The sequence below is a fragment of the Streptomyces sp. TAA204 genome (assembly GCF_000424965.1).
In genome coordinates this window covers 171,968-400,626 of record NZ_AUKW01000002.1, presented here as the reverse complement: position 1 = coordinate 400,626, position 228,659 = coordinate 171,968, and the positions used below count along the sequence as shown (strand labels likewise).

The 228,659-nt window shown below is 71.5% G+C and carries 196 protein-coding genes, 1 tRNA gene and 1 pseudogene (2 of these 198 running past the window's edge); 108 read left to right on the top strand and 90 right to left on the bottom strand.

All coding sequences use genetic code 11. The features are described 5' to 3' along the window. From H343_RS0104555 to H343_RS0104510, 10 genes are all read left to right on the top strand, one after another. Window positions 1-2,157, top strand: partial view of a PQQ-dependent sugar dehydrogenase gene (locus H343_RS0104555; protein ID WP_078505046.1) — the 3' portion only. 228 nt of this gene lie to the left of the window's left edge; the window shows 2,157 of its 2,385 coding nt (coding positions 229-2,385); its start codon lies beyond the left edge, outside the window; its stop codon occupies window positions 2,155-2,157. Window positions 2,158-2,306: 149 nt separating this feature from the next. Beyond that, window positions 2,307-3,707 (top strand): ThuA domain-containing protein, encoded by a 1,401-nt coding sequence (locus H343_RS28895; protein WP_106958782.1) that lies wholly within the window; start codon window positions 2,307-2,309, stop codon window positions 3,705-3,707. Window positions 3,708-4,036: 329 nt separating this feature from the next. Continuing rightward, window positions 4,037-5,191 carry an inositol-3-phosphate synthase gene (locus tag H343_RS0104545; protein WP_051264582.1) on the top strand — a complete coding sequence of 385 codons (1,155 nt, stop codon included), beginning with the start codon at window positions 4,037-4,039 and terminating at the stop codon, window positions 5,189-5,191. Beyond that, window positions 5,188-6,231, top strand: coding sequence for an SCO3242 family prenyltransferase (locus tag H343_RS0104540; RefSeq protein WP_028430164.1), 1,044 nt, complete (start codon window positions 5,188-5,190; stop codon window positions 6,229-6,231). Before H343_RS0104545 ends, H343_RS0104540 begins: the two co-directional genes overlap by 4 nt. Beyond that, on the top strand, window positions 6,228-7,166 hold the full coding sequence (locus H343_RS0104535) for a sugar phosphate isomerase/epimerase family protein (RefSeq protein ID WP_037902322.1): 939 nt from the start codon (window positions 6,228-6,230) through the stop codon (window positions 7,164-7,166). Before H343_RS0104540 ends, H343_RS0104535 begins: the two co-directional genes overlap by 4 nt. A gap of 2 nt (window positions 7,167-7,168) precedes the next feature. After that, complete coding sequence (locus tag H343_RS28890) at window positions 7,169-7,849, top strand: EboA domain-containing protein (RefSeq protein WP_051264581.1); 681 nt, start codon at window positions 7,169-7,171, stop codon at window positions 7,847-7,849. Continuing rightward, window positions 7,849-8,703, top strand: coding sequence for a TatD family hydrolase (locus H343_RS0104525; protein ID WP_028430162.1), 855 nt, complete (start codon window positions 7,849-7,851; stop codon window positions 8,701-8,703). Before H343_RS28890 ends, H343_RS0104525 begins: the two co-directional genes overlap by 1 nt. 15 nt (window positions 8,704-8,718) lie before the next feature. Next, the gene (gene eboE / locus H343_RS0104520) at window positions 8,719-9,897 is read left to right on the top strand and encodes a metabolite traffic protein EboE (RefSeq protein WP_028430161.1); all 1,179 of its coding nucleotides are present in this window, start codon (window positions 8,719-8,721) and stop codon (window positions 9,895-9,897) included. Beyond that, the gene (locus tag H343_RS0104515; RefSeq protein WP_028430160.1) at window positions 9,894-11,297 is read left to right on the top strand and encodes an alkaline phosphatase family protein; all 1,404 of its coding nucleotides are present in this window, start codon (window positions 9,894-9,896) and stop codon (window positions 11,295-11,297) included. The genes eboE and H343_RS0104515 overlap by 4 nt, the downstream gene beginning before the upstream one ends. Continuing rightward, window positions 11,297-12,322 carry a sugar phosphate isomerase/epimerase family protein gene (locus H343_RS0104510; RefSeq protein ID WP_028430159.1) on the top strand — a complete coding sequence of 342 codons (1,026 nt, stop codon included), beginning with the start codon at window positions 11,297-11,299 and terminating at the stop codon, window positions 12,320-12,322. Before H343_RS0104515 ends, H343_RS0104510 begins: the two co-directional genes overlap by 1 nt. A 93-nt stretch (window positions 12,323-12,415) precedes the next feature. Here H343_RS0104510 and H343_RS0104505 read toward each other — a convergent pair whose 3' ends face one another. The 4 genes from H343_RS0104505 to H343_RS0104490 all read right to left on the bottom strand — a co-directional run bounded on the left by H343_RS0104505 (window position 12,416) and on the right by H343_RS0104490 (window position 19,143). Then, window positions 12,416-13,798 carry an OFA family MFS transporter gene (locus tag H343_RS0104505; protein WP_028430158.1) on the bottom strand — a complete coding sequence of 461 codons (1,383 nt, stop codon included), beginning with the start codon at window positions 13,796-13,798 and terminating at the stop codon, window positions 12,416-12,418. Between the two features lie 205 nt (window positions 13,799-14,003). Beyond that, on the bottom strand, window positions 14,004-16,160 hold the full coding sequence (locus H343_RS0104500) for an acetate--CoA ligase family protein (RefSeq protein ID WP_051264580.1): 2,157 nt from the start codon (window positions 16,158-16,160) through the stop codon (window positions 14,004-14,006). A 3-nt stretch (window positions 16,161-16,163) separates the two neighbouring features. Then, a complete protein-coding gene (gene frc, locus H343_RS0104495) occupies window positions 16,164-17,396 on the bottom strand; it encodes a formyl-CoA transferase (RefSeq protein ID WP_028430156.1) in 1,233 nt (410 codons plus the stop codon). A 46-nt stretch (window positions 17,397-17,442) separates the two neighbouring features. Further along, on the bottom strand, window positions 17,443-19,143 hold the full coding sequence (locus tag H343_RS0104490; RefSeq protein WP_028430155.1) for a thiamine pyrophosphate-binding protein: 1,701 nt from the start codon (window positions 19,141-19,143) through the stop codon (window positions 17,443-17,445). 152 nt (window positions 19,144-19,295) lie between these two features. On the opposite strand from H343_RS0104490, the gene sucC reads away from it, so the two are divergent. The 5 genes from sucC to H343_RS28885 all read left to right on the top strand — a co-directional run bounded on the left by sucC (window position 19,296) and on the right by H343_RS28885 (window position 24,776). Continuing rightward, window positions 19,296-20,459, top strand: coding sequence for an ADP-forming succinate--CoA ligase subunit beta (gene sucC / locus H343_RS0104485; RefSeq protein WP_028430154.1), 1,164 nt, complete (start codon window positions 19,296-19,298; stop codon window positions 20,457-20,459). 15 nt (window positions 20,460-20,474) lie between these two features. Next, window positions 20,475-21,353, top strand: coding sequence for a succinate--CoA ligase subunit alpha (sucD, locus tag H343_RS0104480; protein ID WP_028430153.1), 879 nt, complete (start codon window positions 20,475-20,477; stop codon window positions 21,351-21,353). A gap of 168 nt (window positions 21,354-21,521) precedes the next feature. Next, a complete protein-coding gene (locus H343_RS0104475) occupies window positions 21,522-23,141 on the top strand; it encodes an aldehyde dehydrogenase family protein (RefSeq protein WP_028430152.1) in 1,620 nt (539 codons plus the stop codon). A 158-nt stretch (window positions 23,142-23,299) separates the two neighbouring features. After that, window positions 23,300-23,384: transfer RNA gene (locus H343_RS0104470), tRNA-Leu, on the top strand. Between the two features lie 387 nt (window positions 23,385-23,771). Then, a complete protein-coding gene (locus H343_RS28885; protein ID WP_078504998.1) occupies window positions 23,772-24,776 on the top strand; it encodes a helix-turn-helix domain-containing protein in 1,005 nt (334 codons plus the stop codon). 38 nt (window positions 24,777-24,814) lie between these two features. Here the strand turns inward: H343_RS28885 and H343_RS0104460 are convergent, their stop codons facing one another. Beyond that, entirely contained in the window at window positions 24,815-25,618 is an 804-nt protein-coding gene (locus H343_RS0104460) for a thioesterase family protein (protein ID WP_028430151.1), read from the bottom strand. Between the two features lie 237 nt (window positions 25,619-25,855). Next, window positions 25,856-26,623: a type I methionyl aminopeptidase gene (map, locus tag H343_RS0104455; RefSeq protein ID WP_028430150.1), complete on the bottom strand. Its 768-nt coding sequence runs from the start codon at window positions 26,621-26,623 to the stop codon at window positions 25,856-25,858. Between the two features lie 62 nt (window positions 26,624-26,685). Here map and H343_RS0104450 point away from each other — a divergent pair, with 62 nt between their 5' ends. Then, complete coding sequence (locus tag H343_RS0104450; RefSeq protein WP_028430149.1) at window positions 26,686-26,961, top strand: helix-turn-helix domain-containing protein; 276 nt, start codon at window positions 26,686-26,688, stop codon at window positions 26,959-26,961. 320 nt (window positions 26,962-27,281) lie between these two features. Beyond that, complete coding sequence (locus tag H343_RS0104445; RefSeq protein ID WP_028430148.1) at window positions 27,282-28,427, top strand: site-2 protease family protein; 1,146 nt, start codon at window positions 27,282-27,284, stop codon at window positions 28,425-28,427. A 126-nt stretch (window positions 28,428-28,553) separates the two neighbouring features. Here the strand turns inward: H343_RS0104445 and H343_RS28880 are convergent, their stop codons facing one another. The 3 genes from H343_RS28880 to H343_RS0104430 all read right to left on the bottom strand — a co-directional run bounded on the left by H343_RS28880 (window position 28,554) and on the right by H343_RS0104430 (window position 30,244). Further along, complete coding sequence (locus tag H343_RS28880; RefSeq protein ID WP_051264578.1) at window positions 28,554-29,009, bottom strand: CBS domain-containing protein; 456 nt, start codon at window positions 29,007-29,009, stop codon at window positions 28,554-28,556. Between the two features lie 49 nt (window positions 29,010-29,058). After that, window positions 29,059-29,277 (bottom strand): hypothetical protein, encoded by a 219-nt coding sequence (locus H343_RS28875; RefSeq protein ID WP_037902318.1) that lies wholly within the window; start codon window positions 29,275-29,277, stop codon window positions 29,059-29,061. A gap of 355 nt (window positions 29,278-29,632) precedes the next feature. Beyond that, window positions 29,633-30,244: a TetR/AcrR family transcriptional regulator gene (locus H343_RS0104430; RefSeq protein ID WP_028430147.1), complete on the bottom strand. Its 612-nt coding sequence runs from the start codon at window positions 30,242-30,244 to the stop codon at window positions 29,633-29,635. Window positions 30,245-30,337: 93 nt separating this feature from the next. On the opposite strand from H343_RS0104430, the gene H343_RS0104425 reads away from it, so the two are divergent. Together H343_RS0104425 and H343_RS0104420 are read left to right on the top strand one after the other, a co-directional pair. Then, window positions 30,338-30,772 carry a nuclear transport factor 2 family protein gene (locus H343_RS0104425; protein ID WP_028430146.1) on the top strand — a complete coding sequence of 145 codons (435 nt, stop codon included), beginning with the start codon at window positions 30,338-30,340 and terminating at the stop codon, window positions 30,770-30,772. After that, the gene (locus H343_RS0104420; RefSeq protein WP_028430145.1) at window positions 30,769-31,605 is read left to right on the top strand and encodes an NAD(P)H-binding protein; all 837 of its coding nucleotides are present in this window, start codon (window positions 30,769-30,771) and stop codon (window positions 31,603-31,605) included. Before H343_RS0104425 ends, H343_RS0104420 begins: the two co-directional genes overlap by 4 nt. A gap of 136 nt (window positions 31,606-31,741) precedes the next feature. Here the strand turns inward: H343_RS0104420 and H343_RS0104415 are convergent, their stop codons facing one another. Then, the gene (locus tag H343_RS0104415) at window positions 31,742-32,962 is read right to left on the bottom strand and encodes an alpha/beta hydrolase (protein ID WP_028430144.1); all 1,221 of its coding nucleotides are present in this window, start codon (window positions 32,960-32,962) and stop codon (window positions 31,742-31,744) included. A 328-nt stretch (window positions 32,963-33,290) separates the two neighbouring features. On the opposite strand from H343_RS0104415, the gene H343_RS28870 reads away from it, so the two are divergent. The 4 genes from H343_RS28870 (at window position 33,291) to H343_RS0104390 (ending at window position 36,542) form a co-directional block, all read left to right on the top strand. Next, complete coding sequence (locus tag H343_RS28870; RefSeq protein WP_051264577.1) at window positions 33,291-34,142, top strand: Scr1 family TA system antitoxin-like transcriptional regulator; 852 nt, start codon at window positions 33,291-33,293, stop codon at window positions 34,140-34,142. Then, a complete protein-coding gene (locus H343_RS0104405) occupies window positions 34,139-34,351 on the top strand; it encodes a DUF397 domain-containing protein (protein WP_051264576.1) in 213 nt (70 codons plus the stop codon). Before H343_RS28870 ends, H343_RS0104405 begins: the two co-directional genes overlap by 4 nt. Window positions 34,352-34,980: 629 nt before the next feature. Further along, a complete protein-coding gene (locus tag H343_RS0104395; protein ID WP_028430142.1) occupies window positions 34,981-35,388 on the top strand; it encodes a YciI family protein in 408 nt (135 codons plus the stop codon). Between the two features lie 8 nt (window positions 35,389-35,396). After that, complete coding sequence (locus H343_RS0104390) at window positions 35,397-36,542, top strand: DUF6596 domain-containing protein (protein WP_028430141.1); 1,146 nt, start codon at window positions 35,397-35,399, stop codon at window positions 36,540-36,542. 112 nt (window positions 36,543-36,654) lie between these two features. Here H343_RS0104390 and H343_RS0104385 read toward each other — a convergent pair whose 3' ends face one another. Continuing rightward, complete coding sequence (locus H343_RS0104385; protein ID WP_028430140.1) at window positions 36,655-37,593, bottom strand: WYL domain-containing protein; 939 nt, start codon at window positions 37,591-37,593, stop codon at window positions 36,655-36,657. A 141-nt stretch (window positions 37,594-37,734) separates the two neighbouring features. Between H343_RS0104385 and H343_RS0104380 the strand changes: the two genes are divergently transcribed. Both H343_RS0104380 and H343_RS28865 read left to right on the top strand, forming a co-directional pair. After that, window positions 37,735-39,021 carry an ATP-grasp domain-containing protein gene (locus H343_RS0104380; RefSeq protein ID WP_028430139.1) on the top strand — a complete coding sequence of 429 codons (1,287 nt, stop codon included), beginning with the start codon at window positions 37,735-37,737 and terminating at the stop codon, window positions 39,019-39,021. Further along, window positions 39,018-40,295 carry an MFS transporter gene (locus H343_RS28865; protein WP_037902313.1) on the top strand — a complete coding sequence of 426 codons (1,278 nt, stop codon included), beginning with the start codon at window positions 39,018-39,020 and terminating at the stop codon, window positions 40,293-40,295. Before H343_RS0104380 ends, H343_RS28865 begins: the two co-directional genes overlap by 4 nt. Window positions 40,296-40,393: 98 nt before the next feature. On the opposite strand, the gene H343_RS0104370 is transcribed toward H343_RS28865, so the two are convergent. The 5 genes from H343_RS0104370 to H343_RS35200 form a co-directional block, all read right to left on the bottom strand. Continuing rightward, complete coding sequence (locus H343_RS0104370; RefSeq protein WP_028430138.1) at window positions 40,394-40,840, bottom strand: PIN domain-containing protein; 447 nt, start codon at window positions 40,838-40,840, stop codon at window positions 40,394-40,396. Continuing rightward, window positions 40,837-41,079, bottom strand: a complete 243-nt coding sequence (locus H343_RS0104365) for a type II toxin-antitoxin system prevent-host-death family antitoxin (protein ID WP_028430137.1) — start codon at window positions 41,077-41,079, stop codon at window positions 40,837-40,839. The genes H343_RS0104370 and H343_RS0104365 overlap by 4 nt, the downstream gene beginning before the upstream one ends. A gap of 183 nt (window positions 41,080-41,262) precedes the next feature. Continuing rightward, the gene (locus H343_RS0104360) at window positions 41,263-42,609 is read right to left on the bottom strand and encodes a M14 family metallopeptidase (protein ID WP_028430136.1); all 1,347 of its coding nucleotides are present in this window, start codon (window positions 42,607-42,609) and stop codon (window positions 41,263-41,265) included. A gap of 189 nt (window positions 42,610-42,798) precedes the next feature. Next, on the bottom strand, window positions 42,799-44,004 hold the full coding sequence (locus H343_RS0104355; RefSeq protein WP_028430135.1) for a S8 family peptidase: 1,206 nt from the start codon (window positions 44,002-44,004) through the stop codon (window positions 42,799-42,801). Window positions 44,005-44,066: 62 nt separating this feature from the next. After that, the gene (locus tag H343_RS35200) at window positions 44,067-44,267 is read right to left on the bottom strand and encodes a hypothetical protein (protein ID WP_158679507.1); all 201 of its coding nucleotides are present in this window, start codon (window positions 44,265-44,267) and stop codon (window positions 44,067-44,069) included. A gap of 555 nt (window positions 44,268-44,822) precedes the next feature. Here H343_RS35200 and H343_RS35480 point away from each other — a divergent pair. Further along, entirely contained in the window at window positions 44,823-47,132 is a 2,310-nt protein-coding gene (locus H343_RS35480; protein ID WP_486586784.1) for a DUF1996 domain-containing protein, read from the top strand. A gap of 127 nt (window positions 47,133-47,259) precedes the next feature. Here the strand turns inward: H343_RS35480 and H343_RS0104340 are convergent, their stop codons facing one another. Continuing rightward, window positions 47,260-47,646 (bottom strand): VOC family protein, encoded by a 387-nt coding sequence (locus tag H343_RS0104340; RefSeq protein ID WP_028430134.1) that lies wholly within the window; start codon window positions 47,644-47,646, stop codon window positions 47,260-47,262. Window positions 47,647-47,859: 213 nt separating this feature from the next. Between H343_RS0104340 and H343_RS0104335 the strand changes: the two genes are divergently transcribed. Next, window positions 47,860-48,279 (top strand): PPOX class F420-dependent oxidoreductase, encoded by a 420-nt coding sequence (locus tag H343_RS0104335; RefSeq protein WP_028430133.1) that lies wholly within the window; start codon window positions 47,860-47,862, stop codon window positions 48,277-48,279. A gap of 74 nt (window positions 48,280-48,353) precedes the next feature. Here the strand turns inward: H343_RS0104335 and H343_RS0104330 are convergent, their stop codons facing one another. The 5 genes from H343_RS0104330 to H343_RS28855 form a co-directional block, all read right to left on the bottom strand. Next, entirely contained in the window at window positions 48,354-49,262 is a 909-nt protein-coding gene (locus H343_RS0104330) for an LLM class F420-dependent oxidoreductase (RefSeq protein WP_028430132.1), read from the bottom strand. A 165-nt stretch (window positions 49,263-49,427) separates the two neighbouring features. After that, window positions 49,428-49,553 carry a hypothetical protein gene (locus H343_RS35790; RefSeq protein WP_486586783.1) on the bottom strand — a complete coding sequence of 42 codons (126 nt, stop codon included), beginning with the start codon at window positions 49,551-49,553 and terminating at the stop codon, window positions 49,428-49,430. Further along, window positions 49,550-50,230, bottom strand: a complete 681-nt coding sequence (locus tag H343_RS0104320) for an ATP-binding cassette domain-containing protein (RefSeq protein WP_028430131.1) — start codon at window positions 50,228-50,230, stop codon at window positions 49,550-49,552. The genes H343_RS35790 and H343_RS0104320 overlap by 4 nt, the downstream gene beginning before the upstream one ends. A gap of 43 nt (window positions 50,231-50,273) precedes the next feature. After that, complete coding sequence (locus H343_RS0104315; RefSeq protein WP_028430130.1) at window positions 50,274-52,328, bottom strand: hypothetical protein; 2,055 nt, start codon at window positions 52,326-52,328, stop codon at window positions 50,274-50,276. A gap of 159 nt (window positions 52,329-52,487) precedes the next feature. Then, window positions 52,488-52,775, bottom strand: a complete 288-nt coding sequence (locus H343_RS28855) for a lactococcin 972 family bacteriocin (RefSeq protein WP_037902312.1) — start codon at window positions 52,773-52,775, stop codon at window positions 52,488-52,490. A gap of 1,006 nt (window positions 52,776-53,781) precedes the next feature. Between H343_RS28855 and H343_RS0104305 the strand changes: the two genes are divergently transcribed. Then, window positions 53,782-55,299, top strand: coding sequence for a UDP-N-acetylmuramoyl-L-alanyl-D-glutamate--2,6-diaminopimelate ligase (locus H343_RS0104305; protein WP_028430129.1), 1,518 nt, complete (start codon window positions 53,782-53,784; stop codon window positions 55,297-55,299). Window positions 55,300-55,581: 282 nt separating this feature from the next. On the opposite strand, the gene H343_RS28850 is transcribed toward H343_RS0104305, so the two are convergent. Then, the gene (locus tag H343_RS28850) at window positions 55,582-56,334 is read right to left on the bottom strand and encodes a GntR family transcriptional regulator (protein WP_486586782.1); all 753 of its coding nucleotides are present in this window, start codon (window positions 56,332-56,334) and stop codon (window positions 55,582-55,584) included. 122 nt (window positions 56,335-56,456) lie between these two features. Between H343_RS28850 and H343_RS0104290 the strand changes: the two genes are divergently transcribed. The 3 genes from H343_RS0104290 (at window position 56,457) to H343_RS0104280 (ending at window position 59,217) form a co-directional block, all read left to right on the top strand. Beyond that, a complete protein-coding gene (locus H343_RS0104290) occupies window positions 56,457-57,920 on the top strand; it encodes an Nramp family divalent metal transporter (RefSeq protein WP_028430128.1) in 1,464 nt (487 codons plus the stop codon). Further along, window positions 57,917-58,369, top strand: a complete 453-nt coding sequence (locus H343_RS33485) for a hypothetical protein (protein WP_158679506.1) — start codon at window positions 57,917-57,919, stop codon at window positions 58,367-58,369. Before H343_RS0104290 ends, H343_RS33485 begins: the two co-directional genes overlap by 4 nt. Before the next feature lie 257 nt (window positions 58,370-58,626). Then, window positions 58,627-59,217, top strand: a complete 591-nt coding sequence (locus tag H343_RS0104280; protein WP_028430126.1) for a helix-turn-helix domain-containing protein — start codon at window positions 58,627-58,629, stop codon at window positions 59,215-59,217. Window positions 59,218-59,301: 84 nt separating this feature from the next. Here the strand turns inward: H343_RS0104280 and H343_RS0104275 are convergent, their stop codons facing one another. From H343_RS0104275 to H343_RS0104260, 4 genes are all read right to left on the bottom strand, one after another. Next, a complete protein-coding gene (locus H343_RS0104275) occupies window positions 59,302-59,991 on the bottom strand; it encodes a potassium channel family protein (protein WP_486586781.1) in 690 nt (229 codons plus the stop codon). Further along, on the bottom strand, window positions 59,984-61,336 hold the full coding sequence (locus H343_RS0104270) for a TrkH family potassium uptake protein (protein ID WP_486586780.1): 1,353 nt from the start codon (window positions 61,334-61,336) through the stop codon (window positions 59,984-59,986). The genes H343_RS0104275 and H343_RS0104270 overlap by 8 nt, the downstream gene beginning before the upstream one ends. Window positions 61,337-61,650: 314 nt before the next feature. After that, on the bottom strand, window positions 61,651-63,873 hold the full coding sequence (locus H343_RS28835; protein ID WP_486586779.1) for an FUSC family protein: 2,223 nt from the start codon (window positions 63,871-63,873) through the stop codon (window positions 61,651-61,653). Window positions 63,874-64,172: 299 nt separating this feature from the next. Then, entirely contained in the window at window positions 64,173-64,796 is a 624-nt protein-coding gene (locus tag H343_RS0104260) for a redoxin family protein (RefSeq protein WP_051264573.1), read from the bottom strand. Window positions 64,797-65,000: 204 nt separating this feature from the next. Here H343_RS0104260 and H343_RS0104255 point away from each other — a divergent pair, with 204 nt between their 5' ends. Beyond that, the gene (locus H343_RS0104255; protein WP_028430122.1) at window positions 65,001-65,423 is read left to right on the top strand and encodes a nuclear transport factor 2 family protein; all 423 of its coding nucleotides are present in this window, start codon (window positions 65,001-65,003) and stop codon (window positions 65,421-65,423) included. Between the two features lie 107 nt (window positions 65,424-65,530). On the opposite strand, the gene dgoD is transcribed toward H343_RS0104255, so the two are convergent. The 3 genes from dgoD to H343_RS0104240 form a co-directional block, all read right to left on the bottom strand. Beyond that, complete coding sequence (gene dgoD, locus H343_RS0104250; protein ID WP_028430121.1) at window positions 65,531-66,679, bottom strand: galactonate dehydratase; 1,149 nt, start codon at window positions 66,677-66,679, stop codon at window positions 65,531-65,533. A 352-nt stretch (window positions 66,680-67,031) separates the two neighbouring features. Next, window positions 67,032-68,303 (bottom strand): SpoIIE family protein phosphatase, encoded by a 1,272-nt coding sequence (locus H343_RS0104245; protein WP_028430120.1) that lies wholly within the window; start codon window positions 68,301-68,303, stop codon window positions 67,032-67,034. Beyond that, window positions 68,303-69,106 carry an alpha/beta fold hydrolase gene (locus H343_RS0104240; protein ID WP_028430119.1) on the bottom strand — a complete coding sequence of 268 codons (804 nt, stop codon included), beginning with the start codon at window positions 69,104-69,106 and terminating at the stop codon, window positions 68,303-68,305. Before H343_RS0104240 ends, H343_RS0104245 begins: the two co-directional genes overlap by 1 nt. A gap of 202 nt (window positions 69,107-69,308) precedes the next feature. On the opposite strand from H343_RS0104240, the gene H343_RS0104235 reads away from it, so the two are divergent. Both H343_RS0104235 and H343_RS0104230 read left to right on the top strand, forming a co-directional pair. Then, a complete protein-coding gene (locus H343_RS0104235) occupies window positions 69,309-71,957 on the top strand; it encodes an ATP-dependent Clp protease ATP-binding subunit (RefSeq protein WP_028430118.1) in 2,649 nt (882 codons plus the stop codon). A gap of 110 nt (window positions 71,958-72,067) precedes the next feature. Next, window positions 72,068-72,286, top strand: a complete 219-nt coding sequence (locus tag H343_RS0104230) for a DUF4236 domain-containing protein (protein ID WP_028430117.1) — start codon at window positions 72,068-72,070, stop codon at window positions 72,284-72,286. 98 nt (window positions 72,287-72,384) lie between these two features. On the opposite strand, the gene H343_RS0104225 is transcribed toward H343_RS0104230, so the two are convergent. Beyond that, a complete protein-coding gene (locus H343_RS0104225; RefSeq protein WP_028430116.1) occupies window positions 72,385-73,443 on the bottom strand; it encodes an NAD(P)-dependent alcohol dehydrogenase in 1,059 nt (352 codons plus the stop codon). Window positions 73,444-73,537: 94 nt separating this feature from the next. Between H343_RS0104225 and H343_RS0104220 the strand changes: the two genes are divergently transcribed. Then, window positions 73,538-74,125, top strand: a complete 588-nt coding sequence (locus H343_RS0104220) for a TetR family transcriptional regulator (protein ID WP_028430115.1) — start codon at window positions 73,538-73,540, stop codon at window positions 74,123-74,125. A gap of 31 nt (window positions 74,126-74,156) precedes the next feature. Here H343_RS0104220 and H343_RS0104215 read toward each other — a convergent pair whose 3' ends face one another. The 3 genes from H343_RS0104215 to H343_RS0104205 form a co-directional block, all read right to left on the bottom strand. Beyond that, on the bottom strand, window positions 74,157-74,858 hold the full coding sequence (locus tag H343_RS0104215; protein WP_028430114.1) for a GAF and ANTAR domain-containing protein: 702 nt from the start codon (window positions 74,856-74,858) through the stop codon (window positions 74,157-74,159). Window positions 74,859-74,960: 102 nt separating this feature from the next. After that, the gene (locus H343_RS0104210) at window positions 74,961-75,845 is read right to left on the bottom strand and encodes a DNA-formamidopyrimidine glycosylase family protein (RefSeq protein ID WP_028430113.1); all 885 of its coding nucleotides are present in this window, start codon (window positions 75,843-75,845) and stop codon (window positions 74,961-74,963) included. Window positions 75,846-75,856: 11 nt separating this feature from the next. Beyond that, window positions 75,857-76,282, bottom strand: a complete 426-nt coding sequence (locus tag H343_RS0104205; protein ID WP_028430112.1) for an OsmC family peroxiredoxin — start codon at window positions 76,280-76,282, stop codon at window positions 75,857-75,859. A 267-nt stretch (window positions 76,283-76,549) separates the two neighbouring features. On the opposite strand from H343_RS0104205, the gene H343_RS0104200 reads away from it, so the two are divergent. From H343_RS0104200 to H343_RS0104185, 4 genes are all read left to right on the top strand, one after another. Beyond that, window positions 76,550-77,095: a glycoside hydrolase family 25 protein gene (locus tag H343_RS0104200; RefSeq protein WP_028430111.1), complete on the top strand. Its 546-nt coding sequence runs from the start codon at window positions 76,550-76,552 to the stop codon at window positions 77,093-77,095. Window positions 77,096-77,214: 119 nt separating this feature from the next. Further along, complete coding sequence (locus tag H343_RS35785; RefSeq protein ID WP_486586778.1) at window positions 77,215-77,799, top strand: hypothetical protein; 585 nt, start codon at window positions 77,215-77,217, stop codon at window positions 77,797-77,799. 26 nt (window positions 77,800-77,825) lie between these two features. Then, complete coding sequence (locus H343_RS0104190; RefSeq protein ID WP_037902304.1) at window positions 77,826-78,569, top strand: DUF1707 and DUF2154 domain-containing protein; 744 nt, start codon at window positions 77,826-77,828, stop codon at window positions 78,567-78,569. A gap of 262 nt (window positions 78,570-78,831) precedes the next feature. Then, entirely contained in the window at window positions 78,832-79,683 is an 852-nt protein-coding gene (locus H343_RS0104185; RefSeq protein WP_028430109.1) for a methyltransferase domain-containing protein, read from the top strand. A 110-nt stretch (window positions 79,684-79,793) separates the two neighbouring features. Here the strand turns inward: H343_RS0104185 and H343_RS0104180 are convergent, their stop codons facing one another. The 4 genes from H343_RS0104180 to H343_RS0104160 form a co-directional block, all read right to left on the bottom strand. Then, window positions 79,794-81,425 carry a CoA transferase gene (locus H343_RS0104180; RefSeq protein ID WP_106958779.1) on the bottom strand — a complete coding sequence of 544 codons (1,632 nt, stop codon included), beginning with the start codon at window positions 81,423-81,425 and terminating at the stop codon, window positions 79,794-79,796. Window positions 81,426-82,097: 672 nt separating this feature from the next. After that, entirely contained in the window at window positions 82,098-82,904 is an 807-nt protein-coding gene (locus H343_RS0104170) for a DeoR/GlpR family DNA-binding transcription regulator (RefSeq protein ID WP_028430106.1), read from the bottom strand. Further along, on the bottom strand, window positions 82,901-83,743 hold the full coding sequence (locus H343_RS0104165; protein WP_028430105.1) for a class II fructose-bisphosphate aldolase: 843 nt from the start codon (window positions 83,741-83,743) through the stop codon (window positions 82,901-82,903). The genes H343_RS0104170 and H343_RS0104165 overlap by 4 nt, the downstream gene beginning before the upstream one ends. 138 nt (window positions 83,744-83,881) lie before the next feature. Beyond that, window positions 83,882-84,784, bottom strand: a complete 903-nt coding sequence (locus H343_RS0104160; RefSeq protein WP_028430104.1) for an SIS domain-containing protein — start codon at window positions 84,782-84,784, stop codon at window positions 83,882-83,884. A gap of 333 nt (window positions 84,785-85,117) precedes the next feature. Between H343_RS0104160 and H343_RS28825 the strand changes: the two genes are divergently transcribed. From H343_RS28825 to H343_RS0104135, 5 genes are all read left to right on the top strand, one after another. Further along, window positions 85,118-86,377 (top strand): CaiB/BaiF CoA transferase family protein, encoded by a 1,260-nt coding sequence (locus tag H343_RS28825; protein WP_078504996.1) that lies wholly within the window; start codon window positions 85,118-85,120, stop codon window positions 86,375-86,377. Next, the gene (locus H343_RS0104150; RefSeq protein WP_028430103.1) at window positions 86,374-87,399 is read left to right on the top strand and encodes an LLM class F420-dependent oxidoreductase; all 1,026 of its coding nucleotides are present in this window, start codon (window positions 86,374-86,376) and stop codon (window positions 87,397-87,399) included. The genes H343_RS28825 and H343_RS0104150 overlap by 4 nt, the downstream gene beginning before the upstream one ends. A gap of 262 nt (window positions 87,400-87,661) precedes the next feature. Further along, window positions 87,662-88,804 carry an acyl-CoA dehydrogenase family protein gene (locus H343_RS0104145; RefSeq protein WP_028430102.1) on the top strand — a complete coding sequence of 381 codons (1,143 nt, stop codon included), beginning with the start codon at window positions 87,662-87,664 and terminating at the stop codon, window positions 88,802-88,804. Between the two features lie 86 nt (window positions 88,805-88,890). Next, the gene (locus tag H343_RS0104140) at window positions 88,891-90,105 is read left to right on the top strand and encodes an acetyl-CoA C-acetyltransferase (protein WP_028430101.1); all 1,215 of its coding nucleotides are present in this window, start codon (window positions 88,891-88,893) and stop codon (window positions 90,103-90,105) included. Between the two features lie 60 nt (window positions 90,106-90,165). Next, entirely contained in the window at window positions 90,166-92,346 is a 2,181-nt protein-coding gene (locus H343_RS0104135) for a 3-hydroxyacyl-CoA dehydrogenase NAD-binding domain-containing protein (protein WP_028430100.1), read from the top strand. On the opposite strand, the gene H343_RS0104130 is transcribed toward H343_RS0104135, so the two are convergent. Beyond that, complete coding sequence (locus tag H343_RS0104130) at window positions 92,336-93,121, bottom strand: MerR family transcriptional regulator (RefSeq protein ID WP_051264572.1); 786 nt, start codon at window positions 93,119-93,121, stop codon at window positions 92,336-92,338. The two genes, H343_RS0104135 and H343_RS0104130, sit on opposite strands and share 11 nt — an antisense overlap. Window positions 93,122-93,282: 161 nt before the next feature. Between H343_RS0104130 and H343_RS0104125 the strand changes: the two genes are divergently transcribed. Beyond that, entirely contained in the window at window positions 93,283-95,085 is a 1,803-nt protein-coding gene (locus H343_RS0104125) for an AMP-dependent synthetase/ligase (protein WP_028430098.1), read from the top strand. Window positions 95,086-95,187: 102 nt separating this feature from the next. Here H343_RS0104125 and H343_RS0104120 read toward each other — a convergent pair whose 3' ends face one another. The 6 genes from H343_RS0104120 to H343_RS33865 all read right to left on the bottom strand — a co-directional run bounded on the left by H343_RS0104120 (window position 95,188) and on the right by H343_RS33865 (window position 99,977). Further along, window positions 95,188-96,489 (bottom strand): cytochrome P450, encoded by a 1,302-nt coding sequence (locus H343_RS0104120; protein WP_028430097.1) that lies wholly within the window; start codon window positions 96,487-96,489, stop codon window positions 95,188-95,190. Continuing rightward, entirely contained in the window at window positions 96,486-97,100 is a 615-nt protein-coding gene (locus tag H343_RS0104115; protein ID WP_028430096.1) for an ATP/GTP-binding protein, read from the bottom strand. The genes H343_RS0104120 and H343_RS0104115 overlap by 4 nt, the downstream gene beginning before the upstream one ends. Further along, the gene (locus H343_RS0104110; protein WP_028430095.1) at window positions 97,081-97,437 is read right to left on the bottom strand and encodes a DUF742 domain-containing protein; all 357 of its coding nucleotides are present in this window, start codon (window positions 97,435-97,437) and stop codon (window positions 97,081-97,083) included. Before H343_RS0104110 ends, H343_RS0104115 begins: the two co-directional genes overlap by 20 nt. Further along, window positions 97,434-97,850 (bottom strand): roadblock/LC7 domain-containing protein, encoded by a 417-nt coding sequence (locus tag H343_RS0104105; RefSeq protein ID WP_028430094.1) that lies wholly within the window; start codon window positions 97,848-97,850, stop codon window positions 97,434-97,436. Before H343_RS0104105 ends, H343_RS0104110 begins: the two co-directional genes overlap by 4 nt. Then, entirely contained in the window at window positions 97,847-99,556 is a 1,710-nt protein-coding gene (locus H343_RS0104100) for an ATP-binding protein (RefSeq protein ID WP_078504995.1), read from the bottom strand. The genes H343_RS0104105 and H343_RS0104100 overlap by 4 nt, the downstream gene beginning before the upstream one ends. Before the next feature lie 91 nt (window positions 99,557-99,647). Further along, entirely contained in the window at window positions 99,648-99,977 is a 330-nt protein-coding gene (locus tag H343_RS33865; protein ID WP_486586777.1) for an acyl-CoA dehydrogenase family protein, read from the bottom strand. A 555-nt stretch (window positions 99,978-100,532) separates the two neighbouring features. Here H343_RS33865 and H343_RS28820 point away from each other — a divergent pair. Continuing rightward, entirely contained in the window at window positions 100,533-101,357 is an 825-nt protein-coding gene (locus H343_RS28820) for an oxygenase MpaB family protein (protein WP_486586796.1), read from the top strand. Between the two features lie 200 nt (window positions 101,358-101,557). Then, window positions 101,558-102,343 (top strand): VOC family protein, encoded by a 786-nt coding sequence (locus tag H343_RS0104090; protein ID WP_028430092.1) that lies wholly within the window; start codon window positions 101,558-101,560, stop codon window positions 102,341-102,343. A gap of 117 nt (window positions 102,344-102,460) precedes the next feature. Here the strand turns inward: H343_RS0104090 and H343_RS0104085 are convergent, their stop codons facing one another. Together H343_RS0104085 and H343_RS0104080 are read right to left on the bottom strand one after the other, a co-directional pair. After that, the gene (locus H343_RS0104085) at window positions 102,461-103,945 is read right to left on the bottom strand and encodes a M1 family metallopeptidase (RefSeq protein ID WP_028430091.1); all 1,485 of its coding nucleotides are present in this window, start codon (window positions 103,943-103,945) and stop codon (window positions 102,461-102,463) included. Window positions 103,946-104,026: 81 nt separating this feature from the next. Continuing rightward, window positions 104,027-104,941, bottom strand: coding sequence for an FAD-dependent oxidoreductase (locus tag H343_RS0104080; RefSeq protein ID WP_028430090.1), 915 nt, complete (start codon window positions 104,939-104,941; stop codon window positions 104,027-104,029). 148 nt (window positions 104,942-105,089) lie between these two features. On the opposite strand from H343_RS0104080, the gene H343_RS0104075 reads away from it, so the two are divergent. Both H343_RS0104075 and H343_RS0104070 read left to right on the top strand, forming a co-directional pair. Further along, window positions 105,090-108,590: a hypothetical protein gene (locus H343_RS0104075; protein ID WP_037902301.1), complete on the top strand. Its 3,501-nt coding sequence runs from the start codon at window positions 105,090-105,092 to the stop codon at window positions 108,588-108,590. A gap of 53 nt (window positions 108,591-108,643) precedes the next feature. Then, a complete protein-coding gene (locus tag H343_RS0104070; protein ID WP_028430088.1) occupies window positions 108,644-110,284 on the top strand; it encodes an ABC-F family ATP-binding cassette domain-containing protein in 1,641 nt (546 codons plus the stop codon). 117 nt (window positions 110,285-110,401) lie between these two features. Here H343_RS0104070 and H343_RS0104065 read toward each other — a convergent pair whose 3' ends face one another. The 3 genes from H343_RS0104065 to H343_RS0104055 form a co-directional block, all read right to left on the bottom strand. Beyond that, window positions 110,402-112,891, bottom strand: a complete 2,490-nt coding sequence (locus tag H343_RS0104065; RefSeq protein WP_028430087.1) for a Tex family protein — start codon at window positions 112,889-112,891, stop codon at window positions 110,402-110,404. A 212-nt stretch (window positions 112,892-113,103) separates the two neighbouring features. Continuing rightward, entirely contained in the window at window positions 113,104-113,967 is an 864-nt protein-coding gene (locus tag H343_RS0104060) for an SCO6745 family protein (protein WP_028430086.1), read from the bottom strand. A 127-nt stretch (window positions 113,968-114,094) separates the two neighbouring features. Next, complete coding sequence (locus H343_RS0104055) at window positions 114,095-114,862, bottom strand: enoyl-CoA hydratase/isomerase family protein (RefSeq protein WP_028430085.1); 768 nt, start codon at window positions 114,860-114,862, stop codon at window positions 114,095-114,097. 217 nt (window positions 114,863-115,079) lie between these two features. Between H343_RS0104055 and H343_RS0104050 the strand changes: the two genes are divergently transcribed. Next, entirely contained in the window at window positions 115,080-115,604 is a 525-nt protein-coding gene (locus tag H343_RS0104050) for an ATP-binding protein (protein ID WP_037902511.1), read from the top strand. A gap of 90 nt (window positions 115,605-115,694) precedes the next feature. Here the strand turns inward: H343_RS0104050 and idi are convergent, their stop codons facing one another. From idi to galE, 3 genes are all read right to left on the bottom strand, one after another. After that, window positions 115,695-116,255 (bottom strand): isopentenyl-diphosphate Delta-isomerase, encoded by a 561-nt coding sequence (gene idi, locus H343_RS0104045; protein WP_078504992.1) that lies wholly within the window; start codon window positions 116,253-116,255, stop codon window positions 115,695-115,697. 50 nt (window positions 116,256-116,305) lie between these two features. Further along, window positions 116,306-117,241 carry a cation diffusion facilitator family transporter gene (locus H343_RS0104040; RefSeq protein ID WP_028430082.1) on the bottom strand — a complete coding sequence of 312 codons (936 nt, stop codon included), beginning with the start codon at window positions 117,239-117,241 and terminating at the stop codon, window positions 116,306-116,308. Window positions 117,242-117,474: 233 nt separating this feature from the next. Next, entirely contained in the window at window positions 117,475-118,482 is a 1,008-nt protein-coding gene (galE, locus tag H343_RS0104035; protein ID WP_028430081.1) for a UDP-glucose 4-epimerase GalE, read from the bottom strand. A gap of 299 nt (window positions 118,483-118,781) precedes the next feature. Between galE and H343_RS0104030 the strand changes: the two genes are divergently transcribed. The 7 genes from H343_RS0104030 to H343_RS0104000 all read left to right on the top strand — a co-directional run bounded on the left by H343_RS0104030 (window position 118,782) and on the right by H343_RS0104000 (window position 126,003). Further along, window positions 118,782-120,680 carry a DUF5941 domain-containing protein gene (locus H343_RS0104030; RefSeq protein WP_028430080.1) on the top strand — a complete coding sequence of 633 codons (1,899 nt, stop codon included), beginning with the start codon at window positions 118,782-118,784 and terminating at the stop codon, window positions 120,678-120,680. After that, on the top strand, window positions 120,677-121,429 hold the full coding sequence (locus H343_RS0104025; protein ID WP_028430079.1) for a phosphocholine cytidylyltransferase family protein: 753 nt from the start codon (window positions 120,677-120,679) through the stop codon (window positions 121,427-121,429). Before H343_RS0104030 ends, H343_RS0104025 begins: the two co-directional genes overlap by 4 nt. Then, complete coding sequence (locus H343_RS0104020) at window positions 121,417-122,478, top strand: iron-containing alcohol dehydrogenase family protein (RefSeq protein ID WP_028430078.1); 1,062 nt, start codon at window positions 121,417-121,419, stop codon at window positions 122,476-122,478. Before H343_RS0104025 ends, H343_RS0104020 begins: the two co-directional genes overlap by 13 nt. Continuing rightward, entirely contained in the window at window positions 122,456-123,241 is a 786-nt protein-coding gene (locus H343_RS0104015; RefSeq protein WP_199778870.1) for a CDP-alcohol phosphatidyltransferase family protein, read from the top strand. The genes H343_RS0104020 and H343_RS0104015 overlap by 23 nt, the downstream gene beginning before the upstream one ends. 26 nt (window positions 123,242-123,267) lie before the next feature. Next, the gene (locus H343_RS0104010; RefSeq protein WP_037902298.1) at window positions 123,268-124,176 is read left to right on the top strand and encodes a glycosyltransferase; all 909 of its coding nucleotides are present in this window, start codon (window positions 123,268-123,270) and stop codon (window positions 124,174-124,176) included. 65 nt (window positions 124,177-124,241) lie between these two features. Continuing rightward, complete coding sequence (locus H343_RS0104005; RefSeq protein WP_028430075.1) at window positions 124,242-125,186, top strand: ABC transporter permease; 945 nt, start codon at window positions 124,242-124,244, stop codon at window positions 125,184-125,186. Window positions 125,187-125,208: 22 nt separating this feature from the next. Further along, window positions 125,209-126,003 (top strand): ATP-binding cassette domain-containing protein, encoded by a 795-nt coding sequence (locus H343_RS0104000; RefSeq protein ID WP_028430074.1) that lies wholly within the window; start codon window positions 125,209-125,211, stop codon window positions 126,001-126,003. An 86-nt stretch (window positions 126,004-126,089) separates the two neighbouring features. Here the strand turns inward: H343_RS0104000 and H343_RS0103995 are convergent, their stop codons facing one another. Further along, entirely contained in the window at window positions 126,090-128,321 is a 2,232-nt protein-coding gene (locus H343_RS0103995; RefSeq protein ID WP_028430073.1) for an MMPL family transporter, read from the bottom strand. A 102-nt stretch (window positions 128,322-128,423) separates the two neighbouring features. On the opposite strand from H343_RS0103995, the gene H343_RS0103990 reads away from it, so the two are divergent. The 9 genes from H343_RS0103990 to H343_RS0103950 all read left to right on the top strand — a co-directional run bounded on the left by H343_RS0103990 (window position 128,424) and on the right by H343_RS0103950 (window position 139,293). After that, window positions 128,424-129,173 (top strand): TetR/AcrR family transcriptional regulator, encoded by a 750-nt coding sequence (locus H343_RS0103990; protein WP_028430072.1) that lies wholly within the window; start codon window positions 128,424-128,426, stop codon window positions 129,171-129,173. Window positions 129,174-129,399: 226 nt separating this feature from the next. Then, on the top strand, window positions 129,400-130,314 hold the full coding sequence (gene hpnC / locus H343_RS0103985) for a squalene synthase HpnC (protein ID WP_028430071.1): 915 nt from the start codon (window positions 129,400-129,402) through the stop codon (window positions 130,312-130,314). Further along, window positions 130,311-131,261 carry a presqualene diphosphate synthase HpnD gene (hpnD, locus tag H343_RS0103980; protein ID WP_078504991.1) on the top strand — a complete coding sequence of 317 codons (951 nt, stop codon included), beginning with the start codon at window positions 130,311-130,313 and terminating at the stop codon, window positions 131,259-131,261. Before hpnC ends, hpnD begins: the two co-directional genes overlap by 4 nt. Then, window positions 131,258-132,715, top strand: coding sequence for a hydroxysqualene dehydroxylase HpnE (gene hpnE, locus H343_RS28815; RefSeq protein WP_037902290.1), 1,458 nt, complete (start codon window positions 131,258-131,260; stop codon window positions 132,713-132,715). Before hpnD ends, hpnE begins: the two co-directional genes overlap by 4 nt. A gap of 104 nt (window positions 132,716-132,819) precedes the next feature. Further along, entirely contained in the window at window positions 132,820-133,890 is a 1,071-nt protein-coding gene (locus H343_RS0103970) for a polyprenyl synthetase family protein (protein WP_028430069.1), read from the top strand. 45 nt (window positions 133,891-133,935) lie between these two features. Further along, the gene (gene shc / locus H343_RS0103965) at window positions 133,936-136,074 is read left to right on the top strand and encodes a squalene--hopene cyclase (RefSeq protein WP_028430068.1); all 2,139 of its coding nucleotides are present in this window, start codon (window positions 133,936-133,938) and stop codon (window positions 136,072-136,074) included. After that, complete coding sequence (locus H343_RS0103960) at window positions 136,071-136,754, top strand: phosphorylase family protein (RefSeq protein WP_051264569.1); 684 nt, start codon at window positions 136,071-136,073, stop codon at window positions 136,752-136,754. The genes shc and H343_RS0103960 overlap by 4 nt, the downstream gene beginning before the upstream one ends. 7 nt (window positions 136,755-136,761) lie before the next feature. After that, a complete protein-coding gene (gene hpnH / locus H343_RS0103955) occupies window positions 136,762-137,775 on the top strand; it encodes an adenosyl-hopene transferase HpnH (protein WP_028430066.1) in 1,014 nt (337 codons plus the stop codon). Window positions 137,776-137,910: 135 nt separating this feature from the next. Then, a complete protein-coding gene (locus tag H343_RS0103950) occupies window positions 137,911-139,293 on the top strand; it encodes a class-III pyridoxal-phosphate-dependent aminotransferase (protein ID WP_028430065.1) in 1,383 nt (460 codons plus the stop codon). A 99-nt stretch (window positions 139,294-139,392) separates the two neighbouring features. On the opposite strand, the gene H343_RS0103945 is transcribed toward H343_RS0103950, so the two are convergent. Next, entirely contained in the window at window positions 139,393-140,190 is a 798-nt protein-coding gene (locus tag H343_RS0103945) for a tyrosine-protein phosphatase (protein WP_028430064.1), read from the bottom strand. Window positions 140,191-141,192: 1,002 nt separating this feature from the next. Here H343_RS0103945 and H343_RS28810 point away from each other — a divergent pair. From H343_RS28810 to H343_RS0103920, 5 genes are all read left to right on the top strand, one after another. Further along, window positions 141,193-142,917, top strand: a complete 1,725-nt coding sequence (locus H343_RS28810; RefSeq protein WP_051264568.1) for an ATP-binding protein — start codon at window positions 141,193-141,195, stop codon at window positions 142,915-142,917. Between the two features lie 185 nt (window positions 142,918-143,102). Beyond that, on the top strand, window positions 143,103-143,519 hold the full coding sequence (locus H343_RS0103935; RefSeq protein WP_028430063.1) for a roadblock/LC7 domain-containing protein: 417 nt from the start codon (window positions 143,103-143,105) through the stop codon (window positions 143,517-143,519). Between the two features lie 9 nt (window positions 143,520-143,528). Then, a complete protein-coding gene (locus tag H343_RS0103930) occupies window positions 143,529-143,909 on the top strand; it encodes a DUF742 domain-containing protein (RefSeq protein ID WP_028430062.1) in 381 nt (126 codons plus the stop codon). Next, entirely contained in the window at window positions 143,887-144,492 is a 606-nt protein-coding gene (locus tag H343_RS0103925; protein ID WP_028430061.1) for an ATP/GTP-binding protein, read from the top strand. The genes H343_RS0103930 and H343_RS0103925 overlap by 23 nt, the downstream gene beginning before the upstream one ends. Then, complete coding sequence (locus H343_RS0103920; protein WP_028430060.1) at window positions 144,482-145,051, top strand: GAF domain-containing protein; 570 nt, start codon at window positions 144,482-144,484, stop codon at window positions 145,049-145,051. The genes H343_RS0103925 and H343_RS0103920 overlap by 11 nt, the downstream gene beginning before the upstream one ends. A gap of 71 nt (window positions 145,052-145,122) precedes the next feature. Here the strand turns inward: H343_RS0103920 and H343_RS0103915 are convergent, their stop codons facing one another. After that, window positions 145,123-146,325: an acyl-CoA dehydrogenase family protein gene (locus tag H343_RS0103915; protein WP_028430059.1), complete on the bottom strand. Its 1,203-nt coding sequence runs from the start codon at window positions 146,323-146,325 to the stop codon at window positions 145,123-145,125. A 762-nt stretch (window positions 146,326-147,087) separates the two neighbouring features. Here H343_RS0103915 and H343_RS0103905 point away from each other — a divergent pair. Together H343_RS0103905 and H343_RS0103900 are read left to right on the top strand one after the other, a co-directional pair. Beyond that, window positions 147,088-148,029, top strand: coding sequence for an alpha/beta hydrolase (locus tag H343_RS0103905; protein ID WP_028430057.1), 942 nt, complete (start codon window positions 147,088-147,090; stop codon window positions 148,027-148,029). Between the two features lie 29 nt (window positions 148,030-148,058). Next, window positions 148,059-148,412 (top strand): MmcQ/YjbR family DNA-binding protein, encoded by a 354-nt coding sequence (locus H343_RS0103900; protein WP_028430056.1) that lies wholly within the window; start codon window positions 148,059-148,061, stop codon window positions 148,410-148,412. Here H343_RS0103900 and H343_RS28805 read toward each other — a convergent pair. Continuing rightward, window positions 148,402-150,582 carry an EAL domain-containing protein gene (locus tag H343_RS28805; RefSeq protein WP_051264567.1) on the bottom strand — a complete coding sequence of 727 codons (2,181 nt, stop codon included), beginning with the start codon at window positions 150,580-150,582 and terminating at the stop codon, window positions 148,402-148,404. The genes H343_RS0103900 and H343_RS28805 overlap by 11 nt on opposite strands. Beyond that, a complete protein-coding gene (locus H343_RS0103890; RefSeq protein ID WP_028430055.1) occupies window positions 150,579-151,400 on the bottom strand; it encodes an SAM-dependent methyltransferase in 822 nt (273 codons plus the stop codon). The genes H343_RS28805 and H343_RS0103890 overlap by 4 nt, the downstream gene beginning before the upstream one ends. Window positions 151,401-151,890: 490 nt before the next feature. Between H343_RS0103890 and H343_RS0103885 the strand changes: the two genes are divergently transcribed. The 3 genes from H343_RS0103885 to H343_RS28800 all read left to right on the top strand — a co-directional run bounded on the left by H343_RS0103885 (window position 151,891) and on the right by H343_RS28800 (window position 153,042). Then, window positions 151,891-152,091, top strand: a complete 201-nt coding sequence (locus tag H343_RS0103885; RefSeq protein WP_028430054.1) for a DUF2180 family protein — start codon at window positions 151,891-151,893, stop codon at window positions 152,089-152,091. Between the two features lie 76 nt (window positions 152,092-152,167). Further along, entirely contained in the window at window positions 152,168-152,461 is a 294-nt protein-coding gene (locus tag H343_RS0103880; protein WP_028430053.1) for a DUF6343 family protein, read from the top strand. An 80-nt stretch (window positions 152,462-152,541) separates the two neighbouring features. After that, the gene (locus tag H343_RS28800) at window positions 152,542-153,042 is read left to right on the top strand and encodes a hypothetical protein (protein ID WP_199778869.1); all 501 of its coding nucleotides are present in this window, start codon (window positions 152,542-152,544) and stop codon (window positions 153,040-153,042) included. A gap of 76 nt (window positions 153,043-153,118) precedes the next feature. Here the strand turns inward: H343_RS28800 and H343_RS0103870 are convergent, their stop codons facing one another. Both H343_RS0103870 and H343_RS34750 read right to left on the bottom strand, forming a co-directional pair. Continuing rightward, complete coding sequence (locus H343_RS0103870) at window positions 153,119-154,564, bottom strand: transglycosylase family protein (protein WP_028430052.1); 1,446 nt, start codon at window positions 154,562-154,564, stop codon at window positions 153,119-153,121. A gap of 163 nt (window positions 154,565-154,727) precedes the next feature. Then, window positions 154,728-155,552, bottom strand: coding sequence for a DUF6227 family protein (locus tag H343_RS34750; RefSeq protein ID WP_028430051.1), 825 nt, complete (start codon window positions 155,550-155,552; stop codon window positions 154,728-154,730). Between the two features lie 227 nt (window positions 155,553-155,779). On the opposite strand from H343_RS34750, the gene H343_RS0103860 reads away from it, so the two are divergent. After that, complete coding sequence (locus tag H343_RS0103860) at window positions 155,780-156,424, top strand: phosphoribosyltransferase family protein (protein ID WP_028430050.1); 645 nt, start codon at window positions 155,780-155,782, stop codon at window positions 156,422-156,424. A 155-nt stretch (window positions 156,425-156,579) separates the two neighbouring features. Here the strand turns inward: H343_RS0103860 and H343_RS0103855 are convergent, their stop codons facing one another. Further along, window positions 156,580-157,761, bottom strand: coding sequence for a zinc-dependent alcohol dehydrogenase (locus H343_RS0103855; protein ID WP_028430049.1), 1,182 nt, complete (start codon window positions 157,759-157,761; stop codon window positions 156,580-156,582). Between the two features lie 251 nt (window positions 157,762-158,012). Here H343_RS0103855 and H343_RS0103850 point away from each other — a divergent pair, with 251 nt between their 5' ends. Together H343_RS0103850 and H343_RS28795 are read left to right on the top strand one after the other, a co-directional pair. After that, window positions 158,013-159,560: an FAD-dependent oxidoreductase gene (locus H343_RS0103850; protein ID WP_028430048.1), complete on the top strand. Its 1,548-nt coding sequence runs from the start codon at window positions 158,013-158,015 to the stop codon at window positions 159,558-159,560. A 156-nt stretch (window positions 159,561-159,716) separates the two neighbouring features. After that, window positions 159,717-161,234 carry an LCP family protein gene (locus H343_RS28795; protein ID WP_051264566.1) on the top strand — a complete coding sequence of 506 codons (1,518 nt, stop codon included), beginning with the start codon at window positions 159,717-159,719 and terminating at the stop codon, window positions 161,232-161,234. Window positions 161,235-161,374: 140 nt separating this feature from the next. Here the strand turns inward: H343_RS28795 and H343_RS0103840 are convergent, their stop codons facing one another. From H343_RS0103840 to H343_RS0103825, 4 genes are all read right to left on the bottom strand, one after another. Then, the gene (locus H343_RS0103840) at window positions 161,375-163,177 is read right to left on the bottom strand and encodes an acyl-CoA dehydrogenase (protein WP_028430047.1); all 1,803 of its coding nucleotides are present in this window, start codon (window positions 163,175-163,177) and stop codon (window positions 161,375-161,377) included. A gap of 108 nt (window positions 163,178-163,285) precedes the next feature. Then, window positions 163,286-164,119, bottom strand: coding sequence for an SAM-dependent methyltransferase (locus tag H343_RS0103835; RefSeq protein ID WP_028430046.1), 834 nt, complete (start codon window positions 164,117-164,119; stop codon window positions 163,286-163,288). Between the two features lie 41 nt (window positions 164,120-164,160). After that, on the bottom strand, window positions 164,161-164,397 hold the full coding sequence (locus H343_RS0103830) for a DUF397 domain-containing protein (RefSeq protein ID WP_028430045.1): 237 nt from the start codon (window positions 164,395-164,397) through the stop codon (window positions 164,161-164,163). Between the two features lie 18 nt (window positions 164,398-164,415). Then, window positions 164,416-165,273 (bottom strand): Scr1 family TA system antitoxin-like transcriptional regulator, encoded by an 858-nt coding sequence (locus H343_RS0103825; RefSeq protein WP_028430044.1) that lies wholly within the window; start codon window positions 165,271-165,273, stop codon window positions 164,416-164,418. A 220-nt stretch (window positions 165,274-165,493) separates the two neighbouring features. Here H343_RS0103825 and H343_RS28790 point away from each other — a divergent pair, with 220 nt between their 5' ends. Together H343_RS28790 and H343_RS0103815 are read left to right on the top strand one after the other, a co-directional pair. Continuing rightward, window positions 165,494-165,952, top strand: a complete 459-nt coding sequence (locus H343_RS28790) for an ATP-binding protein (protein ID WP_051264565.1) — start codon at window positions 165,494-165,496, stop codon at window positions 165,950-165,952. Between the two features lie 176 nt (window positions 165,953-166,128). Beyond that, window positions 166,129-166,944, top strand: a complete 816-nt coding sequence (locus tag H343_RS0103815; RefSeq protein WP_028430043.1) for an SAM-dependent methyltransferase — start codon at window positions 166,129-166,131, stop codon at window positions 166,942-166,944. 160 nt (window positions 166,945-167,104) lie between these two features. Here the strand turns inward: H343_RS0103815 and H343_RS0103810 are convergent, their stop codons facing one another. Both H343_RS0103810 and H343_RS0103805 read right to left on the bottom strand, forming a co-directional pair. After that, window positions 167,105-168,025 carry a Scr1 family TA system antitoxin-like transcriptional regulator gene (locus H343_RS0103810; RefSeq protein WP_028430042.1) on the bottom strand — a complete coding sequence of 307 codons (921 nt, stop codon included), beginning with the start codon at window positions 168,023-168,025 and terminating at the stop codon, window positions 167,105-167,107. Window positions 168,026-168,216: 191 nt separating this feature from the next. Then, the gene (locus tag H343_RS0103805; RefSeq protein ID WP_028430041.1) at window positions 168,217-168,459 is read right to left on the bottom strand and encodes a DUF397 domain-containing protein; all 243 of its coding nucleotides are present in this window, start codon (window positions 168,457-168,459) and stop codon (window positions 168,217-168,219) included. 211 nt (window positions 168,460-168,670) lie between these two features. On the opposite strand from H343_RS0103805, the gene H343_RS35195 reads away from it, so the two are divergent. From H343_RS35195 to H343_RS0103790, 3 genes are all read left to right on the top strand, one after another. Then, complete coding sequence (locus H343_RS35195; RefSeq protein ID WP_158679505.1) at window positions 168,671-168,877, top strand: hypothetical protein; 207 nt, start codon at window positions 168,671-168,673, stop codon at window positions 168,875-168,877. Window positions 168,878-169,255: 378 nt separating this feature from the next. Then, window positions 169,256-170,155 (top strand): universal stress protein, encoded by a 900-nt coding sequence (locus tag H343_RS0103795; protein ID WP_028430040.1) that lies wholly within the window; start codon window positions 169,256-169,258, stop codon window positions 170,153-170,155. Between the two features lie 204 nt (window positions 170,156-170,359). Next, window positions 170,360-171,823, top strand: a complete 1,464-nt coding sequence (locus tag H343_RS0103790) for a dihydrolipoyl dehydrogenase family protein (protein WP_028430039.1) — start codon at window positions 170,360-170,362, stop codon at window positions 171,821-171,823. A 44-nt stretch (window positions 171,824-171,867) separates the two neighbouring features. Here H343_RS0103790 and ligD (H343_RS0103785) read toward each other — a convergent pair whose 3' ends face one another. After that, window positions 171,868-172,749 (bottom strand): non-homologous end-joining DNA ligase, encoded by an 882-nt coding sequence (ligD, locus tag H343_RS0103785; protein WP_486586776.1) that lies wholly within the window; start codon window positions 172,747-172,749, stop codon window positions 171,868-171,870. Between the two features lie 217 nt (window positions 172,750-172,966). Here ligD (H343_RS0103785) and egtA point away from each other — a divergent pair, with 217 nt between their 5' ends. From egtA to egtD, 4 genes are read left to right on the top strand one after another with little or no spacing between them, the layout of a single operon-like run. Beyond that, complete coding sequence (gene egtA, locus H343_RS0103780) at window positions 172,967-174,187, top strand: ergothioneine biosynthesis glutamate--cysteine ligase EgtA (RefSeq protein WP_028430037.1); 1,221 nt, start codon at window positions 172,967-172,969, stop codon at window positions 174,185-174,187. Between the two features lie 53 nt (window positions 174,188-174,240). Next, window positions 174,241-175,623, top strand: a complete 1,383-nt coding sequence (egtB, locus tag H343_RS28785) for an ergothioneine biosynthesis protein EgtB (protein ID WP_037902287.1) — start codon at window positions 174,241-174,243, stop codon at window positions 175,621-175,623. Continuing rightward, window positions 175,623-176,438: an ergothioneine biosynthesis protein EgtC gene (gene egtC / locus H343_RS0103770; RefSeq protein ID WP_028430036.1), complete on the top strand. Its 816-nt coding sequence runs from the start codon at window positions 175,623-175,625 to the stop codon at window positions 176,436-176,438. The genes egtB and egtC overlap by 1 nt, the downstream gene beginning before the upstream one ends. Next, window positions 176,435-177,412 carry an L-histidine N(alpha)-methyltransferase gene (gene egtD, locus H343_RS0103765; protein WP_028430035.1) on the top strand — a complete coding sequence of 326 codons (978 nt, stop codon included), beginning with the start codon at window positions 176,435-176,437 and terminating at the stop codon, window positions 177,410-177,412. Before egtC ends, egtD begins: the two co-directional genes overlap by 4 nt. A 150-nt stretch (window positions 177,413-177,562) precedes the next feature. Here the strand turns inward: egtD and H343_RS35780 are convergent, their stop codons facing one another. Together H343_RS35780 and H343_RS35475 are read right to left on the bottom strand one after the other, a co-directional pair. Further along, window positions 177,563-178,015 carry a hypothetical protein gene (locus H343_RS35780; RefSeq protein ID WP_486586775.1) on the bottom strand — a complete coding sequence of 151 codons (453 nt, stop codon included), beginning with the start codon at window positions 178,013-178,015 and terminating at the stop codon, window positions 177,563-177,565. Window positions 178,016-178,021: 6 nt separating this feature from the next. Beyond that, on the bottom strand, window positions 178,022-178,180 hold the full coding sequence (locus tag H343_RS35475; RefSeq protein WP_199778868.1) for a hypothetical protein: 159 nt from the start codon (window positions 178,178-178,180) through the stop codon (window positions 178,022-178,024). A gap of 121 nt (window positions 178,181-178,301) precedes the next feature. Here H343_RS35475 and H343_RS0103750 point away from each other — a divergent pair, with 121 nt between their 5' ends. Continuing rightward, entirely contained in the window at window positions 178,302-178,949 is a 648-nt protein-coding gene (locus H343_RS0103750) for a TetR family transcriptional regulator (RefSeq protein WP_028430034.1), read from the top strand. A gap of 115 nt (window positions 178,950-179,064) precedes the next feature. On the opposite strand, the gene H343_RS0103745 is transcribed toward H343_RS0103750, so the two are convergent. Together H343_RS0103745 and ligD (H343_RS0103740) are read right to left on the bottom strand one after the other, a co-directional pair. Then, the gene (locus H343_RS0103745) at window positions 179,065-180,636 is read right to left on the bottom strand and encodes a serine/threonine-protein kinase (protein ID WP_028430033.1); all 1,572 of its coding nucleotides are present in this window, start codon (window positions 180,634-180,636) and stop codon (window positions 179,065-179,067) included. Between the two features lie 297 nt (window positions 180,637-180,933). Beyond that, window positions 180,934-181,947: a non-homologous end-joining DNA ligase gene (gene ligD / locus H343_RS0103740; protein WP_028430032.1), complete on the bottom strand. Its 1,014-nt coding sequence runs from the start codon at window positions 181,945-181,947 to the stop codon at window positions 180,934-180,936. Window positions 181,948-182,092: 145 nt separating this feature from the next. Between ligD (H343_RS0103740) and H343_RS0103735 the strand changes: the two genes are divergently transcribed. Further along, window positions 182,093-183,169 carry an ATP-dependent DNA ligase gene (locus H343_RS0103735; protein WP_028430031.1) on the top strand — a complete coding sequence of 359 codons (1,077 nt, stop codon included), beginning with the start codon at window positions 182,093-182,095 and terminating at the stop codon, window positions 183,167-183,169. Between the two features lie 85 nt (window positions 183,170-183,254). Continuing rightward, window positions 183,255-183,917: a DoxX family protein gene (locus H343_RS28775; protein ID WP_486586774.1), complete on the top strand. Its 663-nt coding sequence runs from the start codon at window positions 183,255-183,257 to the stop codon at window positions 183,915-183,917. Here the strand turns inward: H343_RS28775 and trxA are convergent. Then, complete coding sequence (trxA, locus tag H343_RS0103725) at window positions 183,854-184,252, bottom strand: thioredoxin (protein WP_028430030.1); 399 nt, start codon at window positions 184,250-184,252, stop codon at window positions 183,854-183,856. The genes H343_RS28775 and trxA overlap by 64 nt on opposite strands. A 439-nt stretch (window positions 184,253-184,691) precedes the next feature. On the opposite strand from trxA, the gene H343_RS0103720 reads away from it, so the two are divergent. From H343_RS0103720 to H343_RS28765, 4 genes are all read left to right on the top strand, one after another. Then, a complete protein-coding gene (locus H343_RS0103720) occupies window positions 184,692-185,210 on the top strand; it encodes a lytic polysaccharide monooxygenase (RefSeq protein WP_028430029.1) in 519 nt (172 codons plus the stop codon). Window positions 185,211-185,553: 343 nt separating this feature from the next. Beyond that, window positions 185,554-186,711: an LLM class flavin-dependent oxidoreductase gene (locus tag H343_RS28770; RefSeq protein ID WP_051264563.1), complete on the top strand. Its 1,158-nt coding sequence runs from the start codon at window positions 185,554-185,556 to the stop codon at window positions 186,709-186,711. Between the two features lie 110 nt (window positions 186,712-186,821). Beyond that, window positions 186,822-187,475 (top strand): FMN reductase, encoded by a 654-nt coding sequence (locus H343_RS0103710; RefSeq protein ID WP_028430028.1) that lies wholly within the window; start codon window positions 186,822-186,824, stop codon window positions 187,473-187,475. 98 nt (window positions 187,476-187,573) lie between these two features. Further along, the gene (locus H343_RS28765) at window positions 187,574-189,703 is read left to right on the top strand and encodes a neutral/alkaline ceramidase (RefSeq protein WP_486586773.1); all 2,130 of its coding nucleotides are present in this window, start codon (window positions 187,574-187,576) and stop codon (window positions 189,701-189,703) included. Window positions 189,704-189,819: 116 nt separating this feature from the next. Here H343_RS28765 and H343_RS0103700 read toward each other — a convergent pair whose 3' ends face one another. Then, entirely contained in the window at window positions 189,820-191,169 is a 1,350-nt protein-coding gene (locus tag H343_RS0103700) for an alpha-lytic protease prodomain-containing protein (RefSeq protein ID WP_028430027.1), read from the bottom strand. Window positions 191,170-191,530: 361 nt separating this feature from the next. On the opposite strand from H343_RS0103700, the gene H343_RS0103695 reads away from it, so the two are divergent. After that, entirely contained in the window at window positions 191,531-192,139 is a 609-nt protein-coding gene (locus tag H343_RS0103695; RefSeq protein ID WP_028430026.1) for an LAETG motif-containing sortase-dependent surface protein, read from the top strand. Between the two features lie 161 nt (window positions 192,140-192,300). Here H343_RS0103695 and H343_RS0103690 read toward each other — a convergent pair whose 3' ends face one another. Further along, window positions 192,301-193,527 carry an acetyl-CoA C-acetyltransferase gene (locus H343_RS0103690; RefSeq protein WP_028430025.1) on the bottom strand — a complete coding sequence of 409 codons (1,227 nt, stop codon included), beginning with the start codon at window positions 193,525-193,527 and terminating at the stop codon, window positions 192,301-192,303. A gap of 228 nt (window positions 193,528-193,755) precedes the next feature. After that, window positions 193,756-194,658, bottom strand: coding sequence for a LysR family transcriptional regulator (locus tag H343_RS0103685; RefSeq protein ID WP_028430024.1), 903 nt, complete (start codon window positions 194,656-194,658; stop codon window positions 193,756-193,758). A 210-nt stretch (window positions 194,659-194,868) separates the two neighbouring features. Between H343_RS0103685 and H343_RS0103680 the strand changes: the two genes are divergently transcribed. The 6 genes from H343_RS0103680 to H343_RS28755 all read left to right on the top strand — a co-directional run bounded on the left by H343_RS0103680 (window position 194,869) and on the right by H343_RS28755 (window position 201,360). Next, window positions 194,869-195,786, top strand: coding sequence for a CoA transferase subunit A (locus tag H343_RS0103680; protein ID WP_028430023.1), 918 nt, complete (start codon window positions 194,869-194,871; stop codon window positions 195,784-195,786). A gap of 102 nt (window positions 195,787-195,888) precedes the next feature. Further along, complete coding sequence (locus H343_RS0103675) at window positions 195,889-196,656, top strand: 3-oxoadipate--succinyl-CoA transferase (protein WP_028430022.1); 768 nt, start codon at window positions 195,889-195,891, stop codon at window positions 196,654-196,656. A 39-nt stretch (window positions 196,657-196,695) separates the two neighbouring features. Continuing rightward, window positions 196,696-198,264, top strand: coding sequence for a 3-hydroxyacyl-CoA dehydrogenase NAD-binding domain-containing protein (locus tag H343_RS0103670; protein WP_028430021.1), 1,569 nt, complete (start codon window positions 196,696-196,698; stop codon window positions 198,262-198,264). Further along, window positions 198,261-199,436, top strand: coding sequence for an acyl-CoA dehydrogenase family protein (locus H343_RS0103665; RefSeq protein ID WP_037902279.1), 1,176 nt, complete (start codon window positions 198,261-198,263; stop codon window positions 199,434-199,436). The genes H343_RS0103670 and H343_RS0103665 overlap by 4 nt, the downstream gene beginning before the upstream one ends. Window positions 199,437-199,572: 136 nt before the next feature. Beyond that, complete coding sequence (locus H343_RS0103660; RefSeq protein WP_028430019.1) at window positions 199,573-200,376, top strand: SAM-dependent methyltransferase; 804 nt, start codon at window positions 199,573-199,575, stop codon at window positions 200,374-200,376. A 528-nt stretch (window positions 200,377-200,904) separates the two neighbouring features. Then, complete coding sequence (locus tag H343_RS28755; RefSeq protein WP_199778874.1) at window positions 200,905-201,360, top strand: VanZ family protein; 456 nt, start codon at window positions 200,905-200,907, stop codon at window positions 201,358-201,360. A gap of 69 nt (window positions 201,361-201,429) precedes the next feature. On the opposite strand, the gene H343_RS0103650 is transcribed toward H343_RS28755, so the two are convergent. Next, window positions 201,430-202,113, bottom strand: a complete 684-nt coding sequence (locus H343_RS0103650) for a DUF4230 domain-containing protein (protein WP_028430018.1) — start codon at window positions 202,111-202,113, stop codon at window positions 201,430-201,432. 95 nt (window positions 202,114-202,208) lie between these two features. After that, window positions 202,209-203,492 (bottom strand): FAD-binding protein, encoded by a 1,284-nt coding sequence (locus H343_RS0103645; protein WP_028430017.1) that lies wholly within the window; start codon window positions 203,490-203,492, stop codon window positions 202,209-202,211. A gap of 358 nt (window positions 203,493-203,850) precedes the next feature. On the opposite strand from H343_RS0103645, the gene H343_RS0103640 reads away from it, so the two are divergent. Further along, window positions 203,851-204,762, top strand: coding sequence for a Scr1 family TA system antitoxin-like transcriptional regulator (locus H343_RS0103640; RefSeq protein WP_051264560.1), 912 nt, complete (start codon window positions 203,851-203,853; stop codon window positions 204,760-204,762). Window positions 204,763-204,974: 212 nt separating this feature from the next. On the opposite strand, the gene H343_RS28750 is transcribed toward H343_RS0103640, so the two are convergent. Beyond that, a complete protein-coding gene (locus H343_RS28750; RefSeq protein WP_078504986.1) occupies window positions 204,975-206,126 on the bottom strand; it encodes an MBL fold metallo-hydrolase in 1,152 nt (383 codons plus the stop codon). A 165-nt stretch (window positions 206,127-206,291) separates the two neighbouring features. Between H343_RS28750 and H343_RS0103630 the strand changes: the two genes are divergently transcribed. Then, window positions 206,292-206,870, top strand: coding sequence for a TIGR03086 family metal-binding protein (locus H343_RS0103630; protein ID WP_037902470.1), 579 nt, complete (start codon window positions 206,292-206,294; stop codon window positions 206,868-206,870). Window positions 206,871-207,143: 273 nt separating this feature from the next. Further along, a complete protein-coding gene (locus H343_RS28745) occupies window positions 207,144-208,853 on the top strand; it encodes an FGGY family carbohydrate kinase (protein WP_037902273.1) in 1,710 nt (569 codons plus the stop codon). Between the two features lie 219 nt (window positions 208,854-209,072). On the opposite strand, the gene H343_RS0103620 is transcribed toward H343_RS28745, so the two are convergent. From H343_RS0103620 to H343_RS0103605, 4 genes are all read right to left on the bottom strand, one after another. Further along, entirely contained in the window at window positions 209,073-209,369 is a 297-nt protein-coding gene (locus H343_RS0103620) for a hypothetical protein (RefSeq protein ID WP_028430014.1), read from the bottom strand. A 96-nt stretch (window positions 209,370-209,465) separates the two neighbouring features. Then, window positions 209,466-211,319: a GMC family oxidoreductase gene (locus H343_RS0103615; protein ID WP_028430013.1), complete on the bottom strand. Its 1,854-nt coding sequence runs from the start codon at window positions 211,317-211,319 to the stop codon at window positions 209,466-209,468. Continuing rightward, window positions 211,316-212,731, bottom strand: a complete 1,416-nt coding sequence (locus tag H343_RS0103610; protein WP_486586772.1) for a hypothetical protein — start codon at window positions 212,729-212,731, stop codon at window positions 211,316-211,318. Before H343_RS0103610 ends, H343_RS0103615 begins: the two co-directional genes overlap by 4 nt. 17 nt (window positions 212,732-212,748) lie before the next feature. Continuing rightward, the gene (locus H343_RS0103605; protein ID WP_028430011.1) at window positions 212,749-213,441 is read right to left on the bottom strand and encodes a GntR family transcriptional regulator; all 693 of its coding nucleotides are present in this window, start codon (window positions 213,439-213,441) and stop codon (window positions 212,749-212,751) included. Between the two features lie 304 nt (window positions 213,442-213,745). On the opposite strand from H343_RS0103605, the gene H343_RS0103600 reads away from it, so the two are divergent. Continuing rightward, window positions 213,746-214,732: an alpha/beta fold hydrolase gene (locus tag H343_RS0103600; RefSeq protein ID WP_028430010.1), complete on the top strand. Its 987-nt coding sequence runs from the start codon at window positions 213,746-213,748 to the stop codon at window positions 214,730-214,732. Window positions 214,733-214,884: 152 nt separating this feature from the next. Here the strand turns inward: H343_RS0103600 and H343_RS0103595 are convergent, their stop codons facing one another. Beyond that, entirely contained in the window at window positions 214,885-216,039 is a 1,155-nt protein-coding gene (locus H343_RS0103595; protein ID WP_028430009.1) for an AAA family ATPase, read from the bottom strand. Window positions 216,040-216,263: 224 nt separating this feature from the next. Here H343_RS0103595 and H343_RS0103590 point away from each other — a divergent pair, with 224 nt between their 5' ends. Continuing rightward, window positions 216,264-216,800 carry a GrpB family protein gene (locus tag H343_RS0103590; protein WP_028430008.1) on the top strand — a complete coding sequence of 179 codons (537 nt, stop codon included), beginning with the start codon at window positions 216,264-216,266 and terminating at the stop codon, window positions 216,798-216,800. A gap of 123 nt (window positions 216,801-216,923) precedes the next feature. Here the strand turns inward: H343_RS0103590 and H343_RS0103585 are convergent, their stop codons facing one another. The 6 genes and pseudogenes from H343_RS0103585 to H343_RS0103565 all read right to left on the bottom strand — a co-directional run bounded on the left by H343_RS0103585 (window position 216,924) and on the right by H343_RS0103565 (window position 227,692). After that, on the bottom strand, window positions 216,924-217,505 hold the full coding sequence (locus H343_RS0103585; RefSeq protein ID WP_037902270.1) for a DUF4291 domain-containing protein: 582 nt from the start codon (window positions 217,503-217,505) through the stop codon (window positions 216,924-216,926). A 26-nt stretch (window positions 217,506-217,531) separates the two neighbouring features. Continuing rightward, window positions 217,532-218,083 carry a hypothetical protein gene (locus tag H343_RS33855; protein ID WP_486586771.1) on the bottom strand — a complete coding sequence of 184 codons (552 nt, stop codon included), beginning with the start codon at window positions 218,081-218,083 and terminating at the stop codon, window positions 217,532-217,534. Between the two features lie 36 nt (window positions 218,084-218,119). Then, entirely contained in the window at window positions 218,120-218,446 is a 327-nt protein-coding gene (locus H343_RS35775) for a hypothetical protein (RefSeq protein WP_486586799.1), read from the bottom strand. 93 nt (window positions 218,447-218,539) lie between these two features. Beyond that, window positions 218,540-222,774 (bottom strand): annotated as a pseudogene (locus H343_RS28740) (DUF6531 domain-containing protein); the annotation flags it as partial. A gap of 173 nt (window positions 222,775-222,947) precedes the next feature. Beyond that, a complete protein-coding gene (locus H343_RS0103570) occupies window positions 222,948-225,101 on the bottom strand; it encodes an OmpL47-type beta-barrel domain-containing protein (protein WP_037902466.1) in 2,154 nt (717 codons plus the stop codon). 83 nt (window positions 225,102-225,184) lie between these two features. Then, window positions 225,185-227,692, bottom strand: a complete 2,508-nt coding sequence (locus H343_RS0103565; protein WP_028430004.1) for a ThuA domain-containing protein — start codon at window positions 227,690-227,692, stop codon at window positions 225,185-225,187. 197 nt (window positions 227,693-227,889) lie between these two features. Here H343_RS0103565 and H343_RS0103560 point away from each other — a divergent pair, with 197 nt between their 5' ends. Continuing rightward, window positions 227,890-228,659, top strand: the 5' portion of a protein-coding gene (locus tag H343_RS0103560) for a multicopper oxidase domain-containing protein (RefSeq protein ID WP_028430003.1). Its footprint extends 220 nt past the window's final position; only the first 770 of its 990 coding nucleotides appear in the window; its start codon is at window positions 227,890-227,892; the stop codon falls past the right edge of the window.

Genomic DNA, 228,659 nt, shown 5'->3' with positions numbered 1-228,659 from the left:
GTCTACTCCCACGACGAGGAGGGCCTTCAAGGCGTGGGCGTGGACCCGGACTTCACCGACAACCGCTTCGTCTACCTCTATTACGCGCCGCCCATGGACACCCCCGAGGGTGACGCCCCCGAGACGGGCAACCCCGACGACTTCAAGCCCTTCGAGGGCGTCAACCGGCTCTCGCGGTTCGTGCTCGGCGAGGACGGCACCCTCGACATGGACAGCGAGACGAAGATCCTCGACGTCGAGGCGGACCGCGGGCTGTGCTGCCACGTCGGGGGTGACATCGCCTTCGACGCCGACGGCAACCTTCTGCTGTCGACCGGGGACGACACCAACCCCTTCCAGTCGGACGGCTACACACCCATCGACGAACGCGCCGACCGCAACCCCGCCTTCGACGCTCAGCGCAGCTCGGGCAACACCAATGACCTGCGCGGCAAGATCCTGCGTGTCAAGGTCGAGGACGACGGCGGCTACAGCATCCCCGAGGGCAACCTCTTCGAGCCGGGGACCGAGAAGACCCGCCCCGAGATCTACGCGATGGGCTTCCGCAATCCCTTCCGCATGTCCGTGGACAAGCCCACCGGCACCGTCTACGTCGGCGACTACGGGCCCGACGCCGGCTCGGCCGACCCGGCGCGCGGGCCGTCCGGCCAGGTCGAGTTCGCCCGCGTCACCGAGGCCGGCAACTACGGCTGGCCCTACTGCACGGGCGAGAACGACGCCTACACCGACTACGACTTCGGCAGCGGCGAGTCGGGGGAGAAGTTCGACTGCGCCGCCCCCGTCAACGACTCGCCCCACAACACCGGGCTGACGGAACTGCCCGCCGCCCAGCCCGCGTGGATCGCCTACGACGGCGCCTCCGTACCGGAGTTCGGCGACGGCTCCGAGTCCCCGATGGGCGGTCCCGTCTACCGCTACGACGAAGACCTGGACTCGGAGGTGAAGTTCCCGCAGGAGTACGACGGTGACTTCTTCGCCGGCGAGTTCGGCCGCCAGTGGATCAAACGCATCGAGCACGGGGCCGGAGGAGACGTCTCCTCCATCAACTCCTTCCCCTGGAGCGGCACTCAGGTGATGGACATGGAGTTCGGCCCGGACGGCGCGCTCTACGTCCTGGACTACGGCACCGGCTACTTCAACGGCGACGAGAACTCCGCCGTCTACCGCATCGAGAACGCCACCGACGGCCACAGCCCCATCGCCGAGGCGAAGTCCGACACGACCAGCGGTCAGGCGCCGCTGGAGGTCGCCTTCTCCTCCGAGGGAAGCAGCGACGCCGACGGCGACGCGCTCAGCTACAGCTGGGACTTCGGTGACGGCGCCACCTCCGGCGAGGCCGATCCGACCCACACCTACACCGAGAACGGCACCTACTCCGCGACGGTCACCGCCACCGACCCCGGCGGGCGCACGGGAAGCGCCAGCGTGATCGTGACCGTCGGGAACACCGCGCCGAAGGTCGAGCTGCAACTGCCCGCCGACGGCCAGCCGTTCGGCTTCGGCGACGAGGTGCCCTTCGAGGTGAAGGTGACCGACCCGGAGGACGGCGAGATCGACTGCTCCGAGGTGGAGGTCAGCTACATCCTCGGCCACGACAGCCACGGCCACCCGATCACGTCGGCCAAGGGCTGCTCCGGCACCATCAAGACGAGCGAGGACGGCGAACACGACCCGAACGCCGACATCTTCGGCGTCTTCGACGCCGAGTACACCGACCACGGCGGCGGGGGCCAGGACTCCCTGACCAGTCACGACCAGAGCGTCCTCCAGCCCGAGCACCGGCAGGCCGAGCACTTCACCGGCTCCGCCGACGGCGTCGAGGTCTCCTCCGTAGAGGGGGCCGAGGGAGATCGTGCCGTCACCGGTGTCGAGAACGGCCAGTGGATCGCCTTCGACCCGTATGTCACCGCTGACGTCACCGAGTTGACCGCGCGGGTCGACGGGGGCGGCTCCGCCGGAGGCGAGCTCGAAGTACGTGCCGGAGCACCCGACGGCACGCTGCTGGGCACCGCCGAGGTCGGCACGGGCGAGGGCTGGAGCGAGGTGAGCACCGCGGTCGAGAACGCGCCCGGGGGCTCCTCAGAGCTCTATCTGGTCTTCACCGGCGGCGCGGGCGGCCTGTTCGACCTGGACAGTTTCAAGGTCACGACGAGCTGAGGGAGGAAGAGCCGATGAGACGCGCATCCGGAACGGCCCGTGAACGCACACCTGCACGAGCGCGGGCACGGGCGCACCCGTACGTTCGCACACGGCGACTCCCGCGCGGGACCGTGCGGTCGGCACTGACCGCGGCGGCTGCCGCGCTGATGCTGACCGTCACCGCGCTGCCCACCCAGGCAGCGGCACCGCCCGGCGGGCAGCAGGAGGGCGAGCGGATCCTGGTCTTCTCCAAGACCGCGGGATTCCGCCACGACTCCATCCCCGACGGGATCGCGGCGCTGCGTGAACTCGGTGCGGAAGGCGGCTTCACCCTCGACGCGACGGAGGACGCCGCCGTCTTCACCCCCGACCGGCTCGCCGAGTACGACGCCGTCGTCTTCCTCTCCACGACCGGCGACGTGCTGGACGAGGAGCAACAGGCCGCGTTCGAAGGCTACATACAGCAGGGCGGCGGATACGCCGGCGTGCACGCCGCCGCCGACACCGAGTACGACTGGCCCTGGTACGGCGGGCTGGTGGGCGCGTGGTTCGACTCGCATCCGCAGATACAGCCCGCCACCGTCGAGGTGGAGGACCGGGCGCACCCGGCCACCGCGCATCTCGGCGGGACCTGGGACCGTACCGACGAGTGGTACAACTACCGCGCCAGTCCCCGTGAGAACGTCCGCGTGCTGGCCGCGCTCGACGAGGAGTCCTACGACGGCGGCACCATGGACGGGGACCACCCGATCGTCTGGTGCCAGGAGTACGAGGGAGGCCGCGCCTTCTACACCGGCGGCGGGCACACCAAGGAGTCCTACGCCGAGGACGCCTTCCGCGAACACCTGCTCGGCGGCATCCGCTGGGCCACGGGCGCCGCTCAGGCCGACTGCCGACCGGAGAACGGCTACACGCCGCTCTACGACGCCGGCACCGGACTGGGGGAGTGGGAGCAGGCCGGGCCCGGCAGCTTCGAGGAGGGTGAGGACGGCACCCTCAGCACGGTCGGCGGGATGGGCCTGCTGTGGCACCGGACGGAGCAACTGGGCGACTACTCACTGAAGTTGGACTGGCGGATGGCGGGCGACGACAACTCAGGTGTCTTCGTCGGCTTCCCCGCCTCCGACGACCCCGTCTCGGCCGTGGACAACGGCTACGAGATCCAGATCGACGCCACGGACGTACCGGAGAAGACGACCGGCTCCGTCTACGGCTTCCGGTCCGCGGACCTCGAAGCGCGCGACGAGGCCCTCAGCCCGCCCGGCGAGTGGAACACCTTCGAGATCCGCGTCGAGGGCGAACGCCTGCGGGTCTGGCTCAACGGCGTCCAGGTCAACGACTTCACCAACACCGACCCCGTCCGAAGCCTGGCCGACGGCCACATCGGCCTGCAGAACCACGGCGACGGCGACGACGTCGCCTTCCGCGACGTCCGGCTGCGTCAGCTGGCGCCCTCCGCTCCGGACGCACCGGAGGGAACCCACGGCCACTCACACGGCCACTCCCACGGCGGGGACCGGGGCAAGGGCCACGGCGGGCCCGCCGCCGCGAAGGGAGGAGCGGGCTGACTCCCCCTACGGGGGCCGGACTCCCGTACGGGTCGGTGCCCGACTGCCGTCCGGCACACGCCGGATGACGAGCCGCAGCCAGCGGTCCGTCCGCCCGGTGCCCCGTGGCCCGAGGGGGGCCTGAAGGCACCGGGCAAGCGGCGGGCGAGGAGAACGCCGACTCCTCCCCGCCGCGCCTCCCCGCCGCGCGTCCCTCACCCCCTCCCGCATCCCCGTCCTCCCCGCCCCGGCACCCCGGCCCCGCTCCGTCAGGCAACCCCCTCACGCACACCCACCCGGCGCCCCACCGACGACACCTGACCACCACCCCCTCACCACGGAGGCAGGCCGTGAACGAAGACCACCCCATCCAGCAGCCCCCGCCCCCGCGCCCGTCCGCGGCCCGTACCGGCGTCTGGCTCGTCGGCGCACGCGGCTCCGTCGCCACCACGGCGGCAGCGGGCTGCGCGGCGGTCGCCGCCGGCATGCACCCGCCCGCCGGCATGGTCACGGAGACCGCCCCCTTCGCCGACTGCGGCCTGCCGCCACTGGGACACCTCGTCTTCGGCGGTCATGACACGGCCTCCTGCCCGCTGCCCAAACGGGCCGAACAGCTCGTCGCAGCAGGGGTGCTCCCGCACGGGCTGCCCGCGGCCGTGCGGGCCGAACTTGCCGCCGCCGACGCCTGCGTGCGCCCCGGCGGCCCGCTGACGGGAGACCCGCGCACCGAGGAGGAGGTGATCGACGACTTCGCCGCCGACCTCACCGCTTTCACCCGCGACAACGGTCTCGCCCGCACGGTCGTCGTCAACGTCGCCTCCACGGAAGCCGCACCGTCCGCGTCGCAGACCGCGCTGCCGCCCAGCTCCCGTTACGCTTCCGCCGCCCTGCGGGCGGGCTGCCCCTATGTGAACTTCACGCCCTCCACGGGCCTGCACCACCCTCGACTGCGGGCGGCCGCCCGGCACTCGGGGCTTCCGCACGCGGGGCGTGACGGCAAGACCGGGCAGACGCTGCTGCGTTCCGTGCTCGCGCCGATGTTCGCGCAGCGCGCCCTGCCCGTACGCGCGTGGTCGGGCACCAACCTGCTGGGCGGCGGCGACGGAGCCGCCCTCGCCGACCCCGGCGCCGCGGCCGCGAAGAACGCGGGCAAGGAACGTGTCCTCGCCGACAACCTGGGCCGACTGCCCGAAGGCGAACTGCACATCGACGACGTCCCGGCACTGGGGGAGTGGAAGACCGCCTGGGACCACGTCGCCTTCGACGGCTTCCTCGGCTCGCGCATGATCCTGCAGACCGTCTGGCAGGGCTGCGACTCCGCGCTGGCCGCGCCGCTCGTCCTCGACCTCGCCCGGCTCGTCGCCCGCGCCCACGAGAAGGGACTCGGCGGACCCGTCGACGGGCTCGGCTTCTACTTCAAGGACCCCGACACCGGTCCGAGCGCCCTGCCCGACCAGTGGGGCGCGCTGCTCGGACTCGCCGGCCGTCTGCGGTCGTGCCGGTGAGGGCGCCGCGGTCGCTGGGCCGCGCCGCCGACTGGGCCGAACTCCTGCGGATCTCTGCCGCCTTCACCGTTCCCGGGGACGCACTCGCGGGTGCGGCGGCCTCCGGGCACCGGCCGAACGGGGGCACGCTGCTGGCGGCCGGGGCGTCGCTGTGCCTGTACGAGGCCGGGATGGCCCTCAACGACTTCTCGGACCGCGACATCGACGCGGCCGAACGCCCGGACCGTCCGCTGCCGTCCGGGCGGATAGCACCGGCCGCCGCGTTCACCGCCGCCGCCGTCCTCACCGCGGCCGGCCTGCGGCTGGCCGCGGCGGCGAGCCGCCCGGCGCTGCTGACGGCGACGGCGCTGGCGGGCACGGTCTGGGCCTACGACCTGCGCCTCAAGCACACGGCGTGGGGACCGGCCGCGATGGCGGGCGCCCGCGCCCTCGACCTGATCCTGGGCGCGACGGCGACGGCGGTGACTGCTGCCGGGACCGGGACCGGGACCGGGTGCGGGACCGTGAAGGCGAGGACGGCGTCCGCGGCCACCCACCCAAGCGCGGTGCCGGGAGCGAGCCGCGCCCCGACGGGCCGGGCACCAAGCCACGTTCAGCACCGGGCAGGGCCCGGCCCCCGCCCCCTCGGTGCGCCCGCGGCGACCCGCACCGGCGACGTGCTGCGCTCCGCCGCCTTCCTCGGCGCGCACACCTTCGCCGTGACCGCCGTCTCCCGCCGGGAAACGCTCGGCGCCACCCCCGCCGTCCCGCTGGCCGCGACCGGCGCCGTCGCCGCCCTCGCCTGCGCGACCGGCGCCGCGGGGCGCATGCCGGCGGCGTTCGCCCTCACCTATGCCACGACGGCCGCCCGTCCCCTCACCCGTGCCGCGGTCGACCCGTCGCCGCCGCTGCTCCAGCGCGCCGTCGGCGGCGGCATCCGCGCCACCGTCCCGCTCCAGGCCGCCCTGGCCGCCCGCGCCGGACGTCCCGGCTGGGCCGCGGCCCTGCTGGCGCTTCTCCCGGCGGCCGGACGGCTCTCACGGAAGGTCAGCCCCACATGAGCCCCAACGCCCCGCTGCGCTATGCCTACGGCACCAACGGACTCGCCGACCTGCGGCTGGAGGACGCCCTGGGGCTGCTCGCCGACCTCGGGTACGACGGGGTGGGACTCACCCTCGACCACATGCACCTCGACCCCCTCGCCGCGGACCTGCCGCGTCGAACAGCCGCCGTGGGCCGTGCACTTGAGAGGTACGGGCTGACCGTCACAGTCGAGACCGGCGCCCGCTACGTCCTCGACCCGCGGCGCAAGCACCACCCCACCCTGCTCGACCCCGACCCGGAGGCGCGCGCGGCACGTCTGGACCTGCTGCTGAAGGCCGTACGTGTCGCGGCCGACCTCGGCGCGCACGCCACACACTTCTTCAGCGGCACGCTGCCCGAGGGGACCGACAGGCACACAGCGTGGCCCCGCTTCGCCGACGGCGTCAGCGCGCTGCTCTCCGCCGCGCAGGCCACCGGGGTGCCGCTCGCCGTCGAGCCCGAACCCGGCCACCTCCTGGGCGACCTGGCCGATTTCCACCGGCTGCGCACGACTCTCGGCGAGCCCGGCGGGCTCGGGCTGACCCTGGACGTGGGGCACTGCCTCTGCCTGGAGACCGAGCCGCCGCCCGAGTGCGTACGCCGTGCCGCACCGTGGCTGCGGCATGTGCAGATCGAGGACATGCGACGCGGCGTGCACGAGCATCTGCCGTTCGGTGAAGGCCAGTTGGACGTACCGCCGGTACTGGCCGCACTGTGGGAGGCCGGTTACGCCGGCCTCGTCACCGTCGAACTGCCCCGCGACTCGCACGCCGGACCCGACCGCGCCCGCGACTCCCTCCGCGCCCTGCGCGAGGCGGAACGAACGGCACGGCACGGCGCGGGCGGCGCCCGGACCGGGGACCGGGCGGACGGGCCGCAGAGCGCCGCCGGCGGCCGGAGAGGAGCACAGTGACCATGCCGAACCCGCCCTCCGAGGAGCAGACATCCCTCAGCGGCACGCTCCGCGACCTCCAGGCCCGGCTGGAGCGCCAACTCGACGGCCCCGCCCGCACCTGGCTGCACCAGGCGCTCGCCGACGCCCGTGAGGCGCACCGGCCGGCGGCCTGGGAGGCGCACTTCGCCGCCGCCCGCCGCCGCTGCGGCCGCACCGCGGCGCCCGCCGTCCGAGTGCTGCTGCTGCACGCCGCCGGAGCGGGAAGCGCGACCCTCACCCGGCTCTACCGCCAGGGCACGGCCGCCGAACGCGTCGCCGTCCTGCGTGCCCTGCCCCATCTGCCTGTCGCGGGAACCCCCGACGCCGTGCCACTGGTGGAGGACGCGCTGCGTGCCAACGACACCGGGCTGGTCACCGCCGCCGTCGGCCCGTACGCCGCCGCACACCTCGACCGGCACGGATGGCGGCACGCCGTGCTGAAGTGCCTGTTCACAGGCGTCCCCACGGCCGCCGTCCACGGCCTCGCCCGGCGCGCCCGGGGCGACGCCGAACTGGCCCGCATGCTCCGCGACTTCGCACACGAACGCACCGTAGCGGGCCGCACGGTACCGGCGGACCTGCTGCACGTCCTCGACCTGGCGGAGGCCGAAGCGGAAGCAGAAGCCGACGCCCCCTCGTCCCCGACGCCCGAGGAGTCCTGATGCGCATCTTCGACCCGCACATCCACATGACCTCGCGGACCACCGACGACTACGCCGCCATGTACGAGGCCGGCGTACGCGCCCTGGTCGAACCCTCCTTCTGGCTCGGCCAGCCCCGCACCTCCCCCGGCTCCTTCTTCGACTACTTCGACTCGCTGCTGGGCTGGGAGCCCTTCCGCGCCTCCCAGTACGGCATCGCCCACCACTGCACCATCGCCCTCAACCCCAAGGAGGCCGGCGACCCGCGCTGCGTACCCGTTCTGGACGAACTACCGCGCTACCTCGACAAGGACGGCGTGGTCGCCGTGGGCGAGATCGGCTACGACTCCATGACGCCCGCCGAGGACACCGCCCTGGCAGCGCAGCTCCAACTCGCCGCCGACCACGGCCTCCCGGCCCTCGTCCACACCCCGCACCGCGACAAGGCGGCGGGCCTGACCCGCACCCTCGACGTGCTGCGCGAGTCCGGGCTGCCGCCGGAGCGGGTCGTGCTCGACCACCTCAACGAGGCCACCGTCGACGCCGCAGCCGACAGCGGTTGCTGGCTCGGCTTCTCCATCTACCCCGACACCAAGATGGACGAGCACCGCATGGTGCGCCTGCTGCGTCTGCACGGCACCTCCCGCGTCCTGGTCAACTCCGCCGCCGACTGGGGCCGCAGCGACCCGCTCAAGACCCGCGCCGTGGCGGACGCCATGCTGCTGGCCGGCTTCACCGACGACGAGGTCGAGCAGGTGCTGTGGCACAACCCCGTCGCCTTCTACGGGCAGAGCGGACGCCTCGAACTCGACCCCGTCGATGAGACCGGCGCGCTCACCCACGAGGGCAACTCCATTCTGCGCGGCGGGGAATGAGGGGAGGGCAGGGCCATGCGCTTCCGACACCCCGACGGCTCGACCGTCCACCTCGCGTACTGCACGAACGTGCACGCCGCCGAGGACTTCGAGGGCGTGCTGAGCCAACTGCGCGAGCACGCCGAGCCGGTGCGCCGCCGCCTGCACCGCGACCGCCTGGGCATCGGTCTGTGGCTGGCCCGCGACGCCGCCCGTACGCTCACCGCGGACCCCTCCTCGGTACGGACGCTGCGCTCCGAACTCGACCGGCGCGGACTGGAGGTGGTCACCCTCAACGGCTTCCCCTACCAGGGCTTCGGTGACGAGCACGTCAAGTACCGCGTCTACAGGCCGGACTGGACAGAGCCGGCGCGGCTGGACCACACCACCGACCTGGCCAGGCTGCTGGCCGCGCTGCTGCCCGACGACGCCGACGAGGGCACCGTCTCCACGCTGCCGCTGGCCTGGCGCAGCGACTTCACCGCCCAGCGCCGCCGCACCGCACTGGAAGCGCTCGGCACACTCGCGGCACGCCTGGACGCCCTGGAGGAGCTGACCGCGCGCAGCATCCGTGTCGGTCTGGAACCCGAACCCGGCTGCACGGTGGAGACCACCGCGGACGCCGTCGAGGCGCTGACGGGCCCCTCGGCGCCGCCCTCGCACCGCATCGGCGTGTGCGTGGACACCTGCCACCTGGCCACCCAGTTCGAGGAGCCCGACGAGGCCGTCGCCGCCCTCACCGGTGCCGGTGTCCCCATCGTCAAAAGCCAGCTCTCCGCCGCCCTGCACCTCGAAGACCCCGCCGCCGAGGGCGCGCTGGCCGCGCTGTCGGGCTTCGCCGAGCCCCGCTTCCTCCACCAGACGCGCGCCCTGACCGGACGGGGAGTGCGCGCCACCGACGACCTCGGCGACGCGCTGCTGCCCGGCACCCTGCCGGACTCGGCGCCCTGGCGCTCCCACTTCCACGTCCCCCTGCACGCACCGCCCGACCCGCCGCTGACCAGCACCGTGGGCGTTCTGCGGGGGGCGCTCGCCCAACTCGTGGGCGGACCCGCACCGCTGACCCGCCATCTGGAGGTGGAGACCTACACCTGGCAGGCCCTCCCGGAAGGTCTGCGCCCCCGCACCCGCGCCCAGCTCGCCGACGGCATCGCGGCGGAACTCGACGTCGCCCGCGAGATGCTCATCGGCCTCGGCCTGAAGGAGCTGCCGTGACACAGGACCCCCAGCCCCAGCCCCGGCCCCGTCCGCTGGTCGTCCTCGACGTCGTCGGGCTCACACCCCGGCTCCTGGCCCACATGCCGGCGCTGCGCGCCGTGGCCGGCCAGGGCACCAGCACCTCGCTGGGCACGGTGCTGCCCGCGGTGACCTGCGCCGCCCAGTCCACCTTCCTCACCGGCGTCACCCCCGCCGAGCACGGAATCGTCGGCAACGGCTGGTACTTCCGCGAGCTGGGCGAGGTGCTGCTGTGGCGGCAGCACAACGCGCTCGTCGGCGGGGAGAAGCTGTGGGACGCCGCCCGCGCCCGCCACCCCGGCTACACCGTCGCCAACATCTGCTGGTGGTACGCCATGGGCGCCGACACCGACTGGACCGTCACCCCGCGCCCCGTCTACTACGCCGACGGACGCAAGGAGCCGGACTGCTACACCCGCCCGCCCGCTCTGCACGACGAACTCACCGACCTCCTGGGCACGTTCCCCCTCTTCCACTTCTGGGGCCCCGGCGCGGACATCGTCTCCTCCCGCTGGATCACCGACGCCACACGCCACATCCTGCGCACCCGCGAACCCGACCTCGCGCTGGCCTACCTCCCGCACCTGGACTACGACCTCCAGCGCTACGGCCCCGACGACCCCCGCTCCCACCGCGCGGCCGCCGAACTCGACGCCACCCTCGCCCCGTTGCTGGACGACGCCCGCGCACAGGGACGTACCGTCGTCGCGCTCTCGGAGTACGGCATCACCCGCGTCGAGCGCACCGTCGACATCAACCGGGCGCTGCGCCGCGCCGGGCTGCTCGAGGTGCACACCCAGGACGGCATGGAGTACCTGGACCCCACCACCTCACGGGCCTTCGCCGTCGTCGACCACCAGCTCGCCCACGTCTACGTACGCGACCCCGCCGACCTCGACGACGCCCGCCGCGCACTCGACGGGCTGCCCGGAATAGCCGAACTCCTCGGCGAGCGAGGGAAGAAGACCCACCACCTGGACCATCCGCGCGCCGGCGAACTCGTCGCCCTCGCCGAGCCGGGGGCCTGGTTCACCTACTACTACTGGCTCGACGACGCCCGCGCGCCCGACTTCGCCCGCCTGGTCGAGATCCACCGCAAACCGGGCTACGACCCTGCCGAGCTGTTCATGGACCCCGGCGACCCGTATGTGCGCCTGCGCGCCGCGACCGCGCTGGCACGCAAGAAGACCGGCATGCGCTACCGCATGGCGGTCGTACCGCTCGACCCGTCACCGGTGCGCGGCAGCCACGGCCGCCTCCCCGAAAGCCCCGAAGAGGGGCCCGTCTTCATCTGCTCCCGTGCCGGTGTCGCCGACGGCCCCCTGGCCGCGACCGACGTCAAGTCCCTGCTCATCGAACTCGCCCTTGGAGACTCCTGATGACACGCACACCGCACGATCCCGAACTCTCCCGGCGGCTGCGCCGCCGCGGATTCCTCGGCGTCGCCGCCGGAAGCGCAGCTGCCTCGCTGCTGGGCGGCACAGGCACCGCACACGCCGCGGTCCCCGCCGCCGCTGCCGGCGCGGACGACCGCTGCGGGCCGCTCCTGCCCAAGGGACGGCTCGGCATCCAGCTCTACACGCTGCGCGACAAGGTGGCCTCGCTGGGCTTCGCCGCCGTCTTCGAGGAGCTGTCCCGGTACAGCTACGAACAGGTCGAGTTCGCCGGCTACACCCAGGGGACCGGTGACATCTCCCTCGCCCGGCTGCGCAGGCTGCTGCGGGAGCACGGGCTGCGCGGCATCGGCAGCCACGTCGGCTACTGGTCCGACGACCCGGCGGCCTACACCTTCGACACCCAGCTGGAGAAGGTCCTCGACGACGCCGCCGCGCTCGGGCTGCCGCATGTGGGCACGGCCGCGAGCCCGGACCGCTACGGCCGCACCGTCGACGCCTGGAAACGCGCCGCGGAGGACTTCAACACCTACGGCGCGGCGGCGAGGAAGCGCGGGCTGAAGTTCTACCAGCACAACCACCAGATGGAGTTCGGCTTCGCCGAGGACCGCCCCGACGTACGTCTCTACGACGTGCTGCTCGCCGAGACCGACCCCGAACTGGTCTATCTGGAGATGGACATCTACTGGGCCTACGCCGGCCAGTACCGCTTCAGCGTCCGCCCCGACGGCATCCCCGCGCCCTTCGAGCCCGTCGACTACGTGCTGGCGCAGCCCGAGCGCTACCCGCTCTTCCACGTCAAGGACGGCGAACACGACGAGACCGCCGACGACGGGTACCGGATGGTGGACGTCGGCGACGGGGACATCGACTATCAGCGCTTCCTGTCGAAGGTCACCAGGTCGCACGGCGGGAGGAAGCACAACTGGCAGGTGGAGCACGACCAGCCGTCCGACTCCCTGAGGACGGCGCGCCGTTCGGCGGCCCATCTGCGGTCGCTGCGGCGCTGAGCGCAGCATCCCGGAAACGGTCTCGGGCCGCCCCCCTTCGCAAGGGAGGCGGCCCGAGGCCGTCACATCACTTCCCGCAGGCCCGGGGTGGCGTCACTCTCCGCCTGTCGGCTGCGGATTGGGCTTGATCACGGACTTCCTCGGCCGTCCGGGCTGGTACAGGAACAGCGCCACGAAGCCGGCGAACAGCGAGGTGCCTCCCGCGAGCCAGAACGCCCCGCCGTAGCCCCAGGCGGTGACCACCATGGAACCAAGCCCCGCGCCGGCGATGCCGGACAGCAGCTTGGAGCTGTAGACCATGCCGTAGTTGGTGGCGTTGTTGTTCTCACCGAAATAGTCCGCGGTCAGCGCAGCGAACAGCGGGAAGACCGCTCCGCCGCCGAATCCGGAGACCATCGAGCAGAACAGGAACAGCCACATCGACCCCGCCTGCCCGGACAGCAGGACCCCGAACTGCGCCAGGCCGAGGACGGCGCAGACGAAGATCAGGCACTGCTTGCGTCCGTACATGTCGGACAGCCAGCCGATCACGCCCCGGCCGGTGCCGTTGACGATGGCCTTCAGCGACATGGCGGTGGCGACGATGCCGCCCGCGAAGCCCATGTCGTCGCCGAAGGGCACCTGGAAGGCGATACCGAAGATGTTCACACCGGACGTGCACAGCAGACAGAACCACATCAGCGGAACGCGTCCGGTCCGGAACGCCTCCTTGGCGGTGTACTGCTTGACCGCCGGCGGGTTCTTCTGCAGCGCACGGCGTGCGCGCGGGTCGTCCGGCGGCTTCAGCGGGTCGACGTGGTCGGGCCACCAGTTCTTCGGCGGGTCCTTGAAGAACGAGCCGGCGAAGGCGACGACCGCGGCCAGGAACACACCGACGCTGACCAGCACCCACTTGAAGTTGCTGACGTCCATGAAGCCGGTGAAGATGAACACGAACGGCACCGAGCCGTAGGCGAAACCGCCGTTGACGAAGCCGGTCTTGCCGCCCTTGCGCTCCGGATACCACTTGCCGACCATGTTCACGCAGGTCGCATACACCGCTCCGGCGCCCATACCGCTGAAGACGCTGAAGCCGATGTAGGCGAGGACGACGTTCGGCGCGTACGCGAGCGCGAGATAGCCGATGAAGGTGCCGAGCGCACCCCACATCATCGCCTGCCGTGCGGGGAACCGCCCGCTCTCACGCAGCTTGCCGACCGGGAAGGCCACGCCTCCCTGGAAGAGGACCCAGATGCCCATCATCCAGAAGATGTGTGCACTGTTCCAGCCGTGCGCCGTGTGGAGCGTCGATTCGGCGGAAGCGAACGCGTACTCCGCGGAGGAGATGCCCATCATGCCGACCCACGGCAGGATGACCATCCACCGGCGGCGGCGTCCCATGATGTCGATGTCGGACTCGCCTACGCGGTAAGTTCGACCGTTCTTGTCCGTCACCTCCCGGTATGGGAGGCCTGTTGGAACTTCTGTCGTTGTCATGTGCTGCACCCCTTGCGTGGAGAGAGTCTGGCCAGCGCCCCCTGTCCGGATCTCTTGCTTGGTGCGGTGTTGCGGTGCTGCGTCCAGCTGCTTTCTCAAGCGGCGGACGGGTGGACTGCGCAGTCCGCCCGGCCACCGCCCGGCTCCGCCGTGGTGATGGAGCGCAAGTCCCCACCACCACGGAGCAGCTCCCGCAGCACGGGCCCTACAGGAGCCCGGCCGCCCGTGCCCACTGGTACTTGGCTCCCAGCACGGCCACGGGCTTCTCCGTCGTGTACGGGTAGGCGACCACTCCTCGCTCGAAGAGGTACGCGCATGCTTCCTCGACCTCCACGTCACCAGCAAGGGAGGCAACCACGGGTTTCTCGATTCCCTTCTCCCGTGCCTCGGCGACGACCCTGGCTGTCAGCTCCGCGAAGACCATGGGCGGAGTGACGATGGTGTGCCAGTAGCCGAGGACCAATGAGTGGATGCGCGGGTCCTCCAGACCGAGGCGGATCGTCGCCTCGTACGTGGAGGGCGGCTCGCCTCCCGTGATGTCCACGGGGTTGCCCGCGGCGCCGAACGGCGGGATGAAGGCGCGGAACGCCTCGTCCAGGTCCGGCGGGATCTCCATCAGCGACAGTCCGTTGTCGACGATCGCGTCCGAGAGCAGTACGCCCGAGCCGCCGGCGCCGGTGATGATCACGGTGTTGTCGCCCTGCGGCGTGGGCAGCACGGGCAGGGCCCGTGCGTACTCCAGCATCTCGTTCAGGCCCGGCGCCCGGATGACGCCGGCCTGCCGCAGGATGTCGTCGTAGACCGCGTCGTCGCCCGCGAGCGCGCCCGTGTGCGAACCCGCCGCCTTGGCGCCCGCGCTGGTGCGGCCCGCCTTGAGGACGACGACGGGCTTCTTCGGCACGGTCTCCCGCGCCGCTTCCACGAACGCCCGCCCGTCCTTGAGGTCCTCCAGGTGCATCGCGATGCACTCGGTGTTCGGGTCGTCCGCGAAGTAGGTGAGCAGGTCGTCCTCGTCCAGGTCGGACTTGTTGCCCAGCCCCACGATCGCCGAGACACCGGTGCTGGTGCTCCGGGCGAAGCCGAGGATGGCCATGCCGATGCCGCCCGACTGGGACGTGAGCGCCACACCGCCCTTGACGTCGTAGGGCGTGCAGAAGGTGGCGCACAGGTCGTGCCAGGTCGAGTAGTAGCCGTAGATGTTCGGGCCGAGCAGGCGTACGCCGTGCTTCTCCCCGATGGCCACGATCCGGTCCTGCAGTTCCACCTCGCCGGTCTCGGCGAAGCCGGAGGGGATGAGCACCGCGTTGGGGATGCCCTTGGCGCCGACGGCCTCCAGCGTGTCCGGCACGAACTTGGCCGGCACGGCGAAGACCGCAACGTCCACCTCGCCGGGGATGTCGGCGACCGACTTGTATGCCTTGAGCCCCAGGATCTCGTCGGCCTTCGGGTTCACCGGGTGGATCTCACCCGGGAACCCGCCGTCGACGAGGTTGCGCATGACCGAATTGCCGATCTTGCCCTGCTCGTTGGAGGCGCCGACCACCGCGACCGACCGCGGCTGCATCAGCCGCTTCATCGAGGCGCGTATCTCCTCCGGGGTGTAGCGCCGGCGTGGTGCCGGTTCGCCCTCGGTGAGCAGGACGCGGATGTCGGCGGCCAGCGCGCCGTCGGGAGCGGCGAAGACGGGGTTGAGGTCGACCTCGGCCAGCTCCGGGAAGTCGTGCGCGAGTTGCGAGACGGCCACGATGACGCCCGCCAGCGCCGCGCGGTCCACCGGTTCGCCGCCCCGTACGCCCTTGAGGATCTCCGCCGCCTCGATGCCGTCGAGCATCGACAGCGCGTCCTCGGTGGTGGCCGGGGCGAGCCGGAAGGTGACGTCCTTGAGGACCTCCACCAGCACCCCGCCCAGGCCGAAGGCGACGACCTTGCCGAAGGTGGGGTCGGTGACCGTACCGACCAGCACCTCCTGCCCGGGCTTCGCCATCTGCTGCACCTGTACGCCCAGTACGTCCGCCCCGGAGTCGTACTCACGCGCGTTGCCGACGATTTCGCGGTAGGCGCTGCGCACGTCCGCGGAGGAGGAGACGCCGACGCGCACCCCGCCCGCGTCGGTCTTGTGCAGGATGTCCGGGGAGACGATCTTCATCGCGACGGGGAAGCCGATCCGGTCGGCCAACTGCACCGCCTCGTCGGCGGATTCCGCCAGGCCCTCGTCCGGCACGGGGATGCCGTAGGCGTCGGCCACACGCTTGCCCTCGGGGGCGGTCAGCGCGGTACGGCCCTCGGCGCGGGCGGCTTCCAGCACCGCCCGTACCGCTGCCCTGTCCGGCTGCCCGGGGCCGGTCTCGTTGTCCTGGGGCATCTCTCAGATCACTCCGTTCGTCTTGAGCAGCGCCACTTCTTCCTCGCCGAGACCGAGTTCGCCGATGTAGACCTCCTCGTTGTGCTCACCCAGCAGGGGCGAGGAGGTGATCTCCACGGGGGAGTCGGAGAGTTTGATCGGGGAGCCGACTGTGGTGAAGGCGCCGCGTTCGGGGTGATCGACCTCGACGATCATCCCGTTCGCCGCCAGGGACTCGTCCTCGGCGATCTCCTTGGTGGAGAGGATCGGCCCGCAGGGGATGTTGTGGGCGTTCAGCGCGCCCAGCACCTCCCACTTGGGGAGCGTGGCCGACCACTCCTCGATGAGCTGGAACATCTTGTCCAGCTTCGGCAGCCGCGCCTCCGGGGTGTTCCAGTCCGGGTCGTCGGCCAGTTCGGGACGTCCGATGAGCTTCGTCAGCGGCTCCCAGCCCACGGGCTGCACGATCACGTACACGTAGTCGTTGGGGCCGCCCGGCGCGCACTTGACCGCCCAGCCGGGCTGGCCGCCGCCGGAGGCGTTGCCCGAGCGCGGCACCTCGTCGCCGAAGTCCTCGTTCGGGTACTCGCCGAGCGGGCCGTGCTCGAGCCGCTGGTGGTCGCGCATCTTCACCCGGCACAGGTTGAGCACCGAGTGCTGCATGGCGACGTTCACACGCTGCCCGCGCCCGGAGCGCTCACGCTGCAGCAGCGCGGCGAGGATGGCGGCGACGGTGTGCACGCCGGTGCCCGAGTCACCGATCTGGGCACCGGTGGCCATCGGCGGGCCGTCCTCGAACCCGGTGGTCGACATCGAGCCGCCCATCGCCTGCGCGACGACCTCGTACGCCTTGAAGCCGGTGTAGGGGCCTTCTCCGAAGCCCTTGATGGACGCGTAGACCAGCTTGGGGTTGATCTGCTTGATGCGGTCCCAGGTGAAGCCCATCCGGTCCACCGCTCCGGGACCGAAGTTCTCCACCAGCACGTCGCTGCGCCGGATCAGCTCCGTCAGCAGCTCCTTGCCGCGGTCGGACTTGGTGTTGAGCGTGATGCTGCGCTTGTTGCAGTTGAGCATCGTGAAGTAGAGGGAGTCCACGTCCGGGACGTCCCTGAGCTGTTTGCGGGTGATGTCGCCGGAGGTCGCCTCCAGTTTGATCACGTCGGCGCCGAGCCAGGCGAGCAGCTGGGTCGCGGACGGGCCCGACTGCACATGGGTCATGTCGAGGACACGCACCCCGTCGAGTGCCTTCTGGGTCAGGTTCGTCGTGCCGGTCACATCGGTCACGTCGGTCACCGCGGTCACCTCACTTGTACATCGTCTGGTTCATGGTTCCGGGGGCGTACGCGTCCGGGTCGATCCACACGTTGACCAGGGACGGCTTGCCGGAGGCGCGGGCACGCTCCAGGGCGGGCCTGATCTCCGAGGGTTCGCGCACCTCTTCGCCGTGGCCGCCGAGCATCCGCGCGAACTGGTCGTAGGGCACGTCGCCGAGGGTGTTTCCGACCCGTTCGCGCGACTCGCCGTACTTGGCCTTCTGGCCGTAACGGATCTGGTTCATCGAGGAGTTGTTGCCGACGATGCCGACGAAGGGCAGGTCGTAGCGGACCAGCGTCTCGAAGTCCCAGCCGGTCAGGGAGAAGGCGCCGTCACCGAAGAGGGTGACGACCTCCTTGTCGGGACGGGCCTGTTTGGCCGCCAGCACGAACGGCACGCCCACGCCGAGCGTCCCCAGCGGCCCCGGGTCCATCCAGTTGCCGGGCGCCTTGGGCTGCACGACCTGGCCGGAGAAGGTGACGATGTCGCCGCCGTCGCCGATGTAGAGCGAGTCCTCGGTGAGGAAGTCGTTGATCTCGCTGACCAGCCGGTAGGGGTGGATCGGGGAGGCGTCCGAACGCAGCTGCGGCAGCCGCTTCTCCAGCGCTGTCTGCTCGGCGCTGCGCAGCTCCTCCAGCCACGCCTTGCGCTTGTCGCCACCGCCGTTCAGCTGTCCGGAGGCGGCCTGGGTGACAGCGGAGAGCACCAGGTCGGCCGAACCGACGATGCCGAGGTCGATGTCGCGGTTCTTGCCCACGGTGCGGTAGTCGAGGTCGATCTGGACGACGGTCGCGTCGGGGGAGAGGCGCTTGCCGTAGCCCATGCGGAAGTCGAAGGGCGTGCCGACGATGATGATGAGGTCGGCGTTGGAGAAGGCGTAGCGCCGCGAGAGCTGGAAGTGGTGCGGGTCGCCGGGCGGCAGCGTGCCGCGGCCGGCGCCGTTCATGTACGCCGGTACGTTCAGCGTCCGTACCAGCTCCGTCGCCGCCTCCGTCGCCCGGCATGTCCAGGTCTGGCTGCCCAGCAGGATCGCCGGGCGCTCGGCCTGCGACAGCAGGTCGGCGAGCTTCTGCACGGATTCGGGGTCGCCGGCCTGGCGTGTGGAGGCACGGTAGTTGCCGGCCTCGGGAACCCGCGCCTTCTCGCGGGGGACCTTCGCGTCGAGCACGTCGCGCGGGATCTCCAGGAAGGAGGGACCGGGCGCTCCGTGGTAGCACTCGCGGAAGGCCATCGAGACCATGTCCGCGGCGCGTGCCGTGTCCGGCACGGTCGAGGCGAACTTGGTGATGGGCGTCATCATGTCGACGTGCGGCAGGTCCTGCAGCGAGCCCATCTTGTGCTGCGTGTGGGCTCCTTGGCCGCCGATGAGCAGCATGGGTGACTCGGCCCGGAAGGCGTTGGCGACGCCGGTGACGGCGTCGGTGGTGCCGGGTCCGGCGGTCACCACGGCGCATCCGGGTTTGCCGGTGAGGCGCGCGTAGCCGTCCGCGGCGTGTGCGGCCACCTGTTCGTGACGTACGTCGACGACGTCGATCCCTTCGTCGACGCAGCCGTCGTAGATGTCGATGATGTGGCCGCCGCAGAGCGTGTAGATGACCTCCACGCCCTCCGCCTTGAGTGCCTTGGCGACCAGGTGTCCGCCGGATATGAGGTCCTGGTTTTCCCGGCTGTCCTGGCTGTCGTCGGGCATGGCGATTCGAGTCCCTTCGTCGGGTGCGGAGCAGGGTCAGAGCAGATTGCATACAGTCGACGAATACTGTATGAACCTTGTTATCCCGCATCGACTGAGTGATGTCCAGGGGGCGTGCACCGATCGTTTCGAAGATCGACCAGGGAGCACATGTGGACCTTTACGAGCACCAGGCGAGGGAACTCTTCGATCGCCACGGCGTGTTGGTGCCGGAGGCGGAGGTCGCCGGGACAAGCGGCGCCGCCCGTGAAGCCGCCCGGCGTCTCGACGCCGACCGGCACGGCGTCGTGGTCAAGGCGCAGGTGAAGACAGGAGGAAGAGGCAAGGCCGGCGGAGTGAAGAAAGCGGCCGACGAGGCCGCCGCCGAGATCACCGCCCGGCAGATCCTGGGCATGGACATCAACGGCCACACCGTGCACAGCGTGATGCTCGCGCGGCCCGTCCGGGTGGAGCAGGAGTTCTACGTCTCCTATGTGCTCGACCGGGCCCGGGGCTGCTTCCTCGCCATCGCCTCCGCCGAGGGCGGCATGGAGATCGAGGAGGTGGCCGCGGCGCGTCCCGAGGCCGTCGCGCGCGTCCCCGTAGACCCGGCGGCTGGTGTCACGGAGGAGAAGGCCGCCGAGATCACCGAGGCGGCGGGACTGCCGGCCGACGTGGCACCGGTGCTGCGCAGGCTCTGGCGGGTCCTGGAATCGGAGGACGCCCTCCTCGTGGAGGTCAACCCTCTTGTCCGCACGGCCGAGGGCGACATCAGGGCCCTCGACGGCAAAGTGACCCTCGACGACAACGCCCTCTTCCGGCAGGCACGTTGGGGCGACGCCGCCGAACCCGTGGGCGGTGACGGAGCCGGGAGGCTGGAGGCCGAGGCCGCCGCCAGGGGACTCAACTACGTCAAGCTGGACGGGCAGGTCGGTGTCATCGGCAACGGAGCCGGCCTGGTGATGTCCACGCTCGACGTGGTCGCCGGGTGCGGCGCGGAACCGGCCAACTTCCTCGACATCGGGGGAGGGGCGTCGGCGCAGGTCATGGCCGACGGGCTCTCCGTCGTCCTGAGCGACCCCGATGTGAAGTCACTCCTCGTCAACGTCTTCGGCGGCATCACCGCCTGCGACGCCGTCGCCGAGGGAATCACCCGGGCGCTGGGCCAGGTCCGGCTGACCAAACCCCTCGTCGTACGGCTCGACGGCAACAACGCCGCACTCGGCCGCACGATCCTCGAGGAGAACCCCCACCCGCTGCTGGAGCAGCGGACCACCATGGACGGCGCAGCCCAGCGGGCCGCCGAACTGGCCACGGCCGCGGCGAGCGCCGCGTAGGAGGCGGGAGAGAACATGGCGATCTTCCTCAACAAGGAGAGCAAGGTCATCGTCCAGGGCATGACCGGCTCCGAAGGAATGAAGCACACCCGTCGCATGCTCGCGGCCGGTACGGACATCGTCGGCGGCGTGAACCCCCGCAAGGCAGGTCAGGAGGTTGATGTCGACGGGCGCTCCGTCCCGGTCCTCGGGTCGGTGCGGGAGGCGCGCGAGGCCACCGGTGCGGACGTGTCGGTCCTCTTCGTCCCGCCGGCCTTCTCCAAGGCGGCGGTCGTGGAGGCGGCCGACGGCGGCATCGGTCTCGCCGTCGTCATCACCGAGGGCATCCCCGTGCACGACGCCGTGGCCTTCCGCGCCTACGCGCAGGAGCGCGGCACGCGCGTCATCGGCCCCAACTGCCCCGGGCTCATCAGCCCCGGTCTGTCCAACGCCGGCATCATCCCCGCCGACATCGCACCCGAGCCGGGCCGCATCGGGCTCGTCTCCAAGTCCGGCACGCTCACCTACCAACTCATGTACGAGCTGCGGGAGATCGGCTTCTCCAGCTGTGTGGGCATCGGCGGCGACCCTGTCATCGGCACCACGCACATCGACTGCCTGGCCGCCTTCGAGGACGACCCCGAGACCGACCTGATCGTGATGATCGGGGAGATCGGCGGTGACGCGGAGGAGCGCGCGGCCGACTTCATCAGGGAGCGGGTGACCAAACCGGTCATCGGTTACGTGGCCGGGTTCACCGCTCCGGAGGGCAAGACGATGGGCCATGCCGGCGCCATCGTCTCCGGCTCCTCGGGCACCGCCCGGGCGAAGAAGGAGGCACTGGAGGCCGCGGGCGTACGGGTCGGTGAGACGCCGACCGGGACGGCACGGCTCGTACTCGACCGGCTGGCCTGAGCCTTCGCGGAGACGTGACGTTCCGCATATCGGCACGGAGCCCGCTGTGCGGGCGGGAACACTTCGCTACCGTCCAGTAATAAACCCGGGAGCTCCCGGGTCCGTCGGGCATGAACCCGCACAACCCACGCAACCCGCCCCGTAGTGCAACGAGAGCGGAGAACAACGATGGGCAACACACCCTCACCCGCAGCACCCCACACCCCGCCCACCCTCACCCTCAAGCCGGGCACCGCCTGGGCCGACGCCTGGCGCCGCTGCCGCGACCTCGCGCCCGAGGCGTTCGCCGCCGACGGCCGCGTCCTCAACCTCTGGCGCGGCGGCTGGCAGGCCGACGGCGACCCGCTGCCGGCCACCAGCCCCGTCGACGGCACCGCCATCGCCGGGCCGCCGATGCTGGACGCGGCGACCGCCCACCAGGCCGTCGCCGCCGCCCTCGACCAGCACCGCGCCTGGCGGCACGTCCCCCTCCACGAGCGCCGCGCCCGCGTCGCCGCCGCCCTCGACGCCCTGACCGAACACCGGGAGCTGCTGGCCCTGTTGCTGGTCTGGGAGATCGGCAAGACCTGGAAGCTGGCACAGGCAGACGTCGACCGCGCCATCGACGGCGTGCGCTGGTACGTCGACAACATCGAGACGATGCTGGACGGCCGTACGCCCCTGCACGGGCCCGTCAGCAACATCGCGAGCTGGAACTACCCGATGAGCGTGCTCGTCCACGCCATGCTCATCCAGGCGCTCGCCGGCAACGCGGTCATCGCCAAGACCCCCACCGACGGCGGCCTGTCCTGCCTCACGCTTGCCTGCGCCCTGTCCGTACGCGAGGGGCTGCCGCTCACCCTCGTCAGCGGCAGCGGCGGCGCGCTGTCCGAACCCCTGGTGCGCGCACCGGAGATCGGATGCGTCTCCTTCGTCGGCGGCCGGGACACCGGAGCCCGCGTCGCGACCGCCGTCGCCGACCTGGGCAAGCGGCACATCCTCGAACAGGAGGGCCTGAACTGCTGGGGCGTGTGGAACTACTCGGACTGGGAGTCCCTCACCCCGCTCATCCGCAAGACCTTCGACTACGCCAAGCAGCGCTGCACCGCCTACCCCCGGTTCGTCGTGCAGCGCACGCTCTTCGCCGACTTCCTCGGGGCGTACCTGCCCGCGGTGCGCTCCATCCGGTACGGGCACCCGCTGGCCGTCGCCCTCCCCGACGGCCCGGCCGGCGGGGAGGCCCCGTACCCGGAGCTGGACTTCGGCCCGCTGATCAACGCCGCCAAGGCCAAGGAGCTGGCCGACCAGACACGGGAGGCCATCGACCGCGGAGCGGTCCCCCTCTACCAGGGCTCCCTGACGGACGGTCTGTTCCTGCCCGGACAGGACACCTCCGCCTATCTGCCGCCCACGACACTGCTCTCACCGCCGACGTCCTCGCCGCTGCACCACGCGGAGCCGTTCGGGCCGGTGGACAGCATCGTCCTGGTCGACACCGAGGCCGAGCTGCTCGCCGCGATGAACGCCAGCAACGGCGCCCTGGTCTCCACCCTCTCCACCGACGACCAGCAGGCCTTCGACCGCCTCGCGCCGCAGATCCGCGCCTTCAAGACGGGCCACAGCAAGCCCCGTTCCCGCGGGGACCGCGATGAGCTCTTCGGAGGCTTCGGAGCCTCGTGGCGCGGTGCCTTCGTCGGCGGCGAACTGCTGATCCGGGCCGTGACGGACGGTCCGTCCGGCGAACGTCTCCCCGGCAACTTCCCGGACTACCGCCTCCAGCCGGAGGCCGAGCACGCGCGGGCGGCCTGACGGCAGGCCCCGCGGGAGGGGACGCGGGCGGCCCGGCACGGCACTGACAACCACCGCGCCGGGCCGCCCGCGCACGCCGCGTTACCTGGGTGAAGACCCCTGCGAAACCTTGGTATGGTTGTCCGCGTCGCCACGGCCAACACCGGGCGACAACCCTTGTCCGGGTGGCGGAATGGCAGACGCGCTAGCTTGAGGTGCTAGTGCCCTTTACAGGGCGTGGGGGTTCAAGTCCCCCCTCGGACACATCGAGACACCGACGAAGCGGGTCTCTGCCGGTGACGGAAGTCGCGGCGGAGGCCCGCTTTCCGTTGGCCGAGCTGTACGTGAGGTCCCGTCACCTTGCGCCACCCCGAGAGAACGGTCCGTAGCGGCGCGCGCAGCCGTACCCCCGGGCGGCTTCCCGCTCCACGACCCGGGACCGTGGGGCGGGAGTACGGTCGAAGGTGAGGTCCGCACGCCGGTCATCCCCGATGGCCGGGTGAGGCGGCGGCGCACTGGCAGCCGTGCCGCGGAGGAAGCTCTCCGTAGAGGCCCGGGTCACGAGTACGCCTCCGCCGTGTTGCTCACCCCAGACGCGCAGACCGGCGCACCACCTGTTCTGTGCACCCGACCCCGTGCAGCGAGAGGCTCATGAGTACCAGCACTGTTGACGCCGGAGCACACAACCACGCGGCGGTGCGAAACGTGCTCGAAACCGCCGATCTGGACGTCTGGGTCGACGCCATGAGCAGCGCCTACGGCACCAGGATCCGGCTCAGTCAGATGGAGACCTGCCGTGTCGCCAGGCACGTCCGCAGCGACTTCGGCTCCTTCTGCATCGACCACCTGGCCCTGCCCGCGGAGGTCGGCTACGAGGCGGGGCCGCGGAGGAATATCGCAGTCTTCGAACCCACGCAGGGCTGGATGGAGCACCGCTGGGAAGGCGGCAGCGCCCGCACCGGCCCCGGTGAGGTCGCCCTCACCGCCCCGCCGGACCAGCCCTACAGCGCCGTCGCACACGCTGTGGACTCCGTCGCCGTGATGCTGGACCGCTCGCTCGTGCTGCATGCCGCCGGCTTCGGCGAGGACCAGCCGAGCGACTCGTTCCGCTTCACCGGGGTGCAGCCCGCCTCGCCCGGCCTCGCGGCCCATTGGAAGCACACGGCGGGACGCGTCCGCGACCTCCTCAAGTCCGACCCCGGGGTGCTGGGCGAACCGCTGGTGATCGGCACCGTGGCACGCGCCCTCGCGGCGAGCGCGCTCGACACCTTCCCCAACACCGGCGCCCCCGAGCCCACTCCGGCAGACCGGAGCGACGCCACACCCGACGCCGTCCGGCGGGCGGTCGCGTTCATCGAGGAGCACGCGCACACAGACATCGGGCCGACCGACGTCGCCGCGGCGGCCGGAGTCACCCCGCAGGCGCTGCGGTTGGCCTTCGCCCGTCACCACAGCGGCGGCGTGTTCGGCTGCCTGCGCCGGGTCCGCCTCGCCCGTGCGCATTTCGAACTCCTCGCTGCCGACGCCGCCTGCGGTGCGACCGTGGCGGGTGTCGCCGCGCGCTGGGGGTTCGCCAGGCCGGCCGGTTTCGCCGCCTGTTACCGCGGCGTCTACGGAGTCGGTCCCGACGACACCCTCGCCGTGTCCGACGTCTGACAGGCCGTTCCCGCCGCCCGCCCCGGGCGGCGGAGCCGTCAGCCGCGGGATGCCACGAAAAGGCTCTGCACTCCCCGGCCGATGGGCCCCTGCTCGTCGTGGAGGACGCTCTCGGACATGCCGATACCGGCCGAGTCCACGCTCGTACGGGCGTCGACACACACCCATTCCCCGACGGGGTAGCGGTGCAGATGCACCGTCAGGTCGGGATTCACGAACAGATGCGCGGTGAAGTCCAGTACGTTGCTGACACCGTTGCCGGAGTCCGCCGCGGCCAGCACCCGGTCCAGCGGGGCCGTCTTCTCGCCCGTCACCAGGGGCACCTTCATGCGCAGCCAGCACGCCGCGGGCCCCTGTTCCAGGAACGAGCCCGCCGCGAAGCGGAACTCCATCGCCGTGTGATAGCCGATGTCCCACGGAACGGAGAAGAACGGCTGCGGGCGGGCCGATCCGGGCGCGGCGATCACGGCGTCAGGCGTCACCTGCGGAACCGAACCGGGCAGCGTCCGGATGCGCAGCGCTCGCGCCCGCATGACCTCCTCGCCGCCCTCCGGTGTCAGGGACGCCTCCACCAGTTCCACGCTGCGCCCCGCCCGCAGCACACGTGTGGTCGTGGCCAGCGGTGCCAGCGGGACCGGGCTCATGATCTCGAAGGTGATCCTCGCCGGGCGCATGTCCTCGCGGGCGCCGGCCTGCTGCACGGCCCGTCCCAGCAGGGCAGCAGGCGGTCCCGCGTGCTGGCTGTCCGCGGACCAGGGACCGCGCGTGTACTCGGTGGGAATGAACTCTTCGTCCGCCACCTGCTCGAAGAATGCCTCGGCGCCACTGGTCCGCACTGTCACCGCCGTTTCTCCTGCTGCTCTGTGCTGTTCTCCGCTGTCCGCTGACGACAAGGAGACGCTACTGGTAGGTAGGCCCGGGTGTCACTGCCGGGCGGGTCCCGGAGCACCGGGCCGACCGGACGAGGCGAGGTCCCGGGGCGCCGCGCGTACGGCGAGAGGCGAGCGGCGGCGAACGGCGATCTCATGGCACGGCACAGCGGACGTCACCCGCCGGCCATTGGCCGGGCGGCTCCGAGGTCAGGGCAGCGTGAGGACGAGCGGTCCGCTCTCGGTGACGGCGATGGTGTGCTCGATGTGGGCGGCACGGCTGCCGTCGACCGTGCGCAGGGTCCATCCGTCGGGGTCGGTGCGGTAGTCGTTGTGTCCTCCCGCCATGAGCATGGGTTCGACGGCGAGGGTGAGGCCGTGACGCAGAGGGAAGCCGCGGCCGGGCCGTCCGTGGTTGGGGACGTGGGGGTCTTCGTGCATCCGGCGGCCGATGCCGTGGCCGCCGAAGTCGGTCGGCATGCCGCACCCGGCCTCGCGGGCGACGGTTCCGATGGCATGCGAGATGTCGCCGATGCGACGGCCGACGGTGGCTGCCGCGATGCCGGCGTCCAGGGCCTGCTGGGTGGCGGCTATGAGTTCGAGGTCGGCGGGACGGGGTGTGCCGACGGTGAAGCTGATCGCCGCGTCGCCGGTCCAGCCGTCGAGTTCGGCTCCGCAGTCGATGCTGACCAGGTCTCCGTCACGCAGGCGGTAGCCGTCGGGGATGCCGTGCACGAGGGCGTCGTTGACGGACACGCAGATCACCGCCGGGAAGGGGGTGGGGGCGAAGGAGGGCCGGTAGCCCAGGAACGGAGAGCGCGCTCCGGCCTTGGCCAGGGTGGTGCGGGCGGCTTCGTCGAGCTCGCGCAGGCGGACCCCCACGGCTGCCGATCGGCGGGCGGCCGCGAGGGCCTCGGCCACGACGCGTCCGGCTTCACGCATCGCCTGCAGTGCGGTGTCGGTCTTGATCTCCACCATGTGCGGTGACTCCTCGCGATGCGACGCTGTCCAATACTTATACCGGTATTAGTATCACGGGCATGGTGAGAGTTCCTTTGAGCCCCCGGGAGCGGCAACGGGGGGAGCGGTTCGGGGTCCTGCTCCGCGAGGCCCGCGGTGACCGCAGCATGGTGGATGTGGCGTCGGCGGCCGGGGTGTCCGCGGAGACGCTTCGCAAGATCGAGACCGGCCGGGCCCCGACCCCGGCCTTCTTCACCGTGGCGGCCCTGGCCCACGCGCTGGACCTGTCGCTGGACGACCTCGCAGCCGCCTGCGCGGAGGATGCCGGAGACGGTGGCCGGGCCATGTCGGCGTGAGGGCCCGGCAGCTCTGCCGTCTCGCCGAAAGCGGATGTCTCTGACCTGCCCGGGGACGCCGGTCTCGCCGCACGGCTCCAGTTCCACGCTCTCTCACGGAACGGAAGGGCCTTAGCCAGCCGTCAACCGCCACCCCGCAAACCCGCTCGGACAGGCGCTGTGCCGTGCCGAGGTCCGCCGCCGGGGCGCCTCACCGCTCGCGCTGGGCCGAGCGGTGCCCTTCGACGCCCGTTCGGCCCCCTCAGGCGGCCGTGCGGGGGACGCGCGCGGAAGGGGCGAGGAGCATGGGCGGCAGGGAGCGTCGAGCAGGGGAGAACGCATTGCGGGCTACCTTCACGCTGGGACGGATCGCCGGAGTCCGGATCGGGGTCCACTGGAGCGTGCTGCTCATCTTCGGACTCATCGCCTTCGGTCTGGCGAGCGGCCGACTCCCGGACGCCCACCCGGACCGGCTGTGGGTGGTCTACTGGGCGGCCGGACTGATCGCGGCCCTCGTCTTCTTCGCCTCGCTGCTCGCCCACGAACTCGCGCACGCCGTCGTGGCCCGGCGCAACGGCGTCGACGTGGACGACATCGTCCTGTGGCTGCTGGGCGGAGCGGCGCGGATGAAGGCGGAGGCGTCCACTCCGGGCGCGGAGCTGCGGATCGCGGGTGTGGGACCGCTGGTGAGCCTCCTCCTGGGCGGGGCGTTCGTGCTGGTCGCCTGGTTGTGCGACCTGGCCTCGGCGCCCGGCATCGTGACCGAGGTGGCGGTGTGGCTGGCCGTCATCAACGTGCTCCTCGCGGTCTTCAACGCCGTCCCCGCCGCGCCCCTCGACGGCGGGCGCCTGCTGCGTGCCTTCCTGTGGTGGCGTACGGGCGACCGGCTGAAGGCGACGGCCGGGGCGACGGCGGCTGGGCGCGCCTTCGGCTGGCTGCTGGTGCTGCTGGGGCTCGTCCTGTTCGTGGGGAGCGGGGCGTTCGGGGGCCTGTGGCTCGCGCTGGTCGGCTGGTTCCTCATCGCCGCCGCCACCGCGGAGGGGCGGCAGGCGCAGATGCGCGGAGTGCTCGGCGGTGTGCCGGTACGGGACGCGATGACGCCCGACCCGGTCACGGTGCACAGCGGAGTGCCGGTCTCGGAGTTCCTGACCGGACCCTTCTACCGCAACCGGCACTCGGCCTACCCCGTGATCGGTGACGAGTCGGTCCCGGCGGGGCTCGTGACCCTCGACGACGCCAGGCACGTGCCCTGGGACAGCAGGGAAGAGGTGACAGTCGGTGAGGTGATGGTGCCGCTGGCGGAGGTCACCGTCGTGGCCCCGGGGGACTCGCTCGCCGACCTCCTGCCACGGATGGAGTCCGGTGCGCGCAACCGCGTCCTGGTCGTGGACGAGAACCGGCTCGCCGGCATCCTCTCCCTCGCGGATGTGAGCCGTACGGTGACGTGGCTGATGGACTTCGCGAAGCAGCGGCACGGGCAGCGGTGAGCCCGGTCTGTCGCCTGGCGGCGCTGCCCGGCCGGTGCGAAGCGCGGCCGCTTCACCGCACCGGTGCCCGGCGGCGTCGGCCTCGGTGCCCGGCGGCGCCGGGCGGGGAGGCCCGGCGGCACCGCCTCAGGCCCAGGACGCCGGCGAGTGCGTGCGCAGCGGACCGGGAACCTTCCGCGCCGCGTCGATCACCTCGGCCAGCTCCGCCTGCTGCGCCGCGAGGAAGCAGAAGAGGTCGTCGAAGGAGACCATGCCGACCAGGTGGTCCTTCTCCGTCACGGGCAGATGCCGGGCACCGATCGAGCGCATGGTGTGCTGTGCCGCCGTGACGGAGGTACCGACGTCCACCGTGACCGGATCGGCCGACATGATCCGCTCGACCCGCAGCTCCGTCGACAGCCCGCCGGCCATCGCCCGTACGACCAGGTCCCGGTCGGTGAGCAGACCGATCACACGGTCGCCCTCCACGACGGGCAGCGCTCCGACCTGGGCATCGGCCATGTGCCGGGCCGCCTCCTCCAGCGACGCTTCCGGCGGCACGCTGGCCGGGGGTGTGCTCATGGCATGCCTGACCTGTGTCATGGCATCTCTCCTCTCGAATGGGGTTCGGGCCTCCCGGCTCGGGAAACGGTCAGAGCCGTTTGGAGAGCAGCAGTTCGTGGGCCGTCCGCGCGCCGCGGGCGGCGTCCTCCGCGGCGTAGGTGTCCTGCACGGGAATCTTCTCCAGGCCCAGTGCGAGCGCCCGTACGGCCTCTGCCAGGGTCTCCTGCGACTCCAGGAGGCTCATCCGCTCGTGAACGCCTTCCGGGCGCCTCTCCGCACGCTGCGCGGGCTCGTGGTTCTGGCTCATCTCGGACCTCCGTAGCGGGGTCGTGGGCGGGCCGCCGACCCTGGTCCTGTGGGACCGGCGGCGTGCCTGAACGGCGTCACCGCCGACGGGCGGGCTCCTTGCCGCGGGGCTTCCCTTCCTTCAAGGGTTTCCCTTCGCCGTCGCTGGGGGGAGGGCCGATGGTCCCCGTACCGCACCCTGGCGGCCCCGCCCGCCTTAAGAGAACCGTCGAAGCGCTCGACCACCAGCCGGCAGAACTCGTCCATGAACGCGGCATAGCGCGCCACGTCCGCCTCCGGCAGCGCCGAGCGCGGATCGCGGGACTCCGCTCTCCTCGAAGGCCGCATCTCCCGCCGAAGATCCGCGCTGCTTCCGGTCAGCCCTCGGCGCGCGCTGCCCGCGGTGTGCGGGGGCCCACCACCGCCGCGACGAAGCTTCCCAGCTGGGCCCGCATGCGCTCGCGCGGCACGCGTTCCCGCCCGGCGAGGTGTTCGACGAGGTCGGCGCGGGTCGCGGCGAGCAGGGCGTGGGCGGTGAAGCCGCTGTCGGCCGGCAGGCCGGGGATCTGTTCCAGCGCGGCCTGGAGCAGGCGGTGCCATCTCTCGTAGTGCTCCGCCCCGTAGGGGCTGCTGCTCCCGGTCTCCTCCAGGGCCAGCACGAGATGGCGGTTGTCGAGCTTGAAGCACAGGACGGCGTCGAGCAGGGCGGGTACGCGCTCAAGCGGCGGGGTGTCCGGGCCCAGTGGCGGCGGGCCCGCCTCCACGGCGTCCCTGAGGGGTTCGAGCCGTGCCTCGTACAGCGCGCGGAGCAGCCCGGTGCGGTCGCCGAAGGCGCGGAACAAGGTGCCCTTGCCGACGCCGGCAGCCTCCGCGACCCCGGCCATGGTGACGTCCTCGGGGGACTTGCTGCGCGTGAACAGGCGGTCGGCGGCCGCGAGTACGGCCTCCCGGTTGCGGACGGCGTCCTTGCGGGGTCTGCGCTCGGGCACGGCTCCTCCGAACTCCTCCGGTTGCAAAGCGGACCACGGGTCCGTATCGTCGAAGCGGACCCGAGGTCCGTATTCTATGAGACGGAGACACCCATGCGTGCTGCGCCCGCACCGAGCTCCCCGGAGGAGCTGTACCGCCACAGCCTGCGGCTGTTGCTGGAGAAGGACATTCCCGGCTGGGTCGGCCTGTGGGCCGAGGACGGCGTCATGGAGTTCCCCTTCGCGCCGCCGGGCCGGCCCGAGCGGCTGGAGGGCAAGGAGGCGCTGGCCGCCTACATGCGCCACTACCCCGACCACATCGACCTGCACGACTTCCCCGACCTGCACATTCACCGGACCACCGATCCGGAGACCGTCGTGGTCGAGATGCGCGCCGTCGGTCGCCTCGTGCAGACCGACGCCCCCTTCGAGATGACCTACATCGCTGTCGTCACCGTCCGGGACGGACGCTTCGCCTCCTACCGCGACTACTGGAACCCCCTCGCCGTCCTCGAACCCGGCACCGACTTCGCAGGGAGCACCCGGTGAGCCGCACGGGCACGACCCTGGTCATCGGCGCCACCGGCACCACCGGCAGCCGCACCGCCGCGCAGTTGACGGCGGCCGGACACCGCGTGAGAGCCGCCAGCCGCAACGCCGGGCCGGCCGGCGGCGCGGAAGGTGTCCGCTTCGACTGGCGCGACCCCGCCACCCATGCCGCCGCCCTCGACGGAGCCGACCGCGTCTACCTCCTGCCGCCCGTGGGCGACTCGGACCCGGCCGCTGTCATGCTGCCCTTCCTCCGGCAGGCCCGCGACGCCGGCGTGCGGCGCGCCGTACTCCTCAGCTCCTCGGCCGTGCCCGAGGGCGGACCGGCGACGGGAGCGGTGCACCAGGCCCTTCTCGGCATCTTCGAGGAGTGGGCGGTGCTGCGGCCCTCCTGGTTCATGCAGAACTTCACCGGCACGCATCCGCACGCCGTCAGCATCCGCGAGGAAGGCGTCATCCGGAGCGCCGCCGGGAGCGGCCGGGTCGGCTTCGTCGACGCCGAGGACATCGCAGCCGTCGCCGTCCGCGCCCTGACCGAGGACCGCGCCCCGAACACCGACCTCGTCCTGACCGGCCCCGAGGCGCTCAGCTACGACGAAGTCGCCGCCATCGCCACGGAGGTCACCGGCCGGCCCGTCGTCCACCACCCGCTCTCCTACGAGCAGTTGCGCGACCGCCTCGCGGCGCTGATGCCGCCGGACTTCGCGGCGCTGCTGGCCGGACTGGACCGCGCCATCGCCGAAGGGGCCGAGGACCGCGTCACCGACACCGTCGAGCGCGTCACGGGGCGGGCGCCGCGCTCCCTCCGGGAGGTGCTGGAGAAGGAGATGTGACAGGGCAGTTGGTGAACCGGCCCGGCCCGTGCCCAGGGGCCGTCCCGGGCATGCCCGCCGGGAGATGTGAGCCATGGTGTGACCTGAAGCGACGCAGAGGTCGGCAGGTGGTCGAGTACCGGTCCCTCGGGGTCGTTCAGCGCACGAAGCGGACGTCCGGGTGTGCGGAGGACGGGCCGTTCAGCAGGTCGCGTGGGATGCCGCGCAGGTGCTGGTCGAAGAACGCGGTGATGTAGGCGCGTTGGGCAGCGGTGCTGCGTTCCGGGTCGATGGTGCCGACGTACTGTTCGCGGGTCGACGCCGGGATGTCCAGGTGTTCGTCCAGAGCCGGTACGAACGTCTGGGCGTCCGTGTAGCTGGCGTGGGCGGCGCGCTGCAGGCTCAGGTCGCGCTGCCATCCTGTCGAGTGTTCCCAAAGGGATTGCCATGACGGCTTGTTGTGATGGGTCTGGGACTCCTTGCCCATCAGCATGAACGGCCGGTCCAGCCCTTGCCGGGCCACGGGCAGGAAGTCGGTGTCGTTGTACTGGAGCGTGCCGTCCATGTTGATACCCGCGTCGATCCGTTCGTCCACGCGCATGCTCTCGGCTGCGGTGGCGCCCCCGCCGGAATGCCCGAACATGCCGATCCGTTCAGGGTCGACGGCCTTGTTCAGCCCCTTGGGGAGGCGACGCCCCTCGGCGTCCGGGTTCTGGCCGCTGTGCAGCGCGGTGAGCTGATCGAGGACGAAGCGGGTGTCGTGCACCCGGGTGCGGATCATCTTGCGGAGGTCTTCGTCGCCGGACATGGGCTGCTGCAACTCAAGGCGGCCTGCGGGGAATTCGACTGCGGGTGCCTCGTAGGTGTGGTCCACGGTGACGACGACGTAGCCGCGGCTGGCCAGTTCCGTCGCCGTCGACGTGCCGAGTGTCCGGGAGTTCCGCAGTCCCGGTGAGTACAGCACGACCGGACGGGCTGTGCGGCTGTCGGCCGGTGCCCTCCAGGCCGCGTCCGTTCGAACGCCGGCCCAGTCCACTTCTCCTGGCTGTGCGAGTCCGAAGGAGCCGGAGGCGTCCAGGGTGCGTGCGACACCCGGCGGCATGTACGGGGGCCGCGAGTGTCCCCCCTTCTCACGGGCCGGGTACCAGAGAGTGACCATCAGCTCCCGGTTCCGGCCGGACACCCATGGGTCCTGCCGGTCGTGGTCCACGAGGTGCAGCTCGGTGCTGCCGACCGGCCACTGCCCGGTGGGCTGCGGCAGGGAGAACCGCACGCCTTCCCGGTCGGGAGCGTCCGGCGGGGGAGCTGCGGCCACCCCCGCTCCGGCACTGAGGCAGAGCGTGAGGGCCGTGGAGATCACAGTGGATTGGGTGCGCATGCCGACGAGTCTCCGCCCCGCCGCCCATGCGGGGCATCCGCCGCCGGTCGGATCGGGCCCCCGGCATTCGACCGGGTGGCGGCCCGCAGGAGCGTCAGGGTGGAACTGCTGGGCGGGGAGGGAACGGGGGCGGGTTGCCGGAGTTCGGCGCTGCTCGAGCCGTCCCGACGGTGCCGGGCGTCGGCAGCCGAGGGGCGCCGACCACACGGACCGGGAACACTCGGTTGTTGTACGCGTTGAGGGGTGGTTGTACGCAGTGCGTGGCGTGACCTCGCCGTGGAGGCGGTGTTGGGCCGGGGGTGTGGCCGCCGATGGAGCGAGGGTGCGTATGACGCAGGGTGAGAGCGGACGGCGAACCGCCGGGGTGAGCGTGGAGGACGAGCCGGGGTCGGGTGTACTGGCGGCGTTCGGGCGGCAGATGAAGCTGTTGCGCACACAAGCGGGCCTGGACCGGGTGGAGTTCGGCAAGCGGACGGGCTACGCGCCGCATTCGGTCGCCTCGTTCGAGCAGGGACGGCGTATTCCGCCCGCGCAGTTCATCGACACGGCGGACGAGGCGCTCGGCGCGGGGGGTGTGCTCAAGGCGCTCAAGGTGGAAGTCGCGCGGGCGCAGTACCCCGCGTTCTTCCGGGACATGGCCAGGCTTGAGGCCAGAGCGATCGGTCTGTGCGTGTACGCGAACCACGCGGTTCCGGGGCTCCTGCAGACCGCCGAGTACGCGGGAGCGGTCTTCCGGATGCAGCGGCCCCTGCTGGACGAGGAGGTCATCGACCAGCGGCTGGCCGCCCGGCTGGCCCGTCAGGAGATCTTCTCCCGTAAGCCCGCCCCGCTGCTGAGCTTCATCATCGAGGAAGTGGTGCTCCGGAAGCCGATCGGCGGGAGCGGCGTTCTGCGGGGGCAGTTGGAGCAGATGCTGCTGATGGGGCGGGAGCGCAATGTGGAGATCCAGGTGATGCCCACCGACCGGGAGGATCACGCGGCGATGGACGGGCCGTTCACCTTGATCGAGACCGCCGAAGATGAGCGGATTGCGTATACCGAGGTGCAGGGGGACAGTCGGATGCACGCGGGCCATCGAATGCTCCACAAGCTGGAGTCGCGCTATAGCATCCTGCGGTCACAGGGGCTCACCCCGTGCGAGTCCCTGGCCTTCATCGAAGATCTGCTGGGAGTGGAATGAGCATCAAGACACCTGGGTCGGTCGTTCCGGAGTCGGCGTGGTTCAAGAGCAGCTACAGCGGCGGTGAGGGGGGCGAGTGCGTGGAGGTCGCCACGTCGCCGCGCGCGGTGCACGTGCGGGACTCCAAGGTCGCCGCCGGGCCGGTCCTGTCCGTCGCGCCGGAGGCGTGGGCCGGGTTCCTCGGCGTGGCGGTCGACACGCTCGACTGAACCGTCCGCAACGATGCGGGGCTGCCGCGACTCACTTGCGGCAGCCCCGACTTCCGTCTCAGACCACGTCCGGACCTCCTCCTGGCGGATCACCGGTGTCATTGCTCAGTCTCTCGGTTCGCAGGTGCCCGAGTCCTCGGCGCATTGCCAGCCGCTGAAGCCGTCCTCAGGGCGCTCGAGGCTGTTGTCGAAGGCGATGAGCGCTGCGACCAGATAGGCCATGAAAGCCAGAGTGGCGGCAGTACCGATCGCCCACAGGGCGATTCGGAGACGACGTCTGATCTCGCGTCTTCGGACCGGCCGCAGTCTCTCCCGCGCCGGCTGTGCCCAGCGGTCTCTGTCACGCAGCGGCTGCCTGCCCGCTGTGTGTGGCCGAGAGGGACGCTCGTCCGAGGGGCCGTCGGAGGCAGTGTGCGTACCCATGTCAGCTGCTGCCCGTCGTCAGCTTTTCCTCTCCGGATCTTCTCGTGAACGGTGTTCCACCGGTCGGCGAGCTCACCGGCGCGGGCCGTCCGCGACAGCCGCAAAAAAAGTTGCTCCGTGATGTCGAGAAACCGTGGCCCGCTCCGTCCCCGTAGTGAACGCGGCCAGAATGGGCCGCACCCGCACCCGCACCGAGGAGAACCATCATGGCCAAGTACCTGCTGCTCAAGCACTACCGCGGCGCCCCGGCGGCGGTCAACGACGTTCCGATGGACCGGTGGACGCCCGAGGAGATCTCGGCCCACATGAAGTACATGCAGGACTTCGCGGACCGGCTGGAGAAGACCGGTGAGTTCGTCGACGGCCAGGCGCTCGCCCCCGAGGGGACGTGGGTCCGGTACGACGGCGAGGGCCGCCCGCCTGTCACCGACGGCCCGTTCGCCGAGACCAAGGACGTCATCGCCGGCTGGATGGTGATCGACGTCGACAGCTACGACCGCGCTGTCGAACTGGCCGGGGAGCTGTCGGCCGCCCCCGGGGCGGGCGGTGAGCCCATCCACGAGTGGCTGGAACTGCGCCCCTTCCTGACCGCCCCGCCCACCGTCACGGAGTGACCTCCCGAATGGACGAACGCCTGCTGAGGAGCCTCACGCCGAGCGTCCTCGCGATCCTCGTCCGCCGCGGAGCCGACTTCGCGGCGGCCGAGGACGCCGTGCAGGACGCGCTGGTCGAGGCGCTCCGCGTCTGGCCGGCCGGCCCTCCGCGGGACCCGAAGGGCTGGCTGGTCACCGTGGCCTGGCGCCGGTTCCTCGACGTGACCCGCGCGGAGGCCGCCCGTCGCCGCCGTGAGGACGCCGTCGAGGAGGAGCCGGCGCCCGGGCCCGCGCCCGCGGTGGACGACACGCTCCAGCTCTACTTCCTGTGCGCCCACCCGTCGCTGACGCCGTCGTCCGCGGTCGCGCTCACGCTGCGCGCCGTCGGCGGGCTGACCACCCGGCAGATCGCACGGGCGTACCTGGTGCCCGAGGCGACGATGGCGCAGCGGATCAGCCGTGCCAAACGCACCGTCTCCGGCGTGCAGTTCGACCGGCCGGGCGACGTGGCCACCGTGCTGCGCGTCCTCTACCTGGTCTTCAACGAGGGCTACTCCGGCGACGTGGACCTGGCCGCCGAAGCCATCCGCCTCACCCGGCAGTTGGCGGCCGTCATCGACCACCCCGAGGCCGCGGGGCTGCTCGCCCTCATGCTGCTCCACCACGCCCGGCGCGCCGCCCGTACCGCGCCCGACGGCAGCCTGGTGCCGCTCGCCGAACAGGACAGGAGCCGCTGGGACACCCGGTTGATCGCCGAAGGTGTCCGTATTCTGCAGGCTGCCCTTGCCCGCGACCGGTTGGGCGAGTTCCAGGCCCAGGCCGCCGTCGCGGCACTGCACGCCGACGCGCCCACCGCGGAGGAGACCGACTGGGTGCAGATCCTGGAGTGGTATGACGAGTTGACGCGCCTGACCGACAGTCCGGTCGTGCGGCTCAACCGCGCGGTGGCTGTCGGCGAGGCCGACGGACCGCGCGCGGGCCTGGCGGCGCTCGCGGAGCTGGACGACCAACTGCCCCGGCACACCGCCGTGGCCGCGTACCTGCACGAGCGCGACGGGGACGTGGCGACGGCGGCACGGCTCTACGCGGAGGCAGCCCGGGCGGCGCCCAACCTCGCCGAGCGCGACCACCTGACGCGCCAGGCCGCCCGCCTCAACGCCCGCGGGGGGTGCTGACGGGCCGGCACGCCCTTCCCCGCGGGCGCTCGGAACCTCGCTCAGCGTGTGACCGCCCCGTGCCGACAACGACGGGTCGGCGCACGCCCGTTGCACTAGCCGCCGGACACGTCTAGGACTCCACCGCCGCCGTGAAACGCGCGGCCACAGCCGCCACCGCCGCCCGGAGCTCCGGCCCGCCCTCGACGCGGAACCCGAACGGCAACCTCGCCAGCCAGTCCTGCGCGTACATCGTCGGACTGCTCGTGGTGCCGATCAGCACGCACCCTGCGCCCGACGCCTCGAGCCGTCCCATGGGGGGTTCGACCCACCGCGTCACCTCGGACAGCGGGGCGTGGAAAGCCACGCGGGTCGGGTATTCCCAGCCGGCGCCCAGGCTCTCCTCCAGCAGCGCGACCGGGTCGAGGTCTTCCGGCGGGTCGAACGCGCGGGCCGTCTCATGGACCGCGCCGATCCGGTCGACCCGGTAGGTGCGGATCTCGTCCGTGCGATGCGAGCGGCACAGCAGGTACCAGCGTCCGCGGCGGACGACCACGGCCCAGGGGTCCACCTCCTTCTTCGACTCTCTCCCCGACTCGCTCCGGTACGCCAACCGCACGCTCCGCCGCACCGCGGACGCCGCGACCAGTGCGCTGGTGACGGCCGGATCGGGCCGGGCCGAGTAGGAGTCGGGCGCGGCCGCCGCATGGTCGCGCAGCGTCGCCGCCTGCCGGCCGACGTTCTCCGGCAGCGCTCGGATGACCTTGCTCAGGGCGCTTCCCACGAGCTCGTCGGCGTCGTCGAGCGCCGCCATGACCAGCCCCAGCGCCTCCGGTTCCGTGAAGACCACCGGCGGCAGCCTCGTCCCGCGTCCCAGCCGGTACCCGCCGTAGGGCCCCCGGGCGGACTCGATGGGGACGCCCGCCTCCCGGAGGATCCCGATGTACCGGCGCGCGGCCCGCTCCGTGACGCCCAGTGACGCGGCCAGGTCGTCCGCCGTCGCGCCGGGGCGGTTCCGGAGGACTTCCATGGTGCGCAGAGCCCGGGCGGTGGGGCTGATATCGGTCGGCACACCAGCAGATTAGGTGGTCACTTCCTGTACCGGAAGTGGATTGTCCGGAATCGGCCGTAGCGTGATGCGCGATCCGACCGCACCGGCGACGGGACTGATGCGGTCGGCCAGGCACCGGAGAGAAGTGACGGAGGGAGCAACGTGTCCAGCGATGTCGTACCCACCGGCCGACGGTCCTCGGCGGTCGCCACCGGACGGCCTCGCGTCCTGGTTCTCGGCGGCGGGCTCCAGCATCTGCGCAAGGCCCGCGAACTCGGCCTGGACGTGGTTCACGCCCAGTTCCCGGACGTGTACGACCGCGGCCACTGGCCCTACGTCGACCAGGCGCTGCTGCTCGACTACGGCGACATCGACCGGCTCCTGCCGCTGGTCCGGGCGTTGCACGAGGCGTACCCGATTAAGGCGGCCGTGTCGCTGTTCGAACTCGGGCTGCTGCCGGCGGCGCGGATCAACGAGGCGCTCGGCCTCGGCGGCGAGTCCGTCGCCACGGTGGAACTGCTGCTGGACAAGTGGCGGATGCGCAGTCACCTGGCCGCGAGGGGCATCAGCCCGGTGGCCTCCGCGGTCGGCCGTTCCGCACGGGACGTCCGGGAGTTCGTGTCGGCGCACGGGCTGCCGGTCATCGTCAAACCCGTCCGCGAATCGGGCAGCCTGGGGGTCTTCCGCATCAGCGACCCGGCCGACGTGGACGTCGTCGCCGAACGGTTCCGGTCCTTCGACGGGCGGTGGGCCGCCAGGGACCTCTCCTGTGCCGACCCCTTCGGCGAGTTCCTCATGGAGGAGTTCCTGGACGGCCCGGAGATCAGCGTGGAGACCCTGACCTTCGACGGCCGGCATGTGGTCGTCGCGGTGACCGACAAGGAGTGCGACGGCTCCGGCTTCGTCGAGATCGGGCATTCGCAGCCCAGCGGCTGCCCGGCCGGAACGCTGCGCGAGATCACGCGGCTGGTGACGGACTTCCTCGACGCCGTGGGACTGCGCAACGGTCCGGGGCACACCGAGGTCAAGCTGACCTCGCGCGGCCCGCGGATCATCGAGTCTCACAACCGCGTCGGCGGCGACCGGATCGGCGAACTGACCGAGATCGCCTACGGCGTCGACATGGAGCGCTACGCGCTGGGCACCGGGTTCGGCGTGGTGGAGCCGCTGACCTCGTCGCCCGAGCCCCGTGGCGGCGCGGCCGTCCGGTTCCTCACGCCGGAGCCCGGACGGGTCGTGGAGGTGACCGGCCTCGACGCCGTGCGCGCCGACCCGGCGTTCGTCGACCTCCGGCTGGAGGTGGGGCCGGGCGACGAGGTACCGCCGCTGACCTGGAACGAGGACAAGGTCGGTCACGTCGTCGCCCGGGGCGCCACCGCCGGGGAAGCGACAGCACACGGCAGGCGGCTGGCCGCGGCGGTCCACGTGCGCACCGAGCCCGTCGCGTGAGCACCGAGGCGCCGGACCGGCCGGGTGCAGAGGAGTCGCGGTTCCGCGACGCGCTGCGCGGCCTGCCCGGCCGGGTGTGGGTCGTCAGTCTCGGCATCCTGGTGAACCGGGTCGGCAACTTCCTGCCCGTGTTCATCGTGCTCTACCTGACCGGGCGCGGCCATTCCGCCGGTGCCGCGGGGCTGGTGCTGGGCGTGTCCGGTCTGGGCAACGTGCTCGGCAACGCTGTCGGCGGCCACCTCGCCGACAGGATCGGCCGGCGGTGGACCATCGTGCTGTCCGCCGTGACCACCTCCGCCCTGACGGCGGTCGTGCCGTACCTCGGGGCACTGCCGGCCATCGTCGCGGTGGTCGGATTCATCGGCGTGACGTCGCAGATCTACCGGCCGGCCGCTGCCGCGGTGCTGATCGACTCCGTGGCGGCGACCCACCAGCAACGGCTCGCCGCGTTCGGGGTGTTCCGGTTCGCGATGAACGTGGGCGCGGCCCTGGGCGGCGTCATCGGCGGTGTGGTCGCCGGCATCTCCTACGTGGGACTCTTCCTGGGAAATGCCGCCGCCTGCCTGCTGTTCGGCGTGGTCGTGGCGGTGCTGCTGCGGGATGCGCCCCGGCCGCTGTCCGGCCGGGATGATTCGGACACGCGGGCGGACCGGACGGACCGGGCGGACCGGGCGGACCGGACGGCGGGGTACCGGCAGGTGCTCGCCGACCGCACCCTGGTGCGGTTCCTGCTGATGACCGTGTTCGCCGAGTTCGTCTACATCCAGTCCACCGTCGGCCTGCCCCTGCACGTCAGCGACGTGGGTCTGAGCGAGCGCGACTTCGGTCTCCTCATCGGGCTCAACGGCCTGCTGGTGCTGGTCCTCGAACTGCCCATCACCGGCGCGGTCTCCCGGTACCGGCCGGAGTACGTGCTGGCCGTCGGCAACCTGATCACCGGTGTCGGTCTCGCCCTGACCGGCCTCACGACCGGCATGGTCCTGCTGTCGGCGACGGTGCTGATATGGACGTTCGGCGAGATGATGAACAGCTCCATCTCCCAGGCCCACGTGGGGAGTCTGGCCCCGCCGCGGATGGTCGGGCGCTACCAGGGGCTGCACGGCGTCGCGTACACGATCGGTACGGGCGCCGGACCGCTCATCGGCGGCGCCGTGTACGCGCTCGGCCCGTGGGCGCTGTGGGCCCTGGTCGCCGTGGCCGGGCTGCTGTCCGCCCAGCTCAGCCTGCCGCGCCGCCGCGCGGAGTCCACGGGGGATGCCGGTGGCGTCGCGTGACGGTCGTTGCGGGGGCGGTGTCGGGCCGGGGGAGTGGCCGCCGATGGAGCGAGGGTGCGTATGACACGGGGTGAGGGTGGAGGGGGAGACCCCTGGCCCTACATGTCCTCGGGCAGCAACCGGAATGCTGTGTGGCCGGTGAGGGGGGCCATGACGCGGAAATGCCGGTCCGTGGTGAAGATCGAGTCCGTACGGTATGCGGCGGCCAGCGCTACGTTCATCGCGTCGGCGAGGCCGACCCCCCTGCCCTGATCCGCGTCCCGGTAGCCCTCGAGGACGGCCAGGGCGGTTCCCATGTGCGGTGCGATCTCTGCGATTTCGAATCGACGAGTGGCGACGTATCGGTCGACGAACCGCAGCGCGGTGATCGCCTTTTGGGCTCCGGCCCTCGTCGAGATGAGGTAATCGAGTTCGCCCAGCACCAACGGGGAGATCACAAGGTGCCGCATGGTACCCAGGGCCTTCCTGTGCTCTTCGTGCCCTGCGAGGTGCCTGCCCAGGACGCGGTACAGGGCGTTTGTGTCGGCAATGACCACATCGGTCATGAACCCATACCTCGCAGGGTCTCCTCGATTTCGCCGTCGGTCACATCAGGCAGGTCCAGGCACGGCAGTTCGATGTCTCCCATGGGGCCGGGGGGATAGGCCGGGACTTCACTCTCGTCGAACGGGCGCACTATCGCCACCGGGCGCCCGTTCTTGGTGACCGTGACGGTCTCACCGGCCTCTGCTGCGGCAAGGATCCGTGAGGAGTTCTGGTTGAACTCTCGAGCCGTGGCATCCATGTAGTACACGGTACTACATGGACGGAGGCTCCGCTTCCCGAGCCTGCTCAGCACTCTCTCCCCACTGCTGCCGGGGGTCTGGTGCCGCTGGATGGACGACGGTTCGGACCCGGCACCGCACACCCGGACGTGACGGGGCCGGGCCACGTGCTTCACGTGCCCCGGACCCCGTCACGTCGGGACTCACGTGCCGGTGCAGTACTCCGCTTCCTTGCCGATGGAGCGGTACATGCAGTCGGCGTTCTCGATCAGTTGGAGCACCGCGTCCCGGTTGCGGCTCGTCTCACGCTCGATGACGTCGTCGGGCGGGTAGAAGCCCCCTTCGAGGATGCTCGTCGGGTACATCTCGAAGGTGTAGCCGAAGACTTTCTGGTCACCCCACAGCCAGTCGTCGATCGAGCCGTCCGTGATGTAGAGGTCGCTGGACTGCTCGGCCGTGTAGCCGTTGCTGGCGCCCATCTTCTCGCCGACGGCGGCGAAGGCGTCGCGGTCGTCCTGGGTGAGGCCCTCGGCGGTGTCGTCGTAGGTGTATCCGTAGGGCCAGAGCACCAGTTCGCTGTAGGTGTGGAAGTCGATGGCCGCCTTGATCTGCTGCTCGCCTCCGACGACCCGGGAGCGGACGAAGTCGGCGACGACCCCGACCTCGGGCGCGGACTCCGCGGACGGGCCCCTGTAGGTCTCGGACCCCGGGCTGCCGGAGGAGCCGCCGCAGCAGCCGAACTTGTAGGCCCAGTTGCGGTTCAGGTCCGTACCCACGGCGCTGGAGCCGGAGTTGGGCTGCCGGTTCTTGCGCCAGCTGCGGTAGGAGCCGGAGGCGATGTCGTACTCGCCGCCGTCCGGGTTGAGGTCGGGGACGATCCAGATCTCGCGGCCGTCGACCGCGTCGGCTATCCGGGAGTCCGTCGCGTAGTCCTCGCCGAACTCGCGCAGCAGGTAGAGGGCCATCTCGACGGTGAGGTGCTCGCGGGCGTGCTGGTGGTGGGTGAAGAGGACCTCGGGTTCGTCCTCGTCCGTGCCGACGTTGTCGCTGACCTTGACGGCGATGATGTCCCTGCCCTCGTGGGACGTGCCGATGACCTGCTTGCTCATGATCGAGGGGTTCTGCGCGATGCGCTGGTCGATCTCCTCCATCGCTTCGGCGTAGTTGTGGTATCCGGAGTCGGAGGGCGGGAAGTCACCGGGTTTGCGGGCCTGTCCGCCGGTACGGGCCGGGGGCGCGGCCAGCTTTCTCGGGGTGTGTCCGAGCTTGCGCAGGGTGCGGGCCTGCGCCGGGTCGGCGCTGACGACGACCGAGTGGTCGTGGACCTCGTCCACCGAGACCCCGGTGGAGGCGAGCGCGGCGCGGTCGGCGGGGGTCGACGGCCCGTGGATCTCGTACTGCCTGATGTCCTCGTCGGCGGTCGCGGTGGACGGCCGGTCCGGGGAAGAGGCGGTGGCGGCGCTGCCGGCCGTCAGCGGCGCCGCGAGTGCCAGCGCCAGCAGGGCGGCGGCGCAGGCGGTGGATCGTTTTCGGTGGATACGAAGCCGCATGGCAACTCCTGACTCGGGAGCAGGGGGGTGCCCCGGGGCGCGGGGACGGGAGTCCGTCCGCCTCGGGTCCGGCTGTGCGAGGTGTCGTGCGCCGGCCCGGCCCGGTGGGCTCAGCCGTGGCTGCTTCCGCCGGGCCGGGCGAGTCTCTCGGTGGGAGGGGCGGAATCCCCGCACCCACCGGTGGCCGGGTCAGAACAGGCTGTGGAGGAGCTTGTTGGGCGAACCGGCCCTCGGGTCCTGGACCTTGTCGTTCGTGGCGTTGGCCACGAGGGCCTCGCTGACCTGGGCGGGTGTGGCGTCCGGGTTGTCGGCCAGGTAGAGGGCCGCGACTCCGGCGGCGTGCGGGGACGCCATGGAGGTGCCGCTGATGGAGTCGGTGGCGGAGTCGCCGGTGCTCCAGGCGGAGGTGATGTCCACGCCGGGGGCGAACAGGTCGACGCAGGTTCCGTAGTTGGAGAAGGACGCGCGGCGGTCAGAGCTGTCCGTGGCTCCGACGGTGATCGCTTCGGTCACCCGCGCGGGGCTGGCGGTGCAAGCGTCCTGGGGGAAGCCGAGGAAGTCGCCGTTGCCGGCAGCCAGGGCGTAAGAGACGCCGGAGGAGATGGAGTTGCGCACGGCGGCGTCGAGTGTGTCACTGACGCCGCCACCGAGGCTCATGTTGGCGACGGCGGGTTTGACGGCGTTCGCGGTGACCCAGTCGACGCCCGCGATGACGCCGGCGACGCTGCCGGAGCCCTGGCAGTTGAGGACGCGGACGCCCACGACGGAGGCTTCCTTGGCAACGCCGTACGTGGCCCCGGCCGCGGTGCCGGCGACATGGGTGCCGTGACCGTTGCAGTCGTTGCCGTTCTGGCCGTCGCCGACGGTGTCCGTGCCGATGGACGCCCGGCCGCCGAACTCGCTGTGCGAGGTGCGCACTCCGGTGTCGATGACGTACACGTGGACGCCGGACGCCGTGGTGTTGTAGGTGTACGTGCCGCTCAGCGGCAGGTCCCGCTGGTCGATCCGGTCGAGCCCCCACGTGGCGTCGGGCTGGGTGTCGCTCACCGCGACCTCGGAGTCCTGCTCCACGAGGGCGACCCGGGGGTCGGCGGCGAGCTCGGCCGCTTCCCCCTTCGTCATCTTCGCGGAGAAGCCGTTCATCGCCTCCCGGTAGACATGGGAGAGTTCGGCGCCACTGCGACCGGCGAGATCACCCGCGACGGAGCGCGACGACTCGGCGCCCTCCTTGAGGGTGACGATCCAGCTGCCGGGGATCGCCGTGCCGGCCGGGGCCGGTCTGACCTCGGCGGAAGGAGGTGACGCGCTGTGGGCCGGGGAGCCCGCCAGCGGAACGCCTGCCAGCAGCAGGACAGCGGGGACGAGAGCGCTCAGACGGCGCTTGAGAGATTGCATTGGTGCACCAGACCTTTCCTGGACCGGATCTCGGACACGTACGGACCGGGCTGCTGCACGCCTCACCCGCGCAGGGCGTGGTGGGGCACGCAGATGTGCGACTGGGTCAGGTGGTACACGGGGTGACTGAGATGCTTCCCGCCGAGTCGGGTCGCGGGCACGTCGTCGAGCTGGGCACCGCTGTTCCTCGTGGTGGGGACCTGGAAGTGCGGAACCGGTGGGGGCGTGCCGGAGCTGTCATCAGGAGATATGGAAGCTGTCACCCTGCTGCCGAGAAGTTTGCGTGGCGCTCGGGAAGGCGTCAAGAGCGCCGCCCGGTACGGGACTTGACCGACCTTTGACGGCGCCTTGGCGGAAATCGGGGCGGGAGCGCGAGGGCCCGGCAGGACTGTCGCGGTGTGTCGTGCCGCGATCTCCCGGCGGCCGCGGTCGGCGTTCTGAGACGGAACACCCCCGCTGGCCGGGTGTGGGCCGATCGGGGCCGAATGCTCCGCCGTTGTCCGCAACTGATGCGCGGGGAAACCGTACTTGAGCGGCGCCGGCCGCACTTCGGCCTTCGCGTTCACGGCAAAGTTGTGCCATCGGCACGAGAAATCCATCTTCGTGGACGGGCTGCGTTAGGCTCATGCCGCTTCAGGCCTCGTAGGCCTAGACCTTGTACGCGATCAGACCCGCAATTCAATGGTGTTGTCGTTCGCGACGACCCGGGCCAACGCCATTGTCCTCGATCACCTCACAGCCCTGGAGGACATCAGGATCGTGAAATTCGAGGCGCTGAACGACGCGAAATAAGTGGAGTTGAAGTCACTATGAGAAGAATGGGCCACAGACGCTCGCGCAAGGCAAACAGAACCATAGCGATCGCCGCGGCGCTGGTGATCGGTGGTGGCGGCGCGGCGGCGGTCGGTGTGAGCGCGTTCGCGGGGTCGGACGAAGCCCCCGCTCCTGCCGCGAGCACGATCAACTGTCCTGATGTCAGCCTTGCACTGGACCAGGTGCCCAAGGGCGCCAAGGAACCAGTGGGTCAGAAGCTCGCCGTCCTGGACCAGCAGGTGGCGAAGGCTTACGGCCAGTGGAACTCCCAGGAGCGCAGTTCCGAGGACGCCCTCGGCGAGTTGCAGCAGCAGCGCTCGGAGACCATCCGCAGCATGGGACAGGACATCCAGAAGGCCGGCGGCCAGGTCCCCGACGGCCTGCAGTCCATGGCCCAGTGCCGGATGAAGCAGGACCAGGCCACGCAGGAAGGCCAGCAAGGCGGAGACGGAGACGGCCGGCAGGTCCAGAGCCCGGTCGCCGGGGACTTCGTCAACATCGAAGACGTCGAGCCCAACGCCTCGGAGGCCGACGACCCCGGCGGCAGTTTCGAGACGAAGTGCGGCAACAACGACAACGAGCACTACAACTCGGACAACGTGATCGCCGCTCCCGGTGTTCTGAACGGCGCCCACCACGTGCACGACTACGTGGGCAATGAGGACACCAACGGCCAGTCCACGGACGAGTCTCTCGCCGCAGCCCGCACCACGTGCGCAAAGAACGACCAGTCGACGCACTACTGGCCCGTGATCCGTTCTCTGGACGGCAACGAGGACCAGCGCGGCGCCGTGCAGGAGGGCGACGTCCAGAAGGAGCAGGGCGGCCAGGCCCAGGAGCCGCAGGGGCAGCGGAACGGTGACGACGCCGCTCAGGATCAGGGTCAGGGCGAGGACCCGGGCCAGGACCGGGGTCAGGGTCAGGGCGAGAACGAAGGCCAGGACCAGGGGCAGGACCAGGGCCAGGGTGAGAACGAAGGCCAGGACCCCGGCCAGGATGAGGGCGAAGGCGAGGGCGAGGACCCGGGTCAGGGTCAGGGCGAGAACGAAGGCCAGGACCAGGGGCAGGATCAGGGCCAGGGCGAGAACGAAGGCCAGGGCGAGGACGACGGCGAGGGCGAGGAAGACCAGATCGGTGGCGGTGACGGCGCCGACGCCCAGCCCGGCGACGGCGGCTCCAACGACCTCAACATCGGCACCATCCTCCAGCCCGACCCCACCATCGAGCTGACCTCCGGTGGAGCCGACCAGGTCGTCGAGATGCCGCGCTTCCTGCGCATCATCACCGGTGACGCCAAGTCCTTCACCAACGGCGACGAGAACGCCAACGCCTCGTGGAGCTGCGAGGGCTTCGAGGACCGTCAGCTCGAGGACCAGTACCCGATCTGCCCCGACGGCAGCGCCACGATCCGTACGTTCAAGTTCCAGAACTGCTGGGACGGGCGGAACACGGACAGCGGCAACCACCGTGACCACATGAAGTTCTCGGACGACCAGGGCAACTGCCCTCAGGGCTTCGTGAACATCCCGCAGGTTCAGCAGACGATCAAGTACGACATCCCGCAGAAGAATCTGCTCGACGCTGACACCCCGTTCGCCGTGGACTCCTTCCCGGAGCAGCTGCACAAGCCCATCACGGACCACAGCGACTTCATCAACGTCATGCCCAAGAAGTTGATGAAGGAGGCCGTGGACTGCATCAACGAGGACAAGGAGTGCCCGAGCGCCGAGAAGGAGACGGGCGACGGGAAGGAAGAGGGCTCGGCGCCGGGGAAGTCGCCGTCGAAGCCGGACAAGCCCGCGCCGTCAGCTCCGAGCTCGGAGAAGACCGACCCGGGACCGGACTCGAAGCCGGATGAATCCGACCCGTCGGACTCGAAGTCGGACGCCAAGCCGGACTCCAAGCCGGATTCGGGGTCGAACTCGGAGCCGGACTCGAAGGGTTCGGAGTCGGACGACTCCGCTGCCTCGGCCGCGAACCCGGACAAGCCGTCCTCCGCTTCGGAGCCGAAGCCGGACGACCCCACCCCCTCGGCATGGAAGCGGGACAAGCCGTCCTCGGAGTCCGACTCGGAGTCGGAGTCCCGGCCGGAGTCGGAGTCGAAGACGGAGAGTTCCGCTCCGCTGGCCGCGGACAAGGATGACCCGCTCTCGGCTCAGGGCCAGTCCAACCAGTCGGCGGAGGAGGACGAGGACCTCGCCTTCACCGGTTCCGGCGCCCCGGTCGGTGTGATCGCCGGGGTCGCCGCCGTGGTCCTGGCTGCCGGCGGGGCCCAGGTGTGGTGGCTGCGCCGCAGGCACACCGCCCGGGACTGACCTTCCGCGAGCCGTCGCCTGTGAACAACCGGGTCCCGTGTCCGCTCACCACGAGCGGGTACGGGACCCGGTGTTTCAGGGGGGCGGACGAAGGGGAGCAGGCGCCTGGCGCCAGTGCGGCCTCCGCTCAGGGACAGCGGCCGGCAAGGACGCAGAACTCGTTCCCCTCGGGGTCGGTGAGGCAGACCCAGCTCTCGTCACCCTGGCTGACGTCGGCGTGCCGGGCACCCAGGTCGAGCAGGCGGCGTACCTCTTCGTCCTGGTCCCTGTCGGTCGGGTTGATGTCCAGGTGGAGTCTGTTCTTGACGGTCTTGCCCTCGGGTACGCGCGCGAACGTCAATGTCGGTGGCACCGGGCCGATACGGTTCCTGCCTTCAGGCGCCACGGGGGAGCCGATGGTGATGATTCCGTCGTCTTCGTCCTGAACCTCGTAGTCGAGGACCGAGCACCAGAACCGGGCGAGACCGAGAGGGTCGGCACAGTCGATCGCAAGCTCGGTGAACTTACTGGTCATGTCAGGACCTCCCGGGGTCGAGTGGCGGGTCCGCACACAGGCCACACGCTGATCGCAGTCAGCACGGCCCCGCGGACACTCGGACTGTCTGAGATGTACGACGACGGGCACACGTCACGCGAAACTTGATCGGCAAACGCAAGCGCAAGCGCAATCGCAAGCGCAGCGCGAGAGCCGATGCGCACGACCAACAGGTGTGAGGAGAGTCGCCCCATGTCGAAGCCACCGCTGCCCGACGAGGCCGTCGCCATGCTGGCCAAGCCCAATCCGGCCGTCATCGCCACACTGCGCTCGGACGGCCAGCCGGTCTCCACGGCGACCTGGTATCTGTGGGACGAGGGCCGGGTACTGGTCAACATGGACGAGGGCCGCAGGCGGCTGGAGCATGTGCGCAACGATCCCCGCGTGACGCTGACGGTGCTGGACGAGGGCAACTGGTACACCCACGTCAGCATCATCGGCCGCGTCACCGAGATCCGCGCGGACGAGGGCCTGGCCGACATCGACCGGTTGGCACGCCACTACATCAAGGACCGGTATCCCGATCGGGAACGTCCCCGTTTCAGCGCCTGGATCGAGATCGACCGGTGGCACGGCTGGGGAGCGATGAAGGACAGCAGCCAGTCCGGGTGATCCCGGCGCGCTCGGCGGCACGCGTCCGGCCGCGCCGCCGAGCGCGGTGAGGGGGCGCTCCGCGCTTCCGCCGTTCAGCCGCCTCCCAGCGGCAGGGCCTGCGCCAGCTCCCGCCAGGCGGCGCGCGGAAGCGCGTTGAACGTGTCGTCCGTGACGACCTGCAGCGCCACGTGGTCGGCGCCGGCCGCGAGGAAGGCGTCGACGCGGGCGCGTACGGCGGCGGTGTCACCGAGGGCGTACACCGCGTCGAGCAGCCGGTCGCTTCCGCCGCCGGTGAAGTCGGCCTCGGTGAAGCCCAGTCGGAGCCAGCTGTTGCGGTAGTTGCGGAGGGCGAGGTAGCGCTCCAGATACACGCGCGCCGTGGTACGGGCGCGCTCCATGTCGGGGTCGAGGACGACCTTGAGTTCGGGCGCGAGGAAGGCTTCGGGTCCCAGCGCGGCGCGGGCCTGCGCCGTGTGCTCCTCCGTCACCAGATAGGGCAGCGCGCCCAGGCTGCGTTCCCGGGCCAGCCGCAGCATCTTCGGGCCGAGCGCGGCCAGGGCCCGCTGCGCGACGGGCACGGGCTGTGCGGCGGCGTCCAGCGCGTCCAGGTAGGAGCGCATGGCGGAGTACGGTCGCTGCCGCAGCTCCTCGCGCATCTGCGGGCCGGTCGCCGCCTCGGCGTGGCTGACGCCGAGGCCGAGTACGAAACGGCCGCCGTGCGCGGAGTTGAGCGCCGCGTGCCCGGCGGCGACGTCGGCGGCCGTGTGCTGCCAGATGCTGAGGATGCTGCTGCCGACGGTGATGCGGGACGTCGCTGCCAGTACCGGTTCGATCTGGTCGAGGCCGGGACTGGCACCGATCCAGAGCGCGCCGTACCCCAACTCGTCCAGTTCTGCCGCCGCTTCGGCGATGTCGGTGCTGCGGGAGGGCTGTGTCGAACCCAGCGCCGCGCTCCACAGACCGATGGTGCCGAACCGTGCGGAATGCTCACTCGATGTCATGCCGGTCAGAGCCGCGCGAGCGGCGGGGAAATTCCGGCTCGCGCCCGCATTCCCCCGATCGGCGCACGCCGGGAGAGGCCCACGGGCAGACAGCCAGACGAGTCGCCGGGCAGACACCGCTGGAGAGCACGCGCGCCGGAACACCTGCGTCATAACACCTGCGCGTCAGAACACCTGGAGCCCGATGCGGCCGAGGATGACGCCGAGATGAGTGCCGTAGAGGGCGAGGGCCACGACGACGGCGAGGAGCAGGACGCCGAGGGTGAGCCTCCGGGCGAGACGGGCGTTCATGAAGGCTGCCTTTCTTGCACGCTTTCTTGCACAGGTACGGGTCGGGTCGATTCTCCGACCGTCAGAACGGTGTCGCAGCGGTCTCGGACAGCGTCGTCGTGGGTGGCGATGACCACCGAGCAGCCTGTCTCGCTCATCGTCCGGAGGACGTCGACGACCATGGTGGTGTTGTCGTGGTCGAGGGCGCCGGTCGGTTCGTCGGCCAGAACGAGCTCCGGCTGTTTGACGAGCAGGCGTGCCAGGGCGACGCGTTGCTGCTCGCCGCCGCTGAGCCGGTGGACGACTTCCCTCTCCCGCCCCGCGAGCCCCACTCTCTCCAGGGCCTCGGCGGTACTCGGCGTCCCCTCCCTCGCCTTCCGCGGCCTCATGGCGACCGCGAGGTTCTCGGCGACGGTCGCGTTCTCGATCAACGCGTAGTTCTGGAAGAGATATCCGAGGACGTCGCGCCGGTAGTGCCTGGCGGCGCGCGGGCCGAAGCGGGTGATGTCCCGGCCCTGGTGGCGGATCGCACCGGAGCTCGGCGCGTCGAGCAGACCGAGGCAGTTGAGCAGCGTCGACTTGCCGCACCCGCTCGGTCCGACCAGCGCCAGCATCTGACTGCGCGCCGCGGTGAACCCGAGGCCGGAGAAGAGGGTGCGCGGGCCGTAGGACTTGGACAGCTCGTCGATCTCGATCACGGGGCGGCTCCTGCGGAGTTCTTGCCTGCGGGGCGGTGAGGCGTCACGACTCGGTTGCCCCTTCCTTGACGATCCGGCGGTGGAAGACGACGAGGGCCAGGAGCACCGCGGCGATCTCGACGGCGACGAGCCCACCGGTGACGCCGACGTCCAGGCCGGTGATCCCGACGGGTGCGCGGGGCGGTGGGATGCCGAGGTCCCTGTACTTCTCCAGGCTCTGGTTCTGCTGCCACACCCGAACGGGTACCCATCCCGCGAGGAGCGCCGCCAGGAGTCCTTCAAGCGTCAGGACGACGCGGTGCGTGGCGGTGAACGTCCAGCCGCTGATGTGCCGGACGAAGATCACCTGAGCGTTCTTGCGGGAGTGGACGATGCAGACGCCGACACCGGTGATGAGCAGAACCGCAACGGCCACCCCCAGGTTGAACAACTGGAGCCGGAAGTCCCTGACGAGGTCGCGCAGTTCGAGCGCGGCGTTCTCCCCCACGGGGCTCATCCCGGTGACCTGCGTCTCCAGGTGGTGCTTCTCGATGCCTGCCGTGACGTCGTCCGGGTCGTGGAAGAGGACGCTCTCCTGGGAGGCGTAGGCGGTGTAGCCCTTGTCGCTCAGGAACGGCGACCCGTTGGGGAAGGCGATGATGACGGGGTCCGTGACGAAGGAGTTGTCCGCGCCGGGGTTCTCGTCGGCGTGCGACTGTCCCCGGGGATGGTAGGTGAAGACGCGCTGCCCCTCCTTCGAGTTCAGCGTCCGCACCTGCGCGGCGTCGACGACGTCCGGATCGCTGGGGTTCAGCAGCCCCGGCACCATCTCGCGGAGGCGGTCGGCGTACCGGTCGAGGCCGGTGGGAACCAGGAGCCGTACTTCGTCGGGGGAGGCGGCGGCCGGGCGGTGGTGCCGCCCCGATGCGTCCAGGACGTGCTGCTCGTCCAGGAAGGATTCGTTGACGATCAGGATCTCGCCTTCCGGCAGACCGGCGCGGGGTGCCGAGCGCCGCAGATCCCGGTGCCCGGCGACGACGACCTGCCCGTCAGCGTCGGCCCGGCGCAGCCAGCGGCCCACCCTGGTGTCCAGTGCGCGCAGCGCGTCCTCGCTGGCGAGGCTGCCGTTGAGGGCGATGGAGGTGGTGTCGCCGACCTTCGCGTACGCGTCGTGGCTCCCCTGCCGGTTCAGCACGTCCTGTCCGGCCAGGACGACTGCGCCGGCGATGGCGAGGGCGAGGAACAGGGCGGGGACGCGCACGAGGTAGGCGCACCACGACGCAGCCCTCGCGGGCACTTCGCCTTTCAGGGCGCGCAGCAGGTCGGTCTGGAACGTCAGCCAGAGCACCGCCGCGTGCGTGGCGAGGGCGACGAGGCTGAGGGCGAGAGCGGAACCCAGCCCGAGGACGGCGAAGGGGCCGATCCATGCCAGCCCGTTGTAGAGGCCGAGGAGGATCAGGGCTGAGGTGGTCACCGCCGCGAACGCGGCGGACCAGAAGCGGGCCAGCTGCCGTACGTCCCGCAGCAGTATCCGCCCGAACGACATGCCCTGCAGCCGCATCACGCCGTACGCCTTCGCGTTCAGCAGGACGCCCGCGCCGGTCGTGGTCACGGCGGCGAGCGCTACCACGAGGAACGAGCGGAACAGGGCGCTGCCCAGGTAGGTCGCGCCCAGTCCGGAGACCGAGTGAGGGTGGTGCACGGAGGCGCGCAGGCCGAGCTCGGAGAAGGTGTGGGCCAGCGAAGTGGCGGCCCCGTCGGGGCCGAAGACGTAGTAGAAGCCGCGCGGATCACGCTGCCCCAGCTCGGCCATGGGATGCACGTCGGTGCGGTGGCCGCGGTCGAACGCCGGGTAGCCGTCCTTCAGCCAGCCGGCGCGGGGACCGTGGGGCGTGAGGTAGAGGTGCCGGCGGCTGTGCGGGGCCTTCAGGTCGGGGACCTCCCGCGCGATGGTTGCCCGGTTGGTCTCCGCGAACTCCTCGGTGACGCGGGCGACTCGGGAGCCGCCGGCGGCGTCGTCGGAGTCCGTCACCCACACGACGGCGGACTGCCCCAGGACCCACTCCTCGTCGAGGCTCCGCAGGAACAGGAAGCCGAGGACGGCGGAGTACGCCAGCACGGCCGCGTGAACAAACGTGATACCTCGATGCAGCATGAATCGCCTAGGTCATGGGCACGGGAAGCGGTTCGTGAAATGAGGCACGCGCGGTGCTTTCCCGCCCGCGGGCGGGAAAGCACCGCGCCGGCGGGACCGGGCTGCGTCGGCCCGGTCCCGGCGTCAGCAAGTGGTGCGGTAGTACGACTTGTTGCCGCTGAGCTTGACGTTGGCCTGAGTGATCGACCATGAGCCCTTGGCGGCCTCGTCACTGTCGATCGTCTTGCCCACGGACGTCGAGCCGTGGCACTTGCTGCCGTGGTAGTAGTCCGACCAGACCACGGCTGTCCCCGCCCCGTAGTCCCAGGTACCGCCACCCACGTTGACCACGGTCGCCATCGCCGGAGTGGCACCGGCTATGACGAGGGCACCGGCGGCCACCAGAACCTTCAGATTGCGCTTACTCCTCACAGCGAACACTTCCTTCCCCCAGAGAATGTGATCACGCTCTCAGAGCGCCGAGAGAAAGCTTTCAGATCGCTGAGCGGGCGTCAAAAGCGGTGGGTGCGATCGGGACAACTTCCTAAACTCGGGTGTTCTACAAGGGGAATTGATGAGTCCGCGCAGGAAGGCGGGGTTCCCGGCCACGGAGACCGGGCCCGAAGCGGGGGCCGGGGCCGAAAGTCCCAGGCAGGGGCATCTCGCCGCGGCTTTGAGCCCCCGGTCCGAGGAGACCGGAAACGAAGGAGTGTCAAAAGGATATTCCCAAGGGGAGTTGAGGAGTCCGTCCGCGCGGGGTGCCGGAGGTTCCGCGTCACGCCGGAAGCGAGGGAGTAAGTCGCAGGCAAGCGCATTCACCGGTGTTCCCCGCGCTCCTGTGAACCGGTCGGCAGTGCGGCTGGACGCATCTCCGGCAGTTCGGCCGGATACCCGTGGCCGCTCGGCTCGTGCCGCACGGGACGGGGCGACCCCGGCCATCGGGTGAACGCGCACGGCGTGACACCGAAGGGGAGTCGAACGAGTGAGCCGGAAGCCGTGCGCGTGGGCGGCCAAGCCCCCTGTACACTTCTGTCATGGCCAGTGTGCGTACGGTGACGGAGAGTTCGGGTGCCTTCCCGTACCGTCCGCGTACCGCCGCTCCGCACGCCCAGCCGCCCAACGGCATCTCCCGGGCACTGCACGGTCACGGCTAGCGACCTTCAAGCAGCCCCGGCCGAGGGTGCCTCCGGCCGCGCGGTCTATTCCGCGGCCCGCTTCGCTCCGCACATCCCAGGCTCCCGGTGCACCGTCCGGGCCTGCCCGGCGCGCACCGGGACCCTGACCCGTTCCGCCTGAGCACGCACGCCGCACCAGACACCAGCCCCAACCCCCCGCTGTCTTCGGACAGATCACACCGCACGACCGCTCCGTCCCGGCACGCCGCCCACCCGGGCCCGGCGGGGCGGGGCGGTACGTGCCACGCCCAGGAAGGACCGCCGTGACACTCGGCGAACTGCTGACCGGACAGGACCACCGAATCCTCCAGGGAATCCCGGATACGGCGATCACGGCAGGCGTGTGCATCGACGCCCGCCGCGCCGGGCCCGGTTCGCTGTTCATCGCGGTGGACGGACAGGAGTGCGGCGGGGCCGCCTTCGTCCACTCGGCGCTCGCGGCCGGCGCGGTCGCGGTGCTCGTCGATGCCGAGGGCGCGTCCGACGCTACGGCCTGGACGCCCTTTCCGGACGCCTGCGTCGTGCGGGTACCCCACACCCGCGTCGCCGCCTCCGCACTCGCGGCCCGCTTCCACGGGAACCCCGGCCGGAGCATGGACATGGTGGCCGTCACCGGCACCAACGGGAAGACGTCGGTGGCGGGCATGACCCAGTCCCTGCTGCGTACCGTCGCCGACGTGCGCACCGGCGTCATCGGCACGGGCGGCAGCCGCATCGGCGACGAGACCGTGCCCATGCCGATGTCCGTGCTCAGCACACCGGAGGCGCCCGACTTCCAGTACCTGCTCGGCCACATGCGCGACCGCGAAGTGGGCGCGGTGGTGCTGGAGGCCACCTCCATGGGCCTGTTGAACCACCGCGTTGACGACGCGTACCTCGATGTCGGTGTCTTCACGAACCTGACGCAGGACCATCTGGACGATCACGGGACGATGGACAGCTACCGGGACGCCAAACTCCGCCTGTTCCAGGGGCTGTGCCGGCACGCCGTGGTCAACGCCGACGACCCGGTGGGCGCCCTGGTCCCGGCGATGATGCCCGGCGCCGTCACCACGTACGCGCTCGACGCCGACGTGGAGGCCGACTTCCGTGCGACGGACCTCGACATGGACGCCGCCGGCACCCGCTTCACCCTGCATCACGGCGAGGACAAGCACCCGGCCGCGATCCGGGTGCCGGGACGCTTCTCCGTGTACAACGCGCTGGCGGCCGTGGCCGCCTGCCACGCGCTCGGGCACAGCGTGGAGGCGCTGGTCGGCGCGCTGGAGAGGCTGCCCGCGATCCCGGGACGCTTCGAACGCTTCGAGACCCCGCGCGGCACCTGCGTGATCGTGGACTACGCCCATTCCCCGGACTCGCTGGAGAAGGTCCTGACCGCCGTGAGGGGTTTCGCCACCGGGCGGGTCGTCACCGTCTTCGGCTGCGGCGGCGACCGCGACGTCACCAAGCGTGCCGCGATGGGACGGATCGCCGGCACCCACTCCGACCTGTGCGTGCTGACCTCCGACAACCCGCGCACCGAGGACCCCGAGGCGATCCTGGACCAGATCGCACCCGGTCTCGCCGGGACCGGCACCCCCTACGAGCGCTGCGCCGACAGGCGGGAGGCGATCGGCAAGGCGCTGGCCGCCGCGGGAGAGGGCGACATCGTCCTGGTCGCGGGCAAGGGCAGCGAGCCCTACCAGACCGTCGGTGAGGAACTCGTCCCGTTCAACGACATGGCCACCGTGCGCGAACTCGCCTCCGGGCAGCGGCGGGTGCCGGGGTGCGGCGCGGAGTGAGGTGCCGCATGCGTGCGGCGTGAAGCGCCGAACAGGGGCAGCGCACCACTGTGCCAAGGGGGCCAGCCCCAAACCGACAACGGTGACAGGGACGTGCGTGTCAACGACGACTCTTCCGGCGAGCACCGGCTGACCGTGAAGACCAGCAACGGGGACATCAGCGTCCGGTCCTCCTCCTGAACCGGTTCCGCGCCTTCATCCGGCGGCGCCTTCCGGTGGGCGCGGTCAGGACAGGGAGCGGACGTCGCCGCCGGGGCGGCGCGGTCGTACGGTCGTCGGGGTTCAGGGCCCCGGCTGCGGCGTGCCCGGCGCGGACGCCCCGGTCACCGGCCCCGACGTCCGGGTCACCGGCCGGAGCCGGTCGTAGTACGCGGTCTCCAGGTGTGTGCGCATCGCTGCTTCCGCGGCCCCGGCGTCGCCGCTGAGGACGGCGCGGGTGATCGCGCGGTGCTCCTCCAGCGTCTGCTGCCCCACGCCGCGGTCGTAGTAGAGCCGGAAGATGTGCAGATGGCAGTGCGTGCGCTCGAACGCGAGCCGCACCTGCGCGCTGCCGGCAAGCTCCGCCACCAGCACGTGGAAGCGGGTGTCGTGCGCGGCAAGCGCCTTGTAGGCGTCGTAGGTGGCCTCGGACGGGGCGTCGCACGAGGCCATCTCCCTGCGCAGGCTCTCGCGTCCCCCGGCGTCCGCCCGTTCGGCCGCGCGGGCCGCCGCCCAGGGTTCGATCAGCAGCCGGAACCGGTAGAGGTCGGCGAGTTGTTCGCGGTCGAGCAGGGGAGTGGTGCGGTATCCGCGCAGTGGTTCCTTGACCACGAGTTCCGCCGACTCCAGCCGGGCGAGCGCTTCCCGCACGGGCGTGGGGGAGACGCCGAGCCGGCGGGCGAGGCCGTCGATGGAGACGCGCGCGCCGGGCTCGAGCGCGTGGTCCATGATCAGCGTTTTGATCGCCTCGTGGACGTCGTCGGTGAGCATCTGGCGCCGCGGCAAGGGCGTCGCCGCTGCTGTGCCGTCTTCGCCGTCCCCCGGCAGCCCGCTCATGTCTCCCCCTGAGACTCCCTCATGGCCGGATCGACCGTGTCCGATCCCTTGACGTGCGTCCTGATGCGCTCGAATATGCGTACGGCCTACCGGAAGTATCCTATAGGATATGCGGGATTGACATGAGCACTGAAGAAGCTGGCCGTATCGAGGACGCCGCACTGCGGCTGCCGGACCCGCCGCCAGAGCTGCGCCGACGACGCGTCAGCCTCGTCACGGCCCTGAAGTTCTTCGGCCCCGGCGCCATCATCGCCTCCCTCACCATCGGCAGCGGCGAATCCATCCTCGCCTCCCGCGAGGGAGCCGTCTTCGGCTACGCCGTGCTGTGGGCGGTGGTCGTGGGCTCCGTCGCCAAGGGCGCCCTCGTGTACGCGTCCAACAGGCACATCACGCTGACCGGCGAGCACCCCATGACGCGTTTCGCCAAGGTGCTGCCCGGACCACGCGGCTGGTTCCCGCTGCTGCTCGCGCTCATCTGCCTCGCCTCGTTCCCGGGGTGGGCCAGCGGGGTCGCGGTCGCGCTCGGCGACTTCCTCGGCGCCATGGGCGCGGGCAACGGCACCGCCTACGCGGTCGGGCTCCTGCTCTTCGCCGCCGTGCTGTCCTGGGTGGGCGGCTACACCGTGCTGGAGAAGGTGCAGGTCGTCATCGCCGGGATGATGGTCGTCCTCGTCCTGGTCGCCGTCTTCGTCGCGCAGCCCGACTGGCTCGGCGTCCTGGGCGGTCTGGTTCCCGGCGGCTTCGACTACGAGCCGTTCGTGGCCGAGAAGTACCCGGACATCGTCTCCACCTCGGTCTGGGTGGAGCTCGTGGTCTTCATGGGCGGCCTCGGCGGAGGCATGTACGACTACATCGGCTACACCGGCATGCTGCGCGAGAAGAAGTGGGGCATGCTCGGGCACCGCGAGGTCGACGCGATCGGCAAGCGTCTCGCCTCGATGGACGCCCGCGCCCGCATACCCCTGTCCACCGACCCGGAGGACGTGGCCAAGGCCCGTGCGTGGAGCCGCGCCCCGATGTTCGACATGCTGGCGGCCTTCATCGCCCTGGGCGTCATCGCCGCCGCTTTCATGATCAACGGTGCGGCGATACTCGGCGAGAAGCAGCAGGTGCCCGAGGGCAACGACGTGCTGACGTACCAGTCGCAGTTCCTCGCCTCTGTCGCACCCCTCTTCGAGTACTTCTACATCGTCGCCATCGTGATGGTCCTCTTCGGTACCGCCTACGCGGTGTGGGAGGCCTACTCCTGGACCACCTACGAGAGCCTCGCCGCCGTCTCGGAGAAGGTCCGCGCCCGCGGCCAGCGCGGCATCCGTCCCTTCGTCTACGCATGGACCGCCCTGGGAAGCCTGGCGATGATCGCCACCGGGGCGAGCTTCGTCGAGCTGATCACCCCCGCGTCCATCGTCGGCGGCGTCTTCGCCTGCGGCATCTACGGCGCCGGACTGCTCTACGCCGACAAGATCAACATGCCGGAGGAGTACCGGATGAGCCGGCCGCTGCGCTCCCTGGTCGCGGTCGGCTCGCTGTTCCTGACCGTCTGCGGCGTCATCGCCATGCTCTCCTACGTGGGGGTCATCTCATGACCGGTCAGGTGCGGTGGCGTTATGCGGTGATCGCCCTGGGCTTCCTGGGCCTGGCCGGTGTACGGGCGGCACAGGGCGCACCGGTGTGGGCGGCGGTCTTCCTCGCCGCCGCCGCCGTGAACGCCTGGCTCGCGCGGTACGAGGCTCTGCGCACCACGACCGCCGGCGCCGTTTCCCCGGCGCACACGACGGGGGCGGGCCGTACCGAGGTGGACCGTGCCGAGGTGGACCCTGCCGAGGTCGAGCGGTCGCTGGACGGGCAGCGCTCCTCACGTTCGCAGTGGAAGAGCCTGGCCGTGGCCTGCCTGCTCGTCGGCTGCGGGCTGCTGATGCTCGAACCCCTCCTCGCCGTCTTCGCCGCGGCCGCCGCGCTCTTCGCGCTGCACCGGGCCCACCGCGCCGGACGCGCCGTCGCGACGCTGCAGCGGGCACGCCTGGCACAACGGTGACGAGCGGGTCTGCCGGTCCCGGCGTGAGCGGCCGGACGTGCCGCTGCCGGCGCCGGGACACGGGCCGTGCCGCCGCTCACCCGCCACCCAGCGGCTCGCCTCGTACTGCCCCGGTCCGGGAGGTCCGTCCGGTCAGGGGGCCCTGCTCCCGCCCGCGCTCTGTCCGCCCATTCCGCTCCCCCGTGCCCCCGTGCCCCGATACGCGGCGGACACCGGCCCGGTTGACAAAGTCCATTGCCGAAGCGGCAAATGGAGGGATGGAGGACGACGACTTCACGACGGTGCTGACCGGTGTGGGCCCGCGGCTGCGGGCGATGCGTACGGCACGCGGCGCCACGCTCGCCCAGCTCAGCGAGACCACGGGCGTCTCGCTCAGCACCCTCTCGCGACTGGAGTCGGGGCAGCGCCGCCCCACGCTGGAACTGCTGCTGCCCCTCGCCCGCGCCTATCAGGTCCCCCTGGACGAGCTGGTCGGCGCCCCCGCCGTCGGTGATCCGCGTGTCCACCCCCGTCCGTTCCAGCGGCACGGGCAGACCTTCATCCCCCTGACCCGCTACCTCGGCGGCCTGCACGCGTACAAGCAGATCCTCCCCGTCGCCGGGAAGCGGGACGGGCGTCCCGAACAGCGCACGCACGAGGGGTACGAATGGCTCTACGTGCTCTCCGGCAAGCTGTTGCTGGCACTGGGCGAACACGATCTCGTCCTCACCTCCGGGGAGGTCGCCGAGTTCGACACCCGCACCCCGCACGGTTTCGCCAACGCCGGTGAACACGCTGTGGAGTTCCTCAGCCTGTTCGGGCCGCAGGGCGAACGCATCCACGTCCGCGCCCGCCCCTCCGGCCGGTGACGCACGCCCGCGCGAGCGCCCTGCCGAGCGCCCTGCCGAGCGCGCTGCCGGGCCGCAGCGGAGCCCGCGGAGTCCGGGCCCGTCTCAGCGCAGTTCGCTGAAGCGCTCCGTCTGACGGGTGCGCCCCGCCACGATGATGGTGTCCTCCGCCTCGACCACGGTCTCGGCGGTGGCGTACGTGAAACCCTCTCCCGGCCGTTTGATGGCGACGACGGTCAGGCCGTGGCGCGTACGGACGGCGCTTTCGCTGAGCGGCCTGCCGACGATGTCGCCGGGGGGATTCGTCTTGACCATGGCGAAGTCGTCCTCGAACTCGATGTAGTCGAGCATGCGGCCCCGCACGAGATGGGCCACGCGCTGCCCCATGTCGTGCTCGGGATAGATGACGCGGTGGACGCCCAGCTGGGTGAGGATGCGGCCGTGCGCCTCGCTGGTCGCCTTCGCCCACACGTCCCTGATGCCGAAGGAGATCAGCAGGGACGTGGTGAGAATGCTGGACTCCAGGTCGGTGCCGATGCCGACCACGGCCCGGTCGAACTCGTGGACGGACAGTTGCCGCAGCACCTGCTCGCGTGTGGAGTCCGCCCGCACCACGTGGGTGAGTGAGCCGGACAGGGACTGGACGATCTCCTGGTCGGAGTCGATGCCCAGGACCTCCGTGTCCTCATCGGCCAGTTCCAGGGCGAGAGCCTGCCCGAAGCGGCCCAGACCGATGACGACGACGGCGTCGTCCGTCGCGATGCGCTGGTTCTTGGGGCTGCGGTTCCTAGCCAATGACGGGTCGCTCCTCGGGAAGGTCGTACATACGGACGCGGCTGCGCAGCGCCAGCGCGGAGGCCACGGTGATCGGGCCGAGCCGTCCTATGAACATCAGGACCGTCAGCAGGATCTGCTCGGCCGCGGGAAGGTCCCCCGTGACTCCGGTCGAGAGCCCCACCGTCGCGAAGGCGGAGGTGACCTCGAACAGGGACCGGTCGAGATTGATGTCGGTGAAGACCATGAACACCAGCGTCGAGGCGATGACGGCGGCGACCGAGAGCAGCACCACGGTGAGGGCCTGGCGCTGGACGTCGCCGTGCAGACGTCGGTGGAAGATGTTGACGGCGCCCTCGCCCCGTACCTCGGCGTAGATCACGAAGAACAGCACGGCGAAGGTGGTGACCTTGATCCCGCCCGCGGTGCCTGCGCTCGCCCCGCCGATGAACATCAGCACGTCGATGCCCAGCCAGGTGGCCGGATTCATCTCGCCGGTGTCGACGCTGTTGAACCCCGCGGTCCGCGGCATCACGCCCTGGAAGAAGCCCGCCAGCAGCTTGCCCCGTACGTCCAGCTCTCCCAGCGTCGCGGGGTTGCTCCACTCGCTGGCGGTGACGAACGCACTTCCGCCGGCCAGGAGGACGGCACTGGCCCACAGCACGATCTTGGTGTGCAGGGTCCAGCCGCGCGGCCGGCGCAGGCGCCGCCGCAGCTCGAACAGGACGGGGAAACCGAGTCCGCCGGCGATCACCGCGAACGCGACGGGCAGGCAGATCCACGGATCGGTGACGAAGGGCATCAGACTGTCGGAGTAGAGCGCGAACCCCGCGTTGTTGAACGCCGAGACGGCGTGGAAGACACCCAGCCACACCGCCCGGAGCGCCGGCTCGTCGTAGGCGAGGGCGAAGCGGAGAGCGAGCACGACCGCGGTGACGGCCTCCAGCAGCAGGCTGACCTTGACCACGCCGGCGATCACCTTGCGTACGTCGCCCAGCCCCAGGGACTTGGTCTCGGCAGCGGCCGTCATCCGGGCGCGCAGGCCCATCCGGTGCGAGACCAGCGTCACCAGCAGGGACGCGAACGTCATGATCCCGAAGCCGCCGATCTGGATCAGTCCGAGAACGACCGCCTGGCCGAACCCGCTCCAGTAGACGGGAGTGTCGACCACGATCAGCCCGGTCACGCAGACCGCCGACGTCGAGGTGAAGACGGCCTCCAGCACGCTCGCACCGCCCGGTCCGGCCTTTGCCGCGGGCAGCATCAGCAGACCGCTTCCCACCACGACGGCAGCCGCGAAACCCGCCACCACCGCCTGCGCCGGATGCCGCAGCCGCAGACGGCGCCATGCCGACCGGGTCACCACGACGCGTTCCGACCGCCGTGGGCCGGCTCCGTTCTCGTTCGCACCCGGTGACGATAGCCAACCCCCGTGCCTGTGCACGCGCCGGGCGGGCGCATGGTGCCGTGTGCCGCGCGGGGCCGTACCTGCGCGCGGCACGCTTCCGTACGCACGCGGGACCGCCGAGCACGCACGGGGGACGGACCGAACGCGAATGCGGCACCGTCACACGCACGCACACACACTCGCCGGCGGCACGCCGGACGGGCCGGCAGGTGCCCGCCCCACCCCCGAGGCCCGGCGGCGGGTGTCACCCGGCGAGTGTCCAGCGGCGAGCTTCACGCGGCGGTCGTCAGATCGTGGATGCCGCGCAGCTGCGTCATCACCGCACGCAGCGACTCGCACTCCCGCGGAGCGCGCGGGAGCGTCAGTGCCCTGCCGCCCCGCCCGTCCTCCAGCGCGTCGGCGACCGCCGAGAGCGCCGTGGTCACAGCCCGCGCCTCGGCGGCCGGCGGAAGCGGGAGACCGTGCTCGAGGCGCACCGCGCACGCGGTGGCCGCGTCGGCGATGCGCTCGGCGTGAGCCATCGCGGCCAGCCAGTCGTGCCCCTTGCGCCGGGACGCGGGGAGTTCGGCCGCGGCCGTCTCCGCCGCCGCGCGCGCCTCGGCGAGCGCCAGGTAGGCCGCGTTGCGCAAATCGGTGCCACGGCCGCGGGCTTCACCATCCGTCCCGGGGACGGGCGCGGCGTCCGCGGAAGCGCCCGGCCCGCGACCGTCGAGGTCCAGGACGTGACGCAGGTACCGCTCCGTGCATCGCAGCGCCACGGCGAAGCGGTGGCCGACTCTGACGCGCGGATCGGCGAGCAGCGGCAGATGCCCCACGCACAGCACGATCCCGCAGGCCAGCGCCGTGTCCACCAGCCGCGCCGCGGCCGCCCCCGTGTCACCTACCGCGTGCATGAACGAGAGCACCAGCACCGTGACCACCGACGTCTGCAGCCCGAAGTGACGGACGGCCAGCGGGATCAGGGTTCCGCCCGCGGCGACGACGGCGACCGGCCACCACGCCCCGTGCAGCCCCGCCGCGAGTGCGGTGAACGCCACCACGCCGGCGGCAGTGCCCGCGAAACGGTTCACCACCCGGGAGAACAGCGGCCCCATGTCGGGCTTGACCAGGAACGCGGCGGTCGCGGGCAGCCAGTACCAGTGGGTGTGGTGCAGGCCCAGCGCGACGGCCGTACTGACCGCCACGCACAGAGCCACACGAAGTCCGTACTCGCGTCCGGCGGGCGCCAGTACGCACCGCCACAGCGGGAGGTCGGTACGGCGCGTGCCGGGTGCGGGGGACGCCCCGTACGGGGGAGTGCGCACCCCGGGCGGACGGGGCGCGGCCGGAGTCGCGGCCGCCGTTCCCCGCACCGTCCCGCGCTCCTCCGAGCGGGGGTGGACGGTCCGCCCCGGCGCCGTACGGTCGAATGTCACCGCGGCCTCCAGCAGCGCCCGGTCGAAGGCCCTGCGCTGAACCGAGTCGGACAGCGGGCTCGCCAGCGGACCGGGCGCGCTCTGCGCCCGTACGGCCGCAGCCAGCCGCCGGGGACCGTCCCCCACGTCAGGAGTCAGCGGCCGGCCCTCCCACAGCAGCGCGATGCCCGCTTCGCACAGGGCGGTCGCGGCGGTGAGCCGTTCGGTGAGCACGACGGCCCGCAGGCGAGCGTGTCCGGACCGCCGCCGCACCGGCCACGACAGCAGCCGCCTGAGGCGCAATGCCTCGTGCGCCCGCTGCTGGGCGGCGGTCAGCCGGCGGCGGGCCGCCTCGGCGTCCGGACCACCGAGTGCGTGCAGCGCGTCCGCGAGCGCGTCGAACACCGCGGCGACGGCTTCCCGTTCGCCGTCCCCGGGGGCGGCTCTGCCCACCCGGGGAGTGCCCACCCCGGGAGAGTCCGCCCGGAGAGCACGCAGCCGGGGAGCGCGCAGCCGGGGAGCGCGCAGCAGGAGCCGTAGCAGCAGCAGCCACGACGCGCCGCACAGGAAGCACACCGCCTTCAGCCACGCCGGGCCCGGCAGCGGCATACCCGCACCGACCGCCGTGGCCACCAGCATCTGCATGGACGCCGCCGACCACACCGGACCGGCCACGCTCAGCGCGCCCGAGAGCCAGCCCACGGCGAACAGCACGGGCACCGCGCTCCACCGGGTCCCCACGTCGGCCAGCAGACCGCCGAAGAGCATTCCCGCAGCGCCGGCGACGGCGGGAAGACCGATGTGCACGACACCCGTACGGCGCGTACCGGGCCGGTCGTTGACGCCGGCGAGCATGGCGGCGATCCCCGCGAGAACGGCGGGGCCGGGATGTCCGGTGAGCACCCCCAGCGCCAGGAGCGGGCCCGCACTCAGCGCCCCGCGCAGCATGGCCGTCCAGGGGGCGGGCCCCGAGCGCCAGCCCAGCGGATGCAGGAGCCACGCCGGTGCGGCGCGGCGGTCACGGCGTGCCGGACGCAGCGGGCGGGCAGCGCGGGGGGCGCTCAGGGCGCGCAGCGCGGACGTGAAGGACGGGGCGGTCACGGGTCTCCTCGTACGGCCGGGGCAGGCGGACGGGCGACGGTGACCGTGGCTTCCCCACGGTAACGGGACGGCATCTCGCCCCGGGAGCCTGCGCGTTACGCGCACATGTCCCCTGCCGGTGTCCCCTGCCGGGCCGGTGCCGCGGGGATGCTCCGGACCTGGAGAACGGGCGGTCGTCGCCCCGCCGGCCGTCCCCGGCCGCCCGCCGGTGGCAGGTCCGGCGCGTTCGCCGCCTCCACCCGGCCGCAGGCGGCGAGGGGCCGGCGAACTCGAACCGCCCCGCTTGGACGCGTGTCAGCTCAGCCGGCGAGGTCCGCGACCAGCTTGTCCAGCTCGGCCGGGGTCGAAGGGGCACCCTCGTGGACGGTCCTGCCGTTCTTGTCGAGCATCACGTACGAACTCTGCTTCGTGACACCGAACTTGCGCCACACGCTTCCCTCCTGGTCGTTGAGGTGGGGGAAGTTGCCGACCTTCTCGGCGCTCACGAAGTCGTTCATGGGTGCGGTCTTGTCCAGCCCTGCGACGCCGAGGAAGTTCACCCTGTCCTCGTACTTGTCGGCGAGCTTGGCCGTCTGGGACGCCTGGCCCCGGCAGGTGCCGCACCACGGTGCCCAGAACCACAGCACGGACGGCTTGTCGGCCAGTTCGCTGCCCTTGTACGCCTTCCCGTCCAGCGTGGTGCTCGCGAACCGCAGCGACGCCGCGGTCTTTCCGGCGTTCCCGCCGGAATCGCCGGAGCCGCCGGACCCCTCGGTGTCCCCGGACCCCTCGGCGCCGTCCGGCTTCTTCTCGTCCGAGGCCTCCTTCCCGCTCTTGTCCGCCGCGGCGGAGCCGCCGTCCTCCCCGCCGCACCCGGCGACGGCGAGCGACCCGGCCATGATCAGGGCGGTGAGAACTGCACGAGTTCGAGCGGCACGCATCATTCGAATCCTCGGGGGGAGAGAGTCGGACGGCTCACGCTAGGACGTCGTCGAGGGCGGCGGCCGGGCTTTGTGCGCGGCTGACTAATCCCCTCGTCCCTCCTGTTCCGGAGCGGGGCGGGCGGGACCTCGACGGGGTCCGCGCCTTGCGGGCGACGAACGGGTCTTTTCCGTCATTACGGTTCCAAGGTCCGTTAACATCTCGCCGTGTACGAGAACACCGGCGCGTCCGCGGCACCCGGGCCCCGACGTGAGGCCGACGAGGCCCGGCTCGCTGCGGTCGCCGACGAGTGGGCAGCCGCGATCGTCTCCAACGACACCGCGCGCATCGGCGCGTTCATGGCCGGGGACTGGGTGATCGTCTCCGAGTCGGGCCTGACCACCAGGGAGCGGTTCCTCGCACTCGTGGAGTCCGGGGAGCTGACACACTCGGCGATGCAGTCGGTGAGCCGCCCCCGCGTCCGCGTCCACGGCGACTGGGGGACCGTCACCGCACGGGTGACGAACACGGCGCACCACATGGGCCGCCGCTTCGACGCCGACGAGTGGACGACCGATGTGTTCGTCCGAGCGGGCGGCGGCCGCTGGCTGTGCGTGCTGAGCCACATCACGGCGGCCGCCCCGGAGTGAGCGGTGCCGCGCCGCCGTCGGCGGCGGGCCGCCGGGGCGTGACGCCCGGTTGGCGCCCCTCCCTCACCACTGCGCGAACGAGCCCTCACCACTCCGCGAACGCGCCCTCACCACTCCGCGAACGAGCCGTCGCCGTGCCGCCAGACCGGGTTGTGCCAGCTCTCCGCCGTCCCGTCCGCCTCGCGCACCGCCTTCTCGTCCACCTCGACGCCGAGCCCCGGCCCCGTCGGCCTGAGCAGATGGCCCTCCTCGAAGCGGAAGACGGACCGGTCGGCGACGTAGTCGAGCAGCTCCGCACCCCGGTTGTAGTGGATACCGATCGACTGTTCCTGGATGAGGAAGTTGGGCGTGCAGAAGGCCAGTTGGAGAGAGGCCGCGAGGGCGAGCGGTCCCAGCGGGCAGTGCGGCGCGATCGCCACGTCGAAGGTCTCGGCGAGTGCCGCGATGCGTCGGCACTCCGAGATTCCTCCCGCGTGGGAGAGATCCGGCTGCAGTACGGCGATCCCGGCCTGGAGCGCGGGCAGCGCCTCGGTGCGTGAGAAGAGCCGCTCACCGGTGGCGACAGGCAGCGACGTCGAGCCCGTCACCCGTCCCAGGAGGTGGGTGTACTCGGGCAGTACCGGCTCCTCGACGAACATCGGGGCGTAGGGCTCCAGTACGCCCGCCGCCCGCACGGCGCCCGCCGTGGAGAAGCGGCCGTGGAAGTCGACCGCGAAGTCCCGCCCCGGGCCGAGGACTTCACGCGCCGCCTCGGCCCTGGCCGCGACCTCGTTCAGCTCCGCGAGGTTCGGCAGACGGCCCATGCGTCCGGACGCGTTCATCTTCACCGCGGTGAAGCCCGCCTCCACCTGCGCGGCGACCTGGTCGCGCACGGCTGCGGGCTCGTCGCCGCCCACCCAGCTGTAGGCGCGGGCGCGCTCCCGGACGGGACCGCCGAGGAGCTGGTGCACGGGGGCGTCGAGCGACTTGCCGGCGATGTCCCACAGGGCCTGGTCCAGCCCGGCGGCGGCGCTGGAGAGCACCGGCCCGCCGCGGTAGAAGGACCCCTTCGTCATCAGCTGCCACAGGTCCTCGACACGCCTGGGGTCCGCACCGAGGAGGAACTGCTCAGCGAGCTCGTGCACTGCGGTGCGTACGGTCTCCGCTCGTCCCTCCACCACCGGCTCGCCCCAGCCCACGAGTCCGTCGTCCGTCTCGATCCGGCAGAAGAGCCAGCGCGGCGGTACGGCGAAGGTCTCGACCCGGGTGATCTTCATGTGGTGCTCCACTGCTGCGTCGGTGCGTCGGTGTCTCTGTGCGGTCGGGTACGTGTGCGGTCCTGCGGGCTCGCCCTTGAGGCTGCCTTCGGTCAGGCCGGGTACAGGGGCAGGGGGAGGACGGTGCGCGACAGCAGGCCGACTCCTGGAACCGGCAGATCTGCCTCCGCCCGGCAGCCGCCTTCCCCGGCCACCCAGCCTACGCCGCCGCCAAGGTCGGGCTGCTCTCCCCGAGCGGCCAGTTGGCCGTCGGCCACGGTCCGCAGGTGCGCTGCAGCACCGTGCTGCCGGGACCGGTCCCGACAGCACCGTGGGGCAGGGTGACCGAGGAGGCTCCGGCCCCCGGGGGCGGCTACGTCCGTTCCGGCTCGCCGCCGGGACGGGGCGGTACCCCCAGGGCCATCACGGCGGTGTCGTCGTCCAGCCCCTCGCCGAAGGCGTCCAGCAGGTCGGCGATGGCGGTGACGGTCTCGCCGGCCGTGCCCGGGGCGAGGACGTTGGCGAAGTTCAGCAGCGCCTCGTCGCCGTAGCGGTCCTCCGCCGAGGCGGAGGTGTGGGCCTCGGTGAGCCCGTCGGTGTAGAGCAGCAGCGTGTCGCCCGCGGCCAGGTGCACCGTGGTGGTGGCGATGTCCGGACGCGTCAGCACACCGATGAGCTGTCCTCCCGGTGTGGGCAGGTACTCGGCCGTGCCGTGGGCACGCAGCAGCAGGGCGTTGGGGTGGCCGCCGGCGGCGAGTGTGGCGGTGAATCCGTCGTCCCGCGGGGCGAGCGTGCCGTAGAGGACGGTGCAGAAGCGGGGGTCCTCGTCGTAGTCCGCCGTGTTCAGCACGGTGTTGAGGTTGTTGAGCACAGCGACGGGGTCCGGGTCGTAGACCGCCGCCGCGCGCAGGGAGTAGCGGGCGAGCGAGGTGAGGGCCGCGGCCGGTGCGCCTTTGCCGCACACGTCGCCGAGGAAGAGGCCCCAGCCGCCCGAGGCGAGGGGGAACAAGTCGTAGAAGTCGCCGCTGACCTCGTCGCGGGAGGCGATGTGGTAGTGCGCGGCGACGTCCAGGCCGGGCGGGGGCGACAGGACCGGGGGCACGAGCGTGCGCTGCAGCGTCGTCGCGAGGCGCTGGAAACGTTCGCGTTCGTGCTCGGCCTCCTTGCGGGCGCGCAGCAACTCGGTCTCGTACGCGCGGCGGTCACGGGCGTCGGTGACCGTGGTGCGGATGAGTACGGGGTTCTCGTCGCTGTCGGTCATCACGGTCGAGGTGACCAGGACCGGCAGCCGTGACCCGTCGGCGGCCTTCAACTCCAGGGCGATGCCTTTGACTTCGCCCTGGAGCCGCAACAGCGGCGTGTAGTGCGTCTCGTGGTACAGCTTCCCGCCGACGGTGAGCAGGTCGGCGAAGCGCATGCTGCCCACCACCTCCTCGCGGGAGCGGTCCAGCCAGCCCAGCAGCGTGCGGTTGGCCTTGACGATCTGACCGTCCATCAGTGTGAAGAGGTAGCCGCACGGAGCGTTCTCGTACAGGTCCTCGGCGTTCTCCTCCAGCAGCGAGGCGTGGGCGAGCCGGTCGCCGGGGTGGTGCTCCGTGCGGGTGTGGCCGCCGGTGCGGACGGGCTCGTCCCGGGCGCCGCTCATCACCGCTCGCGGGACGCGAAGGATGCGATGGCCTCGTACGTCAGCTCGGGGGCGCTCAACTGGGGGCAGTGCCCGACCGCGTCGAGGGTGACCAGCTCACTGTCGGGGATCGCCGCGTGGACGAACGCGCCGACCTCACGGGGTGCGATCACGTCGTGGGCGCACTCGATCACCCGCGTCGGTACGGGCACCCGGGCCAGGTCGGCGCGGTTGTCGGACAGGAACGTGGCGCGGGCGAAGACCCGGGCGATGGCCGGGTCGATCCGGCAGAAGCTGTTCGTCAACTCCTCCGTCAGCTCGGGCCGTTCCGGGTTGTCCATGACGACGGGCGCCAACGACGCGGACCAGCCCAGGTAGTTGCTGTCCAGCGACTCCAGCAGCTCGTCGATGTCCTCGGCGCTGAACCCGCCCCGGTAGCCGGCGTCGTCGATGTAGCGCGGCGAGGGTGTGAGCAGCACCAGCTTCGCGAAGCGGTCCGGCTCCCACTCGGTCGCCAGGACACCGAAGACGGAACTGACGGAGTGGCCGACCAGCACCACTGACTCCAGGGCGAGTTCACGGCAGACCTCCAGGAGGTCCTCGGCGTAGGACTCCAGCGAGGAGTACCGCTCCTCGTCCCACGCCGACAGGTCCGAGCCGCCCGTTCCCACGTGGTCGAACTGCACCACCCTGAAGTCACGCGCCAGCTCCGGAGCCACCAGGCGCCACATGTTCTGATCGCAGCCGAAGCCGTTGGCCAGCATGATCACCGGCCCGTCCTCCCGGCCGGTGACCACCACGTTGTTCCTGCGCAGCACATCCATGACACCCCCATTGTCCACTGTGTCCCTGTATGCGTCCTGTCCTGTGAGGAGACCCGCAGTGACCTGCCCCGCGGCCCCGGCCGTACGGCACCCGAGCCTCCACGTGTCGTACGGCCGTACAGGGGAAACCCGGAGCGGGAGCCGCACGCAAGCCGACACACAGCGTGGCCCGGCGAGGCCGGGCCGGCGGGACGGACACCCTATGACCAGCGGGTACATGGGTCCCGAGGACTTCGGCAGGGACCCGTTCGGAGAGTTCATCGGGCGCTTCCTCGGCGGCGCCGCCTCGCCGGGCGGCAGCGGCAGGAGAGACCCCCGCTACTACGACTTCCTGCGGCTGATGAGCGAGCCCGCCCGGCAGCTCGTCTCCGAGGCGGCCACCTACGCGGCGGAGCACGGCAGCACGGACCTGGACACCGAGCACCTCCTGCGCGCCGCCCTCACCACGGAACCCACCCGCACCATGATCAAGCGGGCCGGTGCGGACGCCGACGCGCTCGCCCAGGAGATCGACCGGGACATCGGTGACGGGTCGCCGCGCAAGTCGCTCTCCGTCAGTCCCGCCGTCAAGCGCGCGCTGCTGGACGCCCACGACATCGCCCGTACCCGCGGCGCCTCCTACATCGGCAGCGAGCACGTGCTGATCGCACTCGCCGCCAACCGCGACTCCACGGCCGGCCAGATCCTGGGCGCCGCGCACTTCGACCCGCGTTCCGCCTCCTCCGGCGGCCAGCCCGGCCAGGGCCCGCCCGGCTACCAGCCCCCCCAGGGCCCGGGCGCCGAGGCACCGCCCGGACGCGGCGGCCCGCAGGGCAAGCCCCGCAGCGACACCCCCGGCCTGGACAAGTACGGCAGCGACCTGACAGAGGCGGCCCGCGAAGGGCGCATCGATCCCGTCATCGGCCGGGAGACGGAGATCGAGCAGACCATCGAGATCCTCGCCCGGCGCGGCAAGAACAACCCCGTCCTCATAGGCGAGGCCGGCGTGGGCAAGACCGCCATCGTGGAGGGCCTCGCCCAGCGCATCGTGGACGGCGACGTGCCGGACAACCTCCTGGGACGCCGCGTCGTCCAGCTCGACGTCCCGGGTGTCGTCGCCGGCACCCGCTACCGCGGTGACTTCGAGGAGCGCCTGAGCGGCATCATCGACGAGATCCGCGCCCACTCCGAAGAGCTGATCATCTTCATCGACGAACTCCACACCGTCGTCGGCGCGGGCGGCGGCGGTACGGAAGGCGGCTCGATGGACGCCAGCCAGATGCTCAAGCCGCCGCTCTCCCGCGGCGAGCTGCACGTCATCGGCGCCACCACGCTGGAGGAGCACCGCAAGCACATCGAGAAGGACGCCGCGCTCGCGCGCCGCTTCCAGCCCGTGCTCATCCCCGAGCCCAGCGAGAGCGACACCGTCGACATACTGCGCGGCCTGCGCGACCGCTATGAGGCGCACCATCAGGTCCGCTACACGGGCGAGGCGCTGATCGCCGCCGTCGAACTCTCCGACCGCTACATCACCGGCCGCTACCTGCCCGACAAGGCGATCGACCTGCTGGACCAGGCCGGCGCCCGGGTGCGGCTGCGCCACGCGACCCGCGGCACCGACGTAAGGGCCCTGGAGCGGGAGGCCGAGCAGGTCGCCCGCGACAAGGACCAGGCCGTCGCCGCCGAGGACTACGAGCGCGCCAAGGAGCTGCGGGACCGGCTCACCGAGCTCGAGCAGGAGATCGGCCGCGACGAGCGCAAGCACCAGCCCAACGGGCGCATCGCCGAGGTCACCGTCGCCGACATCGCCGACATCGTCTCCCGGCAGACCGGCATCCCCGTCAGCAACCTCACCCAGGAGGAGAAGGAGCGCCTGCTGGGCATGGAGGAGCGGCTGCGTGAACGTGTCATCGGGCAGGACGAGGCCGTGGCCGCCGTCGCCGACGCGGTGCTGCGCTCCCGCGCCGGTCTGGCCAGCCCCGCACGGCCCATCGGCAGCTTCCTCTTCCTCGGCCCCACCGGCGTCGGCAAGACGGAACTCGCACGGGCGCTGACGGAGTCGCTCTTCGGCACCGACGACCGCATGGTCCGTCTCGACATGAGCGAGTACCAGGAGCGGCACACCGTCAGCAGGCTCGTCGGTGCCCCTCCCGGTTACGTCGGTCACGAGGAGGCCGGGCAGCTCACGGAGACCGTGCGCCGCAACCCGTACTCCCTGCTCCTGCTGGACGAGATCGAGAAGGCGCACACGGACGTCTTCAACATCCTGCTGCAGGTCCTGGAGGACGGGCGGCTCACCGACTCCCAGGGCCGCACGGTCGACTTCACCAACACCGTCATCGTCATGACCAGCAACCTCGGCTCGGAGGCGATCACGGGGCGCGGCCCGGTGCTCGGCTTCGGCAGCGGCGATGAGGAGGAAGAGGAGGAGGGGCGCAGGGAGCGGGTGCTGCGTCCGCTGCGCGAGCAGTTCCGGCCCGAGTTCCTCAACCGCATCGACGAGATCGTCATCTTCCGGCAGCTCACCGACGAGCAGCTGCGCACGATCACCGACATGCTGCTGGACGAGACCCGCCACCGCGTCCACGCCCAGGACCTGGCCATCGACTTCGCACCCGTAGCGGTCGACTGGCTCGCCCGGCGCGGCTACCAGCCCGAGTACGGGGCACGGCCGCTGCGCCGCACCATCCAGCGCGAGGTCGACAACAGGCTCTCGCGGATGCTGCTCAGCGGGGAACTGAAGCCGCACACCAGGCTGCTCGTCGACGAGGACGAGGGCGGACTCGTCTTCCGTACAGAGGCAGGGGCCGAGACCGGGGCTGAGTCCGGGGCCGGGAGCGGGACGGAGGACGAGGCCGACGAGGCGGAGTGATCACGCGCCCGGCAGGAGCAGCCGCCGTGAATCCGTATGCCTTCCGGCGGGCGCGCGGGGTAAGCGCTGAGCAAGACGCTCTGTCCGCCCCCGACTTCGAGGAGTCGACGATGCCGCTGACGTTCCGCAAGAGCTTCCGGATACTGCCGGGCGTGCGGTTGAACATCAACCGCAAGTCGGTGTCCGTGACCACCGGTGGGAAGGAAGGGCCCCGGCGCACGGTCAGCTCCACCGGCCGGCGGACCACGTCCATGGACCTGCCGGGCCCGTTCGGATACCGCAAGACCAGTACGCGCAGCAGCCGCAAGCGCTCCAAGAGCGACAGCTGAGTTCCGGGCCGCCCCGGGCCCGAGCAGCCGGCGTACATCCTGGAAGGCCCTGCGGGGGCTGGCCAGGGCTCGGTGGGCGGTCTTCAGGGAATGCCGGTTCAGCCCCGGGCTGGTCGGTCCAGGTCGGACATGTCGAGCACGAAGCGGTAGCGGACGTCGTTGCGTTCCAGGCGTTCAAGGGCCGCATTCACCTGGGACGACGGCAGCAGTTCGATGTCTGCGGTGATGTCGTGTTCGGCGCAGAAGCGCAGCACGGCGGCGGTGGACGGGCGACCGCCGCTGCCGGCGGAGCTGAGCTTCTTCCGGCCGATGAGCAGGTCGGTGGTGTCCACGGTGACCGGTCCGAGGTGGCCGAGGTGGCTGAGGGTTCCGTCCATGGCGACCGTGCGCAGGTAGGGAGTCAGGTCGTGGGGGGCGGAGATGGTGTCGATGACCACGTCGAACCGGTCCCGGACAGCCTCCATCTGCCCGGCGTCGGTGGAGACGACCAGTCCGTCCGCGCCGAGGCTGTGTGCTTCGCCGGCCTTGTCCGGGGTGCGGCTGATGACTGAGGTCGTGGCGCCGAGCGCGACTGCCAGTTTGACGGCGAGGTGCCCCAGGCCCCCCAGTCCGGCCACGGCGACCGTGCTGCCCGGGCCCACTCCCAGGGCCCGCAGGGGTTCCCAGACTGTGACGCCGGCGCAGAGCAGGGGGGCCGCTCCGGCCGCATCGAGGCCCGCGGGCAGGTGGTGGGCGAACTTCTCGCGCAGGAGGTGTTCACGGGAGTAGCCGCCCAGGGTGGTCGCTCCGTCCTGCCGGTCGCTTCCGCCGTAGGTCAGGGTCGGGAAGTCGCGGCAGAAGTTCTCCTGACCGGCCTGGCACATGGAGCACGTCCCGCACGAGTCGACGATGTTGCCGACGGCCACGGGGTCGCCCGGGGCGAAGCCGGTGACCGCGCTGCCGACCTCGCTCACCGTGCCCGTGAACTCGTGCCCCGGCACCAGGATCCCGTCCGTGTCGCTCCTGTGCGCGTGCAGAGCGTGCAGGTCGCTGTAGCAGACGCCGCAGTAGTCCACGCGTACCGCGATGTCGTCCGGGCGCAGGTCCCGGCGCTGGAGGGTCGTGCGGCGCAGAGCGCGCGTCGTGGGGTCTGCCTGCCAGCCGGTTGTGGTGCGCATCATCTCTCCCTGGACAAACTGTTCGGTCTGTCCGAGGGTAAGCAGGCTGTCCCGGTTCGGCAAACAAACTGGTCTGTCTGCTAATGTGGAGATCATGTCCGACCAGCCATCGAGTGCGCGCGGGGCCGCGACCTACCGGCGGATCATCGACGCCGCCACACAGGAATTCGCCCGGTACGGCATCGCCGGGGCCCGCATCGAACGGATCATCGCCGCCGCTCAGACCAACAAGGCGCAGCTCTACGGCTACTTCGGCAACAAGGAGCAGCTCTTCGACGCGATCTTCTTCGCCTCACTGGAGCGCATCACCAACGTCGTCCCCATCGACGTCGAGGATCTGGCCGACTGGGCCGTGCGCCTCTACGACGAGTACCTCACCCGTCCCGATCTCATCCGTCTCGCCACCTGGGCCCGCCTGGAGCGGCGCCCGAGCGGGCATCTCGTCGCCGGGCACGAGCGCTACGACGACCACAAGCTCCGCGCCGTCGCGGAGGCCCAGGCCGCCGGGCGCGTCAGGCAGGGCGACCCCTTCGACGTGATGGCAATGGTCATCGCCATGTCCATGGCCTGGTCGCCGGTGAGCAACGTCTACGCCGCCACCGCAGCGGAGCCCCCGGACGTACACGATCAGCGGCGCGGCCTGTTGCGGGACTGCGTCCGCCGCGCCGTCGCCCCGGGATGAGCATCGCGCGGCCGGCTCCGCACCGCCGGAACTAGCGTGCTCCGGGGATCTCGCCCGTCTCCGTGACGGTCCGGACTATGTCGCGCAGCTTGACGTTCTGGTTCTGAGAGCTCTTCTTCAGCACGGCGAAGGCCTGGTCCTCGTCGAGCTTGTAGCGCTCCATGACGATGCCGATGGCTTCGCCGATGTTGTGCCGGGTCTCCATGGCCGTCTCCAGCTGCGCGTGCGTACGGGCGCTGGAGAAGGCGACCGCCGCGTGGGAGGCGAGCAGCCATCCGACGTGCTCGGAGCGCTCGGTGAAGACCTTCGGCTTGGAGGAGTAGATGTCGAGGGCTCCGAGGTTGGATTCCTCGGTGTAGAGCAGGAAGCCCATCATGCTGCCGATGCCCAGTTCGCGGGCCCGGGGAGCGTAATGGGGCCAGCGGTTCACCGTCTCGGTCATGTCCGCGACGCGGTAGACCTCCTGCAGCCTGCGGGTCGCGTCGAAGCACGGCCCCTCCGCGACCTCGCCCTGTATGCGGTCCGAGGCGCGGACCAGGTCGCTGCTGGTGGCCAGCGTCCGTACCCGCCCGTCCTGCACGGTCATCACGCCGGCCGCCTCGCAGCCGTCGATCAGCTGCACCGCGTAGGTCACGATGCGGTCCAGCGTCTCCTGCACTGATTCCTGGGTCAGAAGGTCGCGAGCCATGTGCGCGAGATCTGTGGCGAACTTCTCCAGCTCGTCACCTGTCATGCCCGCCCTCCGACCGTTCTGCGAAAAAGTGCAACTCCGACACGTTATACGCCCCCCTTCTCGGGAAAGGAGGCGACCGGGGATCCGCCCCGTGCACACGTGCTATTTCAGCAGACGTGACAGCCGGCGGTCCGCGAGCGGTTTCCCTCCCGTCTGGCAGGTGGGGCAGTACTGCAGAGCCGAGTCGCTGAAGGACACCTCGCGCACCGTGTCTCCGCAGACGGGACACGGCTCCCCCTTACGGCCGTGCACCCGCAGTCCCGTCTTCTTCTCCGACTTCAGCTTGCCCGCCGCCAGGCCCCGGGAGCGTTCGACGGCCTCACCCAGAGTCGTCCGCAGAGCTTCGTGGAGCCCGGTCAGCTCCTCCTCGGAAAGCTCCCCGGCGATCTTGAAGGGGGACAGCCGCGCCGCGTGCAGGATCTCGTCCGAGTACGCGTTGCCGATGCCGGCGATCACGCTCTGGTCACGCAGCAGGCCCTTCACCCGGTGCCGCTGCCCGCGCAGGAGAGCCGCGAAGACCTCGAAGGTGAAGGCGTCGTCGAGCGGGTCCGGTCCGAGGCGGGCGATGCCCGGCACCTCGGCGGGGTCGCGCACGCAGTAGACCGCGAGGCGCTTGCGCGTACCCGCCTCGGTGAGGTCGAAGCCGCCACCGCCACCGTCACCGCCGTCACCGCCGTCCGCCAGCCACAGCCGCAGCGCCAGCGGGCCCTTGCCGGGACGGGGCGGGGTGGACGGCATGCTCTCCCGCCAGCGCAGCCAGCCGGCACGGGCGAGGTGGATCGCCAGATGCAGCTCGCCGGCCTGGAGGTCGAGGAACTTGCCGTGCCGGCGCACGCCCGTCCACGTCCGCCCCTCCAGCGCGGACGGCGCCGGCTCGTACGTCTTGAGCACGCTCACCGCGACCGGCATGACGCGCTCCACACGGCGCCCGGTCAGGCGCTCGCCGAGAAAGTCGCACAGGGCCTCGACCTCGGGCAGTTCCGGCACGGCTCCTCCGCTCAGGCCAGTTCGGCGGAAAGCGAGATGGTGGTGCCCGAAAGCGCCTGGGAGACCGGACAGTTGGCCTTCGCATCCTTGGCCGCCGCCGTGAAGGCCGCCTCGTCGACGCCCGGCACCTCCCCGCGTACGGACAGATGGATGCCCGTGATGCCCGTGCCCGGCTGGAAGGACACCTCGGCCCGGGTGGTCAGCCGGGTGGGCGGGTTGCCCGCCGACGTGAGCCCGTTGGACAGGGCCATCGAGAAGCAGCTGGAGTGCGCGGCGGCGATCAGCTCCTCCGGGCTGGTCCTGCCGTTCGGCTCCTCCGCGCGCGAGGCCCAGGTCACGGACTGCGTGCCGATGCCGGACGAGTCGAAGGTGACCTCGCCCGAGCCCTGCTTCAGGTCGCCGTCCCACACGGTGTGCGCGGTGCGTGTCGTCGCCATGATGATCCCTCTCCTGCCTGCCGGTGTCTGTCGTCCAAGTGTCGGGGTACGGCACTCGCGCCGTACCCGTCCGGCACCGATCCTCCGCCCGGGGCCCTCCGCGGGGCCGTGACGACGCGCCGGACGGCGCCCGCCCGGAGGCGTTCCGTGCCCCGTGCCGCGCCTCCGCGTCCGCCCGGCAGGCAGCGGTCGGTGGGGGTAGGGGACGCTGGGTTACGGGTACGGGACGGTTGAACCGAAGAGGTCAGCCGGAAGAAGGAGTTCACCGTGATCAAGGGTGTCGACGTCTCGTCGTACCAGCCGTCCGACTACAGCACGAAGGGCCTCGACTTCGTGTTCATCAAGATCACGGAGGGAACCTCGTACACGAACCCCAAATGGGTCGACCAGCGCCAGACCGCCCGCGACGCCGAACTCGTCACCGGCTTCTACCACTTCGTGCGCAACGGCAGCATGAAGGACCAGGCCGACTACTTCATGTCGAAGATCAACCTCGTGCGGGGCGACATGCTCGTGCTCGACTGGGAGGACTCGGCGGTCAGCAACTCCGAGAAGGACTCCTGGATCAAGTACGTCCAGGAGGAGCGCCCCAACACCAGGGTGCTGCTGTACTGCAACACCAACTTCTGGCTCAACCACGACACGACGTCCTTCGCGGGCGACGGCCTGTGGATAGCCCACTACAACGGCGACCCGGGCAATCCCGGGATCAAGCACCCCTGGCGCTTCCACCAGTACACGGACGACCCGATAGACACCAACCTCGGCAAGTTCGACACCAGGGCCGAGCTGCGGGAGTGGACCCACAAGTAGGCGGCCGGCGAGCAGCCCGCCCGCCCGCGCCCGCACGGACGCGGAAGGGGGCGCGTGAGCCGTGCGGCGAGTTGCGGGGGGCGGCGACAGGCGACGCCGGAGGCGGATAGCCTCCCGGCATGCCGGAAGCCAACATAAGACCGACGACCGACGACGCGACGGCGGTCACCGACTCCGACGAGTCCTCCCCCCGCCGCGGCGCGGACAGCGAAGAGGCCCGCCACGACGCCCCCTTCCCGCCGGCGGCCGCCGGTGAGGAGGCACGGGGCCGGCGGACGCCACCCGAGGGGGAGGAGCCGGCCCAGGGGGAAGCACCCGAGGGGGAAGCTCCCGAGGGGCAGGCTCACGAGGGGGAAGCACCCGAGGGGGAAGCTCCCGAGGGGCAGGCTCACGAGGGGGAAGCACCCGAGGGGGAGGCACATGAAGGGGAGCGGCCCCGCACGGGGCTGACGCCGCGCCAGGCCCGCAGGGTCCGCGCCGTCGTCTCCGGAGTGGTGATGGCCGCCGTGGCCGTCGCCCTCGTCGTGCGAGTGGGCAACGCGCCCTCCGTCCTGACCGTCGGCTTCTACGGGATCGCGCTCACCCTCTCCGGCACCGCCATCGTCCTCAGCCGCCGCGGCCGCACCAGGGTGGCAACGGGCGTTCTCGTGCTGGGCTTCTCAGCCGTGGTCCTGGCCGAGTGGCTCCTGGCGTCGGTCCAGTGAACCGCGGGGAGTACTAGGGTGATCGCATGACGGACGATCTGCCGGAGATGCGCGCCTCGGACGCGGAGAGAGAGCGCGTCGCCGAGGTGCTGCGCGACGCGCTGGCCGAGGGCCGGCTCGGGATGGAGGAGTTCCAGGAGCGTCTGGACGGCGCCTATCAGGCCCGTACGCGGGGTGAGTTGGTCCCGCTGGTACGAGACCTTCCGCAGCAGCACAGCGGCGGGGCGTCCGCCGGCGAGCCGGACGAGGACGGGGACCGCGCTCCCGCCCCGCGCGGCAGGCGCCGCTGGGCCGAGCGCATCGGCGGCGTCGCCAGCTCCCGCTGGGGCATCGGCATCATGGGAGGCTTCGGCCGCAAGGGGGAGTGGACGGTGCCGAAGGCCTTCACCGGCATCGGCATCATGGGCGGCGGTGAACTCGACCTGCGCGACGCCCGGTTCGAGGAACGGGAAGTCGTCATCCGCTGCTTCGCGCTGATGGGCGGAATGAGCGTCACCGTACCGCCGGGCCTCAGCGTGGAGGTGCGCGGCATCGGCGTCATGGGCGGCTTCGACACCTCCGCCTCCGGCTTGGGCGACCCGGACGCCCCGCGCGTGGTCATCACCGGCTTCACGGTGATGGGCGGCGTCGGAGTCGTACGGAAGCCCTCGCGCGAGGAGAAGATCCAGAGGCGTGAGGTGGAGCGGCAGCGGCGCCGGGAGGAGCGCGAACTGAACCGGGGGAACGGGGAGAAGGGCAGCGGCGAGGGCGGGAGCGGCAAGTCGCTCTAGGCCGTGTCTCCCAACTCCCGGGAACGGAGGTATGAAGGGCTTCGCCGTGCTCGTAGACTCATGACGTGGCGTCCATGAGCACCCCGCGCTGCTGCTCGTTGTGACCGGAAGGCGCTGAGGGCGATGCCGGACGGCGTCGCCCTCCCTGGTGCGCCTGCTGCGTGAACCACGTCCCCATGCTGCCCGTCCTTCCTGAGGCCGTGGCGCTCTGAGCGCGCGTGCAGGCACGGTCTCCTTTCTTCACCCTTGCCAGGAGTGCCTCGTGCCCGTGTCGCTTCCCCCCGCCCTCGATCGCTCCCTCGACCTGCTGCGCTGCCCGACGTGCCGCACGCGCTGCCTGCACCCCGACCACGGCGCGTTGCGCTGCCCGGTGGGTCACACCTTCGACATCGCCCGCCACGGCTACGCCAGCCTGCTGACGGGCACCCGCGCCACCAGCGGCGACGACGCAGCCATGGTCCGGGCCCGGGACCGGTTCCTGGCCACCGGCTCCTACGCGCCCATCCGCGAAGTCGGGGCCCTCCTGGCGGCCGACGTCGCATCTGAGCGAGCCACGGTCGTGGACGTGGGATGCGGCACGGGCTACTACCTGGCCGGCGTACTCGACCGGCTGCCCGGCGCCCGTGGTCTGGGGCTGGACACATCGGTGCGCGCGCTGCGCTCGGCAGCCCGTGTCCACGACCGGGCCGCCGCGGTGGCCTGGGACGTCTTCCGCCCCTTCCCGCTGGCCGACGGGGTGGCCGATGTCGTGCTGGACGTGTTCGCCCCACGCAACCCGGCCGAGTTCCACCGAGTGCTGCGCCCGACCGGCCGGCTGATCGTGGTCCGTCCCACCGGGCGGCACTTGGCCGAGCTGCGCGGCCAGGTGCCTGCCATGGTCACCGTCGACCCGGCCAAGGAACAGCGGCTGCACCGGGCGCTCAACCCCTTCTTCACGGCCGTCGTCACTGAAGAGGTGGAGTACTCCGCCTCACTGACCAGGTCCGATGTCCTGGACCTGGTAGCGATGTCGCCGAGCGCACGCCACGTGAGCAGTGCAGACCCGGACGACGACGGCCTCCTGCCGGATCAGCTGACCGTTTCCGTGCTGGCCACCGCCTACCAGCCTCGGTGAACACGAGCGGGGGCGTTCGCCTGCTGACCGACGAGCAAGGGGAACGCCTTACGCCCTGGCTTCCCCGCCGCACCGGGAAGTCAGGGCGTTCGTTCGTGACGCGTCCCGCCTCACCACCAGGCGGGCGGATCGGCTCCCGGTACTCCCGGTGGGCGGGACCAGTCGGTCGGGGCGCCCTCGTAGCCGACGGGCGGCAGCGCATAGCGCAGTCGGCCCAGCGGGCTGTCGGTCTCGGTGAGCCAGTCGGCCGGATCGTGGGGGGCGCCGCCCGGTGCTGCGGCGGCCAGGACGTCCTCCGGCGATGAATTCAGCCCGTGCTGGAGCCACTCGGCGGTCTGGGCGAGTGCCGTACGTACGAGCCTCGAACCGCACTGCCCGCGGCGCTGCTCCGTCAGGGCCCGCAGCACGGCGGCCGCCAGCAGGTAGCCCGTCCCGTGGTCCAGGGCCTGCGCGGGGAGCGTCCCGGGGGACGGGGTGGCGGGGCCGCTGCCGGGCCCGGTTCGGCCGCCGCCGCCCTCGCCCTCGTCCTGCCGTCCCTCGGTGAGGGCGATGCCGCTCGCCGCCTGCACGAGGGAGTCGAAGCCGCGCCGCCTGCGCCACGGCCCGTACGCGCCCCAGGCGCTCAACTGCCCCACGACCAGGCCGGGGCGGCGGTCGGCCAGCGACTCCGGAGCGAGCCCGAACCGGTCCAGGACGCCCGGGCGGTAACCCGTGACGACGACGTCGGCCGCCGACAGCAGCTCCTCGAAGGTGGCCTGGTCCGCGCGGGAGGAGAGGTCGAGCAGGGTGGAGCGTTTACCCGGCCCGGTGTCGGCGTGCGCGTCCGGGCTCTCCTGAAGCTGCGGCGCGTCCACGCGCAGCACGTCCGCGCCGAACAGCGCCAGCGTCCGCGTCGCGACGGGACCGGCGATGACCCGGGTGAGGTCCAGCACCCGCACCGAACGCAGCGCACGCTGCCCGGCCGACTCCGTCAGGGGCAGCGGCGGTGCCTGGTCCATGCGCGCGACTCTCAGCAGCGGGCGGCGCGCCGCCTCCCTGCCCTGCGGATGTGCCGCCCACTCCCGGGCCGCCCGTGCGGCGACGGCGAGCCCGCCCGCCGCGTACACGGTCTCCTCGACCTCGGCGCCCTCACGCTGGGCCAGTTCGGCGGCGACGGCGTCGACCAGCGCCGGCTCGTCGCGGTCCCCCTGCGGGATGCCCAGCGCCCGCAGCAGTCGTACGCGGTGGTGCGGGTAGTTGGCGTGGGTGCGCACCCAGCCGTCGCGGGTGCGCCAGAAGCGGGAGAGCGGGGCGAAGTTCTCCGAGGCCCGTCCGTCCGTGCGCAGGTGGCGTTCGCTGGTGAAGGCGGTCGCCACCGCGCCGTCGTCCAGGCGTACGGACGGGACGCCCGGGGAGCCGCCGGAGCCGGAGCCGGGGGAGCCCGAGCGCAGAGTCGACAGCTCGGCCGCGGCGAGTGAGCACACCGCGACAGTCGCGCGGGCCAGGTCCCGGACGGGCAGCCGGGCCGGGAGCACCCCCGTGCGCAGTCGGCAGGAGACGGCTTCCAGGAGGGCGGCGTCGCCGTCGAGAGCGGACCACGCGTGCGCGAGGCCGGGCAGGGCCGTCCCGGTGCGCGCCCCTTCCTGATCCCCTCCGGGGGAGGTGTCCGCAGGGTGCGTGTCCTCTGCACCGACCACGCGGGCACGTGCGGGCGCGCTGACCGGCCGTGCCGCACCGACTGCTGCTGGTGAAGATCGCTCCATGACGCGCATTCTGGCACCCGGCACACGAACTCAAGCGGTGGCGGATCCGGTGCAACCGATGGGCACCGCCGCCCGGGCCGGCCGCCGGGAGCTGTGCGCGAGCGTCCGGTGCGGCGTGACACCCTCATGAACACGCCCACGGGTTCCGTGACATGGCCGCGCACCGAGGCCGGGGTGCCGGCGGTCCAGGACGCGCTGCGCGCACAGGTGGACGAGTACGACCGCGGGCCCGGGCCCGGCGCGCCGGAACCCCGCCGGTGGCCGGGGCGATGCCGCCACGACGCTGCCCACGGAACCGCGGGGAACTTGCCCGCGTGAGCGGGGCTGCTGTGAGGAGCCCTCCGGCGAGCAGGTCCCGCCCTCGTACCGGCAGGTCACGCCGTCCTCATCCCTCGGTCTGGGTCTCCTTCCTGGCTGCCTCGCCCGCCTCGCCCGCCTCATCGGCTTCCGGACGGCACAGGACCCGTCCGGCACGGGTGCCCGGGCAGCAGCGTCCGGTCCGGGAGCAGCCTCCGGTCCGGGAGCAGCCTCCGGTCCGGGAGCAGCGTCCGGTCCGGCAGCAGCGGGCGGTCCGGTGACCGGGGCGTCACCGGAGCCCGGGGCTGCCCCGTCCGCGCTCAGCCGTCAGCGCCCGTTCGGCCGCTGAGCGCCGCTCAACGGGCTCAGCGCCGCTCATCCGTCGGCGTCGGGAGCCTCGGCCTTCACCACCCGCATGCCGAGGTCCGAGAATTCCTGCTGCGCGGCCTCGTCCATCCCGTCGTCGGTGATGAACGTGCTGAAGACGTCCGCACCGCCGACCCGCGCGAAGCAGCGCAGTCCGAGCTTGGAGGAGTCCGCGACGACCACCGAACGCGCCGCCCGCCGGGCCATCAGACGGTTCGTGGTGGCCTCGGCCTCGTCGTGGACGGTCGCTCCCCAGCGGGGATCGATGCCGTTCACTCCGATGAAGGCGAGATCCATCGTGAGCTGTTGCAGCACCAGTTCGCTGAAGGGGCCGGTGAGTTCGAAGGAACGGGAGTGAGCGACCCCGCCCGTCAGTACGATCTTGATCTGAGGACGGACCGCCAACTCGTTCGCGATGTTGAGGGAGTTGGTCACGACCGTCAGATGCGCACCCGGCCCCGGCTCTGCGAACTCCGGTCTGATGGCGAGCGCGCGGGCGATCTCCGTGGTCGTGGTGCCGCCGCTGAGCCCGACGACGTCACCACGACCGGCCATCTCGGCCGCGGCACGGGCGACAGCCTGCTTCTGCAGGGCCTGATGGCCGCGCTTGTAGCGGATCGGCAGGTCGTAGGCGATGGAGCTGAGCACCGCACCGCCGCGCGTCCGCGTGAGCAACTGCTGCTCCGCGAGCGTGTCCATGTCGCGCCGCATGGTCGCCGCGGAGACCTCCAGCGCCGTGGCCGCCTCCTCCACATCCAGCCTTTGTCGTTCACCGAGCAACTCCAGCAGCGCGTTCATCCGCTCGTGCCGCTTCATGGCGCTGAGCTCCCCAGAAGCCGCAGCAGCCGCTCCGCCTCCTGTGAGACCGCCTCCCGAGCCGGCCCGACATACTTGCGCGAATCGATGAGTCCGGGACTCTCCGCCAGGGTCCGGCGCACCTCGCCGGTGAAGACCGACACCAGATGAGTAGAGATGTTGATCTTCACCATGCCGGCCGCGACCGCCGCGCGCAGCTCCTCGTCCGGTACACCCGAGGACCCGTGCAGTACCAGCGGCACCGGAAGCCGCTCCCGCAGCGCCCGGATCAGCTCCTTGTCGAGCACGGCCGTACGCTCCCGCATGGCGTGCGAGGAGCCGACAGCTACGGCAAGGGCATCCACCCGCGTCGCCCGGACGAAGGCGAGCGCCTCGTCAGGGTCCGTACGGGCGCCGGGTGCGTGGACACCGTCCTTGCCGCCCACCTCTCCCAACTCGGCCTCGACATGGACGTCTTGCCGGTGGCACCACGCGGTCAGCTCGGCGGTGACGGCGAGGTTCTCCTCGTAGGGCAGGGCGGAGGCGTCGATCATCACCGAGCGTGCTCCCGCCCCGACTCCCTCCCGAAGCAGAGCGGCGTCCGTGATGTGGTCCAGATGCACGGAGATCCCCACCTCGGCGGCCTCCGCCATGGCAAGGGTGGCCCGCAGCAGCGGCACCAGACTCCCGTGGTACCGGACGCAGTTCTCACTGATCTGGAGGATCAGCGGAACCCCCGCCCGCTCCGCCGCCGCCACGAGCGCCTCGGCGGTCTCCAGATGCAGGACGTTGAAGGCCGGTGCGCCGGCGCCGGCCGACCGGGCCGTGCCGACGATGGACGCGGTGGAGACGAGAGGCATGCTCGTGACTTCCCTGTACGAAGACGGCCCGTGGGGACGGGGAGGGACGGGACGCGGAGGAGTGACGGAACCCGGGCGGTGGACCGGAGTGCGGACAGTGGCGCGGCGCCACGGCACCGGGCCGGGAGGTCTGTCGGGTCAGGGGGATGCGTCCAGCATCACCGAACGGGTCAGGCTGCGGGGCGCATCGGGATCGAGGCCGCGAGCGCGCGCACGCTCCAGCGCCACCCGCTGCACCAGCACCAGATCCGCCAGCGCGTCACGCTCGCGGTGGTGCACGAAAGAGGCGCCCGTATTGCCGACTTCCTCCTCCAGACCCTGCGGCGAAGCCCCCAGTACCCAGGTGATCCGGCCGGGCGCGGCGATCGATATGGGACCGTGCCGGTACTCCATGGCGGGATAGGACTCCGTCCAGGACTGTGCCGCCTCACGCATCTTCAGCGCTGCCTCATGTGCCAGCCCGACCGTCCATCCGGTGCCGAGGAAGGTGAACTGCTCGGCCTCCACCCACGCCTGGCGCACCGGCGCCGTCAGCGCCAGCTCCGCGTCCCGCACCGCGTCCGTCAGGTCCTCTCCCAGGTGCGCGCGCAGCAGGGCCAGCGCGCTGGTGGCGAAGCGGGTCTGCACGACGGAGAGTTCGTCAGCGAAGGGGAGGCAGACCGTCGCGTCCGAGAGTTCGGCGGCGGGAGTCGCCGGGTCGCCGAGGACGGTCACCGTGGGGATGCGCCCCCGCAGGGCCTCCAGGAGACGCAGCACCTCCGTGGTCGTCCCGGACCGGGTGAGGGCCAGCACCGTGTCGTACTCCCGCCCGCTTCCCAGGAGCGCCTCGGACGCGGCGAAGGCGTCCGTCTGCCCCAGCCCCGCCCGCTCGCGCAGGGACGCGAAGGACTGGGCCATGAACCACGAGGTGCCGCAGCCCACGACCGCCACCCGCAGGCCGGCCCCGGGCAGAGCCGTGCCTGCGGAAGCCTGCCGGGCCGCCGCCCGCCACGTCTCCGGCTGGCTGCGCAGCTCCCGCTCCATGTGTGCGCTCTCGCTCATGCTCCCCACCTCTCTGCCCCGCGCCCCGCGTCCCGCGGAAGCAGAATTGCGCGAAGCTGCTTGCTTTCCCCTCAGTGCAATCAGTATTGCGCAGAATCCGTGAGGCGTCATCACTCACACGAGTGGGCCGGCCCGGTGCTGCGAACCGACGGGCCCGCCGGAGGGGTGGTGGGCGCCGTCATCCGTGTGCGGGGCCGGAGCCGGTGTGGTGCCGTGTGGCACACGCCACTGCGCGGGCGGCGGCTCGCCCGTGCTCCCGGGGTTGTGGAAAGTGCAACGCGTTCATAGCATCGTTGGTGTTACATCAGTTGTGTCACATCTGCTGGGGACTCGATGACGACAGCGGCGGACAGCGGCGGCGGCCCCCTCGGCGGAGTGCGCGTGGTGGAGCTGGCCGGGATCGGTCCCGGGCCCTTCGCGGGGATGGTGCTCGCCGATCTGGGCGCGGACGTCGTGCGCGTCGACCGGCCCGGAGGGGCCCCGCTGGGCATCGACCCCGCCCGTGACGTCACCAACCGCAACAAGCGCTCCGTCACGCTCGACCTGAAGGGTGAGGACGGCGTCGCGGCCGCACTCGACCTCGTCGAACAGGCGGACGTCCTCATCGAGGGCAACCGCCCCGGTGTCGCCGAGCGTCTCGGGGTCGGCCCCGACGTGTGCCTGGCCCGCAACCCCCGGCTCGTCTACGGCCGCATGACCGGCTGGGGCCAGGACGGCCCCCTCGCCCAGCGCGCCGGACACGACATCGGCTACATCGCCCTCACCGGGGCACTCGGCATGACCGGCCCCGCGGAGGGGCCCCCGTACGCGCCCGCCAACCTGCTGGGCGACTACGCCGGCGGTTCGCTCTATCTGGTGATCGGCGTGCTCGCCGCTCTGCAGCACGCACGAACCGAAGGCGGCCGGGGCCAGGTCGTGGACGCCGCGATCGTGGACGGCACGAGCCATCTGTCGGCAATGATCCACGGAATGCTGTCCGCCGGTGCCTGGCAGGACCGGCGCGGGGCGAACCTGCTGGACGGCGGTGCCCCCTTCTACGGCACGTACGAGACCGCGGACGGTGAGTTCGTCGCCGTCGGTGCGCTGGAGCCCCAGTTCTACCGCGAGTTCACCCGTCTGCTCGGCCTGGAGGGGGAGCGGCTGCCCGACCGCGAGGACCCCGGCGCGTGGACGCGGTTGCGCAGCGCTGTCGCCGACCGGTTCAAGTCCCGTACGCGCGAGGAGTGGAGCGAGGTCTTCCAGGACTCCGACGCCTGCGTGGCCCCGGTGCTCTCCCTCCGTGAGGCCCCCCGGCATCCGCACCTGGCCGCCCGTGGCACTTTCGTCGAGATCGCCGGGATCACCCAGCCCGCTCCCGCGCCCCGCTTCTCCTCGACGCCCACGTCCGTCAGCAGGACGCCCGCCCTGCCGGGCGCGGACACCGCCGAGGTGGCCCGCGACTGGCAGGTTCCCGCTCTCGGGAGGACAGCCGCGTCCGGCGGCGTACGCGCGTCCGGGCCTGCCCCCGCACCGGAGGCACCCGTCTCCGGAAGACCTGCCTCCGAAACGCCCGCCTCCGGAACACCCGCCCCCGCCAAGGACAGTGACGCATGAAGATCGCCACCCCTCTCCAGTACGCAGACAACCCCCGCACCGCCGCCGACGAGGTGGTCAAGCTGGAGGCCGCCGGTCTCGACGCGGTCTGGGTGGCGGAGGCGTACGGTTTCGACTCGCCCACCGTCATGGGCTACATCGCGGCTCGCACCGAGCGGATGCAGATCGGTGCCGGCATCCTCAACGTCTACTCCCGCACTCCGGCGCTCATCGCACAGACCGGCGCCGGTCTCGACGTCCTCTCCGAAGGGCGTGCCCTGCTCGGTCTCGGGGCCTCCGGGCCGCAGGTCGTCGAGGGCTGGCACGGCAAGCCGTACGACAGGCCGCTCGGGCGCACCCGCGAGACGGTGGAGCTGTGCCGCCGCATCTGGCGCCGCGAGATCATCGACCACCACGGCATCACCGACATGCCGCTGCCCGCGGAGAAGGGCGGCAAGCTCGGCAAGCCGCTGAAGTTCCTCAATCACCCGGCGCGCGAAGAGGTTCCGATCCACATCGCCGCGCTCGGCCCGGCCAATGTGCGTATGACTGCCGAGATCGCCGACGGCTGGCTCCCGCACCTGTTCATACCGGAGAAGTCGCAGCAGGTGTGGGGCAGTGCGCTGGCCGAGGGAGCGGCCAAGCGTGCTCCCGGGCGCGGCCCGCTGGAGATCTCCGCGGGTACGGTCCTGGCGGTGGGGGAGGACGCGGCGGCCGTACGGGAGTCGGTGCGCCCCCTCATCGCTCTCTACATCGGCGGCATGGGCGCCAAGGGCAAGAACTTCTACAACGATGTAGCGCGGGCGTACGGTTACGAGGAGGCCGCCGAGAAGGTGCAGGACCTCTACCTCTCGGGGAAGAAGAAGGAGGCGGAGGCCGCGGTCCCCGCCGAGTTCTGCGAGCTGGTCTCCCTGTGCGGCCCCGAGGGTTATGTGCGCGAGCGCATCGAGGCGTTCCGTGAGGCCGGCGTCACGATGCTCAACGTCGTGCCCGTCGGCCCCGACCCCGCCGGACTGATCGAGCGGGTCAAGAGCTGGTTGTGAGCAGGCCGGGCGGGGGCGGCGGGAGAGGCCGGCCCGACAGGACGGACAGGTGACGGGCCCGCCCTCGTACGACGCGTGGCGGAACGCTGAGCACGCAACGCGGAGCACGCAAAGCGGCGCACGCAACGCTGAGCACGCAAAGCGGCGCACGCAACGCGGAGCAGGCACGCGGAAGACGCAACGGGGAAGGCGCAACACGGACCGCGGAGCCCGGCAGCGCCGGCAGGCGAGAGGCGAAGGCCCGAAGGGGAGCACCGACCACATGAAGCGCCAGATCTTCACCGAGGACCACGAAGCGTTCCGGCAGACCGTCCGTACCTTCCTGGCCAAGGAGGTCGAGCCGTACTACGAGCAGTGGGAGAGGGACGGAATCGTCTCCCGCGAGGCGTGGCTGGCGGCCGGCAGACAGGGGCTGCTCGGACTCGCCGTGCCCGAGGAGTACGGCGGCGGGGGCGAGGAGGACTTCCGTTACGCGGCGGTGCTCGCCGAGGAGTTCGCCCGCAAGGGCGCCGCGGGCCTCGCCGTGGGACTCCACAACGACATCATCGGCCCCTATCTGACTTCTCTGGCCACCGGCGAGCAGAAGCGGCGCTGGCTGCCCGGTTTCTGCACGGGTGAGATCATCACCGCCATCGCGATGACCGAGCCCGGCGCCGGCTCCGACCTGCAGGGCATCCGCACCACCGCCGAGGACGAGGGCGACCACTGGCTGCTCAACGGCTCCAAGACCTTCATCTCCAACGGCATCCTCGCCGACCTGGTCGTCGTCGTGGCCAGGACGACGCCTCAGGGCGGGGCGAAGGGCCTCAGCCTGCTCGTCGTCGAACGCGGCGCCCAGGGGTTCGAACGCGGCCGCAACCTCGACAAGATCGGGCAGAAGTCGCAGGACACCGCCGAACTGTTCTTCGACGACGTGCGCGTCCCGAAGGAGAACCTGCTGGGTGAGCGCGACGGCGCCTTCCTCCACCTGATGACCAACCTCGCCCAGGAACGTCTGGCCATCGCCGTGGGTGCCGCTGCCGCGGCGGAGGAGGTGCTGGCGCAGACCACGGCGTACGTGAAGGAGCGCAAGGCGTTCGACAAGCCGCTCGCCAAGCTCCAGCACGTCCGCTTCGAGGTCGCCGAGATGGCCACGGAGTGCGCGGTGACCCGTACCTTCGTCGACCGCTGCGTCGAGGACCACGCCAAGGGCGAACTGGACGCCGCACACGCGTCCATGGCCAAGTGGTGGGCGACGGAACTGCAAAAGCGCGTCACCGACCGCTGCCTCCAGCTCCACGGCGGCTACGGCTACATGAACGAATACCCGGTGGCTCGCGCCTTCACGGACGGACGCATCCAGACCATCTACGGCGGCACGACCGAGATCATGAAGGAGATCGTCGGCCGTTCGCTCCTCGACTGAACGTCCCGGCTGCCGTCCTCGGCTCAGGCGGCACCCCCGGCCCGCTCCCCGACTCCCGACCCGTACGCACCGAAAGGCTGCCGATCTTGAGCACCGAAGCGTATCTCTACGACGCCATCCGCACCCCGCGCGGCCGCGGGAAGGCCAACGGCGCCCTGCACGGAACGAAACCCATCGACCTCGTCGTCGGCCTCATCCACGAACTGCGCCGCCGCCACCCCGGCCTCGACCCCGCGGCCGTCGACGACATCGTCCTGGGCGTCGTCAGCCCCCTCGGTGACCAGGGCTCCGACATCGCCAAGACCGCGGCGATCGCCGCGGGGCTGCCCGACACCGTCGCGGGCGTACAGGAGAACCGCTTCTGCGCCTCGGGTCTGGAGGCGGTCAACCTCGCGGCGGCGAAGGTGCGTTCGGGGTGGGAGGACCTCGTCCTGGCCGGCGGCGTCGAGTCCATGTCGCGGGTGCCGATGGGCTCCGACGGCGGCGCCTGGGCCATGGACCCCATGACCAGCTTCGAGACGGGCTTCGTGCCGCAGGGCATCGGTGCCGACCTCATCGCGACCATCGAGGGTTTCTCACGCCGCGACGTGGACGAGTACGCCGCCCGCTCGCAGGAGCTGGCCACCCAGGCGTGGAAGGACGGGCGTTTCGAGGGCTCCGTCATCCCCGTCACCGACCGCAACGGCCTGACGGTCCTGGACCGCGACGAGCACATCAGGCCCGGCACGACCGCCGACTCCCTCGCGGGTCTCAAGCCCTCCTTCGCCGACATCGGCGAGATGGGCGGCTTCGACGCCGTGGCGCTGCAGCGCTACCACTGGGTCGAGGAGATCGACCACGTCCACCACGCGGGCAACTCCTCCGGCATCGTCGACGGCAGCGCCCTCGTCGCCGTCGGCAGCCCCCAGATCGGCGAGCGCTACGGGCTGCGTCCGCGCGCCCGCATCCTGTCGGCCGCCGTCTCCGGCGCCGATCCGACGATCATGCTGACCGGTCCCGCCCCCGCGTCCCGCAAGGCGCTGGCCAAGGCCGGGCTGACGGCCGCGGACATGGACCTGGTGGAGATGAACGAGGCGTTCGCCGCCGTCGTACTGCGCTTCGCCAGGGACATGGAACTGCCCCTGGAGAAGGTCAACGTCAACGGCGGCGCCATCGCCATGGGCCACCCCCTCGGTGCGACCGGTGCGATGCTGCTGGGCACCCTCGTCGACGAACTGGAGCGCCGCGACCAGCGCTACGGGCTGGCCACTCTCTGCGTCGGCGGGGGCATGGGCGCCGCCACCGTCGTCGAACGGCTCTGAGCCGCTCCGGCCCTTCCGCCCCCGCACCCGCCCGCCCGACGTACGGAGAGAACACTCACCATGCCCGAGTCCACGACCATCCGCTGGGAACAGGACGAGTCCGGCGTCGTCACCCTCGTACTGGACGACCCCGAGCAGTCCGCCAACACCATGAACGCGGCGTTCAAGGCGTCGCTCGGCGCAGTCGCCGACCGCCTGGAGCGCGAGAACGAGGCGGGCGGCGTCCGCGGCGTCATCGTCACCTCGGCCAAGAAGACCTTCTTCGCGGGCGGGGACCTCAACGAACTCATCGCGGCCCGCCCCGAGGACGCCGAGCAGGTCTTCGAGAGGAGCATGCAGATCAAGCGGGACCTGCGCCGCATCGAGACGCTCGGCAAGCCCGTCGTCGCCGCGATCAACGGTGCCGCGCTGGGCGGCGGCCTGGAGATCGCACTGGCCTGCCACCACCGGGTCGCCCTGGACGCCAAGGGCTCCAAGATCGGCTGCCCGGAGTCCACCCTCGGACTGCTGCCGGCCGGCGGGGGAGTGACCCGCACGGTCCGGCTCCTGGGCATCACCGACGCCCTGCTGAACGTGCTCCTCCAGGGGCAGCAGTACCGCCCGGTCAGGGCACGGGAGAAGGGGCTGGTCCACGAGGTCGTGGAGGACGAGGAGGCCATGCTGGCCGCCGCCCGCGCTTTCATCGACGCCAACCCCGCCTCGTGCCAGCCCTGGGACGTCCCGGGGTACCGGATTCCGGGCGGCACCCCCTCCCACCCCAGGTTCGCCGCCAACCTGCCCGCGTTCCCCGCCAACCTGCGCAAGCAGACCAGCGGCGCCCCCTACCCGGCGCAGCGCAACATCCTCGCCGCCGCCGTCGAGGGCGCCCAGGTCGACTTCGAACTCGCCCAGGTCATCGAGGCCCGCTACTTCGTGGAACTGGTCACCGGCCAGATCTCCAAGAACATGATCCAGGCCTTCTTCTTCGACATGCAGGCCGTCAACGCCGGCCGCAGCCGCCCCGAGGGCGTCGAGCCCCGCAAGGTGCGCAAGGTCGCCGTGCTGGGCGCCGGCATGATGGGCGCGGGCATCGCCTACTCGTGCGCGAAGGCCGGGATCGAGGTCGTTCTCAAGGACGTCTCCCGGGAGGCGGCGGAGAACGGCAAGGGCTACTCCTCCAGCCTGCTGGAGAAGGCGCTGGCGCGCGGCCGTACGACCGAGGCCGAACGGGACGCCGTGCTGGCCCGCATCACACCGGCCTCCGAACCTGAGGCCGTCGCGGGGTGTGACGCCGTCATCGAGGCCGTCTTCGAGGACCCCGCGCTCAAGCACAAGGTCTTCCAGGAGATCCAGGACATCGTCGAGCCCGACGCGCTGCTGTGCTCCAACACCTCCACGCTGCCCATCACACAGCTCGCCGAAGGCGTCGAGCGCGAGAGCGGCTTCGTCGGGCTGCACTTCTTCTCACCCGTCGACAAGATGCCCCTGGTGGAGATCATCAAGGGGAGGAAGACGGACCAGGAGGCGCTCGCCCGGGCCTTCGACCTGGTGCAGCAGATCAAGAAGACACCGATCGTCGTCAACGACTCCCGCGGCTTCTTCACCTCCCGCGTCATCGGCCACTTCATCAACGAGGGTGTCGCCCTGGTCGGTGAGGGTGTCGAGCCCGCCACCGTGGAGCAGGCGGCGGCCCAGGCGGGCTACCCGGCCAAGGTGCTCTCCCTGATGGACGAGCTGACCCTCACCCTGCCCCGCAAGATCCGCGAGGAGACCCGGCGGGGCCTGGAGGCCGAGGGCGTCGAGTGGCAGGAGCACCCGGCGGACCGGGTGATCGACCGGATGGTCGACGAGTTCGGCCGTACGGGCCGCAGCGGCGGAGCCGGCTTCTACGACTACGGCGAGGACGGAAGGCGCGGCAAGCTGTGGCCGGGTCTGCGTGAGCACTTCACGGCCGACGCCGACCCGGGCATCCCCTTCACGGACATGCAGGAGCGGATGCTCTTCTCCGAGGCGCTGGACACCGTCCGCCTCTTCGAGGAGGGCGTTCTCACCTCCGTCGCCGACGCCAACATCGGCTCCGTCATGGGCATCGGCTTCCCGCCGTGGACGGGCGGCGTGATCCAGTACATCAACGGCTACGAGGGCGGCCTGCCCGGTTTCGTGGCCCGGGCCGGCGAGCTCCAGGAGCGCTACGGCGACAGGTTCGCGGTGCCGGACCTGCTGGCGGACAAGGCGAACAAGGGTGAGACCTTCACGGACTGACCCCGCCGTCCGAGGACCGCGGGGGGCCCTCCTCCGGGAACGCCCCCCGCAGCTCCTCCTTCAGCGAGCGCTGGAACGCGGTCATCAGCGCCTGCACCACCATGGGCTGCATATGCGCCGAGAGCGACTTCATCCGCGCCACCTGCTCCGGGTCGGCCTCCCGCTCCCGGTACGGCTCCCACACCTCGTCCTTGAACAGCCGGCTCAGCTCGCGCGCCGCCGAGCGGGCGTGCTCCAGCATCGCCTCGCGTGCGGCCAGGATCGTCCCCTGCGACAGCGGCGTGTCCAGCAGCCGCACGCCCAGGTGCAGCAGCGCGGGGTCGACGCGGAAGAGGGCGGGGTCCTCCGTGCTCTCCAGGACGCTCATCGCCGCCAGCCGTTCGAGGTCGTCGTCGGTCAGCTCACGGCCCACCCGCCGCTCCAGCTCCTCCCGCGTCGCCTCGTCGACGGTGTCGGGCATCCAGGAGGCGACCATGGCGCGGTGGATGGCGAGGTCGTGGGGGCTCATGTCGTCCGGCAGCCGCTGGAGATAGCGCTCGATGGCCGAAAGCGTCATGCCCTGGTTCTGCAGCTCCTCGATCAGCGCCAGCCGCGAGAGGTGGCCGGGACCGTAGCGGCCCACTCTGCGCGGCCCGATCGTGGGCGGCGGCAGCAGGCCGCGGGTGCTGTAGAAGCGGACCGTACGGACCGTCACGCCCGCCCGTGCGGCGAGCTGGTCCACGGTCAGGCTGTCCACCTCCTCGCTCCGCCCTTCCGTCCGCCGCTGCTGCTCCACCGCGCTTCTCCCTGCCAACGTCCGCCTGTCCCATCTTCAACAGTATTGCTGTCTCACCAGACCTGTACCGCAACGCCCCCGGGAGACTTCTTCCGCTCCCGAAAGCGCGCCCGTATCGGGGCGCGTCTCCCGGCACGTCCGCAACCCCTCCGGAGGCCGTCATGACCGCCAGCCTGCGGCTGCCCGCAGCCGACCCCGCCGAACTCACCGTCCCCGCACTGCTGTTACGCAACGCCGAGGATCACGCCGACCTGCCCGCCCTGTCCTGGCAGGAGCCGGGCACAGCGGGCTGGACCACCCTGACCTGGTCCGGAGTCAGGGCGCGGGTCGCCCGTCTCGCCGCCGGGCTCGCAGGGCTCGGGGTCGGGCGCGGCGATCACGTCCTGATGATGATGGGCAACCGTCCCGAACACTGGCTGACCGACCTCGCCCTCGTCCACCTCGGTGCCGTACCGGTCTCCGTCCACGGCACCGCCGCGCCCGCGCAGATCGAGCACATCGCCCGGCACAGCCGCGCCCGGCTCGCCGTCGTCGAGTCCGCCGCCCTCGCGACCCGGGAGCCGCCGACGGCGCGCCTGGTCGTCGTGGACCAGGCGCCGGACGGAGCGCACATCCCTTACGAGAGCGTCGCCGGGGCGCGCGAGAGCAGGAACTTCGAGAGCACCTGGCGTGCCGTGCGCGCCACCGACCCCGTCACCGTCGTCTACACCTCCGGCACCACCGGCGACCCGAAGGGTGTCGTGGTGACCCATCGCAACATCGTGCTCAACGGCCTCTCGCTCGACGCCGTCGTCGAACTGCCCGACCACGTCGAGCACATCTCATACCTTCCCTTCGCGCACATCGCCGAGCGGATGCTGGGCATCTACCTTCCCCTCCTCCGCGCCTCGCACGTCCACCTGTGCGCGGACCCCGCGCAAGTCGCAGCGACGGCACGCCAGTTGCGTCCCGCGCAGTTCTTCGGGGTGCCGCGTGTGTGGGAGAGGCTGGCCGCGTCCGTACGGGCCGCGCTCGCACAACTGCCCGGGGAGCAGCGCGAGTCGGTCGAGAAGGCGGGGGACGTGGCCCGCGCGTACGCCGGACACCGCGAGCGTGGGGAGGAGCCCCCCGTGGAACTGGCGGCCTCCTACGAGCGCGTCAAGCACGACGTGCTGGACCCGCTGCTGGCCGTGGCGGGGTTCGACCGCCTGGTGTGGACCGCGAGCGCGTCGGCGCCGATGCCGCCGGACGTCGTACGGTTCTGGACGGGCCTGGGCATCGTGATCATGGATGCCTGGGGGCTGACGGAGACGGTGGGCGTCGCAACCGCCAACAGCCCCGGCGCGTTCCGCCTCGGCTCCGTCGGCAGGCCGATCGAAGGTCTTGAGCTGCGTACCGCCGCGGACGGCGAGATCGAGGTGCGCGGCGCCACCGTCTTCGACGGCTATCTGCGCGCGGACGGTTCGGTGGAGCCGGCCACGGACGAGGAGGGCTGGTTCGCCACGGGCGACATCGGACGGATCGACGACGAGGGCTTCCTGTGGCTGACCGGCCGGAAGAAGGAGATCATCGTGACCTCCACCGGCAAGAACGTCTCTCCCGCGCTCGTCGAGAACACACTCAAGGAACACCCCCTGGTCGGGGAGGCGTTCGTGCACGGGGACGGCCGCTCCCACCTCGTCGCGCTGCTGGTCCTCGACGCCGGTGCGGCGCCCGCCTGGGCGGCGGCGAACGGCCTCGGCGCCTGTGCGGACCTGGCCCGCCACCCCGCTGTCCTCGCCGAGGTCGACCGTGCCGTCGAGGCGGCCAACGCCCGCCTCGACCGTTCCGAACGGGTCAGGAAGCACCGCCTCCTCGGGGAGGAGTGGGGGCCGCAGACGGGGGAGTTGACGCCGTCGTTGAAGCTGCGCCGGGTGGCCGTAAGGGAGAAGTACGGTCACCTCATCGAGGAGCTGTACGCGCGGAAGGGGCCGCCCGGGGAGTGAGACTCCACAGCAGCCCGCGGCGGTGCGCGTGCGGCGCCGGCGGCGGACCGCCCCCGGCGGCGGGGCCCAGCAGCGCAGCCGTACCCATGGACGGAGACGACGTCATCTCATCTCCCTCAGCGCTGTGGTGGGGGTGAAGGTGACCGGCAGGGACTCCAGACCGCGCAGGAACGGCGAGGGCCGCCACGTCAACTCCTCCGGCGCCACGGCGAGATCGAGGTCCGGAAGCCGGTCAAGCAGCACCTCGATGCCCGTACGCGCGATGCCCTCGGAGATCTCCTGGGCCGGGTAGGGGCAGCGGTGACTGCCGTGGCCGAAGGAGAAGAAGGCGCTGTTGCCTCCGGTCAACGCGCTCTGGTCCGGGCGGACCTGGGGGTCGTGGTTGGCCGCGGCGAAGCTGAGGACGAGCAGGTCGCCGCTGCGGATGTGCTTGCCCCCGAGCTGGGTGTCGCGGGTGGCCCAGCGGCCCGCGATGTTCTGGGAGGGCGTGTCCTCCCACAGCACCTCGTTCATCGCCTCGCCGACGCTGTGCCGGCCGCCGCCGAGGGAGGCGGCGAAGCGGTCGTCGGTGAGCATCAGCCGCAGCGAGTTGCCGATCCAGTCCGCGGTCGGCTGATGGCCCGCGATGAAGGCCACCATCATGTCCTCGAGGAGCTCCTCCGTGGAGAACTCCCCGGAGTTGGGGTGTGTCTGCATCCGCGTGGTGACGTCGGCGGCGGGGGTGATGGCGCGGGAGCGCAACAGCGCCCCCATGGTCTGCTGGATGTGCCGGCGGCCCTCCAGCGCGCCCTGGGCGCCGTCGACCACCGCGTTGATGCCGGGCAGCAGCGCGGCGCTGTCCTCGTCGCTGAAGCCGTAGAGGCGGGCGAGGATGAGGGTGGGGAGCTGCTTGGCGTACTCGGCGACCAGATCGGCTTCCGCACGTCCGCAGAAGCCGTCGACCAGCGCGTCCGCGTACTGCTCGGTGTGGGTGCGCAGTTCGAACGGGTCGACCCCGCTGAGGGAGTCGCTGACGAGAGCGGAGCGGCGCCGGTGACGGTCGCCGACCTCGTAGAGGATCGAGGGCTGACGGCCCACCATCGGCATCAGCGGCCAGTCCGGCGGTATCCGGTCCCACATGTTCCACACGGAGGAGTCGTGGGTGAACAGGGCGGGGTCGGCGGTGACCTGGTGCAGCTCGCGATAGCCCAGCACCAGCCACGCGGGCACGTCACCGAGGAGTGTCACGGGAGCGAGCGGACCGTGCTGCGCGCGCATCTCGCGGTAGAGCCGGGCGCGGTCACCGTCGATGAAGCCGGGCCCGAACATGGCCACGGCGCCGGTGTGTTCCGGACAGTCCGCGGGTGCCGCGGTCCCGTCCGGCGACGACCGGCCGGGAGCCGGGTGCGGCGTCGGCGTCGTCATGGTGCGCTCTTCCTGGCGGAGGACGAGAGGTCGTAGAGGTGATTGACGAGGGTGATGAGCACCTCCTTGCTGGAGGCACGGGAGCGCGCGTCGCACTCGATGAGCGGGATGTCCTCGGACAGGTCGAGCGCTTCGCGCACCTCTTCGCCCGAGTAGTGGGGGCCGCCGAAGTCGTTGCGGGCCACGATGAAGGGCATGCCGTGCTGTTCCAGCCGGTCGATGGCGTACCAGGAGTCGACGAGCCTGCGGGTGTCGACGAGTACCACCGCGCCGAGCGTGCCCGTGAAGAGCCGGTCCCACAGGAACCAGAAGCGCTCCTGGCCGGGTGCCCCGAACAGGTACAGCACGGTGGTGTCGTTGAGGCTGATCCGCCCGAAGTCGAAGGCGATGGTGGTCGTTGTCTTGCTCTGCACGTCGGTGAGGTCGTCGACTCCCTCTCCCGCCCGCGTCATCGTCTCCTCGGTGTTGAGGGGGCGGATGTCGCTGACGGAACGCACCATCGTGGTCTTGCCCACGCCGAAACCCCCGACGATGACGATCTTGAGACCGTTCTCGGCGGTGCTGCGCAGCGGCGGGCGGGTTCCCGGGATGTCAGAGGTTGCGGAGTCCAACGAGCACCTGCTTCAGGATTTCGGGATCGGGGAGTTGATCCGCAGTGGCTGTCGTACGCGGATGGCGGGCCGTGATCCGGCCCGCGGCGTGCAGATCGCCCAGCAGGATCCGGACGATGCTCACCGGCAGGCCGAGGTCCGAGGCGATCTCCACGACCGCCGTGGGAGACCGGCAGATCCGCAGGATGGCGGCGTGCTCCGACTGCATGCCGGTGGCCGGCTCGCACTCGCTGACCACCAGGGTCACCAGGTCGAACGCATCCGAGTTGGACCGACTGCGTCCACCCGTCACGGTGTACAGCCGGTCCGGGTCGTCATCCCGGCCCGGCCGCTTCACGCGGGGTCTCTGCTCTCGTCTTGCTGACGGGGAGGCGTGGTGAGGTACTCGCTGAGCTGCTCGACGAGTTCGTTCATGTTGTGGCCGATGAGGCCGACGTCGGAGTCCTCCGTCGCCACGAGGGCGAGGTGGGCGCCGGAGCCGGCCTCCACGACGAAGAGGATGCCGCCGTAGAACTCGGCCATCGCCTGGCGCACGCCGCCGCTGCCGTTGCCGAACTCCACGGAGGCTCCGTGGGAGAGGCTCTGGATACCCGCGGAGATGGCGGCCAGCTGGTCGGCCTGGTCGGCATCGAGGTCGGAGGAGCTGCACAGCTTGAGTCCGTCCCTGGACAGGACCAGGGCGTGCCGGGCGCCCGGTGTCCGTCGCAGCAGACTCTCCAGCAGCCAGTCGAGCTTGCCGTCGGTGATCATTCGGTGTTGTCCTCCGGGCGGGACGAGGAGCGGGAGGGGGATACGGAGGAAGCGTCGTCGCTTTCGTGCTCCTGGGCGGGCGTTCCGCCCTGCACGGCACGGCGGAACGCGCCGAACCGGGAGCCGGACTGTTCGGCCGACCTGGCGGGCTCCGCTGCCCGGCCGGCCGTAGGGGAGGCCGCACGCTGCTCGGCCGCGGCAAGGGTCTGTCCGCGGCGCCGCTTGGGCAGCCCGCCTCCCGTCTCCGCGGCGGGGGCGTGTTCGGGGGAGGGCTCCCGGGTGGGGAGCGGGTCGGGGCCGGAGGAGGCGGACGGCGCGGCGGGTGCGGAGGAGGCCGCGGGAGCTGAGGCGGAAGAGGAGGCAGCGGGTGTGCTCCCGGCACGCTCGCGCCGGGGCAGCGGGCTGCCTCCGGCGGGCGGGGACTCCGGGGCGGGCGCGGGGGCCTCCGCCGCGCGCTCCGTGCCCGTACGCAGCGGCTGCCGCTCCGCACGGCCGGTCACGCCCGAGGGGGAGGCCGGTGCGGCGGCGCTCTCGCGCGTCATGTTCTGGCTCTCCCTCTTGGGCTGGGTGACGAGGGTCTGCGGGATCATCAGCAGCACCCCGGTGCCTCCGTGCGCGGAAGGCCGGAAGGAGACCGAGAGGTTGTGCTTGCGGGCCAGGCGCCCCACCACGGCCAGGCCGAGCCGGGTGCCGGAGAGGTTGGTCAGGTCGAGGGACTCCGCCGATACGGCCTGCTGCGCGCGCTGCAGCGCGACCTCTCCCATGACGAGCCCGCCGTCCTCGACGGTGATGATGACTCCGGCCGACGCCTCCTCGACGTAGACGTGCACCTCGGAAGTGGGAGGGGAGAAGTTGGCCGCGTTGTCCATCAGTTCGGACAGTGCGTGCATCACGCCTTCGGCCGCGTGCCCGGCGACGGCCAGTTCGCACGACGAGTGCAGGCGCACTCGCTGGTAGCCGCTGATGCGGCCCATCGCGCCGCGCAGGATGCTCTCCATCACGATGGGCTTGGCCCAGCGCCGTCCCGAACGGGCGCCGGTCAGCACCGCGATGGAGTCCGCGAGCCGCCCCGTCTGCGCCGTGCGGTGGTCCAGGTGCAGAAGGTCGCCGAGGACCTCCTCGTCGGAGTACTTGTGCTCCATCTCGCGCAGATCGGCGGCCATGCTGGTCGCCAGGGCCTGCACCCGGCTCGCCGCGTTGGCGCAGGCGGCCATCGCGGAGGCGCGCAGGCTCTCACCGCGGTGCACCTCGTTGGCCAGGGAGAGCAGCACCCGCTGGTGGGTGTTGTTCGCGACGGTCGGTACGGCGGCGAGCGCCGTCTGCGCGGAGGCGCCGGAGCGCAGCCGCTCGACCAGGATCGGTACGGTGACGTCCGCGAAGTGCGCGGCCACCGCCCGTTCCGCGTCCGCCTGCTCGTCCTTGTGCTTGATGACCTCTCGCAGCCGGCGCCCGACGAGGATGCCCCGCACCGCCAGCGCGACCGCGATGCTCAGCGCCACGGCTGCCGCGCCGCTGCCCCACGCGACCTCCGGCCGCAGGGCCTGCGGCGCCTGGTACACGGCGAGCAGACAGGCCGGGCCTGTGAGGAGCAGGGATATCAGCAGGGCGGCGGACGTGCCCGTCCCCGTTCTCGGCGGCGCCTCGGCACCACGGGCCGCGGCCCCGTGGGCGGAGGGTTTGGACGGTGGGGAGGTATCGGGGGTCATCAATCAGGGTCCTTGTGGACAGGTCCGGGCAGGGAGGGGGGTGAGCCGCGACAGGCCGATCAGCGCCGCACCAATATAGGGGAGTGACCGATCATTTAAAGCCGCAGGCCGAAAAACGACTGATCAAAGGACCACCCACATCCGGCTGTTCGGATCCGCTCCCTGGCCGGGGACGGTGTCCGGGAGCGCAACTCCCGCCGACGACGTCCCGTCGGGCCTCACTCGTACCCCCGTGGGCGGTGGAGACCACCGCGGTTCGCGAATGCCGTTCCATGTCGTATTCGGCCGCATTGCCGTAACCGCCCATCATTTGCATGCCTTCCGAGGCGGCGTGCTTGGCCAGTTCTCCTGTGTTCAGTCTGGCCACTGATGCCTCGCGTGGGAAGAGCCTGGCCGGCTCCGCATCGCACCGGCAGCACACCGTTCGGCAATGTCGAGCGGCATTCGAGCGGCATTCGAGAGGCAGGGGCCGAGGCCACTCCAACTCCGTGGCCGGACGGGCGAGTCGGTGACGCGGCCGCGTTCGACATCTCGCCCCACGGGACGGCCTCGGCCGCGCGGTCGCCTCCCTCGCCGCCGAGGTGGCCGTCCACCAGCAGGGCCACCCTGCCCACTCGCTGCGCCACCGGAGGCGTCAGCGTGCGTGACGGGCCCCGGCCAGGCGGATCACCGCGGCGGCCCTTTGCTGTGTGCGTCGCGTGCGTCCTGCCGGGTCCCGCCGGCCGGGACCTGGTGGCGGCGGCCGGTTCCTCCGTACGGGCCGGGAGCGGCGCACAGGGGCGTCGGCCGGGAGGATGCGGGTTGCCCTGCGGACCGCTGGAGGGGAGCGCGCAGGGCTGGGTGCCGAACGGTCCGGTCACCCGGGCGCACGGAGAGGGCCGGGAGCATCATGAACAAGGTGAGCAGCGAGAGCAGCGAGAACAGCGAGAGCGGCCGCACCGTCCGCGAGGGGCCGCAGCCGCCCCCTCCGGGCGGCATGCTGTGGGACCTGGCGGGCGAGATCCGGATGCTGCTGACACTGCCGGCGGCGCTGACCATGCAGGTCGCGCACCCGGCCGTCAGCGCCGGGGTCGACGACTACTCCGTCTTCCGAACCGACCCGTGGGGCCGCGGCGAGCGTTCGCTGAGAAGCGTGCAACTGTGGGTGTACGGCGGTGAGAGGGCCGCCGAGGAGGGACGCCGCCTGCGCAGGCTGCACCGGACGATCGAGGGCGTCGACGCGCACGGCCGCCGGTACCACGCGCTGACCCCGGCCAACTACGCCTGGGTGCACGCCACCGGCTTCCCCGTCTACCGGCACGCCCAGCGCTACCTCGGAAGCCGCCCCTACACCCGGGACGAGGAGCGCCGGCTGTACGCGGAGTGGCTCCGGGTCGGCCGCGTCCTGGGCATCCACGAGAGTGACATGCCGCGGACCGTGGAGGAGTTCTGGCCGTACTACCGGCGGATGCTCTCCGAGGAGCTGGAGCACACGCTCGTCGTGGGGGAGCTGGTCGCCACCGACCGGCCCGTGCCGCCGCCCGACCGCGGTCCGCGCGCGGTGCGCCTCCTCGCTCGGCTGCTGTGGCCCGCGCTGCTGCCGCCCTTCGTCCGTTTCCGGCGCTTCGTCACCATCGGCATGATGCCTCCGGACGCGCGCGCCGCTCTCGCACTGCCCTGGACGCGGCGGCAGGAGCGCCGGCTGAGGCGGCTGTGCCGGCTGGTGCGCATGACCGTGCCACGGCTGCCGGAGCGGATGCGGTATCTGCCGACGGCGTACGAGGCCCGCAAGGCGTACCGGGAAGGCACGCGCGGCGGCTGAGGTCCGCGCCGGTCCGCACCGTCCTCGCGCCGGTCCGCGCCAGGTCCGGGCGCCGCTCCGTCACGGCGACGGCCGGACCCCGCGCCCGGGGACGCGGGTGAATTTCCCGGCGGGCACGGGCCGACGGCGGCGTGGCGGGAACCGCTGACCGCACGCCCCTCGGCACAGTGGCGGCACCGCGTACCGCTAAGGAGCCGTCCATGTCCGAGGTAACCGGCCGTTACGAACCAGGCGTCCCCTGCTGGGTCGATCTGATGGTCCCCGACCAGCAGGCGGCACTCGACTTCTACCGCGACCTGTTCGGCTGGCAGGCAGAAGCCGGGCCCCCGGAGACCGCCGGTTACACCGTCTGCACCCTGCACGGCAAGCCCGTGGCCGGCATCGGGTCCTCGGCATCCCCGGACGGAGGTCCCACCCCGCCGGCTGCGTGGACGGTGTATCTGGCCTCGGACGACGCCGAGGCCGCCACCCGGGCCGTCACGGAGAGGGGCGGCACCGTGATGGCACCGGCCATGGACGTGATGGACCTGGGCCGGATGGCCGTGGCCGCCGACCCCACGGGCGCCGTCTTCGGACTGTGGGAGGCCAGGAAGTTCACCGGCTCGCAGGTCGTCAACGAACACGGCGCCGTGATCTGGAGCGAACTCAACACCTCGGACGTGGAGACCGCCGGGACCTTCTACCCGGCCCTGGGCGTCGAGACCACCACGATGGAGGGCGCGCCGGGCTACTTCGCCCTCAACGCGGCCGGCCGGACGGTCGGCGGCATGCAGGGGCTGGAGAACTCGCCGCCCGGTACGCCCTCGCACTGGATGACGTACTTCGCCATCGACGACACCGACAGCACCGTCGACGCCCTGATCAGGGCGGGCGGCTCCGTGCTCGTGCCGCCCTTCGACATGATGGCGGGCCGTATGGCCGTCCTTCAGGACCCGCAGGGCGGCACCTTCGCCCTGATCAAGCCGGTCCCGCCGGGCAACGCCTGAGTCGTCTGCCCGGCCCGCTGGGCACTCACGGCCCGGCTCCCGCAGCGCGTCCTGCTCCGGGAGCCGGGCCGTACTCCGTCCCGGCCTGCCTGCGCGGCCGTCGGCGCGGGTGATCCGTCAGTGCGGGTGAGTGGTGTGAGCCCTGCCCAGTTCCTGCCACGACTCCGGCGGCGGCCGGCCGTCACCGCCGTGCCGCTTCGTGCCGGCCGTGGACTCACCGGGCTTGGAGGCAGTGAAGAGCCAGGTGTCGAAGAGCGGGGAGAGCGGCTTGCCGGAGACCTTCTCCGCGTAGCTCACGAAGTCACGCAACCGGGCGTTGCCGTGGGCGCGTTCGGTCGGCCAGCCCTTGAGCACGGCGAAGAAGTCCTCGTCGCCGATCTCGTTGCGCAGCGCCTGCACCGCCATCGCGCCACGGTCGTAGACCGCCCTGTGGAACTGGTTGTCCGGGCCGGGATCGCCCGGCTTCACCTTCCAGAACTCGTCGTCGGCGGGGTGGGAGTCGTAGACGTGGTCGGCCAGTTCCTGTGCCGTGCCCTCGCCCTCCTTCTCCGACCACAGCCACGACGCGTACGTGGCGAAGCCCTCGTTGAGCCAGATGTCCTGCCACCGCTCCAGGGACACGCTGTCGCCGTACCACTGGTGTGCGACCTCGTGTACGACGACGGAGACGTCCGAGCCCTTCTTGAAGCGCTCGTTGCCGTAGAAGGCCATGGTCTGCGTCTCCAGCGCGAAACCCACGCCTGTGTCGGGCACGAAGCCGCCGACGGAGCCGAACGGGTAGGGGCCGAAGACGCCCTCCAGCCAGTCGGTGATCTCGGCGGTGCGCTCGACGCTCGCGCGGGCCGCCCCGGCCTCGTCACCCAACTCCTCGCTGTAGGCGTTGACGACGGGGATGCCGCTCTCGGTGGTGCTCCCGGTCAGCTCGAACCTGCCCACGGCGAGCGTCGCGAGATAGGTGGCCTGCGGCTTGTCGGAACGCCAGTGGGAGCGGACCCACCCGCCCTCCGGGCGTTCGGAGACCAGCTTGCCGTTGCTGAGCGACTGGTAGCCCTCGGGCACGGAGACGCTGACGTCGAACGTCGCCTTGTCGCTGGGGTGGTCGTTGCCGGGGAACCACCACCACGCCGACTCGGGCTCGTTGGCGGCGACGGCACCGTCCGGAGTGCGGTGCCAGGAGGTGAAGCCGTCCACCTCGACCTTTGAGGGGACGCCCGCGTAGCGGACGACGACGGTGAAGTCCTCACCGTCGGCGAGCGGCCGGGACGGGGTCACCTCCACCTCGTGCGCGCCGGAGGTCTCCACCGCGGCCTTGCGGCCGTTGACGTGGACGGATTTCACATCGAGCGCGAAGTCCAGGTTGAAGCGGCTCAGTTCCTGGGTCGTCTCCGCGAGGAGCGTCGCCGTGCCCGTCAACTCGTCGGTCTTCGGACGGTACTTCAGACGCAGGTCGTAGTGGGAGACGTCGTAGCCGCCGTTGCCGTAGGCCGGATAGTAGGGGTCGCCGGCCCCGGGCGCGCCCGGCGAGGGCTCGGCGGCCGAGGCCGGGACAGCCAGCGTGAGGGCGGCCGCGACGGCGGCCGTGACGGTGGATCTGAGACGCACGAGTCCTCCAACTCCCTTGCGGGGCACGGCAGATGCCATTTCTTCCGCTGAAGGGTGTGTACTCCGCCCGCAGCCGTGTGTCTACGGCGCCTCCTGCGCTGCGTCCAGCAGCCGCACCGCTTCGAGCGCACAGCCCCAGGAGACCGTCACCCCCGCCCCGCCGTGCCCGTAATTGTGCACGCACAGGGCGCCGCCCGGCAGCCGCTCCGTCTCCAGCCGCACACTGGAGCGGTACGGGCGCAGCCCCACCCGCTCCTCGAGGACCCGGGCGCGGGCGAGTTCCGGGTGGATGCGGGCGCAGCGGCCCACGATGCCCTCGGTGACGGCCGGGTCGGGTGTGAGGTCCTCTGCGTCCTCCTCGGCGGTGCCGCCCAGCAGCAGCCCGTACGGCTGGGGGAGGACGTAGGCGGTCTCGGCGGCGTCCGGGCCCGGGGCGGCCAGGTGCCACTCCTCGATGCCGGGGTTGTCCACGACGACGATCTGGCCGCGCACCGGGCGCATGCCGGAGTCCCCGGCCAGTTCACGGGCGCCGAGCCCGCTGCAGTTGACGACGGTGGGGGCCAGGGCGGACGCCTCGGCCAGCGACGCCAGCTCGTGCTGCTCGCAGCGGCCGCCGGCAGCCGTCAACCGTCCCCGCAGATAAGGGAGATAGGTCCGCATGTCGACAAGGGGAGTGCGCGGCGGCGAGTCGACGAGCGACAGCCACTCCGGTGGCTCGCCGCCCGCCTCCGCAAGGCTGCCGCGCACCAGCCGCACCCCCGTCAGCGAGGGCGTCTCGGCCAGCCACGCGAAGTTGCGGAACGAGCGCAGCGCCCACTGGACGGCCCGTTCCCTCGGCTCGATGCGGTAGGGCCAGCACAGGCCGCCCGAGACCGCAGACGCGCTGCGCGAGTCGTCGCCGCGGGTCAGCACCCTTACGCCCAGGCCCCGTTCGGCCAGAAGCACGGCCGTCGTCAGTCCGGCCACGCCGCCGCCCACCACGATCACATCATCCATACCGCGACGCTACCGGCCGGAGCGCCGCACCCGCGCGGTGCCTGCGCGCGGACAACGGGGACCGTCCGGCCACGAAATACACTCACTTCCTGCACATCCCGCGGAGATCCCCTCGCACACCGCACGGTCAGCGGGCACAATCCCCGTCATGTCCCGTGCAGCCGCCACCGAACTCCTCGACGCACTCGACCCGCTCGCCCATCCCGAGCGCATGCGGCAGGTCGCCGCCAGGGCACGCAGCGCCGAACGGGAGGAGCTGGCAGGGCTGCTGGACGGACTCGAGCAGCACGGCATCCACGGTCAGCGGCTGGCGGTCGTGGCCGCCTGCGCCGGCGGGGCAAGCGATCACCTCGCCGCCCGCCTCGCCCACCCCGACGCCTTCATCCGCGGCCACGCCCAGCGCGCCGCCCTGCCGCCCTCCGGCGCCGTGAGCGACGACGCGCTGCTTGCGGCGCTGCACAACGCACCCGCCGCCGTCCGCGCCGAACTGCTGCGCACCATCGTGCGCGGCGGCCGCACCGGGCTCGCCGACGGGCTGATCGACGTGGTCCGCAACCGCTGGGGCGACGCCGAGGCCGCGCGGCTGCTGCCCGGGTGCGGCGGAGAGACGGTCCTGCGGCTGCTGCCGGGGCTCTTCCACGCGGTCACCTCCTGGCGGACGCTCGCCCGGCTGCACCCCGTCGCGCTGCTGGCCGAGGCCGAACGGCAGCTGGACGAACTGCCCCCGGTACTGCGCGAGGACTGGTGGCGGCGGTACGGACCGGGCATCGCCCGCACGGCCGCCGACAAGCCGCGGCGCATACTGGACCTGCTGGAGCGCCACCGCGAACGCGGCCCGCTCACGCCCGAGCTGTGGTTCCGGCTGGGGCAGCTGGTCGCCGCGGACCCCGCCCGTACGCTGCGGCTCCTCCTCGCACCCGAACAGGCAGGGGTGCTCGCCGAACGCGGGCTGCCTCCGTCCGTGCTGCGCCGCCTGGCGCAGGCGGCGCCCGCCGGGCTGGAGGAACTCGGGCGCGCCTGGAGCGTGTGCCCCGGCCGCTTCGCCGAGCTGCTGCGCGCGCTGCCGCCCAGCCGCCGCGCGGCCTTCTACGACGCCGTGACGGACGAGGAGGAGACCGCACGCGAAGTCCTCGACGAGGACGTGCTCGACGCGCTGCCGCACGGCCGCCGCGAGGACGAGGCCCGCCGCACGGCGCAGCGGGCACGCGAGCGCGAGGAGCACTGGACGGCCGTCATGTCCGCCCTGGCCCACCTGCCCGAGGAGGCCGCGCGCGAGGAGCTGGCCGCCGCGACCCGCCGTCCCGCGGCGGAGGACCGTGCCCGCGCATGGCCGCTGCTGATCCGTCACGCCGCCTGCACCGCCGCCCGCTACGGCGGTGACACCGCCCCCGTCACCGCCCTGCTCGCCGACATGGAGCGACTGCGCGACGAGCAGGACCCCGTACGGTGCGCCGCGCTCGCCGCCCTCGCGAAGCTGCCCCCCGGGCTGCTGAACGACGACGCCGCCGACCACCTCGACCGGGTCGCCACCGAGGCCATCCAGGCTGCCGACTCCTCGCCCGGGACGCGTGACGCCCTGGCCCGCCTGGCCCAGTCGCTGCTGCGCGAGCATGCCGCCGGCGCCGAACGCGGCCTGGTCGGCTGGGCGTTGCGCACGATCGTGCGGCTCTCGGGCAACACCGGCGGCGCCGACCTGGGACGCCTGGACCGTACGCTGCGGCACGGGCAGGAGCACGCCGTCCACGAGGCGCTGCGGTACTGGCTGGAGGCGGGCGCGGAGAACGTCGACCACGGCCTGACCTTCGCGCTCGCCCGCGCTGTGGGACGGCGCGCCGGAGGCATGGACGAACTGCAGGAACTGCTGCGCCAGGCCGTGCAGTTCGGCGACGAGGCCACAGCGCGCACCGCCGTGGAGCTGTGGCTGGCGGACCCGCGCACCCGCGACGGGCGCGCGGCGGATGTGCTCGCCTTCGACGCGTCCGCCGCCCTGCTGCCCGCCGTGTCACGGACGATCGCCCGCCGGCGCACCGACCTGCTCGACCCTGTGCTGGCCCCCACCCCTCCCTACGGGCGCTTCCTCGCCCCGGGCAGCCGCCGACCGCCGCTCCCCGTCGGCCGGGCCGCCGCCCGCTGGCTGCCGCGCCAGCACCGCGCCGCCCTGCAGGTGCTGGCGAAGGAGGTGGACGACGAGGCCGGCCCCATGCACCGGCGCGTGGCCGCACTGGCTCAGCTCGCCCACATTCCCGGTGAGGGCGCGCGAGAGCTGCGCATGTGGGTCAACGACGCCGTCGCGGACGAGGCCGAACTGGCGGAGGCCGCGCTGACCGCGCTCGTACGGACCGAACGGCCCGGCGAGGCGCTGCCCCTGCTGCTCGCGCACACCGGTGACAAGCGCGCCAGTGCCGCTGTCCCCGCGCTGGCGCGGGCCTGCCGCCACACCGCCCCGGCGCAGATGTCGGAGGTGCTGCGGGGGCTGCTGCTGCCCCGGCCGGGCGACGCCGAGGCGGCGGTGCCGGGGCAGGACCGGCCCGGCCAGCCCGATCAGCCTGGTGCACCCGGTGCACCGGACATCCCGTCGGGCGGCCCGGCGACCGCCGCCCGCAAGGAGGCCGTCCGGATCGCCGCGGAGTGCATGCCGCCCGCCGAGGCGGCCGAACTGCTGCTCGCCGCCTACGAATCGCCCGGACAGCACGAGGACGTACGTGCGGCGTGCGTCGCGTGCGCCCCCTCGCTCCTGGACGACGAACGGGCATGGAAGCTCGCCGAGTCGGCCGCCCGGGGCGAGCCCGTACTGCGTCACGCACTGCTGCGCATCTCCCCCCTGGAGCTGCCCGAGCGGCACCGCGAGCGTTACGCGAGCCTGGTGACCGGTCTGTGCGACGTCGAGGACCGGGAGGTCGCCGAAGCCGTCTACGCCTCGCTCGCGCCGTGGGCGCCGTGGGCGCCCGAGGCCGCGGACGTCCTCTCCGCCGCCGTGACGGACCTGTCCGACCGCGGTACCTGGAGGCAGGCCGCCGAGGGGCTGGTCGAGCTCGTCATCACCCTGCCCGAGACCGTCCAGACCCTGGACCGGGTCATGACCAGGCTCATCGAGGCCGACGCGGAGCCGGACACCCCCGACGCCCGGCCCGACCGGGACCGGCCCGCGCGGCGCCGCATCGAACACATCGCGCTCACCCTCGGCCGCGGGGCACGCGACCGCCGCGCCGCCCGGCACCCGGCCGGCCAGACGGGCGTACTGCTCGCCGCGCACGAGGAGCTGGTGCCGCTGGCGGCCCGCCTCCTCAGCACGGCCGTCCACCTGGACGCCGACGCCGAGACGCTCGGCAAGCAACTGCGGGGCATCGCCGGCCTGCACTCGCTCCGGCCGGGGCTGGCCTGGCGCACCGCCGACGAACTGCGCCGCTTCCTGCGACCCGTTCGCCGGCCGGGCAGCGAACGGGAACGGCTGCTGCCCGTGGCGCGTGACCTCGCCGCCGACGGCGGGCAGGCGAGCGGACTGCTGGCGGTGACGCTGGCCGACGCGGTCAACCAGGGCAGCGGCGGCTGGAGGGAACCCTGGCGGGAGTTCCTGCGCGAGGTGCGCCGCCACGACGTGCCCGACGTTCGCGCGTACGCGATGGAGGTGGCGACGGACGCCGGGGAGTGACCCGGCCGGAATTCACGGCACCCGCCCCCGGCACGGGCATACGATCGGCCGTTGTGCACGCCACTCTTGTCGCCAAGTCCCTCGCCGCCGGCCACGGTGAGCGGTCCCTCTTCGCCGGTCTCGACCTCGTCGTCGCGCCCGGAGACGTCGTCGGCCTCGTCGGGGCCAACGGCGCGGGCAAGTCCACCCTGCTGCGGATGCTCGCCGGCCTGGCGGAACCTCAGGAGGGGACCGTGACGCTCAGCCCGCCGGCCGCCACCGCGGGATTCCTGCCGCAGGAGCCGGAGCGCCGCCCCGGCGAGACCGTCGGCGGATTCCTCGCACGCCGAACGGGGGTCGCGGCGGCCCAGTCCGCCCTCGACGAGAGCACCCGTGCGCTCGAGGAAGGCCGTGCCGGAGCCGAGGACGCCTACTCGCTCGCACTCGAGCGCTGGCTGGCCCTGGGTGCCGCCGACCTCACGGAACGATCCGCGGAGGTCACCGGCCGGCTCGGACTGGACGCCGGCCCGGACCGTCCGATGAGTGCCCTGTCCGGCGGCCAGGCCGCACGGGCGTCACTCGCCTCCCTGCTGCTGAGCCGCTACGACGTCTTCCTGCTGGACGAGCCGACCAACGACCTGGACATGGACGGACTGCGCACCCTGGAGACGTTCGTCGGCGGCTTGCGGGCGGGCACCGTGGTGGTCAGCCACGACCGGGAGTTCCTGGCCCGCACCGTGGGCAGTGTCCTCGAACTCGACCTCGCACAGCAGCAGGTGCGCCACTACGGCGGCGGCTACTCCTCCTACCTCGACGAACGCGAGAGGGCCCGCAGGCACGCCCGCGAGGAGTACGAGGAGTACGACCGTCTCCGCCAAGGACTGGAGACCAGGGCCCGGCAGCAGCGCGGCTGGATGGACAAGGGCGTGCGCAACGCCCGGCGGAAGATGTCCGACAACGACAAGATCGGGCGCAACGCGCGGATCGAGACGACGGAGAAGCAGGCCGCCAAGGCCCGCCAGACGCAGCGGCTGATCGAACGGCTGGACGTGGTGGACGAGCCCCGCAAGGAGTGGGAGCTGCGCATGGAGATCGCGGCAGCACCGCGCTCCGGTTCGGTCGTCGCCACGCTGCGCGGCGCCGAAGTGCGGCGCGGCACCTTCCGGCTGGGCCCGGTGGACCTGCAGATCGACTGGCGCGACCGCGTCGCCGTCACGGGGCCGAACGGCGCGGGCAAGTCCACTCTGCTCGCCGCGCTGCTGGGCAGGCTGCCTCCCGACGCGGGTGCCGCCTCGCTGGGCGCGGGCGTCGTGGTGGGCGAGGTCGACCAGGCACGCGCGCTCTTCCACGGCGAGGAGGCCCTGGCCGAGGCGTTCCGCGACGCGTCGGGGCTGGAACCCGCCGACGTACGCACGCTGCTCGCCAAGTTCGGCCTCACCGCCCGCCACGTGCTGCGTCCCGCCGCGACCCTCTCGCCGGGCGAGAGGACCCGCGCGGCCCTGGCGCTGCTGCAGGGCCGGGGCGTGAACCTGCTCGTGCTGGACGAGCCGACGAACCACCTCGACCTGCCCGCCATCGAACAGCTCGAGTCGGCGCTGGCGTCCTACGAGGGCACACTGCTGCTCGTCACGCACGACCGCCGCATGCTGGAGGCCGTGCACACGACGCGCCGCGTCGAGGTGGCGGACGGCACCGTGACCGAACGCGAGGGCTGAGAGCGGACCGCGGGAGCCGGAGGCCGTCACCCGTGGGCGCCCGCGCCGCCCGCCGGTCACACGCGCGCGGGCCGCTCCCCCGGGGGCGCTCCCCCGGGGGAAGCGGCCCGCCGTCTCTCAGCGCTTGCCGTCCTCGCGCAGCAGACCCGCGCGGCGCAGGGCCTCGGCCATCTCGTTGTTGGCCGGAGCGGCGTCCCGGCGCTGCTGGCCGCCGCGCCCGCTGCCGCCCTGCTGCCTGCCACCGCCCTGCTTGCCCGAGCCCTGCCTGCCGCCGTCCTGCTTGTCCGGGCCCTGCCTGCCCGAGCCCTGACCCGGCGCACCCTGACGCGGACGGGGCGGCCGGTCCGCACCGCCCTTGCGGCGGCGTCCGCCGCCGGTTCCCCCGGCGTCCGTCCCGCCGCCCGTGCCCGGACCGCCGGAGGCGGCCTCGTCGTCCAGCCGGAGCGTCAGCGAGATCCGCTTCCGGGAGGCGTCGACCTCCCGCACCTTCACCTTCACGATGTCGCCCGGCTTGACCACGTCACGCGGGTCCTTCACGAAGGTCTTCGACATCGCGGAGACGTGCACCAGACCGTCCTGGTGGACCCCCACATCCACGAAGGCCCCGAACGCGGCGACGTTCGTGACGACGCCCTCCAGCACCATGCCCGGCTCCAGGTCGCCCAGCTTCTCCACGCCCTCCTTGAACGTCGCCGTGCGGAAAGCGGGACGCGGGTCGCGGCCGGGCTTCTCCAGCTCCCGGAGAATGTCGGTGACGGTGGGCAGGCCGACGGCCTCGTCCACGAAGTCCTTCGGGTCGAGAGAGCGCAGCAGCGTCGTGTTGCCGATGAGCGTGGGCACGTCCGTCGAGGCGGACTTCACCATCGTGCGCACCACCGGGTAGGACTCGGGGTGGACGCTGGAGGCGTCCAGCGGGTCCTCGCCCTCCCGGATGCGCAGGAAGCCCGCGCACTGCTCGTACGCCTTGGGGCCCAGGCGTGCCACGTCCTTCAGCTCGCGGCGGCTCTTGAACGGGCCGTTGCCGTCGCGGTGGGCGACGATGTTCTCCGCGAGGACCGTTCCGATACCGGAGACGCGGGAGAGCAGGGGTGCCGAGGCGGTGTTGACGTCGACACCGACGCCGTTGACGCAGTCCTCCACGACGGCGTCCAGCGAGCGGGAGAGCTTCACCTCCGACAGGTCGTGCTGGTACTGGCCGACACCGATCGACTTCGGGTCGATCTTGACCAGTTCGGCGAGCGGGTCCTGCAGCCGCCGGGCGATGGAGACCGCTCCGCGCAGGGAGACGTCCAGCGTGGGAAGCTCCTGCGAGGCGAAGGCCGAGGCGGAGTAGACGGAGGCGCCCGCCTCGGAGACCATGACCTTCGTCAGCTTCAGCCCGGGCTGCTGCGCGATCAGTTCGGCGGCGAGCTTGTCCGTCTCGCGGGAGGCCGTGCCGTTGCCGATCGCGATCAGCTCCACGGAGTGTTCCCGCGCCAGCGTGGCGAGCTTCGCCAGCGCCTCGTCCCACTGCTTCTGCGGAGCGTGCGGGTAGACGGTGTCCGTGGCGGCGACCTTGCCCGTCGCGTCGACGACGGCGACCTTCACGCCCGTGCGCAGGCCCGGGTCCAGCCCCAGGGTGGCGCGGGTGCCGGCGGGAGCGGCGAGCAGGAGGTCCCGCAGGTTCGAGGCGAAGACACCGACGGCCTCGTCCTCGGCCGCCGTGCGCAGCCGCAGCCTCAGGTCGAGCCCGAGACGCACCAGGATGCGGGTGCGCCAGGCCCAGCGCACCGTCTCGGTCAGCCATGCGTCACCGGGCCGGCCCTCGTCGCGAACGCCGAAGTGGTGGGCGATGGAGCGCTCGTAGGAGGTGGGCGCGGTCTCCGCCTCGCCCTCGGAGGCCTCCTCCGGCACCAGGGTCAGGTCGAGGTGCTCCTCCTTCTCGCCGCGCAGCATCGCCAGCACGCGGTGCGAGGGCAGCTCGGTGAAGGGCTCCGAGAAGTCGAAGTAGTCCTTGAACTTCGCTCCCTGCTCTTCTTTGCCCTCCCGCACGGTGGACGCGAGCCGGCCGCGCAGCCACATGCGCTCCCTCAACTCGCCGATGAGGTCCGCGTCTTCGCTGAACCGTTCGGCGAGGACGGCGCGGGCCCCCTCCAGCGCCGCGGCAGTGTCGGCGACGCCCTTGTCGGGGTCGACGAACGCGGCCGCGGCGGCATGCGGTTCGACGCCCGGGTCGCCGAGCAGTCCCTCGGCCAGCGGTTCGAGACCCGCCTCGCGGGCGATCTGGGCCTTGGTACGGCGCTTGGGCTTGAAGGGCAGGTAGATGTCCTCCAGGCGAGCCTTGGACTCGGCCGCCCGGATCTGCTGCTCCAGCTTCTCGTCGAGCTTGCCCTGCGACCGTACGGACTCCAGGACCGCTTCGCGCCGCTCCTCCAACTCCCGCAGATAGCGCAGGCGCTCCTCCAGGGAGCGCAGCTGCGCGTCGTCGAGCGTCTCGGTCGCTTCCTTGCGGTAGCGCGCGATGAAGGGCACGGTCGACCCGCCGTCGAGCAGCTCGACCGCGGCCATGACCTGCCGCTCCCGTACGCCGAGTTCCTCGGCGATCCTGCCTTCGATGGTCGTCGTCACGATCGTTGGTCCGCCTTCTTGGTGCTGGGTGTCCCCGGTGAGCCTGCATTGTGGCAGGTGGCACCGTCAGGCGGGCGCGCACACCGGGTCCGCGTCGGAAAGACTTCCGACGCGGACCCGGTGTGCGCCCGGCCCGCCTGTGTTCTGCCGCGGTCCTCGGCTCTGTGCGGGCCTGCGCTGTGCCGTGCCCGCCCGCTGTTCCGTACTTCCGCTCAGTTCCGGCCGAACAGGTCGTCGGGGAAGGCACCGGCTGCGGCGGCGGCCGCGGAGAACTCCGACGCCAGCTCTGTCAGCCGTTCCACACCCCGCTCGCCGAGGTGTTCGTAGGGCGCGCTGTCCAGCACATCGGTCCTGTTCTCCAGCTCCTTGCGCAGCGCGGTGCCCTCAGGGGTCAGCTCTCCCTCGGCGTCCATCAGCCCCCGCTCCCGCAGCCGGTCCTGGGCCCCGGCCCAGTCCTTCTGGTTGTAGCCGCGCGTGGTCAGCACCCACCTGGGTGCCATGCCGCGGCCGCTGGCGGTGTGGCTGGCCAGCGCCTCCAGCGGGTCGAGTCCGGCCTGGAGCAGGACGGAGATGTGCGCGTCGCCGCGGTGTTCGCGCAGCAGTGTCGCGGCGTGCCAGTACGCGAGATGCGGGGCGTCCGGCACGGGCAGGTCGGCGTTGGCCGAGTAGAGCGGCTTGCCGGGGCGGGTGCACGCCTCTGCGGCCTTCAGCGCGAGCTGTGCCGCCTCCGCCATCTGCGGTGAGGCCACGGCCTCCTCGCCCAGCAGTTCCCGCAGGAGGGCGTCCACCGCGCGCAGTCGTGCGGCCACGACCGTCGCCGGTGATGCGGAGTCCCACACCGCGGGCAGGGAGCGTGCGATGAGCGAGTGGCTGAAGTTGTAGAAGGTGGCGGTGACCGCTCCGGCACCCACCGCGCCGAGAGGAGCGGCGCGTCCCGCGAAGTAGACGGCGCTGGGGTCCTCGATGCCGTACGGGGCCAGCTCCTTGCCCAGCGCGGGGGAGAAGTACACGGCCGAGTGGATCGGGTTGACCATGTGGTGGCACCGTCGTGCGGCGCGCTCGGGGAGAGACGTCATGAGCACACGTTACCGGTAAGTAATACCAGGGAGGAGGGTCGCCCGCCGTGGGTTCACGTCCCTCTCACACTGTCTTGCGCCACCCCACACCGGTCCGCACTCTCTCCTCCCATGCCGCCCCGCCGCTTCACGGTGTCCATGTGAAGTGCGGCTGCCGCCGCTCCATGAAAGCCGCCACGCCCTCGGCGGCCTCGCCGCTCTCCCGTGCCGTGCGCTGCCAGTGGGCGACGCGCGCCTCGTCGCACCGCCCGTCGGCGAACTCCTTCGCCGCGGTCTGTGTGAGCTGTGAACGCGTGACCAGAGTCTGCGCGAAGTGCCGCACCCGCGCCTCCAGCGCCTCCGGCGGGTGCACCTCGTCCACCAGGCCGGTGCGCAGCGCGTTCTCGGCGTCGATCAACTCGCCCGAGAAGAGCAGGTACTTGGCCGTCGCCGGACCCACCAGCCGTACCAGCCGCCCGGTGGAGGAGGCCGGATAGACGATCCCGAGCTTCGCCGGGGTGATGCCGAACAGCGCGTCCCGCGCGGCGAAGCGCAGATCGCAGGCAGCGGCGAGCTGGGCGCCGCCGCCCACGCAGTGCCCCCGCACGGCCGCCAGCGTCGGCTTCGGAAAGGCGGCGAGCGCTTCCTCCGCGGCGACAGCCAGGCCCTGAGAGGTCTCGGGCGACTCGCGCAGCGTGGTGATGTCCGCGCCCGCGCAGAAGGTCGGCCCGGCGCCGGTGAGGACGAGCGCCCGCACGGTCCTCTCCCGGGCGAGCCGGGAGAGGACCGGCGGCATCTCGCGCCACATGGCGGGTGTCATGGCGTTGCGCCTGGCGGGGTTGTGGACGGTGAGTGTCGTCACGCCGTCGGCGTGCTCCGTAATCAGTGCGGGTTCCGCCGGCTGTGCTGGCTCCATGGGCGGATCGTAGCCCGGCGGTGGTGCCCGGTCGGGGGAGCGGTGGACGCAAGCTCGGTCAGAGAACCGTCCCGCGGGCAAGTCTTCTGTCAATTGCCATCGATAAGTGCCGACTTGCGGTCACTGCCGGGGATCAGGCCTCTGGCATACAACACTCGATGCACACGTACATGCACGTACATCTGCAAGAACGTCGGAGGAGAGCGGGGTGCTGGAGATGGACAGCCGCGGGAGCCATCCTCCCGGAGCACGCGGAGAGGCCCCTGTCGCGCTGCCGGTGAAGGAACGGGCCGAGGCGCCGCCCTGCGAGGGGACCTGGAGGTTCACGGCGCCCGCCCTGGACTCCTCCGTGCCGCAACTGCGGCACACCGTACGAGACCTCGTACGCCGCCAGGGCGTCGTGCCGGACGACATCCTGCAGAACCTGCTGCTGATCCTCTCCGAGCTGGCCACCAACTCCGTACGCCACGCTGCCCTGCTCTCACCGGAGATCGGCGTGGAGGTCCGCCTGCGGGGCGGCTGGCTGCGCGTCGCAGTCGAGGACAGCCACCCCTACAGGCCGAAGGCGCTGGAGGCCGACCCCGTTCAGGAGCAGACGGGCGGCCGGGGTCTGCTCCTGGTCAAGATGCTCACCTCGGAGGCGGGCGGCGTCTGCGACGTGGAACAGACCTGCGACGGCGGCAAGGTCGTCTGGGCGGAACTGCCGTTCCCCCTCATTCCCCGCCGGCTGCCCTCGGTCTGAGCGAGGGAGGCCTGAGCGAGGGTCGGAGCGAGGGAGGCCTGAGCGAGGGACCACGAGCGGCGCGCGGAGGCCGGCGGAGCGCCGCCGGGTTCACCAGCCCGCGGCCCCGCCGGTGACCTCGCCGGCTGCGGGACGCGCGGCGTCCAGGACCGTCATGAACCAGGCCGAGAAGGCTTCATCGCCGTGCTTGCGCTTCAGCTCCCCGGGGGTCACGAAGGCCACCTCGGCGATCTCCTCGGGGTCCGGGCGCACGGCGTCACGCACCAGCCCCGCGAAGAGATGGTTGTACTCCTGCTCCACCAGCCCCGAGGCCGGGTCCGGGTGGTTGTAGCGCACGGTGCCCGCCTCCCGCATCAGGCAGGGGGCCACGCCCAGCTCCTCACCCACGCGCCGCGCGGCGGCGGCGAAGGGCGTCTCGCCCGGGAAGGGGTGTCCGCAGCAGGTGTTGGACCACACACCGGGGGAGTGGTACTTGCCGAGGGCGCGGCGCTGCAGCAGCAGCCGGCCGGCGTCGTCGAAGAGGAAGACCGAGAAGGCGCGATGCAGCCGGCCCGGTGCCACATGGGCGGCGAGCTTCTCCGCGGTCCCGATCGTCTTCCCGTCCTCGTCGACCAGCTCGAGCATGATCGGGGCCGCTGCGCTGTTCGCCATGTCCATCCTTCGGTCGGGATCGCTCGGCAGTGGGCCCAGTCTGCCGCACCTCAGTGGCACAACTTCGCTTCGTGCGCAGCATGTCCGCGCGGCTCGAGCTGGAACGTGCAGTGCTCCACGTCGAAATGGTCACCGAGGCAGCACTGCAGGTCGTGCAGCACCCGCTCGTGACCGGCCGAGTCCAGCGCCTCCTGCGTGACCACGACGTGGGCCGAGAGCACCGGCATGCCGGAGGTGATCGTCCACACATGCAGATCGTGCAGCCCGACGACGCCGTCCACCTCCAGGATGTGCACGCGTACCTCGGCCAGATTCACGTCCTTCGGCGCCGACTCCAGCAGTACGTCCAGGGCCTCGCGCGCCAGCCTGAGCGTCCGCGGGACGATCATCGCGCCGATGACCAGGGACGCGATCGGGTCCGCGGGCAGCCAGCCCGTCGTGGTGACGACCGCGGCCGAGATCAGCACGGCCAGCGAGCCCAGGGCGTCGGCGAGCACCTCCAGGAACGCGCCGCGCACGTTGATGCTCTCCTTCTGGCCGCGCAGCAGCAGGGAGAGCGAGATGACGTTCGCCACCAGACCGACGGCGCCGAAGACCAGGGTGAGACCACCGTCGGTCGGTGCCGGATCGATGAAGCGTTCGACCGACTCGAAGAGGATGAACCCGCCGACGCCGAGCAGCAGCACACAGTTGGCGAGCGCGGCGAGGATCTCCGCGCGGGCGAAGCCGAACGTGCGCCGCTCGGTCGCGGGCCGGTTGGCGAAGTGGATGGCCAGCAGGGCCATGCCCAGCCCGAGCGCGTCGGTGGCCATGTGGCCCGCGTCGGCCAGCAGCGCCAGCGAATCGGCGAGCAGCCCGCCGACGACCTGGATGACGAGCACGGTGAGCGTGATGCACAGCGCGATCCGCAGCCGCTTGCGGTACGCGGCGGCAGCGGTGCCGCCCGCCTGCGGAGACGGCCCCGCGTGATCGTGCCCTGCACCCATCGCTGCAAGCCTCCCGAGTCGGCCGTACCGCCCTGCGCACAGGCCCCTGTGACGGCGCTCCGCGCCCGGCGGCCCGCCCTGGCAGGGCCAAGTCAACTACGCCCGGTGGGCAGGTGCAACGCGACGCTGAACACCGTTGTCATGTGCTGTGACCTGGGGTTTTCCGTCTGCCGGTTCCGGTGCCGGTTCCGAGTGGGTCACGGGCGGAACGGGGACGCGGCGGCGTCCCCGTCTCAGCGGGCCGCCGGGTGCTGCAGACACCAGCCCTCCCAGGCGGAGGTGAGCATCTCCCGCACGCCGTGCCGCGCCGTCCAGCCCAGCTCCTTGGCCGCCAGATCCGCCGAGGCGACCACACGCGCCGGGTCGCCGGCCCGCCGCGGTGCGACGCGGGCGGCAAGTTCGCGGTGCCCGGTGACCTCGGCGGTCAGATCGGCCAGCTCCCGTACGGAGACGCCCCTGCCCGTGCCGATGTTCAAGGTCAGGTCGGCGCCGGCGGCCGTGTCGTCCCCGGCGTCTCCCGTGCCGAGCCGGCGCGCGGCGGCGAGGTGCGCGCCGGCCAGATCCTCGACGTGGACGTAGTCCCGTACGCACGTGCCGTCCGGCGTCGGATAGTCGTCGCCGAAGATCAGCGGGGCCTCCCCGCGGGTGAGCGCGTCGAAGAACATCGGGACGATGTTGAAGACCCCGGTGTCCGCCAGTTCGGGCTCCGCGGCGCCGGCCACGTTGAAGTAGCGCAGACAGGCCGTGGCGAGCCCGGCCGCCCGTCCGGTGGCGCGGACCAGCCACTCACCGGCCAGCTTCGTCTCGCCGTAGGGATTGACGGGCACGCACGGAGTGTCCTCCGTCACGAGTTCGACGTCCGGTGTGCCGTAGACCGCGGCGGAGGAGGAGAAGACGAAGCGTCGCACGCCCGCCGCGACGACGGACTCCAGCAGCACCGTCAGCCCGTGCACGTTCTGCCGGTAGTAGCGCAGCGGCTGCTCGACCGACTCGCCGACCTGCTTGCCGGCGGCGAGATGCACCACACCCGTGACGCCGTGCGCGGCGAGCGTACGGTCCAGCAGCTCCCGGTCCAGAACTGATCCGCGCACCAGTTCGGGCTGCCCCGGCAGACGCTCCAGCCGCTTCGGAACCCCCGCCGAGAGATCGTCCAGCACGACCACCCGCTCACCGGCCTCCAGCATCGTCCGCGCGACATGCGCCCCGATGTATCCCGCCCCACCTGTGATCAACCACGTCATATGCGGCACCCTATCCGCCGCCGGCGGCGCTCCCGCGGGACGAGCGACGCCTACCGCGCCCCATGGGGCGCCGGCGCGGACGGCCCCGCATTTGTCGCCCCGCTCAAGATCGACCATGCTGTCCCCCCGGCGGGGCAACACCCGGCCGGTGAACGCGCGATGAAAGCCCGCCCGTTCGATCCGATAGCCTCTGCCGGACGTGCTGCCCGCCCCCGAACGGGCGATGGCGCACCCTGACCGCTGCCCGGCCTCGCACGGCCGGAAGCCGCGCTGCGTCCGCTTCCAAGGAGTGAGTTCGACTGTCGACCGCCATCCTCACCGGTCCGCCGGTGGCCGGTTCGCCGCTGGAGAGAGACCTGCGGTCGCTGGGCTTCGACGTACGCGTCGCCGCGGACGACGGTCATGTCGCCGGCGAAGTGGCCGGTGTCCCGGCCGCCGCGCGGGTCGCGCTCGTCGACCCGCGCTTCGTCGGCCACCTGCACAGCCTCCGGCTCGCACTCACCGACCCCCGCTTCCCCGCGGGCGCGGTTCCCGGTGCCCTGACGGTCAAGCCCGAGGCGCGCGGCGCGCTCGTACGCGCCCTCGGCGACTCCCGGCGCACCTCTTCGGAGGGCTCGCCGGAACCGCACGAGGCACGGGAGCCGGGTGACGCCGCCGTCGACGCGCCCGCGCGCACCCTCTCCCTGCCCGACACGCTCGCCGCCGCCCTCGACGCGGACGGCGTGAACGTGCACCGCCCCGAACTGGGCACGCTCGTCGCCTCCGTCCCCGCGGACGAGGAGGCCGGCGCCGGCGCCCGTGCCGCCGTGGACGGCGTGGACGACGAGGCCGTACGGCTGCGCAGCGCGGTCAAGGCGCGGGACGGCTTCTTCACCACCTTCTGCGTCAGCCCCTACTCCCGCTACATCGCACGCTGGTGCGCACGCCGGGGCCTTACCCCGAACCAGGTCACCACCGCCTCGCTGATCACCGCGCTCGTCGCGGCGGCGTGCGCGGCCACCGGCGAGCGCGCCGGGTTCGCCGCCGCGGGAGCGCTGCTGATCGCTTCCTTCGTCCTCGACGCGACCGACGGCCAGCTCGCCCGCTACGACCTGCAGTACTCCACTCTCGGCGCGTGGCTGGACGCCACCTTCGACCGTGCCAAGGAGTACGCCTACTACGCGGGCCTCGCTCTGGGCGCTGCCCGCGGCGGCGACGACGTATGGGCGCTGGCCCTCGGTGCGATGGTGCTGCAGACGGCCCGGCACGTCGTCGACTTCTCCTTCAACGAGGCAAACCACGACGCCCGGGCCAACACCAGCCCCACCGCCGCGCTCTCCAGCAAGCTCGACAGTGTGGGATGGACCGTGTGGCTGCGCCGCATGGTCGTGCTGCCGATCGGCGAGCGCTGGGCCCTGATCGCCGTCCTCACCGCGTTCACCACGCCCCGCATCACCCTCGTGGTGCTGCTCGTCGGCTGTGCCCTCGCCGCCTGCTACACCACCGCGGGCCGGGTGCTGCGCTCCCTGACCAGGAGGGCGGAGCGCACCGACCGCGCCGCGCGTGCGCTGGCCGACCTCGCGGACAGCGGCCCCCTCGCGGAGGGCTGTGCGGCAGTGGCCCGCCGGGCGGGGCTGCGTCTGCCCGGCTTCGGCCGCCCGGCCCTCGCGCTGGCCGGTACGGCCGTGCTGCTGGCCACCGCGCTGTGGACGCCGGCCGGCAGCGTCTGGCCGTTCCTGGCCGCTCTGTTCTACGTCCTGACCTCGGGGGCGGCCGTCACGGGTCCCCTGCGGGGCGCCCTGGACTGGCTCGTACCGCCCTTCTTCCGTACCGCCGAATACGTGCTCGTCCTCGTCCTGGCCGCACACGCGGACCAAGAGGGGGTGAACGCAGCCCTGCCCGCCGCTTTCGGGCTGGTGGCGGCGGTCGCCTACCATCACTACGACACGGTGTACCGCATCCGCGGCGGCACCGGAGCGCCTCCGCACTGGCTTGTGCGGGCGATCGGGGGCCATGAAGGACGGGCCCTGGCCGTCGCTCTCGCCGCAGTCCTGTGGCTGGGCGGGGAAGGCGGCAGCCCGGAGCAAGGGCAAGGTTTCACCATCGCGCTGACCACGCTCGCCGTGGCCATCGCGGCCGTGGTGCTCGCCGAGAGCATCCGCTTCTGGGTGTCCTCCAAAGCACCCGCCGTACACGACGAAACAGGAGAACCCGCATGATCGGCCTCGTGCTGGCAGCCGGCGCCGGAAGGCGTCTGCGCCCCTACACCGACACCCTCCCGAAGGCCCTCGTGCCGGTGGGTCCCGAGGGCGACGAAGAGTCCCAGACGGTTCTCGACATCGCCCTCGCCAACTTCGCCGCCGTCGGTCTGACCGACGTCGCCGTCGTCGTCGGCTACCGCAAGGAGGCCGTGTACGAGCGCAAGGAGGCCCTGGAGCGCAAGCACGGGGTCACGCTCACCCTCGTCGACAACGACAAGGCCGAGGAGTGGAACAACGCCTACTCCCTGTGGTGCGCCCGCGACGTCATCAAGCAGGGCGCCCTGCTGGCCAACGGCGACACCGTCCACCCCGTCTCCGTCGAGAAGACCCTCCTCGACGCCCGCGGCGAGGGCAGGAAGATCATCCTCGCCCTCGACACGGTGAAGGACCTCGCCGACGAGGAGATGAAGGTCGTCACCGACCCGGAGAAGGGCGTCCAACAGATCACCAAGCTGATGGACCCGGCCACCGCGAGCGGCGAGTACATCGGACTCACCCTCATCGAGCCGGAGGCCGCCGAGGAGCTCGCCGACGCGCTGAAGACCACCTTCGAGCGCGACCCGCAGCTCTACTACGAGGACGGCTACCAGGAGCTCGTCAACCGCGGATTCAAGATCGACATTGCGCCCATCGGCGACGTGAAGTGGGTCGAGATCGACAACCACGACGACCTCGCCAAGGGCCGGGAGATCGCATGCCAGTACTGACCCGCCTCATCCCGTCGCCCGTCGTCGTCGACATCAGCCGCGGCGCCCTGGACGACCTGGCGGGCCTGCTGGCCGATCAGCGGATCTCCTCCAACGGCAGGCTCGCCTTCGCCATCAGCGGCGGCTCGGGCGCTGCCCTGCGCGAGCGCTTCGCCCCCGCCCTGCCCAGCGCCGACTGGTACGAGGTGGGCGGTGGCACCATCGACGACGCCATCAAGCTCGCGGACGCCATGAAGTCCGGGCGCTACGACGCGGTCGTCGGCCTCGGCGGCGGCAAGATCATCGACTGTGCGAAGTTCGCGGCTGCCCGCATCGGCCTGCCGTTGGTGGCCGTGGCCACCAACCTCTCGCACGATGGCCTGTGTTCACCGGTCGCCACTCTCGACAACGACGCGGGCCGCGGCTCCTACGGCGTGCCCAACCCGATCGCCGTCGTCATCGACCTCGACGTCATCAGAGAGGCACCGGCCCGGTTCGTACGCTCCGGCATCGGTGACGCGGTCTCCAACATCTCGGCCGTACGCGACTGGGAACTGGCCCACACCGTGCGCGGCGAGGACATGGACGGGCTGGCCGCAGCCATCGCCCGCCAGGCAGGCGAGGCCGTGCTGCGGCATCCGGGCGGCGTCGGCGACGACGACTTCCTCCAGGTGCTGGCCGAAGGGCTGGTGCTCACCGGCATCTCGATGTCCGTCGCCGGTGACAGCCGCCCGGCGTCCGGCGCCTGCCACGAGATCAACCACGCCTTCGACCTGCTCTACCCCAAGCGTGCCGCGAGCCACGGCGAACAGTGCGGCCTGGGTGCCGCGTTCGCCACGTTCCTGCGCGGGGACCGGGAGATGTCGATGCTGATGGTCGAGGTGCTGCGGCGCCACGGCCTGCCCGTACTGCCCAGCGAAATCGGCTTCGACGAGGACGAGTTCGTGAAGGTGGTCGAGTACGCACCGGAGACCCGGCCCGGCCGCTACACCATCCTCGAGCACCTCGACCTGTCCGCCGACCAGATCAGGGACGCGTACCGCGACTATGCACAAGCCATCAGTAGCTGAACTCCGCCCCGTCGTTCACCCGGAGGGTGTGAAGGACAGGCGCAGCGGTGAGCACTGGGCCGGACGGCTCTACATGCGCGAGATCTCCCTGCGCTGCGACCCGTATCTGGTCAACACGCGGATCACGCCGAACCAGCTCACGCATCTGATGGTCGTCGCCGGCGTCCTGGCGGGTGCGGCACTTCTCGTGCCGGGCCTCGCCGGGGCGCTGATCGGCGCCCTTCTCATACAGCTGTACCTGCTGCTCGACTGCGTCGACGGCGAAGTGGCCCGCTGGCGCGGCCAGACCTCCATCACCGGGGTCTACCTGGACCGCGTCGGCCACTACCTCTCCGAGGCCGCGCTGCTGGTGGGCTTCGGTGTGCGGGCGGCCGACGTCTTCCACGCCGAGGGCGCCCAGTCGAACTGGATGTGGGCCTTCCTCGGCGCGGTCGCCGCTCTCGGCGCCATCCTGATCAAGGCCGAGACCGACCTCGTCGACGTCGCCCGCGCCCGCAGTGGCCTCAGCGCCGTGCAGGACGCGGCCGCCGTGCCACGCTCCTCGGGGCTGGCCCTGGCCCGCAGGGCGGCGGCTGCGCTGAAGTTCCACCGGCTCGTCGGCGGCGTCGAGGCGTCCCTGCTCATCCTCTTCGTCGCCGTGCTGGACATGGTCAGGGGCGACCTCTTCTTCACCCGCCTCGGGGTCGCCGTACTCGCGGGCATCGCCGTCGTCCAGACGCTGCTGCATCTGGTGTCCATCCTCGCCTCGAGCAGGCTGAAGTGAGGGAAGTGAAGGAGGAGAGGGCAGCCATGCCGCAGCCATCCGCGGAAGGGGCCCCGAAGGCCGGGAAGCTGGGCGCCGTCGTTCTCACGATGGGCAACCGTCCGGAGGAGCTGCGGGCGCTGCTCGACTCGGTCGCCAAGCAGGACGGCGACCGCGTCGAGGTCGTCGTCGTGGGTAACGGCGCGCCCCTGCCCGTATTGCCGGAAGGTGTACGGACGGTCGAACTTCCGGAAAATCTCGGCATCCCCGGAGGCCGCAACGTCGGCATCGAGGCCTTCGGCCCCTCCGGCGCCGAGGTCGACGTCCTGCTCTTCCTCGACGACGACGGCCTGCTGCCGAACACCGACACGGCCGCGCTGGTCCGCGAGGCATTCGCCGCCGACCCCTCCCTGGGCATCATCAGCTTCCGCATCGCCGACCCGGACACGGGGGAGACCCAGCGCCGGCACGTGCCCCGGCTGCGCGCCGCCGACCCGGCGCGCTCCTCCCGGGTCACCACGTTCCTGGGCGGCGCCAACGCCGTACGCACCAGGGTCATCGCCGAAGTCGGCGGTCTCCCGGACGAGTTCTTCTACGCCCACGAGGAGACCGACCTGGCATGGCGCGCCCTGGACGCCGGCTGGTCGATCGACTACCGCGCCGACATGGTGCTGCACCACCCCACCACGGCACCCAGCCGCCACGCGGTCTACCACCGCATGGTCGCCCGCAACCGTGTCTGGCTGGCCCGCCGCAACCTCCCCGCTGTGCTGGTGCCCGTCTACCTCGGTGTGTGGCTGCTGCTCACCCTGGCCCGCCGTCCCTCACGGCCGGCGCTGCGTGCCTGGCTCGGTGGGTTCAAGGAGGGCTGGACCACCGCGTGCGGCGCCCGCAAGCCCATGCGGTGGCGTACGGTGTGGCGGCTGACGCGACTAGGTCGCCCGCCCGTGATCTGACAAGCTCGTCTGCGACAGCACCATCCCTCTGTTCACTTGCGCGTGTGAGGACGAAAGTTTCCAACGTGACCGAGACAACGCACGGCGGCGCGGTGGGCGTGAAGCCTCCGCCTTCACCGGACGACAGTCTGTCCCCGGCCGATCTCGCGGCCAAGTACGGCCTGACGGTGAGCGGAGCGCGGCCCACGCTCCCTCAGTACGTGAGGCAGCTGTGGGCGAGGCGCCACTTCATCGTCGCCTTCTCCCGTGCCAAGCTCACCGCGCAGTACAGCCAGGCGAAGCTGGGCCAGCTGTGGCAGGTGGCGACGCCGCTGCTGAACGCCGCGGTGTACTACTTCGTCTTCGGCGTGCTGCTGGGCGGCCGTGAGGGAGTTCCGGGCGGTACGGAGAACTACATCCCCTTCCTGGTGACGGGCGTGTTCGTCTTCACCTTCACGCAGACCTCCGTGCTCAACGGGGTCCGCGCGATCTCGGGGAACCTGGGCCTGGTGCGGGCCCTGCACTTCCCGCGTGCCTCGCTGCCCGTCGCCGTCTCGCTGCAGCAGCTGCAGCAGCTGCTCTACTCGATGATCGTGCTGGTGGCGATCCTGCTCGGTTTCGGCCAGTTCCCGTCCTGGTCCTGGCTGCTGATCTTCCCCACGTTGATGTGCCAGTTCCTCTTCAACACCGGCCTCGCGCTGATCATGGCCAGGGCGGGCAGCAAGACGCCCGACCTCGCTCAGCTCATGCCGTTCGTGATGCGGACGTGGATGTACGCGTCCGGCGTGATGTTCCCGCTGGAGTACATGCTGCAGAAGCGCGCGAACGCTCCTGACTGGGCGGTGAACATCCTCCAGGCCAATCCCGCGGCCGTGTACATGGATCTGATGCGCTTCGCGTTCATCGACGGATACACGGCCTCGGACCTGCCGCCGCACGTGTGGGCGCTCGCGCTCGGCTGGGCGGTGCTGCTCGCCGTCGGCGGATTTGTTTTCTTCTGGAAGTCGGAGGAGCGTTATGGGCGTGGCTGAGCACACCCAGGAGAAGACGCCGATGCCCGAGCAGGCCGAGGGCCCTGCCGCGCAGACCCCGTGGATTCCCACCGTCATCGCCGAGGACCTGCACATCGTCTACCGGGTCTACGGAGGCTCGAAGGGCAGGGGCAGCGCGACCGCGGCGCTCAACCGCATCGTCCGCCGCAAGCCCGGCGGCGGTGTGCGCGAGGTGCACGCGGTCAAGGGCGTCAGCTTCACCGCGTACCAGGGGCAGGCCATAGGTCTGATCGGCTCCAACGGCTCGGGCAAGTCGACGCTGCTGCGTGCCATCGCCGGTCTTCTGCCCGCCGAGAGCGGCCACGTCTACACCAACGGCCAGCCTTCGCTGCTGGGCGTCAACGCCGCGATGATGAACGACCTCACCGGCGAGCGGAACGTCGTGCTCGGCGGTCTGGCGATGGGCATGTCACGTGCTGAGGTGGCGGAGCGCTACCAGCCCATCGTCGACTTCTCCGGCATCAACGAGAAGGGTGACTTCATCACGCTGCCGATGCGCACCTACTCCTCCGGCATGGCGGCACGGCTGCGCTTCTCGATCGCCGCGGCCAAGAACCACGACGTGCTGATGATCGACGAGGCACTGGCGACGGGCGACAAGAAGTTCCAGCGGCGCTCGGAGAAGCGCGTCCGCGAGCTGCGGGAAGAGGCCGGCACCGTCTTCCTCGTCAGCCACAACAACAAGTCGATCCGCGACACCTGCGAGCGGACGCTGTGGCTGGAGAAGGGCGAACTCGTGCACGACGGCCCGACCGAGGAAGTACTCAAGGAGTACGAGAAGTTCACGGGCAAGTAGCGGCGGGCGGCAGCAGCCGCGCGGCGGCCGTCCCGGTGATCGTGCCGGGGCGGCCGCCGCTCTCGTACGTCCGGTGAGCGTGCCCGTCAGACTCCGGCGGGCGTACGCTCCGCTTCCTTCTCCGGCTCCGGACCCGGGCGGTCCTCTCCCGCGCCCGGCGACTCCACGAGGCCGACCTTGCGGTGCAGGCGCCGCAGCGGGCCCGGCGCGTACCAGGCACCGCGCCCCAGCAGCCGCATCGCGGCGGGCACGAGCACCCCGCGCACCGCGACCGCGTCGATGAGGATCGCCAGTCCGCTTCCCAGGCCGAACATCTGCAGGAAGCTGATGTCGCTGGTGCCGAAGGCGAAGAAGCTCACCGCCAGCAGCCCGGCCGCCATGGTCACGATGCGGCCCGTACGGGAGAGGCCGCGGGTGACGGCGGTGGCGTTGTCGGCGCCCTCGTCGTGCAGCTCCTTGATCCGGCTGGTGACGAAGACCTCGTAGTCCATGGAGAGTCCGAAGACGATGCAGAACATCAGCACCGTCACCGAGGTGTCCATCGGCATCGGCGTGAAGCCCAGCAGGGAAGAGAGATGGCCGTCCTGGAACATCCAGACCATCGCCCCGATCGCGGCGGTCAGGCTCACCGTGTTGAGCACCAGCGCGCGCAGTGGCTGGACGACGCTTCCGGTGAAGAGGAAGAGCAGGACGAAGGTCGTGCCGATCACCATGCCGATGGCGGCGGGCAGCCTGTCCCCGATCGAGGCCTTGGTGTCGAGGAGTTGGGCGTCCCGGCCGCCGACGAGCGCCTCACCGCCGCCGGGCGCAGGCACTGCGCGCACGCGCTCCACCACGTCCTGGCCTTCACCGGAGTCCCGCGTCACGCCGGGGGTGACGGTGAGCAGCTGCGCGTCGGGCCGTGTGAGGGCCGCCTGGGCGCGGCCGGGTGGGGATGCCTTGCCCTCGGTGTAGGTTCCGCTGCCGGCCTGGACGCGTGCCACGCCGTCGAGTTCGGAGAGCCGGCCGGCGTACGTGGCGAGTTCGGCCTTCGGCACGGCGGATGTGGTGACGACCTGGATCGCGCCCGTGGAGTTGCCGGGGAAGTCCTGCTGGAGCGCCGCGGCGACCTGGCGGCTGTGTGCGTCCTCGGGCAGCACCCGCTCGTCGGGCATCCCGAAGGCCGCCCCCAGCAGCGGGCTCGCGGCCAGCAGCAGCACAGCCAGCACGGGCAGTGCTGTGAGCAGGGGGCGGCGCATGACCGTGCGGGCGAGATTGCCCCACAGCGGTGCGTCGGGCCGCCGTACGGCGTCGGCCCACGGCAGCCGCCCCTTGTTGACGCGGTGTCCGAGCACCGCCAGCAGCGCGGGTACGACGACGAGCGCGGCGATGGCGGCGATGGCGACGACGCCGATGCCGGCGTAGGCGAACGAGCGCAGGAAGAAGGGCGGGAAGAGCAGCAGTGCCGCCAGCGCCGCGACGACGGTGGCGGCGGAGAAGGCGATGGTGCGTCCGGCGGTGGTGACCGTGGTGCGCAGCGCGTCCGCCACCTCGTCGCCCTCGGCGAGCCGTTCACGGAAGCGGCTGACGATCAGCAGTCCGTAGTCGATGCCGAGCCCGAGACCGAGCGCGGTGGTGAGGTTGACGGAGAAGACGGAGACGTCCGTGATGCTGCCGAGGACGAACAGCTCCGCGAACGTGCCCAGTACGGCGATCAGTCCGATGGCCAGCGGCAGCAGCGCGGCGACGAAGCTGCCGAAGGCGATCACGAGGAGGACGAGGGTGACCGGCACGGCGATGGCCTCGGCGACGGCGAGGTCCGCGGAGACCTGGCCTGAGATGTCGTTGTTGAGCGCGGCGGCGCCGCCCGCGCGTACCTCGATCGGGCCCCGGCTTCCTGCCCACTCGCCGGTGATCTTCTCGGTGTGCTCCTCGACCTCGGAGCTGTCGCCGCGCACATGGGCCAGCACGAGTGCCTGGCTGCCGTCCTCGGAGGTCAGCGCCGGACCGCCCGCGCCCCAATAGGAGGAGACGTGCGAGAGCTGCGGTTCCTTCCCGAGCCCCGCGGTCAGCTTCTCTCCGGCCTCGCGCACGGCGGCCGAGTCCAGGTTTCCGCTCTTGGCGCGTATGAGCAGGACGAGGTTGTCCTCACCGCCGAACTTCTCCTCGATGAGGGTACGGGCGCGGCTGGAGGGCGCGTCGGGGTCCTCGAAACCGCCGCCCTGGAGCTTGCCGAAGGCGCCGAATCCGACGGCGCCCATGGCCACGGCGGCGAGAAGCGTGAGGGCGAGCAGCATCCGAGGCCGGCGCAGTGTCAGCCCGGCGATTTTTCGTAGCACGGTTGTCCCCATGAACGGTGGCGTGGACCCTGATGTTTACGGCGTCAACATGGAACTGTTCCAGGGGATGTTAATGCTGTCAACATCGGGCAGGATGGAGGTATGGCGGACACGGAGGCGAAGGCCGGCGAGCAGGCGGACACGGCTCAGGACGGCGCCGGTAGAGGCGCCGGCGCCGGCACCGGCAGAGGCGGGGGCGGTGGCGGTGCCGGAAGGAGCGCCTACCACCACGGCGATCTGCGCAACGCGCTCATCGACGCGGCGACCGACCTCGCCCGGGACGGGGGCCCCGAGGCGGTGGTGCTGCGTGCGGCCGCCCGCCGCGTCGGCGTCTCGCCGACGGCCGCCTACCGCCACTTCGCGGGCCAGGCGGAACTGCTCCACGCGGTCAAGGAGCTGGGCCAGCGCCGTCTGGCGGAGTCGATGGAGTCGGCGGGCGAGCCGTACAGGTCCGGCAATTCCGGGCCGGGCGAGGCGGAGGACCGGGTGCGTGCCATCGGACGGGGCTATCTCGCCTTCGCCCGCGGGGAGCCCGGGCTCTACCGGGTCGCATTCTGCCGAGACCCGCTCCGCGTGACGGCCTCGGACGGCCTGATCGGGCACGAAGCCGAGGCGGGGTCCTGGGCCTTCCGCTCCTTCGGCATCCTGATGGAGGCACTGGACGGCCTCGTCGGCCACGGCCGGATGTCCGAGGAGCGGCGCACGGGTGCCGAGATCACCGCCTGGGCCACGGTGCACGGCCTGGCCGTGCTCTTCCTCGACGGCCCGCTCTCCCTGCTCTCCGAACAGGAGGCCGACGTGGTGGCCGAGCGCGCGTTCGACACCCTCCTCGCGGGGTTCACCGCGCCCTGAGTCTCCCTCGGCTTCCGCGTCCTCCGTCCTCCCTCTTCCCTCCCTGCGCCTTTCCTCCACCGTGCGTCTGCCCGTTTCTCCGTGTTCCTGCGGGCTCCGGCCTGTCCGCGGCCGCCTCCGGGCCCGGCCGTCATGGGGGCCCGACCCGTGCGGCGTGTCCGAAATAGGATGTTTTTGCCGAGCGGTGTAGAAACGGAGGTGTGACGGCAATGGCTTCTGGCAGCACGTGGTGAGCGCGGAGGCGGACGCGCACGCGCGAGCCGTCCTCGCCAAGGCCACGCGGGAGAACTTCCCGGTGGCGCCCGGATTCCTGCCGCGGGAATGGCGCGACGACCTGATGGCCGTCTACGGCTACGCCCGCCTCGTCGACGACATCGGCGACGGCGACCTCGCCCCCGGAGGCCGCGACGCGGAACTTCTCGGCCTCGGCGCCGACTGGGGGAGCGGCCAGGGCGCCGACCGGCTCACGATGCTCGACGCGTTCGAGGCCGATCTGCGCCGCCTGTTCGACGGCCGCGGCCACCTCCCCGGCCATCCGCTGCTGCGGGCCCTCGGACCCACCGTGCGGCGCCGCGACCTGACCCCCGAACCGTTCCTGGCCCTCATCGAGGCCAACCGGCAGGACCAGAAGGTCCGCCGCTACGCCGACCTCGGTGAACTCCTGCAGTACTGCGAACTGTCCGCCAACCCCGTCGGCCGTCTCGTGCTGGCCATCACCGGCACCGCCACGCCCGAACGCATCCGCTGCTCCGACGAGGTCTGCACCGGACTGCAGATCGTCGAACACCTGCAGGACGTCGCCGAGGACCTGACCCGCGACCGCATTTACCTCCCGGCCGACGACATGGCACGCTTCCACGTCACCGAGGCCGACCTCGCCGCCCCCACGGCCTCCGCCCCGCTCCGTGCCCTGCTGGCCGTCGAGGCCGAGCGTGCCCGGCTCCTGCTGGCAGCGGGCGATCCCCTGGTGGCCGGCGTCCACGGGCGGCTCAAGCTGCTGCTCGCCGGATTCACGGGCGGCGGCCGTGCCGTCCTGCGGGCCATGCGCCGCGCCCGCTACGACGTGCTCCAGGGACCTCCCCGGGCCACCAGGCGCGGCCTGCTGCGCGAGGTGGCCGCGACCTTGCGACGAGAGGGGTGAGGACATTGGACAAGGACCGTTCCGCACCGAAGGTGGCGCCGGCGGTGGCAGCCGCCTACAGCTACTGCGAGTCCGTCACGGGCCGGCAGGCCCGCAACTTCGCCTACGGAATCCGGCTGCTGCCCTCCGGCAAGCGCCGGGCGATGTCCGCGCTCTACGCCTTCTCCCGGCGCGTCGACGACATCGGCGACGGCCCCCTCGAAGAGCCGGTCAAGGAGACCCGGCTGGAGGAGACGCGGGGACTGCTGGAACGTGTCCGCGCGGGCGGTGTCGAGGAGGACGACACCGATCCCGTCGCCGTCGCCCTCAGCGACGCCGCCGCCCGCTATCCGCTTCCGCTGGGCGGCCTCGACGAGCTGATCGACGGGGTACTGCTGGACGTACGCGGTACCACCTACGGGAGCTGGGAGGAGCTGGAGGTCTACTGCCGTTGCGTCGCCGGTGCCATCGGACGCCTGTCCCTGGGCGTGTTCGGCACACTGCCGGGGGTGCACGGCGCGGACCGCGCCTCCGAGTACGCCGACACGCTCGGGCTGGCACTCCAACTCACCAATATTCTCCGCGACCTGCGGGAAGATGCCGATCACGGACGCACATACCTGCCTGCGGAGGATCTTGAGAAATTCGGCTGTCCCGCTGACTTCCGCAGTCACGACGCACCCGCCGACGGCGACTTCGGCGGTCTGGTGCACCACGAAGTCCAGCGCGCCCGCGCCCTGTTCACCCACGGATACCGGCTGCTGCCGCTGCTCGACCGCAGGTCCGGGGCGTGCGTCGCGGCCATGGCCGGGATCTACCACCGGCTCCTGGACCGCATCGCCGCCGATCCCCACGCCGTGCTGCGAAGCCGCGTCTCACTGCCCAACAGACAGAAGGCGTACGTGGCCGTGCGGGGTCTCTCCGGCGTCGAAGCACGGCAGGCCGCCCGTCGGAGCGCACGCGCATGACCGGTCCTGACACGTCCGCGGCTGCCCCGGCCGGTACCGGTACCGGCCGCCGGAGGGCAGTCGTGATCGGCGGCGGCATCGCGGGGACGACGGCGGCTCTGAGGCTGGCCGACGCCGGTGTCACCACGACGCTGCTGGAGTCCCGGCCGCGGCTGGGCGGTCTCGCCTTCTCCTTCCGCCGCGACTCGCCGGCCGGTGAACTCACCGTCGACAACGGCCAGCACGTGCACCTGCGTTGCTGCACCGCCTACTCCTGGTTCCTCGACCGCGTCGGCGGCACCGGGCTCGCCCCCCTGCAGCGCCGCCTGGACGTACCCGTCCTCGACGTCGCCCCCGTACGCCCCCGGTTGGCGAGACTGCGCCGCAACGGCCTCCCCGTGCCCCTGCACTTGGCCGCCGGTCTCGCCCGCTACCGTCACCTCTCGCCCGGGGAGAGGGCCGCTGCCGGGCGCGCGGCGATGGCGATGAAGAAGCTGGACCCCGCCGATCCGGCCCTGGACGGCACCGACTTCGCCACCTGGCTGCACGGGCACGGCCAGAGCGACCGCGCCGTGGAGGCCCTCTGGGACCTGGTGGGAACGGCGACCCTCAACGCGCGTGCTCCGCAGGCATCGCTGGCGCTCGCCACCATGGTCTTCCGTACCGGACTGCTCTCCGGCCCCGGTGCGGCGGACATCGGCGTCTCGCGCGTCCCGCTGGGGCGTCTGCACGACACCCTCGCCCGTGCCGCGCTGGAGTCCGCGGGCGTCCGCACGCTGACGCGGGCCAGGGCGGAGTCCGTCGTGGCGCGGGAGGGCGGCGGATGGCGGGTCCTGGCCGGACATGGGCAGCACCCTCCGGCCCGGTACGACGCCGACGCCGTCGTGCTGGCGGTGCCTCAGCGCGAGGCGCACGACCTGCTGCCCGAAGGGGCGCTGCCCGACCGCCGCAGACTCCTCGACATCGGTGCCGCGCCCATCCTCAACATGCACGTCGTCTACGACCGGCGCGTGCTGCGCCGTCCCTTCTTCGCCGCGCTCGGCTCGCCGCTGCAGTGGATCTTCGACCGTACGGGCCCTTCCGGGCTCACCGGCGGCCAGTACCTGGCGGTCTCCCAGTCGGCGGCGCACGAGGAGATCGACCTGCCCGTGGGAGTGCTGCGTGAGCGCTGTCTGCCGGAACTGGCACGTATGCTGCCCGCCGCACGGGACGCTGCCGTACGGGACTTCTTCGTCACCAGGGAGCGGACCGCCACCTTCGATCCGCGTCCCGGCGTCGGACGGCTGCGCCCCGGGGCCCGCACCAGGGCTCCCGGTGTCTGCCTCGCCGGAGCGTGGACCGATACTGGCTGGCCAGCGACCATGGAGAGCGCGGTGCGGAGCGGGATGACCGCCGCCCGTGAAGCCCTCGCCGCCATGGGCCGTGCTGAGCACAACGATCCGGTACGCGGCACGACAGGAAGGGCGGTGGCATGACCAGCCTCGATGAGCCCGGCACGGCCGGCGAAAGCGGCACGGCCGGAACCGTGAGAACCGCCGGCAGTATCCGCCCGAACGGCACAGAACGCAGAGGAGCCCCCGTGACCACGGCGAACCAGGACACCGTCGTCGACGACACGAGCGTCAGCGCTCTGCTGGAGCGGGGGCGCACCATGGCGACTCCGCTGCTGCGCGCAGCCGTTGACCGGCTCGCACCCCCGATGGACACCGTCGCCGCGTACCACTTCGGCTGGATCGACGCCGAGGGCAACCCCTCCGACGCCGACGGCGGCAAGGCCGTACGCCCCGCGCTCGCCCTTCTGTCCGCGGAGGTCGCGGGCGCGGCTCCCGAGACCGGCCTCCCCGGTGCCGTGGCCGTCGAACTGGTGCACAACTTCTCGCTCCTGCACGACGACCTGATGGACGGCGACGAGCAGCGCCGCCACCGCGACACCGTGTGGAAGGTGCACGGACCGGCCCAGGCCGTCCTCGTCGGCGACGCCCTCTTCGCCCTCGCCAACGAAATACTGCTGGAGCCCGCCACGGCGGAGGCGGGCCGCGCCACGCGGCGCCTGACACGCGCCACCCGCAGGCTCATCGACGGACAGGCACAGGACATCTCCTACGAGCACCGCGAGCGCGTCACCGTCGAGGAGTGCCTGGAGATGGAGGGCAACAAGACCGGCGCCCTGCTGGCCTGCGCCGTCTCCGTCGGTGCCGTGCTGGGCGGCGCCGACGACCGTACGGCCGACGCCCTGGAGTCCTACGGCTACCACCTCGGCCTCGCCTTCCAGGCCGTCGACGACCTGCTGGGCATCTGGGGAGACCCGGAGGCCACGGGCAAGCAGACGTGGAGCGACCTGCGGCAGCGCAAGAAGTCCCTGCCCGTGGTGGCGGCGCTGTCCGCGCCGGACCCGGCCGCGGTGCGTCTCGCCGACCTGATGAGGGCCGACGCGAAGAAGAGCCAGAAGGAGTTCGAGGACTTCGACGAGGCGGAGTTCGCCGCGCGCGCCGCGCTCATCGAGGAGGCGGGCGGCCGGGAGTGGACCGCCCAGGAGGCAAAGCGCCAGCACGCCACCGCTCTCGCCGCACTCGAACCCGTCGACATGCCCGCTCACGTACGCGACCAGCTCACGGCGCTGGCCGACTTCGTCGTCGTACGGCAGCGATGACCACCCTGCCCCGGCGCTGACGCCGGGCCCTCGGAAGGGGAAGAGATGACAGCGACGACCGACGGCAGCACCGGGGCCGCGGGTGCCCGCGCACTCCCCCGTACGAAGAAGATGACCGGTCCGGACGGGGAAGTCACGCGCCCCGACGAGGAGTTGAGGACCCCCGACGGTCCGGCCGCCCGTGCCCGGACCGCAGCGGGCCGTGCCGTGGAGAACCTGCTCGCCCGGCAGGACCCCGAGGGCTGGTGGAAGGGCGACCTGGAGACCAACGTCACCATGGACGCCGAGGACCTGCTGCTGCGCGAGTTCCTCGGCATCCGTGACGAGCGCACCACCCGGGAGACCGCCCGGTTCGTACGCTCCCGGCAGCGGGCGGACGGCACATGGGCGACCTTCCACGGCGGGCCCGGTGACCTCTCCACCACCATCGAGGCCTATGTCGCGCTGCGGCTCGACGGGGACGCCCCCGACGCGCCGCACATGGCCATGGCCTCGGCGTGGGTGCGTGAGCAGGGCGGCGTCGCCTCCAGCCGGGTCTTCACCCGGATCTGGCTCGCACTGTTCGGCTGGTGGCGCTGGTCGGACCTGCCCGAACTGCCCCCGGAACTCATCTACTTCCCCAAGTGGTTCCCGCTCAACATCTACGGCTTCGCCTGCTGGGCGCGGCAGACGATCGTGCCGCTGACCGTCGTCTCCGCGAAGCGTCCCGTCAAGCGCGCGCCCTTCTCCCTCGCGGAACTCCACCAGGACCCGGCCCGTCCGGTCCCCTCCCGGCGGATGGCGCCCGCGGCGAGCTGGGACGGGTTCTTCCAGCGCCTGGACCGGGCCATGCACGCATACCGCAGGTTCGGCTCCCGCTCGCTGCGCCGTGCCGCCCTCAACAGCGCCGCGCGCTGGATCGTCGAGCGGCAGGAGAACGACGGCTGCTGGGGCGGCATCCAGCCGCCCGCGGTCTACTCGCTGATCGCGCTGCGGCTCCTCGGCTACGACCTGGACCACCCCGTGATGCGGGCCGGACTGGAGTCGCTGGACCGCTACACCGTCCGTTACGGCGGCGAGGAGCGCACGGACGCCGGTGAGGACTCGGGCGCCGGCGGGGGCGGCGGTGTCCGGCGGATGGTCGAGGCATGCCAGTCGCCCGTCTGGGACACCGCCCTGGCCGCCGTGGCCCTGGCCGACGCCGGCCTGCCCCGCGACCACCCGGCACTGGTCAGGGCCGCCGACTGGATGCTCGGGGAGCAGGTCGTCAGGCCGGGTGACTGGTCCGTACGCAAGCCGCAACTGCCTCCCGGAGGCTGGGCGTTCGAGTTCCACAACGACAACTACCCCGACGTCGACGACACCGCGGAGGTCGTGCTCGCGCTGCGCCGCGTACGCCACCACGACCAGTCGCGGGTGGACACGGCCGTCCGCAGGGGCGTGCGCTGGGGCCTGGGCATGCAGTCCAGGAACGGCGCCTGGGGAGCCTTCGACGTCGACAACGACAGCCCCTTCCCCGACCGGCTGCCGTTCTGCGACTTCGGTGAGGTCATCGACCCGCCCTCGGCGGACGTCACCGCCCACATGGTCGAGATGCTCGCGGCGGAGGGCGGCCGGGACGACCCGCGCCTGCGCAGGGCCGTGGCGTGGCTGCTCGCCGAACAGGAGGACAGCGGCGCCTGGTTCGGCCGGTGGGGCGTCAACTACCTCTACGGGACCGGGGCGGTGGTGCCCGCGCTCACCGCGGCCGGGCTCGCCACGGACCACCCCGCCGTCCGCCGCGCCGTCGGCTGGCTGCGCAGCGTCCAGAACGAGGACGGCGGCTGGGGCGAGGACTTGCGCTCGTACCGCGACAGGCGCAAATGGGCCGGACGCGGGGCCTCCACACCCTCCCAGACCGCCTGGGCGCTGCTCGCTCTGCTGGCGGCGGGGGAGCGGGAGTCGACCGCCGTGCAGCTGGGCATCGGCTGGCTGGCCCTGGCCCAGAGGGAGGACGGCTCCTGGGACGAGCCCCACTTCACCGGCACCGGCTTCCCGTGGGACTTCTCCATCAACTACCACCTCTACCGCATCGTCTTTCCGCTCACCGCACTCGGCCGCTACCTGCACGGAACCGGCACCGGCCCGGAAGGGCACGGTACGGCCGAGGCCACCGCCTCCGGCGCCCGGCCCGCCGAGACCCTCGGGCGGCAGGGCAGCAGATGACGCTCCCCGGTGACCGCGGCCGGTCGGCGGGCCCGCTGCTGATCGCGTGCGCACTGGGCATCGAACGCCTCGCGCTGCGAGGCGGCGCCGCATCCGGTCCGGCCGCGGGGCCGGTCACCGTGCTGCGCACCGGCATGGGCCCGGAGGCCGCGGCCCGCGCGGTCACGGGCGCTCTGCGGGAGGAGCCCGAAGCGGGCGGTACCGCGGTACTGGCGACCGGCTTCTGCGCGGGGCTGCTCCCGGGTATGCATCCCGGCGATCTGGTGGTCGCCGAGGAGACGCGCGACTGCGACGGGGTCACGGAGTGCACCGGGACCGCGCTCCTGGCCGAGGCACTGCGCACCTACGGCACTGTGCACGCCGGGCCGCTCGCGGGGACGACGCACGTCGTGCACGGGCCCGCACGCGCCGCGCTGCACACCACCAGCGGGGCCGTGGCCGCAGACATGGAGTCGGCTGCCACGCTGCGCACGGCGACGCGCGCCACCGGCGGCGGCAGGACCGATGCCGCCGCCCGGCGGCGTCCTGTGGCAGCCGTACGGGTGGTGGTTGACGCTCCCGGACATGAACTGATCCGTCCGGGGACACTGCGAGGTGGAATATCTGCATTTCGGGTACTTCGCGGCATTATGCCGGTATTCCTCGAATGGCACCGATCCTTGCTGCTCCCCTGGAGGTGAGCGAGTCATGGCCATGCCTCTGCGTCAGACCGTCCGCATCGGAAGCTATCTCTTTCAGCAGAAGCTGCGCGGACGCGAGAAGTTCCCGCTGATCGTCGAGCTGGAGCCGCTGTTCGCCTGCAATCTCCAATGCGAGGGATGCGGGAAGATCCAGCACCCCGCCGGAGTGCTCAAGCAGCGGATGCCGGTCGCCCAGGCGGTCGGAGCGGTGCTGGAGTCCGGCGCGCCGATGGTCTCCATCGCGGGCGGAGAGCCGCTGATGCATCCCCAGATCGGCGAGATCGTGCGCCAGTTGGTGGCCAAGAGGAAGTACGTCTTCCTGTGCACCAATGCCGTGCTGCTGCGCAAGAAGCTGGAGGAGTTCACTCCGTCCCGCTATTTCGCGTTCGCCGTGCACATCGACGGGCTGCGGGAGCGGCACGACGAGTCCGTGGCCAAGGAGGGCGTCTTCGACGAGGCCGTCGCGGCGATGAAGGAGGCCAAGCAGCGCGGCTTCCGCGTCACCACCAACTCCACCTTCTTCAACACCGACACGCCGCAGACGATCATCGAGGTGCTGGACTACCTCAATGACGAGCTGAAGGTGGACGAGATGATGGTCTCGCCCGCCTACGCGTACGAGAAGGCGCCCGACCAGGAGCACTTCCTGGGCGTGGAGCAGACGCGGGAGCTGTTCGGCAAGGCGTTCGCCGACGGCAACCGCCGGCGCTGGCGGCTCAACCACAGCCCGCTCTTCCTCGACTTCCTCGAGGGCAAGGCGGACTTCCCCTGCACGGCCTGGGCCATCCCCAACTACTCGCTCTTCGGGTGGCAGCGCCCCTGCTATCTGATGAGCGACGGCTACGTCCCCACCTACAAGGAGCTCATCGAGGAGACCGACTGGGAAGCCTACGGGCGAGGCCGTGATCCGCGCTGCGCCAACTGCATGGCGCACTGCGGGTACGAGCCCACGGCCGTGCTCGCCACGATGGGCTCGCTGAAGGAGTCACTGCGCGCCGCCCGGGAGACCGTGCGCGCCTGAACCCGGGCCCCCGCCCCGGCCGGGTTCCGGCCGGGGCGGATTCCGGCCGCAGAGCCCACCAGCCGAAGGGGACCGGGGCATGAGTGAGTGCCGAAGGGGACCGGGGCATGAGTGACCGCCGAAGGGGACCGGGGCATGAGTGACTTCGATCTCGCGACGCTTCTCGCGGAGCGCGGAGCCGAACGCTACGAACTGCACGCCCGCCATCTCAATCACCAGCTGCCCCGGATGCTGCGCACCATCGGCTTCGACAAGGTCTACGAACGGGCCGAGGGCGCGCACCTCTGGGACGCCGGGGGGAACGACTACCTCGACATGCTGGCCGGGTTCGGAGTGATGGGGCTCGGACGCCATCATCCCGTCGTACGGCGGGCGCTGCACGAGGTGCTGGACGCGCAGCTCGCCGACCTCACCCGGTTCGACTGTCCTCCGCTGCCGGGGCTCCTGGCCGAGAAACTGCTCGCCCACGCTCCCGGCATGGAGCGGGTCTTCTTCGGCAGCAGCGGCACGGAGGCCGTCGAGACGGCGCTGAAGTTCGCCCGGTACGCCACCGGCAGACCCCGGATCCTCTACTGCGACCACGCCTTCCACGGGCTGACCACCGGTTCCCTGTCCGTCAACGGGGAGGAGTGCTTCCGCCGGGGCTTCGCACCGCTGCTGCCGGACACGGCCGTTCCGCTGGGTGACCTGGAGGCTCTGCGGCGGGAGCTGGCGCGCGGCGACGTGGCGGCACTGATCGTGGAGCCCGTCCAGGGCAAGGGGGTGCACCCCGCGCCGCCCGGATATCTCGCGGCGGCCGGACAGATGCTGCGCCGGGCCGGGGCGCTGCTGATCGCGGACGAGGTTCAGACGGGGCTGGGCCGTACCGGCGACTTCCTCGCCTACCGGCACGAGGCGGACGTCGAGCCCGATCTGGTGTGTGTGGCGAAGGCACTCTCCGGCGGTTACGTGCCGGTGGGCGCGACGCTGGGCAAGGAGTGGATCTTCAAGAAGGTCTACTCCTCGATGGACCGGGTGCTCGTGCACTCGGCCAGCTTCGGCTCCAATGCCCAGGCCATGGCGGCGGGGCTGGCGACGCTGCACGTACTGGAGGAGGAGAACCTCACCGCCCGCGCCCGGAGCGTCGGCGGCCTGCTGCAGTCCCGGCTCGCGGCTCTCGTGGAGGACTACGAACTGCTGTACGACGTGCGGGGGCGCGGGCTGATGATCGGTATCGAGTTCGGCAGACCCAGGTCACTGAGGCTGCGGGGGCGCTGGACGATGCTGCAGGCGGCACGCAGGGGGCTGTTCGCGCAGATGGTGGTCGTACCGCTGATGCAGCGGCACCGCATCCTCACCCAGGTCTCCGGCGACGAACTGGAAGTCATCAAGCTCACGCCGCCGCTGGTGATCGGGGAGGAGGACGTCGACCGGTTCGTGGACGCCTTCAAGGAGGTCATGGACGACGCGCACGACGGCGGCGGTCTGATGTGGGACTTCGGACGCAACCTGGTCAGGCAGGCGGTCGCCAACCGCTGAGCGTCCCGGACGGCCCCCGTCCGGCGCCGGCGCCGCCCGTGCGGATCCGTCGGCGCCTTCCGGCACGTACGACGCAACGGTGCGAAACGGCCCCCTCCGTCAGGAGTCCTCCAGCAGCCTGTCGTGCAGCTTCTCGCGCGTGGCCGTCTCCAGCCCCAGCCCCTCGGACAGATACGGCTCCACGCCGCCCCAGGTCTCGTCGATGGTGGTGAGGGCCGCGGCCAGGTACGTGGGACGTGCGTCGAAGAGCGGCGAGAGCAGCTCCACCACCTCGGGGGACATACCGGCGCGGGACTTCTCACTGCGGTACATCTTGTAGCGCCGGTGGGGGGAGTTGGACGCCAGATAGTCCGCCTCGATGGCTTCCTGGTCCACGCCGAGAGCCATCAGCGTCACCGCGACCGACAGACCCGCTCGGTCCTTGCCCGCCGCGCAGTGCATCAGCGCGGGCATGCTGCCCTCCGCGAGTTCGTGCAGCAGCCGGCTGTGCTCTGCGGTGCGGTTCTTGATGATGGCGCGGTAGGAGGCGATCATCCGGGCCGCGCCCTGGCCGTCCGCGAGGGCGGCGCGCAGCTGGTCCAGCTCTCCGGCGTGGACCATCTTCCAGAACTCCGCGCCCTCCGCCGGGTCGGAGAGCGGGATGTTGACGTTGCGCACTCCCGGCAGTTCCACGTCGGGCCCTTCCAGGGCCTGGTCGGCGGAGTTGCGGAAGTCGAAGACGGTGTGGAGGCCGAGGCCGCCGAGGAAGGACGCGTCCTCCTCCGTCGCGTGGGCCAGGTGTCCGCTGCGGAAGAGTACCCCGCGGCGCACCCTGCGCCCGTCCGCCGTCGGCACTCCGCCGACGTCGCGGAAGTTGCGCACCCCGGTCAACAAGGCTTCGGCGGACTGCTGGGTCACGGATGCTCCTTCTGTCTGCTGCAGGCTGCTTCTCTCCGGGACGGCCGACGCCGCCGACGATACGACATCGACGGCGGAGTCCGATCTGTCATACCGAACACATGCTCACCCGGCGCGGCCGCCGAACATCGGAGAGCGTTCGTCCCGCGGGGCGGAAGCCGGCCCGGATCGAGCCATCGTGGGGACGAATTCCGGTCTCATGCGGGGAGCGGGAGGGGCGCTCGCAGCGACGCGCGGGGCGGCGAATATGCCGGGGTCAGCGCCGGGCCGCGGGGCCGGGGCGGTGGCGGATACGCGCGTAGCCCGAACCGGGGGGCGGCTGCGCTCCGTCGATGTCCTCCGTGCGCGGGGACGGCGCGCGGCGGGGCGTCCTGGCCCGGACGGGCCTCGTGCGCCGCCGCGGTGCCGGGTGCGGCGATGCCGTGTATTCGCAGGTCAGATGTGCCGTTCGGCGCTGTCGTGGGTGCCCGGGGCTGTTCGCCGTCGACGTGCTCCGACTGCCCGGACGTCCGTCGCCCGGAAGTGTCCGAGAGTAACGAGCAGGCTCCGCAAGGGAGTTAGGATCTGGAACCGCTTCCGGACAGACGGCCGGGATCTTCACTCGTCAGGAGCTGGCGAAGGGTGGCGAATATGTCATCTGCGTCCGCGTTAGGTTGCTTTCAGGGCTAGCGTGGCCGTGGCGCTGTGAGAGCGAGCTGACGCGCGCTGTGAACGTGCTTCGACGAAGCCCACCCGCAGACCTCAACTCACCCGAGGAATCCGATGCCTGAACCCCCGAGCCATGCGGTGCAGACGGGAAGGGGAACATCCGCTCCCGCGCGTCCCCAGGGGGCCCGCCCCGGGAACGTCCCGCTCCCCGCCGCCGCGCAGGGACCGGCCGGTGCGCCCCCGCACGCGGCACCCGCGGCGCTCGCACCTGCCGCCGCCCACGGTTCCAGGCGACGCCACGGGCGTGCCCCCGTCCGGCAGGCCCCGGGTGACACAGCGCTCCGGCAGCGCCTGGTGCGCCTCGCCGTACTGCCCGCGGGAGTCATCGCCGTCGTGGCGGCGGCCGTGGTGGCGTACGTGATGAGCGGGCGGAGCGGCATCGACGCCTCCGGTACCCCCGCCCCCGGGGCGGACGGAGCGGTGCTGTGGAGTGTGCTCGGCGGTGCGCTCTTACTCGTCTGCGGTGTCGTGGCATTCGCCGTGCACGCCGCAACCGCCGAGTCACGCCGCACACTTGAGCGCTTCGCCTCCCTGCGCCGCTCGGTGGCCCACGGGCAGTCCGAGGTCGCCGCCCTGCTGCGCAGCCTGGAGAACGGCGAGCGTCCGCACCCGGGCCCGCAGCCGTCGCTGCCCGAAGCCGGCGCAGGCGCCGACGTCTTCGAACTCCTCACGGGCGAACTCGCCCTCGCCCAGCACGCCGCCGAATCCGCCGTGACAGAGGCCGTGGCGTACGTGCGCAGCAGCTCCAGCGAGAGCGAGGAGAAGGTCGAGGTCTTCGTCAACCTCGCCCGCAGGCTGCAGTCCCTGGTCCACCGCGAGATCGAACTGCTCGACGAACTCGAGAACCAGGTCGAGGACCCCGATCTGCTCAAGGGCCTCTTCCACGTGGACCACCTCGCCACCCGCATCCGCAGGCACGCGGAGAACCTCGCCGTGCTCGGCGGCGCCGTCTCGCGCCGGCAGTGGAGCCGTCCGGTCACCATGACCGAGGTCCTGCGCTCCTCCATCGCCGAGGTCGAGCAGTACTCCAGGGTGAAACTGGTGCCCCCGATCGAGGGCACGCTGCGCGGTCACGCGGTGGCCGACGTCATCCACCTCCTGGCCGAACTCGTCGAGAACGCCACGGTCTTCTCCGCTCCGCAGACACAGGTGCTGCTGCGCGCCCAGCATGTGACGGCCGGTCTGGCCATCGAGGTCGAGGACCGCGGCCTGGGCATGACGGCCTCCGAGCAGAACCGTATGAACGCCGTGCTCTCCGACCCCGAGCGCATCGACGTCGGGGAGCTGCTCCAGGACGGCCGGATCGGGCTCTTCGTGGTCTCGGCGCTCGCCCAGCGGCACGGCATCGTCGTACAGCTCCAGAGCAACATCTACGGCGGCATCCAGGCGGTGCTGGTGCTTCCGCGCGAGGTGCTCGGCGAGGAGCCGGGAGCCGGCGCGCGGCAGGGCGGCAGCGGCACGGCGGCCTCCTCCGGCGAGCAGATTCCCGGCTCCCACGGCGAGGGCACACGGGGGGCCCGGCCGGCAGCGTCCGAAACTGCCGGCAGCGTCCCGGCGCAGGCGCAGGCGCAGGCGCAGGCCCGGTCCGGCCTCCGGCCGCAGGCGCAGCCGCAACCGGAGCCGCAACCGCAGGCCCAGGACGTCAGCCGGCCCCTTCCGCAGCCCGAGGCGTCCCCCGCTCCCGCACCCGCCTCTTCCGCTCCCGCAGCGACCACGGCCGGCCCCGGCCCGCAGCCGCACCCCGGCAACGCCCCTCGGAAACTCCCCCGGCGCACCGTCCCGGCAGCCGGGGCGCCCGACGGCGAGCGGCCCGAACTCCCCAGGCGCCGCCGCCAGGAACACCTCGTTCCCGAACTCCGTGAGGCACCGCCCGCCCCGCGCGCTGGTGAGTCCGGCGCGGAAGGCTGGGACGAGACGGCACAGGGCCACGATCCCGGCCTGATGGCCGCGTTCCGGCGCGGCACCAGCCTCGCCGAGGACTCCGACGGCAACGACGTCCCCCGCTCAGCCCGTCAGTGACGGGCCGGCCGGTTCTCCGGTCCCCCTGCCTCCCGTACGGGGGACCGCGGAGGACGTCCCCCGCGCCTGCGGTCCCACGCACACCCATGCCGCGGGCTTGTTCACGACAATCCACCGGACAGGGCCCGAGCGGCTCCGTCCCAGCCCGCTTAGCGGCTCACGCCCTGAAGGAGAAGAACGCGATCATGGTGAGCGAAGCCCCCATCGGACACTCGACAGACCTCTCCTGGCTGCTGACCGGCCTCGTGCAGCGCGTACCCCACTCACGAAGTGCGCTGCTGCTGTCCTCGGACGGTCTGGTGAAGGCCTCCCACGGCCTGGAACCCGACACCGCCGACCACATGGCGGCGCTCGCCTCCGGGCTGTACTCCCTTGCGCGCAGCGCAGGTGTGCGGTTCGGCGACGGGGGCGACGTGCGTCAGGTGGTCGTCGAACTCGACACCTCGCTGCTGTTCGTCTCGACCGCCGGGCAGGGAGCCTGTCTCGCGGTGCTCGCCGGGCGTGAGTCGGACGCGGCCGTCCTCGGGTACGAGATGGCGATGCTGGTCAAGAGCGTGCGTCCGTACCTGGGAACGCCGGCGCGGCAGCCGGCCGGTCACTGAGGCGGCCGGATGAGACGGGAACCGTTAGAGGGGCCGTGGCTCGACGACGACGCCGGGCGGCTGATCCGCCCGTACACCGTCAGCAACGGACGTACGAGACCCACGGCCCAATTCGACCTGCTGACCATGGTCATGGCCACCGGTGACCGGCCGAACAGCTATCTGGGACCGGACCACAGCCACGTGCTGAAGCTCTGCGGCGGACCCGTCTCGGTTGCCGAGATCGCCGCGCAGATCTCGCAGCCCGCCGTGGTCACCAAGGTGCTGCTGTCCGACCTGGTGGACTGCGGAGCGATCACCTCGCGTGCTCCCCGCCCGCCGCTGGGACCTGACCCGACCGATCGAGACCTGCTGGAGGCGGTGCTGGATGGGCTCCGTAAACGACTCTGAGGCGAGCCGTGCCGATCCGTTCCCGACCGCGCTGAAGATACTCGTCGCCGGCGGCTTCGGCGTCGGCAAGACGACCCTCGTCGGCGCGGTGAGCGAGATCGAACCGCTGAGTACGGAGGAGTTGCTCACCCAGGTGAGCGCGACCACCGACAGTCTGGAGGGGGTCGAGGACAAGGCGACCACCACCGTCGCGATGGACTTCGGCCGCATCACTCTCTCTCCCGAGCATGTGCTCTACCTCTTCGGTACGCCCGGCCAGGAGCGCTTCTGGTTCATGTGGAACGAGCTGTCCGAGGGAGCGCTGGGCGCGGTGGTGCTGGCCGACACACGCAGACTCGAACACTGCTTCGCCGCCGTGGACTTCTTCGAGCGCCGGGGCATCGGCTTCATCGTCGCGGTCAACGAGTTCGACAGCTCCTACCACTACGAGCCCGACGAGGTGCGCTCCGCCATCGACCTCAAACCCGATGTGCCGGTGGTGCTCTGCGACGCCCGGCAGGCCGCGTCCGGCACACAGGTACTCGTCTCACTCGTCCGGCATCTGATCGACACAAGGAGCTTCGATGGCACCGATGCAGTTTGACCCCACCAGCCACCTGCTGCTGACACCCGATGACGCGGAGGCACCCAACAGGGTGGTCCGGCTGCGGGAGTTGGGGATCGGGGACGCTCCGGTTCCCGAATTCGACGACTTCGCCCGCCATCTGGCGCGGGTCACCGGCGCCCCCTACGCGATGGTGAACTTCATCGACGAGGAGCGCCAGTACTTCGCCGGCCTCTACGCCCCGGGCGCCGACCAGGCCGTCGAGCTGGACCCGTCGGCCAACGCCGGAGCGTCCGTCGGACGTGTCATGGCACGCGACCACGGCTACTGCCCGCACGTCATCGTGAGGCGCAAGGCGCTCGTGCTGGAGGACGTCTGCGACTACCCGCGCTTCGCCGGCAACCCCGTCGTGGACGAGATCGGCATCCGCTCCTACCTCGGGGCACCGCTCATCGACCGTACGGGCACGGCCCTGGGCACGGTCTGCGTGGTGGACCAGGAGCCCCGGCCGTGGGGGAGGCAGGGGCTGGAGACGATCAAGTCGATGGCGGCAGACCTGGTGGAGCAGATCCACCGGCGCGAGCACCGCGCTCCCTGATCCGGGAGGGCGGCCCGGCGGGCGCCGTGTGCGGCGCCGTGCCGGTCCGGCCCCCCGGTCCGCTCCCCGGGTCAGCGGGCGGGCTCGGGCTCGCGCCGCACGAGTTCGCTCAGCTGCTCGGACCAGGAGCCCTTGGCCGTGCCCAGGGCGACCTCGCCCAGGCGCAGACGCTGGATGTCCGAGGTTCCGGCCGGGGCGAAGATGTGGTGGGCGTCGCGCAGGTAGCGCTCCACGGGACGGTCGGTGAACAGGCCGCAGGCGGCGTGCACTTCCATGGCGTCCCGGGCGGAGTCCAGTGCGTATTCGACGTTGACCAGCTTGGCGTTCATCAGCTCCGCGTCGCACTGGTGGCCCTGGTCGAGCAGGTGCACGGCGTGGTAGGCGGCGAGCCGGGCCGTCATCAGCCTCGACTGCATCCGGCCGAGCTTGAGCTTGATGGAGCCGAGGTTGCTCAGCGGGGCCCCGTAGCGCTGGCGTTCGGCGCAGAACGCCGTGGTCTCGTCCAGGATCGCCTGGTGGATGCCCAGGGAGACGGCGGTGAGGTTGGCACGTCCGTACAGGACGCTGGAGGAGTAGGCGACGGCGAGGCCGTCGCCCTCCTCGCCGAGCCTGTTGACCGCGGGGACACGGCAGTCGTCGAAGACGAGCTCACCGAAGCTGAAGCCGTGCAGGCCCATGGCGGGCCGCTGGCGGCCCAGCGAGAAGCCGGGGCGGCCGGACTCCACGAGGAAGGCCGTCAGGCCTCTGGAGCCCTCTCCGGTGCGTACGACGACGCCGTGGAGGTCTCCGACGTGGCTGTTGCCGACGTAGACCTTGCTGCCGTTGAGGACGTAGTCGTCGCCGTCGCGCACGGCCGAACTGGTCATCCCCAGTACGTGGCCGCCCGATTCGGGTTCTGTCACCGCGATGGTCGGGAGGCAGTCGCCGGAGGCAATTGCCGGCAGCCATGTTTTCTTTTGCTCTTCGTTGCCGAAGTGAATGATCTTGGCGACGCCGAGCTGCGACGCCTGCACCATGGCGCCCATCGCGCCGCTCACCCTGGCCAGTTCCTCGATGACGACGGTCTTGCCGAGGTGACCCACCCCCATGCCCCCGTAACCCGGTGGCACGGTGGCGCCGATCCACCCCTGCCGGGCGATCAGCCGGGACAGTCCGAGGGAGGCGGTGCGGGTGGCCTCCATCTCGGCTATCCGGGGTGTGACCTCACGTTTCGCGAACTCCCGGACCGCCGTGCGTAAGTCCTCGTGGCGTTGGTCCGTGAAGTAGCGTTCCATGACGAGCCCTTCTCCGCGGTTGGCTCCGCTTCCGGTTGGGCGGAGGTCTTTCATCGGCAGCTGTCCCGCCCCTGGCATAGGCCGACTGCAATATCGTCTATGGTCGACCCGCCAGTTCAAGATCATTACATCCTTTTGGCTGAAACCCTCCCTTCTGCAATCCCGACGGCGCTGTACGGCACGGGACGGGGGGCTGCCGGCCGGCAGCCGGTGCGGGCGGACACTCCACCAGCATTACCCCCTGGCATAGCACCGCTGCGGGACGGGGTCAGCAATTCCGGCCGATTGGCGGCAACTCGACAAGCCGGAGCCAATGAGGATCAACCCGCACTCCGTGGACGGCTCCCTGCCCCCGCACCCGCTCGTGCCGTGGCTGTGCTGGCTGTTCGGACACCGGGTGGCCCGTTCCCGCCCGTCCACCGGCCGGATTCCGCTCCCCGCGCGTCCCGTCGCAGCGGCGGAGGCGCGTGTGAGGCCCGAACGCCCGCGCAGCCGCCCACGCGCCGGCGTGCACAGTGCCGGCGCCACCCCCTCACGCACGAGACGGCCCCGGCGGACGGACGAGATCTCCTCACCCCGGAACATCCTGGCCTGAACTGTGCGATGACCAAGGCCGGTACGCACACGGCCGGACGGGCGAGGGGACGTCCGCGCCCTGCGCGACCGCACCACCCCGGCGCAGGCCCGCCTCCTTCACGCCGTCCCAGCCGACCAGTACGGTTTACCGTCTGCGAGCGAACCGGCACCGAGGAGGCGGACACCGTGGGCGGCGTACGGCAGGACCACACGACGGCGGTGGACGGCACACCGATCGCGACCTGTACGTGGTTCCCGGACGAGGCCGAGGGAGCCGGCAACTCCCCGCGTGCCGTGGTGCAGATCGCCCACGGCGCCGCGGAACACGGCCTGCGCTACGACCGGGCCGCCCGCTTCCTCGGCCGTTTCGGCTACACCGTGGTCGCCTCGGACCACCGGGGCCACGGTGCCACCGCCGCCCACACCGGTGGCTACGGAGTTGTCGGCGGGAGCGGATGGCGGGCGACCGTCGAGGACCTGAAGACGGTCGGCGACCGCGTCCGCGCCGAACTGCCCGCCGGTACGCCGCTGGTGCTCCTCGGGCACAGCATGGGCTCGCAGCTCGCCCGTGACTACGCGCAGGAGCACGGAGAGGACCTGGCGGCGCTCATCCTCTCCGGCACCTTCCGCTCGCTCCCCGGCTGCGAGACGGAGAGCGCACTCCACCGGCTCGAAGGCGAGATCGACAAGAGCGGCAGGGACGCCCTCTCCGATTTCGTGCCCGACCTCTTCAGCGCGTTCAACGATCCCTACCCCCACCGCACCGGCTTCGAATGGCTCTCCCGCGACGAGGACGAGGTGGACGTCTACGTCGCGGACGAGCGCTGCGGCTTCCCCTTCAGTGCCGGCATGTCGCTGGACTGGGTGCTGGGAAGCCGTAAGATCAACGACCCCGCGCAGCTCGGGCGCATCCCTCGCGACCTGCCGGTGCACATCGCCGTCGGAGACCAGGACCCGTGCAACCAGGGGATGACGCTCGTCTACGAACTCCTGGAGGACTTCCGCCACCTGGGACTGCGGGAGATCACCTGGAACGCGTACGCCGGTGCGCGGCACGAGATCCTCAACGAGACCAACCGCACCGAGGTCCACACCGATCTGCTGCAGTGGCTGAACGCGCACGTGTGAACGGGCGGCGGCCGAGGGAGAAGAACGAAGTGAACGAGCGCCACAGACCCCCTCCGGTCACCGCCGACGACGTCCGTACGGTCGCGCTGGCACTTCCCGAGGCCACGGAGAAACTCGCCTGGGGACAGCCCACGTTCCGCGTCGCGGGCAAGATCTTCGCCTCACTCGGCGACGACGACTCCACCATCGGCGTGAAGTGCCCCAGGGAGGAACGGGGCGAACTCATCGCCGCCGAGCCGGAGAAGTTCTTCATCAAGCCCGGTCACGACGACAACTACAACTTCCTGCGGGTACGGCTCTCCGCGCTGGAGGACGTCGAGGAGCTGCGCGCCGTCCTTCTCGACTCCTGGCGGCAGGCCGCGCCACGGAGGCTCACGGAATGACCGGGAAGCCCTGCCGGAACGTCGAAGCCGGGCCGGGACGTGCGTAGTACCAGCCCTGAGCCGTGTCGCAGCCCATCTCCCGCAGCCGGGCCGCCTGATGCTCCGTCTCCACGCCCTCCACGGTCACGGCCAGCCCCAGTGCGTGCGCGAGCGTGACGATGCCCTCCACGAAGGTGACGTCGACCGGGTCCGCCGGGTGCTGCTGCAGGCCCTGGGTGAAGGAGCGGTCCAGCTTGAGCGTGGTGGCGGGCAGCCGGCGCAGGTTGGCGAGGTTGGAGTAGCCGGTGCCGAAGTCGTCCAGGGCGATCTCGACGCCCAGGTCGGCGAGTTGGCGCAGCGGCTTCAGCTCGTCCTCGTCGGCGCCGATCAGCGCGCTCTCCGTGACCTCGAGGCAGAGGGAGGAGGGGTCCATCCCCGCCGCCTCCAGTACGGCGATCGTGTCGGGCACCAGGTCGGGATGGTGGAGCTGACGGGGGGAGAGGTTGACGTTCACCCGCAGCGGGCCCTCGTCGCCCCTGCCGCCCTCGCCGGTGTCCTGGCGCTGCTCGTGCCACGTGCAGGCCTGCCGCACGGCCTGCTCCATCACCCACCGGCCCAACGGCACGATGAGACCTGTGTGTTCGGCCAGCGGGATGAAGCGGTCCGGACCGAGACGGCCGTGCACCGGGTGCTTCCAGCGCACCAGCGCCTCCGCGCCGTCCACGACGCCGTCGCTCATGCGGATCAGCGGCTGGTACTCCAGGAAGAACTCGTCCCGCTCCAGCGCTGCCGGCAGGTGGTTGGTGAGGCTGTGCCGGTCTATGGCCCGCGCGTCCGAGTCCGGGTCGGCCAGCTCGTAGCGGTTCCCTCCGGAGTCCTTCGCCCGGTACATGGTGATGTCGGCGCTGCGCATCACCTCTTCCGGACGCAGTTCTCCGCTGGGCCCCTCGACGATGCCGATGCTCGCCCGCACGGAGAGGTCACGGCCGTCGAGTGAGATCGGGGTCGCCAGCGCGGCCAGCACCTGCCGGGCCAGCTCCGCGACGTCCTCGGGGCCCGAGGGGTCGGTGACCAGGGCGGCGAACTCGTCGCCGCCGATACGGGCGACGAGATGGCCCGACCCGGCGGTGCAGGACTGCAGCCGCTCGGCGACCGCGATCAGCAACTGGTCGCCGACGGCGTGCCCCAGGCTGTCGTTGACCGCTTTGAAGCCGTCGATGTCGAGGTAGCACAGCCCGAAACGCTTCACTCCGCTGCTCGACGACAGCAGCCGCTCCAGGCGTTCGGCGAACAGGGTGCGGTTGGGCAGCCCGGTCAGTTCGTCGTGCGTGGCTTCGTAGCGCAGCCGCAGGTGAAGCAGACGGCGCTCCGTGATGTCCTCCAACAGGGCCAGCTGATAACGCGGTTCGCCGTCGGCGTCGCGCAGCAGGGAGACCGTCAGATTGGTCCACAGAACGGTGCCGTCGGGCCGGTGATAGGGCTTCTCGACGCGGAAGTGGTCGCGTTCGCCGCGCACCAGTTGCCGGTGCATGCGCCACACGTCGGGTGCGTCGTCCGGGTGGACCCATTCGTTGACGTTCCGCCTGCGCATCTCCTCCTCGGAGCGGCCGAACATGCGGGCCAGCGCACCGTTCGCGTCGCGGATGCGTCCGTCCATGTCGGCGATGCTGATGCCGATCGTGGCGTCCTTGAAGACGGCACGGAAGCGGGTCTCGCTTGCGTGGAGGGCCTCCTCGACGGCGGTCTGCGCGGCCAGTGCGGCCCGCGAGAGTGCCTCCTGCTCGGCGAGGGTGCGTTCGCGCAGTGCCTCGGTGAAGCCCGCGGCGACCGAATGCTGGAGCCGTGCGCAGCGGGCGCGCGCCTCGTCGGCGGAGAGGGCCGTGCTCTCGGGGTCGCGTCCGTAGAGCACGAGGTAGGAGTCGACGACGCCGAGCAGGTGCGGCAGGGCGTCGGGGCTGGTGCAGTGCCCGTCCACCAGGGCGGCCCCCACCTCGCGTCCGGGCGCGGGCGAGAAGGGCTGTGCGTGCATGGCGTCGCAGAGCTGCACGGCCAACGGGTGGAGGTAGTCCTCCAGTTCGGCGCGCGTCATCGAGGTCTGCGTCACCGGGTAGACGACGCGGCTCCAGATGGTCGCGAAGCGCCGTAGTCCGTCCTTTCCGAGCCCCTCCGGCTCGTCCGGTGCGGGAGTCACCCGGCGTGTCCCGCCTTGCGGCCCACCCCGGCGTAACCGCTCAGGAGTACCGGGTCCTCCCTCTCGGCCTCCTCCTCGGGGCGCCAGCGGGGCAGCGCGACGAGACCGGGCTCGACGAGGTCGAACCCGTCGAAGAAGCGCTTGATCTCTGTGCGTGAGCGCATGAGCAGGGGTGAACTCGTCCGTCTGTAGACGTCGCGGACGCCCTGGCCGCCGTCCCGCCTGGGCCCGTCGTCGGCCGAACTGTGCGACAGCACCAGGAGACTTCCCGGAGCGAGCCAGTCGCTCATCTCCCTGACGGTCTTCCAGGGATCGTCCTTCTCCTCGATGAAGTGGAGCAGCGCGACGAGCATCAGGGCCACGGGCCGCTCGAAGTCCAGCAGCCGCTCGACCTCCGTGCTGTAGCAGATGTCCTGCGGGGAGCGGAAGTCGGCCGAGACGATGCCGGCCCTCTCGTTGCCCTCCAGCACAGCCCGGCTGTGCGCCACCGCCACCGGGTCGTTGTCGACGTAGACGACTGTGGAGTCGGGGTCGAGGGACTGCGCCACCTCGTGGATGTTGCCGAACGTGGGGATGCCGGAGCCGATGTCGAGGAACTGGGTGACGCCTTCGCCGATCGCGTAGTGGACCGCCCGCCGCATGAAGGCACGATTCGCCTGGATGATCTTCGGCAGTCCGGGCCAGGCCTCGATCGCGCGGCGGCCCGCTTCCCGGTCCACCTCGAAGTTGTGTGAACCACCCAGGTAGTAGTCGTACATGCGGGACACGCTCGGCACCGTCAGGTCTATGCCCTGCGGGGCCCAGGCAGGACGTTCCATCTGGGTCTCCAGGTCGTTCAGCTTCACGGCGTCTGCCGTTGAGTCATGAGGCTACTGACAGGTGCTGGGCCGGTGGAAGGAATCGGCAACTCTCCGGCTGGATCTTGTCCTTTGGTGCGGGAGCTACCGGGGCATAGCACCCCGGCATTTCACCCCGGTGCGGGCGAACACCCGACCGCGGGCGAACTGGGGCACCGCCGCGGTCCGTTGGCCCGCAGGGAGCCCGGAACGGGGCCGAAAGACGCGACGGCGCTCCGAACCGGGGCGTGATGTCCTTCCGTTGGCTTCCCGCTTCCGCGATGCGGACGGGACACCCCGTGAGGGACGGACGTCAAGGCACCGTAGCTCCTGCGGGCACGTGCTGCTGCGGATTCCGTGGTCCCGCGGCCACGGACGGCTCACACCCCGGCCGTTTCCCGCGGGCGCGCCGGTGGCACCCGGGCGGAGCGCGGGCGGGCCGTCCGCGCCGGCAGTGACAGGAGGGGACTTCATGAACTGCTACGACTGCATGAGCCGGCAGGAGTCCACGGTCGCGGTGGCCGCATGCATCCGCTGCGGCGCAGGGCTCTGCCTGGACCACGCGCACGTGTCACCGCAGACCGTGCACGAGTCCGCCGGCACCGGCCGGGCCACGCACTCACCGGACGCGCGGCGCCTCACCTGCGGGCTGTGCCACGAGGCCGAGGTCTGAGCCGTCCGGCCGCGGCGCCGGACCCGGTCCGGGAGGACACTGGAGGGGAGAGCACACAGCGGAAGGGGCGAGAGGCATGACACTCCGCCGCCTCGTCCAGTGGCCTCACTGGACGCGGACCGGAACCGAGCCCGTCACGGCGCGCAGCGCACTGGGGGTACGGCTGATACTCGCGGTGATCTTCACGCCGGTCTTCCTCGCGGCCACCGGGCTGTTCTGGTTCTGGATGACGCAGACGGGCGCTGGTGACGCCCCGGGCGTCGACTCGCTGCGTACCCTGACGATCATCTGCGGGGCCCTCGCGGTCTTCTCCGTGACGGACCTCGTGGTGGTGCTGCGGCGCAGAAGGTCACGCACCCCGCAAACCTAGGGGTCAGCCCCCTGGCGCCGCACGTTTTCCGCAGGTCCACCGGGGTACCGCCGGGTGGCATGAGTGAGGATGAGGCCGCGATGACTGAGGACGAGGGCCACGATCCGGGAGCGGAGCCGGAGGACGAGGGGATGCCCGACCTCCAGGACGGCAGCCCCGAGGCGGAGCTGGCCAACGACCCGCAGCGGGCGTCCGTGCCGGGGGACGAGCCGGTGGCGGTGGAGCGCCACGGGACGACGTTCGCCGAGCAGCTCGAGGGCGAGTCGCTGGACGAGCGTCTCTCGGAGGAGGAGCCGGACGTGGGCGACGAGGCCGCCGAGGGGCCCGCGGACGAGCAGGCGGGGCAGCTCAGCGACGACCCGCTGTCGTGGCGGGCCGCCAACCAGGACTCCTTCTCCACCGAGTCACCGGCCAGAGGTCTCTCCGGTGAGGAGACGGCCATGCACGTCGCCGACGACGACGAGCTGGAGCTCGGCCTGGGGCTGGAGAACATCGAGGAGGCCGCCGACGCGGCCGACCCCCGGCCCGCACATCCGGGCGGGCCCGCGCAGGTCGACCTCGACACCGACGAGGAGCAGTGACCGGGTAGCAGGGGGCGGCGCGGAGTGCCGGCCGGACATGCGGCGGCGCGGCGGCGCTGTCAGCGGGGGCGCGGGCTCACAGGCGCACGCCGCGCTCCCGCAGATAGCTGAGCGGGTTGATGTCGGTGCCGTATCCGGGGCCCGTACGGATCTCGAAGTGGAGGTGCGGTCCGGAGGCGTTGCCCGTGGAGCCCGCGCGGCCGACGCGCTGGCCGGGGGTGACGGTCTGCCCGGCGCGTACGGAGATCGCCGAAAGATGGCCGTACTGGCTGTACTTGCCGTCGCTGTGGCGCAGCACCACCTCATAGCCGTAGGCGTCCGCCCAGCCCGCCGAGACGACCTTGGCCTGGGCGACGGCCTTGACCGTGGTGCCCGTCGGAACGGGGAAGTCGACGCCGGTGTGGTGGCCCGAGGACCAGCTGCTGCCTGAGGCCCGGTAGGCGGTGCCGGGCTGGACCCCGCTGACCGGCGCGCTCGCGGAGGCGGCGGGCTTCCGCGCGGAGGCCTCGGCCTTCGCTTTCTCGGCCTTGGCTTCTTTGGCCTCCTTGGCTTCCTTGGCTTTCGCTTCCCTGGCTTCCCTGGCCTTCTTGGCCTCTCTGGCTTGTTCGGCTTCCTCGGCCTTGGCTTCCCTTGCCTTCGCCTCCCGCGCCTCGGCCCTGGCCCGCGCCTCGGCCCTGGCCTCCTTCTTCGCGGTCTCGGCGGCCTTCGCGTCCGCCCCGTCCTTCGCCCCCGCCTTCGCCTCCGCACCCGCCTTCGGGCCCTGCTCCTGACCCTGCTCCGCCTTCTGTGAACCGGCCTTCGGCTGCGGCTCGGCGCGGGTGGCCTTGCCGTCCAGGCGGAGGCTCTGCCCGGGCAGGATGAGGTCAGGGTCGCCGCCGACGGTCTCGCGGTTGCGCTCGTAGAGCCGCGTCCAACCGCCCTGGACTTCCTGCGCCTCGGCGATGGCGGAGAGACTGTCGCCGCTCACGACCTCATAGGTCGTCGCCTTCTTGGAGCGCTCCGCCTTCGCCCGCTCGGCCCGTTCGGCCCGCTCGGCCTCTTCCGTGCGCTTGTCGTCCGAGTCCGCCCCGGACCGCGCGGCCTTCCCGGCCTGCGTGGTCTTCGATGCCTCCGCCGCCGCGCTCGCGGCCTGGGGCTGGGCGCCGTCCCGTGTCAGGCCTGCGCGGGGACCGCAGTTCGGCCAGGCACGGGGGCCCTGTCCCGCCAGCACCTTCTCGGCGACGGCGATCTGCTGGTCCTTGGTCGCCTGGTCGGCGCGCGGTGCGTACTTGGCCCCGCCGTACGCCTCCCAGGTGCTCTGCGAGAACTGGAGCCCGCCGAAGTAGCCGTTGCCGGTGTTGATGTCCCAGTCGCTGCTGCTCTCGCAGTCCGCCACCTTCTGCCAGGTGTCGGCCGGAGCCGCGTGCACGAGCCCGGCGCCCACGAGGGGTAACGCGACGCCGGCGCCGCCCGCTGTGACCTTGAGCGACGTACGGGACAGGGCACTGGGCCGGTTGCGGCGGTGACGTCCGCGAGCGGGCATGGCGGGACCTCCGGTCAAGATGGGCACCCCGTCGATGGCGATCGGTCACGGAGCGTCAGAAGTGCTGAAGCGCGCCCACGATACGTTCGGCGTGTGGAAGGTCACAAGGGGTCACGGCAGGGGCACGGGTGCACGTCCGTGGCGGCGGGGGCATGTCCCCCGGTCACGGTCCGACGCCGTGGTCGCGCACGAGGCGGTCCGCGGCCCGGTCGGCGGTGGCCGCGTCTGCGTAGACCTCGCAGACCAGGGCCCCCGTGCGCGACAGGTCGTGCTCCAGTTCGTACAGGCTGAGTTCACTGCCGTCTGCCAGCAGGAAGGCGTGCTCGTACAGGCAGCACCACACCTGCCATTCCTGCGCGAGCGCGCGGGGACGCGGCACCGGCAGGATCTGGTGGCCGCAGGCGGTGGCGAGCAGCCGCGAGACCTCCTCCCCCGGGCTGTCGGCGTTCTCGGCACGGCGCAGCAGCCGGCGGGCGTGGTCGGGGGAGCCGCTGCCGGAGTAGGTGCGCCGCCCGAACGGAGGGTTCGTCATCAGCACGTACTCGACCGGCACTTGACGCGCCGTTGTGTCCCCGGCCGTGCCGCCCGGCTCACCGCCGGCCGTGCCCGGGTGCGGGAGGTCGCGGCAGGGGCTCGTGGCGTGTGCCTGATGGGCCTGGAGCACGCGGCGCTCGGAGCGGACGAGCGCCTCCTCGCTCTCGTAGACCTCGTGCAGCGTGCGGGCGGCGCCGCCGTGGGCACCGCCGTGGCGCAGCTCCCACAGATGAAGCAGGGTGCCGTCGCGCAGGAGGAAGACGTGGCGGTAGCTGCTGCACCGCAGACCGGGGGAGGGTGTCCTGCGCTGCCGCCAGCCGTGCAGCTCCACCTGGTACAGCACGGCGGCGTCCAGGCGGGCCAGCACGGCGTCCGTGACGTCGAAGGGGTTCTGGGCGCGCGCCAGCAGTTCACGCACATGCGCAGCAGGCGTCAGCCCTGCTTCGATGCCCATCGCGGAGCCCTCCCGGCATATACCACATGACGATCCCCGCTGGCACACACCGTAGCCTCGCGGGCACATCCGCGGGAGTGGATTCGATGGAATTCCCGTGCTGGAAGCGGAACTTCCGCTCCGGGTTTCTGTGTAGAGCCTCCGCTTCCGGGTACCGCGGGCTGCGGAGCACCGCCCCGGAACGGGCCGGGCCGAGCCGGCCCGGCGCAGAGTGGGAGGAGGCCGCCATGCGGTTCCACGACCGGCGGGAAGCCGGAGCGGCCCTCGCCGGGCAGCTCATGGAGCGGCAGCGTGACGGACGGCTGCCGGACCCGGTCGTACTGGCGCTGCCGCGCGGCGGCGTCCCCGTCGGCGACGAGATCGCCCGCGCGCTCCACGCGCCGCTCGACGTCGTCGTCGCACGCAAGATCGGAGCCCCCTTCCAGCCCGAGCTGGGTGTGGGGGCAGTGGCGGGCGAGGCCCCGCCGATCTATGACGCCGCCATGCTGGGCCAGTTGGGGCTGACCGAGGAGGACATGCGGCCGGCTGCGGAGCGTGAGCAGGTCGAGCTGCGCAGGCGTGAGGAGCTCTACCGGCACGGGCGCGGGGCGCTGGAGCTGGCGGGCCGGTCGGCGGTGATCGTCGACGACGGTGTGGCCACCGGCTCGACCGCCCGTGCCGCCCTGCGGGCCGTACGCCGGGCGGGCCCCGTGCGTACCGTACTCGCCGCACCGGTCTGCTCGCCCGAGGCGACGGCGATGCTCTCCGCGGACGCCGACGAGGTTCTCTGTCTGCACCGCCCGGCGGCCTTCGGGGCGGTCGGCTTCTGGTACGAGACCTTCCCGCAGCTCACCGACGACGAAGTCCTGGACATCCTGCACGTGGTGACGTGACGAGGTGTCCGCTCGGCGTCCGCTCGGCGTCCGCTCGGCGTCCGCGTGAGTCCCGCGGACGAGCGCCGCGACGTGAGGTGCGGGTCCGCCCGGACCGGACGGACCCGCACCTCACACGGCGAGTGGAACTCACACCGGCACGGCGCGGCGCCGTGTCACGGACGCAGCACCACCTTCACCGCGCCGTCCGCCTTCTTCTGGAACATCTCGTACGCCTCGGGGGCCTGTGCGAGCGAGAGGTGGTGGGTGGCGAAGTCGTCCACCCCGAGCACGTCCTCGTCCGACAGCAGAGGCAGCAGGTCGGGCACCCAGCGCTTGACGTTGGCCTGCCCCATGCGCAGCTGCACCTGCTTGTCGAAGAGCGTCAGCATCGGCAGGGGGTCCGCGGCGCCGCCGTAGAGCCCGGACAGGGAGATGGTGCCGCCCCGGCGCACGATGTCGATCGCGTGCTGGAAGGCGGACAGGCGGTCGACCCCCGCCTTGGCGACGGCCATCTCGGCCAGCTTCCCCGGCAGCATTCCGCCCACGGTCTGTACGAACTTGCCCGCGGGGTTGCCGTGCGCCTCCATGCCCACGGCGTCGATGACGGAGTCCGTGCCGCGTCCGCCGGTCATCTCGCGCACGGCCTCCCCGATGTCGCTGTGCGCGGTGACGTCCAGCACCTCCACGCCGCGGGCCCGCGCCCGCGAGAGCCGTTCGGGAACGAGGTCGATCCCGATGACCTGGCGCACGCCGCGGTGCAGGGCGATGCGGCAGGCCATGTCGCCGATGGGGCCGAGCCCGATCACGGCTAGGGTGCCGTCCTTGGGCACGTCCGCGTACTCCACCGCCTGCCAGGCGGTCGGCAGGACGTCCGAGAGGAACAGGAAGCGGTCGTCGGCGGGGCCCTCGGGCACCTTGACCGGCCCGTACTGTGCCTGCGGCACGCGCAGGTACTCGGCCTGCGCGCCCGGCACCGCCCCGTACAGCTTGGTGTAGCCGAACAGCGGGGCACCCATGCCGTGTTCGCGCACCTGCGTCGTCTCGCACTGCGTCTGCAGGCCCTGGTCGCACATGAAGCAGGAACCGCAGGCGATCTGGAAGGGCACGACGACCCGGTCGCCCGGCTTGAGGCCGGAGACCTCGCTGCCGACCTCCTCGACGATGCCCATCGGTTCGTGTCCCAGGATGTCGCCCGGGGTCATCAGCGGGGTCAGCACTTCGTACAGGTGCAGGTCGGAGCCGCACAGCCCGCTCGACGTGATCCGGATGACCGCGTCGGTCGGCTCCCGCAGCACGGGGTCGGGCACCTCCGTGACCTGCACGTCCCGTTTTCCCTGCCAGACGACTGCCTTCATTCCTCACCACCTCCGTCGGAGACGGCGCCGGGTACCCCCGGCCCGGCGGGCGGACACGTGTGCGCTCCGCGAAACCCCCGTGCACGGTGAGTGAGCCGGTCGCCGCTGGGCATCACAGTTCCGTCGAACAGTTCGACGGAACTGCCGGGGGGTGCCCCGGGACCACAGTCGTCCCGGGGCCGGACGAGCCGGTGGACCGGGCCTGCGACCAGGCCGGGCGAACCGGGTGACCTGACCATTGAGGAGCAGCGGTGACCACACTGCCCGTCGGTTATGAGTCGTACTGGATGCTGTCCGCGGCAGCCGCCCCCCATCCGCCGCTGGCGGCCGGCAGCGGGACGGAGGTGGACGTCGCGGTCGTCGGCGGCGGCGTCGCGGGACTGTCGGTGGCCTGGGAGGTGGCGCGCCGCGGGCTGAGCGTCGCCGTGCTGGAGGCCGACCGCATCGCCGCCGGAGTCACCGGCCACACCACAGGGAAGGTCTCCTCCCTGCACGGACTCGTCTACGCGCACCTGCGCGCCAGGCGCGGCCCCGAGGGCGCCCGCATGTACGCGGAGTCGCAGCAGCAGGCGGTCGAGCATCTGGCTGCCGTGGCCGGTGGGCTGGGGGTCGACTGCGAACTGGAACGGGGCCCGGCCCACACCTTCGTCGAGTCCGAGCACCACGCGGACGAGGTACGGGCGGAGGCCGAGGCGGCCCGCGAGGCCGGCCTGCCCGCCTCCCTGGTCACCCGGACGGGCCTGCCCTTCGAGGTGTGCGCGGCCGTACGCGTGGAGGACCAGGCCCAGTTCCACCCGCGCAAGTACCTCCTCGCGCTCGCCGAGGACCTGCAGCGGCTCGGCGGGCAGATCTTCGAACGCACCCGAGTCATGGGGCTGGACGAGGGCGAGCCCTGCCGTCTCAGTACCGAGAACGGAGCCGAGGTGATCGCCCGTGACGTCGTGGTGGCCACCCACTATCCGGTCTTCGACCGGGCGGTGATGTTCTCCCGGCTGGAGCCGCGCCGCGAACTGGTGGTCTCGGCCCTGCTGCCCGCCGCTCAGGACCCCGGCGGCAGCTACCTCACGCCCGAGCGCGGCACCCGCTCGGTGCGCACCGCTCCGTATCCGTTCGGGAAGGGGCAGCGGCTGCTCATCGTCACCGGCGAGAAGTTCACGCCGGGCACCACGGGGCAGGGCTCGGTCGGGGCGGGCTACGAGCGGCTGGCGGCGTGGACGTACGAGCGCTTCCCCGACGCCCGCCTCGTGCACCGCTGGGCGACGCAGGACAACGACACCACCGACCGCGTGCCCTACATCGGCCCGTTCCACCCCGCCTCCCAGCACACCTGGGTGGCCACGGGCTTCGGCGGCTGGGGCATGTCCGGCGGTGTCCTCTCCGGTCAGCTGCTGGCCGCCTACATCACGGGGGAGCCGCTGCCGCGCTGGGCCAGGCTGTACGAGCCGCGCCGGCTCAGCCCGCGGGAGGCGCCCGCGATGCTGCGCTTCCAGTCGGCCGTGGCGGGCCGGTTCGTCGGGGACCGGCTGCGTTCCTCCTACGTCGACTCCGTGGACGAGATCGCCCCGGGCACCGGCGCGATCGTGCGGGTCCGCGGGCGGCGCTGCGCGGTGCACCGCACGCTGGAGGGAGAGGTGCGGGCGCTCTCGCCGCGCTGTACGCATCTGGGGTGCCACGTGCGCTTCAACGACGCGGAGGGCGCTTGGGAGTGCCCCTGTCACGGCTCGCGGTTCGACACCGAGGGCAGGGTGATCCAGGGACCGGCGACGCGCCCTCTGGAGCGTCGTGACGATCTGGAGTGAGCCGCGGAGGTCGGGGCTTCGGGCCCGGCGGCACGGGGCCGAGTGGCGTTCATCTGACGGGGTGAGCGGAACGGCGAGTGGTATGTGGCGGCCGGGGTCGCGGGGCGGCCGTGCCTAGCATGCGGAATACATCATTCCGCGGAGGTGCACCGCCACATGTCCCCCCTCTTCCGTCCGCAGCGCACCCGCCCCTCTCACTCCTTCCCCCAGCGCTCCCCGGCGTCCCGTCCGGGCCGTCTTCTCGTCCTCACCGGAGTTCTCTGCGCCGCCCTGACCTGCGGTGCGGCCCTGAACGCCGGGGCGGCTCCGTACGCCGGCGGCGGCGCCGGCACGGGAGACAAGGCCGCCCCGCCCGACGACGCGGACCGTGCCCGCGACGCCCTCTCCGGACTGTCCGAGCAGGGCCGTCCCGCCCGCGGCCCCGGTATGAACATCCTCCTCGTCGGCCTGGACCGGCGAGCGGGGCTCTCCCAGGAGACCAAGAACCGGCTGCACGTCAACGGCGAGCAGTGCGACTGCGCCGACACGATGATGCTCCTGCACGTCTCCGCCGACCGCCGGAGAGTCAGCGTCGTGAGCATCCCGCGTGACTCCTACGTGCGCTTCGCCTCCCACCGGGACTCCGGCGAGGGCTTCGGCAAGATCACCGACCGCACCACCCGCCACCTGGGGAAGATCAACAGTGCCTACGCGCACGGAGGGCCCTCTCTGACCGTCCGTACCGTCGAGCAGGCGACCGGCGTGCGCGTCGACCACTACGCCGAGACCGACTTCGTCGGCTTCGAGAAGATGGTCGACCGGCTCGAGGGTGCGCAGGTGTGCACCGACAAGCCCCTGAGGGACACGGGTTCGGGCCTCAAGCTCCCGCGGGGGACCCACGTCCTCGACGGGAACGACACCCTGCGGTACGTGAGGGCACGCAAGGTCGACCCGCCCGGTGACCTCGGCCGTGTACGCCGCCAGCAGCGCGTGATGGGCGAGTTGATGCGGACCATGGCGGGCGTGCGGAACACCGCGAACCCGCTGGAGATGATGCGCGCCGTCAACGACCTGCGCGGGGCGGTGCGCTGGGACAGCGGGATGACCACGGAACGGATCGTCGAGCTCGCCGTGTCGCTGCGCGGACTGACGGCGCGCCAGACCGAGTTCGCGACCGTGCCGCTCTCCGAATTCGACCACAGGGCACCCGTGTGGGGCTCGACGCTGCGCTGGGACGGCCCCCGCGCGCGGGCCCTCTTCGCGGATCTGCGCGAGGACCGGCCCGTCACCGGCAACCCGGTGACCGGGCCCGCGCCGGGCCACCGCGCAGTGCCTTACGCGCCGGAGGAGGTGAAGGTGCGCGTCGAGGGCGGCGGCGAGACGGCCGCGGACATCGAACAGGAACTGCGGGACAACGGCTTCCACGTGATCGAGGGCGGGAAGGGCTTCTCAGCGCCGCGCGGCGGACGCACCGAGATCGCCTACGACTCGTACTGGGAGCGGAAGGCGAGCACGCTCTCCGCCGCGCTGCCCGGTGCGGTGCTGCGCCCGGAAAAGGTCGCGGGCGACAAGCATGACGACGTCTTCACCGTGCGTCCCGGCGAGAAGGGCGGCGAGGTGGCCGACGTGGTCCACGACCGCAGCAGCGTCGAGGGCGCCCCGCTGCGGGGCGACGCGCTCGACTGCGACGACTGACCGGAACCTCCCGGGACGGGAGGTTGGGGACCACGCCGGTGAGGGCCGCCACCCCGGGGGAGGTGGCGGCCCTCACCGCCGGCCGGGGACAGGGAGCGGCGCCCGGTGTCTCCGTGCGCTCCGGCCCCGCCCGACACCCCTTAGAACCAGTCCGGTTCGGTCTCCAGCGTGGTGACGTCGAGGGAGTCCAGCAGATCGAACTGCGGTCCGGTCCGGGGAAGTTCGTGGCGGAAGAAGAAGCGCGCGGCCTGCCGCTTGCCCCGGTGGAAGTCGTCGTCGTGACCGGCCGCGGCGAGGAACTGGCCGAGCCAGATCCACGCGACGACGGTGTGGCCCACAGCCTCCAGGTAGGCCGAGGCGTTGGCCAGCGCGACGGACGGGTCGCCCGTGCCCCACAGACGGGCGGTGACCTTCGTGACCCGCTCCCACGACTCCCGCAGCCGCGCGCCGAGTTCGGCAGCCTCGCCCTCCGCCGCCAGTGCCCGCTCGACGGTCGCCGCGATGGTCTCACCGAGCGCCACGAGCCCCGCGCCGCCGTCCATGACGGCCTTGCGGCCGAGCAGGTCCAGGGCCTGGATGCCGTGGGTGCCCTCGTGGATGGGGTTGAGGCGGTTGTCGCGGTAGTGCTGTTCGACGTCGTACTCGCGGGTGTAGCCGTATCCGCCGTGCACCTGGATGGCGAGGTCGTTGGCCTCCAGACACCACTGGGAGGGCCAGCTCTTGGCGATCGGCGTCAGCACGTCCAGCAGCAGCCGCGCGTGCGCCCGCTCCTCGTCGGTGCCGGCGGTCTGCTGCTCGTCGACGAGCCGTGAGCAGTACAGCAGCAGGGCGAGGGCGCCCTCGACGTAGGACTTCTGCGCGAGCAGCATCCGCCGCACGTCGGCGTGTTCGATGATGGGGACCTGCGGCGTGGCGGCGTCCTTGCCGTTGACGGGACGGCCCTGCGGACGCTGCCGGGCGTAGTCCAGGGATTTGAGGTAGCCGGTGTAGCCGAGCGCCATGGCGCCCGCTCCGACGCCGATGCGGGCGCCGTTCATCATGTGGAACATGTACGCCAGTCCGCGGTGCGGCTCACCGACGAGATGGCCGACCGCGCCCTCGGCCCCGCCCGGACGGTGCGCCCCTTCACCGAAGTTGAGCAGCGTGTTGGTCGTACCGCGGTAGCCCATCTTGTGGTTGAGACCGGCGGTCACCACGTCGTTGCGCTCGCCCAGGGAGCCGTCCGGGCCGACCAGGTGCTTGGGCACGATGAACAGCGACAGGCCCTTGACGCCCGGCGGGCCTCCGGGGATGCGGGCGAGCACGAGGTGGACGATGTTCTCCGACAGCTCGTGGTCGCCGGCCGAGATCCACATCTTGCTGCCGAAGAGACGGTGGGTGCCGTCGGGCTGTTCCTCGGCGCGCGTGGTCACGTCCGCGAGCGAGGAGCCGGCCTGCGGCTCGGACAGGCACATGGTGCCGAAGAACCGTCCGGCGAGCATCGGTCGTACGTAGGTGTCGATCTGCTCCCTGGAGCCGTGCTCGCACAGCAGCCGTGCGTTGCCGAGGGTGAGGAAGAGGTACGCGGAGGTGCCGACGTTGGCCGCCTGGAACCAGCTGAAGCAGGCCGTGGCCACCGTCTGCGGGAGCTGCATGCCGCCGAGCTCCTCGTCCATGGAGGAGGCGAGGAGGTCGGCCTTCCGGAAGGCGTCCAGCGCCTGCGCGGCCTCGGGGACGGTGTGGACGTGTTCACCGTCGAAGCTGGGCTCCTCCTGGTCGTTCTTCTTGTTGTGCGGTGCGAAGTGCCGGGTGGCGATCGCTTCGCTGAGGTCGAGGACCGCGTCGAAGGTCTCGCGGGAGTGCTCGGCGTACCGGGGGCGCCGGGTCAGCTCCTCGGCGTCGAGCCACTGGTAGAGCAGGAAGTCCAGGTCCTGGCGGGAGAGGAGGAGCGAGGGAGTGGCCATGGCGTATCCGATCCCGGTCGGCAGCGTACGGGAGCAATTCTAAGCGCTTGCTTATCGTGCTGCCGCGGGTCGTTCCCTGTCAACGCCCCCCTCGTGGGCCCCTCCCGTTCAGGGCTTGCGCGCGACGCCCGCGTAGGCGGGGACGTCGGCGTCCTCCAGCCCCCGCGGCGTGTCCTCGTCCGGGCGCCAGCGGTGGGGGGCCACCAGGCCGGGCTCGGCCAGCTCCAGACCGTCGAAGAAGCGCGCCACCTCGGCGCGCGTGCGGGGGCGCAGCGGAAATCCGCTCTCGGCGTAGGTCTGGAGCACTGTCTCGCCCCGTTCGGCCTGCTCGGCGTGGGAGGCGTCGACGAAGTCCGCGGTGATGTGCGTCAGCACGAGATGACTGTCCGCGGGAAGCGCACCGAGCAGCGTGGTGACGATCTCGTAGGGGTGCCGGTCGTCGGCGACGAAGTGGAGCAGAGCGTTGACGGAGAGCGCGACGGGCCTGCCGAGGTCGATGGTGTCGCTCAGTTCCGGGGCGTCCAGCACGGTCTCCGGGTCCGTCACGTCCGCGTGCACGTAGGCGGCGTGCCCCTGGGGCGTGCCGCTGAGCAGGGCGCGGGAGTGCCGGCGCACGAGAGGGTCGTTGTCGCTGTAGACGACCTTGGCCTCCGGTGCCACGGACTGCGCGACCTGGTGCAGGTTGGGCTCGGTGGGGATGCCCGAGCCGATGTCGAGGAACTGGCGTATGCCGCGTTCGGACGCGAGCCACCGCGTCGCCCTGATCATGAAGCCGCGGTTGGCGCGGGCGACCGTCCGTACGGCGGGCATGGCCGCCGCCACGGCCTCTCCGGCCTTGACGTCCGCGTCGTGGTGGCTGCGGCCGCCCAGGTAGTAGTCGTACATCCGGGCAGGGTGCGGCCTGCCCGGATCGGAGTGCGGTACCTGGTCCTCTCCGGTCAAACTTCTCTCCCTCCGGTCCTGGCCCCTCGTCCCCGCCCGGGTCACATGAGCAGGAAGTCCGCCTCACCCCGCTTCGCGCCCCGTACGAAGGTGTCGATCTCCTGGGGGCCGCAGATCAGCGCGGGTCCCTCCGGATCGGTCGACTGGCGCAGGGCCACGCGGCCGTCGTGGAGTTCGAGCACCTCCAGGCAGTTGCCGCCGTTCGGGCCGCTCCACGGCTTGCGCCAGCCCTGTGTCCCCAGCCGCCCCGCGGGCATGCCGTTGTAGATGTCACTCATGTGGTGCACCCCATCCGGTCAGAAGTCCTTGCGTATCTCGGAGAGGAGACTCCCGGTGCGGGACGCCGGCAGGGCCTGGGTGCCCATGCGGTCCAGTGCCTCCAGGTAAGCGGCGGTGTCGGGACGCTCGTCGTGGTAGACGGCGCCGGTCAGGCCCTCGGTGCAGACGATGTCGGGCAGCTCCGGGATGTCGAAACGGAAGAGCTGGAAGGGGCCGAACATGGCGGGGTGGGGGCCGGAGGTGAACGGGATGAGCTGCACGGTGACGTTGGGCATGGCGGAGCATTCGAGGAGCCGGTCGAGCTGGCGGCGCATCACGCCGGGCTCGCCGATGTGCCGCCGTACCACCTGCTCCTCCAGCAGCACCCACAGGCGCGGGGCGTCCGGGCGGCGCAGCAGCTCCTGCCGCTCCATGCGCAGGGCGACGCGGCGGCCGAGCTCCTCCTCGTCCGCCCGGGGGAATCCGGTGCGCAGCAGCTCGCGGGCGTACTCCTCTGTCTGCAGCAGACCGTGCACGCAGTGGGGCTCGTAGGCGCGGACGAGGCCGGCCTCGCCCTCCAGGCTGACGTGGAGGGAGAACCAGGGCGGCAGCACGTCGCGGAAGCGGTGCCACCAGCCGGGCTGATTGGCCTCCTCCACGAGGGAGACGAAGGAGGAGATCTCGGCATCCGGAATTCCGTACGTCTTGAGAAGTTTCTCCACATAGGGCGGCTTCAGGCCGACTTCCGCCTTTTCCATGCGACGCACCGTGGTCGTATTCACACTCAGCGCGGCGGCGGCATCGGAGAACGAGCATCCCGCGCGCTCACGGAGATCTCTCAGCCGGAGGCCCAGAACCATCTGACCCACTGTCGGCGCGGTGCGGCCGTCGGCCAAGATGCCTCCCCTCCAACGGACTTGTCGCACCAGCAGTGTGCCACGGCCCGTAATGCGGCAGCCACAATGCCCCTGCGGTTCTGCAATTCGCAGAACGCCTCTTGCTTTGTGCGACGGACGCACGACATAGTGAGGGACGTGATTCAGCTCATGACGTCCGGTGCGCTCTTCGCGTCCCCCCCTTCCGCCTCACGCCTGTAGACGGAAGGTGCAGCGAACAGTGGCTCTCTCCCGTCCCGTCATACCGCTCGCCACGTCCGGAACGGACGGGGGCGCGGCAGGTGTGCGCCGCGAGGGATTCGAGCTGCCCGCGCACGCGACCGCTGTGGCGGACGCCCGTGAGAGGGTCCGCGGTCAGCTCCTCAGCTGGGGACTGCCGGACGATCTCGGCCTCACGGCACAGCTGATCGTCTCCGAGTTCTTCACCAACGCCGTCCTGCACACCGACAGCTGCCGCGTGCGCTGCCGCCTCCAGATGTGCGAGAAGTGGCTGCGGATAGAGGTCTGCGACGAAGGCGCGGGATGCGCCCCGGTCGCACCCCGTGAGGCCGGGGCGGACGACGTGAACGGGCGCGGCCTGCAACTGGTGAGTGCCGTCGCGGAGCAGTGGGGCGTGCGCACGGACGCCGGGGATCCGGGCCGTGTGGTGTGGGCGGAGCTGAACCTCGGCCTGCGGTGACTGTCCGCTGCAGCCGCCTCACCCGCCCCGTCTGCCGCGCCGCCCTCGTCTCTTTCGTATTTCCCCTGCCCTACTGGGCAGTTGAGGTGATGCGCGTCATATCGGCGTGGGACGCTGTCACGCAACGAAACGTGTACGCAACGGGACGTGTGCACAGCGATGACGGTGAGGCAGGCATGCGCGAAGAGGAAGCCGCCGCAGGGCAGGGAGTGGACGTCAACATCCCCAGCGTGGCGCGGATGTACGACCACTACCTCGGCGGCAAGGACAACTACGAGGTCGACCGCCAAGCCGTGGCGGAACTCGACAAGGTCGTCCCCAGCACCAAGCCCCTGGCCATCAACAACCGGCGCTTCCTCCAGCGGGCGGTGCGCGTACTGGCCCAGGACTACGGTGTGCGGCAGTTCCTCGACCACGGCTCCGGCCTGCCCACCCAGGACAACGTGCACCAGGTCGCACAGCGCGTCGACCCCGGGGCGCGGGCCGTCTACATAGACAACGACCCCATCGTCCTCGCACACGGACGTGCCCTGCTGCAGGAGAACTCCAACACCGCCGTCATCCAGGCGGATCTGCGCGACACCGAGGCGATCTTCAGGCATCCCGAGGTGGAACGGCTGCTCGACCTGTCGGAGCCGGTCGGTGCCCTGTTCGTCTCGGTGATGCACTGCATCCCCGACTCCTCCGACCCCGTCGGCGTGCTGCGCGGCATCATCGAACGGCTGCCGTCCGGCAGCTTCCTGGTGATCAATCAGCTCGTGAGCGAGGACAAGGCCACACGGGAGTTCGTCACGGAGTTCATGGCGGAGACCACCCGGAACCGCTGGGGCCGTGTGCGTGAGGTGCATGAGGTCGAGCGCTACTTCGACGGCCTGGAGATCCTGGAGCCGGGCCTGGGGGAGATCAGCGACTGGCGGCCGGACTCCGACCTCGGGCCGAAGCAACTGACCCACGAGTGGTACGAGTTCGGCGGCGTCGCCCGCAAACCCTGACTCCTGCCGAGGTCCCGGCCCGGTGAGTGCCGCAGGCGCCACCGGGCTGTGCCGCGCGGCGTTCCCCGCCGGCGTCGGCCCGACGCCGGCCGACGCCCGCTGACGCAGGGCAGCTTGAGGCCGGCGGTCGCGCGACGGCGCCCGCGGAGGGGACCGGTTCTCAGAAGCCGCCGTGGCTCTCGTGCCGGGCCAGCAGCCGTTCCAGGAAGTCGACCGTCATGGAGGGCGGTTCGGCGGTGGCACACAGGCGGTCCATCACCACCATGTAGTTCTCCACCTCTTCGCGCTTCTCCAGGTACAGCGACGTGGTGAGCTGCTCCAGGTAGACGATGTCCGGCAGGTCGGGCTCCTGGAAGCGCAGTATCGTCACCGGCCCGCCCGCCGCCGCGAGGCCGCCGATCGCGAAGGGCGCGATCTGCAGCGTGATGTTGGGCTGTTCGGCGGCCCACAGCAGCCGCTTGATCTGTTCCCGCATCACCGACGGGCCGCCCAGCGGGCGTTGGAGCGCTGCCTCGTCGACGACCGCCCACAGCTTCGGGCTGTGCGCACGGGTGAGGATCGCCTGACGGTTCGCCCGGAGCTCGACGCGCTTCTCGATCTCCTCCGTCGACGCGCGCGGGTGCCCCAGACGCATGACGGAGCGGGCGTAGTCCTCCGTCTGCAGCAGCCCGGGGACGAACTGCACTTCGTACATGCGGATGACGGATGCCGCCTCCTCCAGGCCGATCAGCCTGTCGAACCAGGGCGACATCACATCGCTGTACTTCTGCCACCAGCCCGGAGTGCTCGCGTGGCGTGCCAGCTCCAGATACCCCTCGCGGTCCCGCTCCACCGTGACGCCGTACATCGACAGCAGGTCGGCGACGTCACGCTCCTTGCAGCCGACCCTGCCCAGCTCCAGGCGGCTTATCTTGGCGTGTGAGCCGCGGATCGCGTCCCCCGCGGCCTCACGGGTGATGCCCCGTTCCTCGCGGAGCCTCCGCAGCTGCGTCCCGAGGACGATGCGCAGGATCGTCGGCCCACCGCGCGGATGGTCGAGGATCCGCCTGACCGACGAATCGCCTTCCTGCTGTGCTGCCATCAGGTGTGTTCCTGCTCCCGTGAGTGACGACTCGAGCGCTCAGTGTCCCACTCGGTGAACGGCCCGTACAGTCATGCTGGTTGCACATACCCCGGCCATGTGCCGCTGCCATGCCGGCGCCGTACACCGGCGGGAGACATGAGCCCCCGTTCGCTCCTGCGGGCCGAGTCGCTACGGCCGGCTCCGCCGGTTCACTCCGCCGCGGGCAGCAGGTCGTCGAAGTCGCCGTCCTTGGCTCCCTGGACGAACGCGGCCATCTCGGCCGGGGTGTAGACCAGGGCCGGGCCCGAGGGGTGGCGCGAGTTGCGTACGGCGACGGAGCCGCCCGGCAGACCGGCCAGTTCGACGCAGTTGCCGTTGGGGTTGCTCCGGTTGCTCTTGCGCCAGGTGACGTCGCGCAGTCGGCTGGCCTGGATGCCGTTGTCGATGTGCATGAGCGCCTCTCATCAGTTGCGTCGATCCGCGTTCGGGGGGTGTCGCGCCAGCACTGTCTCACAGCCCGGTGTTCGTGCAGATGTAATTGCAGATGTGCTTGCAGGTGTGAGTACGCCTCGGGAAGAATGACACGCGCAGCGGTCCTGAACCCCGAAAACGCCCTGGGGGAAAGTCAGTTCGGCTCATCTGCCCCTCACTCTGGGAGTACCGGTGACCTCACACGGATACGAAACCCCCTCTGCGGCCGGACCGGTGGACGAGCAGGCCGCGATCGCCGAACTCCAGCACTGCGACTGGGACGACCCGCTGACGAGACTGCTTCTGCTGCTGGAGATCGCCGACCGGCCGGCATGGCTGCGGGATGTGGCCCGTACCTCACGGGGCGGCGGTGCGCCGGCGCAGCGCAGGACCGGCTGAGAACGCGAACGGCTGCCGTCCCCGCGGGCCGCCCCTCCCGCCGGCCCGTCCGTCCCCGTGACGTCGGCTCACGCGGGCACCGCCCCCCGAACGGCGGGTCGGTGCGAAGCCCGCCCCGTGGAGAGCGGGCCGGTGCGGCGGCAGGCCGCAGACGCCCCGGGGCCCGGAACCGACCTGGTTGCCACAAGGGAGGCGCGCGGCGCGGTGCGGTGTCTGTGCGCCGCTTCGGACATAATGCCTCAATGGCCGGGATACCCGTCCCGCGGCGGAGGGCGTCAACAGCCCTCCCGCGTTTGCAGGTTGGCAGTCCAGGGATCAGATCCCGCATGCCCGGCAGAACGGGACGCACGGACGAGCGAGGCGAGGGAGAGCTGAGAGATGAAGGACCGCTCCACATCCCCGGACACCGAGGACCGCGTGGTCGTCGGCGTCGACGGGTCGGAATCCTCACTGCGGGCCCTCGACGTGGCAGCCGAAGAGGCGGACCGGCGGGGAGTCCCCCTGGAGATGGTCTATTCGGCGGGCTGGCCCAAGCGCTCCCGCGTCCCGGTGACCGACAGCGACGTCGAGCGTCTGCGTGTCGCAGCCGCCGCGGTCCTGGACGACGCGGGGCAGCGTGCCCGGGACACCGCGCCGGACCTGCGCGTCGTGCCGTCCGTCCAAACGGAGGCCCTCGCCGCCGACGCCCTGGTCAACGCCAGCCGTTCGGCCGCGCTGACCGTCGTCGGCACGCGGGGCCACGGCGGGTTCTCCGGCCTGCTGGTGGGGTCCGTAAGCCTCCGGGTCGCCGTGTACGCGGAGAGTCCGCTCCTCGTCGTGGGTGAGAGCCGCGAGAGCGGCGGCACCGAACGCGGCACCGTACTCGTGGGGGTGACCGGCGAGGCCGACGCGCCCGCCGTGAGCTTCGGCTTCGAGGAAGCCGCCCGCCGCGGCGCCTCCCTGCGCGTGCTCCATCCCTGGTCGCTGCCGCGCATGCCGGGACGGCTCCAAGTGCCGCCGAGCGAGACGGAACAGTCGCGTACGTCCGCGACGGAGCTGGTACGCGGGATGGTCGCCCCTCACCGGGAGGACCATCCCGACGTGCGGGTCAGCGCGGAGGAGCAGGGCGGCAGCCCGTCGGCGACCCTGATCGAGGCCAGTCGCGCCGCCGACCTGCTGGTCTTCGCCGTGCACCGGCGCCAGCGCCGCCGCCTCGGACTCCAGCTCGGGCCCGTCGCGCACGCGGTGCTGCACCACGCACGGTGCCCGGTCCTGCTCGTGCCCGTCCCTACGGACTGACCCGCCGTCGGCCCGCCCGGCGGCCGGTCCACGCGGCCGGCTCCCCCGGGGGCCTGCCGCGGGCTCTCCGCGGAGGACCCGCCGGGCTCCCGCAGACAAGGGGACGGCACTCCACCGGCCCATCCCGCCGTTTACGTCCCTCTCCCGCGCGCACCCGCAGCACACCAGCAGCACCACCCGTCACCAGGCATGTGGAGGCCGCCCATGACACGCTCCGAGGAGCCCCCCGGTACCGCTGACACCGCCGAGTACGACGTGGTCGTGATCGGCGCCGGCCCCGTCGGGGAGAACGTCGCGGAGCGCGCACACGCCGCCGGGCTCAGCGCGCTCGTCGTCGAGAGCGAACTGGTCGGCGGTGAATGCTCGTACTGGGCGTGCATGCCGAGCAAGGCGCTGCTGCGCCCGGTCGCCGCACTTGCCGACGTCCGCCGCGTCGCGGGAGCCGCCCAGGCCGTCGCGGGGGGCCTCGACGCCTCGGCGGTGCTGGAGCGCCGTGACGGATTCACCTCCCACTGGCAGGACAAGGGCCAGGTCGACTGGCTGGCCTCGGCCGGTCTGGACCTGATGCGGGGTCGGGCCCGCCTGGACGGCCCGCGCCGCGTGGTCGTCGACACCCCGGAGGAGGGCACACGAACGGTCCTCGCGCGGCACGCCGTCGCCGTCTGCACGGGCAGCCGCGCCGCCGTGCCCTCCTTGCCCGGGATCGAGGAGGCACGGCCGTGGACGAGCCGCGAGGCGACCTCGGCCAAGGAGGTGCCGGGCCGGCTCGCCGTCGTCGGCGGGGGAGTGGTCGCGGCGGAGATGGCCACCGTCTGGCGCGCTCTGGGCTCCGAGGTGACCGTGCTGGTGCGGGGTGAGGGGCTGCTGCAGCGGATGGAGCCCTTCGCCGGTGAGCTGGTCGCCGAGGCGCTCGAGGCGGCCGGCGCCACCGTCCGTACGAACGTCCAGGTGGACGCGCTGGAGCGCCCCGACCCCCGCGGCCCCGTCGCACTCTCGCTCAGCGACGGCGGCCGACTGGAGGCCGACGAGGTGCTCTTCGCCACGGGCCGCGCGCCCCGCACCGCCGACCTCGGACTGGAGACGGTGGGTCTCCGGGACGGACAGTGGCTCGGTGCCGACGACACGTGCCGTGTGGAAGGCGTGCAGGGCGGCTGGCTGTACGCCGTGGGCGACGCCAACGGCCGCAACCTGCTGACGCATCAGGGCAAGTACCAGGCGCGGGTGGCGGGCAGCGCCATCGGGGCACGCGCGGCGGGCGTACCGCTGCTGGAGACCGACCCGTGGGGCGCGCACGCGGCCACCGCCGATCACCGCGCCGTCCCGCAGGTCGTCTTCACCGACCCGGAGGCCGCCTCCGTCGGTCTGACCAAGGCGGAGGCCGAAGGGCGCGGGCTGCGGGTGCGGGCCGTCGACGTCGAGATGGGGGAGGTCGCCGGCGCCGCGCTCTACGCGGACGGCTACCGCGGCCGCGCTCGCATGGTCGTCGACCTGGACCGGGACGTGATGGTGGGCGCGACCCTCGTCGGTCCGGGCGTCAGCGAACTGCTGCACGCGGCGACCGTCGCCGTCGCGGGTGAGGTGCCGCTGGAGCGGCTGTGGCACGCCGTTCCCTCGTACCCGGCCATGAGCGAGGTGTGGCTGCGGCTGCTGGAGAAACACCGCGGCTGACCGCGCGGGAGCATCATCAGAGCCCGCCGTGGCTCACCGTGCCCTCACAGGCGGGCTGAGAGCCGCCGGCCGGCTGCGCGTACGGAGCGGCCGCGCACCCGGGCACCCGCCCAGGGGTCGTGCTCGCGCAGCCGCTGCCCGGCGTTGCGCAGGTTCCAGCGGTCGGGCGCGAGCCGGGGGTCCTTCAGCTCGGACCAGCTGACGGGCATCGCCACGGGTGCGCCCGGCCGCGCCCGTACCGCGTAGGGGGCGACTGCCGTCTGGGCGTAGGCGTTGCGCTGGATGTCGAGATAGATGCGGTCGCCCCGCCGGGCCTTGCGCGGCTCGGACGTGAGCCGGTCGGGGTGGCGCGCCACGAGCACGTCGGAGACCCGGCGGGCGAATGCCCGTACGGTCTCGAAGTCCGCCTTGCGGTCGAGTGCGGCGATCACGTGCAGCCCGCGCGAGCCGGTGGTCATCAGCCGCGTGGGCAGCTCGACCTCCTCCAGGAGGCCGCCCACGCAGGAGGCCGTCCACCGCACGTCCTCGAAGTCCGCGCCGCCGCTGGGGTCGAGGTCGAAGACGAGCAGGTCCGGATGGTGCGGGTGGTCCGCGCGGGAGAGCCAGCGGTGCGGGGTGATGCATGCCTGTCCGGCGAGGTAGACCAGGGTGTCGGCGTTGTCGCACAGCGGGTGCCGCACCGTGCCGCCCTCCTTGGCCAGCTCGGCGGTGCGGATCCAGCCGGGGAAGTAGGAGGGGGTGTTCTTCTGCATCAGCGGACTTCCGCCGATGCCGTCCGGGTGCCGCTCCATCATCAGCGGCCGTCCCCGCAGCGCGGGGACCGCACGGCTCGCCACACGCCGGTAGTGGCCGGCCAGTTCGCTCTTGGTGATCCCGTCGTCGGGGAAGAGCACCTTCCCGGGTCTGCGGATCTCGATGTCCCTCACGCCGCCACGAGTTGACAGGTCACGGCTGGCCAAACCGGACAGGCGGCGCGGGCCGGGGAGCGGGAGGGGAGGCCCGCCGGACCGCTGTGACCCGTAGGAACCCGCGGTTTCACCCTGGCCGACGTTGCCGTCTTGCGCGCCGCCCGTACCGGCAGCAGTCTCGGACTCCTGGGGCCCTCGGGGGCCCGCACTTATCCCGACGGGAGGCACCGGACCGATGGATGCCGTACTGAGTGAGGACGAGGCAGCCGCCTACGTGGGCGGGATCTGCTTCAAGACCGGACCGCCGCGCCGCGTGGGAGTGGAGCTGGAGTGGCTCCTGCGTGACCGCTCCGCCCCGGCCCGCGCCGTACCGCCCGACCGGCTGGATGAGGCGCTGACCCCGCTGTGGTCCCGAGGTCTGCCCGGTGGCAGCAGACTGACGAGGGAACCCGGCGGACAACTGGAGGTGAGTTCGCCTCCCGGCGAGACCCTCGCCGAGTGCATCGCCACCACCGCCGCCGATCTGACCGTACTGCGCAAGAGCGTGGCGGAGTCCGGCACTCTGCTCTACGGGCGGGGACTGGACCCCTGTATGAGCCCGCCGCGCGTACTGGAGGACCCCCGGTACCGCGCCATGGAGGCGCACTTCGACCGCTGCGGCCCCTGGGGCCGGATGATGATGAGGGCGACCGCGGCCGTCCAGGTCAGCGTGGACGCCGGTGACGAGGGCGACGGCCCCACCGGCTACCGGCACCGCTGGCGGCTCGCCCACCGGCTCGGCCCCGTACTGGTGGCGGCCTTCGCCAACTCGCCCCTGTGGCGCTCCCGTCCGACCGGCTGGGTCTCCACCCGGCAGAGCGTGTGGGCCCGGGCCGACCCGGGCCGCACCAGTCCGCCGCGCGCGCACGGCGACCCCCGCGAGGGCTGGGCGCGCTACGCGCTGGACGCCGAACTGCTGTGCCTGCGCCGCGATCCGCCCGCCGAGTGGACGGCGCCGCCCCGGCTCTCCTTCCGCGCGTGGCTGCGCGGCCAGCACCGCGAACGGCGGCCCACCCGGGAGGATCTGGACTACCACCTGGGCACCCTCTTCCCACCCGTGCGTCCGCGCGGATGGCTGGAGCTGCGCATGATCGACGCGCAGCAGGGCGACGGCTGGATAGCCGCAACCGCCGTGGCCGCCACGCTGCTGGACGACCCGCGGGCGGCGGAGTCCGCCTGGGCGGCCACCGAACCCCTCGAGGGCGAGCGCACCCTGTGGCAGCGCGCCGCCCGCGACGGCCCCGCCGACCCGCTGCTGGGGCCGGTGGTACGCGCGTGCGTCGCCGCTGCCGAGTCCGCGCTGCAGCGCCTGGAGCCCGGCAGCGCCGTGCACCACTCCGTCCTCGACTTCGCCGAGCGCTACTCCGAGCGCGGACGCTGCCCGGCACACGACCAGTTGGACGCGTTGCGCGGCTGAGGACCGCCGCGCCCGTCCGTCCCGTCGTGCACACACGTGAGGGAGAACCGAACATGTCCGATCACGCACCCGCGTCCGCCCCGGCCCCGCCCGCCGAGGTCCCGCAGGCCGCGGACGCTCCCGGCCCCGGCACCCGTGAGCTTGCCTGGGCCGCGCTGGAGCGGGCCAGGCAGCGCACCGCGTCGCTCACGGACTGCCTGGACGAGGAAGAACTCACCGCCCAGCACTCGAAGTTGATGTCACCACTGGTCTGGGACCTCGCCCACGTCGGCAGCCAGGAGGACCTGTGGCTGCTGCGGGAGGCGGGCGGCCAGGCGGGTGTACGTCCCGACCTCGACCACGTCTACGACGCGTTCCGCACCCCGCGCGCCGACCGTCCCGCCCTGCCGATGCTCGGCGCGGACGAGGCCCGGGCCTACATCGCCGAAGTCCGCGCCCGTGCGCGCGAAGTCCTCGAGACGGCCGGCCGGGACGGCGGACCTCTCTTCGAGGGCGCTTTCGTCTTCGGCATGGTCGCCCAGCACGAACAGCAGCACGACGAGACCATGCTCGCCACCCACCAGCTGCGCCGCGGCCCGGCCGTCCTCGACGCCCCCGACCCGCCCGCTCCGATGTCCCGCGCGAAGGACGAGCGGCACGGTGAAGTGCACGTGCCCGGCGGCCCGTTCACCATGGGCACCAGCACCGAACCATGGGCGCTGGACAACGAGCGTCCCGCGCACACCGTCGACGTCCCCGCCTTCGAACTGGACGCCGTGCCCGTGACCAACGGCGCCTATCAGCGCTTCATCGAGGACGGCGGCTACCGGGAGCCTCGCTGGTGGCATCCCGAGGGCTGGGCGTACGTGCGGAAGGCGGATCTGAGCGCGCCGCTGTTCTGGCAGCACGACGGCAGGAACTGGCAGCGGCGGCGCTTCGGCTACACCGAGCGCGTGCCGCCGGGCGAACCGGTGATGCACGTGTCCTGGTACGAGGCCGACGCGTACGCCCGCTGGGCCGGGCGGCGGCTGCCGACGGAGGCCGAGTGGGAGAAGGCCGCCCGCTTCGACCCCGACACCGGCGTCTCCCGCCGCTATCCGTGGGGCGACGCCGAACCCGGCCCCGGCCACGCCAACCTGGGGCAGCGCCATCTGCGCCCCGCGCCCGCGGGCGCCTACCCGGCGGGCGCGGCGCCGTGCGGGGCACGGCAGCTCATCGGCGACGTGTGGGAGTGGACGTCCTCGGACTTCACCGGTCACCCCGGCTTCACCGCCTTCCCCTACCGCGAGTACTCGGAGGTCTTCTTCGGCCCGGAGTACAAGGTGCTGCGCGGCGGCTCCTTCGGCACGGACGCGGTCGCCTGCCGGGGCACGTTCCGCAACTGGGACCTGCCGCTGCGCCGCCAGATCTTCGCGGGCTTCCGCACGGCGCGTACGGCGGAGAGGGGCGGACTCTGATGTGCCGTCATCTCGCCTATCTGGGACCGCCGTCGAGCCTTGCGGACATCGTCACCCGGCCGGCGAACGGGCTCTACGAGCAGTCCTGGGCGCCGCGCCGGCAGCGCTACGGAACGGTCAACGCCGACGGTTTCGGCATCGGCTGGTACCCGCGTCAGGGGGAGGAGCCCCCGGCGCGCTACCGCAGGGCGGTGCCGATCTGGGCGGATGTGAACCTGCCCGACCTGACCCGCGCCGTGTGCAGCGGCGCCGTGCTCGCCGCGGTGCGCGACGCCACGGAGGGCACCGCGCAGGACGAGACGGCGGCGGCACCCTACGCCTTCGGCCGCTGGCTGTTCAGCCACAACGGGGCCGTTCCGCACTGGGAGGCGCTCGTGGAGGATCTCGGGGCGCGGATGGAGTCGCATGAACTCCTGGGCCTGGAGGCGCGCTGCGACTCCGCGCTGCTGTGGGCGCTGCTGACGCAGCGGCTGCGGGAGGGGGAGCCCGCGGAGGAGGCCCTGGCCTCCCTCACCGCGCGCACCGCGCGGGCGCGTCCCACCGCACGGCTCAACTTCCTGCTCACGGACGGCCGTACGGTCCTGGCGACGCGCCGTGGCGACACCCTCTGGTACCGCACCGGGCCGCAGAGCGTGCATGTGGCCTCCGAGCCCGACTCCGCGCAGGACGACGGCCCGCACCCACAGGCCGCGGACGCCGGTGAGCCGGCGGGCGGCTGGCAGGAAGTGCCGGAGGAGTCGCTGCTGGTGGCCACCGTCTCGACCGTACGCACCGTTCCGCTCGTTCCCGCCGCCGAGAGGATTCCCATCGCATGACGGGCCGCTTCGACCTCACCCGCAGACTGCCTGACGGATACTTCGCCGACACCCTGCACACCGACGTACTCAAGGGTCTGACGGGCCGCCCCAAGTCCCTGCCGCCCAAGTGGTTCTACGACGCCCGCGGGAGCGAACTCTTCGAGGAGATCACCCGGTTGCCCGAGTACTACCCGACGCGGGCGGAGCACGAGATCCTGCGGTTGCGGTGTGCGGAGATCGCCGCCGCCACCGGTGCCCGTACGCTCATCGAGCTGGGCTCCGGCTCGTCCCGCAAGACACGGCTGCTGCTCGACAGCCTGCTGGCACAGGGCACCCTCGACCGGTACGCGGCCCTCGACGTCAGCGCCGACGCGCTGCGCGAGGCCGGCGAGGCACTGTGCCGCGACTATCCGGGGCTGCGGGTGACCGCGTGCGTCACCGACCTGGAGAGCGACCTCGGTCTGCCGCCGGAGGCGGAGGGACCACGCCTGGTCGCCTTCCTCGGCGGGACGCTGGGCAACCTCGACGGCGACGCGCGGCCCGCCTTCTACGCCGCCCTGCGCCGGGAACTCACGTCTCACGACGCGCTGTTGATGGGCGCGGACCTGGTGAAGGACCCGGGTGTGCTGGTGCCGGCGTACGACGACTCGCAAGGCGTGACCGCCGACTTCAACAAGAACGTGCTCCGGGTCATGAACCGTGAACTCGGCGCGCGTTTCGACCTCGGCGCTTTCGCGCACCGTGCCGTGTGGAACGCGGAGGAGGAGCGTGTCGAGATGCGTCTGCGCTCGTTGCGCGCCCAGACGGTGGAGTTGCCCGCGCTGGAGACGAGTGCCGCCTTCGAGGAGGGCGAGGAGGTGCTCACGGAGATCGCGGTGAAGTTCCGCAGGGAGCCGCTGACGGCCGAACTCGCCCGCGGCGGCTTCGAGGTGAGCCGGTGGTGGACGGACGCCGAGGGGCGTTTCGCGCTGCTGCTGGCGGTGCCTGCCTGAGCTGCGCGTGCCCGTCCCGGGTGCCGTCCGGGTGCGGTCCCGGCCCGGGCGTCTGTCCCGGGCCGGGACCGCAGGAGGCGGGACGGTGCCGTGGCCGTTCGCACCGCCCCGCCCGGCACCGCCCCACGGCAGGTGCCCGTGACCGGCCGCTCAGCCGGCGATGCTCCAGGAGACCGACTGGTCCGCGGCGGTGACCACCGCCAGGACCACGAGGTCGGCGGCTCCCAGTGAGATACCGAGGGCGGCGCGCCCGCGGCGGGCCGTGCCGCGCAGCAGCGCGAGACCGCCGAGCACCAGGGCGCACGGACCGAGGACGAGGTTGAAGACCAGCAGGCCGGCAAGGCCCAGAACGAAGGAGGCGACGGCCATGCCGTCGGCGTCGCGGACGCGGGCCGCCGCCCCCGTGCGGGCGTCCTGCCCGCCGGATGCCCCGGAGGTGGCTGCCCCGGTGACGCGCTCGCCCCTCGCGGCGGTGTCTGCGGCGGTGTTTGCAGCGGCCCCGGAGGTGTCCGCGGTGTGTTCCGCGGTGCCCTCCCCGGAGGTCCCGTCGGGGGAGGGGCGGCCGGAAGTACCGGGGCGGACAAGGGTGTTCAGGGCGTTCATGGTCGGTCAGCTCCCTTGACGGTGGTGCTTGCGTTCGCGGACGGCGAAGATCAGCAGCCAGGCGCCGATCACCGCGGCGGCGGCGAGTGCGGCCGGGAGCGGGATGTGTGCCGCTGTGCCGACGAGTACGCCCAGCAGGAGGAACGCGGCGACGAGGAAGATCATGCGTGGCCTTTCCGTGTTGGCCGATGATCACTTCGGACTCGGTGAACAATTGGAATGACAACTGTTCACTGACTTGAGCGTACCTTGGCACAGTCGCGAGAACACCTGTTTACTCAATGACATGAGCCACACCCGCACCCCCGTCCGCGCGCCCACCGCCCGTGAGGCCCAGAAGGCCCGAACCCGCCGCGCCCTGCTGGACGCGGGGCTCCAGCTCCTGGAGAACCAGAGCCTCAGCAGTCTCGGCCTCCGCGAGGTCACCCGCGTCGTGGGAGTGGCGCCGGCCGCCTTCTACCGTCACTTCCGGGACCTGAGCGACCTCGGGGTCGCGCTCGTCGAGGAGGCGCTGGGCAGTCTCCACGAGGTCGTACGCGAAGTCCTGCGCGGACCGGCGGACGAGAACGAGCGGATCGAGCGCGCCGTCGCCTCCATCTCCCGCTACGTGCGCGAACACCCCACACATGTCCGCTTCGTCGCACGGGAGAGGCACGGCGGCGTCCCGGACGTACGGGCCGCGATAGGCGCCGAGTTGGACCGCTTCGCCGAGGAAGTAGCCGGTGCGCTGGCCGCCGACGAGGTCTCCGCCGGATGGAGCGCCGAGGACATGCGGATGCTCGGCGAACTCTACGTCGACCACGTGGTGATGACCGCTTCCGCCTTCCTCGACGCGGCACTCGGCGAGGGGCCCGACGAGGAGAGCGTCGCGCGCACGGCCCGCCGCCAGCTGCTGCTCATCAGCACCGGCCGACGGCACTGGCGGGAAGGCTGAAGGGGGAGCCGCAGCGGGCCGGACCCTCCCGTGCGTGCTTGGGCCGGCGTGTACTCCGGCAGCGTGTGCCCGCCCGTGTCCGGGCAGCCTGCTCGGGCCGCGCGCTCCGTCCCGGTCAGTCCCCGGAGGTGGTACGGAAGGACTCCACCGCCGTGTCGAAGTGCTTCCTCGCCGGGCCCCACTCGGCGTGCGGCGCCGAGAGGTAGATGGCGTGGTGCCGTCCGCCCTCCGCGCCGAACCCCAGGTCGATCGCGTGGTACTGGCGGGCCCGGCCCTGCCAGGTGTACTCCCAGATCGCCGCGTCCTGGCCCAGATACGTCGTGGCGTTCATCCGGAGCCTTTCGTAGCCCGGTGACTTCTCCCGTACTTCCGGCTCCAGTTCGCGCCAGTGCCGCAGGGGGCTGTCCCCGGCGAAATCCATGACGCTGAACTTCAGGCCCGTACGCCCTGACGGTGCCAGGTAGTCGACCTGCTGCCCGCCGTCCTTCTCCTGCCGCGTCCAGCCGTCCGGCACGTCGACGGAGAAACCCAGCCGGTCCTCGACGCGGTGGTGCCCCTCCGCGACGGGCGGGCGTGAGGACGGCGCGGACTGGGAGGGGCCGGGGGAGTCCGGGGCGGACGGAGCGCCGGAGCCGCCTCCGGTGCCGCCGCCCTGTCCCTGCGTCAGCCACCAGGCGCCGCCGGTTACGGCCGCCGCCGCGAAGACGGCTCCCGCCGCCCACGCCACGGCGCGGAGCCGGCCCCGCGCCGGTGCGGCCGGCTCTCCGGCGGTACCGGGCCCGGGTGCCGCCGGCGGAGACTGCCCGGCGGCGTGCGACCCGTCGCGCGGCGGTGGCAGCGGCACCGTGCGCCCGGCGTCCGAGAGCCACTCGTCGGCCTCCCGCAGGGTCAGCCGCTCGGCGGGGTCCTTGCGCAGCAGCCCTTCGATCAACTCGCCCAGCGCACCCGCCCGTTCCATGGGGCGGGGCGGTTCGTCGGACGCCGCGCAGGCCGTCTCGACCCAGCTCTCCCGCCGGAAGGGCGGCACACCCTCCACCGCCTCGTAAAGCGTCGCCCCCAGCGCCCACGCGTCCGCCGCGGGCTCCGTCCCGCCGCCCCGCATGCGCTCGGGTGAGGCGTAGTCGATCGAGCCGACGAATTCCCCGGTGCGGGTGAGAGTGTCCGTGCCGGATGCGGCCGCGATGCCGAAGTCCGTCAGGACGATCCGCTCACCCTCCTCGGACAGCAGGACGTTCGCCGGCTTGACGTCCCGGTGCAGCACCCCGGCGGCGTGCGCCGCCCGCAGTGCCCGGGCCATCGCCCGGCCCGTACGCGCCGCCTGACGGGACGTCAGCGGACCGTCCTCGCGCAGCACGTCGCTCAGGGAGCGCGAAGGGACGTACTCCATGACGATGCACGGCACTCCTTCGCCCTCCCCTTCCCCCTGCACCGCGTCCTCCACGACGTCGTGCACGACGATGACCGAGGGGTGGCTTATCCGTGCCGCGCTGCGCGCCTCACGCCGGGTCCGCTCGTAGAGCCGTTCCCGCTCCGCCTCCTCCAAGTGCGGTGGCAGATGCAGCTTCTTGACGGCCACGTGCCGGTCCAGGAGAGCGTCCGAAGCGAGCCACACGGTCCCCATGCCGCCGCGGCCCAACTGCCGCGACAGCCGGTATCTGCCGGCAACGAGCCGGTCGTCGTCGCTCACCTGGATCTCTCCGCTCCCCCTGTGCACAGCCGGTCCAGGGCGGAACCCTGGCGCCCTCCCGGCAAGGCCTGCCCGGTAGCGGCGCCCGGCACTCCCCCTGCCTTCGGCGGGGGTGCCCCCACCCCTGCCTCGGCGGGGGTGCCCCCCCCCCTGCCTCGGCGGGGGTGCCCCCACCCCTGCCTCGGCGGGGGTGCCCCCACCCCTGCCTCGGCGCGGGTGCTCCCCACCCCTGCCTCGGCGCGGGTGCCCCCATCTCTGCCTCGGCGCGGGTGCCCCCCACCCCTGCCTCGGCGGGCCTCACTCGGCTGGGCGTCTGGCCCTGCTCGGCTGTACGCGCTTCGGCTCGCCCTTCACCTTCGGATGCTCGGGCGGATAGGGCAGATCGCCGAGTCCGTGCTCGCGTTCGTCACGCGCGGCCAGTTCCAGGGCGGCGTCCAGCCTGCAGGGATGCTCGTCCATGCCGGCGTGCACGTCGCCCACTTCGGCGTAGCGCGCCGGCATCGTCACCACGTCGAAGTCCTCCGGCAGCGCGGTGGGCAGCTCCTCCCAGCGCAGCGGCGCCGAGACCGAGGCACGCGGGTTCGGGCGCACCGAGTAGGCGCTGGCGATGGTGCGGTCCCGCGCCGTCTGGTTGTAGTCCACGAAGATGCGGCTGCCGCGCTCCTCCTTCCACCAGGCGGTGGTCACGCGGGAGGGGTCGCGCCGCTCCAGCTCCCTGCCCACGGCGATGGCGGCGCGCCGCACCTGTGCGAAGTTCCACTCGGGAAGGATGGGCACGAAGACGTGCAGCCCCCGTCCGCCCGAGGTCTTCGGCCAGCCGTGCAGTCCCAGCTCCTCCAGAAGCGGGCGCAGCTGCACCGCGGCCCGGACGGCGTCGCCGTAGTCCGTGCCCGGCTGCGGGTCGAGGTCGATGCGCAGTTCGTCGGGACGGTCGGTGTCGGCGCGGCGTACCGGCCAGGGGTGGAAGGTGAGACAGCCGAGGTTGGCCGCCCAGACCACGGCTGCCGTGCTGGTCGGGCAGATCTCGTCCGCGTGCCGGCCGCTGGGGAAGCCGATGCGGGCGGTGGGGATCCAGCCGGGAAGGTTCTTCGGCGCCCGCTTCTGGAAGAACGACTCGCCGCCGACGCCGTCGGGGTAGCGCTCCAGCGTCGTGGGACGTTCGTGGAGGGCGCGCTCGATGCCGTCGCCCACCGCCATGTAGTACTGCGCGACGTCGAGCTTGGTGATGCCGCGCTCCGGGAAGTACACCTTGCCGGGGTTGGACAGCCGCACCTGCTGGTCGCCGACAGTCAGCTCCACTGCCTCTCCCATGCGGCCACGTTAGGTGCCGGTGCCGCCCGCCGCCTCCCGGCGTACGGTCAAATCTCACGGTTGCCACCCCTTCCGTACGCCGCAGGCCGAATCCTCCGCGTACGCCGGGAGGCGCACGGCGCCCCGACGACCGACAATCGGCTGCATGGACCTGCCGGTGATGCCGCCCGTGAAGCCCATGCTCGCCAAGCTCGCGGCGAGGATCCCGGACGGCATGCAGTACGAGGCCAAGTGGGACGGCTTCCGCGCCATCGTCTTCCGCGACGGCGAGGAGGTCGAGATCGGCAGCCGTACCGGGAAGTCGCTGAGGCGCTACTTCCCCGAACTGGTCACGGCGCTGCGCGCGAACCTGCCCGCGCGCTGTGTCGTGGACGGCGAGATCGTCGTCGCCCGCGAGGGCAGGCTTGACTTCGACTCCCTCCAGCAGCGCATCCACCCCGCCGACTCACGCGTGCGGCTGCTCGCCGAGCAGATCCCCGCCAGCTTCGTCGCCTTCGACGTGCTCGCCCTGGACGACGAGTCGCTGCTGAACACCCCGCTCAGCGAGCGGCGCGAGAGGCTCGTCCAGGCACTGAGCGAGGCGCGGGACCCGGTCTTCACCGCTCCCGCCACGCGGGACGTCGATGTGGCGCGGCGGTGGTTCGACCAGTTCGAGGGCGCCGGGCTGGACGGGGTCGTGGCCAAGCGGCTGACGCTTCCCTACAGGCCGGACGAGCGGCTGATGGTCAAGATCAAGCACGAGCGGACCGCCGACTGCGTGCTGGCGGGCCTGCGCCCGCACAAGAGCGGCGAGGGAGTCGGCTCGCTGCTGCTGGGCCTCTACGACGACTCCGGCACTCTTCAGCACGTGGGGGTGTGCGCGTCCTTCACCATGAGCCGCCGCCGGGAGCTGATGGCCGAACTGGAGCCGCTGAGGACGAGCACGGGAGAGGGGCACCCCTGGGCGAGGTGGCAGAGCGAGGACGCGCACGCCGAGAGCCGTATGCCGGGGGCGCCGAGCCGGTGGAGCGGGACCAAGGACCTCTCGTGGGTCCCGCTGCGGCCGGAGCGGGTGTGCGAGGTGGCATACGACCACATGGAGGGCGACCGCTTCCGGCACACGACGCAGTTCCGCAGGTGGCGCAGCGACCGTGACCCGCACGAGTGCACCTACGCCCAGCTTGAGGAGCCCGTCAGCTACGACCTGTCCCGGATGCTCACCGAGACCCCCGGGGAACGGTGAGACGGGGCGAAGGGGCTGCGGAGCTCCGCCGCGCAGCCCGGGAGACGAAGACAGCCGACGCCGAACGAGAAGGGACCGCGTTGTCATGGGTCATCTGATGTGCCACCGAGGACGCCACAGCCATCGCCACAGTCACCGGCACCACCACGGCCACAGCCACGGCCACGGCCGTCGCCACGGTCACAGCCACCGCCACGGCGTCCGGGGCGACCTCGGACTGCTCGCCCTGCGCCTGGGTACCGGCGGCGTTCTCTTCGCACACGGTGCGCAGAAGCTCTTCGGCTGGTTCGGCGGCGCCGGGCCCGAGGGGACGGGCCGGACCATGGAACAGATCGGCTTCCGTCCCGGACGCCCCCACGCTCTCGCCTCCGGACTCGGTGAGGCCGGAGGGGGGACGCTGCTCGCCCTGGGCCTGGGCACCCCGGGTGCGGGCGCCGCGGTGGCCGCCGCCATGGCGGGCGCCGCGTCGCTGCACGTTCCTGCCGGGTTCTTCAACGAGAAGGGCGGCCTGGAGTACCCGGCGTATCTGGGTCTGGCCGGGTCGGCGCTCGCGGTGAGCGGTCCGGGCCGCTTCTCCCTCGACCACCTGCTGGGGCACCGGCTCGACCGGCCCTGGATGACGGCGGTGACCCTCGCGGCGGCGGCCGTGGCGGCCGGCTGTGTCGTCTCCCGGAGAGCGCGGGCTCAGCGCGAGGGCGGCTCCTCCGGGGCGTCGGACGGCGCGGGCCCGGATTCCTCTGCGGACTGACGCACCTCGTCCATGTCCAGGCCCCGGGCCTGGCCGATCAGGTCCTCCAGGGCCGCTTCGGGCAGCGCTCCGGGCTGTGCGAAGACCACGATCCGGTCCCGCACGATCATCAGTGTGGGGATCGACTGGATCTCGAAGGCCGCGGCGAGTTCCTGCTCCGCCTCCGTGTCCACCTTGGCGAAGGTCAGATCGGAGTGACGCTCGGCGGCGGCTTCGTATACGGGCGCGAACTGCCGGCAGGGACCGCACCAGCTCGCCCAGAAGTCGATCAGTACGAAGCCGTCGTCCGCGACGACATCGTTGAAGTTGTCCTTGGTGAGCTCGGTGGTGCTCATGTGCTCTCCTGCATGTCGAGAACGGTCTCGGACCGCGGGCGGGTCCGCGTTGGGCCCGACGGGGGACGCCGGGAGTCGGGGACCGCGTTCCCACCGTGCCGCGCGGCGTAAACCGGTGGCGCGGCTTCTGTGTTCCCGGCCTCTGTGACTGTCTGCCGCGACCGTCTGCCGCCGCCTTCCTCCCGGCCGTGCCGTGGGCGTTCGTCACCCACTCTTGACCGAGGCCCGACAATCGCTAAAGTCTAGACTAATGGCGAGCGTGAAAACGGGTCCCCCAGCTCGCAGTCGTCGGCCTCTTCGCGGACGGCTGGTCTCGCCGCTGGTGGAGCACGTCTTCGCGTTCCCTCCGCGTTCAGCTGAGCCGTCCTGCGGGTGTGCGGCGCACACGTGCCGAGACCCCCTCCCCACCTTGCCGGCGGCCGACCGTGAAGGAGTTGGCATGGACTTCAAGAAGAAGCTCGCCGCGGGTATCGGGGCGGGGGTCGCACCGTTGTTGGTCCTCACGCTGCCGGCCAGCCCGGCCAGTGCGCACGGCTACATCGATTCCCCGCCGAGCAGGCAGGCGCAGTGCGCTGCCGGAGTTGTCGACTGCGGTCCCATCAAGTGGGAGCCGCAGAGCGTCGAAGGGCCCAAGGGGCTGACGAGCTGCAGCGGCGGCAACGAGCAGTTCTCCGAGCTCGACGACGACAGCAAGGGCTGGACGGTCACCCCTGTCGGCAGTTCGCAGAGCTTCAAATGGAAGCTGACCGCACGGCACTCGACCAGCACCTGGCAGTACTTCGTCGGCGGCTCCAAGATCGCGGAGTTCGACGACGGCGGTGCGCAGCCCGGGGAGACCGTCACGCACCAGGTCGACTTCGGCGGCCTGAGCGGCCAGCAGAAGGTGCTCGCCGTGTGGAACATCGCCGACACGGCAAACGCCTTCTACGCCTGCGTGGACGTGAACATCAACGGCTAGCCGGGCGGTGTCCGGCCGGGCCGGCCAGGTCGGCCCGGTGGGCCCGGCCGTCCGGCCGCGGCACGCGCGGGGAGGGCGCCCCGGCCCGCCCGGGGGCGGGAGCCGTCCGCTCGTCTGCCCTTCCGTCCTTCCGCGTCCACCGTTTCTGCTCTCTCGTCCCGGTTCCCCTTCCCACTGCCACCGCGGCGCCGCCGGAGTCCGTCTCCGGCGGCGCCGCCGTGCGTGTGCGTCCTGCCGCCCGCGCCGGGGCTCGCCCGGCCGCGCGCACCATGGAATAGGCAGGCATGGGAGACTGTTCCCGCGTGTAGTTCAAGAGTGAACTAATTTTGGGAGGGTGAGAGCCGTGCAGTTCGGGATCTTCACAGTCGGGGATGTCACGACCGATCCCACCACCGGCCGGACGCCGACCGAGCACGAGCGGATCAAGTCGATGGTCGCGATCGCGCTCAAGGCCGAGGAGGTCGGTCTCGATGTCTTCGCCACCGGCGAGCACCACAACCCGCCCTTCGTGCCGTCCTCGCCGACGACCATGCTCGGACACATCGCCGCCCGCACGGAGCGTCTCGTGCTGTCCACCTCGACGACCCTCATCACCACCAACGACCCGGTCAAGATCGCCGAGGACTTCGCGATGCTCCAGCACCTGGCCGACGGACGGGTCGACCTGATGATGGGGCGGGGCAACACCGGCCCGGTCTACCCCTGGTTCGGGCAGGACATCCGGCAGGGCATCCCGCTGGCGATCGAGAACTACGCACTGCTGCACGAGCTGTGGCGCAAGGACGTGGTCGACTGGGAGGGCCGGTTCCGCACGCCGCTGCAGAGCTTCACCGCGACGCCGCGTCCGCTGGACGGGGTGCCGCCGTTCGTCTGGCACGGCTCCATCCGCAGTCCGGAGATCGCCGAGCAGGCCGCCTACTACGGTGACGGCTTCTTCGCCAACAACATCTTCTGGCCGCGTGACCACTTCATGCGGCTGATCCGGCTGTACCGCGACCGGTTCGCGCACTACGGGCACGGCACACCCGAGCAGGCGATCGTCGGCCTCGGCGGCCAGGTGTTCATGCGCAGGAACTCCCAGGACGCCGTACGGGAGTTCCGCCCCTACTTCGACAACGCCCCCGTCTACGGCCACGGCCCCTCGCTGGAGGAGTTCACCGAGCAGACACCGCTGACCGTCGGCAGCCCGCAGGAGGTCATCGACAAGACCCTCACCTTCCGCGAGTCCTTCGGCGACTACCAGCGCCAGCTGTTCCTGATGGACCACGCCGGGCTGCCGCTGAAGACGGTGCTGGAGCAGCTGGACATGCTCGGTGAGGAGGTCGTGCCCGTCCTGCGCCGCGAGTTCGCCGCAGGACGTCCGGCGGAGGTGCCCGGCGCGCCCACGCACGCCTCGCTCGTCGCACGCCGTGACGCGGAGGCGGCCGGGGGCGGGAGCGGGGACGGCGGGGACGGGGAGGGCGCCGTGGCTTCCGGTTCCGCGCGGCGGACCGCGGGCTGAGCGCTGAAATCCCTTGCTCCGCACGGGGGTCGAGGCTGCGCACACGGGGCGGGGATGATCGCGCGCAGAACAGTGCCACCGGGCAGAGAGAAGACGAGAGGCAGGGAGAGATGGAGCCTGTGAAGCTTGTGGCGGTGTCGGCCGGACTCGGCCGGCCGTCCTCGACACGGATGCTGGCCGACCGGCTGGCGGACGCGGTCACCCGCGAGATGCCCGGCGGCCGGGCGGGATCGCCGGTGAGCGTGGAGGTCATCGAACTGCGGGACCTGGCCACCGACATCGCCCACAACATGGTCACCGGCTTTCCCGGCACCGCACTCGGCGGAGCCCTGCGCGCCGTCGCCGGGGCGGACGGCCTCATCGCGGTGACCCCCGTCTTCACCGCCTCCTACAGCGGGCTGTTCAAGTCCTTCTTCGATGTGCTGGAGCCCACCGCGCTCATCGGCAAGCCGGTGCTGCTCGCGGCGACCGGGGGTACGGCGCGGCATTCGCTCGCCCTCGAACACGCCATGCGCCCGCTCTTCGCACATCTGCGGGCGGCGACCGTACCCACCGCGGTCTTCGCGGCGCCCGAGGACTGGGGCGGCGGCGAGGACGTCGGCGGCGATCTGGCCTCGCGGATCGGGCGGGCCGCGGGCGAGTTGGCCCACATGCTGGCCGACCGCCCACGCGCAGCGGGAAGTTCACCGCCCGAGCGCGACGGCCTGGACCCGGCTGAGGTGGTCCCCTTCGAGGAGCAACTGGCGGCGCTGCGCTCGACGTGAGCGGTTCGTGAGCAATCCCCTCCGGCGCATTGTGGCGGACGGTGAGGGCTGAGATGCTTCCGGTCATTACCGGGAAGTAGCCCTACCGAGGAGCACCCGTGAGTGGCACCCACCCCCACATGCCGCCGCCCGCCGAGCCCGAGGAGACCCCGCCCGAAGACCCACGTACGAGCCGCCGCACGGTGCTGCGCGCCGGCACCGCGGCGGCGGGCCTGGGCCTCGCCGGCACCGTCGCCGGCTCCGGGGCCGCCCTGGCAGCCCAGCCGGGCAGCGCCGCGAAGGCCGCCGCGGAGGAGCCCTATCTCGCGGGGCGGGGCGTCGCGGACGCCACGGGCGAGATCGCCGAAGTCGGAATGATGGGCTACGGACGCGTCGACCAGCAGGCGCAGGGACTGCACACGCGGCTGCGCGCCCGCGCCTTCGTCTTCGCCGACAAGTCCACTGACCAGCGTGTCCTGCTGGTTGTCGCCGACACCGCCATGATCTTCGAGAGCGGGCACCAGGCGGTGCTGAGCAGGCTCTCCGAGAAGTACGGCGACCTCTACACGCACCGCAACGTCATGATCACCGCCACCCACACCCACTGCGGCCCGGGCGGCTCCTCGCACCACCTGCTCTACAACGTCACCACGCTGGGCTTCCACAAGAAGACCTTCCAGGCCCTGACCGACGGCATCGTCGAAGCCGTCGACCGTGCGCACGCCGACGTCGCCCCCGCCGAACTCACCCTGACGCACGCCGAGTTGAAGGGCGCCAGCGCCAACAGGTCCCGTGAGGCCTTCGAGCGCAACCCCTCGGACGTACGCAGCCACTTCCCCGACGCCGTCGACCCGCAGACCTCGCTGCTGCGCATCGCACGCGGCGGACGCACCGACGGCGCGGTCAACTGGTTCGCCACGCACTGCACCAGCATGTCCGGGGAGAACAAGCTCATCAGCTCGGACAACAAGGGCTATGCCGCCCACCACTGGGAGCACGAGGTCGAAGGGGTCGACCACCTCGGCGACACCGCGCCCGGCTTCGTCTCCGCCTTCGCACAGACCAACGCCGGCGACATGTCCCCGAACCTGGACCTGCAACCGCCCACAACCCCCGCGGACTTCGACAACACCCGCGCCAACGGCCTGCGCCAGTACGAGGCCGCCGCACGCCAGCTCGACCAGCGCGGGCAGAGGATGACCGGTGGCGTCGACGCCCGGCTGGTCTACATAGACCTCTCCGATGTGACCGTGGAGGCGGAGTACACCGGTGACGGCCGGGCGCACAAGACGTCCAAGCCCGCGATCGGCGCGTCCATGGCGGCCGGAAGCCTCGAGGACGGTCCCGCCTTCCCCGGCTTCGACGAGGGCGAGAACCCCTTCTGGGACGCCGTCTCGGACTCCGTCATCTACGAGGCGTCGCCCGAACTGCGCGAGGCACAGGCGCCGAAGGGGATCTTCGCCCCGGTCGGCGAGATGAACCGCATATATCCCTGGGTCCAGGAGCGGGTGCCCGTGCAGCTGCTGCGCATCGGACAGCTGTATCTCATCGGCGTGCCGGGTGAGGTGACGATCGGCGCCGGCCTGCGACTGCGGCGCACGGTCGCCGAGACGGTCGGGGCGGAGGTGCGCGACGTCCTCGTCGCCGGCTACGCCAACTCCTACTTCCACTACCTGACCACGCCCGAGGAGTACGACTCCCAGCAGTACGAGGGCGGCAGCACCCTCTTCGGCCGCTGGCAACTGCCCGCGCTGCAGCAGACGGCGGCGCGGCTGGCGAGGGCGATGCGCGACGGCGAGAGCCTGCCGATCGGCCCCGTGGCTCCGGACATCTCCGGCAAGGCGCTCTCGCTGCAGCCGCCGATCGTGGTGGACGCGCCGCCGCTGTCGCACGAGTTCGGCGACGTGCTGACCGCGCCGCGCGCCAACTACCGGGCGGGGGAGCGGGTCACGGTCGTCTTCGCGGGGGCCCACCCCGGCAACGTGCTGCACCGTGGCGGAACATACCTGCGTGTGGAACGGCGGCAGGACGGCCAGTGGCGCACCGTCGCCGACGACGGCGACTTCTCGACCACCTTCCGGTGGGAGCGCTACGGCATCGCCGCCTCGAAGGTCACCGTCACCTGGGACATCCCCGACGGGACGGCTGCCGGGGAGTACCGCGTCCGCTACGAAGGGGACGCGAAGCCGCTGGCGGGCGACCCGAAAGCCATCTCCGGCACCAGTCCCGGATTCTCCGTGGGCGGCTGACGCCCGTAGCCCCGCCGCACGTACGGGCGTCACACGCACGCAGGACCCGGCTCCCCGCCGGGTCCTGCGTCACGCGCCACGCTCGGGGAACCACACCCGCGTGGCTCCCCTGCCCGTCACTGCTGTTGCTGCTGCTCCGCCTCGCCGGCGCCGCCCTCACCGATGGTGGCACCGGTGGCCTCCAGCGCCGTGGTCACCGGCTGGAAGAAGGTCTCGCCGCCCTGGGTGCAGTCGCCGCTGCCGCCCGAGGTGAGGCCGACGGCCTGGTCCTGGGAGAACATCGCGCCGCCGCTGTCGCCCGGTTCGGCGCACACGTCGGTCTGGATGAGCCCGTTGACGATGTCGCCGCCGCCGTAGTTCACCGTGGCGTCAAGGCCGGTGACGGTGCCCTCGGACAGGCCGGTCGTGCTGCCGCTGCGCTGCACCTCCATGCCCACCGCGGCCTCGGCCGCACCGGTGATCTCCTGCGTGCCGCCCTGGCCCTGGCCCAGCGGGTCGAGGTTCACGGCGCTTGTGGGCTGGGCCGCCGCGTCGTCGTAGCCGAGGAGGGCGAAGTCGCTCTCGGGGAACTGCGAGTCGGCGACGGTGCCGAGGGCTTCCGCTCCGGCCTCGTCGGACGTCCAGCTCTCGGCCGCGTTTCCGCAGTGGCCCGCGGTCAGGAAGGCGGGTGCGCCGTCGACCTCCACGTTGAACCCGAGGGAGCAGCGGGTGCCCGCGGCGAAGATGGCGTCGCCGCCGAGCACGCCTTCGGCGGCGTCTCCGCCCGCTCCGCCGTCCCCGGCGCCGCCCGCGTCGTCGCCGGCACCACCCGCGTCTTCGCCGGCGCCGCCGGCGTTCTGGCCCGCTCCGCCAGCGTTCTGTCCGGCCCCTCCGGCGTTCTGTCCGGCGCCGCCCGCGTTCTGGCCCGCGCCGTCGTCGTTCATGCCGCCGGAGTGGTCTCCGGTGAAGGGCTTGAACTCGCCGCTCGACCGCTTGACGGTCATCTTCTCGTCCATGCCCGCGGCGGTCTCGTTGAGGTTGTCCCAGCCCTGGCTGTCGACCGTGCGGTCAGCGAGTACGACGACCTGGTTGGTACGGGGGTCCACCGACCAGGCAGTGCCGGGGACGGAGGCGTCGCCGGCGAGGGTGTCGCTGACCTTCTTCAGCTCGGCCTTGGAGTTCTCGACGATTCTGGCCGTCGCGCCGCGCTGCTCGACCCGCTCCGCGGTCTCCTCGTCGAGCACGTTCATCACGAGGCGGTTCTTGGACTTGCCGTCGAGGAACCAGCCCGCCGTGCTGTCGCCGTTCTCGTCCGCCAGTTCCGAGCCCATCACAGCTGCGGCCTTGGCCGTCGTGGGCCCGGGGCGGGGCTGCTGCTCCTGGCCCGCGTTGGCGTACGGGAGGAGGATGGCAGCCGTGGCCAGTGCCGCGGTGCCTGCGCCCGCTATCACATAGGCCCGTTTCTTGTCCTTGCGTCGATGGCTCAACTCACTGACCTCCCCTGGGTGGTGGGCCGGCCCCTCTGCCGGCCCGGCGCAGTGGCGCGCCATGAAAAACAGGTACTCGCTCGTCCGTGTTCGTGGTCGAGAGCACTCAATGTCCGTGAGTTTGCGACGCCGTTGCTTCTGAGGCGGTAGGGTCAGCGGGTTCCAGCGGTGACCGGGCGGGCAGCCACCGGACCGCACGGGGGAAGGGAACACCGCTCACGGTCATGTCTGAACTGCCCCTTTCGCAGCGCCTGTTGCCGGAATGGGGGGTGGGGACGGTGAGCGGTGGACCGAGGAGTACCGTGCTGTCCTTGCACGACATCCGCTTCGCACACAGCTTCTTCACCATCAGAGGGAGATCATGACCGCTACTCGCCAGAGATACCGCTCCGCCGCGCTCGCCACGGGCGTAGCCGCTCTCGTCGGCACCGGGATATTCGTCGCCGCCCCCGCCTCCGCCCACACGCCGGGCTGGGAGGTCGACTGCTCCTCGGTGTCGGTCAACCTGACCAACTACAACGCGGGTGTCGAGAACACCGTCGTCATCAAGGCCGGTGACAAGACCGTCCTGCCGCTGGAGAAGTTCGGCAAGGCGTTCAACAAGAAGCTGGACCTGCCCGAGCACTCCTCCCCGCTCGAGGTCCGTCTCGTGGTGAAGGCCGGTGACGGCGAACAGCACTCGCGCGACGAGAAGAAGATGTCGCCCGTGTGTGAGGACACGCCCACGCCCACACCCACGCCCAGCGAGAGCTCCCCCGCCCCCTCGCCCAGCGAGTCCAGCAGCGAGGCTCCGGCGCCCCCCGCCGAGGAGCCCAGCACCGCACCGAAGCCCGAGGGCGGCAGCGACGACCTCGCCGAGACCGGTGCCTCCAGCGCCACCCCGATGATCGCCGGTGCCGCCGGTGTCGTTCTCGCCGCGGGCGCCGGCCTGGTCGTGGTCTCCCGCAAGCGACGCTCCGCGCAGAACTGAGACCTCCCGCGCGTTCGCCGGCACAGCCGGTGAGGGGTCCGCCAGCCGTCCCACGGCTGCCGGACCCCTCGTTCCGTTACGGTTCTCTCTGTCGGACGCGCCTCGCGGCACGCCCCCCCCGGAGAGCCCTGTGCCCCGCCCGCGGGGTGCCCGGCGGCCTCTCAGCCGGTGACGCGTTCGAAGACGGCCGCGAGCCCCTGCCCGCCGCCGATGCACATCGTCTCCAGCCCGTAGCGCGCGCCGGTCCGGTGCATGTGATGCGTCAGCGTCGTCAGGATGCGCGCCCCGGTGGCGCCCACGGGGTGCCCCAGCGAGATGCCGGAACCGCAGGTGTTGACGCGCTGCTCGTGGTCCGTCTCCGTCAGACCCAACTCCCGTGTGCAGGCCAGGACCTGAGCGGCGAACGCCTCGTTCAGCTCGATGAGGTCCATGTCGGCCAGCGAGAGACCGGCGCGCTCCAGGGCAGTGCCGGTCGCCCGTACGGGGCCGATGCCCATCGTCTTCGCGGCAACCCCGGTACGGGCGAAGGAGACCAGCCGCACCAGGGGTGTGAGGCCGAGCCGTTCGGCTGTGCCGGCGGTGGTGACCAGGCAGGCGGCGGCCGCGTCGTTCTGGCCGCTGGCGTTGCCCGCGGTGACCGTGGCCTCCGGGTCGGCCCTGCCCATCACCGGGCGCAGTGCGGCGAGTTGCTCCGCCGTGGTCTCCGGCCGCGGGTGCTCGTCCACTTCGACGACGCTCTCGCCCCTGCGGCCGCGGACGGTGACCGGCGCGATCTCCTGGGCGAACCAGCCCTGCTCCATCGCGTGTGCGGCCCGCTGCTGCGACCGCAGTGCCAGTCCGTCCTGCTCGGCGCGGGTGATGCCGTACTCGCGGCGCAGGTTCTCGGCCGTCTCGATCATGCCCCCGGGCACCGGGTGGTTCTCGCCGCCGGCGGTGACCCGCCCGCGGGCGAGCGCGTCGTGCAACTGGAGGCCCGGACCCTTGATGCCCCACCGCCCCTCGTGCGTGTAGTAGGGCGCGGCGCTCATCACCTCGACCCCGCCCGCTACGACGACCTCGCTGAAACCCGCCCGTATCTGCATCGCGGCGTCCAGCACCGCCTGGAGTCCGGAGCCGCAGCGCCGGTCGATCTGGACGCCCGTCACCGAGTCGGGGAGCCCTGCGTCCATCGCGGCGACACGGCCGATCGCGGGCGCCTCGGACGTGGGGTAGGCGTGCCCGAGAACGACCTCGTCGATCCGGGCGCCGTCGATGCCCGCACGCGCGACGATCTCCGAGATGACGTGTGCCGCGAGCGCGGCGGGACGCTGCCCGGACAGGGCGCCGCCGAATCCCCCGATCGGGGTGCGCAGCGGCAGGCAGACGACGACATCGTGCTGAGCTGACATGGGCTACGGCCTCTCCCTGGCTGGCTTACGGGCTTACGGGCTTACGGGCTTACGGGCTCACGGGCTGGTCGGCTGGACGCGGACGGTCTGCTGCCCGCCGCGGGCGGGCGTGCCCGCGAGGCGCCCGGCCGCCTGGCCGGGTCACGCCTCCCGGTCCCGTCCGACCATTCCACCGCGCACTATTCAGGTCCAATATCTGATTCGCCTTGGACTGATACGCCACCGCACCTAATCAGCGCCCGCAGGAGTCGGCAGTGCCTCAGCGGCCACGTCCAGCACGCTGCCCAGCGCCGCCGAGGGGTTGTCCGTACGCCAGGCCAGCGCCGCCCGCAGCACCACCGGCGGCCCGGCGAGCGGACGGTAGACCAGGCCCGTCTGCTGGATGTGCATGCACGAGGTGAGCGTGAGGGTGACCCCGACGCCCATCGCGACCAGCGCCAGAATCGTGTACGAGTCCGGTGCCTCCTGCACGATCCGGGGGTTGTGCCCGGCGGCCTCGCACGTGCGGACCGTCTCGTCCCGCAGGCTGGACCCGGTGCGCGCGGGGAAGCTGACGAACGGCTCGTCGGCCAGATCGGCGACGTCGATCTGCTCCCGCCGCGCCAGCCGGTGGTCGGAGGGCAGCGCGCAGACCAGTTCCTCCTGGGCGATGACCCTGTGCCCGACGCCGGGCTGGGTGACCGGAAGCCGTACGAAGCCCAGGTCCAAGGTGCCGTCCGCGACGCGCGCCAGGGCGCGGTTGGCGTAGGTCTGGCCGCGCATGACCAGCTCGATGCCGGGGTGGGCGGCCCGGACGGCGCGCGTGAGGCGGGGCAGGCTCGCATGGCTGGAGGCGCCGGCGAACCCGACGCTGACCCGTCCGTACTCGCCGCGTCCGGCGGCCTTCGCGACGCGTGTGGCGATGTCCAGGTCCTCCAGGACCGTACGGACGGGCCCCAGGAACGCCTCGCCTGCGCTGGTCAGACGCACCGAACGGGTGCTGCGTTCGAAGAGCTGCACGCCCAGCTCCTTCTCCAGCTGCCTGATCTGCTGGCTCAGCGGCGGCTGGGCCATCTGCAGCCGCCTGGCGGCGCGGCCGAAGTGCAGTTCCTCGGCGACGGCGACGAAGGAGTTGAGGTAGCGCAGTTCCACGGGAGCCCCAGCCGGCCAGTTATCTGTTTCGCGTCTCAAACTGACCTTAATTCGGTATTGGACGCCAATCAATGGGTGGTGGGAGCGTGGAGCGGACCCCGCATGCCCCGTGCCGAGGAGACTGACGTGGAGAGCGCGACGGACCGCAGGACGACGCAGGCGACCGCACCGGAGAAGCCGGCACCGGACAGGACCGCGCCCGACAAGACCATGACCATGCGGGAAGCCGTCGCCGCCTTCGTACGGGACGGCGACACCCTCGCCCTCGAAGGCTTCACACATCTGATACCCACCGCAGCGGGGCACGAGATCATCCGCCAGGGCCGCCGCGACCTGACCGTGGTGCGGATGACCGCCGACATCGTCGTCGACCAGATGCTCGCGGCCGGCTGCGTCACGAAGCTGGTCTCCTCCTTCGTCGGCAACTCCTCCGCCGGCTCCCTCGGTGAGCTGCGCCGCCGTGTGGAGAGCGCGGAGCCCGAACCGCTCGTCTTCGAGGAGTACAGCCACTACGGGATGATCTGCCGCTACCTCGCGGGCGCACAGCGGCTGCCCTTCTACCCGCTGCGCAGCTACGGCGGCAGTGATCTGCCGCAGGTCAACACCGCGCTGCGCAAAGTGACTTCGCCCTACCCGGGACCGGACGGCGAACCCGAGCAGATCTACGTCGTCCCGCCCGTGAACCCTGACGTGACGATCGTGCACGCCCAGCGCGCCGACCGTGCGGGCAACACCCAGATCTGGGGCCTGACGGGCGTGCAGGCCGAGGCCGTCTACGCCGCCCGCAAGGCCGTCGTCGTCGTGGAGGAGGTCGTGGCGGACGAGGTCGTACGCTCCGACCCGAACCGCACCCTCATCCCCGCCCACGCCGTGGACGCCGTCGTGGTCTGCCCCCGCGGGGCGCACCCCTCCTTCGCGCAGGGCTACTACGACCGCGACAACGCCTTCTACCGCTCCTGGTCCGCGGTCAGCAGGGACAAGGAGCGGCTGACGGCCTGGCTCGCGGAGTGGGTGTACGGCACCCGCGACCACGCCGAGTACGTCGACAAGCTCGGCCGCGACCACTGGGACGCGCTCGCGGTCGGTGAGGCGATGAGCCTGCCCGTCGACTACGGGCGGCGACTGTGACCCCCGGGCCGGGGCTCCCGGACTGGGACTCCAGGACCGAGACCCCCGACAGCCCCGCCGCTTGCCGCGTCCCGACCCGCCGCACACGGAAGTGAGCCGCACATGACCACCGAGACCGTGACCTCCTCCGAACTGCTCTCCGTCGTCGCCTCCCGTGAACTGGCCGGGAGGCGCACGGTGTTCGCGGGGATCGGACTGCCCACCCTGGCCGCCTCGCTCGCCCACCTCACCGTCGCGCCCGGACTGGAGATCGTCTACGAGTCGGGGGTGTGCGGGGCGCACCCCTCGCACCTGCCGGAGACCATCGCCGACGCCGTACTCATCACCGGCGCCGAAGCGGTGCTGGCGATGCCCGCGCTCTTCGGTTCCGTGCTCCAGGGCGGCCACATCGACGTCGGCTTCCTCGGCGCCGCGCAGATCGACAAGTGGGGCAACCTGAACTCCTCCGTCATCGGCGACTGGCACCACCCCAAGGCGCGGCTGCCCGGTTCGGGCGGGGCCAACGAGGTGATGGCCAACTCCCGCGAGGTGTTCGTGGTGATGCGCCGCCACGACCCGCGCTCCTTCACCGAGAAGCTCGACTTCTGCACCTCGCCCGGCCCCGACCGTGCGCTGGCCGACGGCATCCGGCCACTGGGCGCCGGAGTCACCCGCGTCATCACCGAGCTGGGCATCCTCGCCCGTGAGGGCGTCGGCGAGGAGCTGCGGCTGACGGCGCTCCGCCCCGGTGTCACGGAGGAGGACGTGCGCTCCGCCACCGGCTGGGACCTGCGCACCGCCGACGACCTGACCGTCATCGAGGAGCCCACAGCCGCCGAACTGGCCCTGCTGCGCGAGGATGTGGACCCCGACCGCGTCTATCTGCGCTGACACGGGAGCGCCCGCGGGCCGAAGAGAGCTGGAGGGAACATGCGCATCAGGATCGTCGGGTCCGGAGTCATGGGCCGCGGCATCGCCCAGTGGGCGGCCACCGCGGGCCACACCGTCGAACTCGCCGACGCCCGCCCGGAGTCGGTCACCGAGGCGGTCGCCTTCGTCCGCGGGATGCTCGAACGGGCGGCGCACAAGGGCCGGATGACCCGGAGCGAGGCCGAGGCGGCCCTGGGACGTCTGGTGCCGCTTCAGGACCCCTGCGCGGCACCCCGCTCCGGCGCGGGGGAGGACGAGCAGGCGCCGGAGCTCGTCATCGAGGCGGTGCGCGAGGACCTGGAGACGAAGGCCGCGCTCTTCACCGAGCTGGCGAAGGTGCTGCCGGAGCGGACCGTCTTCGCCACCAACACCTCCTCGCTCCCGGTCACTCAGATCGCCGCACGGCTTCCCGACCCCGGCCGCCTGGCGGGGCTGCACTTCTTCAATCCGGTGCCCCTGATGAAGATCGTCGAGGTCGTGCCCGGTGCCGCCACCCGCGAGGGCATCCCCGCAGCCCTCACCGCCTTCGTCGAGAGCTGCGGACACCGCGCGGTCACGGTCGCCGACACCCCCGGCTTCCTCGTCAACCACGCGGGACGCGGACTGGTCACCGAGGCGCTGGCGCTGCTGGAGGAGTGCGTCGCCGTCCCCGCCGACCTCGACGCCGTCGCACGTGACGTGCTCGGCCTGCGCATGGGCCCCTTCGAACTGATGGATCTCACCGGACTCGACGTCACCGCCTCCGTCATCGACACCATCTGGCGCGGCTTCCACCACTCGGAGCGGCTGCGGCCCTCGTATCTCACCGCCAACCGTGTCGCCGCGGGGCTCCTGGGCCGTAAGAGCGGACGCGGCTTCTACCCCTACGGCCCCGACGCACCCGACGATGCCGCCGCTCCCACCCCCGCACCGGGAGGCGGCGACGCCTCCCGCAGCGTCACCGTCGTGGGGGAGGGCAGGGACGCCGAGATGCTGCGCCGCGTACTGGGCGGCGGCCCCGCTGCCGAACAGGCCCCCGGCGGCCTGGTGTTCGTCCCCACCTGGGGCACCACGGCGGCCGCCGCGGTCGCCGCACACGGTCTGCCGCCGGCCTCCACTCTCGGCGTCGACCCGCTCTCCCTGTCCACCGGGCGGCGCGTGCTCGCCTTCACCCCGGCCACGGCTCCGGAAGCCGTACGGGACGCGGCGGCCGTCCTGGCCGCCGCGCCGGCGCCCGCTTCCGCCGCCGGCCATCCCGCTCCCGCACAGGTGACCGTCGTACGGGACACCGCGGGGTCGGTGGCCCAGCGTCTGCTCTCCTCCGTCGTCTCGGTCGCCGCGTCCGTCGCCGAACGGCACATCGCGGAACCCGCGGACATCGACCTCGCGGTCACGGCAGGTCTGGGCTACCCGCACGGACCTCTCGCGTGGGGCGAGAGCATCGGCGCCGCACGGATGCTGGCGCTCCAGCGTGCCCTGCACGAGACCACCGGCGACCCCCGCCACCGGCCCACCCGCTGGGTCACCGAGCGGGCGCAGCTGGGCCTGCCGCTGACGGCACCGGACACCCCGCAGGAGAGGCGCCCATGAACACACCGGCCCTGAACCCGAGGGACTTCGGCCTCACCGAGACGCAGCGCGACATCCGGGCCATGGCCGCGGACTTCGTCGACGCGGAGATCGTGCCGCACGCCCGCGAGTGGGACCGCGCCGAGCGGGTCGCCCCCGAGATCGCGCAACGGCTGGGCGAGTTGGGCTTCCTGGGCCTCACCGTCCCGGAGGAGTGGGGCGGCGTGGAGGCCGACATGCTCTCGTACGTGCTGGTCACCGAGGAGCTCGGACGGGGCGACTCCGCGGTGCGGGGCATGGTCTCCGTCTCGCTCGGCCTGGTGACCAAGACCATCGCGGCGCACGGCAGTGACGGGCAACGCCGGGAGTGGATACCGCGGTTGGTCAGCGGCCGGGCGCTGGGCTGCTTCGCCCTGACCGAGCCCGGCACCGGGTCCGACGCGGCTTCCCTCAGTACGCGGGCCACGCGGGACGGCGGCGACTGGATCATCGACGGCAGCAAGATGTTCATCACGAACGGCACCGTCGCAGACGTCGCCCTCACCTTCGCCCGTACGAGCGAGACCGGCATCACCGCGTTCCTGGTCCCCACCGACGCACCCGGGCTGACGGCCACCGAGATCCACGGCAAGCTCGGACTGCGCGGCCAGGCCACCGCCGAACTCGCCTTCGAGGGCGTACGCGTGCCGGACTCCGCCCGTCTCGGCGAGCGCGACCGGGGACTGGGCATCGCACTCGGCGCGCTCTCCCGGGGCCGCATCTCGGTGGCCGCGGGCGCGGTCGGCCTCGCTCAGGCCGCGCTGGACGCCGCTCTCGGGCACGCCGCGCAGCGCGAGCAGTTCGGCAGGTCCATCGCCTCCTTCCAGCTGGTTCAGGAGCTGCTCGCCGACTCGGAGGTGGACCTGCGGGCGTCCCGGCTGCTGACCCGCCAGGTGGCGTGCATGGCCGACGCGGGCGCCTCGCCCAAGCAGTACGCGACGGACGCCTCCGTCGCGAAGTACCACGCGAGCGAGACCGCGGTGCGGGTTTCCAACAACTGCCTCCAGGTCTTCGGAGGTTACGGCTTCATCGACGAGTACCCGGCCGGCAAGTACCTGCGTGACGCCCGGGTGCTCACCCTCTACGAGGGCACCAGCCAGGTGCAGAAACTGATCATCGGCAGGGCCCTGACCGGTGTGGACGCGATGAGTTGACGGCCACGACGGCGCCGGGGACGGCGGCGGCGACGCGAACGGCCCGCTTCCGGCCGGATCGGGACTGCTCGGTGTCCGCGATCGGTGAGACAGTGTGTCGCCACGACCGGCGCGTGGAGAGGCGGGAGAGGCAGCAGTGACGGACGACGAGATCGACACCGGCAGACCCCATCCGGCCCGCGTCTACGACTACTGGCTGAACGGCAGCAACAACTACGCGGTGGACGCCGCCGCTGCCGAGGAGGTCGTGCGGGTGTGGCCCGGCGTGGTCCTCGGCGCCCGGCTCAACCGCGGCTTCATGCACCGCGCGACGCGCTGGCTGGTGCGCGAGGCCGGCGTACGGCAGTTCCTGGACATCGGCTCGGGCATTCCGACCGAGCCCAACCTGCACCAGGTCGCGCAGGCAATCGCGCCGGAGACCCGGGTCCTCTACGCCGACAACGACCCGGTCGTGCTGCGGCACGCGCAGGAGTTGCTCAGCGGCACGCCGGAGGGGCGTACGGCCTGCCTCCGCGCCGACTTCACCGATCCGGACAGCATCCTCGGCTCGCCCGAACTGCGCGAGACCCTGGACCTGGAACGTCCGGTCGCTCTCTCGCTCATCGCGCTGCTGCACTTCATCACCGACGAACGCGGGGCGTACGAGATCGTCGGACGCTTCATGGACGCCCTGCCCCCGGGCAGCTACCTCGTCCTCTCGCACGCCACGGCGGACTTCGACCCGGATCTGCTCACGCGCGTCGCCGAGGCGTACCAGTCGACGGTGGCCGAGGGGCAGATCCGCTCCAGCTGCGAGGTCAGCCGCTTCTTCGAGGGCCTGGAACCGGTCGATCCCGGCGTCGTCGTCGCCCACCGGTGGCGGCCGGAGGCCCAGGACCCGCACGCGGACGTCACCGACGCGGAGTTCCCCGTCTACGGCGGCGTCGCGCGCAAGCCGTGAGCCGCGCCGTTCCCCGTCCCCCGGCCGCGGGCGGGCAACGGGGCGTGCGGTGCCCGAAGGTGCCCGCGCATGCTTCGACCAGCCGGGGGTAACTGCTGGCCAGACAGTCCCGAGGCCCCCCGGGGGTGCTGGCGCATGAACGATTTCCTGAGTGGCATGAGCAGAAAGGCAAAGGGCACGGCGAAAGGGATGAACGGACAGAAGGCAGCGAAAGTGACACCCGGGAAGACCACGAAGAAGGCACCTGCGAGGACTTCCGCGAAGTCGACGTCGAAACCGGCCGCGAAGACGGGGGCGGCATCGAAACCCACGCAGAAGAAGACAGCGGGAAAGGCGGGAACGGCGGCGAAGGCCGGGAACAGAAAGCCCTGGTACAGGCCCGGCGGCACGGCCGCGAAGAAGACGCCCAAGCAGGCGGCGAAGCCCGCTGCGTCCGCGAAGTCACGGACGGCGGCTCACGACGAACTGAACAAGCACCGGTGGCCGCTGGCGGCGCGGGTGCTGCTCCTGCTCGTCGCGTTCGTCGCGATGGTCGGCTTCGCCGTCGTCCTGTCCAAGCTGACGCTGGGCCCCTCCGCCGCGTCCGAGTCGCTCACGCACAACAATCTGCAGCCGGGCGACTCCATCAACCAGTACCTGTCCCAGCCCGCCATCCGTGACACCGTGAAGCAACTGGGCGGGAACATCGTGCTCGGCATGCCCTTCGGCGCGCTGCTGCCGGTGCTCGCGCCGCGCACCCGGGGGCTGGTGCGCGTGATCCTGGCGACGGCGCTCGTCATGCTGCTGGTGGAACTTGTGCAGGGCGCGCTGATCACCGGCCGTGCCTTCGACATCGACGACGTCATCCTCAACTCCACGGGCGCCATGCTCGGTTACCTCATCATCGGACGCCGGCTCGGCCGTGCCGTGCACCCCCGCCGCCGCCACTGGTGGCAGCGCGGAGCCAGGGCGGACACCACGGACGGCGCCCGCGGCCGCGGGTGAACCCGGCCCGCCTCATGAGGGCGGCGCCTCCCCGGTGGGGGAGGCGCCGCCCCTTGCGTGCCGTGGTCCTCAGTTCTTCCCCTTGCCGTCCGTGAACTGGACGGAGACCTTCTCGTAGCCGAGCGAACCCAGCAACTCCCGCATCATGCTCCTGGTGTTCTTCTCCGCGCGCTCCGTCAGGTCGCTCTTCTCGGCGGCGCCACCGATGTGGCGGACGGCGAGCTGGTGCACCTCACGTTCGTCGTTGGGGTTGTCGGAGAAGACGTCGCCGAGCCTGTCGAGCAGACCGCGCTCCTTCGAGACGGCATACGAACGCTCCGCGTCCAGTGCGGGCTTCTCCAGCCGGGCGTGCGGCAGCTTCACCGTCGCGGTCTTGCGGTCGCGGCTGACCTCGACGGCTTCCTCGCCGACGTTCCCCAGATCCACGTAGGCCCCGACGCTGCCCTTGCCCACGAAGAGCGTGCGCTTGCCGCGCACCGCGTCCGGCAGGAACTTCGCGTCCTTGTCCAGATCCACGACCACCTGGAAGCTGCCGGAGGCGGCCTCGTAGCGGCTCATGTCCTGGATCGACTTGAGCAGCACCGGCCCCGTGCGGTCCTTGGTCTCCGTGCCGAAGGGGTTGTGGGCCTCCGGCAGCAGCTTCAGCGCTCCCGCGAGCAGCACGAGCAGAAGAAGCACGACGAGTGCCAGGGGGAGCGAGATCCACCACGGCGGCCGCCTCCGGGCACCGGCTGAACGTTGAAGAGGTGACATGCGACCGCCTCCAGGGAGCGCTGGGAATCCATGACACCTCCCGGGTGCCCGGCCCCACCGCCGTTCATGGGCTCCGGTACCTCCGCACGGGAGGATCAGCGCGCGTAGCCGGGCGCGAAGACCTGGTCCACGAAGGGGTTGGCGAACGTGCCCCGCGGGTCGTGTGCGAGCACCAGCTCCCGGAAATCGTCGGCGCGTCCGTAGAGCGGAGCGATCCGTTCCGGCGGCATCGTGGTGAGCTTGCCCCAGTGCGGCCGCGCCCCCAGCGGCAGCAGCCGCTCCTCGACCGCGGCGATGGCGGGCAGCACCGCCGCGGTGTCCTCGGCCCAGGTGAAGTGGAAGGCCACGCAGTCCCGTCCGCAGGCGGGAGACAGCCACAGGTCGTCCGCCGCGACGGTACGCACCTCGGAGATCTGCAGGACGGGAGCCACGCGCCGGCCGACCTCGCGGAGGGCGGCCAGCGCCTCCGGAGCCGCCTCGCGCGGCAGCAGAAGCTCCGACTGCAGTTCCCGGCCGTTGCTGGGCGTGAAATCCGGCCGGAAATGCGGGAGTCGCTCGTGCCACGGTCCGGGGACACCCATCTGCTGCGTGCAGTGCGTGGGAGGGATGCCGGGGATGGGGTGGTGCGCGTCCTCGGCCGGGTTCTCACCCTTCCACCTCGACGACCGCCGCACGCCGTCCCGCTCAGCCGTACGGTGCTTGACCCACACCCGCGCCGTGCCGTCCCGGTAGTCGGTGAAGGCGCTGACGCTGTAGGCGGATCCGAAGATCTCGTCGAAGGAGGCGGCGACCTCCGCCAGCGGGACGCCGGTGTAGACGTGCTGGGAGACTTCGAAGGTGGGCTCCACGCGGAGAGTGAGCCGGGTGACGATGCCGAGCGCACCCAGGGCGACGACCGCGCCGGGGAAGCTCTCCGGGTCGCTTTGCCTGCTCAGCCGGGTGACCCGGCCGTCAGGGCCGACGAGTTCGAGTGCGGTGACGGCGGCCGCCAGACACTTCTCCCCGTCCCCGGACCCGTGCGTGGCGGTGGCGCAGCAGCCCGCGACCGAAATGTGCGGCAGCGAGGCCATGTTGGCCAAAGCGGCACCTGCCGCATGCAGTTCGCCGGCCACCTCTCCGTAGCGCATGCCGGCGCCGACCGTCACCGTGCCGCTGTCCGCGTCCAGTTCCACCAGGCGCGGCAGCCCGTCCAGCAGCACAAGATCACCTGTGGTGTCGGCGACGCGGTTGAACGAGTGTCCGCTGCCCAGCGCCCGCACCCGGCGCGTGGAGGCGACGATGTGCTGCAACTCCTCGACGGAGCGCGGCCGGTGGACGCGAGGGGCGCCGAAGACGGTGTTGCCCGCCCAGTTCTGCGCCGGTGCGCCGGGTGTGCGCATGCGCGCTCCTGACATCGGGACGGAATCGGACGGACGCCGTGGCCTGCGGGGACGGATACGAGCGTAATACGGCCTGGAATGGGGCAGCTTGCGCGGTGGCTCCCGGTGATGAAACATTTTCGGCCCCCCGGCATTGGCCGGTCGGCGCCACACGCGTACATTCCGTCTCTTGTGCACCATGCGCAACGGTTCCGCTTCGGTCAACGGGGTGGCGGGGACTGGACAGGGGCATGTGCGGGAATGAGGACGAGCAGTGTCGTGGCAACGTGGCCCCCGCGCGACGCGTGGGGGAGCGGACCGGAGTGGAGACGTTTCACTGTGGCGAGACCTGAACGGTCACTGCACGGGGAGCTTGAGCATGCGTATCACTGAGGTACCGGGTGGCCCGCCCGACCGCCGGATTCCGGACCGTCCCGGTGGGCCCGCGGTGCCCAGGCTGGTTCTGGGCGAACGGCTGCGCAAGCTGCGGGAGGCGAACTTCCTCTCCCGCGGCGACGCCGGGGAGGCCCTGAAGACCTCGGACGTGGTCATCGCCGAGCTGGAGCGCGGACGCCGCGGCTTCCCCCAGCGGGACGTGCGGGACCTGCTGACCATCTACAACGTCACCGACGAGACCGAACGCGCCACGTTGCTGGAACTGGCCGCGCAGACCACGCTGCCCGGCTGGTGGCAGGCCTATCAGGATGTGGTGCCCGACTGGTTCCACACCTACCTCGGGCTGGAACAGGCCGCGGGCGTCATCCGCAGCTACGAGGTCCAGTTCGTGCCCGGCCTGCTGCAGACGCGCGAGTACGCCCGTGCCGTGATCGCACTCGGACACCCCGACGCACCGCAGGAGGAGATCCTGCGCCGCCTCGAACTGCGCATGGAGCGCCAGCGGTTCCTCCACAGCAGCCGGCCGCCGCACGTGTGGGCCGTGATCGACGAGGCCGCGCTCCGGCGCCCGGTCGGCGGCCCCGGGACGATGCGCGGCCAGCTGGAGCACCTCATCGCCCTCTGTGACCTGCCGCACGTCACCGTGCATGTGATGCCGTTCGAGGCGGGAGGGCACGCGGCGGCGGGCGGCCCGGTCACGGTCCTGCGGCTGCCGGAGCGTGAACTGCCCGACGTGGTCTACCTGGAGCAGCTCATCGGTGCCACCTACCCGGCCGAGGCCGAAGAGGTCGAGCACTACCGGAAGGTCATCGACCGTCTGGTCACCGAGGCCCTGCCCGGCAGCAGGACCCGGTCCCTCCTGCTGGGCATGCTCGAGGAGATCACCGTCTCCTGAGAGCTGCACCGCTCCCGGGCGCGGGAGAGTCCGCGGCACCTGAGCGGTGCGTCCCGGGCCGCGGACGCCTTCGCCGGACCGCACGGCGCCGGACCGCACGGCGCCGGACCGCACGGCGCCGGACCGCACGGCGCCGGACCGCACGGCGCCGGACCGCACGGCGCCGGGAGGTGCCGCCGGTCCGTCTCCTGCGTCACCTCCGCCCGCGGCTGTCAGGTCCGGTCGAGGTTCAGCGTCCCGGGGGCCTTCTCCTGCGCCGTATCCGGCCCGTCTCCCCGTGCGGCCTCTGCGGCGGCGCCGGGCTCACGCCACCAGGGAGTGCGGGGCAGATCCGGCGCGGACGGTTCGAAGGAGCCGCCCGGCACCGGGACCGCTGCCCGTACGCCCGCGGCCGCCGCGGCAGCCAGTGTCCGCTCCCCGGGCTCCGCCCACGGGTGCGGCGCCAGGTTGAAGGTGCCCCAGTGGATCGGAAGCAGCGCGCCGCCCGTGCCGGTCAGGTCGAGGTGGGCACGCAGCCCCTCCTCGGGAGTCATGTGGATGTCGGGCCAGAACTCGCTGTAGGCCCCGATCTGGATCATCGTCGCGTCGAACGGGCCGTACTGCGCGCCCACGTCGGCGAAGCCCGGGAAGTAGCCGGTGTCGCCGCTGTGGAAGACGCGGTGTTCGGGGCCGCTGACCGTCCATGAGGCCCACAGCGTGTGCTGCTTGTTGCGCAGGCCGCGACCGCAGAAGTGGCGGGCCGGGGTGGCCGTCAGGGAGAGCCCGGCGATCTGCGCCGTCTCGTGCCAGTCGAGTTCGGCCACCCGCTCGGAGGCCACCCCCCACCGCTCCAGGTGTGCGCCCACGCCCAGGGGCACCGCGAAACGGACCTCGCTCCTGGCCAGTTCCCGGATGGTGGGCAGGTCGAGGTGGTCGTAGTGGTCGTGTGAGACGACTACGGCATCGAGCGGGCCGAGAGCCGACAGCGGTACGGGCACCGGATGCAGACGGCGCGGCCCGATGAACGAGAACGGTGAGCAGCGGTTCCCCCAGACCGGGTCGAAGAGCACCCGCCTCCCGTCGATCTCGGCGAGCACCGTGGAGTGGCCGAGCCACGTCAGCCGCAGCCCGGAGGCGGGCGGCGACGTCAGGTCCGGGCGCGCGAGCGGGACCGCGCCCGCCGGCCTGCGGCCCTCGCGGCGCAGCAGGGCTCGCAGCATCTCTCCCCGGCCGTGCGTGGCCCGGGGGGCGGTCGACGCCGGTACGGGGTTGCGGAACGCGCCCGCCTCCGTGTCGTAGTTCGGTGACCGCTCGATACGCGCCTGCCGCTCGCCCGACGGCTCCCCGCCGAAGGCGAGCGGCTTGAGACCGCCGACGCCGCTCATGAAGAATCTCCCGTTCTGCCGATGCCACCACAACGCTCCCTGGGCTCCGGTTGTTCCTCGTGGAGCGCGATGACTTCCGCCCTCCCGGCCGGTCCGTACTGGCGACCCGGCCGACCGGCAGGACCGGGCTTCGAGCGAGAGGACGAGGTGGACGAAGTGCCGACGATGACCGATCTGGGCCCGCAGGCCGACCGGGTGAAGAAGCTGCTGGACGGGGTGGACGACAGCAGGCTCGGGGACCCGACGCCGTGCGAGGCGTACACGGTGGGTGATCTGGTCAATCACCTCGTGGGCCTGACGGCCGCCTTCCGGGACGCGGCCGCCAAGGACCTCGGCCCGAGCACCGACGTCGACCCCGGGGCCCCCGCGCCCCCGCTGCCCGGGGACTGGCGCACCCGGCTTCCCCGGCAGCTCGACGAACTCGCCGCCGGCTGGCGGAGCGAGGAGGCGTGGACGGGCGAGACGCGGGCGGGCGGCGTGACGCTTCCCGGTGAGGTCGCCGGTCTCGTCGTGGCGAACGAACTCGTCCTGCACGGCTGGGATCTGGCCCGCGCCACGGGCCAGCTCTACGAGGCGGACCCCGACGCGCTGCGCGCGTCCGTGGAGATGCTCTCGCAGTCACTCGACCCCGGGCAGCGCGACGAGATCTTCGGCCCCGTGGTGGAGGTGCCGCAGGACGCCCCGCTCCTGGACCGCGCGGTCGGTCTGGGAGGCCGCAGGCCGGACTGGGCACCGGTGGGATAGCGGGCGCTCCGCGGGCAGGGGCGCCCCCGTGCCCTGCACGCTCTCCGTGTCGTCCGCGTGCCCTGCACGCTCTCCGTGTCCGGCGAGCTGCGTCTCCGCGTCCGGGGCACTCCCCGTGCCCCCGTGCCCCGTGCCCCCGCGTCCGGCGAGGTGCCGTCACCGTGCCGGCCCGGACCCCTTCCTCCTCCCCTCCGGAGCCCCAACTCGCCTCACGGCGACTCATGTTGCGGTAGGAGCAGCCCCCCGGAGGGGTATGGACGGGGAGGAGGTGACATGACCAGCGACGCGAACGCAGCCGCTACGAACAGCACCGGAACCGGCAACGGGGCCAGAGCGGGCGCCCCGTCCCGGCCGCCGCTTCTCGCCGGCATCGACATCGGCAGCACCCACTGCAAGGCGCTGCTGTGCACGCCCGACGGCACCGTGGTCGCCCGTGCACGGCGTCGCACCCCCCGCGGCACGGACGGTCTCACCCATGACGCCGGGGAGCTGACCGCCGCCGCGCTCGGCGCGCTCACCGACTGCGTACGGATCGCCGGACGCGCGCCCGACACCGTGGGGCTGACGGGCATGGCCGAGACGGGCGTACCGCTCGACAGGCACGGGGTGCCTCTCGGGCCGGTCCTGGCCTGGTCCGACCCGGCGCCCGCCCCGCACGCCGAACGGCTGCGCCGCAGCAGGGGAGCCGCGGAGCTGCACGCCCGCACCGGTGTCCTGCCCAGTGCCAAGGTGCCCCTGGCGCGCTGGTGCTGGCTGCGCGCGGAGCACCCGGAGATGCTGAGCCGGATGCGGCAGTGGGCTGGCGCCGCGGACCTGGTGGCAAGGGCGCTGACGGGCCGCGTCGGCACCGATGCGACCTTCGCGCAGCGCACGATGGCCTGGGAGCACGGCCAGGGAACGCCGACGGACGGGGGGACAGGCACCGGCACCGGCACCGGCACGGGCGCAGGTACGGGCACGCGCCCGTGTCCGGGAGGCCAGGGCCGCTGGAGCGCCGAACTGCTCGACGAGGCGGGGTTGACCCCCGTGCACATGCCGCACGTGCACGGGCCCGGCGTGCCTGTCGGAGGCGTGACCAGATCCGTCGCACGTTCGCTCGGGCTGCGCGCCGGCGCACACGTCGTCGTCGCCGGGCACGATCACCTCGTGGGCGCATGGACGGCGGGAGCACGGGCCCCCGGCAGGGCCGCCGACTCCATGGGGACCGCCGAGGCACTCCTCACCGTGACCGCCGAGCCGCCGCAGCCGGCGGCCGCGGCAGCCGAAGGGATGTCGTGGGGTAGGCACGCGGACGGTGAGCACTGGGTCACCCTCGCGGGTATGTCCAGCTCGGGGGCGCTCGTGGAGTGGTTCTGCGACCGCTTCCTGCACCCGCGGGGCGGTGCGGCCGGCGCGGCGGTGGGCAGGAACGCAGATGCGGCACGGTGCGAGGGCGAATCCGGAGCCCTGTACCGCGACTTCGCGCGTCTCGTGGCGCGCGGCTGTGAGGGGGAGGGCGCGATGCCGGGGCTGCCCACCGGCATCACCGTCGAGCCCTATCTGCACGGACGCAGCGCCCCCCGGCCCGACCCCGGTGCCCGGCTGGCCGTGCACGGCATGGCCGCCCGGCACGGGCCCGCCGACCTCGCCCTGGCTCTGCTGGAGGGCGCCGCGTACCAGGCGCGCTGGATGGCGGACGTGCAGGCCGAGCTGGCCGGCGTGACCCCGGGGACGGTCACGCTGCTCGGCGGCTCCACGCGCCAGCGCACCTGGACGGCTCTCAAGGCCGCAGTCACCCCGTGGACGACCGAGGTCTGCGCGGAACCGGAGGCGCCGGCTCTGGGAGCGGCCGCCTGGGGCGGTGCGGCCCTGGGCCTGGACCCCGCCGCCGTACGGCCGCGCAGCAGCCCCCTGCACGTCGGCGACCCGGCCGCCTCCGCACACCGGGCCGCGTACCGGGAGAGGTTCCTGCCCCGTGTGCTGCTGACCCGGCCGGACGGGTGACCTGCCTGCGGGCCCCGGCCGGACGGGTGACCTGCCTGCGGGCCCCGACCGGACGGGTGACGGGCCGGGGCCGCGGTCGGGGGGCGTGTATTTCCTGTGCGCAAGCGTGCGCATGTATGCGTGCCCCGGCGCCCCCGGCACGCGGCGGCGGCGCCCCGGCCCGCCGCCCCCGGGGGGAGAGGAAGGGGAGGAGAGGTGAAGCCGGGAGCGGTGAGCGGGTCAGCCTCCGCTGCACGTCAGGTCGTCCCGCTGCATGTAGCCGAGGGGCTCCCCGTTCTCGGCCCCGGCGATGTGCCACATGTTGAACGGGCCGGTCGCGGCGACTTCCTGGCCCGCCTGCAGAGTGCCGACGATGTTGCTGTTCGCCCGGTCCTCCGCGTAGCGCGGCGCGAGGTCGTGCACCACGGTGCAGATCGCTCCGGCCTGCGCCGTACCGCTCAGCGACGGAATCGCTATCGCGGCGACTGCGAGCGCGCAGGGGGCTGCGAGTCGCACGGCCAGTTTCCTCTTCTTCATTCTTCTCCCCGTATCGTCACGGCTCGGCGCACACCTCCATGGTGCCAATAACCCAGCAGGTCACGCACGTTCGGAAAAAAACGGCACGCGGTGCCGTCAATTCCCGCCGACCGCGCCCCCGGTGACAGCCAGCGCGAGGGCCATGACGGTCAGCTGCGGATTGACCTCCGGGCAGCTGGGCAGCGCCGAACCGTCCGCGATCAGCACACCGTGCACGCCCCGCAGCCATCCCTGCGCGTCCGCCGGGGCGGCCTGCGGGTCGGCACCGAGAGCGACCGTTCCGGTGGGGTGGAAGGCCGACAGATGGAGCTGCCGTGCCGTCACCCCGCGCAGCAGCGACCGGAGTTCGTCCACGGAACGGGCGCGGGGGGCGGCCGGGACACCGGTGAGGACCTCGTGCGCACCGGCCGCGAACAGCAGCCGGCCCATCGCCTCGGTCGCCCGCAGCAGCCGCTGCCCGTCGCCGGGGGCGAGATCGTAACGCAGCACGGTACGGCGCGCGCCCAGGACCCTCCCCGAGGGACGGTCGGCGATCATCGCACCGAGTGTCGCGAGCGAGGCGGCGTCCTCCAGCTCGGCACGCAACTCCTGTCCCACACCGGGCAGTACGAACGAGCCCATGCCCGGAGGCCCGGCGGTCGCCTCGATCAGGATGCCGTCGCCGTGCAGCTCCTCCACACCGACGCTCTGCAGCACGCCGCGCCAGGAGGTGACGGGCTCCGCGAAGCGTCCCGCGACACTCGTCGCCGGATGGACCGCGAGGTTCCCGCCCAGCGCCGGGTGGCGGCCCAGACCCGAACGGCGCAGCAGCGGCGGGGAGTTCAGCGCTCCCGCCGCGACCACCACCAGCGGGGCGAGGATCTCCAGCTCGCTGCCGTCCGGCCGCCGTACCGCCACCCCGCAGGCCCGGGCGCCGCCGGGGCGGTCGCGTTCGACGAGTACGCGCCGTACGTCCGCAGAGGTGACGATCCGGGCTCCGGCGGCACACGCGTCCGGCAGCACGGACAGCTGGACGCTCTGCTTGGCGCCCGTCGGGCAGCCGACGACGCACTGACAGGACCCCTTGCAGCCGGGCGCGTTGCGGCGCAGCGGGCCCGCCTGCCAGCCGAGGCGTTCGGCGCCGAGCAGAGCGGTGCGTCCGTTGCCGCCGAGGACGTCCAGGGGCTGTGTGCCCACCCGCAGGGTGCGTTCGACCTCGTCGAGGCACGCGCCGAAGGCGCCGGCGTCGGCCAGGGCGAGCCCGTACGCGGTGTGCCAGCGGCTCAGCACTCGGTCCGGAGTGCGGTAGCACGTACCGGAGTTGACGACCGTGGTGCCGCCGACGGCGCGGCCGACGGGCAGCACGACCGGCGGACTGCCCACTGCGACGGTTCCGCCGCCGTCCCGGTAGAGCTCGGCGAACCGGTCCAGCGGTGCCCTGCTGCCGAAGTCGGCGGTGGTGTGCCGCCGTCCCTCCTCCAGCACGACGACCCGCATCCCGGCACGGGCGAGGGTGCGGGCCGCCACGGCCCCGCCCGCGCCCGAACCGACCACCACGGCGTCCGCCGTGGAGCGGTCGGGCCACTGCGGTGAGGGCACACAGTCCAGGGGCGGGTCGGCAGCGGGCACCGGCCGGGCAGGGGCCGCTTCCTCGTGGAGCATCCGCTCGGTGCCGGCGGCGAGCATCACCGGGACCTTCACCGCGTCCAGCACCGGCAGCAGCGAGGGACGGGCGGCGAGCGAGGCCAGCACGGTCTGCCGCTCGTGGGGGGTGAGCCCGCGCAGGGTGCGTCCGGCGGTCAGCGCGGCGTAGACGTCGACGGCCGCCGCGGTGGCCCGCACCCCGGCCCTGGCCACTGCCGGCATCGAACGCAGCACGGCATCGAGGCGGTGCGGGACGGCTCCCGGCCAGGTCCTGCTGCCGTCGTCGGCGAGGAGGGCGGCGACCAGGCCGCCGAGTCGGTCACTCACCGGTCACCGACCTCCGCGTGCGCCGTTCCCCGCAGGGACCACTCCGCCTCCCTGCGCCAGTGGCCCCACCAGCGCTCCAGCAGCACGCGGGCGTCGGCCGTCTCGCTGTTGCGGCACACGGCGCCGCTCCCGTCGGGGTCGGTGTAGTCCAGTGCGAGCGTGCGCTCCTCGGGCTGGGTGACCTCCACGCGGATGCGGCGCAGTCCGCTCCGCCCCTGGACCCTCCACGTGGGCAGGCCGACGCGCGCACGGAAGCGCCCCAGCCCGGCCCAGCCGACGGCGCTGCGCTCCGCGCGCCGCGGCCAGGTACGGCCGTCCTTGAGCAGCCGCAGGAACACCAGCGGCGGCAGAGCGCGCAGCCCCGGACGCATCGAGGTGGCGGCGACGATCTCCAGCACGTCTCCGCCGCCGAGGTCCGCGTGCAGCCACGCCCAGCGGCGGGCGTTGCCGTGCCCGTAGATGCGGGCGGTCGCGCCGGGCGCGCCCTCCAGACGCAGTTCGCCGCTCTCGTGGGAGAAGGTGCCGGTGTAGGAGGCGCGGGACGCGGGGAGGATCTGCGCCGCGGGGAGCAGGGGGCGCCGCCACGCCCAGCGTGGGAAGGTGAACAGCGGCCCGCCCCGGGGGTGTTCGGACAGCTCCCAGCGGAACGGGCCCGCCCGGCCTTGCAGCCGGCCGGGGCCCGCCTCCACACCGTCGGCGGCGAAACCGTCCCGGTCCGGCCCGGGCTCGTAGGGCTCCGGCCCGAACCGCGCGTGTTCGACGGGGAGTCCGCCGTCGGCGGGGAAGCGCGCCACCCAGCCGTGGGCGTACGCGCCGGAGCCGTCGGCGGGCGCGACGAGTTCGTGGTGCAGCCACAGGCCGGTGCCGGTGACCGGGTCGGTCAGCGTCGTGTACCAGACCTCCGTACGTCCCGGCTCGCCCTTCCAGCGCGGCGCGAGACGGCCGTGGGGGTCCTGGGCGTTCCGGGTGCGGGAGACACCGTCGCGGGAGACGTGGGGGAAGCGGAAACTCGCCAGGAAGGGCACCAGTTGAGTCGCCAGGGGGAAGTGCAGCGTCCCGTGGCCGGTCTCCTCGCCGTCCTCCAGCAGAGAGAAGGGAAGCACCGTCATCGACCTCACCGGGCGGACGGGGGAGACCGACTTCCAGCCGTCGAGTTCGTAGCGGCGGCCGTCGGCGGTGAAGCCGATCCGGTAGCGGATACGCCGCGCGGCCAGCGGGGAGATCTCCAACTCGCCCCGGGCGTACGGATCGTCGGCCCATCCCGCGATCCTCACCTGGCCGCCCGCCCGTGCCGGAGTCGTACGGTGGGGCAGCAGCACCTCGTCCGAGCGCACCGTCAGGTCGAGACGCATCCGTCGTCGCTCGGTCTCACCGGTCAGCAGGACGTGACCGGCCATGGTCTCCGTGAACACGGTTCCCCGGGTGCCCATCATCCGATCCCGAGACCGTCGAGCATGATCCGCTCGGTGGCGGTGAGATAGGCGTCCGCCGCCGCGCGCGCCGCCCCGGCATCGCCTTCCGCGACCGCCGTGACCACGGGTTCCAGCCGGGCGTGGGCCTCGTCCGCGTCCAGGAACGGGCCCACGAGGTGGGCGCGCATCGGTACATAGGCGTTGAAGAGCGTGTTCGTCAGCAGCGTGTAGACCCGGTTGCCGGTCGCGCGGGCGAGCGCGCGGTGCACCTCGATGTCGGCGAGCTGCACGTCGCCCCCGCCTTCCGCCGCCGCGACCCCGGCCAGCAGCGAACGCAGCTCCTCGCGCTGCGCGGCGGTGGCCTTCACCGCCGCGCGCTCGGCTATCAACGCGCCGATGCCGCGCCGCACTTCGAATATCTCGCCCAGCCAGTCGGGGCTGTGCCGCACCAGCATCGGCAGCAGGTCCGCACCGCCGAGGCGTACGAAGTCCCGTACGCGGGTGCCCACTCCGTGGCGCGTCTCCAGCAGCCCGGACTGCTGCAGGCGTCCGAAGGCGTGCTTGAGGGTGGTGCGGGTGACGCCGTAGCCGTCGGCCAGTTCGCGCTCGGGGGGCAGATAACTCCCGGGCGGATGCGCTCCGGTGAGGATCTCCTCGCGCAGCCGGTTCTCCAGTACGTCGACGATCGTCTCGCGTGGCAGCGTCTCCACGGGCGGTCAGCCTCCTCAGTGACTCAGTGGATGAGCCACTGAATCACGTACGATGCGTGCCCACAAGACGCCGGGGTAAGAACAGGAGCGCCCGGACCCGGTCGGCAGGTCCGTCCGTCCTGGCCGCGATGATTTGCCGAAACCGCGACAAGGTTCGCGAGGGGGACGCCGTTGCGGGCAAGCTCGTTCCGCCGGCAGGAGGCGGCTCGCTGCGACACTCGCGGGCCCGCCCGTGCGCCGCCCCGACGCCCCACGCCGGGCACGGCACCCGGCACAGGTACCGTTCGCGAACCCCGGAGGATCAATGGCGCAGCAAGCCCAGGCCACGGAAGGCACACACCGGCTCGTGCCCTCGCCCGCGGGCCGGACGCATCTGGTGGAACAGGGCAGCGGGCCGCTCGTCCTGCTGCTGCACGGATTTCCCGAGTCCTGGTACTCCTGGCGTCACCAGCTTCCGGCACTGGCCGCCACCGGGCACCGGGCGGTCGCCGTCGACGTCCGCGGCTACGGACGCTCGTCCAAGCCCGGCGCCGTGGCGGCGTACCGGATGCTCGAACTCGTCGAGGACGCCGTCGCCGTGGTGCACGCCCTCGGCGAGAGGCAGGCGGTGGTGGTGGGCCACGACTGGGGTTCGGTCACGGCTGCCGACGCCGCGCTCATCAGGCCGGACGTCTTCCGGGCGGTCGCCATGCTGAGCGTGCCCTACGCCCCGCACGGAGGCCCCCGGCCCAGCGATGTCTTCGAACGGATGGGCGGCGACGAGGAGTTCTATGTCTCCCACTTCCAGGAGCCCGGCAAGGCCGAAGCCGAGATCGAGCCCGATGTCCGGGGCTGGATCGCCGGGATCTTCACCGCGCTGTCCGGCGACACCATGCAGGGGCCCGGGGCAGCGGACCCGCACTTCGTGAGCCCGGGCGGGCGGATGCGGGACCGCTTCCCCGCCGGACCGCTGCCCGCCTGGCTCACCGAGGACGATCTCGACGTCTACGCGGGAGAGTTCGAGCGGAGCGGAATGACAGGGCCGCTCAACCGCTACCGGAACATGGACCGGGACTGGGAGGACCTCGCCCGCTTCGACGGCGCCCCCGTCACCCAGCCGTCCCTGTTCCTCGGCGGAGCCCTGGACGCCTCCACGACCTGGATGGCTGAGGCGATCGAGGCGTTCCCCGCCACTCTGCCCGGCCTGCACTCGTCGCACGTCCTCGAAGGCTGCGGGCACTGGATCCAGCAGGAACGCCCCGAGGAGGTCAACAGGCTGCTGACCGGCTGGCTCGCTTCCCTGCCCGGCTGACGGGCCCCGCCACCTGCCTGGGCCCCGTTACCTGCCCGGCAAGCGCCCGTCCGCGCAGGTGAGGGCCGGAACGGGGAGCGCGGATACGGCTGCGGGCCCGGGAGCGGTACCGGCCTCCGCTCCCGGTCCGGGCCGGCCGGGGACGGCGCCACTCAGCGCTTCGGCCAGTGCCACGGGGGCTGGTCCAACAAGCCTTCCCGCCCGGCCACTTCCGTGCGGCCCAGCTCGTCCTTGACCAGTTCCATCGCGTTGACGTCGAGCCTGTGCCGGCCCGCGCCGCGGCCGAGCTGCCCGGCCAGTTCCCCGGCGTGGGTGACCACCACGATCTGCGTGTCACGTGCCGCGGTGAGGATCAACTCCGCCAGCGGCGCCAGCAGTTCCGGATGGAGGCTGGACTCCGGCTCGTTGAGCACCAGCAGCGCGGGCGGCCGGGGCGTGAGCAGAGCAGCCGCCCACAGCAGATAGCGCAGGGTGCCGTCCGAGAGCTCGGCGGCACCGAGCGGACGCAGCAGCCCCGGCTGGTGCAGCAACAGCTCCACACGTCCCCCCTGGCTGCCGATCTCCACACGGCTGCCGGGGAACGCGGCGTCCACGGCGCTCTCCAGCGCCTTTCCGTCCCCGATCTCCACGACGGTCTGGAGCGCCGCCGCCAGGTCCGCGCCGTCGTGGCTCAGCACCGGCGTACGCGTACCGATCTGTGCGCCACGGGCGGGCGCGCGGGCGTCGGTGCGCACGTGGTCGTAGAACCGCCAGGACCTGATGTGCTCCCGCAGCCGCAGCAGGTCCGGGGCGAGCTGCGGGTCGGCGAACTCGCTCAGCATGCTGTCGTACGGGCGCAGTTCGTTCGCAGAGCGGTGCCAGCCGCCCTCCGCGGTGCGCGTACGCACGAACGGGCCCTTGCGCTCCGAGAGCAGAGCAGCCGGACGCAGCACAGGCCCCGCCCACGTGGACTCGCACTTGATCTCCGGGTCGAGGTCGAAGAGCGACCCCGACGGAACCGGATGTCCGAAGTCGACCGCGTAGCCGAACTCGTCCCCGGCGAAGCCGAGCCGCAGCCCCACGGGACCGCTGCGGCCCCCGCCCTGCGCAGGGTCCTGAGCGCCGGCCCACAGCGTGGAGCGCAGCCCGCCCTCACGGGCGAGCGCCGCGACGGCCCCGCCGCGCGCGGAGTCGGCGAGAAGACGCAGCGCGCGGTAGAGGCTGGACTTGCCGGTGCCGTTCGCGCCGGTGACGACGTTGAGCCTGTCGAGGGAGACGACAAGCCGGCTCAGGGACCGGTAGTTCTCGACGGCGAGGGTGGTGATCATGTGGGGGCTCTCTGCGTGCTCGGCGACTCCGGGCGTCCAGTCTCTCCGGCGGGTCTGACAGCCGGCGGTCGCCGGAGGGCGGTCGGTGCCCTTCCGGCCGGACGGTCTCCGCCACAGCCTGCCGGACTCGCCCGCAACGGCTGGGCCGCACCATGATCACGTTGTCACGGGCAGACCGTCCCGCCACGCGAGGCGACCGGCTCCGGCGCTCATAGAATGCGCGGATGGTAGTCGACATCGCGGAGTACGACCCGCGCTGGCCCGGACAGGCAGCACAGGCCATGGCGGAGCTGACCGATGCGCTGCCCGGACTGTTCCGGAACGCCGAGCATGTGGGCAGCACGTCCGTGCCGGGCCTGACCGCCAAGCCGGTGATCGACCTGATGGCGTCAGTGCCGAGCCTGGAGGACGTGACCTCCGACCGGAGGGCAGCGCTGGAACGGCTCGGCTACCGGCTTCAGGAGACGGGCATGCCCGGGCGGCTGTTCTACCGCCGGCCGAGCGGCGTCGGAGAGCTCAGCAACCACCTGCACATCGTCACCGCCGACACCTGGGACACGCGGAACGAGCGGCTCTTCCGCGACCATCTTCGGGCTCATCCTCAAGTGGCTGCCGAATACGGCGAGATGAAGCGGCGCCTCGCCGCCGAGGAAGAGGCCGGACTCGCGTACACCAAGCGCAAGACGGAGCTGATCCAGCGCGTAGTGGATCAGGAGCGCACCGCCCGCGGCCTCCCGCTGGTGCCGGTCTGGGAGGAATGAGCGCCCCAAGAGGCCGGTCAACGGCCCCTGTTCCGCTTTCCCAGTCCACCGCCACGGCCGAAGTTCCTCAGGCTGGGCGTGCTTTGGCGATGAGCGGCCCACTGCGAACTGACCGTGTCAGAGCTACGAATCGGCACCGATTCTGCGGCAGATCGAACCCGGAAGCGGGTAGGGCGACTCGCGCGGCAGCCTGGCCCTGGCATGCTCGAACCTGCCACTCTCCACGTCGGCACGAATTGAGTGAGCAAGACCGGTCACGTCCAACATGCCGACGATCCAGCGGTCAAGATATTCGTCAACGGCTTTTCCGGACAGGCCGACCTGGACTGCCCTGCGTGACTCCCGCTCCAGGTCGATGGATCGCCCCGGGTCCCACTGCACGCGTACCGGACTGGCATCTTTCTCGCGTCTCCATTCCTCGATTCCTTCATGCACTGACATGTCGTAGTGAGTGAGGCTGGAATTCGCCAGCGCCCACTCGAATCCAGTGCGGGAAATTTCCACGGCAAGCACTCTTTCCTGCTGGGGGTTCGTTGCCCATGCGGATCTGTGCATCATCCACAGGAATGAGGGCTTGATCCACGTCATCCGGTCACGCTTGAACGGTGCGACGAAAGTGCCGGCGCGCAGAGCTGTATCGGCGATCTCTGCCGAGTAGGCCTGGTACACGGTAATGGTGCTGCTTGTGTACTTGGCGCGGACCATTCGTGGCCCATCATCTCTGGGCTGTCTCACGACTGTCCTTCGCTCGACCGAACAGAGGCTGCCGCCCATTCTTCAGTCTGCGCGAGATGCGGCCCGTCTACGTTTTTTGCGCCCGCGCAGTAAGCGACCCAGCGAAGGTCGTTGCAGCCGAAGAAGGACTCGCCCCAACTATCAACCCAGATACGCACTTTGCAATCGCCGACGATAGTCGCATCCCACCATGCCCACCCTCTCGACTCTTCGTCGGGGGCGAACCTGAAAAGCCAGCTCTGTAGGTCCCACGGTCCACTGCCGGGCAGTTGCAAGAAACGCTCCCTCCCAAGCTTGGCGAACTCTGGCGCCTGTGAGAAAAGATTCCCGCTGATGTCGATGAACCAGTCGGGAAGCCCCTCGGTTGGGAGGTCGTCATCAGTGAAATCGACGGTCATGCCCAATGTCAGGCCCACTCGCATCGGCTCACGCAGCCGATCTGTGTATGCAGAGGCATCGCCGTCGGTGGAGACATCGAAAAATGAAAGTACGGGCGGAGTTTCGTCGAGCTGCGGCCCTCGATCAATTCTCCGGAGTTCCAGACTCACACTGGCAACGTCATGGATCATGGAAGTGCTGACCTCTCATTCTGCTTGTATCACTCGCCCTGAACCGGGAACGATGTTCCTCCGCAGCTCATCGAGCATACTGCCAGGGATCCCGTACAGATCGCTTCCCTTTGAGGGGTCGGAGATCTCAGGGTAGATCTTCTTGATTTCCTTCCATTCCGCGGGGGTGAAACCAAGATCCACTGGTTGCTCCTGCGGAACGGCATCCCTGCGAACTCGTTCACGGAACTCCGGGGAGATGTCGAAGGTGACGATCTGCCCGCCATCGCCGCGGAATTCCTGCGTATGTCGAATCTCACCGCTCATGTTGACATACAGATGATTCTTTCCCGTGATGGTCACTTCCCCGTTCTCGCCTATGTGTACGCGTTGACTCTGCGGATGGTCTGTTTGCTTGCGATATACGGGTACGTTCCCCGAGGTGCCGCAGCCTTCAGGCGCCAGCCCGAGAGCATCCTCCCAGGTGTGGGGGTTGTGGACGTACGTCGCCGGGTTCGGGGCGGGTGCCAGGCCGAGGGGGTCGGGAGTGGCGTAGCGGGCGGTGTCTGGGTCGTAGTGGCGGAAGTAGTTGTAGTGAGGCCGGTTTCGGGGTCGGCGTACTGGCCGGGGAAGCGGAGTGGGGTGTGGGCGGTGGCGCCTCGGTTGTGGGTGGTGGTGCCCCACAGTGTGGTGCGGGAGTGCCAGGCGATCTCGCCTGTCTCGTCGACGAGTTCGGTGGGGGTACCGACGAGGTCGGTGACGATGGCGAAGAAACGGGAGTCGATCTCGGTCTGGTCTGCGGTGCCTGCGTGGTCGAGGCGGCGCTCCAGCTGGGTGAGGGGGCGGTGGCCCTCGTGGTCCCAGGTGAGGGTGACGCCGTTGGCGGGTGTGGACTGTTCTGCGAGGCGTGTGCCGTCCCAGGTGAAGTGGATCGCTTCGGCTGCTGAACCGTCGGCGGCCAGGCGGTACTTGGCGGTGCGGCGGCCGAGCGGGTCGTAGGTGTAGGTCCAGACGGTGCCGTCCGGGGTGGTGCAGGAGACGAGGCGGTCCTCGGCGTCCCACTGGTAGCGCCAGGTGTCGGGCTTCTTCGACAGGCGTTGCTTCTGACGGAGGGTGAGGCGGCCGGCGGCGTCGTGTTCGTAGCGGACGGCTCCGGCGCTGAGCAGCCGTGTGCCGTTGTAGGTGCGTTCGCCGCGGGCCTCGGTGTGGCGTGCGCGCTCGGGCCAGTCGGCGCTGGTCTGATTGCCGGCCGCGTCGTAGGCGTAGCTCTCGGTCCAGTTCTCCGCCGTGACGGACAGGGGACGTCCCACCGGGTCGAGGCCGAAGGAGCGTGTGCGGCCGGTCAGTTGATCGGTTATGGCGGTGAGGTGGCTGTCGGGGCGGTAGGAGTACCCGCGTGAGCGCAGCGTCCTGGCCTGTGTCGCCAGTGACTGTTCGGTCGGTCGCCCGACGGCGTCCCAGCTCGTGGTGAGGGTGACCGGTCCGGTGGCGGGGCCGAAGGCGCGCTCGATCTCACGGCCGAGTTCGTCGTGGGAGAAGGCCAGTTCGTGGTTGTGGGAGTCGAGGCGGGTGCGGTTGCCCGCGTCGTCGTAGGTGAGGTGGGTGACGGCGCCGGTAGGTGTGGTGCGGGAGGAGCGGCGGCCTGCCGCGTCGTAGGTGAAGCGGGTGGTGCGGCCGTCGGCCGTCTCGGACAGCAGCCGACCCACGGCGTCGCGTTCGAAGCTGAGCGAGGAGGTGGGGGAGGCCGCGGATGTCAACTGGCCGGCGCTGTCGTAGACGTAGGCGGTGCGGACTCCGTCGGCGTCCTTCTCGACAAGGCGGCCGAGCGCGTCATAGGTGTGGCGTATTCCCTGACCGAGCGGGGTGGTGCGTGCGGCGATCCGTCCGGCCGCGTCCCGTTCGTAGCCGACCGTGCGGTCGTCGAAGTCGGTCTCGGATATCAGGCGTCCGGCCGTGTCGAAGGTGTAGGTCCAGGTGAGGCCCTGGGGGTTGAGGACGCGGGTGAGGCGCAGTTCGGTGTCGTAGCCGAACTCGTAGCGCACACCGTCGGGCGTCGTGCGAGCCGCGATCTTGTCGAAGTGGGTGTACTCGAAGGCGGTGACGCCGCCGCCCGCGTCGGTGTGCGTGAGGCAGTTGCCCTCGCCGTCCCAGGTCCAGGATTCCGTCGTGCCGTCGGGGGCGACGCGTCGGGAAGGTTTCCCCTCGGGCGTCCACTCCATGAGGGTGACCGCACCTGTCGGGTCGGTCATCCGCGTCAGCCTGCCGAAGGCGTCCCGTGCCGCCTCGGCGGTGTTGCCCAGCGCGTCCGTGGCCGAGACCGGCAGCCCTGCCTGGTCGTTGGCGAAGCGGCGGGCCGTGCCGGTCGGATCGGTGACCGTGGTGACCGCGCCTGTCTCGTCGTGCGTGAAGAGGGTCGTGGCCCCGTCGGGCGCCGTGACGGAGGTGTTGTTGCCGCACTCGTCCCAGGCCTGCAGCCACACCGTGCCGTCGGGGCCGGTCAACTCCACCGGAACGTTCAGGGAGTTGTAGGTGGCGGTGGAGGTGCTGCCGTCGGGGAGGTGGACGGCTGTGAGGTTGCCGGCCTCGTCGTAGTCCAGGCGGGTGGTGTGGCCGAGGGGGGCGGTGCGGGACAGCAGCCGGTCGTAGCGGTCCCATTCCTGGCGGACGGTATTGCCGCCCGGGTCGGTCTCGGCGATGACCTGGCGCCACTCGTTGAGGTGGAGGACGGTCACGGCACCGGTGGAGTCGGTGTAGTGGGTGACGCGGTTGTCGGTGTCGTAGGTGAAGCGGGAGGAGAGGAAGCCCTCGGGCCCGACGGTCTCCGCTACACGGCCGGAGGTGTCGTAGACGTAGCCGTAGGTGGAGTCGTTGCGGTCGGTCCAGGAGACGACGCGGCGCTCGTCGTCGTAGATGAACCGAAGCGGAATGTCACTGGAGTTGGTGACCGCGTCCAGGTTGCCCGGCAGGTCGTAGCCGTAGGACATCACGCGGACGAGACCGTCCGGCGTGCGCAGCGAGATGCCGGTCACGCGGCCCAGTTCGGCGTCGGTGGTGATCCGCACCGAGTAGCCGCCGTCGTGGACGACCGTGGCAGGCAGGCCGTCCTCGCCGCGGGTGATCTCGATGCCGTTGCCGTTGCGGTCCTCGATCGCCGCCAGCCAGTACAGGCCGCCCTTGTACGGGTTGCCGGTGAAGCGGCGGGTGTGGCCCGTGTGCGGGTCGGTCACCGTGTAGGTGACATCGCCCAGGGGCGTCTCCTCCGCCCAGGTCAGCGGCAGCCGGTCGCCCTCGACCGGCCAGACCTGCTCACCGTCCCCGCGGGGCAGTCCGGGGTAGACCAGCAGCGAGCCGTCCTCCCGGGCCCAGGTCGCGCCGCGGTCGTCCAGCTCCAGCCGCTCGTCCAGCGTGGAGGCCCAACTCGGCCCGAACCACTGCCCGTAGCGGTAGCTGGAGACGTGCGTGCGGCGCAGCACCAGCGGCAGGACGCCCGGCAGCGCGAGGTCCGTCTGGGCCAGGATCATCTCGCCGGTGGCCACGTCGACGGGATCGGTCTTGCAGACGCGGTTGGGCTCGGAGCGGGAGACGGCGCCCGGGTCGTTCTTGGCGTCGCGTGTCGAATTGGGCTTCATGTGAGGCGAGTTGGAGCCCTTGCGGCCGCCGGTCATGCCGCTGGAGCGTCCGCCGGGGTCCTTGCCGTCCGGGTCGCCGATCTTCCTGAAGCGCTCGCGCGTCTTCTGCTCGTTCGTCTTGTGGTCGTCGGATATCTTCTTGATGCTCCGGGGGAGGGTGTCACCGACATGGTCACCGAGGTCCTTGAGGCCCTTGGTGAGTTTGTCCGTCACGCCGTCGATGGTCGTGTCCAGTACGGCGGTGAGGCTGTCCTTGCCCTTGGCGCGTCCGTGGTGGTTCTTGGCCTTGGACAGCTTCCCGCTCGCCCGGGTGTTCATCGAGACCTTGACACCGGCGAGCTTCGTGCCGGCGTTGTCGTGCTCGCCGTGGTCGATGTGCAGTTTGCCCTTGCCGCCGTCGCCGCCGGTGCCTCCGCCGCCACCGGCGGAGGCCAGTTGCGTACCGCTCTGGTCACCGCTACCGCTACCGCTACCGCTGCCGTCTTCGACGCCGAGCGTGTCTGCGGCCACTCCGATCGCCAGATCCGCGACCAGGTTCTCCAGCGAGGCGACCGCCGGCTCGGTCAGTTTGGCGACGACTTCCTCGACAGCCGCCTCGGACATCTCCTTGAGTATGCGTTTGAACGCGATACGCGTCGCGGCGATCTTCCCCGCCGCGAGCAGCGACGAGAGTCCCGCCGTCACCGGTGCCGCGGCCAGCGCGAGACCCACCGTGGCGCACAGATCCGCCAGTTCGGCAACGGCGGCCATCTTCCGGGCCACGATGATGTCCGCGACCTTCTCCAGCGCTCCGGCGATGATCCGCGCTGCTTTGGCGAGATCCTTGTGCTTTCCCTGGACCTTCGACCAGTGCCCGTTCAGGGCGGTGAGGGCCTCGCTGTTGCCGGAGGAGACCAGCCGCTGGATGTGCTGGTGCGCCGAATGCCCGTCGTCATCGGCGTCGTCGGCGAACTCCCGCAGCGAGTCCGCCATGTCGCGGTACGCGTCCTCGTCGACGTTCGGCCATCCCACACCGACGACGTCCAGCATCGTGTCGACGCCATCGGGAATCGTGTAACCCACGACTCAACACCCCCCGTGTCCCCGTGACTTGAGCCCCCTCGTACTCGAACGAGCATGTCACGAGCCCTGTCGGCGGCTCGAACGGGTTCCGGAGCCGTGGGCGGGATCCGGACAGAGGGGTCCGGCCGTTCACCGGCCGGACCCCTCCATACCCAGCGGCACGTGTGCCGTGCTCAGAGCTCCTTGATCCGCACGTCCCGGTAGGAGATCACGTCCGTGACGCCGTGCACCTGGAGTCCGACGTAGCCCGAGGCGTAGCGGCGCCCGTCCGTACCCGGGTCGTCGTCACGCGGGGGTTCGAAGACCTGGCCGCCGTCGTTGTCGAACTCGTTGATCAGCTCGCCGTTGCGGTAGACCGAGTAGTGCTGCCCGACGACCTTGATCTCGTAGTCGTTCCAGGTGCCCTTGGGCGTGACGCCCGCACCGCCCAGGCCGACCCGGTCGAACCCGTAGACGGAGCCGGTCTTGTACATGTCTCCGTCCGGCCTGTCGAGGATCTGCAGCTCGTGCCCGTACTTGATGGCCACCCACTCGGGCCGGGACTCCTCGGGGTTGTCGTGGACGTTCGGGAAGCGGGCGAAGACACCGGCGTTGGCGTTGCCCTCGCCGGGAGCGTCGTCGCGGAACTGCAGCTTGAGCGAGTAGTCGCTCCACCTGCGCTTCGGATACCAGAGCATGCCCATGCCCTCGACGTCCGTGCTGCTGGTCATGCTGCCGTCGTCGTTGAGGCCGAAGGCGCCGCCGCCCACGTGCTGCCACTGCTCGAAGGAGGACTCGGTGCCGTCGAACAGCTTCTTGTAGCCGGTCTGCTGCCCCGGTTTGCCGATGCCGGAGTCCTTGGCCGCGCGGTTGATCAGCCGGCGCTCGCGCTTGTCGAGCACCTTGTCCTTCAGCAGCGCGTCGGTGACCTCCGTGACGTGCTTGAGGAAGAGCGCGTGCGAGGACCAGTCCTTCTCGTCCTCGATCAGCTCCCCGACAGTGCAGCGTTCGCGCGTCATGCGGTTGGGGACGCCGGTGTCGATCTCGCCGACGAAGACGGTCTCGCGCTCGTCGTACTCCGGGCAGTCCGGCGCGGGGACGCCGCCGCCCGGTACCACGTCGAAGGACTCGGAGACAGCCTGCGAGGTGTTGCCCGCCTTGTCGGTGGCCCGGTGCGCGACGCTGTGGTGTCCGGCCCGGTCCACCACGACCGGATCGGTGTAGGCGAGGAACGGCCCGCCGTCGAGGGAGAATTCGACCTTCTCCACGCCGGAACCCTCATCGGTCGCGGTGAGTGTCACCGTGGCCTTGCCGAGGTAGTCGCCGTCGGAGTTCTGCCTTCCCTCGGTCTTCGCCGTCGTCTCTGGCGGCGCGGTGTCCTCCTCGGGCTGTTCGACGACGGTGAAGTCCGCGGTCTTGACCTCCGCCGCGTTGCCCGCCTTGTCGGTGGCCTTGTAGCGGAAGGTGTGTTCCCCCGTCTCGTGCACCATCACAGGTGCTGTGTAGGGCTGGAACTCCCCGTCACCGAGGGCGTATTCGATCGTGTTGACGCCCGAGCCGGCGTCCGAGGCCGTCACGGTGACGGTGGCCATGCCGATGTACGCGCCGTCGGCGTCCTGTTCACCGTCCACCGTCGCCGACGTCTCCGGCGGCGTGGTGTCGTCCGTCGGTGGTGCGACGACGGTGAAGTCGATGCTCTTCTCCTCCGCGATGTTCCCCTCCTTGTCCGTCGCTCGGTAGCGGAGGGTGTGCTCGCCCGTCTCCTGCACCATCACCGGCTCGGTGTAGGGCTGGTAACCGCCGTCGCCGAGGGCGTACTCGACGGTGTCGACCCCGCTCCCCGCATCCGCCGCCGTGACGGTGACCGTGGCCGTGCCCACGTACTCGCCGTCGGAGTTCTGGTCTCCCGCCACGGTCGCCGAGGTCTCCGGCGGTGTGGTGTCCTCGCCTCCGCCTCCGTCGGTGACCACCAGCGTGCCCTGCATCTGGCCGTGCCCCGGGATGGTGCAGTGGTAGCGGTATGTTCCGGGGGTGAGGGTGACTTCGACGGAGTGCTTTCCGCCCTGTGCGTCGGAGGGGTTGGCGAGGATGTTCACGTCGACGTCGTCGTTGTAGTCCGGGTCGCCCTTGACGAACGTCAGCGTGTGCGGCATGGACGTGGTGTTGCCGGTCGCCTCGCTGTTCTCGAAGACGATCGTGGCCGCGCCCGCCACAGCTGTCTCCGGCGCCGAGGTGTAGCGGGTGATGTCGTCGCTCGCCGTCCAGGTGAGCAGCTGCTCGGCGCGGGCGCCGTCCCCCGGCGGGGACTGCTGTGCCTGAGCCGGTGCCGCCACCAGGCCCAGCACCATCAACACGGCCGCGCACAGCGCCGTGACGGCCGTACGTGCCTGGCGCCGCCGCCGTGCGGCGGGTGTGACCCGTCGGAACGGATTCATCGCAACCCCGCCTTCCCGACCACGTCGCCCGCCCGGGGAGTGGCCTTGCCGCCCTGGTAACTCACGCGCCACAGCGCGGACTTGTCGTCGGAGGTGAAGAACCCGCGCCCGTAGTCGAGGACGTAGAGCGAACCGTCGGGGGCGAACTTCCAGTCCATCAGGTTGCGGATGCCCTCCTCACCTGTCGGGATGATCTTGCGAAGGCTCTCCGCGTGCACGGGCAGAGCGCCCTGCTCGCCGCCGTCCGGCATCACCACGGCGTGCCGCGGCTGTTCGGCGTCGTAGAAGTCGCCCACGAACCACTTGCCGTCCCAGTAGGCGGGCCATTTCGCCTTCGACGCCGTGGATTTGTCGAAGCGGTAGACCGGGCCGTTCATCGTGGCCTGGCCGCCGCCCTTGAGCCACGGCAGCAGCAGCTCCTGCTCGTCCTCCTCGTAGCTGGGCACGCCGTTCTCGTCACGCGGGTAGTCGGGGCCTCCGCCCTGCGGCGAGTACCAGATGTTGTTGTCCTTGGCCGGCGGGATGTTCACCAGGCCGTCGTTGTGCGGCGACTCGTTCTTGAGGTTGTCGCAGTCGTACCAGTCCAGCGGCTTGTCCGGGTCGGGCAGATTGCGGTCGCGGTAGGGCTGCTTGTTGCCCATGCAGTACGGCCAGCCGTGGTTGCCCGCCTCGGTGATGCGGGCGAAGGTGTCGTACTTCGCGGGACCCCAAGTGGTGCTGGGCGCACCGGCGTCCGGCCCGACCCAGCCCGCGTGCAGGGCGTCGGTCGCCGGGTCGATGGAGATGCGCGCGGGGTTGCGCACTCCCATCACATAGATCTCGCCGCGGGTCTTGCCGCCTCCCTCGTCGCTCTCCTCGCCGGTGAAGAGATTCCCCTCGGGCAGTGTGTAGGTGCCGTCGTCCTCGGGGTGGATGCGCAGGATCTTGCCGTTGAGGTTGTTGGTGTTGCCGGAGGTGCGGCGGGCGTCGGCGAAGGAGACGCCCTTGAAGTCGGGTTCGGGATTGTTGCCGGAGTAACCGTCGCTGAACTGCGAGGAGTTGTTGTCACCGGTGGCGATGTACAGGTTCCGCTCCGAGTCGAAGGCCATGCCGCCGCCCGCGTGGCAGCAACTGTGCACCTGCACCGGCCAGTCGAGCAGTACCTTCTCCGATGCCTTGTCCAGCTTGCCGGTCGCGGCGTCCACGGTGAAGCGCGAGACGCGGCGCTCGGCCATGTGCGTCTCCCGGTCGAGTCCCGAGTGCGGCGTCCAGTGCAGGTACATCCAGCCGTTGTCGGCGAAGTCCGGATCGAGCGCGATCCCGAGCAGGCCCTCCTCGACCTTGACCAGTTCGTCGCCGCCGCCCTTGTTGCCGAACACCGTCAGCGAACCGGCCAGTTCGGCCTTCTTCGTCGCGGGGTCCCACACGTGCACGGTTCCCTGGCCCTTGCCGATCTCCGGGTTGTCCCAGTCGGTCACCACGGGTGCCTCGGCGTCGCCGCCGCCGCGCCCGATGTAGAAGACCCGGCCGTCCTCTGCGGTGGCCAGTCCGTGCGGTTCGCCGATCTGGTCGGACTCGCCGGGCTGGTTGGGCGAAGTGACCCGTTCAGCCTTGTAGTTGGAGGTGATGGTGGCCTGGCAGTCGGCCCGCGCGAGCCGTGACGTCCACATCAGGGCACCGCGCAGATGGCTGCGGAAGTCGCTCTCGTGGAAGCTGTCGGCCGTGCCGCCCATGGCGGTGTAGAAGGAGCGTCCGCCGTCGTAGTCACGGCACCAGGAGACGGGGTGGTCCCAGCCCATCGCGCCCTCGCCGGGCGCGTAGGTGCTCTCCCGGACGCGCGCGACCGTGTGCACCGAACCACTGGGGTTCTTCTCCCAGTTGAGCCACTTGTCGGGACGTTTCCACTCCGCCGGCAGGTGCTGGGTCGCGGGGTTGCGGCGGTCGCCGACCTCGACGGTCGCGCGCTGGGTCTTGTCCGGTCCGGAGGCGGGGCGTGCGCCCACCAGGCCCTCGAACCAGTCGGAGTAGGGCTCCGCCCGGGCCGCGCCGTGGATGCCGAGAAAGCCGCCGCCGGCCTCCATGTAGCTCTCCAGACCCGCTTCCTGGGCCGGGTCCAGTACGTCGCCGCCGCCGGTGAGGAAGACGACCGCGTTGTAGCGGCCGAGTTTCTCGGTGGCGAACACCGACGGGTCGGCGGTCGCCGTGACGGCGAAGTGCCGCGCGGCCGGGCCGCTCCGCCCGATCGCCTCGATCGCCTCGATGCCGGCCTCCACGGTGGGGGGCTCCTCGCCCGCCGATCCGTGGAAGACGAGCACGCGTACGTTCTCCCCGCCCGGCGGGCTGGGGAGTTGAAGCTTCGGGGACGACTCGTCGGGTGCGGTCCCCGCGAGTGCCGGGGACCCGCCGAGCAGGGCGGCACCGACCGCGCCCGCGAGGAGCGCCGCGATGAGGCGGCGCCGGGACCTGTGGCGTGACGTGCGCAACCCTCGTGAACGGGAGGGTTTTTGCCGCGGTTCGAGCCGCATGTGTGCTCCACCCCTCTTAAGTCACAGAAACGACGATGAAGTTAGACCTCTTTTGGCGGAACGCCAAGGGCTATGACCGCGATTCAACAAACTTTGTCCTGGATATGGATAAACAGGAGTCATGGCGCTACGGTCCTTCCCGGCTCACCTCAACGCCTCAGCGCACACGGCCTGTTCAGGCCCAGAAGGGGGAACCGATGACCGAGACGCCCCGCAACCCCGCCCGCCGCAGCTTCAGCAGGCGCCTGTTCGCGGGCTCCGCGGCCGCCGCGTTCACCCCGGCCGTCCTCGGCGCCGCCCCTGCCGCGGCCGCCCCCGCACCCGCCCGTCCGGCGGCGGCTGCCGCGGCCGTGCGCCGTGCCGGGCCCGGCGGCGAAGTGCGCCATATGAAGCTCTACGCCGAGAAGCTGGCGGGCGATCAGCTCGGCTACGGACTGGAGAAAGGCAAAGCCACGGTCCCCGGCCCGCTGATCGAACTCGTCGAAGGGGACACCCTGCACATCGAGTTCGAGAACACCACGGACTCCACCGTCAGCCTGCACCCGCACGGCGTCGACTACGACCGGGCGAACGACGGCACCAAGATGAACGACAGCGTCGTCGAACCCGGAGGGAAGCGCACCTACACCTGGCGCACACACGCCCCCGGCAAGCGCGAGGACGGAACCTACCGCCCCGGCAGCGCGGGCTACTGGCACTACCACGATCACATCGTGGGCACGGAGCACGGCACGGGCGGCATCCGTGCCGGGCTCTACGGGCCGGTGGTCGTGCGCAGGGAGGGAGACATCCTCCCCGATGCCCAATTCACCGTCGTCTTCAACGACATGACGATCAACAATCTCCCGGAGGGCCCGGACTTCAAGGTCACCGTGGGCGACCGCCTCGAGATCATCATGATCACGCACGGCGAGTACTACCACACCTTCCATGTGCACGGTCACCGCTGGGCGGACAACCGCACGGG

Excerpts from the sequence above, each read along its gene's own strand:
- H343_RS0104340 (WP_028430134.1), bottom strand. The coding sequence starts at position 47,646 with ATGACCAGTAAGTTCACCGAGCTTGCGATCGACTGTGCCGACCCTCTC.
- H343_RS0103640 (WP_051264560.1), top strand. The coding sequence starts at position 203,851 with ATGCGTATCACTGAGGTACCGGGTGGCCCGCCCGACCGCCGGATTCCG.
- H343_RS0104405 (WP_051264576.1), top strand. The coding sequence starts at position 34,139 with ATGAGCATCAAGACACCTGGGTCGGTCGTTCCGGAGTCGGCGTGGTTC.
- H343_RS0104235 (WP_028430118.1), top strand. The coding sequence starts at position 69,309 with ATGACCAGCGGGTACATGGGTCCCGAGGACTTCGGCAGGGACCCGTTC.
- H343_RS0104450 (WP_028430149.1), top strand. The coding sequence starts at position 26,686 with ATGGTGAGAGTTCCTTTGAGCCCCCGGGAGCGGCAACGGGGGGAGCGG.
- H343_RS0103915 (WP_028430059.1), bottom strand. The coding sequence starts at position 146,325 with ATGGAACGCTACTTCACGGACCAACGCCACGAGGACTTACGCACGGCG.
- H343_RS0104360 (WP_028430136.1), bottom strand. The coding sequence starts at position 42,609 with ATGCGGCTTCGTATCCACCGAAAACGATCCACCGCCTGCGCCGCCGCC.
- H343_RS0103620 (WP_028430014.1), bottom strand. The coding sequence starts at position 209,369 with ATGAAGAAGAGGAAACTGGCCGTGCGACTCGCAGCCCCCTGCGCGCTC.
- H343_RS0103805 (WP_028430041.1), bottom strand. The coding sequence starts at position 168,459 with ATGCACATCGACAACGGCATCCAGGCCAGCCGACTGCGCGACGTCACC.
- H343_RS0103870 (WP_028430052.1), bottom strand. The coding sequence starts at position 154,564 with ATGCCCGCTCGCGGACGTCACCGCCGCAACCGGCCCAGTGCCCTGTCC.
- H343_RS0103710 (WP_028430028.1), top strand. The coding sequence starts at position 186,822 with ATGGAGCCTGTGAAGCTTGTGGCGGTGTCGGCCGGACTCGGCCGGCCG.
- H343_RS0103860 (WP_028430050.1), top strand. The coding sequence starts at position 155,780 with ATGCGGTTCCACGACCGGCGGGAAGCCGGAGCGGCCCTCGCCGGGCAG.
- H343_RS0104055 (WP_028430085.1), bottom strand. The coding sequence starts at position 114,862 with ATGGAGCCAGCACAGCCGGCGGAACCCGCACTGATTACGGAGCACGCC.
- H343_RS0104105 (WP_028430094.1), bottom strand. The coding sequence starts at position 97,850 with ATGATCACCGACGGCAAGCTCGACTGGCTGCTGGAGAGTCTGCTGCGA.
- H343_RS28825 (WP_078504996.1), top strand. The coding sequence starts at position 85,118 with ATGACGACAGCGGCGGACAGCGGCGGCGGCCCCCTCGGCGGAGTGCGC.
- H343_RS33485 (WP_158679506.1), top strand. The coding sequence starts at position 57,917 with ATGACCGGTCAGGTGCGGTGGCGTTATGCGGTGATCGCCCTGGGCTTC.
- H343_RS0103880 (WP_028430053.1), top strand. The coding sequence starts at position 152,168 with ATGACACTCCGCCGCCTCGTCCAGTGGCCTCACTGGACGCGGACCGGA.
- H343_RS0104425 (WP_028430146.1), top strand. The coding sequence starts at position 30,338 with ATGCGTGCTGCGCCCGCACCGAGCTCCCCGGAGGAGCTGTACCGCCAC.
- H343_RS0104080 (WP_028430090.1), bottom strand. The coding sequence starts at position 104,941 with ATGGATGATGTGATCGTGGTGGGCGGCGGCGTGGCCGGACTGACGACG.
- H343_RS0103695 (WP_028430026.1), top strand. The coding sequence starts at position 191,531 with ATGACCGCTACTCGCCAGAGATACCGCTCCGCCGCGCTCGCCACGGGC.
- H343_RS0104505 (WP_028430158.1), bottom strand. The coding sequence starts at position 13,798 with ATGACAACGACAGAAGTTCCAACAGGCCTCCCATACCGGGAGGTGACG.
- H343_RS28880 (WP_051264578.1), bottom strand. The coding sequence starts at position 29,009 with ATGACACAGGTCAGGCATGCCATGAGCACACCCCCGGCCAGCGTGCCG.
- H343_RS0104150 (WP_028430103.1), top strand. The coding sequence starts at position 86,374 with ATGAAGATCGCCACCCCTCTCCAGTACGCAGACAACCCCCGCACCGCC.
- egtC (WP_028430036.1), top strand. The coding sequence starts at position 175,623 with ATGTGCCGTCATCTCGCCTATCTGGGACCGCCGTCGAGCCTTGCGGAC.
- H343_RS0104015 (WP_199778870.1), top strand. The coding sequence starts at position 122,456 with ATGCACAAGCCATCAGTAGCTGAACTCCGCCCCGTCGTTCACCCGGAG.
- H343_RS28800 (WP_199778869.1), top strand. The coding sequence starts at position 152,542 with ATGACTGAGGACGAGGGCCACGATCCGGGAGCGGAGCCGGAGGACGAG.
- H343_RS0104240 (WP_028430119.1), bottom strand. The coding sequence starts at position 69,106 with ATGGATGTGCTGCGCAGGAACAACGTGGTGGTCACCGGCCGGGAGGAC.
- H343_RS0104335 (WP_028430133.1), top strand. The coding sequence starts at position 47,860 with ATGTCGAAGCCACCGCTGCCCGACGAGGCCGTCGCCATGCTGGCCAAG.
- egtD (WP_028430035.1), top strand. The coding sequence starts at position 176,435 with ATGACGGGCCGCTTCGACCTCACCCGCAGACTGCCTGACGGATACTTC.
- map (WP_028430150.1), bottom strand. The coding sequence starts at position 26,623 with ATGGTGGAGATCAAGACCGACACCGCACTGCAGGCGATGCGTGAAGCC.
- H343_RS0103790 (WP_028430039.1), top strand. The coding sequence starts at position 170,360 with ATGACACGCTCCGAGGAGCCCCCCGGTACCGCTGACACCGCCGAGTAC.
- H343_RS0104370 (WP_028430138.1), bottom strand. The coding sequence starts at position 40,840 with ATGACCGATGTGGTCATTGCCGACACAAACGCCCTGTACCGCGTCCTG.
- H343_RS28820 (WP_486586796.1), top strand. The coding sequence starts at position 100,533 with ATGCTGTGGGACCTGGCGGGCGAGATCCGGATGCTGCTGACACTGCCG.
- H343_RS0104290 (WP_028430128.1), top strand. The coding sequence starts at position 56,457 with ATGAGCACTGAAGAAGCTGGCCGTATCGAGGACGCCGCACTGCGGCTG.
- H343_RS0104135 (WP_028430100.1), top strand. The coding sequence starts at position 90,166 with ATGCCCGAGTCCACGACCATCCGCTGGGAACAGGACGAGTCCGGCGTC.
- H343_RS0103670 (WP_028430021.1), top strand. The coding sequence starts at position 196,696 with ATGCGCATCAGGATCGTCGGGTCCGGAGTCATGGGCCGCGGCATCGCC.
- H343_RS0104100 (WP_078504995.1), bottom strand. The coding sequence starts at position 99,556 with ATGACCCCCGATACCTCCCCACCGTCCAAACCCTCCGCCCACGGGGCC.
- H343_RS0103795 (WP_028430040.1), top strand. The coding sequence starts at position 169,256 with ATGAAGGACCGCTCCACATCCCCGGACACCGAGGACCGCGTGGTCGTC.
- H343_RS28850 (WP_486586782.1), bottom strand. The coding sequence starts at position 56,334 with ATGAGCGGGCTGCCGGGGGACGGCGAAGACGGCACAGCAGCGGCGACG.
- H343_RS28795 (WP_051264566.1), top strand. The coding sequence starts at position 159,717 with ATGTCCCCCCTCTTCCGTCCGCAGCGCACCCGCCCCTCTCACTCCTTC.
- H343_RS28885 (WP_078504998.1), top strand. The coding sequence starts at position 23,772 with ATGAGTACCAGCACTGTTGACGCCGGAGCACACAACCACGCGGCGGTG.
- H343_RS0103680 (WP_028430023.1), top strand. The coding sequence starts at position 194,869 with ATGACCATGCGGGAAGCCGTCGCCGCCTTCGTACGGGACGGCGACACC.
- H343_RS0104170 (WP_028430106.1), bottom strand. The coding sequence starts at position 82,904 with ATGAAGCGGCACGAGCGGATGAACGCGCTGCTGGAGTTGCTCGGTGAA.
- H343_RS0103690 (WP_028430025.1), bottom strand. The coding sequence starts at position 193,527 with ATGTCAGCTCAGCACGATGTCGTCGTCTGCCTGCCGCTGCGCACCCCG.
- dgoD (WP_028430121.1), bottom strand. The coding sequence starts at position 66,679 with ATGAAGATCACCCGGGTCGAGACCTTCGCCGTACCGCCGCGCTGGCTC.
- ligD (WP_028430032.1), bottom strand. The coding sequence starts at position 181,947 with ATGGGAGAGGCAGTGGAGCTGACTGTCGGCGACCAGCAGGTGCGGCTG.
- H343_RS0103840 (WP_028430047.1), bottom strand. The coding sequence starts at position 163,177 with ATGGCCACTCCCTCGCTCCTCCTCTCCCGCCAGGACCTGGACTTCCTG.
- H343_RS0104180 (WP_106958779.1), bottom strand. The coding sequence starts at position 81,425 with ATGGAGCGATCTTCACCAGCAGCAGTCGGTGCGGCACGGCCGGTCAGC.
- H343_RS0103930 (WP_028430062.1), top strand. The coding sequence starts at position 143,529 with ATGAGACGGGAACCGTTAGAGGGGCCGTGGCTCGACGACGACGCCGGG.
- H343_RS0104075 (WP_037902301.1), top strand. The coding sequence starts at position 105,090 with ATGTCCCGTGCAGCCGCCACCGAACTCCTCGACGCACTCGACCCGCTC.
- H343_RS0104025 (WP_028430079.1), top strand. The coding sequence starts at position 120,677 with ATGATCGGCCTCGTGCTGGCAGCCGGCGCCGGAAGGCGTCTGCGCCCC.
- H343_RS0104050 (WP_037902511.1), top strand. The coding sequence starts at position 115,080 with ATGGACAGCCGCGGGAGCCATCCTCCCGGAGCACGCGGAGAGGCCCCT.
- H343_RS0104190 (WP_037902304.1), top strand. The coding sequence starts at position 77,826 with ATGACGGACGATCTGCCGGAGATGCGCGCCTCGGACGCGGAGAGAGAG.
- H343_RS0103935 (WP_028430063.1), top strand. The coding sequence starts at position 143,103 with ATGGTGAGCGAAGCCCCCATCGGACACTCGACAGACCTCTCCTGGCTG.
- H343_RS0104000 (WP_028430074.1), top strand. The coding sequence starts at position 125,209 with ATGCCCGAGCAGGCCGAGGGCCCTGCCGCGCAGACCCCGTGGATTCCC.
- H343_RS0104245 (WP_028430120.1), bottom strand. The coding sequence starts at position 68,303 with ATGAGCGGCGCCCGGGACGAGCCCGTCCGCACCGGCGGCCACACCCGC.
- H343_RS28895 (WP_106958782.1), top strand. The coding sequence starts at position 2,307 with ATGCTGACCGTCACCGCGCTGCCCACCCAGGCAGCGGCACCGCCCGGC.
- H343_RS35480 (WP_486586784.1), top strand. The coding sequence starts at position 44,823 with ATGGGCCACAGACGCTCGCGCAAGGCAAACAGAACCATAGCGATCGCC.
- H343_RS0103885 (WP_028430054.1), top strand. The coding sequence starts at position 151,891 with ATGAACTGCTACGACTGCATGAGCCGGCAGGAGTCCACGGTCGCGGTG.
- H343_RS0103565 (WP_028430004.1), bottom strand. The coding sequence starts at position 227,692 with ATGCGGCTCGAACCGCGGCAAAAACCCTCCCGTTCACGAGGGTTGCGC.
- H343_RS0104215 (WP_028430114.1), bottom strand. The coding sequence starts at position 74,858 with ATGACAGGTGACGAGCTGGAGAAGTTCGCCACAGATCTCGCGCACATG.
- H343_RS0103595 (WP_028430009.1), bottom strand. The coding sequence starts at position 216,039 with ATGATCACCACCCTCGCCGTCGAGAACTACCGGTCCCTGAGCCGGCTT.
- H343_RS0103590 (WP_028430008.1), top strand. The coding sequence starts at position 216,264 with ATGGTAGTCGACATCGCGGAGTACGACCCGCGCTGGCCCGGACAGGCA.
- H343_RS0104225 (WP_028430116.1), bottom strand. The coding sequence starts at position 73,443 with ATGCGCACCACAACCGGCTGGCAGGCAGACCCCACGACGCGCGCTCTG.
- H343_RS0104160 (WP_028430104.1), bottom strand. The coding sequence starts at position 84,784 with ATGAGCGAGAGCGCACACATGGAGCGGGAGCTGCGCAGCCAGCCGGAG.
- H343_RS0103810 (WP_028430042.1), bottom strand. The coding sequence starts at position 168,025 with ATGGCAGCACAGCAGGAAGGCGATTCGTCGGTCAGGCGGATCCTCGAC.
- H343_RS0103750 (WP_028430034.1), top strand. The coding sequence starts at position 178,302 with ATGAGCCACACCCGCACCCCCGTCCGCGCGCCCACCGCCCGTGAGGCC.
- H343_RS0104040 (WP_028430082.1), bottom strand. The coding sequence starts at position 117,241 with ATGGGTGCAGGGCACGATCACGCGGGGCCGTCTCCGCAGGCGGGCGGC.
- hpnE (WP_037902290.1), top strand. The coding sequence starts at position 131,258 with ATGACCGGTCCTGACACGTCCGCGGCTGCCCCGGCCGGTACCGGTACC.
- H343_RS0103665 (WP_037902279.1), top strand. The coding sequence starts at position 198,261 with ATGAACACACCGGCCCTGAACCCGAGGGACTTCGGCCTCACCGAGACG.
- H343_RS0103925 (WP_028430061.1), top strand. The coding sequence starts at position 143,887 with ATGGGCTCCGTAAACGACTCTGAGGCGAGCCGTGCCGATCCGTTCCCG.
- H343_RS0104490 (WP_028430155.1), bottom strand. The coding sequence starts at position 19,143 with ATGCCCGACGACAGCCAGGACAGCCGGGAAAACCAGGACCTCATATCC.
- H343_RS35785 (WP_486586778.1), top strand. The coding sequence starts at position 77,215 with ATGCCGGAAGCCAACATAAGACCGACGACCGACGACGCGACGGCGGTC.
- eboE (WP_028430161.1), top strand. The coding sequence starts at position 8,719 with ATGCGCTTCCGACACCCCGACGGCTCGACCGTCCACCTCGCGTACTGC.
- H343_RS0103960 (WP_051264569.1), top strand. The coding sequence starts at position 136,071 with ATGACGCTCCCCGGTGACCGCGGCCGGTCGGCGGGCCCGCTGCTGATC.
- H343_RS0104500 (WP_051264580.1), bottom strand. The coding sequence starts at position 16,160 with ATGCCCCAGGACAACGAGACCGGCCCCGGGCAGCCGGACAGGGCAGCG.
- trxA (WP_028430030.1), bottom strand. The coding sequence starts at position 184,252 with ATGAGCACCACCGAGCTCACCAAGGACAACTTCAACGATGTCGTCGCG.
- egtB (WP_037902287.1), top strand. The coding sequence starts at position 174,241 with ATGTCCGATCACGCACCCGCGTCCGCCCCGGCCCCGCCCGCCGAGGTC.
- H343_RS0103650 (WP_028430018.1), bottom strand. The coding sequence starts at position 202,113 with ATGTCACCTCTTCAACGTTCAGCCGGTGCCCGGAGGCGGCCGCCGTGG.
- H343_RS0104415 (WP_028430144.1), bottom strand. The coding sequence starts at position 32,962 with ATGCGCACCCAATCCACTGTGATCTCCACGGCCCTCACGCTCTGCCTC.
- H343_RS0103720 (WP_028430029.1), top strand. The coding sequence starts at position 184,692 with ATGGACTTCAAGAAGAAGCTCGCCGCGGGTATCGGGGCGGGGGTCGCA.
- H343_RS0104020 (WP_028430078.1), top strand. The coding sequence starts at position 121,417 with ATGCCAGTACTGACCCGCCTCATCCCGTCGCCCGTCGTCGTCGACATC.
- egtA (WP_028430037.1), top strand. The coding sequence starts at position 172,967 with ATGGATGCCGTACTGAGTGAGGACGAGGCAGCCGCCTACGTGGGCGGG.
- H343_RS0103890 (WP_028430055.1), bottom strand. The coding sequence starts at position 151,400 with ATGGAACGTCCTGCCTGGGCCCCGCAGGGCATAGACCTGACGGTGCCG.
- H343_RS28755 (WP_199778874.1), top strand. The coding sequence starts at position 200,905 with ATGGTCGGCTTCGCCGTCGTCCTGTCCAAGCTGACGCTGGGCCCCTCC.
- H343_RS0103735 (WP_028430031.1), top strand. The coding sequence starts at position 182,093 with ATGGACCTGCCGGTGATGCCGCCCGTGAAGCCCATGCTCGCCAAGCTC.
- H343_RS0104125 (WP_028430098.1), top strand. The coding sequence starts at position 93,283 with ATGACCGCCAGCCTGCGGCTGCCCGCAGCCGACCCCGCCGAACTCACC.
- H343_RS0103815 (WP_028430043.1), top strand. The coding sequence starts at position 166,129 with ATGCGCGAAGAGGAAGCCGCCGCAGGGCAGGGAGTGGACGTCAACATC.
- H343_RS0104510 (WP_028430159.1), top strand. The coding sequence starts at position 11,297 with ATGACACGCACACCGCACGATCCCGAACTCTCCCGGCGGCTGCGCCGC.
- H343_RS35475 (WP_199778868.1), bottom strand. The coding sequence starts at position 178,180 with ATGATCTTCCTCGTCGCCGCGTTCCTCCTGCTGGGCGTACTCGTCGGC.
- H343_RS0104220 (WP_028430115.1), top strand. The coding sequence starts at position 73,538 with ATGTCCGACCAGCCATCGAGTGCGCGCGGGGCCGCGACCTACCGGCGG.
- H343_RS0104090 (WP_028430092.1), top strand. The coding sequence starts at position 101,558 with ATGTCCGAGGTAACCGGCCGTTACGAACCAGGCGTCCCCTGCTGGGTC.
- H343_RS0104395 (WP_028430142.1), top strand. The coding sequence starts at position 34,981 with ATGGCCAAGTACCTGCTGCTCAAGCACTACCGCGGCGCCCCGGCGGCG.
- H343_RS0103920 (WP_028430060.1), top strand. The coding sequence starts at position 144,482 with ATGCAGTTTGACCCCACCAGCCACCTGCTGCTGACACCCGATGACGCG.
- H343_RS0104060 (WP_028430086.1), bottom strand. The coding sequence starts at position 113,967 with ATGACGTCTCTCCCCGAGCGCGCCGCACGACGGTGCCACCACATGGTC.
- H343_RS0104205 (WP_028430112.1), bottom strand. The coding sequence starts at position 76,282 with ATGGCGACGACACGCACCGCGCACACCGTGTGGGACGGCGACCTGAAG.
- H343_RS0103855 (WP_028430049.1), bottom strand. The coding sequence starts at position 157,761 with ATGAAGGCAGTCGTCTGGCAGGGAAAACGGGACGTGCAGGTCACGGAG.
- H343_RS0103585 (WP_037902270.1), bottom strand. The coding sequence starts at position 217,505 with ATGGTCCGCGCCAAGTACACAAGCAGCACCATTACCGTGTACCAGGCC.
- H343_RS35790 (WP_486586783.1), bottom strand. The coding sequence starts at position 49,553 with ATGAACGCCCGTCTCGCCCGGAGGCTCACCCTCGGCGTCCTGCTCCTC.
- H343_RS0103645 (WP_028430017.1), bottom strand. The coding sequence starts at position 203,492 with ATGCGCACACCCGGCGCACCGGCGCAGAACTGGGCGGGCAACACCGTC.
- H343_RS0104365 (WP_028430137.1), bottom strand. The coding sequence starts at position 41,079 with ATGGATGCCACGGCTCGAGAGTTCAACCAGAACTCCTCACGGATCCTT.
- H343_RS0103830 (WP_028430045.1), bottom strand. The coding sequence starts at position 164,397 with ATGAGTGACATCTACAACGGCATGCCCGCGGGGCGGCTGGGGACACAG.
- H343_RS0104230 (WP_028430117.1), top strand. The coding sequence starts at position 72,068 with ATGCCGCTGACGTTCCGCAAGAGCTTCCGGATACTGCCGGGCGTGCGG.
- H343_RS0104120 (WP_028430097.1), bottom strand. The coding sequence starts at position 96,489 with ATGACGACGCCGACGCCGCACCCGGCTCCCGGCCGGTCGTCGCCGGAC.
- H343_RS0104010 (WP_037902298.1), top strand. The coding sequence starts at position 123,268 with ATGCCGCAGCCATCCGCGGAAGGGGCCCCGAAGGCCGGGAAGCTGGGC.
- H343_RS35780 (WP_486586775.1), bottom strand. The coding sequence starts at position 178,015 with ATGAACGCCCTGAACACCCTTGTCCGCCCCGGTACTTCCGGCCGCCCC.
- H343_RS28890 (WP_051264581.1), top strand. The coding sequence starts at position 7,169 with ATGCCGAACCCGCCCTCCGAGGAGCAGACATCCCTCAGCGGCACGCTC.
- H343_RS0104355 (WP_028430135.1), bottom strand. The coding sequence starts at position 44,004 with ATGCAATCTCTCAAGCGCCGTCTGAGCGCTCTCGTCCCCGCTGTCCTG.
- H343_RS0103630 (WP_037902470.1), top strand. The coding sequence starts at position 206,292 with ATGACCGATCTGGGCCCGCAGGCCGACCGGGTGAAGAAGCTGCTGGAC.
- H343_RS0103600 (WP_028430010.1), top strand. The coding sequence starts at position 213,746 with ATGGCGCAGCAAGCCCAGGCCACGGAAGGCACACACCGGCTCGTGCCC.
- H343_RS0104145 (WP_028430102.1), top strand. The coding sequence starts at position 87,662 with ATGAAGCGCCAGATCTTCACCGAGGACCACGAAGCGTTCCGGCAGACC.
- H343_RS0104260 (WP_051264573.1), bottom strand. The coding sequence starts at position 64,796 with ATGATGCGTGCCGCTCGAACTCGTGCAGTTCTCACCGCCCTGATCATG.
- H343_RS0104280 (WP_028430126.1), top strand. The coding sequence starts at position 58,627 with ATGGAGGACGACGACTTCACGACGGTGCTGACCGGTGTGGGCCCGCGG.
- H343_RS0103950 (WP_028430065.1), top strand. The coding sequence starts at position 137,911 with ATGAGTGACTTCGATCTCGCGACGCTTCTCGCGGAGCGCGGAGCCGAA.
- H343_RS0104475 (WP_028430152.1), top strand. The coding sequence starts at position 21,522 with ATGGGCAACACACCCTCACCCGCAGCACCCCACACCCCGCCCACCCTC.
- sucD (WP_028430153.1), top strand. The coding sequence starts at position 20,475 with ATGGCGATCTTCCTCAACAAGGAGAGCAAGGTCATCGTCCAGGGCATG.
- H343_RS28750 (WP_078504986.1), bottom strand. The coding sequence starts at position 206,126 with ATGAGCGGCGTCGGCGGTCTCAAGCCGCTCGCCTTCGGCGGGGAGCCG.
- H343_RS28875 (WP_037902318.1), bottom strand. The coding sequence starts at position 29,277 with ATGAGCCAGAACCACGAGCCCGCGCAGCGTGCGGAGAGGCGCCCGGAA.
- H343_RS28775 (WP_486586774.1), top strand. The coding sequence starts at position 183,255 with ATGGGTCATCTGATGTGCCACCGAGGACGCCACAGCCATCGCCACAGT.
- idi (WP_078504992.1), bottom strand. The coding sequence starts at position 116,255 with ATGGCGAACAGCGCAGCGGCCCCGATCATGCTCGAGCTGGTCGACGAG.
- H343_RS0104535 (WP_037902322.1), top strand. The coding sequence starts at position 6,228 with ATGAGCCCCAACGCCCCGCTGCGCTATGCCTACGGCACCAACGGACTC.
- hpnH (WP_028430066.1), top strand. The coding sequence starts at position 136,762 with ATGGCCATGCCTCTGCGTCAGACCGTCCGCATCGGAAGCTATCTCTTT.
- H343_RS0104525 (WP_028430162.1), top strand. The coding sequence starts at position 7,849 with ATGCGCATCTTCGACCCGCACATCCACATGACCTCGCGGACCACCGAC.
- H343_RS28870 (WP_051264577.1), top strand. The coding sequence starts at position 33,291 with ATGACGCAGGGTGAGAGCGGACGGCGAACCGCCGGGGTGAGCGTGGAG.
- galE (WP_028430081.1), bottom strand. The coding sequence starts at position 118,482 with ATGACGTGGTTGATCACAGGTGGGGCGGGATACATCGGGGCGCATGTC.
- H343_RS0104330 (WP_028430132.1), bottom strand. The coding sequence starts at position 49,262 with ATGACATCGAGTGAGCATTCCGCACGGTTCGGCACCATCGGTCTGTGG.
- H343_RS0103990 (WP_028430072.1), top strand. The coding sequence starts at position 128,424 with ATGGCGGACACGGAGGCGAAGGCCGGCGAGCAGGCGGACACGGCTCAG.
- H343_RS0103675 (WP_028430022.1), top strand. The coding sequence starts at position 195,889 with ATGACCACCGAGACCGTGACCTCCTCCGAACTGCTCTCCGTCGTCGCC.
- H343_RS34750 (WP_028430051.1), bottom strand. The coding sequence starts at position 155,552 with ATGGGCATCGAAGCAGGGCTGACGCCTGCTGCGCATGTGCGTGAACTG.
- H343_RS0103570 (WP_037902466.1), bottom strand. The coding sequence starts at position 225,101 with ATGGTGCTGGGCCTGGTGGCGGCACCGGCTCAGGCACAGCAGTCCCCG.
- H343_RS0104390 (WP_028430141.1), top strand. The coding sequence starts at position 35,397 with ATGGACGAACGCCTGCTGAGGAGCCTCACGCCGAGCGTCCTCGCGATC.
- H343_RS28745 (WP_037902273.1), top strand. The coding sequence starts at position 207,144 with ATGACCAGCGACGCGAACGCAGCCGCTACGAACAGCACCGGAACCGGC.
- shc (WP_028430068.1), top strand. The coding sequence starts at position 133,936 with ATGACAGCGACGACCGACGGCAGCACCGGGGCCGCGGGTGCCCGCGCA.
- H343_RS0104165 (WP_028430105.1), bottom strand. The coding sequence starts at position 83,743 with ATGCCTCTCGTCTCCACCGCGTCCATCGTCGGCACGGCCCGGTCGGCC.